The sequence below is a fragment of the Paenibacillus silvestris genome (assembly GCF_009882985.1).
GTDB classification, from domain to species: Bacteria; Bacillota; Bacilli; order Paenibacillales; family NBRC-103111; genus Paenibacillus_E; species Paenibacillus_E silvestris.
Map to the genome: position 1 here is coordinate 1,158,792 of NZ_WTUZ01000022.1, position 230,686 is coordinate 1,389,477.

Below are 230,686 nucleotides of genomic sequence, written 5' to 3' on the forward strand. Positions count from 1 at the left end.
CAACAAAGCAAACCACGACGTCAATTCGAATGACGGTGACCATTATTGTTGTAGCGCCTATTTTGCTGGTTTATCCGATTTTCCAAAGGTTTTTTGTAAAGGGGATTATGATTGGTGCAGTGAAAGGATAACTTGCACTGGTTTAATAAATTGAAAGAATAGGGGGCTTAAGTATGAGTAAATCGAGTAAAGCAGTAAAAAAGCCGATGTTGTTATTGTTTGCTAGCCTCTTCATGGTTTCGGTAGCATTAACCGGCTGTGGAGACGAATCTAACAATAAGGCTGCATCAACGGAACCAAGTAAGTCACCAGGCTCCGGTACTGAAGCAACATCCAAGGCACTAGATCACAGTAAACCGCTGACCATTACCGTTTTTGACAATGCAGCCAATTATCAAGGCGAGCAGAAAGGGTGGTATGGGAAGCTTATTAAGGATAAGTTTAATATCACTCTGAACATTCTTGCTCCTCAGATTGCCGGAGATCAGCTGTACAAGACAAGATCAGCAGCAGGAAATTTGGGCGATCTCCTGATCGTCAATAATAATCAGTTGGAAGAATTGATTCCAGCCGGTCTTATTATGGACCTCACGGGGAAGCTCAAAAATACCCAGAACCTGTCCAAATATGTGGACAATCATTTCAAACCTTTCAATGCAGCATTCCAAAAAGTAAATCCGGATGGCAAGATTTATGCTTTGCCGACCTTTGAGGCAGATACTTCACCAACGACATATTCAGAGCAGATCCCTTATTCAAGCCCTATAATGCCTTGGGATTATTACAAGGGAGTTGGGGCTCCCAAGCTGAACAATCTGGATGATCTTTTGAATGTACTGCAACTTATGCATGAGAAATATCCGAAGACGCCGGACGGTAAACCGATCGCTCCGATCACCTTGTGGAAGGATTGGGACAGCAGAGGGACTATGGAAAATGCACGCTGGTTGAGCAATTGGTACGGTTATGAGCAGCCAGAAGGAACCACGACCATGCAATTAAATGCAAAAGGCGACGTCGTTCCCCTCATTGATGACAACAGTATGTACAAGAAAATTCTGCAATTTTACTTTAAAGCAAATCAGATGGGTTTGGTTGACCCTGACTCGCCGACTCAGGATTGGAACAAAGTATCGGAGAAGCTGACCAATAAGCAGGTACTTCTTTTGTGGTACTCATGGGAAACAGGGTTCTACAATTCAATTGAAAGAGGTAAAAAGGGCGACGGGAATGTTGCGATCCCGATCGCTGACACGCACATCATTCAGGCAAGTGATGCCTATTACGGCAATGGAAGAGCATTTGCTATCGGTTCCAAAGCCAATGATCCCGATCGGATCATGGAATTCATGGATTGGCTGGCTTCTCCTGAAGGCTTGCGCTACTATGTGAATGGATTTGAAGGCTTCAACTACGAAAAGACGGCAGATGGTAAATTTAAGCTGACCGAAGTAGGTCAAACCGCATTCCAGAAAAATACACCTGTTCCAGATCAGTACGGAGGCGGCGGATATCAAGACGGACAAAGCAAGCTCAATACAATGATCATAAGCGATTTTGCCAAAGATCCATTGACAGGAGAGTTCTATAACAGCAATTACTGGGCTGCAACAATTGAAGCGAATAAGACAGCGCTAACGACGGATTGGCAGAATACCTATCAGGCAGAAAACGCAACTGATTATTACCTGAAACATAAGATGATCGATATCGTCCCCAATATCAATACAAGTTTAGGAAGCGATTCATCAGATATTAAAAACAAACGCAGCCAGATTTCTGACTATGTGAAGAACACATCCTGGAAAATGGTATTTGCAAAGAATCAAGCTGAGTTCGACAAGCTTTGGGAAATGATGAAGAAAGATGTGACAGGCCTTGGTTGGAATGATGTCTTTGCTTCGGATACGGAAAAAGCGCAAAGAATTGTTAAAATGCGTGCCGATGCGCTAGCTAAAAAGTAAATTTTAATGAATGAGGGGGATGTATATTCATATATATCCCTTCTTCATTTTCTTATTCTAAGGAGGAAGTTCTATGAAGCTGGAATTCGGCAACTATATCCTGATCTCCAAAGAGGGTGGCATTGAGGTTCACAAAAATGGCAAACGGCTTTATTTCAACAAGCGGCCGATGTTCGTGACGGTAAAGACCGCCTACGCCGTCAACGAGTTTTACGACCAAGCATACGCCGAAATCACGGCATATGGTGATAAAATCGTAGCTGAAGGTACGTTATCCGTGCCGACAGGCTCGGAATTTTTCTTCTCTGACGTATATGAAGCTTCGAGCACAGGGTTCAAGGTTAGCAGGAACGTCAAAGTGTTGAAAGCGGGAGACGACCTTGGTTTCTCAACCAAGGTTTCTTTGACGATTGCGGAATCGGACGATGTCCATGACTATCACTGTTTTGCACCAGGAGTTTGGTATAAGCAGAACGAATTCGCGCCCGATTATGCGATGGGTAAAGACCTGGACAACGAATATTTCTGGCGAATGGAAACCAATTACGCTTTGCCGTTGTTCGCGATGCAACACATCGCTTCTGGAGAAGCTGCAGCTCTCTCTCGCTGGGCTGCGGACGCAACCATGCAGTCTTCGGACATCGTTAGGTCCGAGAATAACACGGACCCAAAGTGTACCATCGGAGCCATTGGAATGAGCAAGCCGGAGAACAAGACGTTGAACTATTTGTATTACGGCTTTGACGTACGCAAGGAGTTAGAGATAGAGATCGACGGCCTGTCGATCGATTATGTGTATCCGGGCTGCGATGGTCAGATACCTGCAAAGAGTCAATATAAGGGTTTGGACTATCATCAGAAATCGAAAAGGTTCCAGCGCATTAACCATCCCGTAGAGGTCGGCTTTGAGCAAAATTACGCCGTCGGCATTCAATTCGGACATTATGGCAGCTTCCAGTCGATGATGAAAGAAATCTGGCGGGACACCTATTCCCGGTTGCGAGACAAGTTATTCGAGGTAGATAATAAGACTTATTTTCATAACTGTATGAATATACTGACTAAATTCACACGGCAATACGGGGATTCGTATGGTTTGCCTTTTTCCTGCCAATTGCCCAACATGGATATTTCTAGTGTTTCGTTCCAGTTCGGCTTCGTAGGGCAGCAGCCTGGGATCGGATATCAGTTGCTTCGTTACGGTGATAAAGAAAACGCGCCCGAGGCGTTTGAGAAAGGCGTGAATGTGATCGACTTCTGGGTGAGGACAGCTATGACTGATTCTGGCCTGCCGCAAATGTGCTATAACCCGAACATCAAGGGATTCGAGCCGTATCCTCACTACATCCGGATGCTGGCCGACGGGATCGAGCCGATCCTGGACGCCTATCTCTACATGCGTGGAAGAGGAGACCAGCAACCAGCTTGGCTGGAATTCTGCAAAAGAACTGCCGATTGGCTCGTGGATGTTCAGAACGAAGATGGCAGCTATTACCGAGCGTATAATACTGACAGTTCCATACGCATGGACTCGAAATCAAACACGCCAAGCGTGATTCGTTTCCTGGTCCAATTCTATCTCGTGTCCGGAGATGAAAGATATAAAGCTGCTGCGATTCATGCCGGAGAATGGTCCTTTGATCATAATTATCGCAATATGGAGTATCGGGGAGGTACTTGCGACAACTCCGACATTCAGGATAAAGAGGCTGGCATTTATGCGTTATTCGGATTCCTTGCCCTATATGATCTGACCGGAGAGGACAAGTGGCTTGAAGGCGCGATCGGCGCTGCCGATTATACCGAGACGTGGACGTATGCCTGGTCATTCCCGGTACGTACGCCCTGGCCGAAACATCCGTTCAACCAATATTCGATCAGCGGACAGAGCATTATCACAATCGGAGGGGGTGCCGACGTGTATATGGCTGCCTGCTCGTACACTTACTACAGGTTGTATATCATTACAGGCGATGATCACTATCTCGACTTCGCTGAGTTTATCCATAAGAACACCAGGCAGTCGAGCGATGTGGATGGCAGCGTGGGATACGCTATGCCCGGCCTGGGCCATGAAAGCGGAAACTTTACGACCCAAACTCTGCAAAGCCATTACCACTGGCTGCCTTGGTGCACCTACGTGGAAGTCGATCCCTCATCGAGGCTGTATGACACCTTCGGAGGCTATGAGATCGCGGATGCACAAAAGCTCAGTACGGAGGAGAGGTTGAAGAAAAATTGCATCTATGACACCTTTGCAAGAGGCGTTCAATGATACTTTGCTGCGTTGACTGTTTTCAATCCTTCATATATGCTAATAAATAATTGATGCAATGTTATTTTTTGGATACTGGAGGATCATGATGACCAACATTTTTTATGTTGAGTATGATGCTGCACATGCAAGCAATTTTGTGTTCGATATCCCAGAAGGCCATAACTGTTGGCTGCTCGTCGTAACCCATACACCCGCTCTTTTCTGGGTTAATGGAGAATTGAAGGAGTACCCTGCACACAATGGAGTTTTGTACCGTCCCCATCAAAAAATTTATTACAGGGCATGCGAAGAACAATATAAGAATGACTGGATTCGTTTTGAATCCAATGAGTCTTATGTCATGGAAACTTCGCTTCCATTCGGAGTGCCATTTTCATTGAATGATCCTGAATACTGCCATAAAATATTCCAACTCCTCGTCAGCGAACATTCTTTTCAAAAAGATTATAAAGAATCATCCATCGACTGCTTGCTGAGAACCCTGTTTAACAAGCTGCTGGAATCTTACTTTCAAGAAGTCATTACGCCACAATACTATAATTTGTTGACGCTTCGAACCGCCATTTACAGCAATCCTAGCCAGGATTGGGCGGTTCCGAGAATGGCGGACTCTATCCGCATCAGTCCTGGATATTTGCAGTCCATTTACAAGAAGACTTTCGGGATTTCTTGTATGGATGACGTGATTACAAGTCGCATCCGCCAAGCCAAGGAATATTTGCTGCACGGCTCACTATCCATCGCAGAAGTCTCTTTGCGCTGCGGGTACAACAACGTGGAGCACTTCTGCCGTCAATTCAAGCAGATTACAGGCTTTACTCCAAGAAAGTTTCACAAACAGATAGAAGGCGCGTCTGTTGAGAGAGCTGCTAAAACTTAACTTGCACAACAAAACAGAAGATTCTTCGCCAAACATTCTGCGTGTCATCCAAGCCTGTTCTTGACAATCGTCAAGAACAGGCTCTTTATTATCCTTTTCCATGATGAATGAAGATAAGCGAATCCCTGGTTTCAGCCATGCTGATGCAATCAGATCAAAAATTGACAACGCTTTCTCGAAAATTTTGGCTTACCCCTGAGTCTGCAGGGATGTAGTATGGAAGTAAGGGAGGAACGAACATGGAACTAGATACGCAGATAGCAAGACCTGCCGCCAAATTAGGTGAGAAAGCGCTTTTATGGAAGCGGTTTAAACAGCAAAAGATGCTTCATTTATTCGTTGGGCTAGGGATGATTTTCTTACTGATTTTTTCCTACACACCTATGTTCGGAATCATCATGGCGTTTAAGGATTACAGCATCTCATCCGGTATTAAGGGCATATTCACCAGCGAATGGGTCGGTTTAAAATATTTCGATGAATTCGTCCATGATTATCAATTTGGTACCATCGTTCGTAATACGCTCATGTTGAGCTTGCTGAAGGTAATCTTCACCTTCCCCGCACCCATCATTTTTGCGATCATGCTTAACGAAGTGAAAAACATGGCTTTCAAACGATTCGTACAAACCGTTAGTTACCTGCCTCACTTCATTTCTTGGGTTGTTGTCGTCAGTCTCGCCTTCTTCTTCCTTTCAACAGACGTCGGACTTGTGAATAAGGCGCTTCTGGGACTTGGTCTCATCGACAAACAGCTTGATATTTTGACCAACGCGAATTACTTCTGGGGACTCGCGGTCGGAAGTGTTATGTGGAAAGAGATGGGCTGGTGGACAATTATCTTCTTGGCGGCTATTACGGGCATCAATCCAGCTCTATACGAAGCGGCCCAAATCGATGGTGCCGGGAGGCTGGCACGTATCCGCCACATTACGATTCCAGGCATGAAGGGAACGATTATTGTCGTTCTTATTCTTACAATTGGCAGTATTCTAGGCGGTGGTCTGGGCGGATCCAACTTCGAGCAGGCGTATCTTCTTGGGAATACCATTAACAATCCAACTTCGGAAATTGTACAGACCTATGCGTTTAAGGTCGGCCTACGGGATGGTCGTTTCTCTTACGCAGCAGCCATTGACCTGATCCAGTCCGTTATCTCGGTTGTGTTGATCTTTTCCAGCAATTACATCGCCAAGCGAAAATCGGATTCAAGTCTATTCTAGGGAAAGGAGGAGCGGTCGTGCTCCAAAACCAAAAACAGAAGGACATTCTCCTCGACAGTATGATATACGTGGTTCTATTCATCATCATGCTCGCCATGCTATATCCGTTCTACTACGTTGTAATCGTATCGTTCAACAAGGGATCAGATTCGCTTCTTGGAGGTGTATACTTATGGCCCCGAAGTGTTACTGTAGAAAATTACAAAACATTCTTGTCAGATCCTAACTGGTTTCGTGCTTTTCTGGTTACGATATCTCGAACTGTGCTGGGCACGATGCTTGGCGTTCTCTTCACAAGTCTGGTCGCTTATGGACTTTCACATCGGAACCTGCTATTCAGTAAATTTTACTTCACTGTTATTATTTTCGCGATGTATTTCTCCGGCGGCCTCATTCCGTACTACGTAGTGCTGCGCTCAATAGGTTTACTGAATACATTTGGTGTATATATCTTCCCATCCATGCTTAGTACATTCTTCCTGCTAATTGCTATCTCATTCTTCCGTGAAATACCCAGCGAGCTGAAAGAATCCGCTCATATGGATGGCGCGAGCGAATTTGTTGTTTTTTTTCGGATTGTCCTTCCGGTTTCGATGCCGCTCATCGCCACGATGGCCTTGTTTATGGGTGTCGGTCAATGGAACTCATGGCTGGATTCGGCTTACTTCGTACAATCGGAGAGCTTGCGTACACTTACATATCGTATGATGGAAATTATCAATAAATTTAATTCGCCAATGGACGCGCTTGCCGTAGCGAATGGATCCTCATCGGGAGTAACCAGCTTCTCACTTCAGGTGACGGCGATGGTCGTCTCTATAGCGCCAATCGTATTCATATATCCTTTCCTGCAGAAATATTTCGTCCAAGGCATCATGCTTGGTTCTGTTAAAGGTTGAAATCGCTTTCGCTTGCACGATATTAAAGCATTTGCTTTAATATACAAACAACAACATTGGAGGGGTCGTCTTGAAAAGAACAAAAGGTCACAAAGTACTTGTCACGACACTTGCGTTTGTACTCGTGCTGATGCTATTGTCCGCCTGCAGTATGGACAGTAACAGTGGTTCGAATACAAATCAGGGAACTGAAAAAAACGGTAAGTCTTCCGTGGGGAATGGGGCGGAGGAGCTCACACTGTTTATCGATGCACCATGGTACCCTGTCAAGGAATGGAAAGGTCCCATCGCTGAGAAAATCACCGAGAAAACGGGAGTAAAGTTGAAGGTGACAGTAGCGACAGACGACAAGCAATTGCCACTGATGATTGCATCGGGAGATTTACCAGATTTAGTGTTTACATATGGAAATGTTAGTCGGTTATCTGACTCGAAACTGTCCTATCCTTGGAATGAGCTGATCCAAAAATATGCGCCTGACTTTAAAATTGATAAGACACGTATTGCCATTCATACGATGGATGACGGCAACTTCTACACGGTCCGAAATTCCTTCGCAACTCAGGAAGAGTGGGCGGCTAATAAATACGCACTGGGCAACAACGGCAATCCGGGCATTGCCGTACGTGAGGATATCTTGAAGCAACTTGGGAACCCACCTATTAAGACGCTGGATGATTTCGTCAACGTCCTAGGCATGGTTAAGGCTAAGTATCCTGACATGGTACCATTAATTATGGACAAGGAATGGATTGAGCAATACTTTTTGATGCAGTTTGGCGTGGATGCGACCTTCGGCAGCCCCTGGTTCGAACAAGGGGGGAAAGTAGACTTTTTCATTCGCCATCAGAAAATCAAGGAATACTTCAAGTTTATGAACAAGCTTTACCGAGACGGCTATATCATGGCGGAAAACTTTGCACACGCCAACGATAAGATTGACGATCAGTACGCGACAAGCGGCAAAGCCTTTGCCCATATGTATACGGTGAGTGTCGCTGACAGCGACAATGCCGCAGTCAAGCGTGAAGGAGGCGCATTCACATTTAAGATGCTGCCGAGCTCTCTTTCGAGCGAAACGAAAGTTGTCAGTGGTGGCGTTGGCTTCGCAGGTACATTCATTACGAAGAAAAATAAAAATCCGGAGAAGTCGATCAAATTGCTGCAATACTTGGCATCCGACGAAGGCAAGAAGCTCACGATGTTCGGAATCGAGAACGAGCATTGGACTTGGAACCAAGAGGGTTATCCGAATCTGAAGTATGATCCCAATGACGCCCAATTCGTCGAAAGCAACGGAATTAAATGGTGGTATCTGTATAACGACGCCATTACAGAAGGACAGTGGAGTTACGTGCCGGGTACGATGACGACCCAGACGCTTACGGAAATAAAGAGTATTACCAAGTATAAGCCTGAACTCGGTCTGATTCAGGCAGGGCCGGACTCAAAAGAGAGAACAATGAGGACCAAGATTGATGAAATGATTAAAAACGAGAAGGTCAAGGTGTATCTAGCCAAGTCCGAAGAGGAAGCGATGGCCAACTACGAGAATATGGTCAAGAATGCCGAACAGCTAGGATTACAAAAACTCGTTGATTGGGCTAATGAGACCTACCAAAAAAGAAAAGATTTGTTTAAGTAAGCAAACGGTAATCGGTAGAGGCAAATATGCCTCTACCGAATTTTGGTTGCTCATGATATGGTTATAAGGAAATCCCGAAGGCAGAGGTATCTGTAATCATGAGTATAGTCCGCAAAATTATTGTTGGTTACATTGTACTGATTTTTATTCCCGTCATCGTTTTTGGATACTACTATTACAGTCAAATTTATGGAAATCTGACGAAGCAATTCGTTGAAAGTCGGCAAAAGATACTTGAACAAGCCTATGCTAATATGAAAGCGGATCTAATACGAATACAATCCATCCATCGTCTCCTACAGTACAATCCATATGTGACTGATTATCTGGATGGCCGTTATGAATCGGACGCCGAGAGTATTTTTGCTTATACGCGTTATATTAATCCGATATTCACACAATCTTTTTTTTCCAACCCGGAAGTAGAGTCACTGAGAATTTATAAGATAAAGCAACAGGTACTATCTATCACCGATCGGTTTATCGACACATCCTTGCAAGGGGGAGAAACGAACGAGCTTTCCCTTTCGTTGAAGCCGGGTTATGGCAAGTGGACATTACTCGAGCCGCAAGATCAGAAACCACAGCTAATCTACTATCAGAATATTTATAATAACAATATTACCGAGAAACTTGGACTTCTAGAGATACGTGTCAACAGCGATTTAATCGATAAGTTCTATCATGCTGCAGGAGTTGAAAAGAACTGGAGTTCCTTTTTACTCTCGGAGAGCGGTAAGCCCTTGGTCAGTGGAGAATCTGCATCGAGGCTTGATGATAAAACACTAAAACTGCTAGAAGCGAATGAAAGCAAGTCTTACGTTATCACCAGGCAAATGATCGTGAATCAACTGGATATCAAGGAGCTTGGGGTTCGAATCGTCATTATGGGGAAAGTAGAAGACGTGTTTCGCGCTGTAAAAGAAAAGGAAGTCGTGCTGATCTTAACCATATTCGGCTTTCTGGCTGCCTTGTCCTTTGCTTACTACCTGCTTGCATCAACGATCACAAAGCGAATCCTTCGGCTTGCAAGACATATGCGCAACGTTGGAGACGATAATATGAAGTTGATCGTCAACCGTCCTGGCAATCAAGACGAAATTGGATTTCTCATCGATACCTACAATAACATGATCCATCGCATGGATGAGCTTATCAATAACGTCCATCGCGCTGAGTTAAGAAATAAAGAAGCTGCCTATCAAGTGCTTCAGGCGCAGATCAAGCCGCATTTCTTGTATAACACGCTGGAAACGATCCGGATGCTTGCCGAAATCGCCAATAACAAAGAGGTAGCGAACATCTCATTCTGGTTCGGGAAACTGATGCGCTACAGCTTGTCTTCTCAAAAGGAAGAGACGATGCTGGCGAAGGAAATTGAGACGGTAAGCTTCTACCTCAACATTCATAAAATGCGGCTTCTTGACAGGCTGACCTACGAAATTCATGTTAATGTGAATGCAGATAAAATTGCATGTCCGAGATTCATCCTTCAGCCACTTGTTGAAAATAGTATTGTTCACGGTGCGGCAACTGTGATTCGGCCAGTTCATATTCAGGTTCAAGCAGAAGAAACCGCAGATGCAATAAGGATCTACATTTTGGACAACGGGGCAGGCATTCCACAAGAGAGATTACACACCATTCAAAGTAAATTGTATCGAGACATGGAGACGAAACCATTGAGTGAGGGGGAGGGAGGAGGGCTAGGGCTCTATAATGTCAGTGAGCGTATCAAATCTTTCTATCGCGGTGCTTCACGGCTGGAACTTACAAGCGAACAAGGAAAGGGCACATGCCTAACCATCATTATAGATAAAAGGGATGGCGAGTAAACGATGAAAATACTGATTGTCGATGACGAGCCATTGATTCTGAGGGGTCTTATGAAGATTGTTGAAGAAGCGGCACCTCCTGGCACGGAAGTTCGTGCGGCAAATAACGTCTCTGAGGCACTTGTTGTTATGCAGGCATATATGCCGGATGTTACGGTTACGGATCTCAATATGCCGGAGAGAAATGGATTTGAGTTGATTGAGGAAGCTCGAGAAGGCGGGTTGTGTGATCAATTTATTATTTTGACTGGATATGAAGATTTTGATTATGTTCGTAGAGCACTTCGCGTGGGTGTTGTGGACTATTTATTGAAACCGATTGATAAGAGTGAAATTGCGAATCTACTGGCGAAGATTGCAGAGGACCTTCCTCCCGATTCAGATTCGGAGTACACGGTTCACGCGAAGCGAATCCTTCTATATATGGAGGGGCATTACATGCAGGACCTGTCGCTAGAGCATCTTGCAGATTTAATGAATCTTCATCCGCACTATATCAGCAGATTGTTCAAGAAAGAAACCGGTGATAACTTTGTTAATCATCTCAACACTTTGCGAATCCGGGAAGCGCAGAAATTGCTGAAAGCTTGCTGGCATCTTCCTGTAAACGTGGTTGGACAGCGGGTAGGGTTCGAGAACAAGCATTACTTCACGAAGGTTTTCAAAAAATACACGGGCATCACTCCAGGAGCATATCGTGAGGATGGAGTGACTGAATCTACCGATGGAGGGGATAGCTGTTGACAGATCTTAAGCTGTTATTCAAGAGTCCAGCAACGAAATGGGATGAGGCACTGCCAATCGGCAACGGCAGGCTGGGAGCGATGGTGTATGGACACACGAAACAGGAACGACTGCAATTAAACGAAGACTCCGTTTGGTACGGCGGACCCCGGGATCGTAATAATCCGGATGCAAAGTCAAATCTTCCAGAAATCCGACGTTTACTATTTGAAGGAAAGCTGAAGGAAGCAGAGAAACTCGCTGTCATGGCGTTATCCGGTTTACCGGAATCACAGCGGCATTATTTACCTCTCGGTCATCTTTTACTTGACTTCTCTCTGCCAGTTGGAGAACCGGATCATTACGAACGTACACTAGATTTGGAAAGCGGCACTGTTACCGTCACCTTCAGTCAGGGCGGCGTGTTATTTAAGCGCGAGCTCTTTGCGAGTTACGTTGATCAGGCAATCATCATGAGGCTTACAGCAAACCGATCTGGTGAAATCGGTTTCACAACACGTCTGGAGCGCGGCCGTTGGCGCTACGCTGACCATGCTGGACGAGATGGAAACGACGCAATCTGGATGAGCGGCAATTGTGGCGGTGAGGGAGGCAGCCAGTATGGTGCCGTACTGAGAGCAACAGCGGAAGGCGGCACAGTGAAAGCGGTAGGCGAGCACCTGATTGTGGAAAACGCAAATAGTGTGACACTTGTTCTGTCCGCAGCAACGACATTCCGTTTCCTTGATCCGATGGCAGAAGCAAGGGAGAAAGCGGAGAGTGCCGCCCGCCTGGGTTATCAAGCGCTATATCGGAGACACTTAGACGACTATTGTGAATTATTCGGACGAGTATCATTGTCGCTGGTTACGGAAGACGCAGAAATCGGAAGCATGAGCCTATCACATCGCATGGACAGGCTTAAGGCTGGAGAATCCGATCCGGACCTATTTGCGCTATATTTTCAGTTCGGCCGTTACTTGCTCATCTCCTCAAGCCGACCCGGCTCGCTGCCCGCCAATTTGCAGGGCATCTGGAACGAGCACTTCCTTCCGGCGTGGGACAGCAAATATACGATCAACATCAATGCGCAGATGAATTACTGGCCAGCGGAATCGTGCGGGCTTTCCGAATGCCACGAACCTCTCTTTGAGCTGCTGGAACGGATGCGCGAGCCTGGCCGGCATACAGCGTCCGTTATGTACGGTTGCAGGGGGTTCACGGCTCATCATAATACTGATATCTGGGCGGATACGGCTCCACAGGACACATGGCTGCCCTCCACCTATTGGCCGATGGGAGCTGCATGGCTCTCACTGCATCTATGGGAGCATTACCAATTTACGATGGATGTGGAATTTCTCAGCAAAGCTTATGAGACCTTGCGGGAAGCTGCGTTGTTCTTGATTGATTACGTCGTGGAAACTCCGGGTGGTGAGCTCGTGACCTGTCCATCTGTGTCGCCGGAGAATACATATATACTTCCAAATGGAGAATCTGGTGTACTATGTGCCGGACCGTCGATGGACACACAGATTATTCGTGAGCTGTTCACAGCCATACTAGAGACTGAACAGACACTTGGCATCCAGAAAGATGAGGCACTAAGTCCAGAGTTACAACGAGTACTGCTGAAGCTTCCCCTATCGAAAATTGGACGGAAGGGACAACTTCAGGAATGGTATGAAGATTACGAAGAGGCAGAGCCAGGTCATCGCCATATCTCCCATTTATTTGCCTTGCATCCCGGCAGCCAGATCACACCTGATGGTACACCCGAACTGGCGGCAGCTGCACTGCGCACGCTGGAGCTGCGTTTGGTGAATGGCGGAGGCCATACCGGATGGAGTCGAGCCTGGATCATTAATTTTTGGGCTAGGCTTAGGAAAGGTGAGGAAGCGATGAACAATCTGAATGCGCTTCTCACGCATTCGACGCTGCCAAACTTTTTTGATAATCATCCGCCATTTCAGATCGATGGGAATTTTGGCGGGGCGGCTGCGATCGCTGAAATGCTTCTTCAGAGCCATGCAGGGGAAATCCATCTTTTACCTGCGCTCCCACAAGCGTGGCATTCAGGGAAAGTGACGGGTCTTCGCGCCAGAGGCGGCTTTTCGGTCGACATGGAGTGGGCGGATGGAACGCTGCAAGCCGCTCGTATTGTTTCTGATAAAAGTGCTGCCCTATGCAAGGTGCGTAGCAGCATCCAAGTAACGGTAACGGCTAACGGAGAAACGATTGATGTTGTGCAGGAGAATGGAGTCGTCGTATTCGAAACCGTTGCTGGAGGCGTATATAACCTCGAGGCGTCCATATCGTAATATGTAAATATTAAAATGGGGAGGTAGTCCGGCAAGTTGCCGGCTACCTCATATATTTGTAAGCGTTTCCAATATAAAATGTAAAGTTGGCCGCCCTGATGCCCGCGGCGTCTATATATGTAAGCCCTAACAGAAATACTATGAAATTAAATGAGTCTAAGCAAGGGGGGAGAATATGGAGAAAAGCTTGAACCGTTTCATCCGTAAAATGAATATTCAGAACAGACTGGTTATCTCTTTCGCGATACTATCCTTGATACCGCTATTAGTTACAGGTTATTTTGCTTACTACACTTCAAGCAAAGCGATAAAAACGAAAATAAGTACCTCTTCCATCCAGTTAATGAATCAGGTTAGTGAAAATATCCAAAATGAACTCATAAAGCTCGAAAATGACAGTGTGGATATCGCATTTTCTGATCTCATCCAGAATACGTTGACGGACTTTACTACGATGAATGAGTGGATGAGGAATGACGCGGAGCTAAAAATGCAAAGTATGCTAGCAAAAAGGTTTTCATTCAATCATAGCGTTTCGGATGTTCTTGTATATACAACGCTGAAAGAAAAAATCATTGCTTACGGCGACGTCAGCTTTAAATTTAATCTTACCTCTGATTTTTTGAATGGAATCTTTCTACAAACGGCTTTGAATAACGGTGTTCCTCTATGGACTATCGAAAGCGGTGAAGATGAAGTAAGAGAATCAAGTTATCGGATTACCAACTACGGGAAGATAGGAATATTGTTGACTCGAAGTTTTAAATCGATTGACGGAATTCCGATCGGATATATGATTATGAGAATCGACGAAAAACATATCTTCAAGAAATTTAAAGACATAAATCTCGGACAAGGGTCCGATATTTTCATAATAAATGGCAAGGGAACCGTAATTTCGAGCCAAAACCCGGAAATGAAAGCAGGCAAGCTTTATCTCGATCAATCGTTGATGGAGGAGCTTACAAATAACAAAGAAGTTGATTCGTATTCATTCACCGGCACCGTTTCAGGAAAGCGAAGTCTAATTGCTTATAACTATATACCTAGTGCCGACTGGTACGTAATCAGTATCATTCCCTTTACCTATTTGAACGATGAATCGGTAAAGACGAGCATCTATATTATATTCTTGGGAATTTTCTGTTTTTTGCTTGCTCTCATTCTGTCTTACTACGTTTCCAAAAGCATTTCCAAGCCTTTAAAGCACCTGCTAAATTCGATGAATAACGTAAAAATTGGCAATTTAGTTACTCGTATCGAAGACAACAGCAGCGATGAGCTAGGGAAGGTAGCAACAAATTTTAATCATATGGTGGCTGAGATTAAATATCTTATCGACGAGGTGACAAAAAAAGAAAAATTGAAAAGGGTTGCCGAACTGAAAACACTGCAGGCTCAGATTAATCCGCATTTTCTCTCCAATTCACTGAACACTGTCAGGTGGCTTGCTAATATTCAGAAGGCAGAGAGCATTTCGAGCATCATCACTTCTCTGATCCAGCTGCTTCACGGATGTATGGGAAAAGGAAGCGTACTGATCAGCCTACAGGAAGAAATGGAATATGTAAGAGACTATCTAAATATAATGGCGTTCCGGGATTATGATAAGTTTAGGGTACATTACGAAATGGAAGAAAGCATAGTGGACTTTTATGTCCCGAAGTTTATTCTTCAACCGATCGTGGAAAATTGTTTGCTCCACGGGCTTGAGCCTAAGGAAGGACAAGGCCTGATTATCATTAAAGCCTACAGGGTCGAAGAGAATTTGAAAATTATCGTAACCGATACTGGGGTTGGCATTAATGATCATACGTTAAACAATCTTATGCGAGAATCATCATCAAACAACAAAAATGGACTGAGTGGGATCGGCATTCGAAACGTGGATGAAAGAATCAAGCTGTACTTCGGAGAAACATATGGAATTACCATTCAAAGCATTCCCAATCTATACACAACTGTAGAAATTACTTTGCCTGCTGTGGGAGAGGAGGATCTAGGAAAATATGCTGAAGGTACTTATAGTCGATGATCATGCGGTTTCGCGGACAGATTTGAAAACGATGCTCGATTGGGAGAACTGCGGCTTTTATATTTCCGGTGAAGCGTATAACGGAATTCATGCTATACAGCTCATGGAAGAGGATGTTCCAGATATTGTGATTACCGACATCAACATGCCTGGCATGAATGGGCTCGGATTGATAAAGCAGCTAGAAAGTGAGTATCCACAGGTTAGAATTGTAGTGTTAAGTGCTTATGACGATTTTGACTATGTCCGTCAGAGCATGAAAAGGGGGGCAATGGATTATGTACTGAAGCATAAGCTGAATGCCTCCGTATTGCTGGATATTTTGAAAGCAGCAGAAAGTTCAATTCTTGCATATCGAAATGAGCGCGACAAACAAAATGAGATGTACCATGAGCTTATGATCAGCAAGGATCGTTCGCGCCAAGAATTGATTAGCAAGCTCCTAGAGGGCAGTCTGTCGGGGCGGGAAGAAATATTAAACGAAATCAACGCGTTAGACATAACGATGGACTCGGAAAACTTGATAGTGACAGCTGTGGAGATCGACGATTTTTGGTTGATTGAAGAAAGATTCAGCATAAAAGAAGTCGATGTGTTCATTCAAACCTTTCTTGATATTTCCAAGGAAATACTTATCGATTGGGAAAAATCGGTTGTTATCCATACAAGCCGAGGGAAATTTGCGATGATTTTTTCACTGGGACATAACCATAGCAGGATGTATATACACAATCAGCTATATACCTTCCTCAATCGAATCAGATCGGAAATCAAAAAATATTTGAATATTACAGCCAGCTTTGGTGTAAGCAAGGTATGCAATGAAATAAAACTGCTTCATCAGGCTTACTCCGAAGCCGTATCAATTCTGAAGGACAAGTTTCATAAGGGGAAGAATGGGATATTTATCGATAGCACAACCAGTAAGCATGAAGAAGGATTTTTCTGTCTCGACATTAAAGATGAGAAAGCGATTTACGCTGCTTTGAAAAATCAGGATTTTGAAACCGTGAAAATCTTGATCGATGCCGTCTTCAATAAAATTTCGAGCATGAGGCTTAGTAGCAAATCAACTCAGATTATCTGTGCAGAATTAATTAATATTGTGAATAAAACGTCAAAGGATGCCGGCATTGAGATGTCGATGCTGTATACGGCCGGGGATATTCCTTACAATCTCATGCAGAAATATGAAGTTCTTCTGGATATTAAAGCTTGGATTTTGAATTTATATCTTAAACTTATTGAAATCTTGAATCGGATGAAATACCGAGACTCTCTTAGCAGCATTACCCATAAGGCTATGGAATACATACAGAATAATTACAAATACGACGTTTCGCTTCAGGATGTGGCCGAATTCGCTGGTGTAAGCAGCTCATATATCAGTAGGGTTTTTAAGGAAGAGTGTCAGATGGGAATAACCGAATATCTAAATCATGTTCGCGTCGAACATGCTAAGCAATATATGGAGTATGGTGAATTGAAGCTGAAAGAGATTGTCAATCATGTTGGATTTAACAATTATAACTACTTCTTTAAGGTATTTAAGGAGATGACAGGCATGACTCCCCTGGAATATGAGCAGACTTGCAGGAAATAAACAAGAGGTTGTCTTTTTGTACATAGCAAAATGTTGTAGTGGAGTGCAAGATATTGGAGTTCGACCCTAATAAGCAATTTGTATAATAAGAAACAGGTGAATGGCGCTGCCCAGTTAGCTGCTGTTACCTATGAAATGATTATGAAGGGGGCATGAGTGTATGAAAAAAGCATTTCTTACAGCAGTTGCTTCAGTGTTCCTACTGACTTCCATGTTGTCGGGCTGCAGCACGGATGAAGCAGAGCCATCAAAAGGAGAAACACCAAATGCAAAAAGCGCGGTTAAGTTATCGCTGTGGACATTCCAAGACCTGCATAAGAAGTATTACGAAAAAACCGCTGAGCTCTGGAATAAAAACAACCCCGATCAGCCCATTGAATTGTCTATTGACACTTATCCCAACGCAGAAATGCACAATAAATTATTAATCGCGTTACAATCCGGTGTGGGTGCGCCTGATATTGCCGACATTAACATCAACTTTTTCCAAAACTTCCTTAAAGGCGACATTCAGCTTGTGGAGTTAAACAAAGTGATCGAGCCCGAGAAGGACAAATTCATCCAGTCGAGATTCGATATTTATAGTAAAGGTGGAAAATATTACGGCATTGATTTCCATGTAGGCGCAACGGTTGTTTACTACAATAAGGAGCTTATGGATAAAGCCGGTGTCAACGTTGACAACATTAAAACTTGGACTGATTATACCGAAGCAGGAAAAAAAGTTGTCGCTGCGACAGGAAAGGCAATGACCGCATTTGAGGTTACCGGACAAAGACCTTTCTGGCCAATGATCGTTCAAAGAGGGTCCGATTATTTAGATAAAGACGGCAACGTTACGCTGGATAACGATATAAATAATAAGACTCTTCAGGCCATGAAGGATATGATTTACAAGGATAAAATTGCGGTTCCCATGCCTGGGGGGAACACCGGAGCTGAGGAATTCTTCACTTACATGAACAAAGGAGAAGCGGCTTCACTCATTATGCCAATGTGGTACATGAGTAGATTCTTGGAGTATATGCCTGATCTGAAAGGGAAAATATTAGTACGACCAATGCCTATATGGGAGAAGGGTGACGTAAGATCCGCAGGAATGGGTGGAACAGGTACAGCTGTTACCAAGCAAAGTAAGAACCAAGATATTGCTTTGAAGTTCCTTGCCTATGCGAAGTTAAGTAAAGAATCGAATATAAGAATCTGGCAGGAACTGAAATTTGATCCAATTAGATGGGATGTCTGGAGTGATCCGGAGCTGCAGAAGCCCGATCCTTATTTCAACAATGAGAAAATATTCAATGTACTCCTAGACATGAAGGACGAAATCAGATCGCCGAATATGAGTGAGCTCAGCTCAGCTTCACAAGATTTGGTCAATTCCAATGTAATGTTTAAGTCGTTAAAGGATCAGTCGCAAACTCCAGAACAAGCATTAAAGGCTGCTGCTGACGAGCTTCGCAAGCAGAAAAAATAGCAAATTGGCAGAATGTGGGAATGGTGGCTGCAGAAACGAAGAAATGAAAACGGTTTCTGTAGCCGTCAAGCAGGGAGGTAAACGATTTGAATAACGGAGCGGTTCAAAAGGTTTATGGACAAAAGCCTAAGGTAAGAAACAAATTGAGCATGAAAAGGTTATTTTATTCAGAAAAATGGGCTCCTTACTTTTTTGTATCTCCATTCGTTTTAGCATTTCTCATCTTTTTTTTGTACCCTACGGCATCCACAATTAACATGAGCTTTCATGAAGTACTTGGGCTTAACAGCAGTAAGTTTATAGGCCTGGATAACTACCGAAGAATGTTTAATGAACATTTTATCAATGCGCTGCAAACGAATACGATCTACACAATATTGTCTCTATTGATATTAATACCTATCCCAGTGATATTCGCTGTTTTATTGAATTCAAAATTGGTTAAGGGAAAAACATTATTCAAGTCGGTTATTTTCATCCCGGCCTTAACTTCTGTTATTGTAGCGGGCGTTTCCTTTAGGCTAATGTTCGGAGAAGCGGATACAGCCTTGATCAATTCCTTTATCGCTAAGCTCGGCATTTCACCGCAAAATTGGATTCTGAATTATGGTACAGGCATGATGCTGATGGTAATTCTCAATACATGGAGAGTCGCAGGCATCAATATGATTTATTACCTTGCCGGTCTACAAAGTATTCCCGAGGAATTATATGAATCTGCTGAAATGGACGGGGCAAATGTCTTTCGCAAGTTTTATTGGATTACTTTGCCGCTCTTAAAGCCAATTATTATTTATACGTTAACGATAGGCATATTTGAAGGATACAGAATGTTTGGAGAAAGCTATGTGTTCTGGAATGAAGGAATGCCGGGAGATATTGGGCTTACCATCGTGAGGTTAATTTACCAGCAAGCCTTTCAGCGAAATGATATGGGTATGGGATCGGCCATCGGCATTACCCTCCTGCTGATCGTACTCACCGTGAATCTGGTGCAACTGAAATTGTTCGGTCTCTTCAATAAGGAGTGAACGGATCATGACTATTAAGCTAAAAAGACAGCTGTTGACGGCACTCATCGTAGTTTTCTTTCTCATCGTATGTTTTATCGTTCTATTTCCTCTATATTACATGTTTATGGCTTCTTTTAAGAGTTCCAAAGAGCTATTTCGAAATGGCATGGATTTTAGAATAATACCCAGTCTAATGAATCTTGACAACTACAAGCTATTGTTTTCAGGTAAAGGCAGTATCTATTTGTACTGGTATAGAAACAGCCTTGGCATCACAGCTCTTCATACTGTAGTTTCACTGTTTCTTTCCTCTTTAGTTGGCTATGGCCTAGGGGCATATAACTTTAAAGGGAAAAATATTGTTTTTATCCTGGTATTGTTTGTCATGATGGTACCACTTGAAATACTTATGCTTCCTCTCTATAAACTTATTGTGAACATGGGCATCATCAACACGTATTACGGAGTTATTTTACCCTTTGTCGTATCACCGATGGCGATTTTCTTCTTTCGGCAGTACATAACGGGACTTTCCAAAGATTTTATGGACGCTGGAAGGATCGACGGATGTTCGGAGTTTGGCATCTATATCAGAATTATGGTGCCCTTGATGAAGCCTGCTTTCGGCGCGATGGGGATACTACTGGCGATGCAGAACTGGAACAGCTTTATATGGCCGTTAATTGTGCTGCGCACGAATAAGATGTTCACGATTCCTATAGGCCTTGCTTCGCTGATGTCACCTTATGGCAACAATTACGATATGCTGATCGCTGGAGCCGTACTTGCAATTATTCCTGTTATTCTTTTGTTCCTGCTAAATCAGAAGGCTTTTATTTCAGGCTTGTCCACTGGCGGCGTTAAAGGCTAGAACATTATAAATAATTCTATTCAGGAGGCAGATAAGTATGAAAAGCAGTATCCAAATGAATCCAAAAGCGGCGGTTCACAAAATTGACAGAAACATTTACGGGCATTTTGCCGAGCATCTGGGCCGATGTATCTATGAGGGAATTTGGGTCGGCGAGGATTCCGACATACCCAACACACGTGGTATCCGTAATGATGTCGTTCAGGCGTTAAAGGATATGCAAATTCCAATCCTGCGCTGGCCTGGAGGGTGCTTTGCGGATGAATATCACTGGAAAGATGGCATTGGGCCTAAGGAATCCAGAGCCCGTATGATCAACACACATTGGGGTGGTGTGGTTGAGAATAACCATTTCGGTACCCACGAATTTTTCGATTTGTGCGAAATGCTGGAGACCGAGCCTTATATTTGCGGGAATGTTGGAAGTGGAACGGTCTATGAGATGCAACAGTGGGTCGAATATATGACCTTCGACGGCGAATCACCGATGGCCGATCTGCGGAAAGCAAACGGAAGAGAATTGCCATGGAACCTGACTTATTTCGGTGTAGGCAACGAAAACTGGGGCTGTGGTGGCCGGATGAGAGCGGAATTTTATGCGGATCTTTACAGACAATACAGCACATATGTTAGAGATTATGGGGACAATGCCATTTATAAAATTGCTGCCGGCCCCAGAGGAGATAATTACCACTGGACGGAAGTGATGATGCGGGAAACAGGTCATTTCATGGACGGACTAGCGCTCCATTACTACACGAGGCTAAGAGATCACAACTTCGTAATAGAAAATCCCGATGGTAACAGAATTTATATCAAAGATCCGAAAGCGGTGAGAGGCCAGGCCGTTGACTTCGAGGAGAATGAATGGTTTGGCATCATGAAGGCGGCGTATTTCACAGAAGAACTTGTGACGAAGCACTCGGCTATTATGGATAAATACGACCCCGAGAAGAAAGTCGCGCTTATCATTGACGAGTGGGGGACGTGGTTTGATGTTGAGCCAGGTACCAATCCAGGCTTCCTATTTCAGCAAAATACAATGAGAGATGCGGTTTCTGCTGCGATCAGCCTGAATATCTTCAATAATCACGCTGACCGCGTAAGAATGGCGAATATTGCACAGACAATTAATGTCCTCCAAGCTGTTATTTTAACGGAAGGGGATAAAATGATCCTGACCCCTACCTATCATGTCTTCGAAATGTTTAAAGTACATCAGGATGCCATCCTGCAACCAATTGAGATTCAGAGCGGCGTATACAAGCTCAATGGGGAAGAAGTGCCGCAGCTTAGCGCCTCCGCCTCCGTCGATGCTGAGGGTAAGCTGAACATGACCATTTGCAATACAGATCCGAGAAATGCTGCACAGTTAGATTGTCATATGGGAGGAATTATCGGTAAGCAGGTAACGGGAAGAGTTTTGGTTTCGTCTACAATGAACAGCCATAATTCTTTTGAGAATCCTGTTCATGTCAAACCCGAGCCATTTACCAGTGTACAATTGAATCAAGAAGGATTCCATGCGGATATCCCACCGATGTCTGTTGTCGTGCTGACGATCAATTAAATCGGAGGGAGATATCCGATGGCTAACAAACACGGTCCATGCAAGGACTGCTCAGAGACGATAGATGTTACACCAGAAAAAATAGAGGCAATGCTGCAAATACTGATTAATTCAAGGCACATAGAGCTTGTAGATGAGCAAACAAGCCATAGTCGCTTAGCTCAATGTAAGGGCTGCAGCGGTTATATACATGGAGGAACATGTAAATATTGCGGTTGTCTTGTTCAAATACGGACTAAAATAAAGGATAGGGCATGTCCCTATCCTTTATCTCCTAAATGGTAGGAGCGGGAGAAAATGATGACTACAATCGACATTTGGCTGAATGAAGAGATAGGGCGCATTAATCCCAATATTTATGGACACTTTATTGAGCACTTGGGCGGAGTCGTCTACGATGGGATATGGGTAGGTGAGGACTCTGAAATTCCTAATATAAAGGGATTCAGACAGGAGCTTATTGAGAAATTAAAAGAAATTAACCCATCTGTTATCCGCTGGCCGGGTGGCTGTTTTGCGGAGACGTACAACTGGAGAGATGGCATCGGTCCAAGTGAGAAGCGTCCCACAACCGTTAATTGGTGGTATATGAACGACGGAAAGCTTGAATCTAACCAGGTTGGTACTCATGAGTTTATTGATTTTTGCAATCTAGTCAATGCAGAGCCATACTTTGCTGTGAATGCGACGACAACAACCGTTTTGGAAGCTAGAAATTGGATTGAATACTGTAACATGATGCAAGGTACAACTACACTTGCGCAGGAACGGGAGAAGAACGGAAGTCCGGAGCCTTTTAACGTCAAATATTGGGGGCTTGGCAACGAAAATTGGGGTGGCGGCGGCTGCATGACACCTGAGGATTACTGTCATATTTACAGAAAGTACGGCATAATCAGCAAAAGTGTAGGGCAGGATCTTCAGTTCATCGCATGCGGACCGTATGAAGATATTCCCGAGTGGACAGCTAAATTTTTTGACAAGTATAAAGAGATGTACACGGTGGGGCGAGTTGCTCCCATGTTTGGATACTCACTTCACTACTATGTGACTAATACGGGAAGAATGGGCACGGAGCTGACATATAGTGATGCGCAGTGGTATGAAATGATGCGGGTCGGACTGGACATGGAGCCGTTTATTCAATCCCAGTATGAGATGATTCGCGCTGCAATGCCCGAAACATCGATTGGACTCGTCGTCGATGAGTGGGGGGTGTGGCATCAGCAGAATGGGAGGCATCCGCTGCCGGGCAACTATTTATTTGAGCAGATGAGCACAATGAGAGAGGCAGTGCTGGCGGCGCTTTCGTTAAATATTTTCAACAACCACTGTGATAAAGTTGTCATGGCTAATGTGGCTCAGCTTGTCAACTGTATCCATTCCCTGTTTCTTGCCAAGGGTAATGCCTGTGTGGCAACTACAAGCTATTACGTGTTCGATATGTATAAAATTCACCAGAATGCAACAAGTCTTAAAACGGAAGTCAATTGTAAAAGCATAACCTACATATTTGAAGGAAAGACCTATGATATTCCAAGCATCTCCTGCTCAGCATCGTTCAGGGATGGTATACTTGCCGTTACACTTGCGAACTTAACCGTGGATGAGGATCAAGAGATCATGTTCAATCTGCACGGCGGCCAATATACGAGCACAGGGACAATGGTCGTATTATCTTCTTACAATCATAAGAATGGCAATTCTTTTGAGGAACCATATAAAGTTACACCCGTGGAACAGAACATTTCACCAGTAGGAGTCGAACTTACCGTTACAATTCCTAAAGCTTCTGTAGTTTTATTAACATTGGATGTATCTAGCTCTGCCGTAGATGAATAAGGACACTGAGGCAGCCGACCCTAATCGGCTGCTTTTTCTCATTAGAAGGGTAGTATAGCGCTATCCAATTCAGAAGCTAGCTTGTGCTACAATAAATAAAATGCAGGAAGAACCAGCTTATGCATGTCCTTAAGTTTATGAGATTCTTTCATTAGATGTAAAATTACCTTTAATTTATAGGGGGAAGACCTTTAGTTTATGAATTGTAAGCGTATTCCTAGTGGATATAATTAGATATATCAAGATGTAAGCGTTTAAAGGGAGATATGAAAGGGAGGAAAAAGAAAATGGCATTACCAATGAAGCGTACTACACTTCGAATGATCGTTCCTGTTTTGACTCTCAGTGTTATCTTGTCAGGATGCAGTGACGCAGGCAGCGGTTCAACTGATTCTAGCACGGCTCCAGCTACCACAGGAAGTCCTGTGGCTGCGCAAGGTACGGATGCTATTAAACCGTTGACGATTTCTATGTTCATTGCTAACTCTTACCAGCAGCCTACGGCAGACAATCGCATTTATAAGATGATTAAGGATAAAACAGGCGTCAGCTTAAAAATGGAATTTCTGGTCGGTGATCTCACGCAGAAACTAGGTGTTATGATTGCCGGTGGCGATTACCCAGACGTAATTACTGGCGATGACAAACTGATCGCTGCAGGCGCATTCGTGCCACTGGAAGACATGATCGAGAAGTACGCACCGAACCTGAAGAAGCATTACGCGGATGTTTGGAACCAAATTAAGGATCCGGCAAGCGGACATATCTACGCACTTCCGGGTTACAATGCATTCACGGGAACATTTACTGAAACGACTTACGAGGGACCTGGCTTCTGGTTGCAAAAGGACATTCTGAAGGAGCAGGGATGGCCGACTCCGAAGACACTGGAAGATTACTTCGCCATTATAGAAAAGGCCAAGCAGCAGCACCCCGACAGAATCGGTTTCGAGACGCTGAACTTCGATTGGAGAACCTTTCCGTTGCAGAATCCGCCAGAACATTTGGCAGGATATCCGAACGATGGCGGCGTGACGGTAGATAACGGCAAGGCATCCATTTTTGCTGACAAGGATATAGCTAAGAACTATTACAAGAAACTGAACGAAGTAAACAGTAAAGGACTGTTGGACAAGGAAGCGCTTGTGCAGAATTATGATCAGTACTTGGCTAAGATCGCTAGCGGTCGAGTTATCGGTATGTTTGACCAGCATTGGAACTTTGGTGATGGCGAGAAGTCGTTGATTTCTCAGGGTAATTTTGGCGGCACTTACGTAGGTTTCCCCTTGCTCTATCCAGGTGCGAAGGAATATTACCGGGATCGTCCTGCTTTAACCATCAATCGCGGTTATGGCATTTCAGTAAAGGCGAAAGATCCGATCGCAATACTGAAATTCCTTGATAGTTTGATGACAGAAGATTGGCAGAAAACGCTGCAATGGGGAGTTCAAGGTCAGGACTATCAAGTGAAGGATGGCAAATATTATCGTACTCCTGAACAGCGTGATCAGCAAAATGATAATACCTGGAAGCTAGCCAATAAAGCAGAAGCCTTCTTCTTTAATTTACCTAAAATGCAGGGTACTTACACCGATGGGAACGCGACTGATCCGAACACGCAGCCGCAGGAGTTCTATGATAGCTTGAAGCCAGTGGATCAGGAAGTCTTGAAGGCTTACAATCATAAGACTTGGGCAGAGTTCTTCAAAACACCTGTTGATAATCCCGTGTATTATCCAGCGTGGTCCATCGACTTGATCGACGGATCCCCGGCAAAAGTGGCCCAAACTAAGATAAATGATCTGGCAGTGAAGTATTTGCCGAAAGCGGTCTTGGCGAGCCCAACGGATTTCGAAAAAGTCTGGAAAGAATATACCGATCAGCTTTCCAAAGCGAATGTCAAAGCCTATGAAGATCGTATTAACGATCAGATTCAATGGCGGATCAAGAACTGGAGCAGCAAATAATTCATAGGTACTTATCAAGGAGCGGAGGAGACCAGGTCTTCTCCGCTTACAGATAACACATTTCGGTTCGGGAGGGAGTAATCATGGCCGAAACTATACTGAAACAAGATGCGAAAGCAGTTGTTAAGAAAAAGAAATGGATCGATCGAGAAATTGGCGTAGAATTCAGCTGGAAAACGATAAAAAGTCAAAAGCAGTTGATCTTTATGTCGTTACCGATTCTGATCTATTTGATTATTTTCAATTATGTCCCCATTTGGGGCTGGTTAATGGCCTTTCAAAATTATCGCCCGGCCTTGCCATTTCTCAAACAGAAATGGGTTGGCTTTGATCAATTTAAATTTCTGATGGGTGATGATGTCTTCCTTCAGGTACTCCGTAATACACTGGGCATGAGCTTGATCAATTTGGTACTGGGATTTGTAACAGCGATCGTGCTGGCGCTTCTTCTTAATGAAATCAGAACAAAAATATTCAAAAGCACGGTACAGACGATTTCGTATTTACCCCACTTCTTGTCATGGGTGATAGCGGCTGGTATTGTGGCCTCCACGCTGTCCGTAGAGGATGGGATCGTCAATGTCGTATTAATGAAGCTTCATTTCATCAAAGAGCCGATTATGTGGCTTAGCATTGGACATTATTTCTGGGGTATTGTCGGTGCTGCCAACGTGTGGAAGGAAGTAGGTTGGAACACGATTATCTACTTGGCTGCGATTACGTCCATAGATCCTTCGCTTTATGAAGCCGCCTCCATGGATGGGGCGAACCGGTATCAGAAAATGCGTTATGTTACCCTACCGGGCATTAAAGCGACGTTCATTATTCTGTTAATTATGAATGTTGGCCATATCTTGGATGCGGGTTTTGAAGTGCAATATTTGCTTGGGAATGGTCTGGTTGTGGACTGGTCGCAAACGATTGATATTTTCGTATTGAAATATGGAATAGCACTTGGCAACTACTCGTTGGCGACTGCGGCGGGAATATTTAAAACGATCGTCAGCATTGTAATGGTTTTGGGTGCGAATCATATTGCGAAGCGCCTCGGCGAAGAGCGGTTGTTATAAGGGGGTTGGATATGAAAACAGCTGCTTTCCAGAATAGTCGCTTGGAAGCGATTCTATTCAACACACTGAACGGATTTTTTATGCTCTTCTTGGTCATCGTTACTCTGTATCCTTTTCTTCATACGTTGACGGTATCTTTTAACGAAGGAAATGATACGCTGCGGGGCGGCCTATACTTATGGCCGAGGATGTGGAGCTTGCAAAATTATCGAGCGATTTTCATCTCAGGAACGATCTATCATGCTGCATGGATCTCGGTCGCTAGGACTGTTGCGCTTACTGTGTTAGGTGTGTTTCTGACTTCCATGCTAGCTTATACGTTGGCTCAGCCACACTATTTATTTCGTAAAATCATTGGCGTGTTTTTCGTACTGACTATGTATTTCAATGCGGGCTTAATCCCAAATTATTTCCTGATCAAACAACTGGGATTGCTGAACAGCTTTTGGGTGTACATTCTTCCAGGGATGGTTAGTGCGTTTAACCTGATAGTCATCCGTACCTATATCAAGTCTCTCCCAGGTAGTTTAATTGAATCAGCGAAGATAGACGGTGCAGGAGATTTTACGATTTTTCTGCGGATTATCTTTCCTCTCTGCACCCCCGTCTTGGCAACCATTGCGTTATTCATTGCGGTTGGCTCATGGAACTCTTGGTTTGACACGTTCTTGTACGCTTCTTCCAATATTAAATTAAGTACGCTCCAGTACGAGATGATGAAGCTCTTGGGCTCTACAATGAGTAGTAACAGTGATCCGGCACTCTTAAATGGTGTCAACACGGGCCAATCCAAAGGCATGGTTACCCCTGCTTCGGTTCGGGCTGCCATCACAATTGTAACTGCTGTGCCAATTTTGTTAGTATATCCTTTCTTGCAGCGCTTCTTTGTAGTAGGTTTAAATCTGGGCAGCGTAAAAGAATAAGACTTCGGGCATTTATTGTAAAAAGCCGTTTTAGTCCGAGGACTAAAACGGCTTTTCCATTGCTGGATGTATGGGCGGGACCGTATAATAGTTTCATATCAAGAGGGAAATCAGGTGAAATGGGAATGTTGAAGGTTCTGATTGCCGATGATGAGCCGATTATGCTGGAAGGGTTACGTTTTCTAGTTGATTGGCACAAGCTTGGATTTGAAATATATGCAGAGGCACTTGACGGAGAGGACGCTCTACAGCTAATAGAGGAAAGCTGCCCTCATCTGATCATAACTGATATTCGGATGCCCGTCATTGATGGCTTGGAATTAATTGAAAAGGTTTATTTGCGCTTTCCTGATACGAAATTTATCGTGTTGAGCGGCTACGCTGATTTTCAATATGCGCAGCAGGCGATGAAATTTGGTGTTTCCAATTATTTGACGAAGCCTTTGGACGAGGTGGAATTAGAGAGTGCAGTTCTTGCGGTTGCAGAGGACATTCGAGCGGAGGCAGAACAACGAGCTCTGCAGCGCTCTATCATTGATCGTAGTCGTGCTGAAACGGTTTCACGGCTTTTGATGGGAGACGTCAGAAAGGAATGGGTGGACAAGGCGCGGAGCCTGCTGAAACTGGACGAGCAATCCAGAGTTCGCTGTATCTACCTTGTTTGCAGCAAGTTGGAAGATAGAGAACAAGAGCAGATCAGCCTGTTTCAGCGTCTTCGGGTAGCATTGGATTCGGATGTCTTGACGGAAGTAAGCGTGTATCCGTTCGTAGTGGGGCCTAACAGGTATGGTTTTATTCTTGCTGTGGATGCAAAGGATTCTGTATTAACTGTTCCGTTCATAGATGGTTTCGTATCGCATATCCGAAAAGAATGCAGTGAGACCTTCTCTTTTGCAATCAGCAGTGAGGTTAGGGGTGTTAATTCATTAAGTAGAGCCTATCAGGAAGCGCTTACAGCAGAGGTTTGCAAATTCCCCTCCAATCTTCCCATGGTCCACTATTATCAGGACAAAATGTCAGAGGAATCTCCATCGATCCCTGAGGTAACCAAGACATCACTCATCCATGCCGTCAACTATGGCGATCTAGATGCCGTTCGCACGCTTACGCTTGATTTATTTATGACTTTATCTTCTTCGGAAGCGTGGGTGGCGGCAAACTTATCTACGCTGAAGCTGGAGGTTCTTCAAGTACTGGCCCAGCAAGGAGCAGATATGGAAAACTGGACTCGAAGATGGTTTGCATCGCCTTTTCCGAAGAATGTGGGAGAACTGAACAGCAGAATGTTGAAAGAGTTTCTGGAAGCAGCAGAGTGGATCGCAAGGGAGAAAGGTACTGGTATCGACGATATTGTTTCTGCCGCTGAAGCTTATGTTAAACAGCATTATCACGGAAAGCTGCAGCTTCAACATGTGGCTGAACATCTCCATGTGAATGCGGCTCACTTGGGCCAACGCTTCAAGAAACAGCGTGGTCTCGCATTTAATGAGTACTTACATACCGTTCGCATTACGGAGGCCAAGAAGCTACTGCTCCGTACGGAGATGAAAATAACCGAAATCGCCCACATGGTGGGGTACTCGGATCCTGAGCAATTTGGTGCCAAGTTCAAAGCGATGACCGGCGTAATCCCATCATCGTACAAAAAAGGCTGAAAATACCCTATAGGAGATCGACAATGAACCGAAAATGGAAGCTTTTCAGTCATATCGTGAATGACATACCGCTCAAATACAAGTTTCTATTTATCTATCTTTTGTGCGTCTTACTCCCAATTATGAGCATTAATATTCTGTTCTACGTGCAGAATAGCCGGGATACGCAAAGTCGGGAGAGGGAAAATCTGCAGATTTCTTTGGATCGGGCAGCTTATGAGCTCACCCAGATAGTGAACGAAAGCGTGGCGATAGGTAACACGGTAGCGGCAGATCGCACTTTCAACGAAAAGCTGGAAGCCTCCTATTCCGACTTGTCAATTTACTATGAGACTTATGACAGCTACTTGCGTGACAAGCTGCGTCCATATACGGATCAGTATCCGTACATTTCCTGGCTAGGTGTGTTTACAACGAACCCAACAATTGGAAGCGGCGGGAGCTATTTTGTACTGAAGGATAGCGATAAACAGAGCGAATGGTACCGGAAACTGACCGATACGAAAGAGAAGGTGATCGTTTCTTCGTACTTGGATATTAACCCGATGAATCCACAGCAAAAGAGGGTCTATGTGAGCATTATTCGCAAGCTGGAGAACTTTCCGGATTTGGTGACTTACACAAAGTATTTACGAGTGGATTTGCAGTTGGATAAGCTGCAGGAGCTTTTAAAAAAGGAGCAGAACTATCTGCAATTCAAACTTGTAGATGCTAACAATCGGGTTGTTCTTGACTCGAACCTCTCTTACATTGCGAAGGAAAACCTTCTGCCCGCTATAGCCAAAGAATACTTAGATTCGTCGAATAACAAGGCTAATGGCAATTTTATCAGCAACTTGGGAACTGCCAGCTATCTGAGTGGGTGGAAATTAATTGGAATTCCAGAACAAGCACGATTTCAACAAAAGCAGAATGCGGTAATAAAATTTGGCATTATACTCACTTTGTGCAGCACCGTAATTCCGACGGTACTTGTTTTTACTATTCTTCAATCTTACAATCTGAGAGTCAGACGGCTCTCCAAGCATATGCAATGGGTTAAAAATGAGCGTTTCGAGCCTATTAACATGTATGAAGGCAAGGATGAAATTGGCGGATTATTGCGCAGCTTTAATCTGATGACGGTGAAAATTCGCAATCTGATTAACGATGTCTACAAGCTGGAGATCCAGAAGAAGGACTTGGAATTGGAAAGAGTACGGGCGGAGTTGAATTATCTGCAGAGCCAGGTAGATCCGCATTTCCTGTTTAATACACTCAACGCCATTCTGGTGGTATGCAAGAAGCATCGATATGAGCATGTTACGGATATTATTCGTAGCCTTTCTCAAATTTTGCGAAGGCTGCTCAGCTGGAAGGATGATCTGGTGACAATTGAAGAGGAAATTAGCTTTATTAACATGTATCTACAGATTGAGAAATTCAGATTTCAGGACCGGTTTTCCTATGAAGTGGATATCGATCCGAGAATACTTTCCTGCCGGATTCCCAAGATGAGCATCCAAACGCTAGTAGAGAATGCCTGCAAGCACGGACTTCAATCTGTGAAGGGGGACCGGAGGATTCACATTTCAGCAGGGTTGGATGACCGTTATTTGATAATCAAGGTCAAAGATAACGGGATTGGTATGGACACCGCCAAGCTGAACAGTATTCTCCAGAACTTGCATGTGGAAGAAGACGAAGGGAAAAATATCGGCCTTAGAAACGTATATAAACGGCTGAATCTTTTTTACAAGGATCGTTCCTTATTTTTGATAGACAGCAAGGCGTATGAACAGACGTCTGTTACAATCCTAATCCCTATTCGTCTAATCTTGTCACAGGAGGAGGCAGCAGCACATGACTAAAGTTTTGTTCGTCGATGATGAGCCGATTGCCCTTGAAGGTATCCGAATGTTAGCTGACTGGGAAGGGCTAGGGTTTGAGGTATGCGGCATGTGCACCGATGGGGAAGAAGCTTTGAGTTTGATGAAGCATTGCCGACCTTCACTTGTCATTACAGATATTCGGATGTCTGTGATAGATGGTCTGGAACTAATCCGTCAGGCTCAGTTGTTGTCAGAGACTTATCGGCCAATTTTTATCATCATGAGTGGCTACGGCGACTTCAAATATGCACAGTCAGCACTGCGATATGGGGTACGTCACTATCTGCTCAAACCTGTTATGGATGAAGAATGGGAAACCACTCTGGGGGAGGTTATGGAGGAACTTTCGTCCCGACAACAGATGCTTGAGCAACAGGAAATGACGATCAGTCAACTGCTTCCAATCATGATTGCTCCCCTTCTCAGGGGGGAGTTGGAAGAGCTGGACGAAAGCGTATCTAAGCAGATCGGTGAGTTGGATCAGGAAGCCAAAGGATGGAGGTGTATCCTGATAGAGGGGTTGAGTGAAGAGGAATTGGCATCTTGCAGTTCCTATGTTATTCCTCCCAAAGTTATGGTTGTTGACCTTATGCCTGGCCAGGTTTGTCTAGTGGTGGACTGTGCTGAGGACGTTCGGGAACGGGCTGGGAAAGTTTATGACGGGTTTCGACAGCAGGGCGTGGCGATATGTGTATCGATTGGCCCTCCCGTTCGGTTTCTCCGAGAATTGCATATCTCCTATTCTGGGGCTGTGGAGGCATCCGTCCAGCACTTTTTTTATGATAATGAGGGACTTGTTGATTACGAAACTGCCGACAGGTTGGAGTTTAGTTATAATTTTGGGATGATGGCGACGTTGGAGGAACTGCTTGGTGCTGCGGAACGACTACAGGAACAAGAAGCAGCCAGTATCTTAAAACAAGTATTCGCTTTGTTCCAAAATAAAAAGATCGCGCCAGAAATGGTGCGCATGCTCTGTGTACATGTGGTCCTGAAGAGTATGGATGTGCTGCGAGAGTTGGAAGTGGCATCCGTGGATATGTGGCCGTTGTTCCGCAATCTGCTGCATAATCGGCCTAAATCGCTGACGGTTCTGGAGCAATCTGTCTGGATCTATCTGAACGAATATATGCGTAGGTTGAGGGAACGGAGGGAATCTAGTTCAGGCCATCCCCTATATGGAATTGAACGCTATATCCAGGAAAATTATAAGTCCCCACTAACGATCAAAGAAATCGGAAAACGCTTTTATATGAATCCCGTATATCTGGGCCATGCGTTCGTAAAGAAGTATGGTGTAGGTATCATTGAATATATTCATGACCTGCGGATCGAAGAGGCCAAGAAACAGCTTACAGAATCTGCTGCCACGATTCGCTCCATTGCAGAGGGAGTCGGTTACGTGCATTATCATCATTTTCTGAGAGAGTTTGAGAAGCGGGTATTAGAGAAGCCAGTTGAGTATAGGGAATTTGCACGCAATGATTACGCTTACAATACAACAAGATCTGGTAAGTAAAGTAAAGAGTTGTACATTGTTTGGATGTTAGGCCCACCCTATAATGAAAACATAACCACGTCACTGCAGTGATAGCTTTAAATACTCAATATAGGGGGATGTACATGAAGCTAAAACAACACAAAATGAAAGCGTTGTCTGTTTCCTTGCTTGCCATGACAACGCTCATATCGGCTTGCACCAGCCAGAACAATCCAACGAGTACGGAACAGAAAGAAGCAGTGAGCACTGCTGGAAGTACCGATGTGAAAAGTGCAAATATAGAACCGCTTGGCAAGTATGATCCTCCAATTGAGGTGTCGTTTGTCCGGAACCTCAGCGATGTTGTGGAAAATAACGTACTCGGTGTGCTAAAGGGCGAATCGTTTGAAGATAACCGATGGACGCGTCTCTATAAGGAGCAGCTCGGGATCACCATTAAAAACAATTGGGTCGTAAAGGGGAGCGATACTTCTGATCAGTATTTACAGAAACTGAATGTAACGCTAGCCTCTGGCGATCTGCCAGATGTTATCCCTGTGAACGCGACTCAGTTAAAGCAATTAGCAGATTCCGGCCAAATCGAAGATATGACAGCTTTGTATGAGAAATATGCGGCTCCCCTAACCAAAGAGATCTTATCGCAAGAGGGGAAAAGCCCATTCGATGCTGCTACGATTGATGGCAAACTGATGGCGATCCCGCAGGTCGATTCCTCACTTGAACGTGCTATGTTTATCTGGATTCGTACGGATTGGCTTAATAAATTAGGATTGCAGCCGCCAAAGACGATGGCTGATGTACAAACTATTTCTAAAGCATTTTCCGAGAAGGACCCGGATGGCAATGGAAAAAAAGATACATTTGGCCTAGGCTTAAACAAAGCCTTGTGGGGAGGAGCCACAGGCTTAGAGGGGTTCGTGGCAGGGTATAAGGCTTATCCGAATATGTGGATTACCGATGCATCCGGAAAGCTGGTTTTTGGCGGCGTACAGCCGGAAGTTAAGAAAGCGCTTCAAGCCCTTCAAGGCATGTTTAAAAATGGAGAAATTGATCAGGAATTTGGCATTAAAGATGGTGGTAAGGTATCTGAGCAAATAGCCGCTGGCAAGATCGGAATGGAGTATGGCGAGCAGTGGAATTCCATCTGGCCGCTTCAATTGAACCGTAACAATGACCCGAGTGCACAATGGCGGGCATTCCCAATCGTTTCGGAGTCCGGCGATACACCTAAAGTTCCTCTGAGGTTCAGTACAAGCAAGTTTTTTGCGGTTAAAAAGGGTTTCAAGCACCCTGAGGCTGTTATTAAGCTGTTTAATATGCATCTGGAGAAAAACTTTGGCAAAACGGCGGAGTTTGACAAATACTATGCACCGCCGGAAGCAGAGAGCGTATGGCAACTGTCACCGGTAACACCGAGTCCGGTAAAGAAAAATGTAGAGGCATTCAGAGCAATCGATGCGGCACGTAAAGCGAACAACTTCTCGACCCTGAAGGGCGAAGCGAAAACCATTCAAGAGAAGATAGTGGCTTTCAATTCGGGCTCAAAAGAAGGGTTTGCACTCTGGGGATGGGAACGCATTTATGGCCCGGAAGGCTCTGAAGGGGTTGTTGACCAGTACGATAAAAATAGTCAATTCCTAATGGATAAATTCGTAGGCGCACCTACGCCAACGATGGTTGAGCGGAAATCAACTTTAGAAAAATTAATGAATGAAACATACACCAAAATCATTATGGGCGGCTCTGTTGATGAATTCGATAAGTTTGTGAAAGACTGGACGAAGCTAGGCGGAGAGCAAATTACGAAAGAAGTCAATGAATGGTACGCAGCAACGAAGAAGTAGATACGGGCAGAGGACGGGTTAACCATCCTTCCTCTGCTTTTTATGCATGAGACAATGGAGGTTATTTTATGGGTATCGGGAAAATGTGGAGAGAGCTTCCGCTGCATCTAATGATGTTACCGGGATTAGTACTAATTGTGCTATTCTCATATGTCCCAATGGCGGGAATTGTCATTGCATTTCAGAAATTCATTCCTGCAAAGGGATTGTTCGGTGACCAGCGATGGGTGGGGTTGGATAATTTCAGATATGTCATGAACCTTCCCAGCTTTAATCAGGTTCTGTGGAATACCCTCTTTATTTCCAGTCTTAAACTTATTCTAGGTTTAATTGTGCCAATTATTTTCGCCATTCTTCTTAACGAATTGAAGAATGAGGTCATTAAAAGAAGTGTGCAAACAACCATTTATTTACCATATTTCCTCTCATGGGTTGTTCTTGGCGGGATACTTATTGATATTTTATCCCCGTCTAGCGGTATTGTTAACCAACTGTTGGGTGCTTTCGGTTTGAATAAGATATTTTTCCTTGGTGACAATTCTTGGTTTCCGTTTACGCTCGTCTCATCGGATATATGGAAAAATTTTGGGTATGGAACGATCGTTTATTTGGCGGCTATCACGGGCATTGACCCTGGCTTATATGAATCTGCCACGATTGACGGCGCAAATCGCTGGCATAAGGTATGGCATATTACGCTTCCCGGTATGCGAATGGTCATCGTATTGTTGTCAGTTCTCAGTTTAGGACAGCTTTTGAACGCAGGCTTTGATCAGGTGTTCAATTTATATAGCCCTCAGGTGTATGAAAGCGGCGATATTCTAGATACTTTTGTCTATCGAATTGGATTATTGGATGCTCAATACGGTGTTGCAACAGCCGTTGGACTATTCAAATCACTTGTTTCGCTTATATTGATTTCAAGTTCGTATTTTGTGGCTTATCGGTTTGCAAAATATAGAATCTTCTAGGAGGAGGGAAAACCGTGGTACAACCATCACCCAGTTCTGTGTCTGATACCTACATCCGGGTACCCAAGAGTCGATTCCGATTCGAGTGGTTTTCCGCTTTGAATGTGTCCTTTCTCATCATCATATCGTTAATTTGTGTCCTCCCATTGATTCATATCGTTGCTGTTTCGTTTAGTTCAAGTACGGCTGCGGCAGCAGGTCATGTGAAACTGTGGCCGGTTGACTTCACATTAGCCTCTTACAAGTTTACGGCTAGTAGGGAAGCATTTTGGCAATCCATGCTTGTTTCGTTGGAGCGCATTGCGATCGGGACGCCATTAAATTTGCTTTTAACCATCCTCGTCGCATTTCCTTTATCCAAGGAAACAAAGGCGTTTCGCATGCGAATGGTTTACGCTTGGATTTTCTTCATCACCATGCTCTTTCATGGTGGTTTGATCCCTTGGTACTCTACACTTAAGCAGTACAATATGCTTGATACGATCTGGGCGCTCGTGCTGCCCGGTGCGGTTCCCGTATTCAGCATCGTTCTGCTGCTTAATTTCTTTCGAGAGGTGCCTAAGGAGCTGGAGGAGGCAGCCGTCATGGACGGTGCAAGCTATTGGACGACACTCTGGAAAATCTATGTGCCGATATCCAAGCCTGCGCTTGCAACGCTTGCCTTATTTTCCATGGTAGAACATTGGAACAGTTGGTTTGACGGCCTCCTGCTTATGGGAGATCCTAGTCATTACCCCCTGCAAAGCTACATTCAAACCATCGTCATTCAACAAAATTTAACCAATATATCACGTGACGAGGCCATTAATATGGCTCTCATTTCTGATCGGACGCTGAAAGCCTCACAGATCTTCTTGGGCTCCCTTCCCATTATCTTGGCGTATCCTTTCTTGCAGAAATATTTTGTTAAAGGAATTGTCCTTGGTAGCGTTAAGGGGTAAAGGATGCATGGTTTCCTAAGGAAAATGCTTGGGAAACCTACAAACTTCAGGCTATAATGGAAGAAAAAAGTTGGGGGCTTGCACCTTGATCAACCGTCAGCCATTCACTTTGCGGAACACGATTTTTCTTCGACTGCTCAGCACTTTTTTGCTTATCATGCTGCCCATTTTATTATTTGGTGTCTACCTGTATAACTGGATCGTCCAGACGGCTAGCGAAGATATCTCCAAAACGGCAGTATCCCAGCTAACCTTCTATGTAACCGATCTTGAGAAAGAGATAGAACGGATGAAGCTGCTGCAGTTTGGCGTTATTGAGGATGAAGATCTCAACGAGCTGACGCTGACTTGGGACACGATGGATGTGTTTAAACGCACGGAAAAAATTAACTCGCTGCGGAAACGGCTTTATGCCATTCAAAACAGTTCTCCTTATATTAAAAATGTTAGTGCTCATATTTATCCGATATCCAAAACGATTTCTTCCGCCAATGGCCCAAGCGAGTTTGATACCGAACGGTACAATGGCTTGCGCTCGGCTTTAAGTAGTAGGAATAACCAGATTATGGAGTGGAATGGCGGATTATTTGTGAGTGCCGCGAAGCAGGGAGTGACCAATGGAAATCAACCATTGTTCATCATTGAAATCGAAATGGATCAAGAGAGACTTCAGGAGGCGTTAGACCAGTTCAACACCTATCCCGGAAGTGGAACATTGATGAGTAAGGAGAATAGCAGTGTTATTCTCACTAGTGGATCTATAGAGAGCATATGGCAAGATATACCGGCCACCATTGCGCAAATCAAACAAGATCCAGTTCATCGTACAGGGACCTTTACCATCTCGGGAAGCCGTTACTATACTGCAATTGCAAGTTCTAACTATTTAAATATGTCTATTTACCGGTTTATTCCTGAGCAAATTATTAAGAAGCCACTGGACAAGTTTTATCTGTGGGCATGGTTATTTATTTTCGTTGCTGTTGTCATCATTGCCATTTATGCATTCTCCACTTACAAATTTATTCATAAGCCGTTGTTAACGCTAGTTAAAAGCTTTCGACGCATGGAAAATGGGGATTTGGATGTGAACATTCATCATGAGTCTAAGGATGAGCTTGGTTACTTGTATGGCCGATTTAACCAAATGGTCACCAATCTTGGCTCTTTGATCGATCAAGTGTATAAGCAGAAGATTATGACACAACGAGCGGAGCTGAAACAGCTTCAATCACAGATTAACCCTCATTTTCTATACAACAGCTTCTTTATCCTGAGGACGATGGCGAAAATTGGAGACGTTGAACGAATCGGACAGTTCGTCACACAGCTTGGTGAATATTTCCAATTTGTTACCAGGAATGCTTCTGACGAGGTGCTGCTGAAACAAGAAATTCACCATGCCAGAATGTACACGGAGATTCAGGAACTACGCTTCTCACGGCGCATCCGGGTGCAATTCGACGCTACTCCACGGGCAATTGAACAGGTGTCAGTACCACGTTTAATTGTGCAGCCGATTATCGAGAATGCCTTTGAACACAGTTTGGAACAAATGAAAAGCAGTGGACGTATGATAATTCACTTTGAGCTCGAAGAGGCCGAGATACGTATTATTGTGGAAGATAATGGTGATAGCTTAACGGATGAGACACTGAAGCGTATCTCGGATACGCTGGATAACGGTGATGAACATGCGGAGACGACAGGCTTGGTGAATATTCATCGCCGTGTCAAAATGACGTTCGGTGAAGCATACGGTCTACGAATAAGCCGAAGCGAGCTGGGGGGATTGAAAGCGATCATTTCTATTCCTTTTCAAGGTGGTGATGCTCATGATTAGAATGCTGATCGTTGATGATGAGGAAATCATTACAGACGGGCTGTTTGACGTATTTAGCCAACTAAATTTGAATCTTGATTTGTATAAAGCTTATTCCGGTGAAGAAGCGCTGGATTGGATGAATACGACAAGAGTGGACATTGTGTTGTCCGATATTCGTATGCCCGGGATGGATGGTCTCGAGCTCATGAGAAACATACGGAGTAGTTGGCCGCATTGCAAAGTCATTTTTTTGACGGGATATAATGATTTTGATTATGTCTACCAAGCGATTCAATCACCCGGAGTTAGCTATCTCCTCAAGAGTGAAGAATACGATAAGATCATCAAGGCCGTAACAGATGCGATTCAAGAACTGGAAAGCAGCTTAAAGTTCCATGATCTAGTCAAGCAATCACGAGAGAAGCTCACTACTCTCGAAACCCTTGCTCAAGGGAATTATTTCCGATATTTGCTTCAAGGGACACGAACAACGGAGGAATTAGAAGTTGATTTTCGTAATCTCGGCATTGCTCTTGATCCAGCTTTGCCCATCCTTGTTGCGGTAGCTGACATGCAGCGTACGAACATGTACCATTCCTTTGCGGAAAGCCAGAATGCGGCACTTGCTGTCAAATTTTTGGCAGAGACATTCTTGGCTGAACGCACAGATCGTCTTGGAATCATTGATCATTATGGCGGTCTCGTCTGGCTTGTTCAACCAAAGCATGGCCAAGTAACGGAACTGGACGAAGCCTATGCCCGCACGGTCAAATTTCTAGAGGGTCAATTTGAGCTTATGCAGCAAGCCTGTCATGATGCTCTGGGAGTTACTTTTGCCATTACAATTTGCGCAGATACCTGCGAATGGAAGCAACTGTCAGAGATATACGATCGAATGAGAAGTGAGCAGTACTGGCGAGCGGGTGACGGTGCCCAGATGGTACAAACAGTCACTCTGGGAACCATTGGAACAGCGGCCAACTCAAGAACGCTAAGAGAAAAAGCGGAGTCTTTGGCGATTCATCTAGAAGGTGGGAATAGAGAGGGTTTTCTCCATCTGTTCAACGAACTAATGAAAACGGCTTTCGATGAGCGAGGAAATGGAGGACCTTTTGCACTGGAACTGTATTACACGATTGCACTCTGCTTATTATCGTATATTAACCGTTGGGAGCTGCACGATAAGGTTGGAACAACCGGGCTTATGCAAAGAGACAGGCATTCATCTTGGCAAGATAGCTACGAGTTTTTGAAACAGACCGCAGAGTCCTTGTTCAATCTTCGATTGAGTGTAGAACGCAATAGAGCAGCAGCGGTGATAGAGAAGATCCGGTTATATATTGAGGAGCACCTGGGTGATGATTTGTCTCTCGTTCGTTTAGCTAGTGTGATACACTTCAACCCATCCTACTTATCTCGACTTTTTAAACAGGAAAGTGGCATTAATCTATCTGAATATATTGATGAAGTTAGAATGGAGAAAGCCAAAAATTTGCTGAAGAAAGATGAACTTAAAATTGCTGAAGTGGGCGTTCAGGTAGGGTATGAAACCCCACACTCTTTTACTCGATTTTTCAAAAAATCAACCAGCATGACGCCAGCGGAGTATCGTGAGATTGTAAGGAAATAAGCGTATTGGGATCAGCTTTTTTAAGTATAAGGAGAGTTAGCGATGGGGAATGTGACGATAACGAACCCAATCATCTGGGCGGATGTTCCGGACCTTTGTGTCATTAGAGTAGGCACAGCCTACTATATGGTTAGCACAAGCATGCATGTAATGCCTGGATGCCCGATTATGCGGTCAGAGAATTTAATGGATTGGAAGATCGTGAACTACGTTTACGATACCTTAGAGGATAACGACGCCAACAATTTGCTGGATGGGAGAGGCATTTACGGTAAAGGATCATGGGCTGCAAGCCTAAGGCATCATAATGGCATGTTCTATGTGTGCTTTTCAAGTAATGATATGAACCGCTTCTACATATACCGGACAACAGATATCGATAACGGAAAGTGGGAGCGCTCTGTCATTGCAGGAATCCATCATGATCCAAGTCTGCTGTTTGACGACGACCGTGTGTATGTCATTCACGGCAACGGGCGTATTCGCATTACTGAGTTGACATCGGATGTGATGGCTTTAAAACCGGGAGGTATCCATCAGGATCTCTTCGAGACGGAACGTGACGGTATCATGTTGCGATGCGAGGGATGCCATGCCTATAAGTTGAACGGTTATTATTATTTATTTTTCATTGAATGGCCCAGTACAGGAAATAGACGTCGTAGACAACTGTGCTATCGTTCCAGAGAGTTGCTCGGTGTTTATGAACATAAAGTGATTCTTGACGACGACATGGGTTACCGCAATCATGGTATCGCTCAAGGAGGCATTGTTGATACACCGCAGGATGAGTGGTATGCCTTATTATTTCAAGATCATGATGCTGTGGGAAGAATTCCTATTGTGCTTCAAGTTACTTGGGTGGAGGACTGGCCGGTCATTGGGTTGGAAGGTAAAGCCCAAGTTTCCTTCCAGGCGCAACTCCCGAGTACGGCACCTACGCAATTGGTCATTAGCGATGAGTTTGACTATAACGCAAATAAATTGCTTCTTAATTGGCAATGGAATCATAATCCGGATAACCGTCTGTGGTCTGTGATCACGCGTCCTGGTTGGTTGCGATTAGAGACGGGAAATGTTACCAGTAGTGTCCTACTTGCACGCAATACATTGACGCAGCGGACGGAAGGTCCTGTATGTATCGGCATTACGGCAGTGGATGTTTCCCATATGAAGCCGGGTGATCATGCTGGAATGGTTGCACTTCAAAGTCATTTCGGAACAGTCGGTATTCAAGCTGTAGCGAACGGCGAGCGATATGTTGCGATGTGTATCAATGGAGGCGACGGTAGGGAAGAAACGGTCGAGCGTTTTCCGTACGGGGAAAGCTTAATTTACTTGAAAATTCATTTTGATTTTGAAAATAGCATGGATCTCGCAAGCTTTTACTACTCAACCGACTGTGAAGAATGGAAGCAAATCGGGGCTTCCCTGAAGATGAAGTATACCTTGGATCATTTTATGGGCTACCGGATTGGGTTGTTTCATTATGCAACCAAGCAGGTTGGCGGGCATGTTGATTTTGATTTTTTTCGATTCAACAAGGTTGAGAGTAACTTTTAGAGGAGAGGCAAACCTATGACTTTCGCTCAAAACAGGCCAACAAACGTTCCGTCTTCACCCTTAGATCCTGAAACATATGAACAAGTTGAACAATGGGATATCTTTGAGCTTGTGTTCTATGCTTCATATGACGGAAATCCTTTCACTGCAGTATCACTATCCGCCGAGTTCTGCTCAGGTGACCATTCCGTCAGTGTGAAGGGATTTTATGATGGCGGAGGCGTATTTCGTATGCGATTCATGCCGACAACCCAAGGATATTGGAGCTATCGCACTTCCAGTAATGCCATGTTGCTGGATGGACAGGCAGGTTCATTTGTCTGTGTAGCATCATCTCCAGATAATCATGGTCCCGTTCGAGTAAGTGATACATACCATTTTGCATACGCAGACGGCGTCAGATATCTACCGGTAGGTACAACCTGCTATGCCTGGACACATCAGACGGCTAGTCTTGAAGAACAAACACTGTCGACGTTGAAGGCTTCCCCTTTTAATAAGCTGAGAATGTGCGTATTCCCGAAATCCTATCAGTTTAATACTAACGAGCCCATGTACTATCCTTTCGAAGGATCACTGGAAGAAGGATGGGACTATAGCCGATTTAATCCGGTATTTTTCCAGCATCTTGAGAAGAGGATCACTGATCTTGGAAAGCTCGGTATAGAGGCAGATCTCATTTTATTCCATCCCTATGATCGATGGGGTTTCTCACAGATGCCTTTGGAAGTCGATGAGAGATATCTTCGATATATCACAGCACGTCTTGCAGCATACCGGAATGTATGGTGGTCACTAGCAAATGAATTTGATATAATGGCTTCCAAAAAAGAGGATGACTGGGAGTACTTTGCTGGAATCGTGACATCAAACGATCCGATTGGTCATCTCATTTCTAATCATAATTGTCTTCGATTCTACGATTATAACAAACCTTGGGTAACTCATTGTAGTATACAACGAATCGACATGTATAAAACGGCAGAAGAAACGAATGAATGGCGTAACAAGTGGAATATGCCGATTATCGTAGACGAATGTGCTTATGAAGGGGATATCGATCACGGTTGGGGCAACATCACGGGGGAAGAATTAACCCGAAGATGTTGGGAAGGTGCCGTTCGTGGAGGTTATGTGGGCCATGGAGAGACCTATTACAATGAGAAGGAAGTACTATGGTGGTCAAAGGGAGGCGAACTTACAGGTACAAGTCCTGAGAGAATCACTTTCCTACGCCGAATTATTGAACAAAGTCCAGGAGGCATACTGAATCCGCTGCCTTCTTCCTGGGATTTGCCTTGTGCAGGCGTGAAGGATGAATACTACTTGTATTACTTTGGTTTCAATCAGCCGCGTTACCGGCATTTCAAACACGAGTCCGATGTCTCCTATCGTGTAGAAGTCATTGATACATGGAATATGACGATAACGCAGGTACCTGGTACTTTCAGGGGCTCGTTCCGTGTTGAACTTCCTGGGCGTCAATATATGGCGGTTAGATTAGCGCTTATAGAGGATGACGCTAACTAGCTTAATAGATAGGATGAAGAAGGGCTGCCCTGTGGCAGCCCTTTAACGTGTCGATTATTAAAAATTTAAATTATCTTACGATACTGACAATCCGATTACGACCTTCTTCTTTGGCCCTATATAAGGCTTTATCCACTGATTCAAGTAATTCGTTTAAATAGGTACTGGGATTTCTTAGACTTTCGAAGGCGAAATTATTAATGGTTAGTAATCCCATACTGATAGTAATCGATAAAGAATGAGGTATATTTTTAACTGTCATCTGATTGGATTCAACGGTGGATTTGACACGTTCAGCTAAGAGACTTGCCTGTGATTGACTCGTTTGCGGTAAATAAATGATAAATTCCTCCCCGCCATAACGAGCCAAAATGTCAGTTTGTCGTAGGGATTGTTTGATTGCTTCCACAGTGCTATGTATCATCTGATCACCGACTAAATGGCCATAATTGTCGTTGATTAATTTAAAATAGTCGATATCTAATAAAATTACCGCAAACGGCATGTGATACTTGAGATTATTCATCACTTCGTGCTCTAACTTTTGTGTCAGGTAGAGGCGATTATAAACACCTGTGAGTCCATCCGTTATTGCCATCTGTTCGAGTTTCTGATTTGTTTGAGACAGTTCATCTTGTATTAAAATGAGCGATTGGTTACGTTCTTGCAGGATTTCGTTCTGAAAGTTCGTTTCATCAATGAGGCGATGAAGTTCACTCACATCTTGAAAGGTGACTACTCGTCCAACCAATTCACGATCCACATGGATAGGCGCGGTTTGAATATGGATATGGCGTCCATTAGGGAACTTCATTTCGATTTGAGTTCGCTTCAGAGGGTTCCATTGGTACGTGTGAAGGAATACATCAATATGGCCATTAGACTGCCCTTTGGAGAGAAGGTTTGCCATATCGAAACGGGAACCTATATGCAAGTCAATTTGAGGACGTAGAGACCGATTTATTTCTATAACGGTTTCATGATCATCAAGTACCAGAATGCCATGATCTATGGTATCAATAATATCTTGATGGGCTATTTTCACAAGATCAAATGCTTTATCGCGATGAATGGCAATGACAAAGAAAATAACAGATAGTAGAATGCCAACTGATGTCAATCCTGGGATGGCGGGCAAAGATGAACGTAGGACAACATTTAAGAATATATCTAAAAATATGAATACCGTCATTACGATAATTCCTCTAAGCACTTGCTTAACCTGTGTTTTGATACGAGGTCCCTTGTTGGATATTAGCGCTTTTCTCATCATATATAACGAAACTATAATATAGCCAATCAAGATAGTAAGGCTATACCAAAAAAGTGGGCCATAAGATCTTTGGATGTAACTACCCTGCAAAGGTAGGACGAACCTACCATTTGGATTGACTATCACGCAGGCAGCTACAAGTATAGCCGGAACAAAAAGCAATACGGACATTTTCTTTCTCAGAAATAGCGAATGACCTGTGAGAAAAATTGTGAAAAGAAGCCAACCAACGGCAATCAGGCACATGTCAATAAAAGATGCTTTTAGATAAAATAATTGAACCTTGGGAGTGTCCATCGTTTTAATGGCAAACTGGCAGATCGGCCATAACATCATAGAAAAATGGAATGTTAAATAAACTTTGTGCAGGTTAGTGATTGTAACTGAAGCAAATATATATACAAAAAAAGCAAACAAGAGGAAAAATAACGTTATGTCAACAAACGATAAAAAATCCATTTTGCACCCTCTAAAGTAATAATCATATTCATATAATTACTAGCTTTAGGTCAAAAGTCCTGCTTCGTTTTATTAATATATTTCAACATTGAACGGAAGCGACTTGGTTTGATAGCCCGAAAAGCTGAGTCGTTTGGAAACTGCCCCCGACCATTTGATCATTATAATGAGTCAAGTAAAACGAGAGCGACATATGATTGGGAAGAACAAGCTGGACCCATTGATCTTTGCAAGCCTCTGCCTGTTGAGAATTGTGAATGGCAGCCCCGTTGCAGATTAAGGAGTTATAAGATTGGTGGGTTAAAAATCCTGTTGCAGAGTTGAAATCGGCAGAGGTCACGTAGACCTGCAAATTAGTCCCATCTACTAATTGGATGCTCACCCATTTATTCATGCATTGTAAAATGTTTGAAATCCCTCGTCGATTATTGGGATATGGTAAGAAGCTATTCCACATATGATAATCTCCTTTTTCATTAAAGTTGGGTCTATACGCTCCGAGTGAACGGATCATACATTGCTTCCACCATATGCAATGGAGTGGGCATTTGTGCACAAATTGAAGAGCACGTACTCTGAGATATGAAAAGTATGATGTTTGGCAGGTTGAGGTTACTTGGCAGGTTATGATAAGATTATAAGCTATAAAGAGAGAAATTGAGGTGAATAGCTTGGATCGACTTTATGATATGTTGCAATTTAACTCGGAGTTCGTAGAGAAGAAGGAATTTGAAAAATATAGAACGTCTAGATTCAAAGACAGAAAAATGGTTGTTATCACTTGTATGGACTCAAGACTTACGGAGCTCCTTCCTCGAGCATTAAATATTAAGGATGGAAATTCCAAAATCATTAAAGATGCTGGAGCGATTGTTTTGCATCCATTTGGCAGCGTTATGCGTAGCGTAATTGTCGCTGTCTATGAATTAAATGCCGATGAAGTGTTTGTAGTCGGACATCATGATTGCGGGATGAGCTGTATTGACCCTGGGAAAACGATCAATAAAATGAAGGAGAACGGCATATCTTCCGATACGCTCGACACCCTCCAAAGTTCAGGAATTAATTTGGAACAGTGGCTGCATGGTTTCGATAGTGTTGAAGATTCCGTCAAAGGAAGCGTGCAAAAGGTTAAGAACCATCCACTTCTGCCAAAACACATTCCGGTTCACGGTCTTGTAATCGACCCGGAAACTGGAAAGTTAGACTTAATCGTTGACGGTTATAAATCATAAGGAGCTGCACCTCATTTGTTAGACACAACTAACAATGGGGGTGCAGTTTTTTTGCCTAATTTTAATCCGGGATAGACAAATTATGTTATATTAGGGGCAGTTAATATATGAGGTGAAGGTATGAAACTTTCGATAAAGAAAATGATGATTGTATTATCTATGGCGACTGTCCTTACGGCATGTGGTTCACAAAAAGTTATCTCAGACGACGATCATTCAGGTCATCAAGAACATGCTAGTGGTGATGTGCAAGAGAAAACGGCATCAGCTAAAGTATTACCGACCTTCTTGAATGGACAAGCCGAACAAATTCGATTAGTCTACGAAGCATCAGGGCAGGCTACTGAAATATTAAAGTGGATACCCTGTTATTGTGGTTGTGGAGAAAGTGCTGGTCATACCAGCAATATGAACTGTTTTGTAAAGGAAGTTAATAAAGATGGATCAGTTGTATGGGATGACCATGGTACTCGTTGCGGAGTTTGCTTACAAATTGCTGTCCAGTCCATCAAAATGAAACAGGATGGAAAATCATTAAAAGAAATTCGTGAAACCATTGATCTTACTTATAAAAAGGGATATGCCAATCCAACAAAAACCCCTATGCCGATTTAAACACTAAAACCCCATTCTAACAAAGATGGGGTTTTAAATTGACACATATATTTTAACAGCTTACGAATACCGAAAATAATAAAGCTCTGGAGAGCATATCAGATGTATAAGCATGTTTAGTAGCTTTTTCCAAATAAAATGATGAAATCAAGAGGGAAAACAAGTTTTACAAATTGAGCCAGCAGGCGTAATATACTATTCAGCGTTCAAGCGCTAAAAATCGGTATCAACATATAATCGCTTAATTTCCGTCAAGGAAAACGGGGGAACCAATGATGATGTTGCTTGGTTAGTACAGGTATACATCATATGGGGTGAATCCTGATGGTAGACTATTGTTTATTGTTTACTATCGGGTAGGGCAACTCTCACTGTCCGAATCCGACAGCTAACCACGTAAGCGTTGATTGAGGGAGGTTTGTAAACTTGTGATGGAAACACAGGGGTCTAACCTGTGTTTTTCTTTTGCCTAAAATGAACTTTATATGATTTTCGATGTAGCTTACAAATTCAAAATTGGTGGTGAATCTTTTAGTGTTATCTTCTATAAAAAGATTTTTAATTGGACGACCATTAAAATCAACGGAATTAGGGGAGCAAAAACTTAATAAAACGAAAGCATTAGCTATACTTTCATCCGATGCGTTATCCTCAGTTGCCTATGGTCCAGAACAGATATTGATCGTCTTAATTGCCGTTGGCACTACGGCAATCTGGTATTCTTTGCCGATTGCAATCGGCGTATTAGTCTTATTATTGGCGCTTATCCTGTCATATAGGCAAATCATTTTTTCATATCCTCACGGCGGTGGGGCCTATGTAGTTTCCAAGGAGAATCTGGGTATTTATCCTGGATTAATCGCTGGAGGGTCTTTATTAGTAGACTACATACTTACCGTGGCAGTAAGTGTGTCTGCCGGTACGGATGCCATTACATCAGCTTTCCCAAGCTTACATTCGCATAATGTCATCATTGCTATCATTTTTGTAGTGTTTATTACAACTTTGAACCTAAGAGGTGTAACAGAGTCTGCATCCATTCTAGCTTATCCGGTTTATTTATTCGTTATAGCTTTATTCATTCTAATTGGTGTAGGCATTTACAACATTGTCACCGGACACATTTCACCAGAGCTGCATACGCCAATTGGTACACCAGTTGCTGGCATTAGTCTATTCCTACTTCTAAGAGCGTTTGCCTCCGGTAGTTCTGCTTTAACGGGAGTTGAAGCTATTTCGAATGCGATTCCGAACTTCAAAGATCCTGCTCCTAATAATGCATCAAGAACATTGATAGCAATGGGAACATTATTGGCTGGTTTATTTGCTGGCATTGTCTATCTAGCCTTTTATTATGGCATTGTTCCCGCTGCTGAGGTCACGGTTGTTTCCCAAATTGCGGAACAGACCTTTGGCAGGAATTTTATGTATTTCTTCATTCAAGGAACAACAGCATTAATATTGATCCTTGCGGCTAACACTGGTTATTCTGCCTTCCCTTTACTCGCTGTTAACCTTGCAAAAGATAAGTTTATTCCTAGAATGTTTACCATACGAGGTGACCGATTAGGATACTCCAATGGGATTATTATTTTGGGCGTTTTATCCATCGTTTTAATCCTTGCTTTTGAAGGTAAGACGGAGCATCTGATCCCGCTTTATGCGGTTGGCGTATTTATCCCCTTTACGCTTTCTCAGACAGGCATGGTGGTAAAATGGATTCGTGAAAAACCGAAAGGATGGATTTCAAAACTTATTATTAACACAACAGGTGCTGTGATTAGCTTCATCGTTACGATGATGTTCTTTTTAACCAAGTTCTCACAGGTGTGGTCAGTCTTGGTTTTCTTACCTATCATCATCTATCTCTTTCATCGCATACGGAAGCATTATGAGGCTGTTGGCGACCAATTAAGACTTGCAAACCGTGTACCAGCAGTCCCTGTTGAAGGGAATGTAATCATTCTTCCAGTTGCTGGAATCACACATGTCGTAGAGAATTCATTAAACTATGCCAAATCTCTTTCACCTCACCAAATTATTGCTGTTTATGTTCCTTTTGAGCGGGAAGATGAAGCCATGTTTGAAGAGAAATGGAAGAAATGGCAACCTGATGTGCGACTAGTGACACTGCACTCACCTTATAGGAGTATCATTAATCCACTTACTAAGTTTATTGATACGGTTCAGCGAAAAGCAAGTGAATCCAACTATCAGGTCACGGTAATTATCCCTCAATTTATTCCTAAAAAAGGATGGCACAATATCCTGCATAATCAATCAAGTCTGCTAATTCGCGCACATCTTCTATATCGGAGAAACGTTATTGTGACGACCGTACCTTATCATCTTACGGAATAGAAGTTATGAAAATAGTAGCCTTACCTCACGGTAAGGCTGCTATTTTTCATTAAGGTTTCAATCTGATGATCTTCTTGCACACGCTTCATGAACGATTGAAGCTCTCCCTCATTCTCACACACGGCGGAGTGTTCCAACCATACAAAGAATCTTTTCTTACATACAGCTGAAGCATGAAGAGGGAACGTGTCTCTGGATTTTAGGATATACATCCCTGAGGGAACTTCACTCCAGGGCGATTTAAAAATAGTTAGAATGGGTAATCGAGTCCTATGCTCCCAATCTTGCTTTTTTTTCTTGTTTCTTATGGACGTATACATATTCGTAATGATATGATGATCGGATTTCTCAATCCATTTTGAAAATCCGGATCGAGTCACACTTTGAGTAATTTCGGACTTTTCTTTAGAAAACCAATAACCAACAATAGTCGGGTAACGGTTATCTTCTTCTCGCCATAGGACACCGAACCACTCATAATCTAAATGAATCGGATTAAACAAATGGGGAACCAGACCTAAATAATAGCGGGGAGAGACAGACATCATATTTCTCCTTTTGACTAATTGTAACGTTAAAACGTATAAAAAGGGGGTAAAGAATCAACAGCCAATATATAAAAAAAACATAAAAGTACTCTTTTTCTTACCTGGGATTGGCTGCTATGAGGATCTCAGGCAATGGATTTCCTTCAATCCATGACGATACCGTCTTAGAGAATAAAGCAGGTTTCTCAAGAGGCCAGTTATGTTTGGCTCTTCTCACAAAATAGGTCCTGGAACCCGGGTAAGAAGCGCATAAATCAATTAACGATTGTTGAATTGAGACGCCTTCTCTTTCGCCAGCAATGGCAAGCAGAGGTGGAAACTTACGTCGCGAAGTGATGTCGGGAAGTTGAAACTCTAGGTTTTCTCTCGAAATTCTGATCGATGAGCGCCAGTCTTGCATGATAATATCCTTACGAACTTCCTCGAAATGCTTCATTGGGATTCCCCATTGATCCATTTTGGCTCGAATGATCCAGTCATGATGTTTAATCGGAAGTATCCACTTATGCAGGTAGGACATCCATTTTAGCGTAATAGAAGGTTTCGTACAGACACCACTGACCAGAATACTCTCTACCAGATCAGGTGCTGTAGCGCTCAATTGAAGTGCCACTTGTCCGCCGAGATCTAGTCCAATCACATGTGCTCGGTTTCCGTGAGCCTTTTTCCGAATGATTTCAGCCATATGCTCAGCAGCATTAGGAATGGAGAAGATACCTCTATGTATACTTCCTCTGTGCTCGGGGAGGTCCGGGATAATGCAGTGGAATTTAGTTAGATGATCAACATGAGGACGCCACATCCAGCCTCCCAAACTGCCTCCGTGTAAAAAAATAAGCGTCGTAGGGTTTTTTGTGCCTGTTTCGAAATGGTGTAAAAACATAGTCCTTATTACCTCCTGAATCCTGTCATCTCTTAGTGACGCATTGAGAGGTATTCTAGCTGGGCAAACCATCTTTGTAAAATCATGTATTGCTGATTTTTATGAGGAAAATGATGAAAATGAGCCGAAAATCGCTAAAATATCAGTAAAAATTAACTGATTTATAAAATATGATAAAATTAATAGGATAGACAATAAATCATATTATTTAAGGAGTCTTTTTAAAATGATTCGCTCTTTAGCCGTAACAAACGATTTAGAACTAATAAGAGATATTCAAATAACTCAGCTTTCGAGTTCCGATATGATGTGGTATTGGGTTGACTTTAGCGAGCCAAGTGAAGAAGAAGCAAAGCTTCTGGAAGAACATTTCAATTTTCACCCGCTTGCCATTGAGGACTGCTTTCATTTTTTGCAGAGACCAAAATTGGATCACTATGAAGATGTGCATTTTTTCGTTATGCATGCCATTAATCAACAAACACTTGCTGCTGAGGAAGTGGACTTATTTTTAGGCGGGAATTTTGTTGTCACCTTTCATTTGAACTATTCGAAAGAGATTGAAGATGCTTGGTGTAAAATCATTGAGCAGAAAAAGGGCTTTGAAAAAGGTCATTTATATGCTTCCTATGTGGTGATGGATAAGTTAGTCGATCAATATTTTCCTAGTGTTTATCAAATTGAAGATCAATTAAACGAAATTGAAAATAACGTTGATTCGGAATCCACCCAAGCACTTATGGAAGACATATTTGAAATTCGCTCAAAGCTATTAAAACTGCGGAGAACGATTGTGCCGATGAGAGATCTTCTATATCGAATTATTAATTCAGAACGCATAGAAGGGATAAATCGACTTTCACATTACTATAGAGACGTTTATGACCATTTGTTGAAGCTCTCTGAAATGATCGATTCCAACCGTGACATGACAGCAGATATGCGGGATAGCTATATCTCGCTTAATTCCAACAGAATGAACACGATCATGAAAACATTAACGGTTATCACGACGATCTTCATGCCCTTAACATTTATTGCAGGCATATATGGAATGAACTTTGATCATATGCCCGAATTGAAATGGCAGTGGGGTTACTTTATCGTGTTAGTGGTTATGTTCGGAATTGGTTTTGGAATGTTTACGTGGTTTAGTAAAAAAGGATGGTTTAAATAAAAAAGCTGAAGTTCCTAATAGGGGGAACTTCAGCTTTTTTTATAAGCCGCGAAGAAACCTACGGCAAGTTGGTGGGATCACGAAGAAGTCTTGTCTTCTGTCACGAACTGCTCGATCCGGCTTTTAATGGAATCACGAACTTCACGAAATTTAGCCGTAATTTCTTCTTCCGTCCCAGTTGCTTTGGCAGGATCATCAAAGCCCCAGTGCCATCTTTGGGCCTTATCATTCCGGACAACAGGACAGTGTTCATCAGCATGACCACACAATGTAATAATGTAATCAGCGCGGCCTAGAATCTCGATATCAATCACATCGGACGTATGGTTTGAGATGTCGATACCATCTTCTTTCATTGTTGCAACTGCACGTGGATTTAATCCGTGGGCTTCTAAACCAGCACTTTTCACTTCATATTGGTCCCCGCCTAAAGCTTTCAAATATCCATCCGCGATTTGGCTGCGGCAAGAGTTTCCTGTGCAAAGAAAATATACGAACGGTTTTTTGTTCTCCATAATATTATTTCTCCTTTTTATATAGGATCATCTAGGCTTAAACGCCTTTGTGCCCTGTCTTTATTTGTTTTGCATTAAACATGTTTTTTATGATTAGCGCGGCGACCACCACAATGACTGCAATCGCAGCAATTAACAACCAAATATTAACACTTGTTGTATGAATGACGTGAAGCCATAAATAAAGCCCAGTGAGGGTAATCAAGAGCGTCGGGACAGTAAGAATGATACCTGTCTTAAAATAATTGCCCCATGTGATTTTTACACCTTTTGTAGAAAGAACATGAAGCCATAATAGGGTTGCGAGTGACCCGATCGGTGTTATTTTAGGTCCAAGATCGCTTCCAACAACATTGGCGTAAATCAGTGCTTCACGTATAATACCGTCTGTATTCGTACCTTTAATGGCAAGAGCATCAATCATAACCGTCGGCATGTTATTCATCATGGAGGACAAAATAGCCGACAAGAAGCCCATTCCTACTGTTGCAACAAACAATCCTTGTCCTGCTAAGTTCTCAACCACCGTTCCTAGGGCATCGGTGAGACCGACGTTTTTAAGGCCATAAATGACGACATACATGCCGATAGAGAATATGACGACAGCCCACGGAGCATCTTTGATTACCCGTTTTGTTTCGATTACTTTACTGGATCTAGCCATTAAAATGAAGATCAGTGCTACGACGCCTGCGATGATGGAAACAGGAATATTAATGAATCCGCTGCTTACATACGCGACAAGAAGGATTCCAAGGATAACCCATGACATTTTGAAAAGCTTAAGATCTTTGATCGCATGCGAAGGTTGCTTTAATTGTTTCATATCGTAACTCGTTGGGATGTCCTTTTTGAAGAAAACGTACAAGACTACCAAACTTGCTGCTAGTGAAAACAGGCTCGTGACAATCATGCGGCTTGCATAAGTGACAAAGTCAATACCGAAGAAGTCCGCAGAGACGATGTTCACTAAGTTGCTGACAATCAAAGGCAAAGACGTTGTATCTGCAATGAAACCACTTGCCATGATGAAAGGCAAAATCATTTTGTCGGGCAGCTTTAACGCTCGGACCATCGCTAATACAATTGGCGTTAGAATTAATGCTGCACCATCATTTGCGAAAAAGGCAGCAACTGCGGCGCCTAATAAAATGACGTACACAAACATGAGCCGTCCGTTCCCTTTTGCAATCCTCGCCATATGCAAGGCAGCCCATTCAAAAAAACCTATATTGTCTAAGATTAGGGAAATGAGAATAATTGCGACAAAAGCGAGCGTGGCATTCCAAACGATGGATGTAACTGTCAGTACATCGTGAAGAGACACGACTTGGAAGATAAGTGCTAGGATAGCACCGGCAGACGCAGACCAACCAATATTAAGGCCCTTAGGCTGCCAAATAACAAAAGTTATCGTAATAAGAAAAATAAGTACCGCAATGTAAGTCATGGTTCCTCCTAATCACAACAATTGAGATCTTTGCAAGATATGGCATCCACTTTTTCTTTTTGGGATGGCAGGTACTGAAAAAACTCGTTCAGAAAGGGTTTATCCTCCATATTTAAAGAATAAAAAACCCATTGGCTCTTTTTGGTCTCTTTTACTAAACCACCAGCCTTCAGCTTTCGCATATGCTGACTCACATTGGGCTGACTGGTTTGTAAGAGTTCAACAAGCTCATATACACATAGCTCACGTTCTTTGAGCAGAGAGAGAATCGTTAATCTCATTTTGTCTCCAAGCAGCTTACACACTTCAGATAATTGTTCAATATCGGACAAAATTACACGCTCCTTTAGATTGGCACAACCCCAACTTCCCTCATGACTATTTGAGTTAATTTAATTCGTAAATAATCATATAATTATTCAGTTATATAATAAAGTTAAGGTTTTGTAAACTCTGAATGTTCTTTAAATCAAAATAAATTGATTTAATCCTTGAAATTTCCAAATACGATATGTTAAGATCAATTCATCAAATAAATTTGATTTAATGTGGCAGGGGGGGGAGCTACTGTGATTAAAGAGATTCCTTTTGTTTTGAATGTGGAGAGTCAAGTTGATTTTTCGAAATTCGAACTCCAGTTTAAAGCGTTAGCAGATCAGAAACGGTTGCAAATCATGTATGAGCTCACTCAAAAAGGAAGTGTCTGCGTTTGTGATTTGGTTGACATTGTAAACATGCCGCAGTCAAAATTATCGTACCATTTGAAGATATTACTCGATGCTAATCTGATCACGAAAGAGACCAAAGGAACTTGGAGTTATTATGAATTAAACCACGAAGAGGTTAACCGGTTACTCTCGCCAGAATTATGCTGTATCTTCCGAAAAAGCGAAAATCAATCAAGCGGATGTTGCCCGTAACCCACCTATGTGGGTTTTTAATCCAAGTATTAATCAATATTTTTTGATATAACAAAGGAGAGATGATCCATGAGTCAGGTGCAAAATGATGAGGTGCGTCAACATGTTCGGAATCGCTACAAACAGATTGCAAACGAGAGCATTCCAAGTGCAAGCTGTTGCTCCTCCAATGAATCAGCAACAAGCTGCTGCAGCACGCCAGATGAGGTCTCCTCAAAATTAGGATACTCAAATGAAGAGCTTCATGCTGTTCCAAGTGGATCAAATCTCGGGTTAGGGTGCGGAAATCCTCAAGCGATCGCCTCACTACAATTTGGGGAAGTTGTACTTGATTTAGGTAGCGGTGCCGGTTTCGATGTGTTTTTGGCATCTAGACAAGTTGGAGAAACAGGTAAAGTGTATGGCGTTGATATGACGCCAGAGATGATTAGTCGTGCGCGGCAAAATGCTCTGCAACATGGATATGAAAATGTAGAGTTTCGTCTTGGTGAAATTGAGCATTTGCCGATACAAAATGACTCCATTGATGTTATTATTTCAAATTGTGTTATTAATTTGTCTCCGGATAAACAACAAGTATTCAATGAAGCTTTTCGTGTATTAAAACCAGGTGGACGTTTGGCGATCTCTGATGTAGTGATGACCTCTGAACTTCCAGAAGAACTAAAAAGTGATCTTCATTCACACGCAGGGTGTGTTTCAGGTGCATCTACCATAGATGAAGTAACGATATTTCTGCAGAGCAGTGGATTTCAGAATATTGTCGTAGAACCTAAAGATGATTCTCGAGAATTTATTAAGGATTGGGTGCCAGGGGCTAATGTAGATACTTATATTCAGTCGGCAATAATCCTAGCAATTAAATAGATAAAAATTAAAGCCGTGATCATTTGATTGCGGCTTTATTTTATCAAATTATTTTCTTACTGGGGGGACAAAACTGGCTGCCGCGCAGTAGTTTATTTCCAATATGTGCTATTATAAAACGGGATGGTCCCGTGAGGAGGTATCACATGCATAAGCTCTACGAAAGTCTGCATCAATTCGGTGAAAAAGAACTGAGGATGTTCTTGTATCATTTACTGAACACTGTAGATCATTATGATAAAGAAGGTAGCCTTGAAGAAAAGAGACTTTCCGAAGAATTAATGAAAATCATTCAAAGGCAAATAGATGTAGTTCAAAGTCATCAATTACAGTCTAGTGCTCTCCAAAATTACGTCCATCTTGTTTTTAGTCTCTCTGATGCAGGTTCGTTAAAAGTAGCTCTTAGTAGAATAGGGAAACGGACGGTATCGCAAGTTATGGCTTTCAATGAGTTGTTTTCAGTAGGGCCAATTTCTGACTTGGATACAATAACTGGCCAGCAAAATAGACTATTTTGGATGATGGAACGCAACAGAGATTACAGATATGGTCAGGATATCAACAGAGAGCATCAGCTTGTGAATATAATAAGTGCAGTAAAAAGTATTCCTGAAAATAAGACTATCGTCATTTGGTGCGCAGATAATGCTCATGATCAGACAGGCTTACGCTTTGTCTTGTATTTGTTGAGAGAAAGAGAACAGCAGATTAATGTTGTTAACATGTCGGAGGTCTATGAGGCCTCAGGGTTGCAAGTCAAAGATAAGGCTATTCCCTATGCAATGGGTCAAATCGACCAAGAGATTTATGAGGAACTCGTAAGAAAATATTATGATGGTTTCACTCTTGAGCCTTGCCAGAGAAGACTGTACGAATCAGAATGGCTTCAACTTACTAATCAAAATTCTGAGCTTCGCATTTGGAAAGACGGTGTCGTTAAAGGCAGTGATATGTGTATGTTGGATGAGGTGATTGTAAAGGCAGTCACTGAACTAGAGCAGGAGCAGGAACAGAATGAGAATGGGTTTATAAGAGCCGGAAGTATCGTCGCTAGGGTGTTTGATATTTTCCAGCAACTCGTAGGAGATTGGTTTATTACCTATAGAATCTGGATTTTAGTAAACCGAGGTATTCTGACGTTTAGAGGGCTGCCGTGGGCTTTGCATCAGTTTTCAGTGAAATTGGTAAAGGGTTAATTATTTAGCATCTGCCAGTGCTTTACTTCTACAATTTTGAAGGATCATGAAGGATGTCTGGGACAAACTTCCGAATCAGGATACCGACGAACTATTGTATATTAGCCCCGATTCCTTTCCTTCATGGCGTCCATGAAGAATAAGAGGCTATCCAAGTTTGAATGTATTTCAGATGTACCCGTTCTTGACATAGTATTTACTTGTGTTATTGATAAAATAGTAAGGTTATTCGAGTTGATAACGAGGGGCAGTAAGAAACCTTATGGTTTCAGACTGCCTCTTTCTTATTACCTTTGCCCCGAGGAACGCTCTGCCGACTTCACCGGAGTTAGCGCTCTAGTGGTTGATTCTGATTGCTCTGGTCGAGCATCAGGTGCTGGCCCTGTAGTCTGCCTTTTTACATCTCGAGAAGGAGTCATCGCAATTCCGAATGCCGCGGTTGATTCAGAATCTTAGGATTTCACGAGATAGGGGCAGTAACACTCATATCGATTTTTCATAAAGCATATCGCCTTTTTACATTTACATTCCAGTTTATCGAACCTATGATTAATTTGTTTGAAATATTGATTATAACTCAAATTTGAAAGGAGTTACTTTATGAAAAAAACGGATTTTATCGACAATAAGTCACAAGCGTATGAGACTCGACAAAATTGCCATGGTGGGACAGGTCCTTTTCAATTAAAGGATATTATTCAAACGGTGTCATCAAGCGATAAGCAGTATATCAAATTCATTCATGATGATATAATCCCGCCAGGTTCTACGTTTGGTTATCACCAACATAACAGCGATGATCCCATGGAAGAGTGGTATTACTGCATTTCTGGTCACGGAATCATGGAGCTTGATGGCAACCAATACGAGATGTCGGCCGGCGACATAAGCGTCTGCCGTGCAACCGGCAGCCACGGTCTTATTAATAACGGTCCCGAGGATTTAAGAATTATTGTGATATATGCTTCTTCAATAAAATAAAGGGGTGATAAGCATGAGCAATAGAAAACTTAGAGTAGGTGTTGTCGGATTAACTGTGGGAGCAAGTCATGTTAAAGACTACGCTAGCAGCGACACCGTTAAAGAAATTGTATTGTGCGACGTTAATGAATTAAGACTGAAGGAGATCGGAGATAAATATAACATTTCAAAAAAATATACGGATTTCGATAAGATGTTGAAAGAGGAAAATTTAGATGCGATCAGCCTTGCAGTTCCTAATTTTTTACATATGAGACTTTCCATTCAGGCAATGGAAGCGGGCGTGCATGTGCTGTGTGAAAAACCTATGGCAAGAAATGCGGCAGAGGGAAGAAAAATGCTTGATGCTTCTCAAAAGCACAACAAGAAGTTGATGATCAACTTCAATCAGCGTTTTCTACACGAATGCCAAATGTTAAAATCCGTGATCGATGAAGGTAAACTCGGCGATATCTATTATGTACGGACGTTGTGGCAGCGAAGGAGAGGAGTGCCATGGTGGTATCCGCTTTCATCTGGAAAAGAAGTGTGCGGCGGTGGAGCTCTAATTGATCTTGGTGTCCATGTGCTTGACCGAGCTATGTGGTTTTGCGGATATCCAGAACCGGAATGGGTACTAGGAAACACGTTTTGCAAGGTCTCCAAGGACGAGGCTGCGCGAAAAGGCATTCATAACTTCGAACTCGAAGACATGGGGGTAGCTATGTTCCGTATGACGAACGGGGCTATGCTTGAGTTGGAAGCATCCTGGGCCAGCAACCGAGAGAATGAGGCGATTACAACACGGATTTATGGCTCAAAAGGAGGTGCGGTCCTGCATTCAGTAGTTGGAGACAGGAATGCTTCAAGCAACCAAGTATTTTTGGAAATCAGCGGAGTAGTCCAAGACATTCCTTTAGATGATAAGGTTATTTCAAAAATGCCGAATGTTCGACAAGCGTTTCTGGATGCCATTATCAATGATGAAGAGGTGCCTTGCACGCCCCAACAAGGACTTAAAATCACACAAATGTTAGATATGGTTTACTTGAGTGCTGAAAATGGCACACCAGTCAAATTTGAATGATGGACTGATAAAGCATTCTAAATCCGAAATCGGCTTGGAGACATCCCTGTTTTAGATTGAAAAAACCGAGAAAAATTATAGATATCAGAAAAGCCGCAACTGCTCGCTATGTCCGTGATACTGAGAGTTGACATGCGCAACAGAGTTTTGGCAGTTTCCAGTCTGCAGCGCTGTAGATAGGCATAGGGCGTAACGCCGCGTTCCTGTTTGAAAATACGAATAAAATGATCTGTCGTAAGAGAAAAGTTCTGGGCAAGTTCGCTCATATCATATTGCAGCTGTGGATGTTGTTGAAACACACGGCATAACTCATCAATTTTTATTGTATAAGCTCCAGCAGTTGTTGCCGTTATATGTTGATATTCCGTAAGAAGTGCTTCCAGCCATATTCTCATTTGCTGCAAGCTAGTTCTCTCTTCGGCTGAACGAAAGCGATTGAAAAGCTCTAGTACAAAGTGATATTGATCAAAACGACGATGCTCAGGCAAGTCAAACAGGATGTCTGGATTCCGTAAAGTAAAATCTATATAACGTACATCAAGACTGGTATGTTCAGTTTGATAGGCGTCGACATCTTTTTTGTAATTTATAAGAAATACATCACCAATGCTTAATTTGTAGCAGTTCTTGCCCAACGTGATTTGACCTTCTCCACCCCAAATGCTCCACAAGGTAAACCCTGGATGACAACCGGCGGGAACCTGCCATTTCCATTCCGGAACGCAGTGCTTCCCGTAATGCATTGATGTGATCTCCATATACATCTCTCCGGTTCTCATTATCGATTATTCATAAATGATTTAATCATTTGTAACTCGAATAGTCAAGCCGAGGAAATCGTCTTTTTGATATATACTATGGCGCGTTACGATTCTGTATTTTCACCACCGTTTACATGTATCACTTGCCCGGTGACATAGGAGGCATCATCCGAAGCTAAAAATACGTAAGCTGGGGCTAATTCAAAAGGTTGACCCGCTCGTTTCATAGGAGTTTCTAGACCGAAAGACTTGACTCTTTCGCTTGAAAAGCCAGACACGATAAGCGGTGTCCATATAGGCCCTGGTGCTACTGCATTTACTCGTATTCCTTTACTGACTAACTGTAAAGCTAGCGAACGTGTAAAAGAAACAATGGCACCCTTAGTGGAGGAATACTCAACCATAGTTGGTTCACCTTGATAGGCTGTAACAGACGCAGTGCTTACGATCGCACTTCCAGGTCTCAAATAAGGAAGTGCAGCTTTTGACATATAAAAATGAGGAAATATATTGGTACGGAAAATATCATCCAATTTTTCATCTGAAATATCTGTAATTGTGTTGGATTCAAACATCGCTCCCTGATTAAGAATCAGAATATCAAGCTTTCCAAAGTGTTCGATCGTTTGATGCACTACATGACTAGAAAAAGCCGGATCCCGAAGGTCCCCTTGTATACACAAACATTGTCGTCCATACCGCTCAACCATCATTGATGTTGTATGGGCATCCTGTTCTTCATTTAGATAGACGATTGCGACATCTGCCCCTTCTTTTGCAAAAGCAATAGCAACAGCACGTCCTATTCCACTATCGCCACCTGTAATTAAAGCGATCTTACCTGCTAATTTACCACTAGCTTTATATCCCGGATTATCAGAAATAGGAATCGGATACATGATTGCCTCAATGCCTGGCTGAATATCTTGATGTTGAGGCGGAAATACCACAGGAACAGTGTCACATTTCATTTCGTGGCCATAATAAGGGTAAATTGGAATCAACAAAAAAACCTCCCGAGAAAAATAGGCTAACACATACTATTCGATAAATCATTCCTATGTGAATAAAATATTACGTCAGTTCAGCGTGTCGATGAATATAGGAATGGACTTACAAAAATAAACCCCTTCGCCAATGGTGAGGGGTCTTCAGCTCGTTACGAGTTCACGGAAATACTGTTAAGAATTTACTAAGGCTGTCTCTCGAACATCTCCATACTCTTACCGGAGAAATACGGGACCATTAAAGCGCAGACGAGCGCTAGCAAAATTAATTGAATAAAGGTTCCCCCGTTAATTTCCTTTACTGATAAGGCGAGTATAAGCAATAGTATTTTTGAAGCATTCAAAAAGCATTCTCGCCATAGAAAAATATGAGCTTGTTGAATGGCTGTTTGCTTTGTAATAATTCGGAATTGTCTAGTGTTCCAGATCGTCCCAAAATAGAACATGCCGATGGTTGTTAAAATATTTGAAATAATAAGCAGGGGTGCCTTGGGTAACAAGGGCAGAAGAATACCAATCGAAACAAAGATCGTACCGATGAAGAGCCAAGTCCCTTCACGGACTTTCAAACGCTTATACATGAACATAGCCCCCATGGCGAAGCAGGCATTCAGTACATTGAGTATCGCGATGACCAATTTGTCTTCCGATACGGTAAACGTAAACACTAGCGCAAACAATACTTGAAACTGCAAAAAGATGCCTGTTGCCATAAAGGACGGAACCATCCAACGCAGCGCACTGCTGGAGAATACTAGCCGAAATCGAAACCTGCGGAATAGTCGTTCCGATTCGCCGGCGAGGGTAATGGAAGGAATATGGAAGGAAACGATCAGCAATAAAGCAACAAATAACATCAATAATAGAAAGGAGCCAGAGTAACCAATCCATTTGATAATAAGAGCAAAGGCTATCGGATTAATGATGGAGACGATCTGGTTGATAATATTAGCTATGGAGAAATATTGCTCGAAATCCTTCCCTTTCCCATATACGCTGAGTGTAATGTTCTGCGTTACGGCATATAATCCCCACATGATACCGATTGGAATGGCAATAATAGTAATCCATAGAAGCCGGTTATCCAGCTCCAATACGGATAATAGCAGGAAGACGATTGCACCGCAGAACGCATTGATTCGAATCAATACACGGGTCGTATAACTGGTGAGCAATCTGTAACCACCTGCAAACCCAAATGTCCAAGTGATGAACATGATTAGATTGAACCAGACCACCTCGGAGATGCTGTTATTCTTTTCCCATATAAATAAATTGACGAAAATACCAATGTAGTTAAAAATAACGATCGATACTGCATTCATGAGCAGTAATCGTTTCATTTGACCGCTTATAAGCATTTCTTTCAGCCGCCTTCTAGAAGTTAATGTACCCAAACCTTAGCAGCTGGGTTTTTACCCCTTCACAGCCCCGTTGAAAATGCCGCCCACCATATTTCGCTGAAACAAGATGAAAAACAAAATGGATGGAATCAAGATAACAGCAATCCCGGCAAAAACAAGCGTATCGTTCGATCCCTCATGGGCGGTCAGCAGTGTGATGCCTACTTGTACGGTACGCATTTCCGCTTTGGTAGTGACCAACAAGGGCCATAAGTAAGTGTTCCATACGCCGACGAACGATGACAAGCCAAGCGAAGTTATAATCGGTATGGAAACGGGGATACAGATTCTGGAATAGAACCGGAAGTCGCCGCAGCCATCCAAAAACGCGGCTTCCCGTAAAGTGCCTGACACCGTTTTGAAGTATTGGCGAAACATGAATACCTGAGTGGCAGATACGAAGAACACAATCATAATCCCAAGGTAGCTGTTTAACAGGTGCAGCTTGCTGACAGTAATGAAGTTAGAGATCAGCAAGGCTTCCGACGGGGTCATCATGGTGCCAAGAATAAAGAAAAATAAGAAATTGCTTCCCGGAAATTTGAAAAAGGCAAAAGCGTAGGCAGCCAAGCTGGAAAGGATAAGTCGTACGACAGTAACCACAATGGCTACGAAGAATGAATTCCACATGAAGCGCAAAATTGGAGTTTCGAATAAAACGGTTCGGAAGTTGTCCAAATAGGCAAAGCTATGCGGCAGGATCGTTGGCGGAAACGTGCCGAACTCGCTTTGGGTTTTGAATCCAGCCATGAGGGCATAAAAGATTGGAAATGCTACGACTAAACCGAGCAGCAGTTTGAGGACAGCTGCCAAGTACGGTTTCAAATTTCGACTGTATGTCATTCGTACACCACCCCTTTTTTCTCATAAAGAAAGTTGAATAACAGGAAGATAAATGTGAGGATAAAGGCGCAAATGCTTGCTGTGCTTGCAAGTGAGTAATTAATGCTTCGGAATCCTGATGTGTAAATGTAATAAATCAGAGTCGACGTAGCGCCAAGCGGACCGCCTTTCGTTAAGATCATAACAGGGGCGACCATGGTTAACCCGACAATAATTTGCGTGCATATAACAAAGAATAAAGTAGGTGATATCAGAGGTAACGTAATGCGGAACGTTTTCTTCCAATAGCTGGCGCCATCCATTTCGGCTGATTCCAACAAATCCTGCGGAACATTGCGAACCGCTGCCAACATGAGCAGGAAGTCGAAGCCTATATGGGTCCAGACCATCGGAATCACAAGGGAAGGCAGCGCCCACGTCTGGTTCTGCAGCCAACTGATATTTGTTGTATTCTGCAACAAGCCAAGCAGGTTAAGCAAATAATTCAGGAGCCCAGTGCGGCCAAAAAATTGTTCGAATATTAAACAAGTCACCGCCATGGAAACACCCATTGGAATGCAATACAGCAGCTGACTGGTTCTGGCAAAGGGGTTCTTAGGAGCAGCAATTAATGCAAGCAGCAATGGACAGATAATGGCAAGCGGAACGTACATCGCTGTAAACTTCAAGGTAACGAGCAGCGCGTTCACGAATTCCTGCCTGCCGAACAGGTTCATATAATTATCCAACCCGACGAACCTGATTATTTTGCCTTGTGCATTGACACTGGATAAGCTGTAGATGAAGGTGCGTAAGAATGGAAAGTAGTCGAATACGAGAATAAACGGGATGATAGGCAGGACGAACAGATAGGCCTTCCATATATCTTTTCTGCGCTTGCGCTTGCTAGTTGCCGTGCGTGGCAACGATGGTATACTGCTAATTGGTGAAGACATAAGTTTGGCCATGAGATGAGAACCCTCCGAACATTTTTAATAGGCGGTCGAAGATCGACTGAATTTGGAGCGTTCCAAAATAACTTTCCAACCTTGCAACACAAGATCATATTACATGACACTAAAAAAAGTTGTCAATTGGACGGGAGAGATTTAACATAGAGTTGATCTTCAGCTAACAATTCGCATTGAAAATAGTTAATAATAGCTAAATATTGCTTGGGAGGCTTATATGGGTGTCACGATTATGGATATAGCCGAGGAGGCTGGCGTATCCAAAAGCACAGTTTCATTGGTCATTAACGGAAGCAATCTAGTCAAGCTGGAAACTAGATACAAGGTACTGCAAGCCATCCACAAACTGGGCTATGTACCTAATATGGTTGCGCGCGCACTGACTACAAGCAAAAAAGGGACATTCGGGTTGATCTTTGTAACCTCGGGAGAGGAGAATTTGTCTTATGGATTCGAGTCAATTCCCGAAACACTGCTTTTTGATGTCAGCTATGGCATCAATGAGGGTTTGAAAAATACGGATTACACATTACTTACAGAACGTTTCTCCATGCGTGACAAGCTGCCGAACATTGTTAAGAATAAGCGTGTAGATGGGGTATTCATCATTGGGGGCTTGTTCGACAGTCAATTTATTGAGAGTCTCCGAAAGGAAAATATATACGTCGTCATTATCGGCCGTACCTATGAGGGAGTCGATTCCGTATCCGTCAACGCGTACCAGGTTGGTTATCTCGCCGCGAAGCATTTGCTGGAGAAGGGACACAACACAATCGTTTTTGTGAATGGACCTCAAGATAATGTGAATTCCATAGAAAAACTGGCGGGCTTTACGGCAGCCTTTAACGAGGATGGCCATCCGGAAGAGAAAAAAATGCATGTTATCCATGGCGCTTATACCGGCAGGGGCGGTTACGAAGCGATGAGTGAGTTGTGGGAACAGGGAATCCGGCCTGATGCAGTTTTTGGCGGGAGCGATGGGATCACCATGGGGATTATTCGATATTTGTATAAGCAAGGCGTACGAATTCCGGATGATATTTCCGTTATGGGTTACGAAGAATCGATCATTACTGCTCATTCACCATTAGCGTTAACCATCATCGATGGACATAAAAGGCAGCTGGGTGAAGCGGCATGTCTTGCGATGCTGAATCGTATGCATAACAAGAATGCGCAAGAAGTATCGCTAAAGCTGGATCCCACATTGATCGAGCGAAATTCGGTAAAGGAATTAACGATTCACCGCCAGATGTAAATTTTTGGCGGTGGCATTCACAATTTATTTACTTCCAGTTAACCAAAATCGGTTTATTCCATGCCTGTAATAATGATAAGTTGGAATAGAGCGAACGGAAATAATCATTCTATCGGAAAAATTTCAACCGTTCCAAAAATGAAAAAAGACTTAGGAGGTCTAAATAATGCGCTTGGCAACAATGACAAGCTTGTTCAGAGAACGAAGCGAAGGAGACGGACACATTGGATATGAGGAGTCCATCCAAAGATGCAAAAATGCTGGTTTCTCCGTACTGGACCTCAACATGTGTGCGATGATTCACAATAAAACCGAACTGAACGGTCCGGATTGGGAAGTCGCACTTTACCGAATTAAAGAAGCAGCAGAGAAGGCCGACGTGGAATTCTGCCAGTCGCACCCGCCCTACTTGCCTGGGACCAAACTTTACCCTGCAGGTTCGGAAGAGGAAACATTCTTTAACGAGATCACCCGCCGTTCTTTGATCGCAAGCAGTGTTCTGGGTGTGAAGACCGCAGTCTTTCATCCCTTGACGGAAATGAGCTTGGACGAACATAGCATGGAAGCCAATCTCCGGCTGAACCATCAAGTTTATGATCCCATTATGGAGCAAGCTGCGAAGTTAAATGTTAATTTGGCATTTGAAAACATGTTTGACGCCAATAGTAGGCGGCGTTTTGGCGTGACAGCTGAAGAGCTGATCGAATTGGCGGATTCCTATAAGGATCCTCGAGTCGGCGTATGCTGGGATATCGGACACGCTAATAGAGTATATGGAAGTCAGCTTCGCCCAATTCGATTGTTAGGCAAGCGGATTATCGCCTTGCATGTTGATGACAATCAGGGGCTGGCAGATGATCATTTACTTCCTTTTCTCGGGAATATCGACTGGAAGTCCATTATGCCGCTATGGAATGAAATTGGGTACAAGGGCGATTTCGTCTATGAGATTAAGATGAATAACGGTATGCCGGAGAAATTGAAGGATTTGACAGCCGGTTACTCTTACGAGGTTGGACAATATTTGCTGTCGATGGCGAATGGCAGTTCCGAAGCTTAATAAGGAATGAACAAGTGAAGAAATTTTTCAGTCTGCGCAGAGTTGTGAGCTAAACAGAAAATAAATAGGAGTGGATAACGAATCATGTATAACAAGTTGAAAGTTTTATTCATGCTAACCCTATGTTTCTCCGTTATTACAGCATGCTCTACCAAACAAGAACAAACATCTACGTCGGCACCTAGTTCTCTGGCCCAAGAAAGCTTGTTGCCAAGCGCTCCTGTTAACGTTGTTTTTTGGCACTCTATGACAGGTGCAGCCGCGACGAATATTGAAAGTACGGCCAAAGCCTATAATGAAACGGTCGGCAAGGAGAAGGGCATCACGATTACTCCGGTTTTTCAGGGTACCTATGATGAAGCATCAACCAAGCTGGCGGCGGTTCTTCGTTCGGGTTCGCAGGAAGAATTACCGGATATTATGCAGCTCAGCTCCAAAGGGATATTTGATGTGAAGGATTCCAAATTTATCGTTCCTGTTCAGCAGTTTATCGATCGAGATAAGTCTGGATTGAACGCAAGCGATTTGAACCCGAATGCGTTGCAATACGCCATGTACAATGACAAAATGCTCGGATTGCCGTTCTCGAATTCATCCATCATGTTGTACTATAACAAGGATCATTTCCGCAGCGCAGGACTGGATCCAGAGAATCCGCCGAAAACACTGGCAGAGCTGGCCAAAACGGTGCAGGCGCTTACCGTGAAAAACGGTGACAAGATTACGCGTTACGGTATTAGTGCACAACTGCGCTTCTTCTTGCTTGGGACGTGGATTCCGATGCAAGGCGAGAATAAATACATATTTGATAAGGAAGAAGGGCGGACTGGTACGCCTACAACAATGACGATGACGAGTGACGGCACATTGAAAACATTGTTGACCGAATGGCAGAAGGTGCTCGCAACCGGAGGGGCAGAATTTACAGATCCGGCGCCTACGAAAGGATTTCAATCCGGGTTGTATTCCATGATTCCAGCGTCTACGGCATCAATGGGTGGATTTAAGAAGGATATTATCGACGCAGGTTTGTTTGATGTAGGGGTTGCAGAATTGCCGCGTGTTAACGAAGCGAGCACGAGTGGTACGGGAATCGGCGGCTCTGCTGTCTATCTTTTTGACCGAGCGAATAAAAACAGCTTGCTGGGAGCATGGGATTACTTGAAATACCTGGCAACGCCGGAGGTGTCGGCGAAATGGTTCATGAACACTGGCTATTATCCGATGAATACCAAGGCTATGGAGTTGCCTGAAACGAAGGAATTTTTGGTGAAAAGCCCGCAGTTCAATATCATCAAGAAGATTAGCGAAAATTCTAAGAATTACAAGAAATATTTGGAGCCATGGATTCCTTCTTTCACGGACGTAGATCGCATCGTGCAGGATGAAATTATCCGGTTCAGTTCAGGCAGTCAAGATTTAGACAAGACGATTGGAAATATTGATTCCAAATCCAAACAGATGCTTAAGGACTGGTGGCAAGCGAATCCGCAGTAGATGTATGAGAATGGGAGTCGAGCGTAATGCACAATGGTCAATTAACGTTTTTTGGCGGGGTTGGTGAATCGGGAGGCGTACAGGTTCTTTATGGAAAAGGTGAACAGGCTGTTTTGTTCGATTTCGGTGTCGAGCACAGCAGCTTGCTGTTCCCCAAACAGCTGACACTGTACGAGCCTGTAGGAGCAACACCTGGCCGTGAACTGCGGCAGTTCTTGCTTGGCGGAATGACCGCCCCGCTTCCTGAACTTTACGACCCGCAGCTTATCCAAACATTGGATATGGCGAAGGTACGCCATTCTTGGGGAGACAGAGATTTTCCTCATTATGAGGAAATCCGCTTGTTTATCGGCCATATGCACACGGATCATATGGCCGTTCTTCCTTATGCCAACCCGGATGTTGCCGTATATATGAATCATGATACTCATTCCCTTTACCGGGGAATGGTTGAGGGAGGCCATACGCCGGATACTGCGGCACGTATTACGGTGTGCGACGATTTAAGCGTTGTCAATTTTGGCGAATTTACGATGCAGATCGTCGAGATGGACCATAATGCTACGGGGTCAGCGGGTATTATTATTGACAGCGGCGACCACAAAATCGCGTATACGGGAGATTGGCGGAGACAAGGCAAGCATCCGGAGCGGATCGACCGGTTCATCGAGCTTTGCCGTGATAAGCAGATCGACCTGTTAATTACGGAAGGAACGCGTCTTGCAGCGGACCCGGCTGCTGATTTGCCCAGCCAAATGACGGAAGTCGAGTTGTTGTCCCAGTATGCGGATATTGTGGATGAAGCGGGAGGGCTCATTTACCTGCAAATGTCGCCACGGGATCTGGAGCGAATGGCCGATATGATTGCTATTGCCGTGGAGAAAGGGCGGAAAGTGGTCATGGAGGCTTCCCATGCCGTCATCTGGCATCGGGCAAATCGAGAGTGCCTGCGTATTCTGGAAGCGCACCCCGCGCTTGGCGCAGATATTCAAATCGTCGATGCGACAGTAACGGACAGGATGCAGGTGCCTTACAAGACGATTTCCTTGGAGGAAATAGCCGAGCGGAAAAATAAATATGTCTACTTTTATAAATTCCCCGATCTCGCCCATATGATTGAACTGGAAACGCTCGGCGATTTGCAGGGAAGCTCGCATTTCATTCAATCCGATTATAGCGTTAAACTCGATCATGCTGATGTGGCGAAATATTTGAAAACCTTCGGAATTACCGGTCATTCGTTATGCAACGGTGGGCATGCGCATCCCGATGCTATCGCCGATATGATCGAGCGTATAGCTCCTCAAGCGGTTATTACACTGCACAGCCGCCATCCAAGGTCGCAAAATACAAAAGGGATTCACGCGTATTTTCCGCAAAAGGGAGAGACAGTGGAGGTGACTTCGATCCTTGCTTCCGCTTTACCGAAGGACATGTAAGGAAATACAGATATCAGAAGGAGAGGAAACACGATGACCACGATTACCTTCGTCAGACACGGCATTACCGATCACAATGTGGAGAAGAGAGCACAGGGCCATACGCAAAATCCGCTGAATGAAACGGGAAGAGCACAAGCTGCATTAGTTGCCAAACGGCTCTCCGAAGAGCAATGGGACGTCTTCATCTCAAGTGATTTAAGAAGAGCCCGAGAAACAGCGGAAATTATTTCTGCTGCAATCGGCAAGCCAGTTGACGTATTCGATGAGCGGCTGCGCGAGATGGATCGAGGCAAAATCGCCGACACTACGCAGGAGGAACGGGTTGCACGATGGGGAGAGAACTGGGCCGAGCTCGATATGGGCCAGGAAACTCACGAATCCATGCGTGCGCGCGGAGTCGACTTTGTTCGGGATATCGCTTCACGGTATGCGGACCGCAAGGTGCTTGTTGTCACTCACGGTTATTTCCTTGGACAAACCTTTAAGGAATTAATGAAGGACGAGTCAACGGGTGACGAATTGCGCAATACGTCCGTAACTACGATTATTCATAACGGCGAGAAGTCGGAGTATTTGCTGTACGATTGTGTCAAACACTTATCTGATAATTTCTAATTTCTAGTTAATCTAGTATAGAGGAGAGTATTTTGATGAAAACAAAATTGACAATGAAAATTGCAGTGGTTGTACTATTTTGTATGGGTTTGCTGATGTCAAACGTAACATCATTTGCAGCTGCTCCTGCGGAAGCTGGCGTTTATTTTATCAACCTTGGTCAAAAAGGAAATGCTACTCTGATAAAAACAATCAGTGGTACTACGGCAAGCTATGGGTTGGTTGACACAGGATTGAGTGCAGATTTCACAACGTATGTACAGCCATACTTAACCTCAGTACTTGGATCGACAAAATTGTCTTTCATCGCTTTCTCACATATGCATGGGGATCATGCAGGGGGTGCCGAAGCAGCAATTGCTAATTTTGCGGATGCAAACACTACACTTTATATCAAGGACGTAGCAGATCCTGCTTCAAGTTATTCCGGTGAATCTAGTATTGGCACTAGAGCTGATGCTATCATTGCGGCTGCGAAAGCTAAAAACATGCCTATCGGTAAAATAAAGCCTTATGAAACCTTCGACAGTGATATTGGATCCTTATCGGAGCTTAGAGGCTTACCTGCTAACAAATTCAAGGCCAAAATTGAGAAGTTTACTAAAAATGCACAAGGCAGCTATGTATCCGTAGGGCTATATGATGCTATTACATTTGGTAAATTTACTATGACATGGTTTAATGGGAACGACTGGAATCACGAGTCTATCATAGAACAACTGTCATCCAATAAATGGGATGAAAATTTGAATGCAGCTACTTTGTTGTTAAAGTGCACAACAAGTACGGGAACGAATTTCAGAACATACTTGGGCGCTGACGTAGGTGAGAATAGCAATCAAAACTATTCTTATGAAGTTGGCAAAAAAATAGAAGAAATCGTAGGGAATATAAGCGTTTATCAGGTTGCTCATCATGGATTCTATTTTAGTCTCATGCCGGACTCCATCGCTAGCACGATCAATCCTAAGTATGCGATTGTTACGAACAGCTATAATGACATCGTGAATACTTATTATGAGAACCATGATATAACGAATCCGACTTCTGCCGATCTGACAGACGCTACCAGCACGCTGAAGGAAACTTTGAATAGTACAGTTCTGCAGAAAATGTATTTTTTAAGTGGAAAAGGCGGCGGAACGGATAATAGGATCATTGAAGCTCTGAAAGCAAATAATTATGCATTGCTTAACTGGACCGGATCAACAATCAAATCAGGCAATGTAAATGTTGAATTTGGCGGTACGGATCTCACGATAACACAACCGTAAAAACTTTCGAATATTTGTTGGACAAGAACATTATCTCATTAAGGGCCGCGTAAATCGCGGCTTTTTTGTTTTGTTAAGGTTCTTCATTTATTTGCTCCTTTAAAAAAGTCAGAAGAACGATAACAAAAAAGTCAGCATACTGTTAGTGGCGATTTCAACCCTATTGTATGATATGAGCATAGAAACGCAGAAAGAGGGGAGTTACTTGGCAGAGGCAGCAAGGATTCAAAAGAGAGTTTTTAAAAAGTATATCCCGCTAACATTAATGACGGTTCCTGGGTTGCTTTACCTAGCACTCAATAACTACCTACCGATGTTCGGAATCATTATTGCTTTTAAAAATATTAACTATTCCAAAGGGATATGGGGTAGTGATTGGATTGGTCTCAAAAATTTCGAGTATTTATTTAGGACATCAGATGCATATGAAATTACGAGAAATACGATTGCCTACAATGTAGTATTTATTATATTAGGAACCTTACTCTCTATCGGAGTTGCGATCCTCCTAAATGAAATTAAAAATCGGTTCATGTCAAGGTTATACCAGAGTATTATTTTGTTGCCGTTTCTCATTTCTATGGTCATCGTCAGTTACTTAGCTTATGCAGGTCTAAGCTTGGAAGCTGGTTTCCTCAACAAGACGGTACTTCCTTTATTTGGTTTGCAGGAGATTGACTGGTATCAGGAGTCGAAATATTGGCCAGTCATTTTAACGTTGATCCATGTATGGAAAGGTCTGGGTTACAGTAGTATCGTTTATTTTGCTGCCATCATCGGAATTGATGAAGAATATTATGAAGCAGCGAAATTGGATGGAGCTAGCAAATGGCAGCAGATCCGTCATATTACGTTCCCGCTGTTGGCTCCTACGATAACGATGTTGGTTTTGCTAAGCATTGGAAGAATATTTCATTCCGACTTTGGCCTGTTCTATCAGGTCACGATGAACTCTGGCGCAATTTACTCGACAACCAATGTGATCGATACATACGTATACCGAGGATTGAAGGAACTGGGAGACATTGGCATGTCGGCGGCAGCTGGTCTGTATCAATCGGTAGTCGGATTTATTCTCGTCCTTTTAACCAACTATTTGGTTGGTAAATTCAACAAAGATAACGCATTGTTCTAGCGAGGTGACATCTATGAAAAATGAAGGTAAATCGCTTCAGTGGTTTGGACACATACTTATGATTTTGCTCTCCCTGGCTTGCGTGGTTCCTTTTATTCTCTTGTTTCTTTCATCCATTACGGATGAAAATGAGATTATTCGAAACGGGTACTCATTCCTGCCGACCCAATTCAGCATGCTGGCATACCGATATATTTTAGAAGAAGGCGCAGATATTTTTCGCGCATACGGCATCACAGTGCTAATTACAGTGATAGGGACGACAGCGAGCCTTGTGTTCACTTCATTATTGGCATATCCTATTTCGCGAAGAGATTACCCTCTTCGCAATGTATTAGCATTCGTCGTATTCTTCACTCTATTATTTAATGGGGGACTGGTACCGTCTTATCTGATATACTCGCAGATGCTGGATATCAAAAACACTATTTGGGCACTGATTATACCAGGACTTTTAATGAACGGATTTAACGTCATGCTGATGCGGACTTATTTCCAAACCTCAATTCCAATGGCCGTGATCGAGTCAGCAAATATAGATGGGGCGGGAGAGGTCAGGACGTTTGGATCGATTATTCTTCCACTATCAATGCCCATTCTTGCGACGGTGGGGCTTTTCCAAACCATTACCTACTGGAATGATTGGATGAATGGAATGATCTATATAACAGATCCACGTTATTACAGTATCCAAAACCTGCTAAATCGCATTTTGCAGGATGCGCAGTATTTGGCAAGCAGCGAATTCAATTCTGGTTCCAATACAGCAGCCCAATCACTTCCCAGCTCTACCGTGAAAATGGCTATTGCGGTAATCGGCATTATCCCGATTCTAATCACCTACCCGTTCTTCCAGAAATATTTTGTCAAAGGGATTACGATCGGGGCCGTGAAAGGGTAACTAATTTTCAAAAAAACATATCAGGTCCATTGAATAAGCTCGTACGGGCTTATTCAATGGGCTTCCTTTTCTTATTAATATTTAATAATAATGATATATTTGAGATATTAAAATGTAGAAAGCCAAAAGGTGTTGTGAGGTAGGTGTTATATGAAGGCATCAAAGCTAAAATGGAAGCATTCCTTCAATTCAATAAAGATGAAATTGATGCTGGGGGTATTGATTTTAACATTACCATTGATCACTATACTAATCTATTACAGTGTTTATTCAACCAAAGTCGTTCGAAATCAGGTAGCGGATTCTTATAAGAACATGATGATACTATACATGGATCAGGTTGATAAAACTTTGGAGGACAGCGAAAAGTATATTAATAACACGGTGGCGGCTGATTCCGATTTTATCTCCTATCAATTGTCGAAATCGGATTATGATTATAATTTCAATAAGATCATGATGTTCAATAAATTATCGAATGATATTGGCATGTATAAATCTGTAAACTCTTTTTTTCTATACGCTCCCAAAAGAAATGATATGTTACGAGTCACCAGAGATAGGGGCACCATCGAAGAAGATGAGGCCATGAATAACGTCATTAAGATGACCGTGGATTCCAAGCGAATCAATTCAAAAGATTGGAATGTTGAGCAGATCAATCAAACCTATTATTTAATGTATATCTTCCAATCCGGGGATGTTTATTTTGGAGCCTGGATCAAAGCGGACAATCTGATGGTTCCCTTCAAAACAATTGATTTTGGTACGAACGGCGGTGCTTTATTCGCAACTCAAGACGGAGTGCCTTTGACGAACGTTGACCTTGTCAATCGAAATCAAGTTCAGCTGAAAGCGGTCATGGAGAATTATTATTTATCGGGTAATTCTCATAATTTCTTGGTGGTCGGAGAACCATCATCCAAAGGGGACTTTAATCTGATCGCACTCGTGCCTGACGAGAAGATCCTTGAAAAGCTGCCCTATTTACAAAAAATGGTTGGTCTTATCACCTTTGCAAGCCTTTTTTCACTGCCATTAGGGCTGAGTTTGTTACGAAGAACGATCATGCTTCCGCTTTACCGTTTGATGGCTGCTATGAAAAGAATTCGAAGTGGTCATCTGGAGGCTCGAATTGAAACATTTCCAACATCCGATGAATTTATCCTAGTAAATGAGACGTTTAACAATATGATGGCACAAATCGAGGGACTACGGATTAATGTTTATGAGGAGCAGCTAAGTAAGCAAAATGAAGAGCTGCAGCGATTACAACTGCAGATCAATCCTCATTTCTTCATGAATTCGTTAAATGTATTATACAACTTAGCAAAAGTGAAAAACTTTGAATTGATTAAGGAAATGTCCTTATCTTTAATGAAATATTTCAGATATATGCTTAGAAGTAATCTCAGTTTAGTGAAGTTAAAAGATGAGCTTGAACATACACAGAATTATTTTCGTATCCAGGAACTTCGTTTTCCAGGAAGCCTGACCTGTGAAATTAACGCACCGGAATTTTTAATCGATACCTATGTGCCGCCTCTTGTTATTCAAACTTTTGTTGAAAACACGGTGAAGCACGCGGTTACGCTGGATGAACTCATTCATATTTCAATCGATATTGATGTAATTGAGCTAGATAGTGTTCCTTATATTACCATTGCAATTCAAGATACGGGCAGGGGCTTTTCCGAAGAAGTGCTGCTTGTTCTGCAAAAAGAGGAAAGTCTGGTCACCGAACAAGGGGAACATGTCGGAATATGGAACATTCAACGGCGACTCCGCCTGTTGTATGCCCAATCTGCCCAAATCTCTTTTTCGAACAGTTTGCCTCATGGAGCAGCCATTTCGATTACACTGCCTATCCATTTGAAAATGAAAGCAGGAGTTGCGAACGATGTACCATTTACTGATAGTAGATGATGAAATGCATGTGATTGAGGGCGTAAAATCCGACTTGGACTTAGCAAAAAATGAAATCTCTGAACTCTACACGGCATACAACATAAGGCAAGCTAAAGCTATTTTTGCTGAGCACCGTATTGATATTATGTTTTGTGACATCGAAATGCCGCAAGGGAGCGGCTTGGAGTTGCTTGCTTGGGTAAGAGAAAATCACCTGGAAACAGAGGTGATCTTCTTGACTGCGCATGCGGACTTCAAGTACGCCAAGCAAGCGATTCAACTTGGGAGCCTAGCGTATTTGATTAAGCCCGCACTTGTCGATGAACTGGAAGAGGTTCTAATGAATGCTAAGCAAAAAATTTCCAGACATAGCGAGCTTCATCGTGTGAATCTGTTATGGACGCAAAATCAACACTTAATAGAGGAAAGGTTTTGGAAGGATTTACTTGATCAAACCATACCCTCCAACGAAAAGGAATTAAAGGAAATTGCCTTGCATCGGAATTTTCTTTACTCCGAAACGATGACTTTTCTGCCTGTTCTAATCAGCGTTCAACGCTGGCATCAAGAATTTAGCATGCGCGATGAGAAAAACTTGGAATATGCGCTCAAAAATTCGGCGAAAGAAATGATTGTTCAGCAAGTCATGTGCGGGCAAATACTCCCCATTGATAGAGGGCAGATACTCGTCATTCTATATTTCGACATGTACACTGATGAGCTCTTGGAAAAGTTAATAAGCAGTTGTGAAGCTTATATCGAGTCTTGTAATCGTTATTTTCACTGCGACTTATGCTGCTATCTGGGTACTGATGGTTATCTGCACGAGGTTTTGCCTATTGTACAGGAATTGAGAGCGTTGGATACAAATAATGTGGCATTTAATAACAAAGTATTCCCGTTAATCGGGAAAGCTGTCTCCTCTGTGCAGATCCAATTACCAGATATGACCGTCTGGTCAGCGATGCTAAAGAAGGGAACGAAGGAGAAGGTGATCGCGGAAGCAACGGAATTTCTAGAGAAATTGGTGCAAACAGAAGAGTTGAATGCGAATTTGCTGCGTCAATTTTATGAAAATTTTCTTCAGATGACGTACTTCGTACTGAATCTGAAAGGCATTCAGGCTCATCAATTATTTTGTGATGAGATATCTTTGTCTCTGTCCAGCAAGGCTACTCGTTCAGTAACTGACCTGTTAGCTTGGATTCGGCATACCGTTGTGAAAGCAATGGATCAAGCGGAGGCAGTCGAACAAGCAACTTCGGTAATTGCGTCTGTCAAGCAGTATATTGCCGTCCATTTGGACCAAGCGGAGTTATCCCGTGAAGATTTGGCTGAGCATGTCTACTTGCATCCGGATTACTTGTCTCGTTTTTTTAAGAAAGAGACGGGTATGTCCATATCTGATTATTTACTGCAAGAAAGAGTGAATCTGGCCAAGGTGTTACTGTGCAAGAGTGATATGTCGATCGGCAGTATTGCATTCTCCGTGGGTTATTCGAATTTCTCCCATTTTTCCAAAATGTTTAAAAAAGTGACGAACCTGAATCCAAATGATTATCGTCAAAGGAATGGTATATGAGCTCAAAAAGTCATTAAGGAGGTAAGGAAAATGTCATTAAACTGTTAGCAGGCTTGATATCCCTAGGTTATTATTACAACTAGAAACAGTCATAAACTTCAAAAAAAGGGGTTAGAGCATGAATAAACGGAAAAAAATGATGACGATGTCTTTGGCAATGCTCATGGTAACTACGTTTTTCCTAACGGCATGTGGTAAGGATGCAAGCAATCAGCAAGTTGTTTCCACCAATACGACAACTGCTCCAAACACAAATTCGTCAGGTAAAGGTGATACGAAAGCGCCTGCTGAGCTTACGATGGCATTTCCTATTTACGGAGCTATGCCAAAAGATATGAATCTTATTGAGGAAGAAGTAAACAAGATCACTAAAGCGAAAATAAATGCTACTGTCAAACTTTTACCTATTAACTCTGGGAATTGGGTTCAGCAAACGAATCTAATGATGAGCAGTAACGATAAACTTGATCTTATGACAATAAATGGCGGGGGCGGCGGTTATCCTTCTGTTGTGGCTAAAGGACAATTAAAGCCATTGGATGATTTAATTGCGCAATATGGAAAGGGGATTTCCGCTGTTTTGGATCCCGCCTATCTGAATGCTTCAAAAATTGATGGCAAGATCTATGGCGTTGCCAGTATTCGGGACTTGGCGAAAAACTATGGGCTAGTCATGAGAAAAGACATTATTGACAAATATAATATTGACATAAGCAAGATCAAAACTTTAGACGATGTTGAGACTGTTCTAAAGATTGTAAAAGAAAAAGAGCCGGATTTAACTCCAATTGCTTCAGGCGGGACCGGCAGTACGTTTTTAAAAGTATACAGACCAGAAGATCCATTAGTTGATGGCTTTGGCGTTCTGCCGAGATATGACAATAATATGAAAGTTGTTAATTATCAAGAAACACCGGAATATGCTGAACTAATCAAGAGGTTCAGAAGCTGGTACAAAGCCGGTTATGTTTTGAAGGATGCGGCTACGAGCCAAACATCAACGAGTGACTTGGTTAAATCCGGAAAATTATTTGGATATTTGGCAGGGATGAAACCTGGCTATGATGCTCAGGAATCCAGAGCATCGACTTATCCGATGGTGACTGTGCAGCTGCTTGAACCGGTTGCAACAACAGGAACGATTACGAACCTTATGTGGGGAATTCCGCAGATTTCAAAGTATCCAGAGCGCGCTATGATGCTGTTAAATTTATTGTATACGGATAAAGACTTAATTAATTTACTTGACTGGGGTATTGAAGGCAAACATTATGTGAAAGTTTCTGAGAATATGATCGACTTCCCGCCAGGCGTTGACGCAAAAAACAGTGGTTATTACTTGGGGCTAAGTTGGATTTTTGGCAACCAATTTCTCTCTTACGTGTTTAAAGGCGATGATCCAGATATCTGGAAAAAGATGGATGAATTCAATAAAAACGCTAAGAAATCGAAGGCGCTTGGCTTTAACTTTAACGCCGAATCTGTGAAAACGGAAATAACAGCAGTAACGAACGTAGTCAATCAATATCAAAAAGGCCTTGAAACTGGAACACTCGACCCGGATAAAGCGCTTCCTGATTATACCGCTAAACTCAAAGCAGCAGGCATCGATAAAATTATACAGGAAAAGCAAAAGCAATTGGATGAGTGGGTGAAGACGAAAAAATAGGTTTGAATGATTCCCCAATCAACTTTGCGAATGTTGATTGGGGTTTATTATTGATCCTAGATCATTAAGGAATATAAGAACTTGTTTGTCATTTATACGAGACGGTAGGTGTGCAATTATGAAAGATCGGATTCTTGTAAAAGTTATAGACCCGATTCATCAACAGACATATAAGGCTTTGCTGAATAAGACAGCTGGTGGGTATCACCTAGATCGTTCTGCGGCAGATTATTCAACACAGGAACCTGAGATGTATTTGAGTCCTGGATGGATCGATTTGCATACGCACGTATACGATGGTGTCGCTAACCTAAGCGTATCCGCAGATGCGGCCGGTATTCAAAGTGGCGTTCATCTGGTTGTTGATGCTGGCAGTGCCGGCGAAGCGACATTGCCCGGGCTGCGCAAGTATGTGGCTCCTGCTTCCCAGACGGAAGTTATGGCCTGGCTGAACATTAGCTCAATTGGATTGGTTCATCTTCGTGAAGTTGCTACCCTAGATTATATTGATATTGATAAGACGGTGAATGCGGTCATAGCTAATCGTGATTTTGTCTGTGGTATCAAAGTTCGTTCAAGCGGTGCGATTGTCGGAGCGATGGGACTCCAACCGCTTCAACTTGCCAAGCTGGCGGCACGAGAGGCTGGTGTACCGATCATGGTACATATCGGTGAAGCACCTCCGATTATTGATAGTGTTTTGGATCTGTTGGACGAGGGAGATGTTATTACCCATTGCTTTCATGGGAAAACAGGCAACCCGTGGCTTATGAATGGCAAGCCGGGCTTGGCACTGCAGAGAGCCATTGATCGAGGTGTGAAGTTAGATGTGGGTCATGGAGGGGCAAGCTTTAATGTGGAAGTATGTCGTCATGCAATAGCTGCCGGATTCGCACCACATACGATTAGCACGGATGTGCATATTCGCAATATCCGGGGGCCGGTTTATGATCTCCCTACAACGATGACCAAACTGCTTGCATGTGGGATGCCAATCGAGCAGGTAATTGCCGCTGTGACGAGTGCTCCTTCTCAGATTTTACAACGGAATGATTGGTGCAGCCTCGATGGAAACTTGGATCGGGCGACTTTATTTCGGCTTGATGAGCAGGGTCCGGAAGGGCGTGATTATCGGGATTCGCAAGGTAACCTACTTGAACCTGAACAATTTATTAAGCCATCCGCAATTATCAATGCAGGTCTATTAACATTTCTGTAGGCAGGCTTTAAGGAGGACAAGATTAGATGACTTGGTCATACGCTACCCATTATTCCTGCGATAATTGCATGGAGCACTATGAGTTGATACAACCTTTAAATACGTGCCCGATCTGCGGGGGGCTGCTAGAAATTCAGTATGATTTGGACCGTATGAAGCTTGAACTACATCCGAAGCTGTTTGATTCTCGCGAACCCTCGATGTGGCGCTGGCATGAATTTTACCCGCTGCAGAACGGTACTAACATGGTATCGATGGGTGAGGGCGGCACACCGCTGCTTCCATCTGTCTATGCTGGACGTATGCTTGGATTGTCGAATCTCTATTTTAAAAATGATGCAATGATGCCAACAGGCAGTTTTAAAGATCGTGGATTCAGTTTGGCAGTCAGCTTTGCCAAGGAAATGGGAATAACGCGGGGATTGACCTACAGTTCTGGTAATGCCGGAGCTTCCTTTGCAGCGTATGCAAGGCGAGCAGGATTAGATGCGACTGTTCTGGTTGAGTATTTGGCTAATCCGATTAAGAAAGGGATAATCGGTTTATATGGAGCTCGAACGGCTACCTTACATTTTGAAAGCATGACGGATATTACAGCGATGCTGGAGCAAGCAGTCAAGGAGCTGGGTTTATATCAGTTTGTAAACTTTATTAACCCGGCTAGACATGAAGCTATGAAGAGTTATGCCTATGAAATTAGTCAGGCTTTGGGCTGGAAAGCGCCGGATGTGATGATTCACCCTGTAGGTACAGGTGGAGGCATTTGGGGAGCTTGGAAGGGCTTTTGTGAGTTGAACCAGTTGGGGTGGATTGAGTCTCTCCCCAGGATGGTTGCCGTGCAGCCGAAAGCTACGGGGCCGATTGTCCAAGCGTTCAATCAAGGAGCAAGACATGCGGAGAAACATGGCGATTCAACACAAACGATTGCACAAAGTATCGCAGCCGATGCTCCAATTCAAGGAGGACGCAGAGTGTTGAATGCCGTTTACGATTCAGGCGGGTTTGCGGAGGCTGTAACGAATGAGGAGATCATTGAAGCGGTGCAGTGGCTGGGTAACGAAGGGATCTGTGCCGAACCTGCCTCTGCCGCCTCGCTTGCGGCGTTAAAGCGGGCTGTCTCAGCGGGTACTGTTCAGCCGGATGATTGTGTGGTATGCGTCATTACCGGAAGCGGTTTAAAGCAGCCGTCCATCATTCAGCAAGCAGTAGCGGAATCGCAGCTAGAATTGACAGCGAGCTTTGATAATTTAAACAAACTGTTGACAGCGCTGTGGAAGTAGTTTCAGGTGTAATCCCGTAGTTGTAAGGAACAGCTTCCTGCAAACTAAGCGTGGACTTAGAATGGGCACCTCGTGTATGAATGAGTGCATGGCCCGACAATTTTTAGGCAGGTGATAAGATGAGTAAGATCGTTCAGTTTTTACAGAAAGCACGTGATAAGGGAACTTTCTCGGGTGCGGCTTATGCCATTGGGAATTCAGACGGCATTACCGAACAGGGGACTGTAGGAACGCTCTTTTGGGATGGACCATCGGTGAAACTGGATAGTATGTGGGATTTGGCTTCCGTGACCAAACCAATTGCCGTGCTTCCTTTAATGGTTATGCTGGAGCAAGGTGAATGTTATTTGGATGATGTGATCGCCCATTTTTTGCCCGTCTACAAAGAAACAGATAAAGCGAATATTACACTCCATCAACTACTTACGCATTCAAGTGGAATACCTGGACAACAGCCCTTATATCGTGCTTCGGGTACGAGAGAGGAAATGTTGGCTGCTGTGAGAAATCTTCCGATGCGCCATGCGCCTGGCACGGAAGTTGAATATTCATCACAGGGCTATATGATACTAGGCGATATCATAGAAGCGATTGCTGGTAATCGGCTAGATGCCGTACTGAAGCAGATGGTATTGGAGCCGATTGGGTTGAGCGAAACTTTGTTTATTCCAGGAAGGAACCTACACCATCGTATTGCTGCAACCGAATATTGTAAGTGGCGTCATAAGATGGTGATTGGTGAAGTTCATGACGAAAATGCTGTCGTATTGGGAGGAATTGCAGGTCATGCGGGGTTGTTCAGCACAGTCCAGGATATGAGTCTGCTTTGCCAAACGATGCTCCGGTTAGGAGAAACTTCTCAAGGCCAGTTTTTACAGCCAGAGACGGTTCGACTGATGACAAACAATCAGACGTCGTCTTTAAAATTGGCCAGAGGGCTTGGCTGGCAGGCGAAGGACAGTCATGATTCTCCTGCAGGTGATTTGTTCTCCATGTCCTCTTATGGGCATACCGGGTTTACGGGGACCAGCATATGGATGGATCCAGAAGCGGATGTGTATGCTGTACTTTTGACGAATTGCGTACATCCTACACGTTCCAACACGGCTATCAAAAGGACTCGCTCCATTTTCCATAATTTAGCTCTGTTGTCATTGAGGAATTAAGCTAGTTAACTGGTAAATAATAAAATATACGGAGGATAAACATGAGTATAATTACGGGTAGATTAAAAGAATTAGGAGTTGAGCTGCCAATTCCAGCTGCTCCAGTAGCTATGTATGTTCCAGCTGTAACGGTTAACAATCTAGTCTATACTTCAGGTAATGATTGCCGTATTAATGGAAAGCTTATTTTTGAAGGAAAGCTAGGTAAGGATCTGACGATCGAACAGGGACAACAAGCGGCACGACAAACAATGATTAACCTTTTAGGTGTATTACAAGCCCATTTGGGTGATTTGGATAGAGTAGATAAAATTGTGAAATTATTGGCATTTGTTAACAGTGCCGATGGGTTTATGGATCAGCCATATGTCATTAATGGGGCTTCTGAACTGTTAGAGTCGGTCTTTGGAGAAAATGGCAAACATGCAAGATCTGCCATAGGCACTTCGGATTTACCCTTTAACACCCCTGTAGAAATTGAAATGATTGTTCAAATCAAAGCATAATTTGGAAGCATAGATTGGATAACAATTTTAATCTAATAGGGATTAGATACCTGGGTAATTATCTGGAAACAATAGTTGAGGGGCCGCATAGCGGCTCCTCTCTTTGTTCGTTCACCGCCTAAGCGCGAACCCGAACGACCTTTTCCACGATTAATCTGTGTCCGGAAATGGAGAGACGGAGGTAATACAAATTGCGTATATCAATTAGGATTGTAAATTGTAAAAATTAAGCTATGATTAGAAGAAGAACTCATATAAAAGAGGTAGGCATGAATAAGACTAAATTACTGGGGCCAAAATTATACTTGTTGATTTTTCCTGCGATCGCGCTAGTGATTGTTTCACAATGCATCACCTTTCCGGCAAAGTTCAACTGGCTATTGGTCATATTTCTCCTATCGATAGCCATCATTGAACGGATTTATATGCACCTTTTCAATAAGATTTGGCTGCCTTATTTTATCATCGTGATTGGCCTCATTATTTTTGCAAAACATTCGATCTTATATAGCTTCTTCTACCTCGTGCCGGATGCGGTGATCATTTGGTTGAAAAGAAGGGTTAGCATTTGGTATGATCTACTACCGTCCCTCTCCATAAGCCTGATTACCATTGTCTTGGGCAACTCTTTTTACAATTGGACATCCCACTCCTACATTAGCCGTCTTACAACCTTATTACTGCTTTTTGTGGTCAATTGGGTGCTCGCTTACTTCTTTTCATTTTTTGAGTCCGGCAAACTGACCACATCGCCAGTAGTTTCAACTTTCATCCCGACCTGGTTTGAAATCGGTGTCATTTTTCCTTATTTGGCAGTATTCAATTATTTTAATTACCCGGTCGTCATGTCTGCTTTTTTGGCTTATTTAATTGTTGTTAAAGTCTGTCATTCGAGAAGGATGCAAGTGAATGATTCACATGTCAGGCAGCTAATATCTCTCATAGGAACCAGACTTCAGTTACAAGTTTTATTTATGGATTTGGGCTCGATAAAGGGAGTCTATTACCCCAACAAACGATTAATTGTCATTGATCATAAACTGGATTATCCGGAGCAACTAGATACGCTAGTACATGAATGGATTCATTGTGAGCTAAGAAAATACAAAAAGACTCCCCTCTTTCTTGAGGAAATTTGGGTCACGATATTAGAAGCAGTAATTAGTTGGTACTATGTATTTAATTTAAAAAGAATCCTTACGGCAGGAGGATACAAATGAGTCAGCGACTTGGTCAAGAATTAAGACGATTACGCAAAAAGAAAGGATTAACCTTAGAAGAAGCAGCTTCTGCGGCGGGAATAACGCTGCAATATATGAGTCTGCTTGAAAAAGGGCAAAGAAAATCAGCCTCATTCGAAATCATGACAAGCATTTCAAAGTTTTACGGCATTCCATTGGACTACTTTGCGCAATTTATTAATGATGACCAGAATGAGGTTCCTAACTTAAGTGAAACTGAACTTGAAATCTGGAGTGCAATAAACAATAAAGTGAAGGATGAAATCTATTACAAAAAGGGAGACCTGTTAGCCGATTGGCTTCGTTCTTTTTTTCGAAAATAGCGAAGTCTCTCTTTCTTCTTTTAAGTGTGTCACCATATTCAACTTTAGAAGAAAAATAGAAAATAAATTCATCAATAGTTGAAATTTATTCAGGAGAACTTTATAATTTAGACTAACCCGTTCTTCTGAGGAGGCACTTTGTTGAAGCTTAACAAAAAAATAGAGCTCGCAGTTTGGTCGATCAAGATCATCAAAAGTGATACGATCTTTCCAAAAAGAGTCAACGCGCATGATTTCACTTCCCCTACTCTTCAGTGCACGGATGTCACCGATGTTGAGGCAGAATTTGTAGCGGATCCTTTCGTAGTTTCCAATGGTTTGAACTATTATTTATTTTTTGAAGTGTTGAATAAACAATCTGAACGTGGTGAAATTGCCGTTGCTGTTAGTGCGGACGGGGAAAAGTGGCAGTATGACCGTGTTGTCCTTAAAGAGAATTTTCACCTATCCTATCCTTACGTATTTGCGCATGAGAATGACTATTATATGCTGCCGGAATCGTCGGAGGCAGGTGGCGTATTTCTGTATAAATCCAATCAATTCCCTTATAACTGGGAGCGAGGGAAGCAGCTTCTAGCTGGCTCATTTGTGGACCCGACTCTTTTCCATCATAACCAGAAGTGGTGGATGTTCGTTGGCAGCAAAGATGGAAGGAACCTATATTTGTTCTATTCTGACCGAATCGACGGGGAATGGGTTGAGCATCCGTATAATCCTATTGTTAGAAATAATTCACATATATCTCGACCAGCGGGTAAAGTCGTTTCTCATGAAGGTGACATTTATCGCTTTACGCAAGATGGAGTCCCTTCGTACGGAAAGCTGGTTAAAGCTGCTCGCATTACTAAGCTGAGTGAGACAGAGTATGAAGAAGAAGTTATTGAGCAAGACCAGCTAACGGGATCCGACCAGGAGGGGAGCTGGCGTAAGGATGGCATGCATCATATCGATCATCTCCAGACGGAGGATAACAAGTGGCTTATCGCAGTTGATGGACATTTCATGAAAGAGCAAAACTATCTCTTTTGGAAGGCTAAGCGCTTTATGAATCGACCTTTCTATAGCTCTTATAAGTTGTCTCGTCATATTATTCGGAGATTACAGCTTATTGTTCAGTTATGGTTATAGCAGTTATGTTTGGCGTTCACGCAGCAATCATCATCATGCGTGAACGCCTTTTTTTGTCTCAATAGTGCTTTTTTTCTTTGTCTGCATATTGCTCGCGGAACTGAGCTGGAGAAAGGCCATAGGCTTTCTTAAAAAGTGTGAAAAAATAGGTTGTGTTAATAATACCGACCTTTTCGCTCACATAAGCAATCGGATCTTCTGTTGAGATAAGCAATTTCTTTGCTTCTTCTAGTCGAATATTTTTCAAATAATCATTAAAGGATAGCTGCGTATGGTTCCTGAATAGCTTGCCTAAATAACCCGAAGAAAGTTGAACGCTATCTGCAATGGCCTCAATTCCCAAATTGGAATTGTGATAATGTTCTTGTAAATATGAGCAAACATAACCTATAATTGTATCATTTTTGGTTGCTTGTTTCTTCTCTATTAGCTCGAGTATGATCTTGCAGAAGTCTTGAACTAGTGTGTGTGCTTCTTTCAGGGTTTCACTGGTTTGCAGCTTGTTTACGATGTCAAAATACTCTTTTGAGTAGTCCTCAATGATTGGGACGCTGTTGCCGAACTCTCTTAATAACGTGCTCAATAGTTGATTTGTGCAAGAAAGCGCTTGATAGTAACTGAGTTCACTCATATGTTTCATGAACACGGAGATAGCTTGCTCAACTTTGACCTCATGGTTTACTCGTAGCGCTTCGCACAGTTTCTTTTCTGTTTCCATTGGATAGAAATTGGCTTGCTGGGATAAATGCTGGACCATATCTGCATGGATAATGGAACGGTGACCATAGAAGAAACGATATTTGGCATATTCTTGCGCCTTTTCAAAGGAAGAATGAATGTTATTTTGTTCATTAACCACAGGTCCAATGCTAAATGTCACCGTGAAATGAAATAGTTTATCAATGGTTTCCTGAATTTCAGCAAGGGTGAGCAGAATATGGGTAGAAATCGATGGTGACTTTTGAAATAACAAAATACCAATTGTTTGTTCATCTACAACGATATGTTCATTATAAACATGCTTCTCTAATAACTCATTGCTGATATTGCTGACTGAAAAGCGAAGCAAACCTTGCATCATTTGATTATGGTTTTGTTCAAACTCCGCGTACTTATCAATTTGAGCCAAAATAACCGTATAGTAGGCATTTGCGAAGTGTTCATTTATGTTTGATTGTATGATATGAGCAGCAGAAAGATCATGCTGAGTGCCTCTTAATAGATGCTGAAGATATGTTTTTTTCAGAACTGGCATCGACCATTGTTTTTCAATTTCTCCAACCTGCGCTTGATTGACTACATTGGAGAAAGCTTCGGAAAGCAGCGCGAATTCGTTACGGTTTTTTACAGTCCCTGATGTTTGATTTCCAGTCAACTCCTGAACTTTATGAATCAGGTTGCCTAAAGGATTGTATAGCTTGTTCGTTGCATAATAAGCCACAATTACGCCAAGTAAGATGATGACGAGCACGATCAACCAAGTGAAGTTCCGTAGGACAGATATATCTGATATAAGCATGACATAGGGTTTGATGCTCACAAAGTACCATCCAAGCTGCTCTGATTTGACGTATGTAACTAACTGTTGTTGACCATTCAATCTTATTTTAAAATAGTGAGATTTATCGGGTGAAGCCACAATTTGTTGCATGTAAGTGGTGTCACTAATATTTTTCATGAATTGCGTAGGGTCTGTATGAGACAATACTAGCCCATTAGCATCGACCACAAATGAATTATCGCTGTCACTTGAGATGGATTGCATGGTTTGCATAATATACTGCTCATTCATGTTAATAAGAATGGCCCCTCTGTTCTGAGAAGTAAGTGCATAGTTAGGCCGTAAAATAAAAGTAAGTACATTGATCGGTGTTAAAGACGATGAAGGAAATGAGGGTTCAACTTTCTGGGCAAATAAATCAATATATTGCGAATGTGGCGTTGTAATCATTTGTTTCTTTTCTTCCTCATTCAACTCATAAGGTGTACCTCTGGTCGTTAAAAAACTTTTCGTATAATCATTATAGATGCCGATGTCTTTAATGAAAGGATATGTCGATTGAATTTCGGTCAAAATATCCATGGCTTCACGGTCTTGAAGTTTATCCGGGTTATGACTCATCAGTGTAGTTATGATTCGGTTATTATTTTGAAGATGAGTTCCGACAGTAATAATCTGTTGATGAACAATATTAGATGTATAGGAAGTCTGTTGTAGCATGGAGATAAGATTTTTACCGATTGTTTTCTCGGTTTGATTGGCGTAGAACAAATAGAGTGTGCTGCTAACAGCCATCACGGTTATGGCGACAAGCAGAACAAAGTAGATCCACATTTTCCGGTATGCCGCATAAACGAACCATTGCCTCCATTTCATCCCTGTTCCCCCATTTTGTCTATATTCTTTCATTGATGTGAAGTCAATGTATCCATCTAAAACTATAAAATACAGACATCTATTACGCAATGTCAAATGCCCCCATTGGTAATAATCAAAGTTGTATCTCGATTTTAAAGTTAAGAAAACCCCCATTTTAAAGGAGGTTTAAGTAATTTGACTATACATCTAACCTTAACTCCATGCATAGTAAAGCTATCCAATACGAACACGAATTTGCTATGAAGGAGGAAGGGTCAATGGCTTTAATGAAGTTGAGGACTGATCGAAAATACTCGTTTTTTACGGATATCAGAAAAAATCCCTTTTCGTATATGCTGATATTCCCTGCTATGTTGTACACATTTTTTTATGGTTATATGACGCTGCCCTACATGTTAATTGCTTTTCAGAAATTTAATTACACCAAAGGCATTTTCAGAAGTGAATGGGTCGGGCTCAAAAATTTTGAATTCTTTTTCCATTCAACATCGGCTGCTATGGTTACTTGGAATACGCTTAAGCTTAATTTTTTATCTATCGTATTTGGTACATTGGTTGCGTTACTCATGTCGATCTTATTAAATGAGCTTCGCGCTCGAACATTTAAAAGAGTCAGCCAATCGACACTGCTTTTTCCACACTTTTTATCTTGGATTATTGTGAGTTACATCGTTTACAGCTTATTTTCAACAGAATACGGTTTCATCAATCAAATTTTCAAATGGATGGGGTTCAACCCGCATAATTGGTATTCAGAATCAAAGCCATGGACATGGATTTTAGTATCACTAAGTGTTTGGAAGGAAACCGGAATGTCAGCGGTCATTTATTTAGCCGCCATAGCTACGATTGATGAGTCCCTATATGAAGCGGCGAAGATCGATGGGGCCAATCGCTGGCAGCAAATTAAAAACATTACGCTTCCATTGTTGATGCCAACGGTGTCCATATTGACGCTTCTTGCGATCGGAAAAATATTTTATTCGGATTTTGGGATGATCTATGCCATCGTCGGTGATAATGGGTTGTTATATCCAACAACGGATGTCATTGACACCTATACATTCCGAACGCTTCGCACATCCGGAAACCCTGCGATCGCAATGGCAATTGGCTTGTATCAATCGATTGTGGGATTCGTACTTGTGCTGGTTGCTAACTGGCTAGTCAAGAAGTCCAATAAAGACAGTGTAATTTTCTGATGGGAGGGACAAAATCATTGAAGAAAGTGGATGTATTCCAAAGTATCAATACGGTGTTCGTCTTCGGGTTTGCTTTAATTTGTACACTGCCCTCCTTGCTGGTGCTCATTGTGTCCCTCTCGGATGAACAGTCCATTCGTGACAAAGGATATAGCTTCTGGCCAGACAGTTTCTCCTTAAGTGCTTATAAATCCCTATTCACTGGGAATGATCAACTCTTACAAAGCTATATGGTATCTTTCGGAGTTACCCTTATCGGTACAGCTGCAGCCGTACTCATTACTGGAATGGCGGGTTATACACTAGCCAACAAACAGGTTAGGTATCGTAACAAACTTGCTTTCTTCTTCTTCTTTACCATGTTATTCAACTCGGGTTTAGTGCCTTGGTACATGATCAACGATTTCCTTGGCTTCAAAAATAATATACTTGCGCTTATCGTTCCGACACTGCTATTTAGTCCATTCAATTTGTTCCTTGTTCGTAATTTTATGCAGGAATTACCGGAAGAACTATTTGAATCGGCTAGAATCGATGGTGCAAGCGACGGGTACATCGCTTTCCGTATCGTATTTCCGTTGTCTCTGCCCGTTTTGGCAACAGTAGCGCTATTTTATGGACTTGGTTACTGGAATAACTGGTTTAATGCCATTATGCTGGTTGACAATGAGAAGTTATATCCACTGCAGTATTTACTCTATAAGCTTCAATCCGAGATCAGCATGGTGAATCAAATGCAAGGGGCGGCTGCATCCAATATCACTTTGCCAACGGAATCGTTTAAAATGGCTGTTGCAATTATAACGATTGGGCCTATTGTTCTGCTGTATCCATTTCTGCAGCGATTCATTATGAAAGGACTTATTGTTGGTGCAGTCAAAGGTTAGATATACCGCGTAAGGCTGTATATACATATTACAAGTTAAGAGAGGGGTTTGAAAAATGAACACAAAGAAATTTCGTATGATTCCGGCATTTGTGGTATTTGTAATGCTCGGTGCAATGCTTGCAGCTTGCAGCAATTCAGAACCAGGGAAAGCTAATGCGGATGGAAAACAAGCACAATCCGATTCAAGTGCTATTATGCCTGTGAGATATGTGATTCCAGGCACAGCGGCACCTTTTACAGATGAAGTTGTAAAGAAAGTAAACGAGAAATTGCTGGCCGATGGCGTCAAAGTGAAACTGGAGCTGAAATTTATACCATGGGATGCGTGGGATCAGAAAACAAACTTAATGCTTAGCACAGGTGAAGAGTTTGAAATGATCCATGTTATGGAGAATGGATCCGTACCGACGGCAGCTTATGTTGGTCGTGGTGCCATTCAGCCGTTAGATGCACTACTTGATAAATATGGGCCTAATATTAAGAAACTCATTCCTGACTATGCATGGAAAGGCGCTAAGGTAGATGGGAAAATTTACGCTATCCCAGCTGTGTGGCGTCATGAAACTCTGAGCAGTGGAGAATTAGGCACGCTAGGCTACCGTCAGGATTTATTGGAGAAAGCGGGACTCTCTTTCCCGAAAACAGCTGAAGAGTTCGTGACTTCGGCCGAGAAAATGCAAGCAGTGGCTGGAAAGAAGTTATATATTCAAACGGAAACAGATGGATCGCCCGTATTTTTGCATAGAACGTATGATACTTGGCCCTTCTATGTAGATTACCGTGAGCAAATTATTAAAGTGGATCAAACTGGAAAAGTAAGCTCATGGTTGGAAAGCGATGAGTTTAAGAAAGATGCTAAGGTCTTTCGCCAGTTATATGAAAAGCAGCTAATTAACCCTGATATTTTGACATTAAAGAAAGAAGAACGCGATAAAGCAATGACATATGGTGATTTCCTATATAGCTCGTTTGGATCTTGGTCATACACAACTTCAGCTGCAAAGAATAACCCTACTGCCGTACTCAGTGAAGGATATCTGGCTAGTGAAAAGTCATTGCTGCAGTTCTTGGCATTCGGTAATGCCAATGCCATTCCTACAACCTCCAAGCATCCGGAAGCAACCATCCAATTCTTAAATTGGCTGTATGCGAATAAGGATAACCATAACTTGTTCATTAATGGCGAGCCGGACACGCACTACAAACCAGTCGGAGAACGCAAAGCGGAATCTATCAAAAAAGAAAATGATGTTGCCTATAGCTTCCCTTCATGGATGATCGGCAATATCAATTATATGCTCTTTAACGTGAATGCACCCGATTCAATTGTTGATTTGCAAATTAATGAGACGAAGCACAAAGTTGAGTTTTCTCCTGTCTTAGGTTTTCATCTCAACACCGAACCGATCGCAGTAGAGTATGCAAATGTGTTGTCTGAAATCAAAGCCAAGATATTCCCGATTAAGATGGGATATCAAGACTACGATAAGTACTTCCCGGCAGCTCTAGCGAGCGTGAAGGCTGCAGGACTTGATAAAGTGGTGGCCGAGTACCAGAAGCAATTTACAGCTTGGAAGGCTGCCCAGAAATAGAAAGTGAATTTGAAATCCGCAGAATTTCTGCGGATTTCAGATTTCTCCGTCCAATAACATACAGGTTGTTATCAGAGAAGATGAGGTGAGAGACATATGGCTTTTGATATTCTTACAAATCCTGCTTCTGCTTACGTTGGTACTGATCAGGGCTGGATAGCTTTGGATTTACAGGATACGGCAAGTGGGAAATGGAGTCATGACGGGATCGAGGTGCACACCACTGTAAAGTCAGATGGACTGGGTGTGACATTGGCATCACAGGTTAAGCCTATTAAGTTCGTCAAGTTATTTTGGAATTTCCGTTTGTCAGAGAAGTATCAGGTGCTAGGTGATCAATGGGAGCGCGCTTATGGAGATTTGGAGTGGCGAGGCATTGTCCCGGAACGTATCCTGCCATGGTACTTTCTTACAAACAATGGTGTCGTAACAGACGGTTATGGAGTGCGAACAGCTCCAAACGCCTTTTGCAGTTGGCAGCTTGATCGTGATGGGCTGACTTTTACGGCGGACGTTCGAAATGGAGCTGATGGAGTTAAGCTGGGAGAACGGATGCTTGAAGTGGCTACCATTGTCACGCGATCCGGCAAGGAGGAAGAATCGGCCTTCACGGCGCTGCATCAATTTTGCAAGGTGATGTGCACGAATCCTGTTTTGCCATCTCAGCCTGTATATGGGGGGAACAACTGGTATTATGCTTATGGCAAAAGTTCACGCGAGCAAATACTAGAAGATTCGAAATTTATTTCCTCTCTGGCTTCATCGACATCGAACCGTCCTTATATGGTTATTGATGATGGTTGGCAATTGGCAAGCGTGAAGGGGGCTTGCAAAGGTGGGCCATGGACAGGCAACGCGTTGTTTCCCGATATGCCGGGATTGGCAGATGAAATGAAAGCTGTTGGCGTAAGACCAGGCATCTGGTGCCGTCCGCTTATGTGGTCGGGTGAAGTTCCGAGTGAGTGGGTTCGTTATGTAATTGATCAAAATGATCGAATTCTTGATCCTAGCCATCCTGAAGTATTGGCTCATATTTCGAAGAGCATTCAGGAGATTTCAAATTGGGGTTTTGAATTGATTAAACATGATTTCAGCACTTATGATTTGATGGGAAAATGGGGCTTTCAAATGAAATCGGATCCTAACGGGTTGTCCCATAGCTTCTATGATACTTCAAAAACAACAGCTGAAATTACACTGGATCTATACCGAACGATTGCAGAGGCATCAGGAAGCAGTATAGTCATCGGTTGCAACACAGTGAGTCATCTTGCAGCTGGCTTATTCGAGATTCAGCGAACGGGAGACGACACGAGTGGAAAGGCGTGGGAGCGAACGCGTTATATGGGAATCAATACACTTGCCTTCCGTATGGGTCAGCATGAAACCTTTTACAGCCATGATGCGGATTGCGTTGGGATTACCAATCATATTCCCTGGGAAATAAATAAGCTTTGGCTGGATTTGTTGGCAGAAAGCGGAACGCCTTTATTCGTATCGATTGATCCCGCTATTGTAACTAAAGAACAAGAATCCGTGCTGAGGGCGGCATTCGACTTAGCTTCTCAGAAGCTTCCCGCAGGGGAGCCGTTGGATTGGTTGGAAACCACATGTCCGAGTCGATGGTTACTAAATGGTGAGGCACGAGAGTTCAGATGGAACCTGAAGACATTAGATGGATTTCACAATACCGATAATCATTGGTGGCTGTAGCCAGCCAGCGGATAAAGGAGGATTAGCATTGAAATTTGTATTGATTGGCGGAGGCAGCTTTGTATTTGCGCCTACGGTATTGGAAGATATCATTGTGAAGCATAAGTTGGCGAATGATGAATTGGTGCTGGTTGATTTAAATGCTGAAGCTGTGGAAGCTATGTCTGGTGCGGCTCAGCGTATTGCCAAGGAAATGGGGGTGTCTGTCGACATTTCTGCTGTTACCGATCGCAGGTCTGCGCTGTCTGGGGCTGACTACGTGATTGTATCTGCATCTCCACAAGGAGCACGCCGCTGGAAAATGGATTTCGACATTTTACATGAATTCGGCATGGCGGATCAAGCGCGAGAATGCGGGGGGCTTGGAGGTTTGTTAAATGCCTTTCGTTCTATCACGATGTTGATGGAAATTTGCAGAGATATAGAAGAATTATGTCCTGGGGCAATTCTATTAGATGTGACGAATCCTATGCCTAGAGTCGTAACAGCTATCGATAGATATACATCCATTCGCTCTGCTGGATTCTGTAATATTGCCTACCAGGGGCCAAATGGTTATGCCTTTCTTCCTCGTTTAATAGGGAAAGCCCCAGATGAAGTGGAGATCCTTACAGGGGGGCTTAACCATTTCGCTTGGGTATTGGCGATGAAAGATAAACGTACAGGAGAGGATCTGCTTCCCATCCTTACGGATTATATCAGGCAAGGGGACTGGTCTGCACAAAGTGAAGGCAAGCATCGCGAGCTTCGTGTCATGCGCCGGTGGTTGGATACTTACGGAGCCATCGTTGCAGGGGCCGTAGATCATCATGCTGAATATCTGCCCGTGCAAGATGATATTCATTACACAACGACACCTCCCTATCACGGAACAGAAGAAGAACGCAAGCGCAGGCTGGAGGAGCTTCAAGCTGTTGCAACTAGCCAAAGGGATTGGGCGGATCTGTTCCATCATGGCAGTTGGGAGCATCCTGTCGATATCGCACTCGCTTTGTATCGCGGAGAAGTCAAAAGCGTGGATATTTTGAACGTTCGCAACCAAGGAGCAATCCGCCAGCTTCCAACAGAACGAATCGTTGAAGTGCCTATCCTTATTTCTAATGGTTTGTGGACACCAGTTTCATTACCGGATTTCCCTCAGGGTTTGGCAGATCTATGTAGGGTAATTTCTGATGTTTTCGAGCTTACAGCTGAGTCAGCAGTTAATGGAGATAGGTTGATAGCTCACAAGATTGTGGATCTCGACCCTGCAATCACGGATAAGAAGAATGCGCATATGGCGCTAGATCGAATGCTAGAGATTCATGCTGATATGCTCCCTCAATTTTGCTGAAATAGTAGAATTGGACTTTATTAGCAAACAACAATAACGGAGCACCGCGAATTTGCGGGCTCCGTTTTCTAATAGATTCTCGAATATCACATCATAGTTAAATGATAGCATACGCAGGCTCATAACGGGGATTCGTATAGTAGGGCGGTCTAATTGTAATGACAGGCATTGGCCACGAGTAGTTCAAATATTCCATCGTAAGTTTTTCATTTGAATGATGGATGAGCAAGACATTGATTTGGGGACTGAAAATAAACCTCATTGCGGTACTCCTCCTTGTTCTAGAGATGTGTGATACATTCTATTTAATTTTGGCCAAAATGATTCATCTAAGTTCAAGTCATGGCGAGAGGCATTGTTTTTACCAAGGCAGCATAGATTATTGTGAAATTGAAGGCTGAGGAGGGCTGTCAGCTATGAGTCATGATAATGTTGAGAATGAAATGCGAGAGCTGCAAAAATGGTTTGAGCAGAATAAAAAAAATGATCCCTACCCTCTATATCCGAGCTACGCGAAAATAACGAGATATGAAGAGATTCCGGTCTCATTTCCAGAACAACAACAGCTTCGCCAACCAGGATTAGAAAGGCTCATGGTACCTTCCCCAATCCTTGAAAATCCTCATTACAAGGGTAGTGAGAAATTAAAAGGGAAAGTGGCATTGATTACTGGCGGTGATAGCGGGATGGGAGCTGCTATAGCCATTATTTTTGCTAAAGAAGGTGCTGACGTAGCGATCTCCTATTTGGATGAGCATGAGGATGCGCATCGTACCAAAGCTCGCGTAGAACAATTAGGACAGCGTTGTCTTCTTCTTCCAGGTGACTTGCGTAGTAAGCAGCACTGCATAGACATCGTGGAAAAAACAATAGCCTTTTACGGGAAGTTAGACACTCTTGTGAATCATGTAGGCGTCCAGTTTCAGCAAAATTCGCTGACTGATATAACAGATGAACAATTTCACGAAATCTTTACGGTAAATGTCTATTCTCATTTCTATACAACAAGAGCAGCACTGCCTCACTTGAAAGCAGGGAGTACGATTATTAATACAACATCAATAGTTGCTTATATCGGTCAAAAGCTATTGCTGGACTATACGGCAAGTAAATCTGCTATAGTAGGTTTCACGAGAGCACTTGCAAGTAGTGTAAGCTCCCAAGGTATCCGGGTTAATGCTGTCGCACCGGGAAGAATTTGGACACCTATGATCCCGGCAAGTATGACCAGTGATGAAATAGCCCTGTGGGGGACAAACAACCTAATGAAGAGAGCGGGACAGCCGTTTGAGTTAGCGCCAACTTGGGTTTACTTAGCATCGGATGATTCCAGTTTTGTTACCGGTCAGGTGTTGCATGTAGACGGTGGGGAATGTACGAGTTCCTGATCATGTCTATCCTACATACGTTGAGAAAAAGCCCCTTCATTCCGGTCTAATCCCGAAGCGAAGGGGCTTTTTTTGTTAATTAATTCGTTTTGCTGCTAGAAGCAATTCATAAAGCACTTTAGCTGCAGCTTCACGTGTAGTTGAGAGTGTTGGACGGAAGAACAAGCTTCCGGCTTCTTCTATGCCATCCATTAAACCGGTGTCTGTTACGGTTTGAATACTTTCTTGGGCGTAATTGCTGAATTGAGCTAAGTCGGTGTATGGCTTAACACTGCCAACCGATGGTTTGGTGATACTCAAAAGTTTGATCGCTCTGGAGAGCATAACCGTCAAATCTTGTCTGCTAATTTCCGCATTAGGATTGAAGATGCCGTCATAACCGGAAATCAGTCCTGCTTGATAAGCGACTGCAACGTCCTGTGCGAACCAATCCTTGCTTGTGACGTCACTGAATGGCGCAGGTGCTGCGCTCATCTGCAAGCCAAGTGCTCTTACCAGCATTGAGGCGAACTGAGCACGTGTCACGTTAGTCTTCGGCGAAAATGTCGCTAGCGATGTCCCATTGAGAATAAATTTATGGGCAAGTGCTTCGATCTGATTTTTCGCCCATGACGATTGGATATCAGTGAATGCAACTGAGTGACTCGCAACCGCATAGGTAGATAACCCTGGACGGCCGATCGTTACAATCGTTTTGCCATCAGCTGTTTTCTTGAATTGAGCTGGGACTGGATAAACAGCTGTTCCTTCGGTGTAGAGAGCGCCTGTACGACTAGCATCTACAGCTTGCTCCACGATAAACGATCTGTAGACCACTTGATCGGGTTTCAACGTAACCGGTGTTTTCACACCATCAACGACAGACGATACTTCAAAGGTGTACGGCGTGCCAATGATCGCTGCACCAGCGTAGCTTTCCGTGAAGTGCGATGCTTTCTCAGCAGCCGGCGTAATGTCGATCACCAAACCAACTGTCGCCTCGAAGCCGTCTAAAGCGGATAGCGGGAGCGATACGGAAGCATCCTTCCAAGTAAAGACAATAACACTTTGCTTGGAGGCTGCCTTCAGCATGTTCACTTGCGAAGCTGTGAGGCTTAAGCTTGCTGATAGGTCAGCTCCATTGGAAGAAGACATGGATACACTGAAGGCTGTCGAAGACTGCTTAGCCGAATCCAGTGCTTTCTGCAGTTCAGAATCTGTTACCGTCACAACGCTATGATCTCCTTGCTTGGCAACACTTCCTGCCAAAGGAGCAATCGTTTGATTGCTTTGTACGACGGAAGATGCGACCTCCTGATTACCGGCAGCTGGTGGTGCTATGTAGCCACCGCCACCGCCTCCACCTGAAGGTGGTGGTGTTGGCGTTGTTGGAGGCTGCTCTGTACTTGCTGAGCTTTTTTGCACATAAACGGTCTGGGAGATAGAGGTCACTTTCTCAGGCTTCAGACTTTTATCGTAGCGTACGGCAACCACGACAAACTTGTATGGCCCCTCGGGAAGCTGTTTTACCACGAGTCTGCCATATTCATCTACTTCCTGCCCTACATAACTGCCGTCTACATTTTCAAATGTAAACTTGCCTGCAGGAAGCGGCTTTAAGCTCGCGTCAAGGAGATTGATATCGAACCATGAAGACAGCATACCTGAAGTTTCATCATCCACGCCGGTATAGTAGAGCTCCATGTAGTTCATTTCGTCGCTTAACAAGTTAGCAGAAACTTCGATTGGGGCATCATACGATACCTTCACATTGGATACTTTCATGTCCTGCAATTCAAAGTCATTATCAGAAACATCTTTGCCTACATGAATGACAAACGGGAGATGCAGGTTCGGCAGTCCAGTGCTTTGCAATAAGACTTCGCCTTCGTAAACACCGTGAACAGCTCCATTAATGGCCTTGGCAGAAAGGGTAAAGGAATGACTCGTATTTCCTGCCACGGTAATGGTGCTGGACTGTGGATTCACAAGTCCTCCGAGCTTCACCTCAACGTTATCGCTGCTCGGTGTTTCGATAGGATCGCTTGGATCCGAAGTTACATGCTTATGCATGACGACAGAAGCGGAATAGGTCAACTCGTTTTCCGATGTGTTTTTCAATCGGAGCGGTTTGACGAGAGCATCTGCACCAGGCTCAATTGCCCCGAAGCTGAGACTGCTGGCTTCGCTTTGCAGAACTTTTGGATTCATTTTCTCATCATAAATGGTAATTGGATCCATGGCTTCCACAAGTGCTGGCGTTGCAAGTGCATGAAACACATCAGCGCGCCCTGCACCTTGGGAGTAGGCATCATACTGCGTACCTTTCTCATCCACAAGAGTGTCTGCCGTGTTGGCTAGCGCAGCACGCACATCGCGAGGCGTCCAGTCTGGATGTTTCTGTAGTACCAACAAGGCAAGTCCCGCAATATGTGGCGATGCCATGCTCGTACCACTAATTCGGTTGTAGGCTCTTTCGTAATTGGCATCCGGATTTATTTTCCCGAAAGCAGGCCATGTGGAGCGAATATTCACGCCTGGCCCACTGATGTCGGGTTTAATACTGTAATTGCCGTCGGAATTCGGTCCACGTGAGCTGAAATCAGCAATGCGATCCCCAGGTACAATCTCCGATTTGAACGAATCACCGAATGTAAAATTCAGCACTTTATTGCTGTACTCAGCTGAAATGATCTTTCTTGCGAGTGCTCGACCCTCATAACCGCCCATATCGAAGGTAGGGAGGAAATCATAATTTTCGCCAAGGAAACCGGCAACGCCGATCTTGCCATCTCGTCCGCCGATATGTTCGGAGAGATCCACTTCCGTGCCTTTCCCATTCTTGGCATTACCATTAAACATAATGAGTGCTTTTGCATGGTGGTTTTTGGCGTTTTTGACCTTTACATCAAAAGAGAGCACACCACGTGAAGCGATGACCACTTTTCCATCGTAATTGACTTCGCTCGAATAATCCGAATCCGCTCCTAGGCCTACATAAGCGGCTTCCAGCGGATCGGTGCCCAGGACTTGAGCCAGATCTTCTTGACCGACACCCCAAGCCATAACATCCAGAGCGTATACCGCTTCATTGACCGTAACAGCCCCATAAACGGCGTTGTTTACTGATACGCGTGCTTGGGGGGCTGGCGCATCAGAAAAGGCAGGCGCAACGGTGCCGCTGATGTGCTTACTCTTACTCGTCGCAGCTGCAACCGTGATGCCCAGCTGTGAGCTGGCAGGCGATCCCATACTGTAATAATAGTAACCATTGCTTCCAGAGTTTCCACTGGCAACGACCGCTGTGACGCCAGAAAGAACAGCGTTATTAATGGCAATGGAATCCGGTGAGTCAGGACTTTTCTCCATATCCGAGCCCAAAGAAAGGTTGATAACGTCCATCCCATCCTTAATCGCATGCTCAATCCCGTCAATGACTTGAGCGGAACTTCCTGTGACTTGTACGACGGGCCAACCATTATCATCTGGAACAATATTTTTCCCTAATACTTTATAGGAGTAAAGATCCGCTTCATAAGCAACCCCTTTTTGAACCCATTCTGAAGTTTGATTGACGGCCCGTCCAACAATGGTTCCCGAAACGTGGGTGCCGTGATCGCTGCCTTCAAACCCATAATTATCATCGGGTAAGTCCTCGTAGGGGTCATCATCCTTATAGAAGGAGTCATATCCACCCTTGTAGGCACTTGCCAAATCCGGATGCAGGTAATCGACGCCGGTATCGATAACGCCAACCTTCAGTCCTTTGCCGGTATAGCCCAAGTTCCAAGCCTCTGTAGCCCCGATTTGTTGAAGTGGATTAATATCGTAGTTAATCGGATCATTGGTTTCAGAGCTCAAAATCGGTGTTGCCGGAAGCGGAGCTGCATAATAAGTGATGTTCGGGCTGATGGCCTTCACACCTGGAACTTTGGCCAGTTGAGGAATTTGATTCGCATCCAGGGTGACTTCGAGCCCGTTAAGGACGGTATTGTACGCAAAATTAACTTTCATCCCAATGCCTTTTGTAATGGCTGCGCTCAAGAACGATGTCTGTTCAGCTTTAAGCGTTTGCTCAGCGGACTGAGCAGAGAATGACTTCTTGGCAAGTCCTGCCGCATATTTGGCGACAGTGACTGGCTGTCCGCTCAGCTGAACGATGACATTCACTTTTTTAGATGAAGTAGTGTCGATGTCAGGATCTATAATTGCAGCACCCGTATGAGCAGATTTCTGCAAGCTGTTGTTTTTCAGCGAATCCATCAACGAGGCGTGCAATTTAGACTGGAGTTGTTGTAGATCGTTAGAATGCGATGATGTCCCAGCTGCCTCGACTTGGTAGCTGAAGGGAGCAGCAAGCATAAGAGAAGCCATTAAGAGAGCAACCGATTGTTTGATCAGCAATTTAGCCAAGTTCTATTTCCCCATTTCATCAAATATGATTCTTGCTTCTTACTGAATGATGGAAATTGCATCAAACGAGATGATTGTACCGCTGGATGCCGCATTCTTTTGTCCGGTATTGACGATCTTGATCGTATGAACGCCAGGTGATAAAAGAGCTGACTCGAAAACAACTGAACGGTATTTCGTTGTTGCACTGTACATATCGACGGGGACAGGTGTCACAAGATTATCGTCGATGTAGATATTGGCTTTACCGCGATTCGGACCGGTATAAGCGATGAGTTGAACCTTTTTGCCCTCAAATTGATATTGAGCGGTGCTGTCTGCAAGCTCTGAGTATCTGGCCATTCCACCCAAATGCTTCGAGCTGATATTCGTGAACCACGGGACGTTGAAGCTGCCTGAATAATCGTCATCCTCTACGTAGTTAGCAACCGTAAAGGCATCCACGTTGAGGAAGGCAGTTCCTGATTTTTTGGCTTCAGGGTCGAGTTTGCCTGTCCATTCTATGGAGATGGTATGCTTCCCATAAGGGAACAGTTTCTCGAAGATCACTTGCTTGTTTAGTGCAGTAGGGCTGTACAAGGATGGGGAGGCTACTTTCACACCATCAAAGATTACATTGGCAATCCCTTGATTTTCATTCTTCAAGCCTATCCAAGAGAAATAATTACCTTGGAATGAAAATTCAACCTTGCCTTTTTCATTGATTTGTTTCGCACTGCTGCCTGAAAATGCCTGATTGTTGAGTGTTGACCACGGGCCAATAAATACCAATGCAGGGCTTGATTCTTCATAGCCACCGATCTGGTTGTCAGTTTTGACCGTAAGCGTATAGCTGCCGCTGCCCTTATAAGCATATACATTCACATAATAAGTACCGCTCGTTGTTACCTTGTAAGTGATAGTTTCTGTGGATGTGTCAAGATTTTCTGAATAGGCAAGCCAGTTGCCGCTTGTATAGATGGTCTTGGCATCAGGCGGATATAAGAGAAGATCAAAATCAGTGCCGTTGTCGCCTGTCAATGAAATGTTGACATTGTCCCCCGCATTCAATTCCAACGCGTAAACGTCATTCGCGTCACTCTTGTCATTCAGTTGGTTAGTAACACTTTCGCCGAAGAACGGCGTGCCAGGGATATCGTCGTCTGTTAGTGCCTTATAGGCGTTAATCATTCTGCCACTAGCCACGAATCCTGTTAAGGAGCTAAGACGCGTACCGCTATTGATAATTCGCTGCTTAATCGCCGCAGCACTTAGGGAAGGATCTTGACTAAGCACGAGTGCTGCAACGCCTGAAGCGTGAGCTGCCGCAATTGAAGTGCCGCTCAGAATCTCGTAATTACTTTCATAAAAGTCAGAATTCGTGTGGTTCAAATTAATTTTCGTAATCGAAGGATCTGTGGACAAAATGACATTGTAACTGCTCCTATCCTCTTCGAGCGGATATTTCATATTTGCATAAATCGTATCTGGCAATCCTTCGGCATAACTGTAGTCGTGTTGTTCCACCCATTGAAAGTGAAGAACGTTTTTCACGAAATCACTCTCGACGATACTAGATTCTCCGTTAGTGCCGCCTCTCTCGTCAAAACCATTGAGCACATTGTTACCCGAAAACAGGATATGACCGCTATCCTTCGTGAGAAATTCTGTTAATTGCTTCTGGTCTTCTGCCGTCAAGTTCGAAACGGACAATCGGTCAGCCATACCCGTAAACCAGATGACTGCATCGTAATTTTTCATCACTTCAGCGCTCGGACCGTCTCCACCGTTAACAGCTGCCTGAACATGCGTGATCGTACCTGCATAATCCTTGAGCAGCTCCTCGTAGATCGGCAGCCTATTCACGCTTGCTATCGGAGACATATTGGAGAGATCATCCTGAACCAGAAGGATTTTTGAGTCAGCATTGAACTTGGAAACACCTAGATACTCCATCGCTCTGTCGAATACATCTTGACGGTAGTTGAAGGAATCTTTGGATGCAGCGAAGCCCTCGTCCTCATCATCATCTTCCTGACCATTCGGGAAATACTCAAAGCCAATCCCGTTAAATACGATTTTGTCATTCAAAGCAGGATCATGGATCTCAGCGCCAAACCCGGGATTATACGTCGGAATTGTCGTTACGATCGCGTCACCAGGAGCGGCAACGTCAACAGACTTGAATCCATAATTCCCGATCGCGGAAAGCTGCCCTTCGTTAGTGACGGATGTCACGGAAACAATATTGGGGCTGTCATAGGAAGAAGGATAAGCGGGATAACCATCATTATTATAACCACCGTTGCCCGCAGCGGTAACAAACAACATAGAAGAGGCATCAATCGCATCCTTCAGCGCCTGGCTATATTCTTCCATTTCGACACTTAAATTGGCGATCTTCACACCTTTGTTTTCCGCATAGGCAATCGCCTTAATGATATCGGATACTGCCCCCGTTTCGGGACCAATGAATTTGAGCGGCATCAGCTTGACATTCGGTGCGATGCCGGAAATGCCTGTCTCGTTATTGTTCGATGCAGCGATAATTCCGCCTATCACCGTACCGTGTAAATCACCGTCAAGTTCACTGTAAATCTGATTGTTATTTCCATAGAAATTCCATCCGTTGACATCATCGATATACCCGTTACCATCATCATCTTTCTGATTGCCTGGAATTTCCTTGGAATTGGTCCATAGACTGTCTTTCAATTCCAGATGGTTGTTTGCAATCCCTGTATCGATTACTGCGATGACAACATCGCTGCTGCCCTTCGTAATTTCCCAAGCTTCAGGTGCCTTGATGTCAAGCCCCACCAGACCCTCGCGCCCTTCTTGATAGGGGTTGTTGAAGTTATAAGGCACGATCTGGCCGGTGTTGTGAAGTCCCCATTGCTGAGGGAAGTACGGATCATTTGGCAGGCTGGCCGGGTGAACCTTGCGGTCAGGCTCTGCATACTGAACATTCGAATCTTTGTTTAATTCTGCGAGAAGCTGCTCAATATCTGTAGATGGGGCAAGCTGCATGAGCTCTGCGTCAATGCTGCCGAGTGTCACTCGATTTTGAATACGGTTAGCAGCAATTGCCGCTGAGGATAGAGAGCTAAAGCCTTTTTTATATTTCACAATAATACGATCGTTGATATAATCGTTTTTTGCATTGGTGACTGAAGGTTTTTGTGTTTTTTCGGATGACTGATTTTGTGTAGGGATTTGAAGAACCTCTTCTTTTGGAGCGGTTTCCTCAGTCCAAGCGCTTTTCCGGGGGAGTACGTCGTTATTAGCATAAGTAATCGCAGGACTCAAGGTGCCGATTAGGGACGATGAGAACGCCATAACAATGATCGACTTCATTAACAATTTTCTCTTCAAGTGGATAGCCTCCTACGAACATATGATAGATTCGTTGCTCTTGAACCGCTGCACTTGTTGTTAGTTATGTAGTTGATCACCCACTTAATAAGGACGAAAGTGTCCGATATTGAGAATGTTTAAGTTAAAAAACTTGACAGAATGGATGGTTTTTCAGGTTTTAGAAACATTATTTGTCATTATTTAATAGAATCACCACGCTGTCTCTTGTTGTTCATGTCATGAAATCTGACTTGACATAATGATAGTATCATATTCTTTGGAAAAATAAAGATATTTTTATGAAAGAGTGTACAGGAAGAACGCTGTGCAGAATGAATAAAAAAACGCAACATGGCGCAATAAAATCGCCGTGTTGCGTTGGACTTCTATTACTGAACCTCGACAGCATTAACGTAGGGGATGTTGTGAAATAAGGATAGAAGTTGTTCAAAATCTAAATCCGGAGGCAGCTTGATAGTAAGATTCAAAAGAATTTCTGAGGTTCCTCTAAATTTCTCGCTTTGAAAATGTATGATTCTGATCCCTTTTTCTTTCAATGTTTTATGCATGTTTTCTAAAGAATCTGTTTCGTCAATGATTCGTATAATGACATGTTCTGATTTAGGGGTAGTTAACCAAGAAAAACGTCTGTGTAACAAAATCTGTGCAATAAGAATTAGAATTGTAACACCTATCCCCAAAACATATAAGCCCGATCCGATGGCCATTCCAATGCCTGCCGTTGTCCAGATTCCTGCTGCTGTAGTAAGACCTTTTACGGTATGACGTTGCATAAAGATCATACCAGCTCCTAAGAAACCTACACCACTTACGACTTGGGCTGCTATTCTTGATGGATCAAGAGCGATGCCCGTTTTTCCAAGTTCATCATAAAATCCATATTTGGAAACCAACATCATCAATGAAGCACCAATAGCAACAACAAAATGAGTTCTAATTCCTGCTTCTTTCATTCTGTTTTTACGTTCATATCCAATGAATAGTCCGCAAATGCCGGCAATAATCACTTGAAATAAATAGTCAAATCCCATCATGTGAATCCCATCCTTTTCACATTAGTGTAAGCGCTTTATCGCAAATTTTACCCTAATGAATGAAAAAGATCAATTTCTCTTACATAGGAATTTTGAGCTCCGAGGCTAAACTTGAGATGTATCGCTGAGCTTGCCGATAGGCTTCGTTGTTTGAAAGATGCTCGATGATGAGCGTCGTATCGGGATGAAGCTTGTTAAGTTCTGTTAGGAATGTCCGATAATCCAGATGACCTTGGCCAGGTATAACCTCATCCAGATGAACGGTTAACTTGCCGCTCAGAAGAATATCCTTGGCATGGCAATTTCGAATATAGGGTCCAAGCTTCCTGAAGAAATCTCGTATCATGTCGCCATTGCGATAATAAATACGTGGACTGCTGATGATGTTCACAGGATCGAAATGAACACCGAAGCCTTTCCGGTCAATCGCTTGAACTAAGGAAAGGTAAGAATCTGCGGAATCCGGGAAAACCCAAGGCATCATCTCTAAAGCGAAAACGGTACGCTCAGGCTGAACGGCGTCTATAATTTCGCGGGTTGTTTCCACAATTAACTCGAAGGTATCATCACTGAAATTGTCGGGGTGCGGCCCATCCCATTGCTCCCCTCGGGATCCAGCTATATTGACGCAGCATTGTGCTCCGATCTGTTCTGCGAGCTCCAGCCTTTGGATGCAGTAGGCGATAGCTTTCCGTCTTGTTTCCTCATTCCGACTGATCGGATTGCTCCAGGCGCCGACTTCGGAGATGAGGATGTCATGTCGCTTGGCCAGGGTCAGATAATCTTCCAGCTCACGGATATCCTCCTCTCCATTAATTGGGCAAGTTGTTGCGCGAAAGCCAGCTTCCTTGAGGGCAAGGGCCCAATTCTCCGGATTTTTCTCATTAAGAAATACTTGACCACCAAGACGCATCGGAATCCCATCCTTTATAAACAGATAATTGCTTTACTGCGATGTTGAAGCGAATCATGTGCTAAAAAAACATTGACAACGATTTCTAGGCATGTGTATGATGTGCGTAAACACGCGTTCACGAAAGAGGATGAGCAACATGAAAAAAGCAGATATCAATAGCACAGAGATTGCTCGGCTTGCTGGGGTTTCCAGGAGCACGGTAAGCCGGGTCATCAACAATTATTCGAATGTACCTGCTGAAACGCGGGAGAAAGTACTGAAAGTGATTCAACAATATAATTATTTCCCCAATGTTTCTGCTCAGGTCCTTGCAGGGAAGCGAGCGCGTACGATTGGTCTGTTTCTTATTGAGCAAGGGAATGTATCCGGCGATATGTTGACGAATATGCTTATTGTTAGTGTGATCGAACATGCATCCGAGCACGGCTACTATGTGCTTACACACATTATTCGTGATGCCAAAGATACCGAGATGATCAAAAATGTAAAAGAAATCTTCTTTCAGCGTAGAATTGATGGTGGCATCTTTATCGGAGCAGCCAGTCATGAACCGTTCATTGAAGAATTAATCGATGAAGGTTTCGTGATTGGCATTGTGGACCAAACGCTTTCGGATCATCCTGAGCCTAATCGGATCGTATCCAAATATAATAATGATTCGGGCATGAAACAGGCAGTAGCTTATTTGGCAGGACTGGGCCATGCTAGAATAGGTGTCATCAATGGGGATATGAATCGTCTCTCTGGCCAGACCAAATATGAGGGCTACCAAACAGCGATGCGCATGTGCGGCTTACAGGTGAATCCCAATTGGGTTCTGGATGGCGATTTTCATGAGAACAGTGGTTATATGGCCATACAGAAACTAATTAGTCAGGAAGCTGATCTCCCAACAGCGATCATAGCAGCGAATGACAGTGTAGCATTTGGTGCGATTCGGGCGCTTAAAGAGCATAACCTGCGCGTTCCCGAGGACTTATCCATCATTGGATTTGATGATCATGCCATGAGTGAAAAACATCATCCCGCCTTGACAACTATTCGTGTCGATTTCAGCGACATGTTGAAACGTATGACTACTTATTTAATCACAAAAATTGAACAGAAGACGTTGGATACAAAAGAGATCACGGTTGATTGTAGTTTGGTCGTAAGAGAATCATGCCGAAGAATTTAAAATAATGTTTCACTTCCCGGTCAACTAAGCTCCGAAATTCGTATATTACGCCACCTGCAGGCTGCGTTTGGTGCCCAACGTGCAGCTCCCATCCCAGGATCGTTATCATGGATTTCAAAGGCGATATGTCCTTTCGAGCCAAGTAATTCCCGGACCTTTGTTGCATCGTATAAAGGGTGCTTTAGAACTGCTGTATCCATTTCAGATATTTTCATGCCGTTAATATGGACGGTGATTCGCGGAGAAGGTCCTTCAACACGAATATGGAATTCATTCCAATCATTCCATTTCCATATGGATAAGAACTGCTCGCCACCTGCCGCATATTTAAGTAGGGCGGGTTTGTCGGGGGTAAGAGGTTCAATGGTTGTTGACGGATCTTCGAGTCGCAGCCCTACGGGATACCCATGTTCATCGTATGTTGCATCAAGGGTGAAAGAAATACCATGGAAGCCACCGATCCCATTGCCATAAATACCACCTATGTTTCCCGAGCGGCGGTGATCCAGAAGGATTTGGAAGCCTTGAGAACCAAGGGCTGAGGCACGTACCAAGATGCCGGTATCGGCTGGCCAGTCAGGACGCGCCTCGAAGATTAATTCGAAATCCCCGTAAACCCCATCGCTAAGCAGATAACCGCCATAACCGGATCCAGGCGGATCCTGCCTTCCAGTAATAGCACCATCTTCAACCGTCCATTTTCCGCATGTCTGCGCGGCTTGTTGGTATTTCTCTGTCGTAGTATCAGGGCCACGCTCACCAGGAGCGCGGGGAACAGGCAAGCGAGGAACGGAATGCCATCCCTCGAGCGTTTGGCCATCAAAGATGGGGGGAAAGCTAGGGTTGTTTTTCTCCATAATACCTCCTTGTAGGCGACAATGAGTGAAATGTACGCTGTTTGGTAATTATAACATAAACGCGCGTTTAGACAATGTAGATTATGAAAGTTGCTTATTTTTATTTGGAAATGTATAGAAATTAAAGGTTGACAGCGCTTTTATCGGTTGTGTATGATGAGTCCATAGACACGTGTTTATTGATGGATAGCGAAATTGAACGTGAAAATGGTGAGTGAGAGGTCTGTAATTTTTTTAATCAAAAATAAACGCGCGTTTATTCGTTGCATCCGGAATGAACGGTTGATTTCGCGAGCGAATAAACACGCGTTTACACGGTCGGGACGAAGGTGTTGTCTACATGTTCATCAGATTTGGTTTTTGGTTTTATCGCGGCTTATTAGGCTGTATCACCATTACAATCCAAATACAGGAGGAATTACACGTGAAAGAGCTGAAAATCAAAAGAGTTCTACCGCACGCCTTGGTGGCCCTACTTACGGTTTTTACTATTTCAGCTTGTGAAACCGCTACCACAGGGTCTGATGCAGAGAGCACAATCAATCCCTCAGATAACATAGGTACTGATGGGAAATATCAGAAACCAATCACGATGACTTGGGCTGTTCAAACAGCAGCAGCATCCAAGCTCCTGGACAAAGAAACCTGGGAAGATAACCGCTGGAGCCGTTTGTTCAAGGATAAGCTCAACATTGATCTTCAGGTTGCTTTCACGGCCGACAGCAGCACGGACGCATACAAAAATAAACTGAATGCTATTATTGCTTCGGGCGACCTGCCGGACGTCTTCAAAACCCAGGATCCAAACGTATTTCTGCAGTTGGCACAGAATGGGCAGCTTGCTGATCTCACCGAGGTTTATAACAAATATGCAACGGATTCCATCAAGGAATATCAGAAGAGATTTGCTGATTCTTTTCAGGGAGCTACGATTGACGGCAAACTATACGCAATACCGCGTATGAACGATAACTTCCACGAAGCGCCTTTCCTCTGGATTCGTGAAGACTGGCTCAAGCGAACGAATTCTCAGCCACCTAAGACGATTGAAGAGCTTGTTGCGCTTGCCAAAAAATTCGCTACCGAAGATCCAGATGGGAATGGGAAGAATGGCGACACGATCGGACTTGCCCTCAATAAGGATCTCATCAGACAAAATCATGCCAGCATACTTGGTTTGGTTTCCGCGTTTGGCGTTCCAGGACGCGATGAGAGCATGTTCTATCGTGGCCAGGATGGCAAAATGACGTTTGCTTGGATTCAGCCGAACATGAAACCGGCACTTTCTGTACTCTCAGATATGTATAAACAAGGCCTTATTAATAAGGATTTTACCTCCAAAAGCGAATCAGCACTCGTAGAAGATATTACTAGCGGTAAGATCGGTATGGCTTTCGGCAGCAACTGGGGCACCTGGTATCCGTACAATAATGTTTATAAAAAAGATGGTGTTATCGTACGTCCATACCCGATACCCACACAATCCGGTTACGATTACAAAATTGGTATCGAGAGTAATGCTGTTGGCCAGATGACGATGGTGAGGAAAGATTACAAAAACCCCGAGGCCGTCATTAAGATGCTAAATCTGTACGATGAGACCGTTAATTATTCAACAAAGGATGTCTACGAAAAATACTGGGCTAATGAGCAATACCGACTATCGCCAATTTATATCGACCAACCAGGTGAGGTATACGCAGCTGACTTGCTGAAAGCCATAGATAAAGGGTCATCTGAAGGTCTAGCTCCAGCCGCAAAGCCTCTATATGACTATATTGCAGGCTTTGAGAACGGAACTCTTGCCAAGGATGACAATGCCTTCGGGACCTGGGGGCAGATGTCCAAGTCAGGCTCTTTGCCGATCGTTTTGAACAAGTACATCCCCGACAAGGCCATCGTCCAGAGTATTCTTGGCATTCAAAGGCCAGACGTATGGTTAACGAACGTTTCATCCTTGGATACCCTAACCATAACGACCTTTACGGATATCATAACAGGAACTAAGCCAGTCGATTATTTCGATAGCTATGTGCAGCAGTGGTTGAAGGCAGGCGGCCAAAAGTCACTTGACGAACTTGATAAAATGTACCCGGCCAAATAAATTCGTAAATGGCTGAGGCAAAAGTTATCTTGCTCCTAATCATTGACGGGTGGTGAAACGGTGTTTGCGAGTCTGAAACGAAAAGACAAGATGTTAAGAGAACTGCCTTTATATCTCATGCTGCTTCCGGCAGTCATTCTGGTAGCCATTTTCAGTTACGGTTCCATGGCGGGCGTCATCATCGCTTTTCAAAAGTTTATTCCGGCGAAAGGGATGTTCGGACACCAACAATGGGTAGGCTTTCAAAATTTCGTTACGTTGTTTTCCATGCCGAATATCGGGTTGGTCATTCGGAATACGGTTATTATCGCATTGTGCAAAATGATTGCAGGCGTCATTGTCCCGGTGGGGTTTGCTCTGCTGCTGAATGAAGTGAGGAATCATTTGACCAAGCGCATTTTCCAGACACTGGTTTATTTACCCCATTTTTTATCATGGGTCATCCTATCCGGCATTTTATTAAATCTTTTGTCACCAAACGAGGGATTTGTCAATGTTGTTCTATCCAAGCTTGGCATTGAACCCATCTTTTTCCTAGGAAACGCGGATGTGTTTCCAGCCACAATGGTCATAAGCGATATCTGGAAGACGTTCGGATTTGGATCGGTCATTTATCTGGCTGCTCTTACAGGCATAGACCCTGCGTTATACGAGGCTGCAGTCATTGACGGCGCTAACCGCTGGCAGCAGACAAGGCACATCACCCTGCCCGGCATCTCAACGATGGTCGTATTGATGACCGTGTTAGGTCTTGCCAATATTCTCAACGGCGGTTTCGACCAAATCTATAATATGTACAGTCCCGTGGTCTACTCTACTGGTGATATTCTGGATACATTCGTGTTCCGTCTGGGCATTGAACAGGCACAATACGCGCTCTCCACTGCCGCAGGCCTGTTTAAGTCATGCGTGTCGCTGATTTTTATCGTTGTGTCTTATTACTTGGCGGACAAATTAACCGGATATAGAGTCTTTTAGTGGAAAGGAGAGCCGACCATGGGAATAAAGGATTCTTTATCACGAAAAATATTCCTAGTGAGCAATTCCGTATTCCTGCTGCTTGTTGCACTTTTATGCATAGCGCCGTTTATCAACCTTTTGGCCGTATCATTCTCAGACAAAGTAGCCGTAGCAGCAGGAGAAGTTACTTTTTTCCCAGTGGGATTTACAACCATCTCTTATCAATTTATTACGAATACCTCGAAGTTCTTCATGTCGCTATTCGTATCTATCCAACGAACAGCCATAGGCGTTCCGCTCAATTTGCTATTGATCATTTTGACAGCTTATCCTCTCTCGAAATCAAAAGAAGATTTTAGTGCACGGAGTATGTTCTCATGGTTCTTTGTTGTGACAATCCTCTTTAATGCCGGATTAATTCCTACCTATATGGTGGTGAAGAGCACCGGAATCATGAATTCCATATGGGCGCTTGTGCTGCCAGGGGCACTCCCCGTGTTCAGCATGCTAGTTGTGATGAATTATATGCGCAGTCTGCCGAAGGAATTGCTGGAGGCGGCATATATGGACGGCGCGAGTCATGTGCAGACGTTAATCCGCGTGGTTTTGCCAGTTTCAATACCTACGCTTGCGACAGTTACGCTTTTTTCATTCGTAGACCACTGGAACAGCTGGTTTGATGGCATGATTTATATGAACAAAATTGAAAACTATCCACTACAAACCTATCTGCAAACGGTTGTCGTGAATCCGGAAGAATTTATTCGCAACAATACCGATCTAAGCGGCAACTTATCCAAATATTTGTCCATGGTTAGTGCCCGAACAACGGGGGCTGCGCAAATGTTTTTGGCGATGATACCGATTCTATGTATCTATCCCTTCTTGCAAAAGTATTTTACAAACGGGCTAGTGATGGGCAGTGTGAAGGAATGAGGCAGAAGCAGTACAAAAAATGAAAATTGGAAGGTGTAGAAATGAAAAATAACATCAGTTTTGACGGCTTTATTCAGATCGCTATTGTTGTGAAAGACATCGAGAAGGCTGCGGAGGCGTGGGCAAATTTATTGAATTTTCCTGTGCCGGAAATTCGTTATCTTCCGCCCGTACATAATCCTGATTTGACGTATCGTGGGAAACCGGCCTTCTATGGCCTCAAGCTGGCGAATATCCGAGTTGGCAATTTCGTTATTGAACTGCATGAACCTGACGAGAAAGACAGCACGTTCCGGGAATTTCTTGATCAGCATGGCAATGGTGTGCATCATCTGGGTTTTCAGGTTGGCGAGAAGCGTGATGCCATCATTGGCGAGCTTGAGGAGATGGGGTATGCCATGCGAACTATAGGGTATTATCCTGGCAGCAGCTGGACAATTGTGGATGCTGAGGATGATTTGGGGGTTAATTTGAACATCAAGCCGCGGGCTTAACTTGGACAAGAGGGAGGAGCAGCTATGAATATTATCATTACCGGTGCAAATCGTGGACTTGGGTTTGAACTGACACTCGCTGCTATGCAGCGGGGGCACGTGGTCATGGCAGGAAGTCGTTCGCCGCAGGAAGAGGGGAAATTGTTGGAGCTGGTCAGCCGTTACCCCGGCCAAATTAAGCCTGTTCAGCTTGATGTATGCGAGGAAGAGTCGATAGCCCAGTTAGCACAAGCGTTGCGTGCAGAAAACCAGAAAGTTGATGCAATCATTAACAACGCGGGGATTTTGCTCGGAAGAGGTACTGCATTGGAAGAATTGCCGATTGAGGACGTCGTTCGTTCCTTCGAAGTTAACTTGTTTGGTCCAATGATGGTTATCAAACATTTGCTTCCGCTAATGGGAGAGGGGGACTCGCAATCCATCTTAAACATATCATCCGAAGCAGGCAGTATCACGAATGCCTACGGGGGAGATTTTCCTTATGCGATATCCAAAACGGCGATCAATATGTTCTCTAAACAGCTGAAAAGGTATGTGAAAGATAGAGGAATCCGTGTATACGCCATTCACCCAGGTTGGATCAAGACAGATATGGGCGGCGAAAGAGCTCCTGGGGATCCTGCAGAAAGTGCTAATGGTATTATGGATATTCTCGAAAAGAAAAAGGAAATAGATCAGGCGTCCTTTTTTATCAATTATAAAGGGGAACCGATGCCTATTTAATCAGTAGGCGAATTCGAATTGAAAATGAAGGAGATTTGCAGGTGAATACGTTAAAGGAACCACGAAAAGCGGAAAGAAGAAACGTGATCAGTATTTTGGAGACTGTGGATGTAAGTAGTGGCGAGCGGAACATTTTAGCCGAATTTGATTTTCTAATTGAAGCACCCAATTGGACGTGTGACGGTAACCATCTTGTCTATAATAGCTTAGGTCGTCTTTATAAATTTCATCTCACGACAAGAGAAAGTACAGCCATTGAATCCGGGTACGCTATCCAATGCAATAACGATCATGTGCTTTCACCGGATAACTCTCATGTTGCGGTGAGCCATCATACTCACGAGGATGGACTTTCTCGCATCTATACGTTCCCCTTGCAGGGGGGCGATCCGACGCTCATAACGCCGATGGCTCCAAGCTACTTGCATGGTTGGTCACCGGACGGAAGCACGTTAGCTTATTGTGCAGAGCGTAACGGTGAATACGACATTTACACCATTCCTGTAAACGGGGGCATAGAATCACAATTAACACATACCCCCGGTTTGAATGATGGCCCTGAGTATTCGCCTGACAATCGACATATCTGGTTCAACTCGGTACGAACAGGTCTTATGCAAGTTTGGCGAATGAAGGCCGATGGCAGTGAGCAGACCCAAATGACGTTTGATGAGAGCAATAATTGGTTTCCCCATGTGTCCCCAGATGGAGAATGGGTAGCCTATATCACTTATCGCAAGGGCGATGTGGATCCTGGCGATCATCCTGCAAATAAAAATGTGGAGATTCGTGTAATGTCTAGCTCTGGTGGCGGTTATCGAACGATTGTCGAGCTGTTCGGGGGACAGGGAACTCTTAACGTCAATTCCTGGTCGCCAGACAGCAGGCAGTTGGCTTTTGTTAGCTATCGAATCAAACCTTCTTAAAGTAAAGGAGAAGAACGATGGAACATACCATTCTAGGTACAACTCTGGTCTGTCAGATTGCCATGATCGTTCGTGATGTGGAGAAGGCAACTCTCCGTTTTGCCGAGCTATTAGGAGTCCCTGCTCCCGCGATCATCATGGCGAATGAAGATGGCAGCGACACAGTTAGCTACTTGGGGCAACCCACAAAAGGAAGAGTAAGGCTTTCTTTTTTTCACATGGAGAACCTGGTCTTAGAGTTCATTGAACCTACAGATGACCCTTCAACCTGGAAGGAATTCCTTGAAACCAAAGGTCCTGGTGTTCATCACATTGCATTTAAGGCGAAGAATAGAATGCTTGAAACAGCTGCTAAACTGGAGCAATTCGGGTTCCCTCTTATTCAAAATGGCAATAAATATGCTTATGTAGAAAGCACGGAAGATTTGGGCGTCATCCTTGAACTGCTTGATATTGATTGAATATACACGGGATATTAGAGTTAAGCGTTAACACCGTTCTATTAGAACAGTGTTGGCGTTTTTTTTTAGTTAAATTTATATTAAAATAGCATTGTTAAAGTTTAGAGTGTACAATTACGTGACATGTGGAGTGCTGTTCACTGTAAGTTTCACTTCTTAGGAGTTGACCGATAGTTCATGATGAAAAAAGAGATCGCACATATTCGCAAGCAATTTAAGTTAGACCACGAGATGCTTAAACTTTTCGAGATTTTTAACGTGTATATCATGAAGGAAAGCAATGAGATTTACCATTATGAGCGCCAGCCGTTCGCCCTGCTAGACAGAGAGAAGCAGGAATTATATATGGCCAATTTCAAAAAACTGCTAACCGGCGAATTAGATCAGAAGATGTTCGAGTTGAAATTTCAAGAGGACGCGGAAGATCCTACGCAGGTGCTTCTCCATCAAGGTTTGATAACCGGCAATGCGCAAGAATGGCAGGATTTAATGCTCTTGCTGGTGGACAAAATGTTGGTAGATACCGTATACGAACAGGATACGGTGATTACTTTCGTTCGCGGACAATATTCCCGCCCGACCAAGGCGAGAAACGATGAAGCCGAAACGAGCGAAAAGGATGAAATGTTCGCGAATTTGTTCATTCTGTGCAGCGTGAATTCCACAGAGCAACAGCGGAAAACGCTCATGTTTGATTACGTCGAGAGGGAATTTAAGTATAATGTCTTCGTTGATCCGATCGTTAAATTAAACACACCAGAGCAAGGTTTTTTCTACCCTAGTGTGACGGACAACTATTCTGACGTGAATCGCATTCTATATTGCTCAGGGAGAGCGAATGAACCGAATGTGGCCTTCATCGATAAAGTCCTGAATGCCGAGAAGACCATAACGGCGTTAGAAGAGAGGGCCATTTTTGAGGATATCGTGAAGGAAGTGGCTGGCGAACACCTGGATGCGGCAACGATCGCTCAAGTGTACGAGGAAATTCATCGGGTCATCGAATCCAACGAGGAAGAAGAGCCTCCGAAGCTGGATTATAAAGATGTGGAACGCATGCTGGCGGTGAGCGGCGTAGAAGACGTGACGAGGGAAAAAGTAGAACGGGCATTCCAGAATGTCGTCGATGACAAAAATTACGAAATCAAAGCAAGCAGCGTCATTCCGAAGTTCACTTCGAAATCAATTAAGATTGATACGAAGGTAGCCACGATTACGATCAGTCCGCAAGATTTAAAGTACGTGAAACAGGTGAATTATCAAGGAAAACGATGCATCTTAATCGAGGTTGACGAAGACGCCGTGATCGAAGGATTTACGCTCACTACAGAGACGTTGTAAGGTATCATCTAAAATTCAAAGTACACAAAAGACCGCCACAGGGGTCCGTTGACAAACTTCACGTTGTCAACTGGCCTTCGTGGCGGTCTTTTGTTTATATGTGATGCTTCCGGTAATCTCCCGGTGTAATGCCTGTATGTTTTTTGAAGGTTCGATTGAAATGGCTGATGTGATTATAGCCCACCCGTGTAGCTATTTCCGTCACATTCAAATCCGTCTGCTTAAGAAACGCCATCGCTGCCTGAATGCGAATGTCCGTTAAGAGCTCGATATAGGTTTTGCCTCTTACCAGCTTCAGCATATGGCTGAAATAGGACGGCGCCATCAGAGCTTTGGCAGCCACACTTTCCAACTGGAGCTCCTCGTGGTAATGCGACTCCATGTAAGCAATGGCTTCATAGAACGCTTTTCGATGTAAAGCTACTCGGTGGTTGTCCTGATGACTTTGCGCGTGAGCCTTATACTGCCTGGTGGTAATAACAAGAAGCTTCAGCAGCTCGGCTTTAATCGCCAGCCGGTACCCCTCCTCTTGCGTCTCCCATTCCGTGAGGATGACCTGAAGCAGGTTCTCGACCACAGTTTGTGTAGAGGGAGGAAGTGCCATTTTGGGCAGCAGGTCCGCTTCGCCAATCAAAGGTCTGATATAAGCGAAATCGACAAAGGTCTGCAGGTGCGCCAAGTCCCGAAGGCTGTCATCGAGGGCATGAGGCATGAAATCGACCTGAATCATGCAGAAATCCATCGCTTCTCGGGCCTCTAAACGATGCTCCTGGTAAGGAGGAATGGAGATCAAGTCTCCCTTCGTGAGCACGTATTGCTGGCCAGCGACCCAATGCAGACAGCTGCCGGACAGGATATAGCATAGCTGGAGATGCTCGTGGGCATGCAGGATACGGTTCATCGAGTGCGGCCTGCGAACTTCTATTTTGAAAGGAAACGCTTCGTCGAGCATTTCTTTGTAAGCATAGACCGGATAATCGGACATATAGACCTCCGTGAGTTTCATTTGGCCTGAATCTCTTTCATTTAGGATACACGGATTCGTGGATTTGTTCAAAAAAATCGTGGAAAAGGGAAAGCGGTTCCCAGTGCATGCCTGCCATAATAGTCACTATAGCAAGTATTAAGCAAAGAGACAGGAGGCATGACATATGACGAGATTGGGTTTCAGCACGCTGCCCTGCGACGGCTGGTCGCTCGATGAAATGATCCAGATCGCCAAGCGGTGCGGCTTCAGCGCTTTGGAACTGCGAGAAGGGACGAATTGGGCGATATCCGCCGAGATGAATGCCGAGATGAGAAGAACTGCGGTTCACAAATTCGATGAGGCGGGGTTACGCATAAGCAATATTGGTTCAAGCGTATGTTTCACCGGCCATGAAGGCGATCTAGAGCAGCACGAACAATTGCAGAAGGTCATTGTGCTTGCCAGTGATCTTAAGGCTGGCGGTGTGCGGATCTTCCTGGGTTATTTTCGTAACCGCAGGGATCAGCCCGTTCCGACGGTAGATTACGATCAAATTGTAAGAAGTGTCCGAGAGGCTTGTGAGTATGCCACTTCTTACGGCGTTGAGATTTGGATCGAAACCCATAATGAATTTGCCACGGGCCGTTCGCTAAAGAAGCTGCTGGATGACGTGGATCGAGCCAATTGCGCTGTAATTTACGACATCATCCATCCACTGGAAGAAGACGAATCGCCGCAGGATACGATCGCATTGCTTGGTTCCCGGTTAGCTCATGTGCATATGAAGGATGGAGTTCCCTTCGCTGATAAGGTGGAGCTGAGCTGGAAATATACGAAGGTAGGGGAAGGCGATGTGCCTATCTCAGCGATAATCCAACTGTTGAATCAAGCGGACTACAAGGGCTGCTACTCCCTGGAGTGGGAGACCAAATGGCGCAAGGAGCTGCAACTACCGGGTATGGAGCCGGAAACCATTTTTCCTGCCTATATCGAATTTATGCGTACGGCTTGTCAAACTAGAGAGAAATGAGGGACTTGCTTGTGAAAACATTAGTGACGATTGCGGATGCGGAACTGCGCCAACTATTCTGGCCGGATTCTACTAGGAAAAAGTTGGCCGAAATTTCGGAGGTGGATTTCGTCCCTTTGCATGAGCGATTCACCAGCGAGCGTCTGGCTGAATGCATACACGAATATGACGCTGTAATCACATCGTGGGGATCGCCTATCTTCACCTCTGACGTGCTGGCGCGAGCCGAGAGGTTGAAGTTTATCGGACATGGAGCGGGCAGTGTGATGGCCATCGTGAATGAGGATATTTTCGATACATCGATTGCCATTACCTCGGCGAACAAAGTGCTCGCGCTATCTACGGCTGAGTGTGCGGTATCTTTGTTCCTGGCAGGTGCGTGGGACCACGCCGGTTACAATGCCAGGCTCAAGATGGGCCAGTGGAGCCACAATAACCGTGAAACCATACTTGGCGTGACACGAAGGGTGATCGGATTAGTTGGTTATGGAGAAATCTCCAAGCAGGTGATTCGAATGCTGAAGCCTTTTCACACGACAATTCTGCTGCATTCCAGCTATTGCTCAGAAGAGGAAGCGGCACAGTGGGGGGTAGAGCTCTGTGGGCTTAATGAACTGTTCGAGCGCAGCGACATTGTCTCCCTCCACAATACATGGACGCCACGCACGGAAGGAATGATCGGAGCGGAGCAGCTGAAGCGGCTGCGAGATGGTGCGCTATTGGTGAATACAGCGCGAGGCCCTATCATACAAGAGCAAGCGCTCTTGGAGGAGCTTCGTACAGGCCGATTGTTTGCTGCGCTAGATGTTTACGACCGTGAGCCGCTGCCTGCGAATCATGAATTGTTAGCGCTGCCGAACTTGCTATGCCTGCCGCATATCGGCGGATTTCACGGATTGCTGAAGCGTGAACTTTGCGATTTCATCGTGGATGAGCTGTCACGTTTTGTGCAGGGAGAAGAGCTGCTAGGTAGAGTGACACTGGAGCATTATCGCCGGCTAACGCCAAGGTAGTAAGGGGCAGATAAATGAAGGCATTACGAAGAAGCTGCCGACCGAAATAGCGGCCAAATTCTAGTAGAGACGGGGGTTCGCAATGAATAAGCAGGAGTTGAGACGGAAATTCGAGAATCCGCCTGGGGAGCACCGCTCATTACCGTTCTGGTCTTGGAATGGCGCGTTAGAGCAAGAGGAGCTGGACCGGCAGATCGATGGCTTCAAGGATCAGGGAATGGGCGGATTTATGATTCATGTGCGGGAAGGGCTCGAGACGCCGTACATGGGCGAGGCGTTCATGGAGCGGGTGAAGGATTCCGTAGCCAAAGCGAAAGCGGAAGGCCTGTACGCTTGGTTATATGATGAAGACCGTTACTCTTCCGGAATGGGAGGAGGCCGTGTACCTCAAATCGGCGGCGATGCCGTGCGGGCTAAGGCGTTATCGCTTACAGTCTGTCGCAATCTGGCAACCAGCGGTGAGAACGCACTCGCCGTATACCGGGCGAGAATACGCGGGAGCGAACTGCTCAGCTGTACTTGGCTGAAGGAGGATCAGCAGGACGCGATTGCCCTCCACGAAGACGAGGTATACTTGGTTTTTCACCGGATTGTCGCTACTCCGAATGAATGGTGCCACGGTGATACGTATCCGGATTATCTAAACCCGGAATCCACGCGAATTTTCATCGAGACGACGTACGAGACCTATAAGTCTGCGGTAGGGGAGGAATTCGGTCGTACGGTGCCAGGCATTTTCACGGACGAACCGAGTCTGCTCGGATTTAAGGAAAGGCTGGATGCACCGGAAATGACCTGGATGACATGGTCGGATGTCTTACCTCAAGCTTTTGCGGAGAAAAACGGCTACGCGATATGGGAAACGCTCCCCTACTTTTTCTATCACGGTCCGCCGGCCTCCAAGATTCGGCATGATTACTGGCGAACGGTTACCGAGCTGTTCTGCGAAGCATACACGAAGCAAATCGGAGACTGGTGCCATTCAAATGGTCTTGCCTTCACCGGGCATTTGTGCGAAGACATGGATCTGGTCATCGCGGCCCGGCATGGCGGCGCTACGATGCCGCATTATCGCTATATGGACGTTCCCGGTATCGATAACTTATGCGAGCAAACGGAAGAAAACTTGACGATCAAGCAAGTATCGAGCATTGCGAATCAATACGGCAAAAAAAAGGTTACAACGGAAATCTACGGTGTAACGGGTTGGGAATTAACGTTCGAAGGGCGCAAATGGATCGGCGACTGGCAGTTCGTGCTCGGCGTCAATCTGATGATCCATCATGTATCGCTGTATACCTTGCGCGGCTGCAGGAAACGCGATTATCCGCCTTCGTTCAATTATAATGTGAATTGGTGGCCGCATAATCATGTGATGGAGCATTATTTTGCCCGGCTGGGGGCGGTGCTGAGTGAGGGACGTGTCCGAAGAGACATCCTAGTCATTCATCCAGCAGCTACTGCTTGGGCCCAGCTGGGTCGCGATGTGCATGCCAAAGAATGGCGCGCAAGTGGCGGAAATGCGGAAGAGCTTGGAGCGTATAGCCGGGAATTTAACGCGTTTGTCCAGTTGTTGCTCGGTCAGCATTATGACTTTGATTTAGGTGACGAGCTATGTATAGAGGAAAGCGGCTATGTGCGTGAAGGTCGTTTCGGTATCGGTCAAGCGAGCTATCAAGTCGTGATCCTGCCGTCGCTTGTGAATATGCTAAGCTCCACTTATGAGAAGCTGATGGCTTATTTGGATGCAGGGGGCACCATATTGTCTTATGGAACCGTCTCCACGCTGTTGGATGGTGAACCTTCCGTTGCCTTGGCACTTCTCACAGGCCATCCGAGCTATCAGCATTTGGGCAGCTGGAACGAATTGCTAAATGAGCTTGAGCGAATCACACCCCGTGCTGTCAGTCTTGTAGAATCTAGCGGACAAGAAGCTCAGAAGCTCTTATACATGCGTCGTGATCTACAGGATTGCACCGTTGTATTCGTCGTCAACAATGACCGTGATACGGCGCAAGAAGTGGAAGTACGGATAGAAGGAAGCGGACAGCTCGAAGAATGGGTGCTACGAACGGGGGAAGTCTGCGAGAAGTCTGCGCATATTCAGGATGGTTATGTTCAGTTCCGGGAGCACTTCGGTCCAGCTGATTCCAAGCTTTATGTTCTTTCCCGCAACCACGAAAGCGTGCTACCGAAGAGAAGAGCAGCAGTTCTGCAAGATTTGCAGGAACTTCAGCCCTTGATTCGATTAGGCTCGGCCGCATCTTTTACTCGAACGCACCCGAATGCGCTCGTCTTGGACAGGTGCCAATATCGGCTGCGAGATGCAGCATGGTCGGAGCCGCTGGAGGTCTGGCAGGCGCAGCAGCAGGTTCGCAAACAGCTGAACATGAGACCTGTCTACGCCAATGGTAATCTTCAAAGATATAAGTGGATTCATGAGCCCCATGACGAGGATGGCACGCCTGTCGCTTTTCGTTTTTGCTTCGAGGTGAAGGAGCTGCCACTGTCGGACACGTATCTGGTTTTCGAGCAGCTGGAGCGGTTTCGTGTGTATCTGAATGGACAGCTGCTTACGGAGAAGCCGGATGGTTGGTTCCTCGACCGTTCCATGTCTAAGGTTAAGCTCCCTCTACTGCAAGAAGGGGAGAATGAGCTGGAGATTCAGTGTGCATATACGCACGATATGGAACTCGAGAATGCGTTCTTAATCGGCGACTTCGCTGTTGATCGTGACCGCCGTCTCCTTCATGAAGCGGATCATCTGGAGCTCGGTGATTGGGGCGGGCAAGGTTATCCGTACTATTGCGGAAGCATAATCTATCACTTCGAGCTGGATGGAGACCTGACGAGCGGCAAACGGACCGTGATGAAAGTGAGTAACTTTGAAGCCGTCACCTTGCATGTAAAGGTTAACGGACAGCATGAACAAGCCATTCCATGGAAGGCAGCCGGTGTTGTTGAGCTCACCGATTGGCTCGTACAAGGAAGAAATCGAATCGACCTCGAGGTTGTTGGCAGTCCGCGCAACTTGCTCGGTCCTCTTCATGAAGCGCCGACAGATCGGCAATGGTTGGATTGGTGGTCGTTCCATCCTGACGAAGAGGCTTACACGCCAGAATATATGCTGCTACCTTACGGATTAATGGCGCCTATTGAAATTTATCAATGGGACTGAACCGACAAGCTTTTTAATTTACACCCATCTGCCTGTTTGCTAAGATAGATTTAAGTGAGAGCAATGAGAGCTTACTATATCCTACATATAAAGTGGGGGTTGCATGAAAACTTTACAACCGATGATTTTCATCCGAAACAAGTCCAATTCGCTTTTTATGCGGCTGATTTCAGGATTTCTATGCATCATACTGTTACTTGCCTCTCTGATTCTATATGCCATCTCAGTGTCCAAGCAGAATGTTAGACAGGAGATCGTCAAGTACAACACGCTGATGCTAGAAAATACGAAGGACAGTTATGAGAAGCATTTGGATTTGATCAAAAAGCAGATGTATCTGTTTTTTTACAGTGATGAGGTACAGAGGTTGCGCAGTGCCCCCAGCTACGCCCACTTTCCTAATGTGATCAGGGAAATATCCAATTTTACGACGAATCCGTACCTGTTTATTGATAATATCGTTTTTTATTCCAAGCAAGGCGAGCTTATTGTGGAAAAAGGAACAAGCACGAACGCCGAAGCGATGTTCCAAGTCTTTTATACCAGTGAGGAGTATCCTTTGGCGTTTTGGCGTCAGCAGTTTACAGAATCGTTCACAAGCCGGATGCTGCCTTCAGCTGCCATGACGAATCATATTTTCCGCGATCGCCCGCAGCCGCTTGGCGAAATGATTCCGCTGCTGATCAAGAACAGCGATGATTACTATATGATCGTGTTTCTTGATGCGGCCAAAATGTATAAGGCGTTCCACCAAAGCCTCTATAACGATTTGATTATTTATAATAATGACGGACAGACGCTATACAAAAGTACGGAGCAGGAACCTGCGATTTCTTTGGGCGAGCTTCAACAATCCGGCAGCGCCGATTTGATACGGGATCAGAAATACCATTTTCTGATGAAGGGCGAAGGGACGGGATTTACTTATCTGTACCGGGTTCCCGTCGAACGAATCGCGAACCAGTCACGTCTTAGCATCACCGTCGTCGTGATGATAGCGGCTGCGATTATGCTGAGTGTCATCTTCTCGTTCCTGTTCGCGGCGAAGATTAACAATCCGCTCAAGAAAGTCATTGAATCCTTGCGCCAAATGAATGGGCAGGCGCCGTTTCACTCCAATATTAAGGAGTTTAATATTATTAGCCATGAAATCCATGGCAGTCAGATGGTTCGTAAGCAGCTTTCCTTCATGAACCACCTGAAAGCGATTCGTGGCCATGAGCCGGATGCGCTCAAGCTTGACTTCTCAGGTAAACCGTTCATTTTCATTCTGTTTCAGGTTCAACCTACGAACAGGCAAGTAATTACTAAGGCGTCAATTCAGCAATGGATTTATTATATGAAGACTTATATCGACAACACCCTGCAGGCGGGCTACCTGGATTCCATGACGTTTCAAATTGAAGGGGATCAGATATTAAGTCTCGTATTCTCAGATAACAAAGCCCAACTGACCGAGCTGCTCAGTGAATTGAAACAGGTATTTGATCATGACAAAGAGTTCGGTATCGTGACGATCGCCGTCACATCCGTCTACACGGAATCGACGCAGCTAACTACAGCCTACAAGGAGGCTGAGGCGCTGATCGAGGAGCGGCTGCTCGTGAACGAAACTCAGCTCATCTTGGAGCGCAGAGCGCTGCCCGTCTCCATCGGATTGTCACCGGATCAGGAGAAGGAGCTGGAAACTCAACTTCGGGAAGGCAATACGCAGCAGTTGGTTGCCCTAATGGAGCGGTTGTTCGCTAGATGGCGGAGCAAGGAATTGACGGCTGCCATACTGTACCGGTTTGCGGAATCTCTCGCAGACAAGATCCGAAATGCGATTGCTTCGCACCCTGTAGATACCGATCGTTTGGCATTTCTTTACGGCAAAGCTGGTGAATGTATTCAGAGCAGCAGCACGGTTGCGGAGCTGGAACAGCTCCTGCTCGAATGGGTGACGCTTGCCTCGGAGGCTGTCAGAGAAAAGAAGGAAGAGAAATACCCGATTACCTCCTTCGTCATGGATTATATTCAAGAGCATCTGTCCGAAGAAATTTACTTGGATGTGCTCGCTGATAAGCTGAAGATGAGCAGCGGCTACTTGTCCTCCTATTTCAAAGCCAAGACGGGCAAGAATATCGTGGACTATATCAATGAAACACGAATCGCCAAAGCGTCAGACCTCCTGGCAGACAGCCGGATCAAAATTCATGACGCGGCCAAAGCTGTAGGGTATCAGAACATTACATCCTTCAACCGGATGTTCAAGAAGTATACGGGAGTGACGCCGAGCGAATACCGGAAAAGAACGGATTCCTCCGCCTAAAATAAAAACGGATAAGCCGCATGAAGGATGTGCGGCTTATCCGTTTTTGCTATGCCCTAGAGAGTAGAAAGTCGAGTTAGGCTCTTTTGCGAATACTGGCATTTTTTTATGAAGACAGCAAAAAAGTTGAACAATCTCAGGAATCCGTTGATATACGGGTTGTATTATGGCAGGTACGATGAATCATAACGAAAGGGGGGACCTGTTTGCAATCGAATTCACTCATCAGGCATCGGCACATGAGAGTCTAATCGGGATGAAGGGGATGATGTTGGTGTTGGTAAGGGGATCGATGAGGAAAAAGCTTGCTTTAACGATGATCATCGTCATGATTTGCAGCTTGTTTGATTGGAGTCCATTGTTCAAAACCAGCACGGCTAACGCAGCAGTGAGCTGGCCCGCAGCCGTCTTGACAGGGCTGAATACGCCGTTCGCTCCAGAGGATCGGCTTGTCACTACGCAGAACCCTCCTGATTTCCGGTGGCCGTCTGTCCCTGGAGCAGATAGCTATGATTTGCAGATTAGCCAAAGCAGCACGGTATCAAGCGTTGTTTACGAGAACAATGCCATTACGGTGAATTATCATAATTTCTCGCATGTTTTTGAGGCTGGCACTTGGTATTGGCGTGTCAGATATCATACACCGTCCGGAGGATTGTCTGAATGGAGTGAAATCCGCAAATTCCGGATCGAGGAGGATTCTGTCAAGTTTGTTGTCCCTCCGGTAGAGACGCTGCTGAGCGAAGTCGGCAGCCAGCACCCCCGGATATGGACCAAGCCGGAAACGCTAGATGCCTTCAGGGGCTTGGCCCAGACGGCGGGCAAGGAGTTCTATGAAGCCAAACGAGCTTGGGCGTTGGCCAATCTGTCTGTAGACCTGCCCAAGGAGCCGACTTCTGTTGATCGAGCGTATTCCGACGGTGTCGTGAACCAGATGATGGATATGGCTTTCGTCTATCTGATATCGAACAATGCAATTGTTGGGGAGAAGGCCAAAGCACGTTTGCTCGATATCGCCAAGTGGAAGACGGATGGCGTAACGGGCTATGTCGCACAAGATCAAATTCACCGCTATATTACGTACAAATCAGCAATGGCGTACGATTGGCTTTATGGCATTATGACGCAAGATGAACGCGATAAGGTCAAGGGTATGATTAAAATCAGGACGCAAACGATGGTGAACGATCTGATCGATAAGCATCCGATTCCCAAAAATCCATTCGATTCTCACGGCTGGACGGCTTACGGCTATATCGGCATCATTGCAACGGCTATGCTTCACGATCTAGACGATGCCGAAACGTGGTTCCGTTATGTAGTCCCTTCCTATATCAATTTAATGCCGCCTTGGGGAGGAGAAAGCGGAGGCTGGGCGCAAGGAACCGGATACTGGCAGTGGTCCACGCTCTTCGGCAAAGAATTCATGGATGTTCTCCTGTATGCGACCGGCTTCAATCTGTATGACAAAGCGTACGCGAGAAATGAAGGCTTGTATCCGCTTTATGCTTTTCCAAAAGGCAGCCCGAAGGGGATTTTCGGCGATGGCAGCGAAGATTCACCAGGCGGTCCGAGCGTGAGTGTGTACAATCGGCTCGCCCAAATGTATAAGGATGCAAGGTTAAAATGGGCTGCACAAGCGGTTGGAGCGGGCATGTATCCAGATTTGAGCAATTATTTCTATGGAGCTCCTGACGTATCTGCGCAACCTCCGCTGGACATGCCGGATTCAAGGTGGTTTCAAGATATCGGGCTTGTCGCGATGCATGAGAAATTGTATGACCCCGACAGTGTATCCCTCTATTTCAAGTCCAGTCCGTACGGTAGTTATAATCACAGTCATGCTGATCAGAACAGCTTCATCATCAATGCTTTCGGAGAACCTCTTGCTATTGAAAGTGGATTCTACGATGACTATGATACCGATCATGATAAATATTATGCCAAGATGACCTTAGCTTCCAACGCGATTACGTATGACGGGAAATACGGTCAGCCTGTTAACAACATCGATGCCGATGGTCAGATCGTAGGCTTCGTTACTCATCCTGACTTCGATGCCGTAAGCGGAGATGCGTCGGCTGCTTATAGCAATGCGCTGTCCAAAGCGGACCGATCAATCATTTATGTCAGACCGAATATGTTCGTCGTGATCGATGATCTGCAGTCCAAGAAAGCGGGGGGCAATGAGTTTGAATGGCGTCTGCATGCCGAAGATGATCTGGCGCTTGATGCGGATCAGGCGGGAGCGACGATTCTGAAAGGTGCAGCGGGGCTCAAGGTCCGAATGCACGCTCCGCAGCAACTACGCACGGAGTACGAGGATCGATTTCTTGGCATCGGTGGAACGGAGATTCCGCCTACGAAAGCGTATGCCGGAGAACAACAGAAGCATGCGGCATTCATCACGCCGAAAGCGGAGAACGCGACATTCGTATCGACGCTTGAAGCTTATAAGCGGGATTCGGCTCCTCAGCAGGTACAATCCGAAAACCATGGCGACTACCTAAAGCTGACATTCACAGACGGTACCGTCGTGTATGTCCGTTTGACGGCGGCAGCCGGAGAAATTAATGCCGGCAGCATTCGCTTTAACGGCAGCGCAGCAGCCATCAAAGGCGATTCGGTCTTACTCGTAAACGGAACGAAGGTGGTCAAAGACGGTGTCACCTTAATCGAGAGCGATCAGATCGCTACGGTAGTCTATGGTCGCGATCGGTTGTCTATTTCAAGCTTATCGGATACACAAGTTAAGATCCATTCGCCAGGGACTAACAAGCTGGTTCATGGCGGCAGTGGGAAGGAGATTCCTCGAGGCGGTTCCGTACCAGAAGCTATGGGCCTTCGGGGTGTTCATTGGGATTCCGAGGGGAACACCCTACTTGTTCACGCCGAGAGCGGGCAGCGGGACTTCAAACTGAACCAGGCGCCTGTGCCTGCGCCGCTTCCGGACGTAGCTCTGCAAACGGTTATTGACGGCGTAGCCAGTACAGTAACGCTTCAAGCGTACAGCGATACGTTAGGAGCGCCCGTCGCTTGGGGGAATTTGACCAACGTAGCTGGACTCTATGTCGTGGAGGAGGCTCCGGACGGACTGCTGTTCGAACAACACGGCCGCCGTCAAAGCGTGTATCTCGAAGCGAATGCAGCGGTAATTCTGCAAGGTGATGCCGGACAATTGAAGCTGAGAAGGATCCGAACCGACGCCCCTGCGGCTACGCAGCTTTGGACAGATCCTGAAGCTGCGAAATCGACCTTGTATATGCAGTGGCAGGAAGCGGAGTCTATTGCTGCCTTCGGTGGCAAGAGCTTTACGAAATATTCAAACCGACCGTTCATGTCAGGCGGAGTGGGCTTAGGCGGATGGGATCAGCCAGGACAGTGGGCGAAATGGACGATTCAAGTGCCGAAGCCTGGCAAATATGATCTTGTGATGAAATATGTGGCTTGGAGTCCTCCTGCAGGCACGCTGACCGGGCGATTGGCGATGGTTGGCAATCAGGCATATTATTTGGAAGCTCCGACGACTTATGGTGCTAATGGCGTGCCCGACTGGGGACAAACACCTGAAGTTTGGAGAGGGCTTCGGGTTAAGACAGGACAGCAGTTGGAAGCGGGTCCAGTTGATATTACACTATGGCTAACAGGCGGTCCGATGAATCTGGATTGGATTGGACTGATCGAAGAGCAGCCAGACGAGGAACGGCCAACGCCGCCAACCCAGCTTCAGCTTATTTCCAAGACGGATTCCACGGCAACAATCGGCTGGACACCTTCCACCGACAATGTCGGAGTGAAGGAATATATCCTCTATGTGAATGGCGTGCAGAAAAAGGTGCTTCCTAGTGGCACGACGTCAGAAACCATCACGGGATTGACAGCCGCTAATTCGTATACAATTCAACTTGAAGCAGTGGATACGAGTGATAATCGTTCCCTGCTTAGCGCTCCTTTGGTATTCTTGACACCGGATACAGATGCTCCTGCATGGGGCACATCAGCTTCGTTGCTAATAGAGCATGTATTCCCGAATGCAGTGAGGCTGAGGTGGAGTCCGGCAACGGATAATTCAGGTTCAGTGGCGGCCTATAAGATCTATCGGGAAGATGGAACCGAAGCCGGAATGACAGCTGGGCATTTGAACGCATTCGATGTGGTCGGCCTGCAGCCGGGAGGCGTGTATACCTTCCATGTTGAAGCGGCAGACTTTGCAGGCAATGTTACGACAGACGGACCGAGCTTGATGGTAACGATACCGGCTTCAGCTAGTGGCGGCGAATATTATGAGTCATTCGACCAGATGCCCTTAGGTCCGTTGGCTGCGACTAACTGGAGGGTAGATGTAAGAGAGGCTTCGACATCAACGGTAACGATTGAGCCTTCTCCGCAATCCAGCGGTCATGTCCTATTGGTGAAGGACGCCACATTCCCGTCTGATAACGAATACGTTGAAGATCCGATCGTGACGAGAAGCAGTACAGAGCTTAAGGGCAAGGTGACCTTCGAAACCCGGTTCCTGTTCGATCCCCTGTGCACCAACTCGGCGGATAGATTGTGTACGAAAAACGGCAATTTTGAGCTTAAGCTGGGCAGCTTCGGGAAAGACATTGCTCGCTTTACTGGCTTCTCAGACGGTACTTTCGGGTATTGGAGCGATCCCGGTACATCGCTTAAGATTCCAAAGCAAAGCGGCTTTACACTGCCGAGTGGACAATGGATGACTCTTCGTTTGGATCTGGACACGGCGCTTAAGAAGTATGACCTTACGGTGCAATCGGATGCACTGAAAGGGTATAAGGGATTAGTGCAAGAGTACGGTTCGTTGAATCGGACGACCGGCGTCTACACGGTTCAAGGGATTCCGTTTTACTCGGAGCCTACCAAAGAGGGCATCACTACGTTCCGCTTCAGCACGAACCGATATACGAGCAAATTCACCTTTGATTATGTGACGATGTATCCTTAATGCACGGTTGGTGCCTTTAGATCTATAAGCTTTTTTGAAGAAGATGGTATTATTATTAGAAAAGCGGAAAGTAGTTGCAACTTGTTTGGTTCTGCTGATTTACCCTAATGGAAGTAATCCCTTATGATGCAGATATCAGCAAGGATTAAACGGCAGCAAGCAGGTTAAATTTTCTAATTTGGGCTTGCTGCCGTACATCCATTATCTGAAAGACCAAGTAAAAGGGATGGTGCATGCAACTTGATACGAAAGAGAAAAATGAAAAGCGGAGCACTTATCGTCACCGTCATTACTTCACTATTAGCAGGCTGTACGGGTCAGAATAACCCTCCGGCTGCTTCAAGTACCACCCCAAGCCAAAGTGCGACGGCTAGTGCTGCTGCTGAGTCCAATCAGCAGCAGCCAGCCACTCTCCGGCTGCTAACGGAGCTTTCCCCAGCCTGGCCGGTCAAGAAGGATTGGGCAGTCTGGAAATGGGTGAAGGAGAAAACCAATATTACGATCAATCAGGAAACGCAGACAGGCCCGGAGTCTTTGGCGCTTGCCATCGCTTCCGGCGATATGCCGGATCTCATGTCGGTCTTTCCTCCCGATGCCCAGAAGTATGGGCCGCAAGGCGCATTTCTCGATCTCTCCAAGCATTTGGACAAAATGCCTAATTTAAAAGCCTTCCTCGCTTCCAGGCCAGAAGTGACCCAGCGAATCACATCGCCAGGAGGAGAGATATATCATGTGCTCAACGACGGAATGGGGGCGGGGAATCAGCTCGTTTATTTTTACCGGGACGATATTTTTAAGAAGAATAACCTGCAGGAACCAAAAACCTGGGATGAACTATACGAGACGGCGAAGAAGCTCAAAGCGCAGTATCCAGACAGTTATCCATTTGTCTTCCGGCATGGTGTGAATACATTGAAATATTTCGGCCCATCGTTCGGCGTCTATCCGGGATTCTTTGAAGATAAGTCAACCGGGAAGATCAAGTACGGGGCGACTGATCCAGGCTTCAAGAAAATGGTGGAGTATTTAAACAAGTTCTATAAAGAAGGTTTGACGCCTCCGGATTGGCTCTCTATGGACTATAAAGCGTGGACGCAGTTCATTGCAACGGGAAAATCGTTCATAACCCTTCAATTTATTGGACAAATCGAGATTATGAATGAACAGCTGCAGAACGGCGCACATCTGACATTCATGGCACCTCCGGTTGGTTACGGCAGCAAAGGCTACATTCCGAAAGCGGATCTTGAAGAATTCGGTTTTGCCGTCTCTTCGAAGACCAAAAATTTGGATGCCGTGCTGCGCTATCTGGATTTTATTTATTCGAAGGAAGGCAAGGACCTGCTCAGCTGGGGGAAAGAGGGAGAATCCTACACGATTGAGAACGGGAAACGCAAGTTTTTGCCGCAATTCAAGACGCCGAACGACCTGCGGAAAGAGCTCGGTCTCATGACCACCGGCGCGTATGGAGTCGCCGATTTTGAGTCGTCGAAGTCGCTCAGCAATGAGAATGAACGGTTTTCCTATGATGAGGCGGTCAAATATCATTTCCCTGTCATCAATGCGCTGCCTCCGCTTACCAGTGAGGAGAAGAACTCGATTTCGGTCATCGAGGATCAGTTGAATAAATACTACGAATCGTCCGTTGCCAAATTTATTATGGGTGAAACGCCGATGTCAGAGTGGGATAAATTCATAGCCGAGCTGAATAAGATTGGGGCCCAAAAGCTCATTGATACCTATCAAGTTGGCCTTGACCGCTTGAAAAAGAATACGAAGTAACGTATGACCGTAGATCAGCAGGATACGTGAGGGCTGAATGTCAGCTGGTCTGACTTCGGCCTTCGCGCTTCAGGAAGGAGATCTGGCATTGAAACCATCCATCTTCAGGCAATTAAGTCGTGACCGGACCTTTTTATTACTGCTGGCTCCTGTGCTTGTTTATTACATCCTGTTCAAGTATGTGCCTATGTTTGGCATTGTGATTTCTTTCATGGACTACAATTTGTTCAAGGGGATCGCAGGGAGCGAATGGGTCGGGCTTAAGTATTATAAGCTGTTTTTTGAAAACCGGGATGCCGTGACTATTATTAAAAACACTGTGCTCTTAGGGGGCTACAAGCTTCTGTTCGGATTTCCTGCCCCAATCCTTCTGGCCATCATGTTGAATGAGCTGCGTGGCAGGCATTACAAACGGTTCGTCCAGTCCGTGAGTTATCTTCCTTACTTTCTATCCACAGTCGTCGTATCCAGTATCATCGTCATGTTACTCTCGCCGAGCAGGGGGTGGGTCAATACGATGCTGCACAAGCTTGGTGTTCCTCCGATTAATTTTCTACAGGAGTCCGAATGGTTTCGAACTATCTATGTGGGCTCAGAAATATGGCAGCAGGTTGGCTGGGGATCCATCATTTTCTTAGCGGCCATTACGACGATTGATCCACAGCTGTATGAAGCAGCGAGAATGGATGGAGCAGGCAGGTTTAAGCAAATTTGGCATGTGACGCTGCCAGGTATGGCGACAACCGTCGTCATTATGTTCATTTTACAAATCGGTCATGTACTCGAAATCGGCTTTGAGAAAGTATTTCTTTTATCCAACGCAGCTACGTATGACACATCGGATATTATTTCCACCTACGTGTATCGGATCGGCATCTTGCAAGGAGGCTTCAGTTATGGCACGGCCATTGACTTATTTATGGGTATCATTGGATTCATACTCGTCTATGCCAGCAACAAGCTCAGCCGCAGATTCGGAGAAACTAGCCTATGGTGAGGGAGTGACGCGGTTTGATCAAGCGTATGAGTCTGTTTGATGTAGCAAACGTTCTGTTGCTGGGAATCTTTGCGTGTATCATGCTGTTTCCCTTCCTTCACATGGCAGCAGTTTCTATAAGCTCCGCCGATTACGTGACAACGAATCAGATAAGTCTGTGGCCCAAAGGCATTAATTTTGATGCCTATACAGCTGTTCTGCGAGATGAACGCATCCTCATCGGCTACAAGAATACACTGATTTATGTTGTGCTGGGAACGACGCTTTCGCTTATTTTTACGACGATTGGGGCTTATTCCTTATCCAGAAGGAACCTCGTCTTCGGTAAATACTTCATGCTGATGATTGTCTTCACCATGCTATTCACAGGCGGTTTAATTCCTACTTATTTGGTCGTGCGCAGTTATGGGCTGCTGGATACCATCTGGGCGATGGTGCTGCCGGGTCTTGTGTCCTCATGGTACTTAATTATTATGCGAACGTTTTTCCAAGGGATTCCGATGGAGCTTGAGGAGTCAGGCAAAATCGATGGTTTATCCGATATGGGCATTCTCATCAACATCATTCTGCCGCTATCCAAGCCGGTTATTCTGACGATCTCGTTATTTTATGCGGTGCAAATATGGGGTAATTTCTTCTACGCCCTGATCTTCATCCGGGATGCCGATCTGTTTCCGCTGCAGGTGACGATCCGCAATATTGTATTAGTTGGTCAAATGACGGATACGACCGTAAGCTCGGCTATTGGCGATAAAGAAGTCGTCCTGGAGTCGCTCAAATATGCCGTCATTCTGGTGGGTACTCTGCCTATTCTGCTCATCTATCCGTTCATCCAGAAGCATTTTGTAAAAGGGGCCATGATGGGTTCGGTCAAAGGGTAAGGAGGGCGAAGAGGATGTCTATACCTTTTTGGAAAAGTCGATTGTCGGAAATTGAAGCAAGCATGCGTAGTGTGAAACGGGGGACTGTCAGAGAGCTTGCAGCATCGGCAGGCGGGAGAAGCATCTATGCCGTCGAATACGGCGAGAAGGAGAACTTCAGGCGTAAAGCCAACTATAATTCGGCATGCGGAGCGGGAAATCCTAAGCATTATGCGGATAAAACCCAAGCGAGCAAACCCGTACTGCTCATCATCGGAGGGGTTCATGGCGGGGAGCTGGAGGGGATCGTTGCCGTGATGAACCTCATTTCGCTGCTCGAAACAGGAAGCGATTACCGAGGCAAACCGTATCACGAAATTCTGGAGAATGCCCATCGTTTCCGGCTGATTCTCATTCCCTGCATGAACCCTGACGGACGAGCACGCTTGCCGATCGACTGCCTTCTTGATGTGCCTTATGAGCAGTTCGTTTATTATATGCAAGGAACTTGGCAAGACGGTTCACTCTGCGCGTGGCCGGACTGTAAGGCTGTGCACCCGATTAAGGAGGCTTCGGATTTCCTCGGCTCGTATTTCAATGATGACGGCGTAAATCTGATGCACGATAATTTCTTTGCTCCGATGGCGCAGGAAACCCGTGCCCTGCTGGAGCTTGCTGATCTGGAAGCGCCGGATCTGGCTGTACAGCTGCATGGAGGGGCTAACAACGCCAATCATTTCGTTGAGATTCAGTTTTTGCCTTATCTCGTGATGCAGAAGCAGCAGGCCTTAAGTCAGCGTCTTGCCGCCGCATTATCCCAGCAGGGACTTCCCTATGTAGAACGAAATCAAATTGTGACTAACAGTAGTGCTATCCCTTACCCCTCCTTTAATCTTACCTCTGCCATCCATCACGTATGTGGAGGCATGAGCATGACGTTCGAATCGAATATGGGGCTTGCGGCTCCAGGCGTTAAGCTATCAGCGGAGGAGATTCTGGACAGCCACTTTGTTTTGTTCGAGGAGATGTTCCGTATGGAAAGATAGGGCTATTTACTTTACCGGATTGCTTGGGACCATTTTCGCAAAAGAGTACAATTACATGCTGGGTTATTTATTAGGCAGCTGTATGTATTCTTGACTTCATCTTTCTTGGGTGAAGGATGCGAAAAGGGTCTCTTTCTCTGTATTCAAATGGCCGGCGATTTTCCTTCGCTCAGCTGATTGTTAGACTGGAAATACTACCGTTATTTCAATAATATCCCAGCTTAATGAGCCGCTTAACAGGAAAAATGCCCGTTAATTTGGGGGGAAACTCCTACTTTCTAACATATTCATCCCCATTAACGGGAGAAACTCCATGTATTCCCACAAAGGATATATTATTTCAGTAAATAAAGGGGATATTTCCCTTTATTTTGTCGTGCGCTCTATTGTGAAGCTCAAGGGTACCGTGCCTATTGGGCTGAAGTAAACGTGCTACCTAACACCTCTGTTTTTTGAACAAATAGGTATGATTTTTAACCTACCCCTAAACCGACACGTGGTGTAAGGTTGGATTACTGGATATCGCAGCGATCCTGGTGGTCAACGATGAAAGGAAATAAGAGGGGGTGGATCGAATGGTTGCAAATCTGTAGAGTGTGAATGGCTTTCCAATGAGGCAGATACATGCTGCGAGCCCCACCTACACCGAGTGATGACGCTGAATTTTCAATAACTACTTTCCATCATGATCTACGTAATGTACCCGTATGTTGGAATAGTTTCACAGGATATAAAACAGTTTTGGTAAGCGCTTCCAATTAAACTTTTTTTGGCACTCTACAACGGGTCAACCCGTTGACACATCAACATTTGTTGAAGGAGGAACACAAAAAAATGCAAAAGACAATGCAAAAACTCGTATCTCTGTCCCTAGCACTGGCCATGGGCCTGTCCCTGCTGACCTTCAGCGTCCCGGCTGCGGCCGATGGCGCGGGGCGCAATCTGCGTCCGGTGGAGTATCTGACACGCGGCTTGGTCGCTGCCCAGGTCACAGGCGGCATATTCCTGAGCTGGCGCTTCCTGGGAGACGAGCCCGATGGCCTCTCTTGGAACGTCTACCGTAAAGACGGTGAGGCAGATTTTGTGAAGATCACCACAATTACACCCCGGAATGTACAACCCGAGAGCAACTACGAGACAAACCCCGGCATTGTGAAAGAAAACGTCACCCCATCTAACTACACCGACCCGAATGGTCTCCTATCTTCCATCTATGAGGTAGCACCTGTCATTAGCGGCATTGAAGGTTTAAGACAAGGGATGTCCGCCCCCATGTTGTCGGCCTTGGCGGGAAGCGCGGGGCAGACTGGCAGAGGCGCCGTGCAATATATCCAGATGAAGCCAGCTCCGGCACCAGTGCCGCTCGCGCACTTCATGTACCGAGACAACAGGTTCGGTCCAGGCACTAATCTGAACGCGGCTAACATGGTTATCCCAGGAACGGGCGGCCAGAACTGGTACGTCGTCGACATGGATTTGCTCAAGGCTTTCCGCGAGCCCCATGACAACAAAACACCGGTCAGCGTGACCGATCTGAGCGGATGGGTTACTAAGCTAGGCACGTACAATCATGAAACCTGGCAGCCGACCAACTCCCTTGGTAACGACGGCATCATCAGCGACGCCTTGTACAAGGAGCTGGAGGCCAAGTTCATCAAGTATGTCGAGGAACTGGACAACGGTACCAAGCTGGCCTACGCGAAAACCAGCACTGGCGCGATCTATACATCCCAAAGCTCCGCCTACGCCACCCATGACATGACGGTGGGTGATTTTGACGGCGATGGCGAATACGAGATCGTCGTTAAGTGGCGCAGTACCCAGCAAGACCCGATGTATTCCGAACCGATCTTCAGTGGCAGCAACAACTTAACCGCTCCTGAGTACATAGACGTGTACAAATTGGATGGAACCCTACTGTTTCGTGTCGACATGGGTTATAACGTAAGGGCGGGGAACGACCACGAGACTACGCTGTTCAGCGAAGACTTTGATGGTGATGGCAAGTCAGAGCTAATGCTCAAGACGGCCTTAGGCACCCGTATCGGTAACTGGGACGAAGCGTCGCAGTCCGTTATATATCCGGACACCGTGAACACTGTCGTTGGTGGCGAGAACGGCCTGAGCGCAACCACGGACAAATTCAAGGAATACTTCGCCACGGGCAATGAACAGGCCCTTAACAACAATTGGTCTCTCCTTAACAGTTTCACCATCTCCTACCGCAGTCCGATAGCCGTAGGCGGCAACGACGGAGTGAATGATCCGACAGTCAAAAGGTGGATTAAAACCTATCACGTCGGCCCGATCGGCCCGGCCAAAGACGATCAGGAGTTTTTCTCGGCCTATAAGTGGGACGATGAAGCGGGTAAAGGCGTGCTCCTAGACAGCGCCAAGTATCCGTTCCCCTACGAGGGCAGTGTTGATGGCGATAACTGGGCGATGACGCCTGAATCCCAGCGCGGCAATTTCTCTTATCTGGCCTTTCCTGGCCCGGGCGCTGGTAGTTCAGCTAGTGATTATAAAGCGCAGATAATGGCTGAGAAAGAAGCCTATTGGCTTGAGCATCCTTGGAAGGCCGCCGTATGGGGCGACGCGCAGGGCAACCGCGCCAACCGCTACCTCGGCATTGTAGCCGCTCTTGACGGTGTTAACAAATACGCCGTTTCGCAGCGTGGCTATTACGCAAGGACGACATTTGCCGCGTTCAATATCGTGAACGGCAAGGTCAATCTGCAGGCCAGCTTCGATTCGGCCGATCCGCGATACTGGGCTCTGGGCGGCTCCGCCTACGATTACCAGAACCGTGGCAACCATCAAACCCAAACCGCCGATCTTGACGGCGACGGTTGGGATGAGATCGTGATGAAAGCCATGGTCCTCGGCCTGAGTTCCGACAAGACCATGATCCTGCCCAAGGTACTTAACGGCGATATCATGCCTACAATTGAGGGGCAGAACAGCATCCCACCGGTTGCTGACAGCTTTGAGTTCGCAACCGATGCGGTGCGGAATAATCCGCTGAACAGGTGGGCACCGCTGCGCCATGGTGACCGCAGCGCACTGCTCCCGGTCGACAAGGACAACAGTATCAAAATGTGGTCAGGCAGCGAGGAGCACATTTTTGACGACATCCGCAACGGTAAGCAATACGGCTGGCTGCCTGGCCCGGAGGCCCACGATCCGATGAAGGGCAAACGGCTTAACGAACAAGGCGAGGTTATCTATGAAAACTCGATGATCTTCGGTGTATACGCCGGCAGCGACGCCGAGGGCGCAGTGGCGGGCAACTTCTCTAATCGCTGGCCAGGCGCGCAAGGATATTCGGAGAACGGCGCCAGAAGCATGATTACTGGCGAGCTTCTGAACGGCAGTAGAAACCTGGGCAGTGGCCAGAACGCGATCTGGTTCGGTGGCGGCTTGACGGCAATGGCCGTCAGCAGCGCAACGATCAGCACGGTCAACGATCTGACCTTCGCGACCTCCTCCTATCTCGCGACTGGCCTCACGTCGACTGGCAATAAGAGCACACCAACGCTCAAAGCCGACATGTTCGGAGATTGGCGCGAGGAGCTCATTCTTCGAGGCAGCAATAATCGTTTGGCCATCGTCACAACCCTATCACCGACGGAGTACGGCATTCGCACGCTGATGCACGACCCGATGTACCGTAGCGGTGTGGCGAACAAGAACACGGGCTACGATCAGATGGGCTTCGCTAGTTTCTATCTGGGTGACGAGGCTAGGCTGCCATCCAAGAGGACTGACATCTCCGTCCCAACGGTGGCACCTAATACCCAGAGTAAAATCAAGCTAACAGGCCCGGCGACGGTACGGCCCGGCGAAACGTTCGAGCTTATTTACAGCGGGAAGGACCTGGAATCCGGAGTCATAGCACAGGATCTGACCTTCGAGTTCGATCCGACAGTCGTGGAGCAAGTCTACAATCCAGTCACGATGGCCGAGGGGCAATTCGTCATCGTTGATCAGAAACTGGTGGACGGCAAACTGCGCGTACTGGGCGTTCATCTTGGCGACAAGCAGACAGATCCGAACGGAGATTTGTTGAAGCTAAGCTTGAGGGCGAAGCCGGAATCGGCAGGGAATACGTCGATCCTGCTCAGCAAAGTGGTTACGGCGGATGTAAACGGCGTTGAGACGACGCTCCCTAGCGTGAGCCACAGCCTGAGAATCGAGCAGCAGGCAGTGGTAGATAAAACAGCTCTGAATGCGTTGATTGCGGATGCACAGGCTAAGCATGACCAAGCGTCCGAAGGCAGTGGAGTTGGTAATTACCCTGCTGGCTCGAAGGCAACGCTGCAGGCGGCGATTGATCAAGCCCTGACGGTTGCGAATAACCCAGCAGCCGATCAGGCAGCGGTTGATCAGGCGACTGAGCAGCTGCAGACAGCGCTGCAAACGTTCGTGAATTCGGTAATCAAACCGATGGGCGGCGACTATAACAATGACAACAGGGTCAGTATCGGCGACCTTGCGATGGCGGCTAAAGCCTACGGCAAGTCGTCCACGGATTCTGATTGGAGCTCATGGCAGAAATTTGATCTGAGCGGCGACAATAAGGTGGACATCCAGGATCTGGCGATGCTTGCTAGCCAAATTCTGAATTAGCAAACAACAAAAACGGAGTACCGCGGGTTCGCGGGCTCCGTTTTTTATTTATCGTGTTTTTCGATAAAAAATCATGGTTAACGTCAAAGAAGCTCCAAGCAAAAACATTTATATTGAAATTGAGATCAATATGAAGGAGTGTTTCGATACGATGAATAACAAAAAAGTCATTTTTCTAAATCCGTGGCAGGTTGAAATGGTGGAAGAGAACTTCTCTGGGCAGATTGGCGGCGAGGAGGTTCTGGTCAAAAAGCTCTATACATTAATCAGTCCAGGAACTGAACTTGCTATGCTGTCTGGTAATGAAGCCTGGTTCCAGATGCCGGGCATTCCAGGCTATGCGGCTGTAAGTGAGATTTTGGAAGTGGGGGCGGAAGTGACAAGGTTTGAACCTGGCGATGTTGTATTTCATTATGGGAGCCACTCCAAGTATGAGGTTGTTTCGATAAGGGGGACCTTTCTCAAAGTCCCGGAGAACCTGGATTTGAAATGGGTGCCGTTTACTCGCATGGCCACGGTCGCAACGACGGCGATTCGTGTTTCAAATATTGAATTTGGGGATTATGTAAGCGTAACTGGGCTTGGACTAATAGGGAATATGGCCGCTCAACTGGCTCAGGCTCAGGGCGCAACTGTGATTGGTATAGATTTATCGGAGGAAAGACTTCGAATTGCCGAGCAGTGTGGTGTGCTCTATGGCGTGAATGGTGGACAAGACAGTGTGAAGGAACGGATTGCCGAAATCACTAATGGGAAGGGAGTTTCTACGCATATAGAGGCTACGGGTGTCTCCAGTGTAGCGCTCCAGAGTCTCTCCTATATCGCGAAATTAGGCGAAATCATTTTCTTAGGTAGTCCTCGCGGTGAATATAACACGGATGTGACAGAAGTTTTGAATTACTGCCATTTATATGGCAGAGGCTGTATTACGTTCAAGGGAGCGCATGAGTGGCGTTATCCGACTGAACCTAATGAGTTTGTGAAACATTCTTTGGTGAGAAACTCGAGCATCATATTCGAGATGATGAAGCAGAAACGGTTGCAGGTTGAACCTTTAATCAGCCATGTGCTGAAGCCAGAGGAAGCTAAAAATGCGTACGAAGGTCTCCGATTGCTTAAGGATCAGTACAGCGGTGTTTTATTTGACTGGAGTGAGACATGAGTTCTAAAAGAAAGTTTCGCAGCAGTTGCGACTCTGGTCAATAAGAATCCCCATCCGTTATACTTGGAAAATGATAGACACTCACTGCAGGAGGGAAGTACATGGAGACATGGATGAACAGCCTGACGCCTTTCGTCAGAGTGGTGAAAATTCATAAATCCTTTTCTCTGGCGGGCGAATGGATGGATTATGACCATGTGTTTACGTATATCGAGCAAGGAGAAGCTGAGTTTTTTCTGGACGGGGTCAAATATCAGGTGAAGGAAGGGGACATTATCCTAATGCCTCCCTTCATGGCACATATTATTCGCTCTACGTCAGAGGTGCCATTGATTCAATATATCGTTCATTTTGATTTGTATTACGACGAAGAACGAAGCTCTTGGGAGGACCAAGCGATTACGGAAGAGCGTAGATTCGTGGTGGAAAAGGAGATGCAGCTAGCATCTACAATCCCCATTTCCCGTCTGACGCTCCCCGACCGGTTGGAGTTGAAGAAGAGATTCCTGATCATGCGGAAGGAGTTTCTAGATAGGAGAATGGGTTATTCTTTGATCCTAAAAGGGGTCTGTTTGGAATTATTAGTTCTTTTTATGAAGGGACAAGTGGGTAGGAACGATAAAGAGGGTAAGATGACGAAGGGCTGGGTGTTCATTGAAAACTCCATCAAATTTATTAATGAAAGATTTTGGGACCCGGAACTGGATAATCATACGATAAGTGAGCATGTCGGAATCTCGACCAATCATTTATCGTTTTTATTTAAAGATCAACTTGGCATTACGATTCATAAATATTTGACACATATTCGGATCGAGCAATCGAAAATACATATGGTTGAAGGAACTCAAACTTTAACCGCTATTGCTGAACAGGTGGGCTTCTCGAGCATTTATATATTCAGCCGATCGTTCAAGGCTACAGTCGGAGTTATGCCCAGCCAGTTCATGGCAATGAATTCCGATATTGAGTTATAAAGATTGTTAATTAACGTTATATTTCTGAAAATAATCGTGTAGAGATCTCTCTGCTTTCCTTCCTATAATGGTTATGAAAGGGTTTGCACACCTTGAAAAGGAGAGATTTTATGCGAAAAAGGATTGCAAAATGGCTTGCTGTGCTTATGCTTTTATTGGTTGCCGTTCCTGCCAACGCCGGAATCGGCGTCCAAACGGCTTATGCGGACAACCAAACCTATGAAGCGGAAGCACCGGGAAATACGTTAAGCGGCAATACAGCGGTCACCGAATGTGGTGAATGCTCGGGCGGCAAGAAGGTTGGTGGTCTATACCAAGGCAGTACGCTGCAATTTAACGAAATTACAGTGAGCGAGGAGGGAACTTATAAAGTAACGGTATCGTATATTTCAGGTGATCCGCGCTCGGTAAACATTAGTGTGAATAGTGGTAGTGTAGAGAACTACGACTTTCCCAAAACGGCTGACTGGCACACGGTCGGCAGCTTCGATATCACGCTGCACCTGAATGCCGGTAAGAATACGATCTTGTTCGCTGACGGCAACTGGTATTCACCGGATATCGACAAGATCGTCGTCGCCCCGTCGACGGATCCCAATCCCGGAGATGGTGGTGGAGATGGCTCGGAGCCGATATTTGCTCAAATTTATGAGGCCGAGTCAAATGTGAACACGCTTGCCGGCAAAGCGTCTGTGTCGAGCTGCGGTTCTTGTTCAGGGGGCCAGAAAGTTGGCGATTTATACCAGGGCAGCTCGCTGCAATTCAATCAGATTCAAGCGAAAGCCCCAGGCATTTATACAGTCAAGCTCTACTATATTTCTGGCGATCCGAGGTCTATTCAGGTCGGTGTAAATGGTGGATCGGCCGAGCTGTACGATCTTCCGAAAACAACGGATTGGAATACGGTCGGAACCTTTGACGTCGATGTCACTTTAAATGCCGGCAGTAACATCATCCTGTTGTCTGATGGTAATTCTTATTCTCCAGATATGGATAAGATTGCGGTGTCGACGAAAATCGTATCCTACGAAGCGGAATCTTCAGCCAACCTGCTAATGGGCAAGGCAAGCATTGCAGATTGCAGCCCGTGTTCCGGAGGCAAGAAGGTCGGCAATTTATACCAAGGGAGCTCTCTGACATTTAATGGCGTCGAAGTCGGAGCAGCTGGCAAATATCAAGTAACGGTATCCTATATATCCGGAGATCCTCGTTCCTCTCAAGTCAGTGTAAATGGGGGCGAAGCCGAAACGTTCGATTTTCCGAAAACAGCTGACTGGGATACGGTCGGTAAGCATGTGATGAATTTATCTTTAGCGGCGGGCAGCAACACCCTTTTGTTCGCTGACGGAAATGGGTATTCCCCGGATATTGATAAAATTGAGGTCGGTCCTAAGACGGTTCTGACTCCCGGAGATGACGATAACGTCGACGCCAGCCTCGGCGAGCCGGGCGAGTCGAAACAGTACGGCGCTATTACCGTCACGCATTATACATACGGCGCTACGTTTTCGAATGGTGAGACTTCGATTGCGTACCATACGGACACGGGTCTGGCGGACTATGCCTGGAAAAATGTCAAAATGGTAAAAGGGGCTTACGGCAGCCTGCAACTGGAGCAACCCGAACTTCTTACTAGTAAGAGTTATACCTATCATACATTATCGGATGCTGCGATCGTCCCCGTTCATGACGGTTTCGGCACTGGCATCAGGTTCACTGTCATCAATGAAGCCTCCGGTAAACCTGCGCTGCATCAAGTTTATACTTTATATGAAGGTAAGAGCTTTTTCTTGACGCAGTTACAAGCGGTGAATACTACTCCCATGACGACGAACAACATGGCTCCTGTCGTGGTGAACAATAGCAACGGTGTGGATATCGGGAGCGGCGCAGACAATCGGGTGTTGTTCGTTCCTTTCGATAACGATAATTGGATCCGCTATAAGGCGCAACAAATCAACACAGCGAATACGGGTTATGAAGTAACGGCTATTTACGATAATACGAGTCGCAATGGCCTTGTAATCGGTTCAGTGACTCATGATACCTGGAAAACGGGCATTGCCTGGACCGGCTATAATAACAAATTGAATAACCTGACGGTGTACGGTGGAGCGTCTTCCAACATTACGCATGACGTTGAACCTCATGGCCGCATTTCCGGTGCACAAATCACTTCACCCACCGTGTTTGTTGGTTATTTTGCCGATTACCGTGCAGGACTTGAAGAGTACGGCAAGGCGAATGCCGTCCTTACACCGCCTCTAAGTTTCCACAGTCCAGTAGCCAATAAAGTACCAGTTGGATGGAATAGTTGGGGCGCCTTCGGCAGCAAGCTAAGCTACCAAGATGTCATTGATACGTCGAATTATTTTAAAACAAATCTTCAAAACAATCATTTTAATAACGACGGTGCGCTATATATTAATTTGGATTCCTATTGGGATAATTTAACGGATACTCAGCTGCAAAATGCTGTGAAGACGATTCGGGAAAATGGCCAGCAGGCCGGTATTTATTGGGCGCCATTCGTCTACTGGGGCAACGATATGAATCAGGTCGTCGAAGGAACGAATGGTACCTATACGTACGGCGACATTGTGTTAAAAGACCGTACCGGAAAAGTGCTGCCTACTTTGGATGGAGCCTACGCGCTTGACACGACACACCCGGGCACAAAGGCGCGAATTGACTATTTCCTAGGCAAGTTTAAGTCCTTAGGCTTTACATTTATCAAGCTGGATTTCTTAACTCACGGTTCATTGGAAGGAGAACATGCTGATCCATCCGTGACGACTGGTATCCAGGCGTACAATCAAGGGATGGCTTACGTGAACAGCGTCATTGACGGCAGCATGTTCATCAGCGAATCGATCGCCCCGATATTCCCGAGCCAATATGCACATAGCCGTCGAATCTCATGCGATGTGTACGGCCAAATCAGCGAAACGGAATATGAGCTGAACTCGCTGACGTATGGCTCGTGGCAGAATGGCACGATTTATCCCTACACGGATCCTGACCACATGGTATTATCCAAGGCTAGTTCCTTGAACGAAGCGCGCAGCAGAGTGAATTCCGCCGTTATTTCCGGCACAGTTTTTTTGAATTCTGACGATGTTCACAATACGACCGCTCAAGCCTATATGAACGAGCTGCTCACGAACCCAGATGTCAATCAAGTCGCTTTGCTGGGCAAAGCCTTCCAAGCAGTTGAAGGGAATACCGGTGCAGGTGCGGCAGATACCTTCGTGTTGAATGATAATGGCACGTATTACTTGGCCGTCTTTAATTACAATGCTGCTTCCTCAGCAGCAAAGACCATCCATTTGGACCGTGCAGGAATACCTGGAGGCGGTTCTTACCTTCGAACGGATGTATGGACAGGAGCAGAAGATAGAGTGAGCGATACCCTTGAACTATCTTTGCAGCCAGCTGAATCCAAGCTTTTCAAGCTTCAGCTGGATCTTACACCTCCTGTGACGAACGTCGTTTTCGATGGGATCAGCGGTTCAGGATCTTTTACGAACAAGAACGTTACGATGACATTTAGCGCAGAGGATCAACAGGGAAGCACCGTCCTTAAGACGGAATATAGGCTTGATGAAGGTGACTGGGTGACGGTTAAAGGACCTGTGACGTTGTCTGCTGAGCGTCTATACAGCGTCGACTATCGTTCGACGGACAGATCCGGCAATGTGGAGCAAACCAATCATGTAACGGTAGGCATTGACCGGACAGCGCCATTGATTCAGATAACAGAGCCTCTAACGATTTGGCAAACGGATGCGCTCAACCTATCTGTTCGAATCACAGATTCGTTAAGTGGTATTGGCGGTAGCACCGTTAAATTGGATCATCAAACGGCTGGCAATCCGATCAAGGCTGCTCCTGCAACACTAACCGTTGGTAACCACCCGATCGATATAGTCGCAACGGATTTGGCCGGAAATGTGACATCGAATACGTATACGCTGCAGGTGAAGATTGATACCCATCATTTCATGGATCTGATTAACATCGGCGTTGCGAACGGTTCGATCACGATTTCGGACCGAGGCAAGGAACTGCTGGCCAAAGTAGAAGCGATTGTGCGAAGCAGTAATAAAGAAGCGACGGTTCGTCAATTAAAGCTGCTGCGTATCTTTGTCGAAGCTTTATCGGGCAAAAAGATCAGCAAACCATTTGCCACGATCCTCATCGCCGACATTGATTACTTCATCCAACAAGCAAACAAATAAATGAGAATCGAAAAGGCTGCCCCGAAAGTCATTGAATGACTGGGTGACAGCCTTTTTTGAACTTTTGGGAGCGCCTCTTAGATGAACTGGAAAAACTACCGCTAAATGGCCCGATAACACAGCTACAGGGGTGAATAGATGGAATTTCTCCTGTTAATACGGACGATTGAGCCTGGAACAGGGCTAAACAAGCAAATTAAAGGGATTTTTTCCAGTTAATAACTCCCCTTAGCGGAGACTCGCTTGAAATAAAGGGGGTTTTTCCCGCTATTTGGCTATTTGGAGCATCTCGCATGGTTCATTAAGTCTATGGACTAGTACCATGCAACGGAATGCGAATCTGTGCCTTCGTGCCGACACCGAACTTACTGTATAGCGTTACTCCGTATTCGTCGCCAAATGCCAGTTTAATCCGCTGATCTACATTGGTTATCCCATATCCAGAATCACTGTCCGTTTTGTTCCAAGCACGTTTCAGCGTTTCAGGTCGCATACCCATCCCGTCGTCGATCACTTCCAAGTAAATATCCCGATCATCTTTATACGCTTTAATAATGATATTAATGCCTAATTCATCGTCCCAGATCGCATGATTAATGGCGTTCTCGACAAAGGGCTGCAGCGCCAGCTTGACCGTCTGGTACACAAGCACCGACTCGTCAATCACATAATGAAGCCGAAGAAGTCCTTCGAACCGATTCTGCTGAATGGCAATGTAATATTTGGTCAGCTTGATTTCTTCACTAATCGGCAAAATCATTTTACCTTTGTTCAAGGAAATACGGTAAAACTTGGCGAGGTGCGAGACCATATCATTTATGGTTTTGTCTTGGTGTTTGATAGCCAGTGCCGATATCGAAGCTAGTGTATTGTACATAAAGTGCGGATTGATCTGGGCTTGCAGCATGTTCATTTCTGCTTCTTTTTTGGAAATTTCTTTCTTATAGACCTCGTTGATCAATTCTTTCAGGCGGCTGCTCATTTTTTGAAAAGCGAAGGACAACTGACCGATCTCATCATGCCCCATAAATCTCATGCTGACATTAAAATCTTCCCGTTCGATTCGCCTGATGACTTGAAGCAGCGACTCGATTCGCTTGGTGAAAAACCGCGCCGTAATGTAAATCAACAGGATGGAAATGGCCATGCTGCCGAGTGCGATGAACAGAATTCGCTTAGAGGCGTTTTGCGCGTTCGTAATGAAACTCTTGTATGGAATGACGGAAATTGTCTTCCAGCCATTTTGAATCGTATTGTAGACGACGAAGGATTTTTCGCCGTTGTACACGCTGTCGAAGCTGCCTGACTTGCTCTCCCCGAACGTTCCGGGAATTAGCTGGGTGATATTTTGATTCAAAAGCGACTTATTCTGATTGGACAAGATCGTCCCGTTCTCATCAACGATATAAATATTTTTTTGCTTGTCTTCCTTTGCCATGAGCTTATAAATTTCGGCTTCGGCAATATTGAACGTAAGAATACCGTAAGGATAGTTAAGGCTGTTGTTATTGAGCAGACGTGCCATCGTGAAGATTGGCTCAGGGATTGTCGTATTTGAAGATACACTGTATGTCACATTCCCATACGTATGGCTGATCGCCTCGTACCACCTTGTTGCTTTGGCCTCATCGTCTATCCGTTTAATAAACACGCTGTCAGCTGGAAATGTTGTGTTGTTCGTGTAGATAGAGGCTGTCCGAATGTCGGGATTCGCCGCCAGTACATTGTTAATGACATTATTAAAATAAAGATACGAGTCCAGGTAGTCCGTACTATCGGTATAATCTTTGGTTAGCAGCAGCCGAAGTGTGCTGTCCAAATAGATGGAGGCAGATATTTTGGAATAGGAATCAAGCTTCGTTTCCAAATTGGCGTTAATTTGATCTGTCGTTGCGATCATATTCGTGTAAACTTGCGCTGTTAGCTCCCGCTTGGTCGTGACGTACGAGTAGTTGACGAAAAATAACAACGGAAGAATCGAGACGATGCAAAAGACGGTAAACAGCTTGCTATGCAGGCTGAAATTAAGATAAGTTTTGGCTATAAACCGGAATGGCATTGGCAATCGTCCTTGTATTATAAAAGTTTTTTGCGGTATTCGTTAGGGGTCGTCCCTTTGAATTTCTGAAACACCGAGCAAAAGTAAGAGACGTTCTCGTACCCTACAGCTGCAGAAATCTCATGAATTTTTTTGGATTTGTCTTTGAGCAGTTCAGCCGCATGTTGAATCCGCATACGTGTCAAATATTCAAGAATCGTTTCCCCCATTTTATCCTTAAAAAGGGTTCGTACATAATTGGGGGAGAGATATACGTTCTTGGCGATGTCCTCAATGGTCAGCGGCATGCTGAAGCTTCGGTCGATCAGATTCGTAATTTGATGAACGATGTGCAGGTTCTTGTCTTTGTCTTTGTCCTTCATCAGGGCAAGTATAGAAAGGCATACATCTGTTATATGCGCTTCGATTTCGTAGATCGTTGCATATCTCGCAATCCGCTTCCAATCATCGACATACATGGAATGGACGGAGCCCCCTCCGATGATATTGGCAAAGTGCTGCTCAATGGCCGTAACGAGACGCAGTGAGGTGGAGCCTACCAGATCCTGATCGATCCTGCTATTACGCATGGTTGCAAAAAAGCTTTGAATCTCAGCGATAGCTGTTGGTTCTTGCAGGTGAGCAATGGCGTAGCAAATTGAAGTAATGGCCGGTTCAGGATTCACCTCTTCGTACACCGGAACGATGGTTTCATCGGCCATTATGCATGTACCCAAGCCGAAATAGAATTTGCTCGCATTCGCTTGTTTGGCGGCAGCGCACAAATCGTAGAGACTTTCTATGCCCATACCGACGTTGGAAATGCCAATGGAGAGGGGGCTGCTGCTGTCGCTTGCATGCCGAAGCAACTGCTCCGCCATTTCGGTGAGTTCTAGGGATGATGCATCCAGCTTGCGGTTGTAGAGAATGGCGAACGTGCCTTCTTTGATTTGACAGAGGAAGGCACAGGGCATCTCCGTCTGCACGAATTGACGAATAGGCATCACAGCTTCTATGCCAGGCCCGCTGAAAGAATCAGCCGTTATATATAATATTTGAAAGAAACCACTCGCTGGTATGGGAGACGGCAGGAGCTGTAATTTCTCAATCCACTGCGATCTAATCTTAGGATTGTTCTCCAAGAAAAGCTCTCGCAGATACGTCTCCTTGAGTACGCCTGAAGTTTGCGATGAAATGCTGATTTCTTCGCATTTCTGTTTGACTCTAACCATCAGATTATGGAGCTCCTCCATATCAAGTGGTTTAAGCAAATAGCCGATCGCTTCCACAGATAATGCCGCTTTAATGTATTGAAATTCATCGTGCCCGCTTAAAAAAGCGATTTGGACGTTGCGGTCGATCTGCTTGGCCCGTCTGCTGAATTCCAGTCCGTCCATTATCGGCATACGTACGTCTGTCAAAATAATATCAGGGCGAAGCTCTTCCATGCGCTGAAGGGCTTCTCGCCCGTTTTTTGCCGTTCCAGCAACACGAATCCCCATATCTTCCCAACGAATATAATGGGCTAGCATTTCGAGTTCCATTTTCTCATCGTCTACCAGCAGGATACGATACATTGAAAGCGTTACCACCTTTCTAGACGCATGTTTTCTCATTTATTGTAGAACGTATAACGCAAATAAACAATGACTTCCCGTCAGGTGTGTTATTTTGGAATATGATTCTGAAAATGCTTGTATAGAATTGTTCCTGGCTCATTCCTATAATGAAATCATACCAAAGATTATGGAGCTGATGAGCGGCTTGGCCGCCGCAGCCTGGAAAAGGCGGGTTATTCATATGGAAGCGTCACTCAAACGGATGAAAGGACAGAAATATTTATACTTGATGATGCTGCCAGCTTTCATCGTCACCTTGTTGTTTTCGTATGGACCGATGTTCGGGTTGTACATGGCATTTATCAATTACTCGCCTGGCGGGGGTTCCTTTTTCCAACAGTTCTTTACTAGCAAGTTCGTTGGGTTCGAATGGTTTCGGTACTTTTTTACAAGCGGAGATTTTTATATCATTATGCGTAATACGATTGCGCAAAGTTTCTTATCACTGTTAGTCGGTTTCCCTGCACCCATCCTGTTAGCTTTGATGATCAACGAAGTGAAGACGGGTTTGTTTAAAAAAGTGGTGCAAACGGTTTCCTACTTACCTCATTTCATTTCTTGGGTTATTGCGGCGAACATCATCATCACACTGCTTTCATCGCAGGGACTTATCAACAAGCTCTTGGTGGTGCTGCATATCACGGATGAGCCGGTGCAATTTTTTCAAAATGGCCATTATTTCTGGGGGATCATTGCCGTATCCAACATGTGGAAAGATATGGGCTTTAATGCGATCATGTATTTGGCTGCCATATCCGCGATTAATCCCGAACTATATGAAGCTGCGAGGGTTGACGGAGCAAGCCGGATGCGCCAAATGTTCCACGTCACACTGCCATCGCTGCGCCCGACAATCGTGATTTTGGCTATTCTGGCGATTGGGGGCATTTTGAACGCCGGGTTCGACCAGCAGTACTTGCTGCAAAATAATACGATTTTGAAATATTCCGACGTCATCGATACGTATACGTACCGTTACGGGCTGCAAAATGGCATGTTCTCTTACGGGGCTGCTGTCGGGCTGTTCAAATCGCTCGTCGCCTTCATCTTGGTTGTAAGCGTTAATTCGCTCTCCAAGCGGATGAATCAGCAATCATTATTTTAGAGAAAGTAGACTGGAGAGGGTGGGTCTGGATGAAAACAAAATCCAGTGGCGATATCGTTTTCGCCGGGTTCGTATATGTATTTCTCATATTGGTGTTTATTGTGACGTTCTATCCATTCTGGAACATCCTAGTACTGTCTTTGAACAGTGCGGAGGATACGATCCGGGGCGGCATTTATTTCTGGCCGAGGGTATTTTCCTTATCAAGCTACCAGCAGATTCTAACCGATCAGGAAATTTTAAATGGGGTCAAAGTGACCGTTGCACGTACGCTGATCGGTACGCCACTCGCTGTGCTCGTGATAAGCCTGCTCTCTTATCCACTCAGCAAGCGCGATTTAGTCGGAGGAAAGTTCTTTACGCTTTTCTTCATATTTACGATGTACTTCGGCGGGGGCTTAATTCCTTACTACATGATCTTAAAAAGTTTGCACCTCATCGATACGTTCTGGGTATACATTGCTCCAGGTCTAATGAATGTGTTTTTCATGATCCTGGTGCGTACATTTATTCAGCAACTGCCTGGGGAATTGGATGAATCTGCGAAAATGGACGGAGCGAACGATTTGCAAATTTTCCTCAAAATCGTGCTCCCATTAACGCTTCCGGTGCTGGCTACGATAGGGATGTTTACGGCCATCGGCCATTGGAATTCATGGTTTGATTCCTATGTGTTCACCTATAAACCGGAGCTGAAGACGCTGCAGGCTGTGCTTGTCAAAATTTTGAACCAATATCAGACGTCAACGATGGTGTCGGATGCGCAGCAGATGGCCGATTCAGCGAAACGTCTTGCTGTATCATCGGATTCGATCCGAATGGCAGCAACGATTGTTGCGACCCTGCCCATTGTCATCGTATATCCGTTCCTGCAAAAGTACTTTGTCAAAGGCATGACCGTAGGTGCGGTGAAAGCGTAATTAAGCTTCTTATTCATGAAAGGCGGTGGTTTGGAGCGGATCTTCCGGATCTTGCATGTAGCCAAGTATTTGCATTAATCAATCATGAGAAGTCAAGGGGGAAATAGGTCTATGTTCAAAAGAAGGAAAACGTTCAACGTGCTGCTTTCAACGGTACTAATGGGTTCGGTCATCGCAGGCTGCTCCACGAAGGATAATACGGCTTCGTCCAGCGAGAATCCAACTGTTACAGCGGATAGCAAAGCAAACGATACAACACCGATTAAATTGACGTTTTTTGATAAAAATACAGGCGATGCCTTCACGAATGAGGTTGCCAAGGAAATTACGAAACGCACGGGAGTTACGATCGAAATTCAGCAGCCGACAGGCAATCCTGCGGAGAAACTGAATCTGATGCTGGCCAGCAGCGATCTGCCGGATGTCGTGCTGATGGACCGTTCAGGCGATATTGTCAGCAAATATATTGCTGCAGGAGCGATCATTCCACTGGATGATCTCATTGCGAAATTCGGTCCCAATGTGAAAAAAATGTACGGTGATACCTTGAATAAGACACGGTTCACTGACGGCAAGAATTATTATCTTTCCAACTGGTACGGTCCAGAGAACGAACCGGTATTCGGCATGAGCATGCGGAAGGATTGGCTTACGCAGATTGCTCCTGACAAGGCTGAAGGCGGGAAGCCGTTCACGGCGGACGAATTCGAAACATTGTTAAAAGATTTCAAATCAAAGCTCGGTAAAGTCGACGGCAAAGACGTATTCCCGATGTCATTTAACGGTGAAAATATGAGTGCTGTGCTAGGAACGTTCAAAGGCATGTGGGGAATGAAGGCCTTCTATGAAAACAACGGGACGCTGAAATACGATGTGAAAGATCCGAAATATAAGGATATGCTGCTGTATTTGAACAAACTGTACCGTGAAGGCTTAATCGATCCGGAATGGCCAGTGAATAAGAAGCAGACTTGGGAGCAAAAAATTTCTAACGGGCTCGTCTTTGCAGCACCAAGCGCTTATTGGGATTTCGGTACGCCTAATGGCGTGCTGAAGAAATCGGGCGGACCCGAAAAGCAGATGTATCCTTACAAACTTGTAGGACCTGGTGTCGATCCGTCTAAGACAACGTTGGGGCCTAAGAGCACGCTCGGCTGGGATGCAATTGCCATTACGAAGACGAACAAGAATCCAGAAAGAACGATGAAGCTCATCGACTTCCTGGCAAGCGAAGAAGGCCAGTATCTGCTCATGTGGGGCATCGAGGGTGTACACTGGGATATGAAGGATGGCAAGCATACGCCGCGTCCGGAGGTGCTGCAAGGCTTTAAAGACGATTGGGATAGCTTTGCGAAGAAAACCGGTATCCGTAAATGGACTTGGTTCGTTAAGAACGGCAAAGGTTCTGACGGTACGCCGTATGATTTGCCAGGCCGTTACCAACGTGGTGAGATTGACCAGATGGCGCTCAAGAACTTGTCCGATACGGTGTGGGATACATCGGTATACGACAACTTAGGCCCTGCCGGCGGCACGCCAGATGCGCTAGTCAGCCAGAAGGTTACGGATATTATGAACCAAACGATTACCAAAATCATTATTTCTAAGAGCGAAGCCGATGCATCCGCTCTGTTCGATAAAATGCTTGCTGACATGAAGGCAGCTGGCGATGAGAAAGTGGAGAAAATCTTTAGCGACAACTACAAGAAACGCACAGATCTTTGGAAATAAGGATGCGGTTCTGGGAGGCCGGGGCATGATTCGGCTTCCTTTTTTCTTTTGACAGCTGTACATATTGAAGGGAGCGTGTTTATCGATGGCATCCGATATCAGGATTCAAACGCTGAATGGACAAGTGATTGGGGAAAATGGGGCCTGCCGAATTACGATCGATATGACGAGTGGTTTGGCTGATTATGTATGGTCTTCCGGCGCTGGAGTGACCGGCGCTTATAGCACAGCGAAGCTCGGAGAAGAGCTTGTTCGATCGACCGAATACACAGAGCACAGATTGGATGATGGAGGCGCTCGAACCATCCACGACCAATTCGGTTCTGGCTGCCAATTTTCCGTCATCCATACCGCTGAGGCTCTTCCGATCATGCGACAAACATTTTGGATGTATGAAACATCGCCTTACGTTTTCGTTCAGGTTGAAGTAGAAGGCGAAGCGGAAGCTCTGCAGACGAACTATATGTCGCCGTTGTCAGTCGATGCAGCGCTGGGGTCATCAGCGATCTCACTCGGGACAGACACACATGAGCTAAGGGCGCTGCTTGTTCCTTTCGATAACGACAAGTGGGTGCGCTACGAATCCGTTGCCATGCCTGGGCAGTTGGAAAGCTACGAAGTTACAGCTGTTCTTGAACCCGCCTCCAGAAAAGGCTTAATCATCGGTTCCATCACACATGATACATGGAAAACCGGGCTGAAAATCGTCGGAGAAGAAGGATCAGCGATTCATCGACTGGAGGTATACGGCGGAGCGGCCGGTGAGTATACGCGCGATACGATTCCTCACGGCTCGTTAATCGGCCAAACCATTGCTTCACCTCGAATCTTTGTAGGCATGTATGACGATTATAGAGTGGGAATGGAACAGTACGGGATGGCGAATGCCCAAGCAGCGCCTCCACTTCAATGGGAGCATGGTGTTCCTTTCGGATGGAATAGCTGGTCGGCCGCAGGGGCGGATCTTGACTACGATCTTTATGTTCATACGTCGGATTTCTTGAAAAGCTTATATGACGGAGGTTTTCATCACGAAGGGACCGTCTATCTCAACTTTGACTCGTTCTGGACCAACTTAAGCGAGGTGCAGCTTGAGGACGCCGTGCGTCACGTTCGCGACAACGGGCAAAAAGCAGGCACTTATTGGACGCCTTTTGCCTTCTGGGGGAAAGATTTCGACCGGAAAGTGGAAGGAACGGACGGCAAATATACGTACCGGGATCTCCTGCTTCAAGATGGTCAAGGCCACATATTGCCTGAATTGGACGGCGGGCTAGCGATCGATCCTACGCACCCGGGCAGTCTGCTGCGGACGGAGTGGTATCTGGAGCGTTTTGTCCAAGCAGGATTCGAATATATAAAGCTTGATTTTCTCGGTCATGGTGCTCTGGAAGGCAGACACTTCGATCCAGAAATACGTACAGGCATTCAGGCGTACAACTTTGGCATGTCGTTGATCAGGAGAAGGCTCGATCCGGAAGTGATCGGACGCCCGTTCTTTATTAATTTGTCCATTGCACCGATGTTTCCGCATCAATATGCCCATAGCCGGCGCATCTCCTGTGATGCTTTCGGTACCTTGAAAGATACGGAATATATGCTGAATTCACTTACTTATGGGTGGTGGATGAATGGAACCTTATTTCCTTACAATGATCCTGACCACACCGTGCTGTACAAAAGCTTTAACCAAGAAACAACAACATTGCAGGAAGGTCGTAGCCGGTTGAACGCTTCCATTATAGCCGGGACGGTGCTCTTGATGGGGGACGATTTCCGCCAGGAGGAAGCGAGGAACAGAGCGAGCGCGTGGTTGACCCGCCCGGAGCTTCTAGCAATTGGGCGGGCAGGGAAGAGCTTTAAGCCGCTTGAGGGAAATACCAATGACTCTGCGGCTGATGTTTTTTTCAAAATGGAAGGCAATAATGAAGTTTATATCGCGGTGTTTAACTATAACAAAGATGAAGCGAATGAGAGAAGCATATCCGTCGAGCGTTTGGGCTTGCCCAAAGAAGATTCGTATATGCTCTATGATCTGTGGGAGCAAACCGCCTACCCGTCGTCAGGCGATATCCATGTTCGCTTGGAACCGGCTATGTCGAAGGTTTTTAAATTGTTATTCTAACGTCCATTTAAACTTATTTTTCGTAAACGTTCCTAGTACTTTGAAGTTGTGATCGACAACAACAATTTTATCCAAGTAAGTAACTCTTCCTTCTATAGAGCTAGGATTGTTAGTTAACGTTTTCAATAGCTCCTTTAGCACGATATCTACCGACGTTGTAGTGGCAACTCCTTTTGTCATTGCGATCGTGCCGCCAATTGTATATTTTTTATGTGCATCTTTGTCATCTTTTAGTACCTTCTCGGCAATGTGCTTGACACCAGGGTGCAAATCTGCCGACGAATGAACTAGATTCTCAACATGTGTAACCTCATGTTTGGCGACGTTTTCCTGCAGAGACATAGTTAGACCAGGATATTTTTTATCACGTGTCACTTTATAGTCGAAGCTTTTGGAGGCCGATTGCTTGTCGTTATCCAAATGATAAACAAGATCCACTTGATAGTTCGATAAGATTTCCCTTTGGACATCTAGAAGCTCGTAAAGCATGTCTTTCACCATACTTTCGTCACCAGCACGTTGCATCATATCTGAGTACCAGGTTTTAAAACCTTTAATCATTGGGGATACGCTGGCCCATTCCAGCAATTTGATAATTTCATCTGATTTATCTGGGAAGAGTTTGCTGACAATGGGTATGATTTGTTGAAATGCAGAATCTGCTTGATTGGTGACAGCGGTTGAATAACTTTGAGGCTGCTGCTGTGAAGCATAGTTGTACCCATATTGCGCATATTGCCCGTAATATGCGGGTTGCTCGTAACCGGTTTGAGGCTGCTGCTGTGAAGCATAGTTGTACCCATATTGCGCATATTGCCCGTAATATGCGGGTTGCCCGTAACCGGTTTGAGGCTGCTGATAAAAGCCTACGCTAGGGTAATTACTTTCCGGATACGAGCCACTTTGACTGGCAAATTGCTGTCCAGAATGTGAACTGCCCAATTGGTTGGAGGCATCTATTGTTGGCGTGTTTCCTTGTGTTTGCGGAGGAGAGTTTGGGACCTGAAGAGAGGCATTTGTCGTCTGCTTAGAGCTTGAATCTTCTATATCCATACCGATCTCTTCGACAGGCGTCCCTTTGAGCTCATCGAAGGCTTCGCCAAAAGCATTATCGATATCTTGTATGGCTGCGGCAACGGAGTTATGCCGCTTCTGCAATATGCTGAGCGTGCGATCCACAATAGCCTTAGAAAAACCAGCTGCCAAAGCGTAATTATTTACTGTGTATTCCAATTCGTCCACCTGGTCAGCGCTTAGCTGTCTTTGAATCGTACCATGACTCGCATTTGTGAGATGCTGAGTGACCATCCTTTGTACCATGCGGTTTCCAACCGAACGATGTGCGGCATGCAGGGCATTCACAGATGGGGGATACCCGCGACGGACATCGGATTGTATCCCTGAATTATCCTTACTTTTCGCTTGATGAGTTAATAACATAAGTCCCCCTAATGAACGGCTATTTCGCAGGCAAGACTCCTTATGTCAACCGTTACTTCCCATTATTTTCCTTAATTATAACAAGGATGCTCTAAAGCGTCATTACATTTACCAATGGTGCTGCTATCGTTCTTCAGCCACTAAGAGGTTTGCAAAGATTTCAAAAATCACCTATAATACTGAATGAATGTTCAGTGATATAGGTGATTATCATTTTTGCAGATCCCGCGGTCAGAAAGTGGTGAAGCATGTGTGAATAAAAAGAAACAGCAAACCGAGCAAACGAAGAAAAAGATCGCCGATGCGGCAAGAGGTTTATTTGCTCAAAAGGGCTACAAAGCAACCGCTATTGAAGACATTGTCAAAGCAGTAGGCTGCAGCGCAGGTAACATTTATTATCATTTTAAGAACAAGGAAGGGCTTTTCCTGCACTTACTTGAGGAGTGGAACACAGAATGGGATCGGAATTGGTTGGTCAAGGAAAAGTTGTACCTGACTATTACCGATAAATTATACGGCATGGTCGAATATTTAGCGCATGATCAACTGAATCATCCACTCACGAGGGCTGCTGATGAGTTTTTTAATAACGCGGAGAAAGCACCAGATGTGGAGGAGCGAATAAACGTTATGGTCAAAGGGTATATTGACTTTAATCGACAGTTGCTTCAGAAGGGTATCGATAGCCATGAATTTGAAATTACGAATGTCTCGGGTCATGCGATTATTCTGGACAGTCTGTTGCTTGGGCTAAGCCAGCATTGCCGGAGAATGGAACGTGACGAAGCGCTAGCGGCATATCGGTTGGCTATGGATGTGTTTCTGCAGGGCATTGCCAAGCCGAAGCACTAGTGCTTTTTTTTGCAATAATACTGAATAACTATTCAGTATTATTCGGTAATAGGAGGAGTAATAAATGACATTATTAACAAGACATCAGGGAGCTTTATTAGTACTCATGTTTAATCTTTTTCTAGTCTTTTCGGGAATTGGACTTGTTATCCCAATTATGCCTAAATTTATGGACAGTCTGGGCATCACGGGAGGAACGATCGGCCTGTTGATTGCTTCTTTTTCACTGACGCAGCTGCTTTGCTCGCCATTAGCCGGACGTATGGCAGATTCCATAGGCAGGAAAAAAATGATTGTCTTCGGGATGATTGTGTTCGCGATCTCTGAGGCCATGTTTGGATTTGCCAGTTGGACTGGCCTGCTCTTTGCTTCGAGGATGCTCGGCGGCATCAGTGCAGCGATGATAATGCCGGCTGTTATGGCTTACGCGGCAGATATTACGACAAAGGAAGAACGCGCGGCAGGGATGGGGTATATTACAGCAGCAATTACAACGGGCTTCATTATTGGACCGGGTATTGGCGGTTACATTGCTGAATTTGGTATCCGCGTTCCTTTTTATTCTGCAGCGGCTGCGGGGTTTTTCGCAGCATGTATCACCATGTTTGTCCTGAGAGAGTCGCTCCCTGCAAAAGAGAGTATACCGGATGCTCCATCTAGCACGGTTGAACGAAGAGGGCTTGTTTCACAATTAAGGTACGCCTACAGAGAGCCCTATTTTTTAAGTTTAGTCATCGTCTTTGTGATGTCCTTCGGACTCGCTAACTATGAAACGATCTATGGACTATTTGTAGATCGGAAATTCGGTTTCCAGCCAAAGGAGATCGCTTTTATCATAACGTTCGGTTCTATAGCTGGCGCCGTAGTTCAAGTTACAGCCTTCAGCTGGATACTCAATCGTTTTGGGGAGCAACGCGTCATTTCCTTTTGTCTTTTCTTTGCAGGTTTGTTTATTCTGCTGACGCTTTTCGTTCACCAATTTTGGATGATTTTTGCTGTTACCTTTGTTGTATTTTTGGCAATCGATATCTTACGGCCAGCAATCAGTACTCAATTGTCCATGGTAGCTAAGGATCAGCAAGGTTATGTAGCCGGATTGAACTCTGCCTTTACTAGTCTTGGCAATATAGCTGGACCTATTGCAGCTGGCTTTTTATTAGACTTGGATGTCAATTATCCGTATACGCTGGCATGTTTGGTTTTGTTTGTTAGTTGTGTTTTATCGATTAGAGCTAGAAGGCGCAGCTTGCAGGGTACACCTGCTTCTTCCTAGCCAGTCATTGGCTTGACCGCGACTAAGTGAAGTCGTTAAAGTTGCGAAATCAAGATGGAGCAGTTTGCCTTAGGCAGCTGTTCCTTTTTGTTATCTTCATTCGCAAGTAGTTTAAATACAATAATTCCAATTGATTAACTGAGGTTTGTATTTTATGATACATATAACAAATTGAAAACGAGGAACATAATTCCAGAAAATGTCCATTATCGGACATAATAGTGCAAAGTGTCAAGTAAACAAAGGTTAAGGGGAGATAAGCATGCATGTTTTACGATCAGATCGACGCGTTCATAAAACAAAACATCATATTACAAGTGCCTTCTTGTCGCTTTGTGAAAAGAAGCCATTCGAAACCATTGTCGTCAGGGATATTACAGATGCTGCGGATATTAGCCGATCCACATTTTATACCCATTTCCAAGACAAATACGACCTGCTTGAACAAATCATGAAAGATAAGCTTACCGAGTTAATGAACTTATATGAAAACAATAAGTCGCAAATATTGGGATATGTACCACATCATGAAGTCCCTGATCCTTACTTCCTGTTACTGTTCGTACATTTATCCGAGCAAGCTTCCATTTATCGTGTTCTGTTGTTTCATTTGCCAGATTCGCGATTTGGCGATCGCATGATCGAAGCTGTGCAGATCACAATAGGCCAACGAGTCGACAACAACCGAATGGATCAGAAGCAGCCGATTCCACTCGATATTTTGCTGGTAAGCATGTCGTCATGGATTGGTGGAATTGTCGTTAGCTGGTTGAAACAAGGGATGATTTACTCACCCAACTATATGGCCATTCAATTAAGCCGAATAGCTTCAATTGGCTTTTATCAGGCCATGAGCCTTTAGGTGCACAATTGAACGAATTGTGTTTATTTTGCTGAAAAATAATGGTCAAAATAAGCTGAGATGTCCGAAAAGCTTCATTTCATACCTTTTTGTTTGTTGACCATGTTTCGTCGGATGGCTATGATTAACTCAATACCTGAGTTAATTCATCGGAATTATCGTGTTTCGGAAGGTGGGAGTGAAAGCTTGAGAGGCGAAAGGTTTATAAAGAGTTTGAACGATGGGCGAACGGTATGGCTGGATGGCAATAAAGTCACCCATCTCGACACACATCCAGCTTTTCGTGGAACATTAGGAACCATACGAAACCTATTTGATTCCCTTGACGATCCTCATCTTCGAGATCAGGTAGGCTATCGAATCAAGGGCAGGGAAGCTTATGCTCACAGTTCCTTCCTTGTTCCCCATACCCCGGAGCAGCTTGCAAAGAGAAGTCAATCCTTCGCCTTCTGGTCTAAGCAATGCAACGGCATGATGAGCCGGCTCTCCGATTATGCCCGTTCTTTCATTACCGGATGGTATGCTGCGCGCCACGAGCTTGATCGATTGGAACCAGGTTTTGCACATAAAATAACGACTTACTATGAAACGGCTAGAGATAACGATCTATTTCTGACGACAGCCATTATTGATCCCCAAATTGACAGGTCGAGCGGCTTGGACGATAACAGAATCGCATCCCGTTTTCTGCATGTGGTTAAGGAGACAAGTGAAGGGATCGTCGTTAGAGGAGCCAAGATGATCGCAACGGGTGCGCCATATACGCATGACTTTGTTATCTTCTCCTTTCTCAAACTGGAACAAGCTCATCGCGAGCATGCGCATGTGCTCATCGTGCCAGCGAATTCTGCAGGCCTTCATATCGTTTGCCGACAGTCGTATGCGAGCGATAAAGCGCACGATTCTCCTCTCAGCGCTAGATATGACGAAATGGATGCCGTGTTGTTTTTCGATGATGTATTGATTCCATGGGAACGCGTACTGATGTATGGCGATGCCCAGAAGGTTATGGCACTTAGGGCGAATACAACGGCAAATGCACTAGCTTTTCATCAAAATGTCGTACGTTATGTGGCCAAGCTAGAATTTATTACTGGTGTCACGTTTGCTGTTGCAGAAGCGATTGGCGTAGGTGGTTTTCTCCACATTCAAGAAAAGCTTGGCGAGCTGCTAACGCAAATTGATACGATCAAAGCGCTTGTCATTGCTTCCGAGACGCAAGCCAAATATGACGAGCACGGCGTTCTGGTACCAGAGCTGTCCTATATAAACACAGCAAGAAACATAGGGACCAAGTTTTATCCGCGTGCCGTTGAAATTTTGCAACAGATTGGCGGTGGCGGGTTTGTTCAAGTTCCCTCCAGCATTGAAGATTTCTATGGCACCATATCCGAGCTAATGAGCGAGTATTTCGAGGGAGCTACGGTTAGCGCAGAGAAAAAGGTGCAATTGTTCAAGCTCGCATGGGATTTAGTGGGGAGCCCGCTTGGTGCCAGGCATGAGCTGTATGAGAGATTTTACGCCGGGGACCCTGTACGCGGTTATGCCAATCAATATTTAAGTCACGATAAAGAAAGCTTGACCGCTCCGATTTGGAAACTCATCAAAGAGTCAGCAAAGCGGGGAGCTGTGAATGGAAGTTAATTGTTCTTGATACCTGTCAACCGGACAACCGGAGACCTTCTGCCTTGTAGGGCGGCATAGGTCTCCTTTTTATTTATAAGAAAGGATGGAAGGATATGGAAATTTTCTGGTTTATACCGACACATGGAGATGGACGCTATCTAGGCACGGGAGAAGGAGCAAGGGAGGTAGATCTAGACTATGCTACCCAGATTGCCAAAGCGGCTGACACACTTGGATTCAGTGGCGTATTGCTGCCAACGGGAAGATCGTGCGAGGACGCCTGGGTAACAGCCTCTGCCTTAATTCCGGCTACCAAAAAGTTGAAATTTCTTATAGCACTGCGGCCAGGTCTCATGTCACCGACGTTATCGGCGAGGATGGCAGCTACGTTCGACAGGTTATCCCAAGGAAGACTGCTCATTAATATCGTTACTGGAGGAGATACCTCCGAGGCAAGAGGCGACGGACTTATGCTCGACCACGATACGCGTTATGAGCTGACGGATGAATATTTGACAGTCTGGAGACAGCTGATGCAGGGGAAGCAGATCGATTTCGATGGCGCTCATATCACGGTAGATAAGGCGAAAATTATGTATCCGCCGGTTCAAGCGCCTTATCCACCGCTTTACTTCGGGGGGTCCTCACCCATCGCCCAACAAATCGCTGCGGATCATATTGATGTTTATTTAACATGGGGCGAAACACCTGCACAAGTCAAAGAAAAAATTGACACGGTTCGGGAACTCGCTGCCAAACGCGGAAGAAAGGTTCGATTCGGAATAAGGCTGCACGTCATCGTTCGTGAAACGGAAGATGAGGCTTGGGCTGCTGCAAACCGATTAATTTCGAACTTGGATGACGCAACGATTGCCAAAGCGCAGGCTTCCTTTGCCAAGATGGATTCCGTTGGGCAGCGCCGGATGTCAGAGCTGCATGGAGGAGATCGCAGCAAATTGGAGATCAGCCCTAATCTCTGGGCAGGCGTCGGCCTCGTCAGAGGCGGGGCGGGGACAGCGCTCGTCGGCGATCCGGACACGGTTGCAGAGCGGATGCTGGAGTACCATGAGATGGGCATTGAAACCTTCATTATGTCTGGCTATCCGCACTTGGAAGAAGCCTTCCGAGTCGAAGAACTGCTTTTCCCCAAGCTTCCGCTTAAGCATAGGGAGGCACCCAAAGAGAAATATGCCTTCGTAAGTCCATTCGGTGAGATGGTAGCAAATGATATTTTGCCTAATACGGAAAATAGGTCGGTAGCCTCCTCTTGAGAGCTTGAGGGTACTCTATCAAACGGAAATAAGGAGGAGGACAATGGGAATACACGAAGGTGTTTGGGGCATCGGCCCATCGGACAACTACACGAAACTGGCCGAGCGTTTCCGGCCGACCTTCCTACGAATTCGCGAAGGAGCCGTTCATCGGGAACTGAATCGTAAACTGCTTCACGAGGAGATCCACTGGCTAAGGGCATGCGGCTTCGGGACTATCCGTCTTTCGCAAGAGGATGGTGGACTCGGTGCTACGCTCCCCGAATTGTTTGGACTGCTGATTGAATTGTCGGAAGCAGATTCCAATGTGACGCAAGCGCTGCGGATTCACTTCGGTTTCGTCGAGAGAATATTAAATTTGCCGGATGGAGAACGCAGAGAACGATGGTTAAGGCGCATTGCAGAAGGGGAGATCGTCGGGAATGCCTTGACGGAGATTGGAGAGAACAAGGTGGGCAGTATCGCGACTACTTTGTCACAAGCGGAGGATCAGCTCCGTTTAAATGGCATTAAATTCTACTCCACAGGCACCATTTATGCGGATTGGATCGTAGTTAGCGCAACGGCTGGAGAAGACGACATCGTCTCAGCCATCGTTCCAGCTGCGGCGGAAGGCGTCGACATCGTGGATGATTGGGCGGGCTTCGGGCAAACGCTGACTGGCAGCGGCACGACGAAGTTCGTCAATACACCGGTCGAGAGACAGGACGTATTCGCCAGAGAAACGTACACGAAGTACGGCACCGCGTTCGCCCAAATGGTTCATCTTGCAACGCTGGCAGGAATATCCAGAGCGGCAGCGAGAGACGTTGCGGCAGCAGTCGCCGAACGGCGGAGAACGTACTCGCATGCATCAGCCGACCGGGCAGGCGAAGATCCTCAAGTGCTTCAAGTGGTTGGACGCGTGCACAGTCAGGCATACGCTGCAGGGGCGATTGTACTGAAAGCAGCTGAGGCTGTGCAGCGCGCGTACGAAGCCAAGACGTCAGAGGACGCCGAATACGTGGAATGGGCGAATGTGGAAGCGGAGGTGGAAGTGGCTCAAGCACAGACAATTGTTGCGAGGCTGACACTTGAGGCTACTGCTGCAATCTTTGATGCGCTTGGTGCTTCAGCGACTGCCAGGTCGAAGGGGCTTGACCGCTATTGGCGGAATGCTCGCACGATCACTTCACATAACCCCTTGATCTATAAAGAGCGAATTGTCGGCGATTACGCTGTTAACGGTACGCGCCCGCCATTCGCTTGGCAAACCGGAATAGACGCACGATCACATGCTGACCAGACGACTGGGGACAACGATGTTCGGCTGAAGCCGCCGTCTTAGTCTCTTTTTTAACATACAAATCTCAGATTAAAGGAGTGGTAAAAAAGATGAAAAAACCAACCATACTCACCGCAATGCTCATTATCGCTGCCCTCACGTTCCTTCTTGCTGCTTGCTCGAAGACAGAAACGGCAAGCACGAATGCGGCTGCTCAGCCTGATACCAAAGCTGCTGCGACCGCTAATCCGGAAGATAAGGTGATTCATCATGTGATGAGTGACGCCGGGTTCAACGGAGAGATTGTGAAAATTCTGAAAGCTGAATTAGCGAAGGACGGTTATACGCTGGACTATGTTATCGTAAACGACATTATCCAACCCAACAAAATTGTTAACGATGGCCAAGCGGATACGAATTCATTTCAGCATGAGGCGTATTTTGATCAATTTGTTAAGGATCAGGGTCTGAAGAATATCTCGCGAGCCTTCTACACAACCTTCACCCCATCAGGTTTGTACTCCAAGAAATATAAATCTTTCAAAGAGGTTCCCGATGGTGCCCTCTTTGGTATTCCAGTCGATCCTGCCAACAACGGGCGCGCGCTATTCATGCTTCGCGATCTGGGGCTCCTGAAATTGAAGGACGGCGTGGATGTAATTCATGCAACGCTCAAAGATATTACGGATAATCCCCATAAGTACAAATTTAAAGAAGTAGACCAATTGATGCTGCAGAGGACTCTTGATGATGTTGATGTCGGCTTCTTGTTTGCTGGAACTGCTGTTCAGATTGGTTATAAACCAAAACAGGATGCTTTGGCATTAGAGACAGGAAAAGACTTGCCTTATAAAGGAATAGTGGCTGTTAATAACAAGCTGCTAGGGACGCCTAAAGTCAAAGCGCTGCAGAAAGCTTATGAGAGCCAGGCTATCAAAGATTTTTATAAGGAGAAATACGGAGACGCCATTGAAACATTGGAAAGTTTGAATAAATAACGATGGGGAGGGCTTTCCATGATCACTCTGCAAAATATTAGCAGAACGTTCACAACTGCCGGAGGACCGCTGCACGCGGTATCCTCCGCTTCGCTGCAAATAGAGCAAGGCGATATTTATGGCCTGATTGGGTTTAGTGGAGCGGGGAAATCAACTCTGCTGCGTACGATTAATCTGTTAGAACGGCCAGACGAAGGTCAAGTGATCGTCGACGGCGAGGAATTGACGAAGCTCACTTTGCGCGAGCTAAGAAAGAAACGACTTTCCATTGGCATGATTTTTCAGCATTTTAATTTGCTTAATAATTTAACTGTATATGACAATGTGAGCTTTCCGCTAGAAATTGCCAAAGTACCCAAGGCTCAGCGGCATAAGCGCATCGAGAGCTGCCTCGAAATGGTCGGCTTAACTGACAAGGCCAAAGCCTACCCAGCCAAGCTGAGCGGTGGACAGAAGCAGCGGGTCGCGATTGCCCGTGCGCTTGCCAACAACCCTAAAATTCTGCTGTGCGACGAGCCGACTTCTTCCGTCGATCCGCAGACGACAGGCAGTATTTTGGCTGCCCTGAAGGAAATTAACCGCAATCTAGGCATCACGATCGTTATCGTCACACATGAGATGAACGTCGTGAAAGCAATTTGCAATAAAGTCGCCGTCATGGAGCATGGGAAAATTGTTGAGAAATTTGATTTGAGTGAGAAAAATATTGTGCCGCAATCCAATATTGCCCAGTATTTGTTCAACAATGAGATCTCTTTGGAGAGAGAACTGGAGGCTAACTATGTTTGATAACATAGCCACTGCGTGGCCTGAACTGATACAGGCGCTGCTGGAAACGCTATACATGCTTATTTTGACGCTTCCAATTGCTGTTGCCATTGGTACTCCGCTTGGAACGATTTTGTTCCTGACAAGGCCCGATTCTTTTCTGAAATGGCCCAAGTTTTATCTCATTTTGAATGGATTCGTCAACCTGATTCGTTCGTTTCCTTTTCTCATTCTCATGATCGCTATCATTCCTTTTACCCGGCTTGTGGTTGGGACGGCGCTTGGCACAACAGCAGCCACCGTGCCGATGATCATTAATGCGGTACCCTATTTTGCGAGATTTATTGAGCAAATTCTTCTCGACGTCAATCGCGGTGTAGTCGAAGCAGCTGAGTCCATGGGGGCGAACAAATTCCAGATCGTTTGGAAGGTGTTATACACCGAAGCTCGTTCCGGTATTGCCAATGCAGTCACCATTGTTACGGTGAGCTTCCTCTCCTATTCTACGGTAGCGGGGCTAGTCGGAGGCGGGGGTATCGGCGATTTTGCCATCAGATATGGCTATTACCGTTATCAAACGGATGTAATGTTCGTTACGATTGTTATTATGGTGCTCTTCGTACAAGTTTTTCAATTCACAGGCAACTATATCGTGCGGAAGCTGGATAAGCGGTTGTAAATAAGGGGGGAAATCAGCATGCCCAAAAAAATTCACCTCAATGCCTTCGAAATGAACTGCGTTGGCCATATAGCGCACGGCTTATGGCGGCATCCGGGCAGCACTCGGCATCGCTACACAGATATCCGATATTGGACGGAGCTGGCACAATTGCTGGAACGCGGGAAGTTTGACGCTTTATTTTTAGCTGACGTTGTCGGGGTATACGATGTCTACAAGCAAGGACCAGAGACAGCCATTCGCGAAGCCGTGCAGATTCCCTGCAATGATCCATTCCTCGTCGTGCCGCCAATGGCGCTTGTCACGAAACATCTGGCCTTCGCTGTTACATTTTCCACGACATACGAGAAGCCGTTCAGCCATGCAAGGCGGATGTCGACATTAGATCACCTAACGAAGGGCAGAATCGCTTGGAACGTCGTGACCTCGTATTTGCCAAGTGCTGCCCGTAATTTCGGTTTGGATCAAATGGTTAAACATGACGACCGCTACGAAATTGCTGAAGAATACCTAGATGTTTCCTATAAGCTCTGGGAAAGCAGCTGGGAAGACGATGCGGTCATTCGTGACGTCGATAATGGCGTATATACGGACCCGAATAAAGTGCATCACATTCATCATGAGGGTAAATTTTTCAAAGTGCCAGGACCGCATTTAAGCGAACCTTCCATCCAACGGACGCCAGTCATTTATCAGGCGGGCAGTTCAGCGCGCGGACGTGCATTTGCAGCGAAGCATGCGGAAGCCGTCTTTCTTGGTGGAGGGAACGTTCAGACACTGAAAAGGTATGCAGCGGATATTCGTGCGCAGGCAGCCGCCTTCGGCCGTGATCCGAATCATATCAAACTGATGACCGGCCTGATTGCCATTGTTGGACGAACGCAAGAGGAAGCATGGCGTAAGTTTGAGAGCTTCCAAAAGCTTTATAGTTTGGAAGGGGTACTGGCTCATTACGGTGGAGGAAGCGGCTATGATTTGTCCGCCTACGACCCGGAAGATGTTCTAGCCTACACAGAAACAGACCATGGGCAGACGGCAGCGGCCCAATTCACGAAGGACAGCCCGCGTCCGAAGACAGTCCGGGAAGTCATGGAAACATTAGGGACGCTGGGTGGACGGGGACTGTTCGTTGTCGGGACGCCGGAAGAGGTAGCCGACAACATGCAATTTTGGATAGAGGAAACGGGGATTGACGGGTTTAACGTAACGCAGATTGTCTCACCGGACACGCTGCGCGATTTCGTTGAGCTCGTCATTCCTGAACTGCAGCGCAGAGGATTGTTTCGGGAAGAGTACGAGGAGTCAACACTTAGAGAACGTTTGTTCGGTGTCGGCGTAAATAGACTGCCCGAAGATCATCCCGGCGCTGCATACCGTAAGCAGCCTACTTTGACCTGATAGGAGGATAAGTATGTCCATACAAATAGATGCACTACCGCAGCCAGCGACTGACATTCCGAACGCAATCGATCTCGCTTATGAGCTGGGAGAGCTGCCATTCGATTTGCGGCGCAGAGGCATCCCGGTCTTACGGGGTGCTGGCTCTGGCAGGCTTCGTCTTATGGCAGAAGCAGCCGATGAATATGATCTCCGAATTGAACCGGCCTCGGTCGTTCTTAGACGGTTAGCCTTGAAAGAGGAGGTCCGCATTATCGGGCTTCAGCATCAGGATCGGCGAGGTGTCATTCTCGTGCATTCGGATTCAGTGTTACGAAGAGCCGCTGATCTAAGTGGTGCGAGGCTTGGGATTGCAGGGAAGATCAGCCCAGATGATAACTTGCGGAAGCTCGATGCGGCGAAGATTGTGGCCGCAGCGCTCCATAAAGTTGGCGCTACGGGAGGACAGCCGAAATGGGTGGAACTTCAAGTCGAGCAGGCTGCGGACGGATTTCAGGCTGGAAGGAGGGAACTCCGTGCTTTACTGAACAAGGAAGTTGATGCCGTGTATGCCGACTGGGCACTCTCCGCAGAGTCTGGACGACTTTTGGGGATTCGTGAACTGGAGGGCTTCAGCTTCCAAACTTCCGGGCTGTCTGTACTGACTGTCTCAGCGGAAACGCTTAGCGAGCATTCAGCTGAAATCGAGCGATTGCTCGCCCATTTAACGCTAGCCGCCGATTGGGCCACTCAGAACCGCACAGAAGCACACCGGCTCGCTGCAAAACAGCTTGGAGTCCCCGAGAATGCGATCCCTGTCATTTTCTCTGAGCATCTGCACCAGCAATTTGGAGTTAGCCTTACAGATGATAAATGGAGCAGATTCGTCAATTTCAAGAAAGAGATGCAAGCTCACGGATGCCTGCAAGGCGATTTTTCTTTAGAAGAATCGCTATCGCTCTCTACCATACAAAGCGCACAATTGCTTGTTGAAAGCGGAGAACTGGAGCGTCCTCAGCGGGAATCACTCTCACAGTTCGCTGAGCGCGATCTGCCGCTCTCCTTCTTCCATGAGCGGCCACGAGCTCGCGTACTCCTAGGGGACGAGGACGCGCTGGCAGCCGCGCGATTGTTTGCGGAGGAAATTCGATCCGGAGCTTCTGACCGGGACCGCGGACGCAAGCTGCCTCTGAACGAAATACGACGATTGGCCGAATTAGGTTTGCTTGGACTCGTCGTACCCAAGGCGTACGGAGGTCCTGATGTTTCCACCCGAACGCTTGTGGACATCTTCAAAATCATCTCGCACGCGGACGGATCCATCGGTCAAATTCCACAAAATCATCATTTTTTTGTAAAAACGATCGAGTTAATTGGCAGCGCAGAGCAGAAAAGTTTTTTCTTCCAAGAAGTATTAAAGGGTGCTCAGTTTGGCAATGGTTTAGCAGAACGCAGCAGCAGCAAAGGCGCAAGAAAGCTGACGACAACTGTCCGTAAGCTGGAGGGCGAGGAAAACTATGAAGTAAATGGAAATAAGTTCTATTCGACGGGAGCACTCTATTCACACTGGATCCCTGTAACGGCGCTGAACGAAGAGGAACAAAGAATGACGGCATTCGTTCCGAGACATGCGCCTGGGGTAACGGTACTCGACGATTGGTCGGGTATCGGCCAGAGGACGACGGCGAGTGGCAGCGTGGTGCTCAAGAACGTGAAAGTGCCTGAGAATTATTTGCTGCCCCACTTCCAAATATTTGAGGGGCCCCAATATTTCTCAGCTTTCGGGCAAATTATGCATGCTGCCATTGATATTGGTATTGCGAGGGCGGCATTGGAGGACGCTGCCTCCTATGTTCGCGACCACTCGCGTCCCGCTTACGGCAGCGGTGCAGCGAGAGCGAGCGAGGAGCCCGACCTGATTCGGCGATTCGGCGAGCTCGGTATTCGTCTGCAAGCGGCGGAAGCCTTGCTGGACCGTGCTGCTGATGCGATCGATCAGGCGCGCGAAGACTTGAATGCGGAAACTGCCGGCAAGGCAGCATTGACGGTTGATTCGGCCAAATGGCTCGTGACAGAGACGGCAATTGAAATCACGAATGCTCTCTTCGAAGTTGCCGGAACTTCATCCATGGATCGCAAGCATAATTACGACCGTCATTGGCGCAATGTTCGCATTCATACGCTGCATGATCCGGCTCGGTTAAAGCTGCATCACGTCGGCAAGTGGTTCTTGAATGGAATTTATCATGAATATAAAGTGTAAAGGTTATAATGGAAGGGGTGAACCAACTGGCTATGGGAAAGCGAATCATCATGAACGCATTCGATATGAATAGTGCCATGCACAATTCACACGGTTTATGGAAGCATCCGAATAGTGAAAGACATCGCTATAAGGACCTAGATTACTGGGCGGAGATGGCCAGATTGCTTGAACGCGGGAAATTTGATGCGCTGTTTCTAGCGGACGTCGTTGGCATTTATGATGTTTATAAAATGAGCGGTGATCCGGCAATTCGAGATGCCGTTCAAGTGCCATTAAACGATCCTGCACTCATTGTTCCTGCGATGGCAAGTGTCACGGAGAATTTGAGTTTTGCCGTTACGGTGACAACCACTTACGAGCATCCCTATGCGCATGCCAGACGATTCACTACACTCGATCATCTGACGAACGGGCGAATTGCTTGGAATATTGTTACGTCCTATTTGCCCAATGCGGCTTTGAATCACGGTCTGGATACAATGATCAAGCACGATGACCGGTACGACGTTGCGGATGAATTCCTGGAAGTTGCCTATAAGCTATGGGAAGGCAGTTGGGAGGACGATGCGGTGGTGCGTGACACCGTTCGAGGTGTATACGCAGAGCCGGCGAAGGTTCACCGGATCGATCACGAAGGCCGGTTCTTCCGTGTACCCGGGCCACATCTAAGCGAGCCCTCCTTGCAGCGTACACCAGTTCTGTACCAGGCAGGAAGCTCTGAGAAAGGACGTGCGTTCGCCGCTAAGCACGCGGAATGTGTCTTCGTAGGAGGCAACTCGAAGGAATCGCTGAAAGCAAACATTGAAGACATACGGAACAAAGCGGAGCAATTAGGCAGGGATCCGCAGAGTATCAAGATGTTTACGGGGTTGAACGTGATCGTTGGAGCATCCCAGGAGGAAGCGGAAGCGAAGCTGCGGGAATACGCCGGCTTATGGAGCTCAGAGGCGGCGCTTGCGCAATTCGGCGGCTCTAGCGGCTATGATCTATCCGCCTACGATCCTGATTCCTATCTGGCGTATCGGGCAACCGATCATGGCCAGAGCCGGGCGGCTCAGTATACCAAACATGTCCAGAACCGCCTTACCGTTAAGGAAATCATGGAACGTATCGGGACTCTGGACAAGGGACAGGGCCGCTTGCTCGTAGGTACACCAGACCAAATCGCCGACTACATGCAAGAGCAGGTAGAGGAGACTGGGCTGGATGGGTTTAATCTTGCGCATCTGATTACACCAGGGAGCTTGCGTGAATTTGTTGATGGAGTCGTACCCGTACTGCAGCGCCGTGGCGTATATCAACTAGACTATGAGCCTGGGACGCTCAGAGAGAAACTGTTCGGATCGGGGAAACCCCATCTCCCGGCTAGTCATCCTGCGGCGCAGTATCGGAGAAACTTTGAACATAGTAATTAGATTTAAGGAGGGCAAGAAAACCGTATGAAGTACAAAACAGTTGGAAAAACAGGCATTCAAGTTTCAGAACTCTGCTTCGGAACGATGTCCTTTGGCGGTAACGCGGACAAGGAAACATCCAAGCAATTATTCTACCGCTGTTTGGACAAAGGCATTAATTTCTTCGATACCGCCGACGTATATAGCAGCGGAGCATCGGAAGAAATACTTGGGGGGCTAATTGAGGGGAAACGTGATGAGTTGGTCCTGACCTCTAAGGCTGGTTTTCCTTTTGGCTCTGATCCCAATGCACGCGGAGCTTCGCGCAGACACTTATTCCTCTCGGTAGAACAAAGCCTGAAACGGCTGCGTACTGACCGTATTGAATTTTATTTTATTCATCGCTTTGACTCACTGGTCGCCATCGAGGAAACCGTGCGCGCTTTGGACGATTTACGGCGGCAAGGGAAAATCTTGTATCCCGCTGTCAGCAACTGGGCTGCTTGGCAAATCGCGAAGGCGCTTGGCATCTCCGCCAAAGAAGGTTTGGCAAGCTTTGAATTGATCCAGCCTATGTATAATCTCGTCAAACGACAAGCAGAAGTCGAGATCCTGCCACTGGCTGAATCCGAGAAACTAGGAGTCATCAGTTATAGCCCACTTGGCGGGGGCCTATTAACAGGGAAGTATGGAATAGGCAAGAAACCCGCAACCGGCAGGCTGGTAGATCAGAGCAACTATACGAAGCGTTATGGTGACGAAGGATATTACGATATTGCAGATAGATTCGCAGCGTATGCCCGAGAGAAAGAGGTTCATCCAGCTACATTAGCTGTTGCTTGGGTGCTCAGCAACCCGGCAATTACGTCGCCGATTATCGGTGCGCGCAGCTTGGAACAGTTAGAGCCCTCCCTAGCAGCGGTGGATCTGGATTTCACGGCTGAATGGCGGAAAGAAGTTACGGCATTGTCGATTGATCCTCCCATCGCAACAGACCGCAGCGAGGAGACATTTACTAGCTAGCAAAGATGAGGCTGTCCATCGGTCACTGGATGACTTTTGGGACAGCTTCTTCTCTTATTGAAATTAATCCGACTAAACCTATTGACTTTATTGTATAATCGGTTAGGATATAGATAACAGGTTGTGGAACAGCGGAACGAACATTCTAACGGAATGGGGGGTCAACCATGAAAACAGTTGCGATTATTGGCGGCAGTCAAACGAGCACTTTCAAAAAGCTGGGTGAAAGGCGAGGCTTAATTGTGGAGCATCACAGCGGTAAAACGGGTGGAGGCTCCATTGAAAATCATTTTAAGCGAATTATTAGTCAAGCAGATGTCATTATTATCTTAAAAGGTGCTATAAAACATACGTCCATGTGGGCTGTTAGGGAGCTCGCAGAAAAAATGGGGAAGAAGATTGATTACCATGATGGGTTTGGTGCTACGGGTGCAATCGAGAAGGCTTTACATTTAAGTTGAATGATGATAATTAATCTAATTCTGACCGGAAAACCGGAAGCATGGATATTGAATCCATGCTTTTTTCTATTCAGCAATGACGCGAGAGGAGGGATAACAATGGGAATATTACTGGATACCGTTAAGTTTCTCAAAAAGCAAAAATCCAGCGCACAGACAACACCAGATCATATCTACCATGTAGAGGAATTATTCATCGAGGATCAGGGTCCCCCGATAGAAGCTCATATTAATTCTGAATTCTGGCATGTTAGCCAACCCAAACTATCTAGTAGGAAGGAATGAATCACTATGAATCAAATTAACATCTCTTATAATGAAGTTCCTGTACCTGTTAACTTCATCGGTACAACTCACAAGTTGATTCCATCCCTATTATCTGCATTAAAGCTTAATAAGATTACGTTGGCATCCATTCAGAAGCCCCTATGCATTGACTTATATAACTCGGAGGCTATTTTGCATGCAAGTGAAGGAAATAAATACCGAATCCCTATTTTCTAAAAGAAGAAGGACGTGGCCATCCATGTTCATAAGAATGACAAAGAAAAAGGTGCATTTCCTCCTGTTTCATGGAGAGAATGTACCTTTTTTTCTTGCGTCCAAGCCTTTCGCCCGATTCAGCTATAAACGATTTAAATACCCTCTTCTGGCATTCTTCATGCTATATTAGCGGAAAAGAGAACGAATACAAGAGAATGATGTTAAGTTTTGTTTTCAACTATTTGGACTTGTAGCTATAATAGAGTATAAAGAGATAAAAGGGGTGTAGCACAGTGGATTACAAAATAGATATAACCTTTGAACCATTACATGAGCTTATCAACAGTCTACATACCTATATTTGCCGTAAATCCTATAAGAAGATTGATTTAACTTCAGCATGGGCCAAAGAAAGCCGCAAGCGCTTAACTCCCGAATTTGCCTCGCTGCTTGATGAAACAGAGGTAGATTTTAATTGGAAATTGACCTATCTACTCGTCCACTTATGCCCAGGGAAAAAGCATGCTGATCAATTTCTTTCCTGGTTGGAGAAACTCAGTCCAGGTGATTTATATGAATTGATGTCGGACTACATTAGCCAGTTTCCAGATCAAATGGGTGCTTTCAGATCGAAGACATTATCACTTTTCTCCCAATGGAACGAGTTATATTTTCAGCATATTGACCCCTTGATCATACAAAGGCTTCAGGATGAAGCCGACAATCGCAAAGCCATACAGCCAACCATGAAGCCAGATCATTTTGTCGATGAGACGACGAATGGCTTATGCTTTAAGCCAATGAAAGGATTGGAGCAATTAATACTCATTCCCCAATACCATTTTCAGCCAATTAATGTTATTTCTTCGTTTCGTCAATTAACGATTTGCAATTATGCGGCAAGAATTTATTTCAATGATGAAGAGGAATTACCGCCACATGAATACCGTATCATTCGCAGTTTAGCAGAGATGAGTCGGTTGAAAATATTAAGATATTTGCATCAAGGGCCGCGAAGTTTTATTGAAATCGTCCGTCATCTTCAATTATCAAAAGGCATTACGCACGATCATATCTCCAAGCTTCGGAGTGCAGGTCTCATTTACGCGCATTTTGAAGGAGAGACATTAACGGAGTACAGTTTAAGAGAGGGTGCACTGCAGCACTTACAGAACAAACTTACCTCTTATATCAAACACGAGTAACATAAATAAACAGATAAAGAATCATTTTCGCTCCGGCTTTCGGAGTGGAAATGATTTTTTTATTCCAAATAACTCCAGTGAGTTTCTTTTGTGTGAGAAATATTTTTCGGTTCTCTCTTTACAGAACCGTAATTCGTTTTTATAATATGATTATTAACTTATTCATATCGCTTTACTCGGAATTAACTCATGGGAGGGTTTATTATGAAAAAGAGCTTTATCGTTGTATCTGCCTTATTAACTGTAGGATCGCTGCTTTTATCCGCTTGCTCAGATGATCAAGGGACTGCGTCGACGCAAGGCGGGAGCACACCAGCAGCGACCAATGCGAACCAAACAGCTGCACCGGTTAATGCACTGGCTGAGGTTAAAGCAGCGGATTTGTCCAAATTGCCGAACAGCGCCAAACAGCGTACGGATACGATCATCGTCGGCCTCACAGATCCAAGCGGCGCGTTCACTCCTTATTTCCATCAAAGCGGATATGACGGGAATGTTTCATCGTTGCTATACACGCCACTAGTTACGGTAGACAACAAAGGTGTTCCTACGCCTGGACTAGCAGAGAAATGGGATGTATCCCCAGACAACTTAACGTACACTTACCATCTTCGCAAAGACTTGAAATTTAGCGACGGCACTCCGCTTACCGCTGAAGATGTTGCCTTTACCTGGACGATTCTGCATGACAAAGCGTACGACGGTGATATGCAAGTCGATGTCTTGCACGTGAAGGGCGGCCAAGCTTACAAAGAGGGGAAAGCTACTAGCATAGAGGGCATTAAAGTCATCGATCCCCAGACGATCTCCGTTACTTTAGAACAACCGAATGCAACAGCGCTTTTGACGCTCGGCTCCGATGTGCTCTCCAAGGCCTATTACGGTAAGGATTATAAATTCGGCCAGCTGGATTACATCAAGAAGCTTCACGAAAAGCCAGTAGGTACGGGTCCGTACAAGCTTGAGAAATTCATGCCAGGGCAAGAAGTGCGCTTCGTGGCGAACGAGAACTATTTTGCCGGCAAAGCGAAAACAGAGCATTTTATTTATAAAACATCACAAGGCGACGCTTGGCAGTTTCTTGAAACTGGCGAAGTGGACTATGCTTCGTTCAGCGCAACAAAAGAAAACGTGGATAAGCTGAAGAAAATGGGCTTTGTCAACATTATTCCTTATACACCGAGCACATATGGCTACATACAAGTGAATTTGGAGCATGACCAGCTCAAAGACAAGAAGGTTAGACAGGCGTTTGCTTATGGCATTGATCGCCAGAGTATTTATGTCGACGCTAATCAGGGCGCAGGAGAAATTGCTAATATCCCATCATCACCGATTTCATGGTCCTATACACAGGAGGGCATTAACCCTTACAAGTTCGATGTTGAAAAAGCCAAGCAGCTGCTCGACGAAGCGGGCTGGAAGCCTGGTGCAGACGGTATTCGCGAGAAAGATGGCAAACCATTGTCGATTCATTTCCTCGGTTCCAAGAGTGCACAGACGGACAACTTTATTGCGATAACGACGGAATCATTCAAAGCGATAGGCGTCAAGTTCCAACCGGAGGTATTTGCCGATTTCAACGCACTTGTTTCCAAAGTGGAGAGCGGGGATTACGATATGGTCAGCTTCTCTACTTCCTTGATTACCGATCCATCGGACGGTTTACAGCCATTCGTAGACGGTGAGATTAAAGGCTATAGCAACCCGAAATTCAAAGAATTATATGATAAAGGCTTGGCAACTATCGATATTGAAGAGCGCAAAAAAGTGTACAAAGAAATTTATCAGCTGATGAATGACGAGTTGCCGGTCATCTTTACGAACTACAAGAAGACGGTCTATGGCTATAACGGTAGAATTGAGAATCTATCCGTAAGTCCATTTAATGGACTTTCCACGAGCTTGCCGAATTGGTCGTTGAGCAAACAACCATGAGTACTTATTTAACGAAAAGATTTGTCTACATGATTGTCATTTTGATTGCTGCATCCTTTCTGATTTTTAGCTTGTATGCCTTGACACCGGGAGATTTCATTAGCGGTAATATCAAACTATCACCAGAACGGAAAGCGGAGCTACGGGAGATCTACGGATTGAACAAACCGCTATTGGAACGTTATGGCCTATGGATGAAACATGCGTTCCAAGGCGACTTTGGATTCTCGCTGGCCCAGCAGAAGCCAGTGCTCAAGCTTTTTAATGAGTATATATGGAATTCGTTCTTGCTAGCTATCGTCTCTACATTCCTGACATGGTTTATTGCTGTCATTGTTGGTGTTGTTGCAGCCTATAAGCAGTATTCCTGGTTTGATACGCTGGTCATGATCGGCATTTTCGCTGCCATGTCGATTCCGTCGTTTTTTATCGGGCTTTATTTGATAAAAATATTGGCGGTGGACCTGAAATGGGTGCCGCCGGGAGGCATGCTGACGACGGGCAGCAATGCAACGGGCTTTGCCTACTACTCAGAGGTTCTCCATCATATGCTGCTGCCTGTTATTGTCTTGACGTTACTTGGTCTAGGTTCACTAACTCGTTATTTCCGCAGCAATATGATCGAAGTTATTAAGCAAGACTACATCCGTACAGCTCGAGCAAAAGGGTTGAAAGAAGGCAAAGTGCTATTTACTCATGCGCTTCGCAATGCGCTGCTTCCGGCTATCACGCTGGTTGGCTTTGAACTGCCTGCTTTGTTCGGGGGTTCGTTAATCACGGAAAAAATATTCAATTGGCCAGGTATTGGACAGCTCTATATTCAATCCTTCTCGTTGAGAGACTATCCACTTCTGGTAGGTTTCACGATGTTCATCGCTATACTCACCGTCATCGGTACGCTGATATCGGATATTTTGTATCATATCGCCGATCCGCGAGTCCGATTATAGAGGAGGAACATCGTTATGGCATCATCATTATGGAGACAATCGTTCAGGCGTTTACTCAGAAATAAATTAGCTGTATTTGGCTTAATTGTCGTCGTGATTATGTTTCTAGCCTGCTTCTTGGGGCCATTATTCTCTCCCTATACGAATGGCAAAATTAATATGGCGATGATGAATAAGGCCCCAAGCTTGAAGCATTGGCTCGGAACCGATGGGTTAGGCCGTGATGTATTGACGCGAGTGCTGCAAGCCGGGCGCATTTCGTTAACGGTTGGACTAGCGTCAATGGTACTATCTGTGGCGATTGGTACGCTTCTTGGAGCTATAGCGGGTTACTACAGAGGAATAGCAGATCAAATCATTATGCGGATCTCTGACTTGCTGTTAACCATACCGCACTTGCCTTTATTGTTCATTTTTGGAGCCTTGCTTTCTGAATGGAAAGTACCCACAGGCAGCCGCATGTATATCGTTATGCTGATGCTCAGTATCGTGGGTTGGCCGAGTCTTGCCCGCATGATTCGTGGCCAGATGCTCAGTCTTCGGGAAAGAGAATTCATGCAGGCGACCGTTGTTCTTGGTTTGCGTGATCGCCGCAAATTGTTTAATCACTTGTTGCCTAATTTAATTCCGCTGCTCATCGTGATCGCTACGCTGAACATTGGGGGAGCCATCCTAAGCGAGTCGGTGCTTAGCTTCTTCGGACTCGGGGTTATGCCGCCAACCCCTACATGGGGCAATATGATCGATGCAGCGAATAATTTGATCGATTTTCAGGAGCGGCCATGGCTATGGATTCCGCCAGGCTTCTCGATTTTTATTACAGTTATAGCCATTAACATATTCGGTGATGGTCTGCGTGACGTGCTGGATCCGAAACAGAAAAGGTAGGTGACCTGCATCCGATGAGTGATCTGCTTGAGATAGAACACCTACGAACTTATTTTCAAACGGAGGGTGGCGTCGTCAAAGCGGTTGACGATGTAAGCCTGCATGTAAGGCAAGGAGAAACCGTTTGTATTGTCGGCGAATCCGGAAGTGGCAAAAGCATTACCGCTTTGTCTGTCATGGGGTTAATTGAAGGACCGGCGGGCAAGGTCGCTGGCGGCAAGATTTCTTTCCAAGGCGAGAATTTGCTGAACTTTAACAAAAGTCAGCTTCGAGCAATCCGTGGCAAGGAAATCGCCATGATTTTCCAAGAGCCGATGTCCTCGCTGAATCCAGTGTTGACCATAGGTCAACAACTGATGGAGCCGCTTATTGAGCATCAGAAGTTAAGCAGGAAGCAAGCCAAAGAGCGAACAATCGCGTTGATCGACAAGGTCGGGATCTCACGGGCTGAGCAAATATTCGGGAGTTATCCGCACGAGTTAAGCGGCGGCATGCTGCAGCGAATCATGATTGCGATCGCGATTTCCTGTGGTCCGAAGCTGCTTATCGCCGATGAGCCAACGACTGCACTTGATGTAACCATCCAAGCGCAGATTCTGGATCTGCTCAGGCTTTTCAAAGATGAGGCTCAAATGTCTATTCTCTTAATTACGCATGATCTGGGTGTGGTTGCGGAGATGGCGGACTATGTGGTTGTTATGTACGTCGGTAAAGTCGTCGAAGAAGGAGAGGTTGTCGAGCTCTTTCAGAATCCGCAGCATCCTTACACACGAGGGCTTTTAAAATCGAAGCCGGTGATCAATCAGCGGCTGGAGGAGTTATACTCCATTCCTGGACAGGTGCCCAATCCGCTCGAACTGAGAGAGTCGTGTTATTTCCATGATCGTTGTGAGCACTGCATGGACATCTGCCGGATCAAGTCTCCTCCTTTAAAGGAAGTTGCAAAAGGGCAAAAAGCCGCCTGCTGGCTGTATGAGGAGGCGATGAATCGTGTCTGAGCCACTATTAAGTGTGCATGATTTGAAAAAATACTTTCCAATTAAATCCGGATTACTGAACAGAACTGTTGGCCATGTGAAAGCTGTTGATGGCATCAGTTTAGAGCTTGGGCCAGGAGAAACATTTGGTCTAGTCGGCGAGTCAGGCAGTGGAAAAAGCACGGTTGGACGTACGATTCTTCGTCTGACAGAGAAGACGGCTGGGGAAGTGAAGTTCAAGGGGATTGATCTGCACAAGCTGCCAAGCGATGAACTGCGAAAGCTGCGTCCCAAGATGCAGCTCATTTTCCAAGACCCGTACAGCTCACTGAACCCTCGAGTCAGAGTCGGTGAGGCCATTGGTGAAGCGCTGCTTGATCATGGTCTCGTGCCTAAGGAAGAAATCAGGGATCGCGTGCTCGAAGTGCTGGAATCCTGCGGTCTATCGAGCTATCATATTGATCGTTTCCCGCATGAGTTCTCCGGAGGGCAGCGTCAGCGGATCGGCATCGCTCGTGCACTTGTGTTGAAACCGGAGTTGATCATCGCCGACGAGCCAGTCTCCGCCTTGGACGTATCCATTCAAGCGCAGATCATCAACTTGTTTCGCAAGCTGCAGGAGACGCGGGATTTATCCTACCTGTTCATTTCTCATGATCTCAGTGTGGTCGAGCATCTCTGCAACCGAATCGGGGTCATGTATCTTGGATCTATGGTGGAGACAGCTTCGAGGGACGAACTGTTCCGTAATCCGCTCCATCCTTATACCAAAGCACTGCTGTCCGCAATTCCCGTCCCCATCCCTAAATTAAAGCGCGAGAGAATCCTGTTAAAAGGTGATATTCCAAACCCGGCGAACCCGCCTTCAGGCTGCAAGTTCCATACAAGGTGCCCTTATGCAACCGCCGTATGTAAGGAACAAGTGCCTGCATTCCGAGATGTGGGGGGAAACCATTTCGTTGCTTGTCATTTGGTGTAAAGGATCTAACTTATGCATGAGAAATGAGGGGAGTACATGCCGATCGTTAAGTTACCGCAACCTTATGCGCTGCGACTGGAAATGTTACGCGCCAAAGGGTATTCGAAACCTGAAATAGCTGAGATCGTAGAACGAAACAATGAGGCGGAGCTAGAAGGATTAGTCGATACCGTGGTGAATTGGGAAGGTTTTATGACTTACAGCACTGAGCATAAGGAAACCTTATTATCGGCAATAAACGATGGCTACCAATTCAGCTTTATCACGTTCGGCGGCATTCAGAATTTACTTAGAATCAAGTTTAATAAACTTGAGGGGGAAGACTACGACATTGTAGAGTCTACCTTTCAAAATGTGATGCTTAGCGCGGAACAATTTCAATTGTTTAGATTTCTTGTCCCTAATCATTGGAAAATGAGCGTTTTCCCATACAACAGTGAGAATGGGGAAGAAAGAGCCAGGGTTCATGTGAATATAAGACTACAATGAAGTCAGAAACTAAAAACGGAGCGCCGCGGAATGCGGGCTCCGTTTTGTCATTTTATTTACCCAAGATAATACCCAATCTCAACCTCATCCTGGAATCCAAGTTTCCGATAAATGCCCAGCCCTATTTCGCTGGATTGAAGCACGGCGAGAGCAGCGCCAGCGGCTTTTGCTTCGCGAATGGCATAAGCGGTCAAAGCGCTGCCGATACCCAGGCCTCTGTACGCTTCCAAAGTGGCGACGTTATAGATTCCGATGGTCTCACCGTTATAGAAAGCAGAAGCTGCGCCAACGGGACGACCATCTAGAAAAGCGAAGTAATGACGACAGATAGGTTGCTCGCCGAATCCGGATGATTCGTTAAAATGTGTAATCACTTCCCCAATTTCTCCATGAAGACCAAATGGGGGAAGTACAATCTCCCTAAATGAGGTGAAGTCCGATTTCGCTTGCACCCATTTGATAGCGAAGTCAGGAATTGTGGGATCCGAATACGTCCAATCTGCCAGGTTGAGCGCCATGCCCGTGAAGCTGGCTGCCCTTTTCAATCCTTTTTCTTCTAAGGCACGCTCCAAATCCTGATTACCGGCGTCATGCGACCATGTCAGCCAAGATAATAGACGATTTCGTTCTTTGTACTGCGCAATGATCTGGCCGATTTCATTTAAGCTGCTTTCGGGTGATGCTCCTATATAGGAAACAACTTGGTTGCCTAGCGGATGAGCGAGATCCGATTCATACCGTATGACCCTTGGCGAACGCTCGAATGTGATACGGGAGCAGGAAAGGCTTAATTGCTCTCTATTATAGATCAAGTGCTGCTTGATTGCTTCAGGAATGCTGTTCATGAATTAGCCTCTGTTATCCTATATAAAAATCGATGATGACCTCTTCTTTGAATCCGAGTGCTCGATACACGCTAACTCCCATGTCGCTTGACTGCAATACGGCTTGCTTACTGCCGGCGGCTTGTCCTTCCCGAATAGCATGGGCTGTCAAAGCACTTCCGATGCCTCTGCGGCGGAATTCTTCCGATGTAGCAACATTGTAAATACCTAGCGTTTCTCCGTCTTGAAAGGCGGTAACAACGCCGGCAGGACGGCCATCCAGGAACCCGACATAATGGCGTAATGGGGCATGTTCACCGATTCCTAGTACGGCGTTAACTTGTGTAAATGCATCGCCAAGTTCTCCTTGCAAGCCGAAAGCAGGGAGCGCAATCTCTTTGAACCATGACAGTTCCGAATTTGCTAGGATAGGCTTGATGACAAAGCTAGGGATGGCTGGAGCTTGATAGGTCCAATCTTCAAGGGAGAGTGCCATACCAGGGGAGTGACCGGACTTTTTAAGTCCTTGTTCCTCTAGTACGCTGGCCAGCTCGGCAGCGTCACTGTCATGCGACCAGTTGAGCCAAGAGAAAGGAAGCTTCGATGACTTATAATGGCTGGCGATCGATGCGATGTCGCTCAAAGCATCTTCGGCTTGCAATCCTTTATAAGCGATAATGCGATTGAACAGCGAATGAGCGAGATCGCTTTCGTAACGAACCACTTGCGGTGCCTTCACGTATGTCATGCGAGGACTGGAGTCACTCATTAGCTTCATAATATGAATCATGTTTTGTTTAATCAATTCTGGAGTGCTTATCATGGTTTGACCTCACTTGGTAAGAGATTAACCGCCATCGATCTGTGGAGGTTTGCATGCTGAAATTGCACTTCATCATTGTAAATCTTAGAATTTCATCAAACAAATAACGAAATCGCATGAATGGTATAAGTATTTTTATTCATAGCTTATTGATCTTCCTGCACGGATGTCGGGCCTCATAACCTTTCTTTATGTCTCCCCCAACATACCTGTAGTACAATCCACAGCGCCTGAGTGTTAAAGTAGCTTTACCGCCGAAACAACAGGCGAATCGAATGTAGCTGCTGTCCTGTAATTAAAAATATAGCCACATTCGTTTTTTAGATGTGTAATAAGCGTCTTAGAGGCAATAATATCATTCGTAAGTCAGTTCCAGATGGATGTTGCTAAGACGCAGAACGGAACCAATACTTTAGTTTGAGGGGGAAATGATAATGACAAAACGTGTTCTAGTCGTAGTTACGACTGCCGATAAAATAAATGAGATTGAGCGCACAGGCCTATGGCTATCAGAATTTGTAGAACCTTATAACGCTTTTACCAAGGAAGGATATGAGGTGACTATAGCAAGCCCACTGGGTGGAAAGGTACCTCTGGATCATAGAAGTTTGGAAGGCGCGTCGCAAGAATTGTTAGATATGGGCAAATATTTGCAAGATACGATCAAGCTGGAAAACGTGGATGATATTCATGCTTATGATGCCATCTTCATTCCTGGTGGTCACGGCACTATGTTTGATATGCCGGACAACGAGATTCTTCAGTCGATGATCCGCACCTTATATGAAGCCGGCAAAATCGTTGCTGCCGTGTGCCACGGTCCTGCAGCCCTTGTAGGGGTGAAGCTATCGGATGGTACGCCACTTGTAGCAGGCAAAACGATTGCGGCTTTTACCGATGATGAAGAGAAAGAAACGACTCTAGATAAATACATGCCATTTTTACTAGAAACACGCCTTCGCGAATTGGGAGCTAATGTGGTCTGGTCACCGAACTGGACAGATAATGTTCAAGTAGATGGGAATCTCATTACAAGTCAAAATCCACAATCGGCAGAAAGTGCCGCGCAAGCCGTAATTCGTCAACTAAATTAATTAGGGGGATACAACGAAAATGGAAAACTTTCAGTTTCATAATCCGACTAAGCTTATATTTGGAAAAGGTCAAATAAGCAGTTTGCAAAAAGAAATCCCTGCTTATGGCAAACGGATTTTGCTATTGTACGGCGGTGGCAGCATTAAAAAAAGTGGCCTTTATGATAAAGTTATCCGTGAATTGAAAGAGATGGACGCTAGTGTTGTTGAACTAGGCGGTGTTGAACCGAATCCGCGATTAACGACGGTGAGAAAAGGAATAAGCCTTATTAGAGAAAATCAGCTTGATTTCATTCTTGCAGTCGGCGGCGGCAGTGTGATTGATTGTGCAAAAGCAATTGCCGCTGGCGTGCCATATAACGGTGATGTATGGGATATCGTGCACAAGAAGGAAAAAGTGCTGCCAAGTTCGGTTCCGATTGGCACTGTGCTAACTTTAGCGGCAACAGGCTCAGAAATGAACGGAAATTCCGTCATAACGAATTGGGAAGAGAATGCGAAGGAATCGTTCAACTCCATTCACGTCTATCCAAGATTCAGTATTCTAGATCCAGAGCTTACCTTCTCTGTACCACGGGATCAAACGGTATACGGCATTGTTGATATTATGTCCCATGTCTTCGAACAGTATTTCCATGCTTCGAGCAATGCGCCGCTACAAGAAAGAATCGGTGAAGCGATTCTGCACACCGTTATCGAAATGGCACCTAAACTCGTGAATGATCTAAGCAATTACGAATATCGCGAAGTTATGTTGTTAAATGGAACGCTTGCCTTGAACGGACTAACGGCAATGGGCGTTAATACGGATTGGGCGACGCATTATATTGAACATGCGGTGTCAGCTGTCCACGATATCCCACATGGCGGAGGACTCGCGATTCTCTTCCCGCGCTGGATGGAACATGTCGCGGCTACTCGTCCGGAGAAAGTCGCCCAGTTAGGCGTTCGTGTATTCGATTTGGACCCGGCAGGCAAAACGGATGCTCAATTGGCAGCGGAAGCGATCCAGTCTCTCCGCGCATTCTGGACATCCATCGGAGCGCCTACGAATCTCTCAGACTATGGGATAGATGATAAGGAAATTGAGTTGATGACGCAAAGGGCTATGATTAACGAAAAAATCGGTAAATATGTACCTCTTACGAACGAAGACGTCAGAAAAATTTTGAAAAATTCCTTGTAATACACTCATAATATTCATGTGGTAGGTAAAAATGGGGCTGTCTCAATGGATTAATTAGGCCAAAGAGACAGTCTTATTTTTCTATGTTTTGCAAATAAGTCTTATAAGTATTTTTATAAGTAATCCATAGATATATGATTTGTTCTATGAATTCAATTTAGCATAAAATACTGTTTAGTTATAAAAATTGTAAAAGGCAAAAGGAGATTCCAATGAAAAACACCATGAGTAATACGGTAACTGCTCTTATTGAGATCGTTGAACGCGAAGCTTGGTTGGATCTGGCTGTTGCTGCTCCGGCAGATTATGTGAAGAGTTCAAAGGTTTCCTATACGCGCTTAGGTGCGATTGTAGGCATTGCAGATTTAGGGGTGCCAATCACGGAATTCAACCGCATTTTTGGATTGGGGATTGAAAAGGCTGTCAATGAAGAAGAGTTGGATCAGGCCATTTCGTGGATGAATGAGCATGCAACGCCAACTTATGCTTTGCAAGTTTCTCCTAATGCTCTTCCTGAAACGAAGCTTACCGAATGGATTATCGCAAGAGGCTTTAAGAACGTTGGCAATGGTTTGGCAAAGTTTTATAGATGTTCTAGGCTTGTGGAGGATCATGCAATTCCTACTACGCTAGACGTACGTCTCGTTGAGCCGCACAATGCGGAAGAATTTGGTAGAGTTGCGCAGGCTGGATTTGGTCTGCCCCCAACAGTGATCCCCTACTTATCTGCCATAGTTGGACGACCAAATTGGAAAGCATATATCGCGTATGATGGAGATATCCCTGTTGCTGCGGGGGCTATGTATATGGATAACAACTGGGCGTGGCTCGGCATTGATGCAACGTTGCCTGACTACCGCGGCCGAGGAGCACAAAGCGCTCTAATCAAGCAGCGGTTGTTATCCGGGATAAAGGCAGGGGTAATTGGCTTTACAGCTGAAACTGGCCAGCCTCCTGAAGGCCAGGAAAGCACGAATAAGTCTTATAATAACTATCACCGTGCAGGGTTTACTAAAGCCTATGTTCGTCAGAATTACAAACTTGAAGGATAAATAAAAAGGACGAGCTTACATGGATGTCACGTGTAAGTTTGTTTTTTATTCCACACTTGTCATAACGATAAGTTATGCCTACCCTAACTTAATAGAAGTACAATTCTCGAATTCGCGGTGTTACTGTAAGTATCAGAGATAATATTAATTAACCCGTGTATAAATAAATTTATTTATGTTTCTTTATTTCTTGATTTGTTGTGTGTGTGAGAAAATCTTACAATTACTAGTGTGGATTTTTCACTAGATATTCGGAAAGAGAAACCCATTTCATATAACCGTATTATTGCGTTATTCGGTTCATTATAAAAGAAGGAAGGAGTGGCTATGGTCGATTTTGAATGGTACAGAAGCTTTATTGCCATTTTTAAGCACAACTCAGTTTCAGAGGCTGCTAAGACACGGATCATGACCCAGCCGGCGATGAGTCAACACCTTGCTTGCCTTGAATCTGAAGTAGGTGAACCGCTGTTCACTCGAACTTCACGAAAAATGGTACCAACTGAACGAGGAAAGCAGCTTTATTCCCATCTAGCACCTCTGATTGAGTCCTTGGAAGAAAAGACAATGGGCTTAAAATTACATTTATCACCAACAATGAATACGATCAAAATCGGTGCAGCACCGGAATTGTTCACAGAGACAATATTGCCTCTTCTATCGGGAACGGAATTAAATACGACAACGTACTTTGGATATGCGGACCAAACATTTGAGCTTCTCAAAGAGGAACGTGTGGATATTATTTTAACCAATCAGCAATTATTGATGCCGGGTATTGAATATGTACGGCTTATGGAAGAGAGCTTCGTCATCGTTGCACCAATGGACACGGTCGTTCCGGAATTTCCTCTTCTGAAGGATAGGGAGCGGTGGCTTTCGGAGCAAAGGTGGATAAGCTTTGGTCTTGATCTTCCTATTATACGAAGGTACTGGAAAGAGTTTTTCAAATCGGGACCTCTCATTAATCCAGCCCATGTTATCCCATGTTGGGATTTAATTCTAAAGGCAATCGAAGAAGGGGCCGGGATGAGCATGCTCCCAACCCATATTCTTAAGCAACAGATCGTTACACAGCCTAAATACAAAATGGTTTTCGAAGATATGATGGTTCATAACGAAATATTAATTGGATTTAAGTCCAAGCATAAGCACACACTCGTCATCAATGAATTTATTAAGAATGTGTGTGAGCAAAATGAAGGCGAGCCGAGATCTAGTCTATTTATGGGCTTGAATTCGGATTAAGTAGAGTTAACAACTGTCTACTTGTAGATTTCTCACGAGTAATAGCTGAAATCTGACGGGTTAATCCAAAATCAGTAATGGGAATGGCTTTAATCGTAGATTTGGCTTGAATGATGAAGATTTCAGGCAAAATCGTGATGCCGAGGTTGGCATGAACAAAACCAAGGATGCTTTGCCCTAGTTCAATTTCTAACGCAATATGTAAGGTTTCATCTCTCGTTGAAAACTCCTTCTCAATCAACATCCTAATATCACATCCCTCAGGCAACATGACAAAGGAGTCGTTCCTTATCTCATCAAATGTTACATTTTCTTTATTTCCGTATACGGGATGATTGATATTGGCAAATAAGTAGAAACTTTCTTTGAATAGAGGTGCCGTGTGAAAGTTATGCTGTACGCCTCTGTCATCGAATAAGGCGGCATCTATGGTGCCGTTTTCTATATTTTTTAGCAAGTCAAAAAAACTGTAAAAAACCCTGATTTTGAACGCCATGTTGGCCTCTTGATTAGCCGCCATACGGCCAGGCAAGAAAATAGTCGCAATGCTTGGCCAAGATCCAATAATAAGCTCATCTTTGCCCTCATCTTGACTTAACGTAATCTCTTTTCTCATCTCATTCAGATCATTCATAATTTTCTTGCTTCGTTCGAGTAAAATCAGGCCAGGCTGCGTCAGCGTCACGCCGGTGGATGAACGCATCAATAATTGTGTGCCGAGTTCATCCTCCAAGTTGCGAATTTGTTTACTTAAGGCGGGCTGGCTAATATGCAGGATTTCGCTAGCTTTCGTCAAACTTTTCGTTTCAGCCGTCTGACAGAAGGCTTCTAACCATTCGATCTTCACGTCCATCCCCCATAACTTTATGTTATTCCTCACCTAACTTAACGGTAGTTCGATTCTCAGCTTTGAGATGTTACAGTATGGATACGGCAAACGCAAGGTATTGCTAAGATGATCTTTTGCATTTCATGATCAAATTATTTATGCAAGGGGAGGTAATTTTATGGTTGCCGTTACCATCCCGTGATGAAATAAACGATCTATCTGACATGCTATCTACATGGGATATTGCCATGTCTGATGGTTATGCTAGTAGTAACGATGAGGAGGAATAACAAATGAATCATTTATTTACACCATATAAGATAAAAGGTCTGGAACTCAAAAATCGTGTCGTCATGCCACCGATGTGTCAATATGCTGTCAGGAATAATGACGGTATCGTAAACGATTGGCATTATAATCACTATCTTAGCCGCGCAATTGGCGGTGCAGGACTTATTATCATTGAGATGACAGATATTGAGCCGGACGGCCGGATTACCGATTTTGACCTTGGGTTATGGTCGGACGAGCAAATCGCTCCTTTGAAACGAATTGTGGATGCTGTCCACCAATATGGAGCAAAAATAGGCATTCAGATTGCTCATGCTGGACGTAAAGCGGAACACGCCGAGACTCCGGTAGCGCCATCCGCCATTCCTTTCGATGAGACAGAGACGTACAAAACCCCGCGCGCGCTGACAACAGACGAAATTAAGCAATTGGTAGAAAAGTATCGTTTGGCAGCGGAGCGTGCTATCAAGGCTGGCGTAGATACAATCGAAATACACGGAGCTCATGGCTACTTGATCCATCAGTTCCAGTCTGCGTATACGAACAAACGCACGGATGAATATGGCAAAGATTTGCCATTGTTCGGCCAGCAAGTTATTCGCGCCGTCAAAAGTGTGATGCCGGAAGACATGCCGCTTTTCATGCGTGTATCAGCCAGAGAATATGTGGATGGCGGTTATGGCCTTGAGGAAAGTATTGCCTTTTCCAAAGTATATAAGGAAGCGGGTGTAGACCTGTTTCATATCAGTTCCGGTGGAGAAGGACCTATTCTTGCTCATGGTAGACCCGGCACCCACGTTGCGTATCAGGTTCCAATGGCAAGAGAAATTAGGAATGCGCTCAACGTACCTGTTATAGCTGTAGGACGATTAGATGATCCAGCCTTAGCCAATGCCGTGATCGGTAACGAAGAAGCAGATCTCGTGGCTGTGGGCCGCGGGATGTTAAGAAATCCTTATTGGACACTCGAAGCAGCCAAGAAGCTTGGAAAAGAAATTGAATTTCCTGGCGTGTATGGCATGGGATTTGGACTTAAATAAATACATCAAATGGATGAGGCAGCTGGTGAATGAACCAGCTGTCTTTTGCACGCTAACGGAAGGTTCTATGGCGGCAGGTTTAAATCATGTCAACATCATTCATGACGAAAAGGGATTTTGATTTGATTGATCGTGAAAGCGTTTTTGCATTACGATAGGATCATGAAACAGACAAAGGGAGGTTATTCTAATGAGTGAGATTGCTGCACAAAAGCAAGCATCGTCCGGTGGATTCCGGGTGAAAGTGCAAAGTTTCGGTCGTTTCTTGAGCGGCATGGTGATGCCTAATATTGGGGCGTTTATCGCTTGGGGATTGATTACGGCTTTATTTATACCGACAGGCTGGATTCCAAATGAATATTTGGCTAAGCTTGTAGGTCCAATGATAACCTATCTACTTCCGCTCCTGATTGGGTATACGGGAGGTACGATGATTCATGGCACACGTGGTGGTGTCATCGGGGCAGTAACCACGATGGGGGTCGTCATTGGAACCGATATTCCGATGTTTATGGGGGCAATGATTGTAGGTCCCTTCGCCGCGTGGGTGCTTAAGCAGTTCGATAAAACGATTGAGGGTAAAATCAAATCCGGTTTCGAAATGCTGGTTAACAATTTCTCTTCCGGGATCATAGGAGCCATCTTGGCCGTTCTGGCTTACACAGTTGTCGGCCCTGCTGTTCAGGTCGTGAGCAAAGCGCTTGCTTCCGGAGTTCAAGCGCTAGTCAATGCAGGCTTGCTTCCACTGGCGAACGTTCTTATTGAACCAGGTAAGGTGTTGTTCTTGAACAACGCGATTAACCATGGTGTTCTGAGCCCAATCGCTCTTGATCAAGCATCCAAAACAGGAAAGTCCATCCTGTTCATGCTAGAGTCTAATCCTGGACCAGGACTTGGTATTCTGCTAGCCTATTGGCTCGTTGGACGCGGTGCCGCTAAGCTCTCCGCTCCAGGTTCAGCGATTATCCACTTTTTCGGCGGTATCCATGAAATTTATTTCCCATACATCCTGATGAATCCGCGCCTTATTCTAGCTGTGATCGCAGGTGGCGTGACGGGTACGTTCACGTTCTCCCTATTCAATGCAGGTCTGGTTGCACCTCCTTCACCGGGAAGCATTTTTGCTTACATCGCCATGGCTCCAAAAGGCGGGATGCTGCCGATTTTCAGCGGCGTCATCACCTCGGCAATCGTCTCTTTCGGGGTAGGTGCTCTGTTGTTGAAAACAACGAAGCAAACGGAAAGTGAAGATTTGGAACAGGCTACAGCAAGAATGAAAGAAATGAAGCAAGCCCCTGCAGCAGCAGCGGCAGCGGCAGAACGTTTGGATGTTCCTGTCACGAAGGCTGTAAACCATGTACAGAAAATCGTTTTCTCCTGCGATGCAGGCATGGGATCAAGCGCAATGGGAGCTTCTATTTTAAGAAAAAAAATGAAAGAAGCTGCCATTAACATTACCGTGGTCAATACCGCAATTAATGATATCCCAGTCGATGCTGATATCGTGATTACGCATAAATCCTTAACAGATCGCGCACGCAACAAAGCACCGCAGGCTGAACATATTTCCATTGAGAATTTCATGAAAAGCCCGGAATATGATGAGCTTGTGAAACGACTGGGTTAAATATAGGCATCTAACGCTGGCATCTTGCCGGCGTTATCTCCATTTTGTTCGTGAGGAGAATAATCATGAGCCTCTCAAACAGGCATCGGCAAATCCTTGAGCTGTTAATGAATCAAAGGGATGACATTACGGCGGGAGAGATTGCTGCTGAAATTAACGTAAGCACTCGAACTGTTCATAGAGAATTGTCTGAGTTAGAGACGATTATGGAAACTTACGGCATAAGGCTTCGCAAGAAATCGGGTAAAGGCATTCAACTACTAGCAGAACCCGATCATCTAGAGATTTTGAGGAACCTGTTAGATGGCGGGGTGGATGTGGAGTATTCAGCGGAGGAACGCAGGATGCTGCTCCTATGCTTGCTGCTTCAGGAGGAGGAACCCGTTAAGCTTTTCACGTTGTCGCATGATTTAGCTGTCACGATTCCTACCATCACGAATGACCTGGATGAATTAGATCCCTGGGTCAGAAGGTCTAATCTCACCCTCGTTCGCAAAAGAGGTTATGGGGTTGAACTGAGCGGGACAGAATCTAACAAGCGTAGGATGATCTTGCGACTTGCGAAGAACGGGCTTGATGAGTCTGATCTCTTTGGAAAAAGTGAGAACCAGCAGGCGCCATTGGCACAAAAGCTGTTGAAGCTTATTGGAAAAGAGAATTTCACTAAGGTGGAAGAAGCGCTTTGGCTGGCTGAAGATGAAGGCTTAAGCGAAATATCGGAGGAGGCGTATACCAATTTACTCATCTCCCTCTCCATCACGATTGCCAGAATTGAGTTGGGCCGACAGATCGAAGTGAATAGTGATCATCACTCGACACTTCCTAGCAAACTGCTTACTCATACAATTGATCACCTGTCCAAAGTGATTCCAATCCAGTTAGCAGCAGCCGAAATATCGTATATTGCTGAACTGCTGGAGCCAACTGTTGCACCACATTCCAACTTGCTGCTTCCAATCGATGAGCTGAGCTACATGGAAATGGTGTGGAAGCTAGTCCGCAGGATGGAAAGAAGTCTAGGAGTCCCGTTCAGCGACGATCGCTCCTTGAAAGAAGGACTGCTGAGTCATCTGGAGTCCGCCATTAAGCGGCTATTGGCAGGGGCCACGATTCGCAATCCGCTTTTGACACAAATTAAGAAAGATTATGAGGTTCTGTTCGAAGCCATTCGGGAAGCCGTCGATATGACCATCAGTGAAATTGCTATACCAGACGAAGAAATCGGGTTCCTGGTCATGCATTTCGGTGCTTCCATCGAACGGCAGAAACAGTTTAAGCGAAATGTGAGGGCAATTCTGGTCTGCACAAGCGGGATAGGCACTTCCAAAATGCTGGCTGTACGCCTAACAAAGGAGCTGCCGCAAATCCATATTGTTGGCAATGCTTCCTGGTTTGAAGCCGCGCGTATTCCTGAGAAGGACTACGATTTGATTATATCGACAGTCGATCTTCCACTTCCTTCAGACCAGTACATGAAGCTCAGTCCGCTATTGACGAAAGATGAGGCAGAGCGGTTAAGGCTTTTTATTCAAAATGTGACATTGCAAAAAGAGTCTGCTGAACCAATCCAAAAGCAGCCTGAGGCAGGCACCAGAGATCGATTGCATCGTATCCAGTACTATATTAATGAAATTGTTAGCATTATTGATCAATTTAATGTTTATCACATCGAGCAAAGCTATGAAGACTTGGAAGACGCCTTGCATGATATATGCAGCTATGTAAGTAGATCCGGTGTCATGGATGATGTGAAACCGATCGTTGACCTCCTGCTTGCGAGGGAAAAGTTAAGCAGTCAGGTGATTCCTGACACGGGTCTTGCGCTTTTTCATATTCGAAGTGAGCTGGTTAGAAAGCCTTCCTTCACCTTGTTTCGATTAACGAATGATCTGCCGTTAGATGACGAGAAAAATTCGGGTGTTAGACAAATGCTGCTCATGCTCGGTCCGCAGGAGCTTTCGAAGGAGAGTTTGGAAGTGCTAAGTGAAATTAGCTCTTTCCTGCTCATCCCAGAAATGATTGAATTGTTGAAATTGGGCAGCCAGTCAGCGATTAAACAGTTTTTATCCCAAGAGCTAGCAGCTTTCCTAGAGACTAAAAAATAAATCGGATATGGGGAGAGATCTACGATGAGTATTTTATCAACCAATAAAGTAAAGCTGAATGCTAAACCCAAAGATAAATTCGAGGCCATTCGAATGGCAGGCCAATTGCTAGTAGATGCAGGTCATGCTTCTGCAGGTTATATCGATAAGATGATCGAGAGAGAGCAAACATTATCTACTTTCATGGGCAATGGGTTAGCCATTCCACATGGCACGCAGGACTCCAAATCATTGATACTTTCGACGGGGCTGTCCATTGTTCAAATTCCAGATGGTGTGGACTTCGGCGACGGAGAGACAGCTAACTTGGTCATTGGCATTGCGGCCGCGGGGAATGATCATCTGGACATTCTGACCAATGTAGCGATGATCTGCTCGGAAGATGAGAACATCGAGCTAATTATGCAAGCTTCTACACCTGAAGCGATGGTGAAGATTTTCGAAAGCGGGATGGAAGGATGAAGGCTTTACATTTTGGAGCTGGAAACATTGGAAGAGGCTTCATAGGTTTGCTTTTGTCACAAGCCGGTTATGAAGTTATCTTCTCAGATGTTAATGATGTCTTGGTGGAGCAACTGCAGGAAAGAAAATCGTACACGGTGCGATTGGCTAATGAAGCGCAAGAGACCTACACGGTTGCAGGTGTAACAGCTATTAACGGCAAGAATCTAGAAGCAGTGGCTGAAGCAGTGGCAGAGGCCGATCTGGTGACAACCGCGGTTGGGGTCAATATCCTGAAGCATATCGCGGGCGGCATTGCCAAAGGGATCGAGCTAAGGATCGCTAGGGGAGCGAAGCCGCTGCACATCATCGCGTGTGAGAATGCGATTGGCGGAAGCACGCAGCTCAAAGAGCACGTTTATGCTTTGTTAAGTGAAGAGCTTCGCACGAAAGCGGATGCTGCCGTTGCCTTCCCCGATGCTGCTGTGGATCGAATCGTGCCTATTCAGCATAATGAGGACCCGCTTGAAGTTACAGTGGAGCCATTCTATGAATGGGTTGTTGATGAGTCGCAAATGCTGGAAGGCTTCACACGCATAGCTGGCGTTCATTATGTCAAGACGTTAGAGCCTTACATTGAACGTAAACTGTTCACCGTAAATACGGGACATTGCAGCGCTGCTTATTTAGGATACCTGCAAGGCTACGCGACGATTCAAGAGGCGATGGCTCTTCCGCAAATTGCTTCATTAGTCAAGCATGTTATGCATGAGACGGGTTCTATACTGATTAAGAAGCATGACTTCGAGCTTGCCCAGCATGAGATCTATATAGATAAAATATTGCAAAGATTTACGAACCCTTACTTGATTGATGATGTAGCCCGTGTAGGAAGATCGCCGATTCGTAAGTTATCTGTTAATGACAGGCTGGTCAGACCCGCTTTACAAGGGTATGATCTAGGGATGACCCCAACATATCTCGCGATGGTCATGGCTGCTGCCTTCTTATTTCAAGACGCTGCAGATCCTGAGGCTGTCCAAATTCAAGCGGATTTGCAGGAGCTTGGGCTTGCCCAAACGATTACCAAGTATACGACTATCGGTGAAGAGCATCCCATTCATCAGCTGATTCTAACGCATTACGAACAATTCAAACAAACGGTTAGTTCTTAAAGAAAGGGGAGTTTTCTCATGGCGAATAGGATAACTGGACGTCTAACCGGCATAGCTGCTTCCCCGGGCATTGCGCTGGCCAAAGCTTTTCGATTGAATAAGGAGCATTACGAGCCCGTGGCTGAGGAAGTGGCCGACAAGGATCAGGAGATCCTTCGTTTTAGCAAAGCTGTGGAAGACACCAAACTAGAATTAGAAGAGATTAAAGCGTTGACGGAACAACGAATGGGCGCGGCAAAAGCGGAAATCTTCGAAGCGCATTTGATGCTGCTTGAAGATCCTGATTATATAGATGCCATCATAGAAAGCATACAAGATGAAAGCATGAATGCTGAATATAAATTGCATGAAGTTGCAAGCAGTTTTATTGAAGTGCTCAGTGCCATGGATAATGAGCTGCTTCGGGAGCGCGCGGCAGATGTTCGTGACGTCACAGGACGTATTATGAGTAAGCTTCGCGGTATATCCTATGCAGCGATATCGGCTATTAATGAGCCCTGCATTCTGATCGCAGATGATTTGACGCCTTCGGATACAGCGCAATTAAATCTTGATTATGTGCTTGGCTTTGTTACCGAGGTGGGCAGTCGTACTTCTCATTCTGCAATCATGGCTCGTTCCCTGGAGGTGCCGGCGGTTGTTGGTGCTGGTGAAGGAGCTCAAGACATCGTAACAGGTACGATGCTTATCCTGGATGCGGTTGAGGGTGTTGTACTGGTCGCGCCAAGTGAGCAGGAAGTTGAGACGTATCAGAAGAGTAAAGCATCGTATGACGAGAGAAGAGCCCAGCTGCGCAAGCTCATCCATGAGCCGACAATTTCTTCGGATGGCCATCGTGTAGAGCTGGCTGCCAACATTGGCAGTGTGGAAGATTTGCAAAAAGTTCTTGCCAATGGAGCGGAAGGGATCGGATTATTCCGAACCGAATTCCTCTATATGGGGCGCAGCGCGCTGCCTAGTGAGGAAGAGCAGTTCCAGATTTATAAACATGTGTTGGAGCGAATGAACAACAAGCCTGTCGTCATACGCACCCTTGATATTGGCGGAGACAAAGAACTGCCTTATATGAAGCTTCCAATAGAAAGCAATCCATTTCTAGGTTTACGTGCGGTGCGTTTATGCTTGAGCCAAGAGGACCTGTTCCGTACGCAGCTAAGAGCTCTTCTGAGAGCAAGCAGCTATGGGCAGTTGAAAATCATGTTCCCTATGATTGCTGTCATGGATGAACTGCTGGCTGCCAAACAATTGCTGCAAGAAGAGAAAGAGAAGCTTATGCAAGAGGGAATTCCCGTGTCAGCGGACATTGAAGTTGGGATTATGATTGAGGTGCCTGCAGCAGCCATAGCAGCTGATTATTTGGCGAAAGAGGCAGATTTCTTCAGCATCGGAACCAATGACCTGATTCAATATACAATGGCTGCGGACCGGATGAATGAAAATGTGTCTTACCTCTATCAACCTTGTCATCCCTCCATTCTTCGCTTAATCCAGATGGTTATCCAAGCTGCGAGCAAGGAAGGCAAATGGGTGGGGATGTGTGGAGAAATGGCTGGAGATGAGCATGCGATTCCGATTCTACTCGGGATGGGACTTCATGAATTCAGCATGAGTGCCAGCTCGATTCTGCCTGCCAGAGCTTTAATTAAAAAGACCTCTCAAAACGAATGGGCCGGCTATACCCAGCAGATTCTGGCGATGGGCAGCCAAACTCAAATCAAACAGTTTGTAGAACAGAAGACAAGGAGTGATTTAGCATGATATCCCAAACGTTTACGGTCTTGAATCCATCCGGCTTTCATGCCCGCCCGACCAAAGTATTCGTTCAAAAGGTAGGTACGTTTCCCTGCAAAGTAAGTGTCATCAAAGGGGAGAAGAAAGTTAACGGCAAAAGCTCGCTTAGCATGCTGACGCTAGGCATTCAGCAGAATGACGAAGTGACATTGGAAGTGGATGGCGAGCAAGAGGAGCAAGCGATGCAAGAGCTTGGCGCCTTGCTGACGCGTATATTTGAGGAATAGGTAGAACGCGTCTGGGCCGAAACCTCCGTTGGTTTAAAATAGAGGAACCTGAGGGCGCTATTTGTGCCCTCAGGTTCCTTTTCTAATTCTCCCTCCGAGTTACGAACTCGGATTCTTCTCTCAGCCGGAACCCCAGCTATTAGGAGCATTAGCTGCCTACTCGTCGCAGGCTAACGGACTCAGATAACTCTATTTGCTGTTTTTAGGCTGGTTTTAGTATCTAACGGACTCATGAGCCGCTATCGGCCATGAAGTTAGCTAGAACAGCGGTAAAATCCATAAATAGCGCCTCCTCAGTCCGATAGCCCCTCCAATTCAGCCGAATTTAGCGGAATAATGTCCGCAGAGTCCGTAAGAAAAAGTAGCTACTTGGAAGGGCTTGTTGGGTGAGCGGCTATTGGTGGGATTCGAGGTACTTTAACTAGTTAGCGACTAGTGGCGGTGTTCTTACACTGGCTGCCAGCTTCGTTGTTGTGACTTGGAGCACGTGGCTTCAATAGAATCGATAAAGACCGTCAGGAGTAAGTATATCCTGACGGTTTTTCCTGTTCCATGAAAGCTTAGGCGGTGATCTACGCATGCTTCAGCAGTAATATAAATTGAATGTAAATTCAACTTTTCGAATATCATCTTATGCTAAAATGGGGTCTCAATGGGAAGATATTGGGTCATAAAGGAAGCAGGAATGGAAGAGTGCTAAATAAATTTATCGTGAGCATTGCTGGTATGGATCTCAAAAGAAAGCTGATTATTCTGTTCATGATCATCTCCGTAATCCCTCTTACTGCGCTTGGATTACTGTCCTACAACCACGCATCCCATACCGTACAGCAGAAGGTCTATCAGACAATCCTCGAAAGTCTTTCGCAAATCACATTCAGCATTAATTATGTGATCAGCGATGTGGAGCAGCTATCCATGTATATATACAGCAATAGCGATGTTCAGCAAGTACTATCCGTTAACGGGGAAGAGCGGAGTGTAGCCGATAAGTACAGGGACGAGCAGCGGATCAAAACGATATTGGAATCCTTAATTGGTTTCAAGAATTGGGATATCGAGATTTATATCCTAGGGGCGAACGGTGAGCGCTTCTTTACAGGCGATGTGCTGCCTAAACAATATGGGCAGTATGACCCGGACTGGGGCTTGTTTCGCAAAGCACAGCTTGCAGGTGGGAATACCGTTTGGGATACCCATTACACGTTGAAAAAGCTATATGATTTCGGGACAGCGCTTAGCTCGGGACGTTTATTGAAAAATATAGAAACGAATGAAACCTTAGGTTATTTGGTCATTGATATTATGGAATCTGCTTTCGTAGATAAGTATGCCAAAGCACATTTATTCCCAGGTGGAGAAATATTCATGCTGGACAAGTTCGGCAACGTGATCTCCAGCAGACCAAAGCACCAGATCGGGACGAAGCTGCAGGTTGATTATTTGCCACAGGTGCTGGAAGGGACCAAAGGTTATTTTCAATCAACAGATACGAATGGTGCGCGTAAAATAATCATTTATGACACTTCTGAAGTAACTGGCTTCAAGTTGGTGAGTGTGATACCGGTTAAAGAAGTTATTAAAGAGAGTGAGAGTATACGAATATTGACCTTCGGTGTTCTGTTAATCGGCATCCTTGCTGCTTATTGGTTTGCTAATGTAGTTTCCAATCAAATTACGGATCCTTTGCGCAAATTGCGGCTGCTGATGAGGAAAGTTGAAAAAGGGGATATGAATGTCTCTTTTCCTTCTAAATATACAGATGAGGTAGGTCAATTGGGACAAAGCTTTAATCGGATGGTCGAAGAAATTAAATATTTAATCAAGGAAAACTATGAGAAGCAATTGCAGCTTCGTGAAGCAGAATTAAAAGCCATTCAGGCGCAAATAAACCCCCATTTCCTATATAACACGCTTGATTCCATCAACTGGATGGCGAGGATTCACCAAATTGATGAGATCAGCGAAACGGTCATCTCCCTCGGTGAGCTATTTCGCTACAGTATTCGCAAGGGGAATCAGGTGATTACCATCCAGGAAGATATCAAACAAATTCAACATTATTTATCGATTCAAAAACTGAGGTTTAGGGATAAGCTGCATATTATCATGGAGATCGATGAGGCTATTTTACCGTTGTATACCCTTAAGTTGTTGATTCAGCCAATCGTGGAAAATGCCATTATTCATGGTCTGGAAAATAAAAAGGGACCAGGTACGCTGCGCATCTTAGGCAGCTTAATGGATAAACAGGTTCAATTTCTCATCGAGGATGATGGAATTGGATTTTTGCTGCATCCCCTTTTACAGGCAAATCGGACAAAGAACAATGATAACACAGGAATTGGGCTGGAAAATATCCATAAGCGATTAAGTCTCCAATTTGGCGAAGAGGCTTCGTTAACGATAACAAGTGAGCAGGGGCAAGGGACGACGGTTATCATTAGAATACCTCAAATCCTACACGAAGGTGATGTAAATGTATAAAGTGATGATCATTGATGACGAGTGGATTGTGCGCGAAGGTTTAAAGAGGACAATACCGTGGCAAGAGATGGGATGTGTGATTGTAGCTGATGCAGCTGACAGTGAAGAAGCGCTTAAGCGAATTGAAGAGCTTCGGCCTGATATTGTACTGTCGGATATTCGGATGCCAGGTATGGATGGGCTTGAGCTTGTAGGCATCATTAATAGCAAATATCCGGATATTCAGGCGATTTTTCTAACAGGCTTTGACGACTTTACCTTCGCCCAGCAGGCTCTTAAGCTTGGAGCAAGTGACATTCTTTTAAAGCCATCCAATCCAGTGGAAATCCGCAGAGCCTTTAGTGAAACCACCAGTAAACTTGCAGCCAAAAGGCAACAAGCAGCTTATCTCCAGAATCTGGAGAGCATGAAAAGAACCAGCCAGCCTTTGATACTGGAAAAAGTGATCCATAATCTGTTTAACGATAAAGCTGGTACAGATGATTTGAACTTGCTATACGAGCATCTGCAAGGAAACTTGGAGTCCTTCCATGCCTTTCGAGTGGCGATCATCGATTATGGGCAGAGCCGTTCATCTGCTAGCCATGGTACGGGCAGTCTTCTTGAGCTATCCGCTATCGGTGCTGTTCTCACGGGTTATTCCTTCCTTATGCCTGTGCAGGTGGGAGCGGGCAGCTATGCGCTGCTGCTATTAGAATCTGCCGAAAAGCAATGGGAAACGGAGCTCCGGCAGGTGATTGAGTCTAAGCACGAACAGGATGTAACCGTGAGCGTAAGTCAAGTTCACCATGGTCTGCTCACCCTGGCACAGGCTTATGAGGAAGCTCGCTTGGCTCAGCTTTATCAGGCCCTGCATAGGCAATCCGTGCTCATTCACTATGCATCCATAGCAAGTGAAGCTCATTCTTTCGTGAGTTGGGATGAGGCTGAACTCGTAGAAGCCGTTAAATGGGGTTCTGCAGCGAACTTGAAGGAAAGACTGCAAGCTTTGTACAAGGTTTTGTTATGGCAATCTGAGTCCAAGCATCTTGGACAGCAGCAGATTGGCATTCAATTGGCGTTCGGGGTGTATAACTTGTTAACACGTTATTTCCCAAATACGACTGGATTGCCTGATATGAAGCAATTTCTTGAAAATATGAGTCAGAGGCCCTCGATGGAGCATCTGATGGATGGGTTGGAACAAATGGCTAGTGAGGTGCAGCGGAATTATATGGCCAGCAAACATCAGAATAAGAGTGAGCTTGATGAAATCCTGGACTATATTCACGAGCACTTTACAGAAGATCTTGTTATGTACGAATTTGCGCTTCAACTGCATATGAGTGAGAGCAAGTTTAGCAAGGTTTTTAAGAAAAAGGTTGGGAAAAGCTTCATGGATTATATCATTGAATTACGCATTAACAAGGCTAAGGAGCTGCTCATGGAACCCGAAGTGAGAATCGGTGAGATTGCGGCTATGATCGGTTATCAGGATTCACGTTATTTCAGCCAATTGTTCAAAAGAGCGACGGGAGAACCACAGAAAAGCTTTCGCGAGAAGTTACAAAAGCTTAATAATCCGACTGAAATTTAGCGTACAAATCAGAATCGTTACCACATTGTTACCCACCTCCAATCGCTTTATAGTTAGCATGTACCTACAACATACAGGAGGCAAGGCTAGGATGAGAAGTTTTAAAATAATGGGTGTGTCGATGGTAGTAACAATGAGTTTGATGGTGACAGCATGCGGAGCGGATACAAGTAAAAGCGGAACGCCAACGGATAATGCGAAGGCAGCAGCTAGTCCATCAGCTGAACCGAAAGCAGCAGGAGCAGCTTCCAGCGAGCCGGTCAAATTAAGCGGCAAAGTGGTGGTCTATTCACCAAACACAGCAGACATTAATAATCCGATTGTTAAAGAATTCCAGGATTTCACAGGTGTGCAGGTAGAGCTCATTTCCGGAGGCACAGGAGAGCTCTTGAAAAGAGTTGAAGCTGAGAAAGCGAATCCCTTAGGCGATGTATTTTTTGGAGGCGATACAGCATCGCTGAAATCTTATGCGGGTTACTTCCAAGCCTACGAAACCAAGGAAAAGTCGAACCTTTCATCGGCGTACCTGAGCGCGGATAATCTGTACACCCCGTTTACCGTACTTCCGATGGTCATCATGTATAACAAGGATCTTGTCACAGAAGCCGATAAGCCGAAGAGCTGGAATGATTTGCTGGATGCCAAATGGAAAGGCAAAATGGCCTTCGCAGATCCGGCGAAATCGAGTTCTTCCTTCACGCAGCTAGCCACAATGCTCACGGCTTTTGGCAAGGACAACAATCAGGGATGGGATTATGTTAAGAAATTCGTGAAGAATCTAGATGGGAAATTATTATCAAGTTCTGGACTTGTTTATAAAGGTGTAGGCGATAAAGAATTTGCTATCGGCGTTACGCTGGAAGAGGCAGCACTTCGTTATGTGGAAGGCGGGGCTCCTGTAGGCATTGTTTATCCATCCGAAGGTACGGTTGCTACACCTGACGGCATGGCGATTATAAAAGGAAGCAAAAACCAAGCAAATGCGCAAGCCTTTATCGATTTTGCGGCAGGCAAGAGTGTTCAAAACTTGTTGCAGAAAGAATTTTTACGCAGATCGGTAAGGAAAGATGCAAGCAACATTCAAGGGCTTCCTACGCTCGATGCTATTAAAAAAGTAGACTACGATTACGATTGGGTTTCACAAAATAAAAAAACGATCAGTGACCGGTTCATGAAGATTGTGACAGGTCAAGAGTAGAATGAACATCGGATTTGAGCAAGTGACTAAGCTTTTTGGCCATTCTGTCGCCGTGAATCAGATCAATTTTACGATTCAGGATGGAGAATTCTTTACCCTTCTTGGTCCAAGCGGGTGTGGTAAAACGACGCTGCTCCGCATCATTGCTGGCTTTTATCGTCAGGATCAAGGCAATTTGTATTTTGGCTCGCGGTTAATGAATGAGGTACCTACGCATCAACGCAATATCGGTATGGTATTTCAGAATTATGCGATTTTCCCGCATATGTCAGTCTTTGATAACGTGGCCTACGGTCTCAAAGCGCGTAAAGTAAGCAAGCCTTTGATCGAAAAAAAAGTTATGGAAGCTTTGGAAATGGTAGAACTCCAGCACTTGAGAGACCGTTCACCGTCAGAAATGAGCGGTGGCCAACAGCAGCGTATTGCGTTAGCGCGAGCGGTTGTCATCGAGCCGGGATTACTGCTGATGGATGAACCTCTCTCTAATTTAGATGCCAAACTAAGAATCAAGATGAGAGCGGATATCCGTGCTTTGCAAAAAAAACTGAAGATTACAACCATTTATGTAACACATGATCAAGAGGAAGCGTTAGCGGTTTCAGATCGAATAGCCGTTATGAGTGCGGGGACTGTGCAGCAAATCGGAAGTCCGCAAGATATATATTTATATCCGGAGAATCGAACGGTTGCCCATTTTATAGGTACTTCTAACTTCGTCGAAGCTGTCGTTAACAAATATGACGCCATGACAGGTTTAGCTACAATTCTACTTGGAACAATCACACTGAAGCTTAAACTGAAGCGTAATTACGTAGGTAAAATATGGTTCTCCATTCGACCTGAGAGATTAATGATTGTTAAAGAACGCCAGCATCCTCAGCAGTTACCTGGGGTGGTGGAGCAAGTCACATTCCTTGGTGGGAAAATCCAATATGGTATCCGCAGTGAAGGCAATCAGCTGTTTGAAGTGGATCATCAGCTTTCAGAAGCGGGAGATTTACTTGAGCAAGAGCAGCATGTGTATGTAGACCTCCAACTGGATCGGGCCATTGTTTTTGATGGTCTAGGACAGGAGGTTCTATATCGTGCCTGACCGACATAGGCAGCCGAATGTCTTCCAACGCTTGCTGTCGAAGAAGCTGGATGTATGGACAATTGTAACGATTGTTATGTTTTTGTTTCTACTCGGCTTCGTTGTGTACCCCTTGGCAACTCTGCTGATGAACAGCTTTTTTAATGAAGAGGGCCAGGTCACGCTGCACAATTATATGAACTTTATGAAGCTGAAATATTACTATATCGCTTTGTTCAACAGCTTCAAGGTATCCTTTTTTGCAACATTATTCGCTGTTCTAATCGGTGTGCCCTTAGCTTATCTGACGACGAGGTTCAACATTCGCTTCAAAGGAACTTTGAATATCTTGATTATCCTTTCGCTGATGTCGCCACCCTTCATTGGGGCGTATGCCTGGATCTTGCTGCTGGGGAACAATGGTTTCATTACAAGGTTTCTAAACATGATCGGAGTGCCGTTTGAATCCATTTATGGGTGGCAAGGAATCGTATTCGTCTTCACGATGCAGTTCTATCCGCATATTTATCTCTATGTTTCGGGCGCGCTCAAAACGATTGACTCGTCTTTGGAGGAGGCGGCGGAAAGCCTCGGCATGTCAGCCTGGCAACGCATCCTTACGGTAACCCTGCCGTTAGTGCTTCCATCGCTATCTGCGGGGACTCTGCTTGTGTTTATGGAATCTTTTGCCGATTTTGGTACACCTATGCTGTTGGGACAAGGGTTTAAGCTGATGCCAGTACTGGCATACGAGCAGTTCGTTAATGAAATGGGAGGCAACCTATCCATGGCTAGTACGGTTAGTGCGGTCATGTTGATATGTTCAACGCTGGTGCTGTTCATTCAGAGATTTATTTCTTCCCGTCATAATTACGCAACCTCGGGCATGCGGGTGGCCAAAGTTATGCAATTGCCGCTTTCCATGGGCTGGCTGCTGACAATCCTTGCTTTTATTCCCGTAAGCATATCGATTTTACCGCAATTGACCGTGATTATCTCCTCATTCTTGAAGAGGAAGGGCCCTGTGTTCCACAGTGGGTTCAGCTTCGATAGCTATGCGCAGATTGTCTACAAAGTACCGAAGGCAATTATGAATACCTTCAGTTTCTCGCTGGCTGCCATGGCGATTATGATCGTGATGGGGATCTTGGTCGCTTATGTTTTGGTACGTAGGCCATCGAAGGTTACGGGTTTGTTGGACTCAATCATCATGCTTCCTTATATTATTCCAGGCACGGTGCTTGGGATAAGTCTTATTATTGTATTCAACAAACCGCCAGTGCTGTTGACTGGGACCTGGATAATTCTAGTGATTGCCTACGTGGTTCGTAAGATTTCCTACACGATTCGTTCCAGCGTGGGCATTCTGCAGCAATTGGAGCGGAGTGTCGAGGAGGCATCCATCAGCCTGGGCGTTCCTCCTATGAAAACCTTTTTCAAAACGACAGCTAGAATGATGATTCCTGGCGTTATGTCAGGTGCAATTATTAGCTGGGTGGCTGTGATCAATGAGCTCAGTACGACCATAGTTCTGTACCATGGAGCGACTGCAACCATATCAATCAGCATTTATACGGAAGTATTCAGCTCTAATTACGGTGCGGGCGCTGCGCTTGCGACCCTTCTATCGGCATGTACGTTGCTATCGCTTATTGTTGCTAAACAGTTTTCTAAGGGCTCCAAATTTATTTCGTAAAACAGCTGCTCAGCAGCATGAAAGGACGGTGAAGACATTGAACATTCGGTGGCAGAAACATAAAAGGAAGCTTGGAGCCGCATTAACCCTATCGGTATGTCTGCTTATACTGCTATGGATCATGCGGCTGAATCAAAATCAGCCTCTCCAGTATGCTCTGCAAACGGATGTTTCTTTGACAGCATGGATTTATAGTAAACCAGTCAGTGAGCTGCTGACCGATTTTCAAAATGAGCATCCTGGTATTCATATCCAAATTCGTACATTCCGCTCGGAAGAGCAGCTTCATGAAGAGCTGATGGCAGCCATTTCTGCACACGCACCACCCCATTTTGCTGAAATTGGCAGTGCCTATGGGATTGCAGAGTTGGCGGATACGGGGGCCTTGCTTCCCATGGACGAACGCATGTTACAAGATATCGGGGAGTTGATCGACCCGAGATATGCAAGTGCTTTTCAGTACAATAACCAAATGTGGGCTATGCCCTATGGCACGGCTGTTCCCGTTATTTATTACAATGAAAATTTGCTTGGCTACTCAGGGCTTTCCTTCAACACCGAGGCTATATCTTGGGACCAGCTAGTGTCCATTGGCATGAAGTTGACGCAGGATCACGATGGCGATGAGAAGACGGATATTTGGGGGCTTGTCATGGACCCAGAAACACCTTGGTATTTGCGCAGCAGCATCTTTCTTCAAGATCCGGCATCCGAGACTAGGGTGGAACGAATTTTCAAATTATGGCACGAGATGATCTATCGCTATCAAATAACGCCTCCCCTTAAGCATCATTTGGCCGTGAGTGATTTCATTAACGGCAATGCTGGCTTACTTTTATCGTCATCGGAAAAGGAACTCATGCTAGAGCAATATATTGGAGGAACCTTTAAATTTGGTGTTTTGCCATTTCCAGCATTTAGCGAAGAGGAAGCATTGGAGGCACGGGTGAGCGGCTTTGTTATGTTGAAGTCAGATGCAGGGATGGAAAGCGCTGTACGACAGATTATGGCCTTCCTGCTTTCCCCAGCTATTCAACAGCGTTTATTGCCTGAAGCTTCTAAGCTCTCTATTTTAAAAGGCAGTGAACCTAATCACGATGAGAAGCCGTTCTTATCAGCACGAGAAAGCACGATACAGAGACTAGCTGCAAGAAAGCTGTATGTGCCCGCCACGGAGAAGAAGAGTAAGAAGCATTGGGATCAAATGCTTAAGACCCAAGAACAACTAGAAGCTTCGGAGAATGTTTGTATCTCATGCTTGAGTGAAGCTACCGTGAATACGAATAAACCTTGATGGATGAAACGACCTAGTACTTATAAGGAGGACTAATCATGCACCAAAATAAACGATCATTTCTACGCGGTACATACTCCTGTATGCTTTCTTTTATCCTGCTCTGGTCAACGATGATCTCTGTGCTGCCAGCAGTTGCAGCCGCTGCTGAACCAGAAAATATGAAACAGAATGCTGTATCTAGCGCCAGATTGCTTGAGTTAAATGTCAGTATAGGCAGTCTTAATCCGACATTTAGCCCAGATACAACAGATTATACCGCTGCTGTTCCTGTTGCCTATGATCAGGTTACCGTCACGCCTGTTGTAGAGGAGAATGGAGCGACCGTTGCCGTTTCTATGAATGGTGAGAGCCCAACAACCGTGACAAGCGGAACGAACAGTTCGCCATTGAAACTGGAAATTGGGAATAATATCATTTCCGTAAAAGTGACGTCCAGCGACAGTACCGTAAGTCGTACTTATCGGATTACGGTGCCTAAGACGGCTGTCGTTCTTCAGCAGGGCATCAATGGCTATAGTGGTACAAAAGATGCGCATGTCAGTGAAGGCACACACGGGGCAAAAAACACCGGTATGAATAATGCGTTTGAAGTAGGATATTATGATGCATTAATGACGGACCGGAAGCTTGGGCTCTTGCGTTTTGACTTGGCTTCAATTCCTTCTCAAGCGATCATTTCTGAAGCCAATCTGAATTTATTTCTGATGGGCACGCGTGTCCGCAATGGCAATCCTTTCAATAATAAAAATATTTATGTTCACGAGCTGACAAGTGACTGGGTCGAAGGTACAGGAACCGGCTTTGATGGAACCGTGAATGCACCAGGTGTAGTTTGGAATACCAGACCCTCTTACAATGATACAGTTACCTCGGTGACCTACAATAATAAAGTTAATGTAGGAACAGCGCTAAACGTATGGTACTCTTGGCCGGTAACAGATTTAGTAAGAAGCTGGATGAACGGAAGCTTGCCTAATTATGGAGTCGTGATGAAAGAAGCCGATTCAACCAGCAATGCGGGCACACTCACTTCAACGAAGGATTTTGCTTCCGCACAATACCCAATAGCCGCAGCGCCGAGTGAAGCAATGACACCGAAGCTAAGTCTGACCTATAAGCTGCCACTGCAGGGCGTAAAGCTGGACAGCACGCAAGTGACACTAATTGTGGGAGATGCTCCGATACGTGTTAACGCATTTGCCAGACCCTTAAATGCTGCGGATACAGATATCGTGTGGTCATCTTCGAACACTGCAGTAGCAACGGTTGATGCAACAGGTAATATTACGGCCGTTGGGGCAGGGACTGCGATAGTAAAAGCAGCAGTTGGAGGATTTGAAGCTTCATTGAATGTGACAGTAACGGCTGCTTTCAACAAAGGCACATTAGCTGCTTTGAGCCTGAATGGAGCTAAACTTGATCCAACTTTCAGCTCGAATCAGTTTAGTTACACAGCGAAGGTTCCGCTAAACGCGAGGCAAATTAGTATAGTACCAACAGCATCCGAGTTGAATGCGAAGATAACGGTTCGCAGCGGAGATGGACAGCCGCAAACGGTTAACTCAGGCAGCAAGAGCTTGCCTTTTGCACTCGACTCTGGCAGAGCCACACTTATTGTAAAGGTTGAGTCTGTTGAGCCGCTGGAGCCAGGTGAAGTAGGCGTACATGAATATACAATTCAAGTGGCACCAAGGCTGCTTGGTGGGGAAGCCGATAAGATTATCTCTAAATTCTTGGATCCGAACGGCGATGTTATGGTGATTGCTCATCGTGGAAATTGGCTCAACGGAAAGCCGGAGAATGGGCTGGATTCCATCCGTGAATCAATCTCTGAAGGCTTGGATATGGTAGAGCTGGATATTCGGAATACCCGAGACGGTGTACCGGTTCTTATGCATGATGATACGATTAACCGTACCACGAACGGTAGCGGAAGCGTTTCTTCCTTCACGCTTTCTGAGATCAAGAACTTTTGTCTCAAAACGCTTAACGGAGCCGTGAGTAATCCTTGTGAAAAAATACCGACTTTAGAAGAAGCCATGCAAGTTGCCCGTGGCCATATTATGATTAATTTGGATAATAAAAACGCATTTAATCTAGCAAATCTGAATAGTATGTGGGAAATTCTTGAAAGAACAGATACGACGGATCATGCACTTTATAAAGCAAATGGGAGCTATAAATCCGTCATTACTTCCTTTATGACGCAATTTAAGGATTCGGCAACTGAACCGTTGTATATGTTGCTTGCTACGGATCAAGGCAGTGTCTATGATTATTTAAATCCACAGACAGCACTATTTCCTACACTTGCTGTAGAGCTAAGCTTCAGCAACGATGATGATCCGGTTATGGACCCGGCATTTCTCAAAAATATGCATAACCTCGGAGCAAGAGCTTGGGTTAACACCATTTACTCGGTACCTGGCTTGGTAGGCAGACATGGGGATTATGCCTTCCTTACGGATCCGACGGCAGGTTATCCATGGCTGTTGGGACGCGGAGTGGATATGTTCCAAACGGATACGACCTCGCTGTTGTTGAAGTATCTGAAGGATAGACGCGATGCCGAAGGCGGCAATCCTGGTGTAACGCAAACCGTTGTCCTTCAAGATGGATTAAACGGCTATACAGGGACGGCGGATACCCATGTTGTGGAATTAACAGCAAACGATAACCATCTGCATAACTTTGGAGGCAATTCCCAGATAAAAATGGGGCCGATCAACCCGCTTATTAATTGGATGCCAGGCCAGGTAACGCAAAAAGTAAGCGCAATTACGGCAATAGGCTCAAACCCAGCCAATGAAACCAAAGAGAAGCTGTTGGATGCTGCGATAACAACCAAATGGTTAGCTTTCCAGGATACTTCTATCATTACAATGACAATGGAGCAGCCGACGAAGGTACAGGGGTATGCGATATCTTCTGCAGAGGATGCGCCAGGGAGAGATCCACGGAATTGGAAATTTGAAGGCTCGATGGATGGTTCAGATTGGGTAACCTTGGATACAAGGGCAAACGAAGTGTTTATTAATCGAAATCAAACCAAGTTCTATAAAGATTTTAACAATCAAACGGCCTATGCGCACTATCGCTTGAATATTACGGCGAACAGCGGAGACCCTTACGTTCAAATTGCAGAGCTTCAGCTCTCTGATGGCGGACAGCAAGTGAAGGATAGTCAAACGGGTGACCGTGGATATGGTTTGATCCAATTTGACCTTGCACCTATTCCCAAAGGAGCCAAGGTGGAGAGCGCCAAACTGGAGATGTATCTAGTTGGAACAGGCAACTTGACCGATCCATCGATAGCAAGAGATTTGAAGTTGCATAAAATAACTGCAGCATGGGCGGAAGGTAGTGGAACGGGGACAACTGGCAGCACGGTACCTGATGGTCAGAATTGGGTAAGTTGGGCAACGAAGCCACCAGCATCGGACAGCGTTGCTTCAAGACAAGCAGTAGGCACTGAGTTATATAGCTGGCAATCTGTTGACATGGCGATGCTTGTGAGCGATTGGCTGGCTGATAGCAGCACGAATTATGGAGTCATGCTAGATCCAGGCGAAATCTCCTATGCTTTTTCCTCCTCTGAGAATGGGGTGCAGAATTGGCGTCCAAAGTTAACGGTGACGTATTCGGTTCCAGTAACGGCGATTGATGTGGCACCGAAATCAAAAACGATTAAAATTGGCGAGCAAACAAAGTTAACGGCGTCTTTACAGCCGGCTAATGCAACGAACCACAATGTGCTGTGGAATTCTGCGGATAAGACAATCGCAACAGTCAGTGCAGATGGTATCGTGACAGGAGTTCGAACAGGGATTACAACCATTACAGCAAAGTCGTTGGATGGAGGCTTCGAGGCGACAGCGGAGATAAGCGTTGAATCTTCAGGTATTAATGCGAATCTATCTGGCTTGTCACTGAGCAGCGGAACATTTACCGAAGCTTTTGTCAGCAGCTTGGAGCATTATACAGCGATTGTACCGGAAGCGAATAATCAGGTTCAAGTCACAGCGCTAACAGAGGATAACCTATCGACGATAACGGTATCACTCAATCATGGAGAAGCGAAGCCGGTCACCAGTGGACAGCCAAGCGATGCGCTCCAGCTCGAGATAGGGAATAATCTGATTACTGTACAGGTTACTTCGCCGGGAGCAAAGGTGCAGCGTACGTATACGATTGAAGCAGCCAAAACAGCCATTGTACTCCAAGAAGGAGTAGGAGGTTATGTCGGGACAACCGATACCCAGATTTCCAAGGGAACTGGAGGCCAAGGAAATAAATATTATCAGTACAACTTTGGAGCGCAGCATGGGATAGAAGTCGGTTACTATAATCAAAGTGTTATGGACGAAAAATACGGTCTTATCCGATTCGATCATTTACCTATTCCTGAAGGCGCAACGATCACGAGTGCAACTCTGAATTTGTATCATTTTGGTTCTCGCGGAAGCAACGGGACGATAGCGAATACGGACAAGGAAATCTTTGTGCATCAAGCGAATACGCCTTGGGTTGAAGGAAGAGGCGGGAACAGCAGCAGCAATGACGGCGCCCCCGGCGAGCCAGGTGAGGTAACGTGGGAAAACTACATTACTAACGGTACTAATTCCTATGATCCTGCTGTGATTGACAGCAAGATCGTGACGCAAAGTCCGAAATGGAACACATTTGATATAACGGGTGTCGTACAAAAGTGGACGGCGAATCCTGATTTAAATAACGGTGTCCTACTGAAACGTGAAACATTCGCGGATGCCAGCAATTCAAACATCATTGGTACGAAACAATTCCGTACATCTGAGTACAGCACAGTTGAACAAAGACCTTATTTGCGTATTGTGTATGAGATGGCTTTGAAAGGTATTGAACTAGATCGTTCTGAACTAAGCCTTAGTCTTGGAGGCGGAGCCAAACAGCTGAAAGTGAATCTGATTCCTTTTAATGCGGTGGATCAGAGAGTCGTCTGGGGTTCATTGGATCAAACAATAGCTTCCGTAGACAGTCAGGGTAATGTGACCCCAGTTAGAGAAGGCAGCACGGTTATTACGGCAACGAACGGAATTGGTGTTCAAGCCCAAGCTACTGTAACCGTTCGGAAGCCAGGTACACAAGCAGGATTGACTGGACTCGCGTTATCCGCAGGCAAGCTAGATCCGGTGTTCGCTACGGATACGCTGGTTTATACAGCCGCAGTTCCTTTAAGCGCAGCAAGTTTCACATTAACCCCAACAGCTGAGGATGCGAACTCGCTCATTACTGTGCGTGCTGGAAGCGATGAGCCACAGACGGTTGTAAGCGGCACGCCAACGATGTCAATCGCGATTAATGATCAGAAGGAGATCATGATTCAAGTGACGTCGGAAGATGGTCAGCTTACCCGTGAATATAAAATCATGATTGCTCAGCAATTTGGGTTAAGCAGTCTCGATGTATCAGCAGGCAGCTTATCTCCAGCCTTCGCAAACAATGTGCTGCAATACGCTGTAGAAGTTCCTGCGAGTACTACGGGCATATCGCTGAAACCAGTGGTCTTGGATCCGTCGTCGACGGTTCATGTAATCACAGCTGATGGTGAATCTCACTTGATAGAAAGCGGTACAGACAGCCAACTAATTGCTCTGAATCCAGGTATGAATGTCGTTAGGGTTCAAGTAGAATCATTAATCCGATCTGTGAGCAAAACATTTTATGTTACGATTTACCGAAAATCTGCCGATATCCCGGGTTCAGGTGGTGGTGGAGGCGGAGGCGGAAGCAGCCAGGTATTGCCTGATCCAGTGAAGCTTGATGAAGAGCTTTCCGTGCAGTTGCCTGTGGAAGAGGCGGGCTTAAAGCTGACCCTCAAAAAGAGTAATGAATCCGTAAGTGTTGGCAACTACCCTGCACTAAGCCCGGTATTTGAGATCATGAAGGATAAAGCAGGCGCAACGACTAAGCCATTAATTCTTACTTTTGCTTTCAAATCTTCCAACGTGGGAGCGGGCAGACCTTCTGTGTTCCGATATAACGTGGCTCAAGGGAAGTGGTTGGAGCTAGGTGGCGATGTTAAAGGTGAAACCATATCTGTAGCTGTATCCGAAGTAGGCAAATTCGCCGTGCTTTTAATTCAGCCAGAGTCAGGGTCAGTGCCAGAGCAAGAGCAAGAGACGGGATCACATGCTAGCTGGCCTGATGTGAAGTCTCATTGGGCAAAGCAAACGTTCATTACTGCATTTGAAAAAGGAATCATCAATGGTTATGCGGATGGAAATATGAGACCGGATGAGCCAATTACACGCGTGCAGTTCGCGACGATGGTTGTACGTGCACTTGGGCTCAAAAGTTCATCTACCGGCATTACTTTCACTGACAAGCTGGATATACCAGACTGGGCTGCTGGCCAAATGGCATCGGCAGTGGAAGCGGGCATACTGACTGGATACGAGGATGGCTCCTTGCGTCCAAACGTGCTAATCAACCGCGCTGAAATGACAACCATGCTGATGCGTGCTTTTCATGTGAACGCAGGAAACCAGAAGGATAGCTCCTTTAAGGATGCAGACTCCATTCCGGATTGGGCTCAGTCTTTTATCGCAAAAGCTGCGGAACTTGGCATCATTGCAGGATATGAGGATGGAAGCTTCAAACCAATGAATGGTGCAACAAGAGCAGAAGCTCTCACTGCGTTGTTGCATATGGCACAAATCAAATAATAGATTAGGCTGTCCCAAAAGGTCACAAAAAAGGTTGTCCCTCGGTCATTAAATGACTTCGGGACAGCTTTTTTTTATGTTAGGTGAGGCTGTGGAAAAATTAGCCTCGTTGGATAATTTTCAACGAAAATAGCTGGAGGGCGTGTCTACGATGCTCTAACGGACACCGTTGCCGTTATTGGCCGAAATTGACCCTTATTTCATGAATAACGGACTCCAGAGCCGTTAATTAGGCCATAGACACGCTAGTCACGCACGGATAACGCGAATAGCTGCGCTGGAGTCCGTTAGCTTTTGTTTTGGCCGGATTTGTGCCAAATAAGCGCGACTGTGTCCGTTAGCGAAGTAGCAACAAGGCGTGACACCAACAAAGCGGCTGTTTCCAAGTCAGTCATTTATCATGACTTGGGGGCAGCCGCTTTCAATTAAAGGGAAATTCTCCCGCTACTTTGCGGAGTTACGCAGCTATAACAAGAATAAATGGAATTTCTCCCTTTAATTGAGGTGTTTGAGCTGGGAAACACGGATGTTGGATCAAATTAACAGGATTATTTCCAGTTAATTGAATTTTTGGGTGTGATCAAGCTGAAATAACGGGAGGATTTCCTGTTAATGTACCTGTTAAATCCGGCGCTATAAGACCACGATTAGCTTTTCAGTGGATTTCGTCCAATGGACTAACCCGATAGCGCCGCCCACAAGAGCCTCTTTTATTCTCCTGTTAATCCAACAAAAACATGTATATTGAGCCTACTCGCTGATCTGTTTATGCTAGGAGCACAACGGATGGGAGTGAAGACATGAATACAACAGAGCAATGGATACAAGAGGCATGGAACGCGGGGATCAACAAGGTGATGAGCACCAGCGAGCGAATCAGAGCCGCATTCCCACACGGCTCGCGGGTTGGTTATTTGAATCAAATGTCCTTTATCCGGGCTTTTAAGAAAATGGTTGGGACTACGTCTGGGGATTATAGGAAGGTTCATCAGTGAGTAGTGGTAAAAAGTTTAGAAAAGTTGGAACATTTTTCTATTTTATTCCGTCTAAGCCCTTGGGGGTGAATGACGATGGGAATTGGAAAAAATTCGGCGATTGTCTTGTTAAGTGTGCTGCTTTTGGTTTGTCCTACTAGCGTCAATGATGAAAGTAAACCTCATGAAACATTCGAACCCGTCCGGGTTGAATTAGCTGTAAATCCAGATCCGGAAGTAGAAAATGAATTGCAAAAAAAGCAAGATGAACAATCCAAATCAGTTGCAGGGCTCTTTAAAACATCACTAGAGGTTTTAAATGAAGATGGGAAATTAAATGTTAATTTTAATCTTCAGAATGTTTCGGGTAAAGAACAACGTATTTCATATGGGTCGGGACAACAGTATGATATTTTTATTTACAATGAGAAGAAGGAAGAGATTTACAGATGGTCGATCAATAGGGCATTTACCCAGGCACTCATTATAAGGAATTTGAAAAAAGATGATAAGCTTATTTTTAATGAGGAATGGAACTTAAAAAATAAAAAACGTCATGCAGTACCGCCTGGGAAATACACAATAGAAGTTGAAGTTATGATAGATTTAAATTCAGAAGGAATTGTACGGATTCATCCTGATGATCTCACTGCCAAGACAATATTTGAAGTTAAATAATAAGAACTAGTTGCAATTCGAGGAGGAACTCTATGATTAATATCCAAATTGACGATGTTATGTTCAACCTGCAAGAGGAACACGACTTCGGGTGGCTCACAAAGTTAGGTCGTGTATTTGAGGTCTTCGATCAGCAGGATTCTGGCAATATAAGCTTTGGTGTCCAGAGAAATGGCGAAAAATGGTTCGTCAAATATGCCGGTGCTAAATGCCTAACATATTCCGGTGACCCGCAAGAGGCAATAAATAATTTGAGAAATGCTATACCTCTATATAAAGATTTGAGTCACCCCTCCCTCATTACACTCGTTGATCACTTTGAAGTTGGCTCAGGATACGCGGCTGTGTTCGAATGGTTTGCGGGGGAATCTCTTCACCCGCATTGGTCTTTTCCGCCCCCGGCGAAATATCACGATCCCAACTCCCCATTCTATAGATATAAACACTTATCAGTCGAGCAAAGGTTGGCATCATTGGAACGAATTTATAGCTTTCATGCATTTATCGAAAGAAAAAACTATGTTGCCATTGATTTCTATGACGGGAGTTTACTGTACAATTTCTCTGACAATGAGACGAAAATATGCGATATCGATCTTTATCAGAGAAGACCCTATGTCAATACGATGGGAAGATTATGGGGATCCTCTCGATATATGTCCCCGGAAGAGTTTACTCTCGGTGCTGAGATTGATGGCTGTACCAATGTATTTACGATGGGGGCAACAGCATTTGCACTGCTTGGAGGAGAGCGCGATCGTTCGTATGAGCATTGGGAGGCAGGAAAAGAGCTCTATGAAGTAGCTCTCAAGGCAGTGGAACCAAATAGAGAAGATAGGTATGGAAGTGTGTCGGAATTCAAATATGCGTGGGATTCAGCTGTTAAATCGTATGAAAGAAGTGGCCGAGCTTGCTGAGTATCTCATCACTTTTGTGAACATCATGCGTAGATAAACTTTGAAGAGCAATGAGAAACTCATTTTGCTCTTTTTTTGTTTGGGAAGAACTTAGTGAGGAGCCGTCCAAGAGGGAGATCCCGCCGCTTTTTCCTTTGCTGCACTGAACCGGTACTCCTGCTGCACTTAAGGTTTCAATATTTCTATAGATTGTGCGTGTAGAAACGTTGAAATGCTCCGCCAGTTCTTTGGCTGTTGTTCTCTTTTTGCTACATAGTAAATAAACAATCTCGAAATGCCTGCTATTTGCCATTGGTTTGACGTACAACTCCTTAGGAATATAGTTGCACGCAAGCCGCGGATTGTGGCCCACATGCTTCGTTATTGTAAATCGCAGAATTTCATCAAACAAATCACAAAATTTTGAATCTGACATAATAATTTTTATTACATATAAATCTTCTGAAATTATAAATTTTTTTATCTATACGTAACTAATTCATAATTTGTTGTAATTGTGACATTCCCTTACAATAGCACGGACATGTCAAATAAACAGAGATGGAGAGTAGAGATGAAACACATGTATACTGAGAAAAGAAAAAAACGCTTTCGTTGGGCTCATGCTTTAACAGCACTTCTGGTGATGATTGCCAGTTTGCCGTTCTTGTCTGCGCCAAACGTACAGGCGGATGAATCGGATAGTTATTTGTTGTCCATGAACAGATCCGTTTACGCTTCGTCCTCATTAGGAGGAAATACACCGGATATGGCTGTAGACGATAATGTGTATAGCCGATGGGAAAGCGTCTGGAAGAAGGATTCGCAGTGGATTTATGTGGATTTGGGAGCAAGTAGCAACCTCACGAAAGTTGTTGTTAATTGGGAAAATGCGTATTCCAGCGCTTATACCCTTCAGGTATCCGATGACGAGCTTCATTGGCACGATATGACTCCGGTTATTGAAGGGAAACCAGGCGAAGTAGTTACGGATGTTTCCGCTTCAGGACGTTATGTCCGTCTATTCAGCACGCAACGTGCCCAGCAGCCATACGGAATTTCCATTATAGAATTCAATGTGTATGGAACGGGCGGTTTGGGTGGTCCTCCGAAACCTGCTGCCCCGGACCTGGCGCTCAATCACCCGGTAACGGTGTCTTCCCTTGAGAATACGGAGCCGAGCAAATCGGCTGAAGATAGAGCGAAGATGCTTGGAAAAAATTATCTAGCCAAAAATGCAACTGACGGAGATAAGGATACACGTTGGTCTTCCATCTACAAGGAGAATGAATGGATCTATGTGGATTTGGGACAAGAAAGCGAAGTCGGCAGTATCGGATTGAACTGGGAGGCCGCTTTTGGACGGGCTTATGACATCCAGGTTTCGAATGACGCGACACACTGGACAACCATTTTCCGGCAGTTGAACGGTAGCGGCGGCCAAGAAACAATTCCCGTCTACGCGAAAGCACGTTATGTCAAAATGGCCGGCATCGCACGCGGCAGCTCCAACGGTTACTCGCTGTACGAGTTCAAAGTACATGCTTACCGTGAAGGAGACCCGAAGCCAACTTACGACATTCGGGATATTCCGACGGCCACTGCCGTACAAGTAGGAGCAGGCAGCTACGAAAAAAATGATATTACACAATTAGAGCCTAAGAACCCTACGTATCGCACTTCCAATATTCAAACACCGATTCCTTCAAACGATTGGTGGCAATCTATTCTGGTCTCCAAACTGGGTGATGGCAACAGCCTCATTACACTGCCGCTGAAGAATTGGTATACAAAGCAAGGGCTTGCTGTGTTGAACCCTGGAGCTGGTTTCGCTCATGGCAATTCCATCGATGCTGATGGTGATCCAGATTTCTACTTAAACAGTAATAATTTGAATCCAGCTCAAATAGAAACCAAAATTTCCGGCTACGGTGATTATTCGGCTACCGTGATCCTCAGTGATGACAATACGGCCAAAATGAGCACTACCTTTGTAAAAGGATCGCCTTTCCTATATAACACGTATGAAAATCCAGATGCTGTTATCCTGCAAGCGCCGGCCATGACCCGTTTGTTTGATGATAATAACAATCCGGTGTTGCTGAATGATGGAGATGTCTATACCGCCGACCATATTGGTCTGGAAGTAACGAACAAGGACAAGGCGCCTACACCGCAGACCTTCGTTCGTAGTTACGGCATCTTTGTTCCTGAGGGAACAACGTTCATGAAGCTTGGCAACACAATCAAAATCAAGTTGGGCTCCAGTGAAAATTATCTGTCACTTGCAGCGCTTCCTTCTGCAACTGAACTTGGTTTGTTTTATCAGCATGCGTATGCTTTTGTTACCGACACCAAAGTGGATTACCATTTCGATGAAAAATCATCTTTAGTGAATACGAATTTTACGACTACTACACAAGTGAAACGTCCAGGTTTTTCTGCGGATACGATCATGACACTGCTTCCGCATCAATGGAAAATTGCGACTACACCGCTTACGGATCTCAGCTATCCTTCGATCCGCGGGACCCTAAAAGTAAATGTAGGCAATAAATTTACAACTTCGGATCGCTTTAACGGCCTGATTCCGCAGTTTGTCGAGCCGAACGATCCGACTTATTCCCGCGCTCAGCTTATAGCTTATCTGGATCAATTGGATGCCGATGTGGCGAACGGGTTTATGATCGATGATCCATACTGGCAAGGTAAGAAGCTTCATCCGCTTGCGCTTGCGGTATTGATCAGCGACCAGCTTGGCGATACACAGCGCAGAGATCACTATTTGGCTAAACTTAGAACCATTTTGACCGATTGGTATACGTATTCGCGAGATGAGAAATTACACGGCACTTATTTCCACTATTCGGAATACTGGGGTTCCTTGATGGCCTACAATACGGGTTTTGGTCTAAATACCGGCTTGACTGACCATCATTTCACGTATGGGTATTACATCTTTGCTTCTGCCGTGTTGGCGACTTACGATAAGGGGTTCCAGCGCGACTATGGCGATATGGTTGAAACCCTGATCCGCGATTACGCGAATCCGTCCAAAACCGACAGCAAGTTCCCATGGTTCCGGAACTTTGACCCATACGAAGGTCATTCATGGGCAGGTGGTTATGCTGATAATCACGCAGGCAACAACCAGGAAGCTGCCGGCGAATCGCTCTTCAGCTGGGTCGGCGAATACATGTGGGGCCTCGTAACTGGCAATGATGCGTACCGCGATGCGGGAATTTGGGGCTTTACGACCGAAGAGAAAGCCACTGAGCAGTACTGGTTTAACTATGATGGCGATAACTGGGTGAAAGGGTACAATCATGCCACCGCAGGTCAAGTCTATGGTAGTGCGACGGCCTTTACTACTTTCTTCAATGGAGATCCGGAGTATGTATACGGCATTCATTGGCTGCCGCCAGCAGAGTGGATGACTTACTACGGCCGTCAGCCGGAGAAAGCGGCTGCTTTGTATCAAGGATTGATCAGTGAAATTGAAGGCGGGCAGGAGCGTGCCTGGTATCACATTATCTGGCCATTTGAATCGATCAGTGATCCTAAATCGGTATTAAACAAGTGGGATACCACACATATGCAGCAAAATGAAGTCTTTAATGCGTATTGGTTTACACACAGTATGGAGTCGCTTGGCCATCGGAACTCGGATATTTGGGCTGATGATCCAGCGGTAACTGTGTATAAGAAAGATGGCGTGTATACAGCGCAAATCTGGAATCCTTCGGAAAGCGCCAAAACGATTCGTTTCTTTAATAAAGACGGTGCTTTAGGCTCCGCAACGGTGTATGCCAACGCGCTGGTAGCGGTTGATCCGCTAAAAAATAGCGTCCTAAGCGGCCCAGATCCGTCCAATGGTATTAAGTACCAAGATCGTTCTGCGTGGAAGATTACAGCTTCTAAAAGCGGAGAAGCTGTGGAGCACCTAACGGATGGCGATCTGTCGACACGGTGGTCCTCCGGCAAAACACAAGTGGCAGGCGATTGGCTGCGCATAGACCTAGGTTCCGAACAGACCTTTGATACTCTGTTTATGAACTCTGGCATGAACTGGAACGATTACGCACATGGTTATGAGATATATACCTCCAAGGACGGAGAAAATTGGGGAGACCCGGTCGTTTCCGGCAACGGAACATCTCCGAGCATTGCGGTATCTCTGCCGAAACAAACAGCCCAGTTTGTGAAAATCGTCCTTACCAAAGCCAATGATAGCTGGTGGTCCATCTCTGAGATCAAAACGGCTCAATTCGGGAAAGTAACCGAAACGCCAATACCACCTGATGAGATTGGCCCGCTCGATCGCTCAACATGGATGGTAACGGCTTCCTCCACGCAGGGTAGCGACATTACGGCTAACATGCTGGACGGAATTAGCAATACTCTTTGGACTAACGGGAAGACCCAAACGAATGGCCAATGGCTGCAAGTTGATTTGGGCGCGAAGAAAAGCTTCGATAGCGTTACTTTAACTCCCGGAAACTCTGCGAATGACTATACACGCGGTTATCAGCTGTATGTTTCCGATGACGGTGAGAATTGGGGAACTGAGGTAGCTGCAGGGAATGGTGAAGCTGGAACGATGTCCATTACTTTCCCAGTTCAGCGTGCACGTTATTTGAAGATTGTCCAAACCGGCGAGGCTGATAAGTGGTGGTCTGTTGCCGAGCTCAACGTAATGAATTACGGCATCGGCAAGCAAAAGCCCCTTGTAGTTAACGGCTGGACAGCAACAGCGTCTTCCACAGCAGGTGGCGAAAACGCTCAGGCTATGCTCGACGGGAACATGGATATACGCTGGTCAACGGGCAGCGAGCAGAAGAACGGTGATTTTGTCGTTCTTGACTTGGGCGCGGAGCAATCCTTTGATCAGGTCGTCATGGATAGTGGACGCAGTCACGATGACTTCGCCAAAGGTTACGAGGTTTATGTGTCAAGCGATGGAGAAAACTGGAGCCATTCAGTTGCTTCCGGCGAAGGAAAAGTGCCGCAGGTAACGGCGGTATTCCCGACACAAACGGCACGTTTTGTGAAGATCGTGCAAACAGGAGTGGACTCGCATTGGTGGTCCATTTCTGAACTGCGTCTCTTTACGGCGGATAATGCCACAATACGATAAATAAAAAACAGTTGGTCGGGATCCCGATCAACTGTTTTTTTGTTTCTTATTTAAAATCGCCAAGTAAGTAATTGTAGAAGGGCTCGTCCACCCAGAATTTATAGGAGTCGACGTTCAAATTGGCATTGATCTTCTTTAGACCAGCAGAAACTTCTTCCGACTTATCGCTGAGGGAGAAAGACTGCGCATAATAATGGCCCTTAGTGACTTTATTGTTAGCAATCACCTTGTAGTCTTTCAATTCGGTTAAGGAATAGTAGAGTGGCTGCCACCAGGAAGAATAAATAAGTCCTGTTTGGTCTTCACTGTTCTTTTTAGCATATTGGAGAACGATCTGTTGGAATTTGTTCTTTTGCTCAGCGTTATCGAATTCGAACTCAATGTCATATTCCTTGGCATAGGCGATGAAGTTTCCGTTCTCAATCTGGACGACTTGATAATCCTCAGTTTGTGTCGGCTCGCCCCACTCTTTTAGGTAAATGAAAGCAGATGTTTTGGGCTCGAGCTGTACTTTCGCCTGGATGTTCTCGCTGCGCAGCAACCCGATTAGCTGAATCGCATGCGTAATGTCAGAGTGTCCGTAAGTGAGAGACTGCTTGGGATCAAAGTTTGCATCGAAACGAGAATCCTTCAAGTTGTACCCAGTAACGAGATTCTTCTTCAAAGCTTCATCGAAGACAGCGCGCAAATCGGTGGACGAAATAATGTCCTCGGTATGCCAGGCATCGTTAATTTTGCGGAAGATATCGCTATCTGAAGTCGATCCAAGATAATGCTTATATTGGCCAGTAAAAGTAAGAATTTTGCCAAGCAGGTCGTTAGCAAAGGTTGGGTTAGCAGTTGTATCCGCTTGGAAATCGGATGAGACAAGCCCCGTATCAATAGCAGCGGCCAGCTCTTGAGCGGCTTGAAGTGTTAGTTGATTGTTTTGATCATAGTCAATATGTACTTTCGCCAGAGCGGCTTTAATTTTATCTTTGGGATACGTATAGGCGAGCTCTTTCAAGCCGGAGGCTTTCAAAGCAATGAAAGTGGCCTGTAATTGGGTAAGCGGTTGATCCCCTTGCAGTTTGCCTTCGGATAGAATCCCTTTTTCGTGTAAAGCAAGCGCTGCTTTGAAATAAGGACTGTCCTTTTGTAAATCGGTAAAGACATTGGTCTGATCTTTTGCTTCAGCTTTCAAAATGTTGTTCACAGCGATAACGAAATCACCTTTGGATAAGGAGTCTGACAAGGTGATGGCATATTTATCGTTCAAAAACTGTTTGTATGAGAGAGCTGAATCACTTGCTGCAGAAGCTGAGCTTAGTGGGCTTACTGAGGCTAGGAGGACAGCTGTTAAGAGTGCTATTTGCAAGGGCTTGTGAGACTTCAATGGTTTCATTGGCATGGAAAAGACCTCCGTTTTTTTAATTCATATAGGAATAGTATGTTTTATAGAAATATATCAGTTAAGATAATAGGTGTCAACAAATATTGGAAGGTTCTTCGTCAATAAAGAAAAGAAAGTAGTTCTCAGAATCTAAGGTTATGGTACTATGAGGTAACTATTTCGAGGTTCTTTAACGATAAATTCTAAGATTGGGGAAGTATGATGGGTTATGTAGAAGATCTAAGAAAAATTGTAGGCACTATTCCACTAATCCTCGTTGGTGCGGTGGTGATTATTACTGATGATGACAATAAAATTTTATTGCAAAAAAGAAGGCATCATCCTGTAGGGCGTTATGGGTTACCTGGCGGGTTAATGGAATTGGGAGAGTCTACTATAGAGACTGCTCAAAGAGAAGTGTATGAAGAAACAGGACTTAAGGTTAGCAATCTTACCTTAATTGATGTTTTCTCGGGTAAAGATCATTTTATTAAAGCTCCCAATGGTGATGAATTTTATGTTGTTGTTACTGCTTATTGGACGAAGGAGTTTAGTGGTACTTTAGAAATAAATGATGAAGAATCAATGAGTTTAGACTTTTTTAATATGGATGATCTGCCTGAGAATATACCAACAAGTCACAAAGAAATGATACATAAGTATAGAACTTTGTTTGCCCAATCTCATATGAAATAGAAAAACCATCGTCTTATTGGAACGATGGTTTCGGGATGATAAGAAAAGTATGTCTGAACTCATCCCTTTTCAAGGGAAGGACTTTTGGCATGTGCACCAAGATGACGCCGCGACAACAGCAAAGCATAAGCCAGATAAACAATTATAATAAGACCAAATAACAGGACATAGCCGCCGAGATGGTAGATTAGGCTGCCAAGAATTGGGCTGAAGGCCATCCCCATATAACGGAAAAAGTTATACGCTCCGACGGCGGTCGCACGGTTTTTCGAGAAAGCACCTGTCAGCAGCGTCGTCTGCACGGGCAGCGAGAACCCGAGGAATAGCCCGAAGAAGATAATTGCTGCCAGCAGCCAAGGTAAAGAAATCGAGTAGCAGATAAGGAAAAACAACACCGAAATTGCATTTAGATAAGTCGTCAGGACAAGCAGCTTTTCGCCTTCCAATCGTGATTGGATTTTCCCGCCTAAGTAACTGCCGACCACGATGCCAAGCGACATTGGCAGAAAGACCAGTCCTTTTTGCTCAGCGGACAAGCCATAACGATCGGTTAGAATGTTCGGCAAGAAGACAAGGAAATAGTAAAATACATAATACTGAATAAACCCAAGATAAATAATGGATGATCCGATCCGATTCTGTAGAATCATTGCAAAATCCCGCATATGAAAGCGACCTGCTTCGACGCTGTCCGGTTTCGTTTCCTTCAAATAAAGGTAATTGAAAACCAGCACAAGCATCCCGGTAGCCGCAAGCGCGAGAAACACAGAGTGAAAATTGAACAATCCACTTAGGAAGCCGCCGATGACCGGCCCAAGCACAGGTCCTAATGAAACTAACATTTGGAAGGTTCCCATTGCTTGGCCGCGTTGTTTTCCTTCAAACAAATCACTGATGACTGTAACGGCCACGACTGATCCTGCAGCGATACCGATAGCCTGCAGCGCTCGGAAGACCAGTAGAAGCGTTATTGTTTCGGAAAAAAAACATCCAACCGATGCGATCACATACAGTGTTATTCCGAAAAGCATTACTTTACGGCGCCCCTTTACATCCGTGAGAGGACCATAGATCACCTGCATGATGGCAAGGAATAAGGTGAAAACCGAAATCGTCAAGTTTACAATGAATGAGGTGGAGTGGAGCTGGCTCGCAACCTCAGGCAATATAGGTGTGTAAATCGTTTGCGTGAACGGCCCAAGAAACGCCGCAAAAGCGACAATATAAAGAATGAATTTACGATTCATGATGATGTTCATTCCCTTCTTAGAAAAGTTAATGTCATCGTACTTGAATTCTATTATTTATTCCAACGCATTTCATGCTATAATCTCATTTACCAGAAGGAATGAATGGGGTGTACGAAATTGGAACTTCTTCAACTGCACTACTTTCTCGCGGTAGCTCGTTCGGAACATGTGACCGAAGCCGCCCGGAGTCTGCACGTTACGCAATCTTCCTTAAGTAAAACAATTCAACGCCTGGAGGAAGATCTGGGTGTCTCGCTTTTTGACCGCATAGGCAGGAAGCTTCAATTGAATGAATTCGGAAGAAGGTTTCTTCGGCGCACAGAAAGGGCTTTGTTCGAATTGGAGCAGGGGAAGCAGGAGCTCAGCGACTTAGCAAGCCCCGATAATGGCACACTTGAATTAGGGGTGACTAGTGCAAGCGTATTACCCGACATTCTTCGGCAATATCGGAAAAAACGGCCTAATATTCAATTTCATGTGCAGATGCTGACCACTGTGGAAATGATTATGCTTTTAGAGAGAGGTGAGGTTGATTATTGCTTGTCCTCGCCCCCTGTCGAGCGTGATGACATCGAATGTCAAATCGTTTTCTTCGACCCTATACTTGTCGCCGTTCCCATAGGGCATCGGCTGGCGAATCGAAGCAGCGTATCCTTGGACGAGCTGAGGGATGAATGGTTCGTCGGGCTAAAGATTGGCTACGGTACGCGTGATTTAATGGACCCGTTATGTAGATCCGTTGGATTTGTCCCTCATTATGTATACGAGGGGGATGAACCGGCAAGGTTGATCAATCTGGTCGAAGCTGAAATTGGAATCGCCTTTTTGCCAAGCACGGCTAGGAATGAACGAGCGCAAATCAAGTATCTCCAGATAGAGAATCACGAAGTGGTGCGGAAAATCGCATTATTGTGGCACAAGAGTCGATATATATCGGCGGCTGCTCTGGAATTCCGTGAAATCGTTGTAGCCTATTTCGAGGATCTTTCCAAACAGACAATTTAATTTCGAATGTTCCTTCATTTCGCGATTACCTCGGGCTTTCGTACATCGTATTTCCCTTTAATTGAAAAGGCTGCCCCTAGGTCATTTTTTGACTTTAGGGGCAGCCTCTTTTTATTTTTATGGGACCCCCACCTTATAATCTGCCAGCGCTTTTATATAATTAGAAGGAGATCAATGATAAATCTGTGGAGGGAAGTTATGGAAGATTACAGACGGTACATTCCACTGCTTGCAACCAAAGATGGCTGGCAAACAGCCTATCCTATTTTGGATAAAGCCGGGAAATTAGCAATCGATGCTATCCTGGAAGGGCTTGAAAGTCAAGATTGGAGAATAAGGAAATGGTGCACGGCTTTATTAGATCACAATGCTGATCAACGCTGCATAGAACCGCTGGTTTGCCGATTAACGGATTCCTATGCGGATGTTAGAAGGCATGCGGTACATAGCATCGGTTGTCAATCTTGCAAAGATGAATCGCTATGCCTGGACATCATTGCTTTATTAATCGAACGTGCGATGAAGGATACGAGCATACTTGTGAAACGCAGTGCCGTTCATATGCTGGGCAATCAACCATACGATGTTAGAGCAACAGAAGCACTTGCGTATATGATCGGGCATGAAAAAGATAAGAAGCTGTTATTCAACGCAACGTGGTCATTGAAACAACAAAATCACTTATTACATGCACAAAAGTGAATAGCAGCTGCTTAAAGCCAGCGCTTCTTAAGCCAGACGCGATAAACAACGTAGACGGACGCCAAAAAGAGAGCATACACGCCGACGGACATAACGAGCTTGCTGGTGCCAGCAAACAGATTGCTGCCGATGAATGCGAACAGGAGCATAGCAGGAATTTTGCCCAATGCGGACGCTACAGCGAATGTAACGACCGAAATGGAAGTAATGGCAGGAATGACATTAACGACAGCCTGAGGAATAATCGGGATTAGTCGAGCTAATAAAATAGTCAGGAACGGATTTTTTTCAATCGCGGCCTGGAGCTTTTCCAGTTTTTCGTACTTGGATAAGTAAGCACGACCTTGCTTTTGAAACAAGTAGCGTGCCAGCCAAAAAACAATGACAGATGCGACGGAAGCAGCAGTCCAACTGATCAAAGCGCCCACCAATGGACCGTACATAAACCCGAGCATGCCGATAACTATTTTGTAGGGGATGACCGGGATGATAATAAAACCAAGCGCAGCTGCAAAAATAAGCAGAACGGGCGCATCCCCATATTGCATCCAATGCAAAATTTCATCTTTGAATGTATAAACAATGACGATAAGCACGAGATACATGCAGATGGTGTACCATTTCTTCATGAGGTAGGGTGTCTCCCTTGGTATGAGTCTTCTTCTGGTGTTGATCTTACTAAGTGTAACACACAAACTTTATTCATTGGAGCCCATTGACATAGTTATAAAATGAATAGTAATATTATAACTATGAAGAATAAAACGAATAAACCCCAACGATCACCACTTGCTTTGGCCATTCTCGCCCATCTTGCCGAAGAACCTATGCACCCCTACAGAATGCAGCAGCTAATCAAAGAAAGAGGAAAGGATCAGGTCATTAACGTCCGTCAGCGTACAAGTATTTATCAGACCATTGAGCGACTGCTAAGGGAGGGACTCATTTCGGTCCAAGGCACCTTAAGTGAAGGAGGGCGCCCAGATCGGACCGTGTACGAATTGACCGAGGAAGGAAGAGAAGTGTCCAAGGAATGGCTTAGGGAAATGCTTTCGGTCCGGTCTCAGGAATATCCGGATTTTCCCGCTGCTATCTCTTTTCTTACCCTTCTGACACCGGAAGATGTTCAGCGGCAATTCGAGAAACGGGAAGGAGCTCTCCATGAAGCAATCGAGGGCTTGGACTCACAGCTATTACAGTACAAAGAGAATGTTCCCCGATTGTTCATGCTCGAGGTTGAACATAGCCGTGCCGTATTGAGAGCCGAACTTGAATGGCTTCGCGCTGTCATCGAAGATTTCCGCAGAGGTGAACTGTCATGGAGTGAGGAATGGATACGCGAAATAGCGGATCGGCTAAGTAGTCCACAATGAGGAGGAGCTTGAAATGATGAATTCAACTGCTATTCAATCGGGTGTAACTTTGGTGGAGTCCCGCCATGCAGTCGGCTCTGTCATATCTAGAGACGGCACCACAATTGGTTATCGGCAATTTGGTCAAGGACCTGGTGTCGTGGTGGTACATGGCGCCAATTTATCTTCCCAGAACCTGATGCAGCTCGCAGAGCAGCTAGCCGATGCCTTCACAGTTTACGTACCTGATCGCCGAGGTCGTGGTCTAAGCGGACCTTTCGGTGAAGGTTACAGTATAAAGAAGGAAGTTGAAGATTTAGAGGCTCTCTTTCATCATACAGGCGCCCGCCAAGTCTTCGGGATCAGCTCAGGGGGACTTATTGCGCTTGAAGCAGCACTTGCCTTGCCCGCTATTGTCAAGCTCGCGCTCTACGAGCCCGCATTGCTGATGAATGCTGAGAGGACGGAGTGGCTGGCGCGCTATGACCAAGAGATCGCCCAAGGCAAGACGGCCGCAGCTCTCGTCACATCCCTCAAAGGCTTGCAGCTGGGCGGAGCGGTGCTTAATGCCTTCCCTCGGTGGCTGCTTGAAACCATGACGAACAAAATGATGGAGAACGAGTGCAAGAAGGCGAAAAAAGGCGACGTAACGATGAAAATGCTAGCTCCGACATTGCATTATGATGGGCAGTTGCTAGTGGAGATGACCGGCAAACTGGACCGGTTTAAGACCTTGAGCGCCGATACGTTGTTACTCGGAGGCAGCAAAGGCTTGCCCTATCTGAAGCCTGCACTCGATGCTCTACAGAAGGTGCTTCCTCAGGCCAAACGAGTGGAAGTGCCCGGACTTGATCACGGCGGAGCGTGTGATGTCAGCAATACCAATCGTGGCGGTAAGCCGGAATTGGTGGCGCTGGAGCTAAGGCGATTTTTTGCCTAAAAGCATATGTTTAATAGGATGCGTAAAAGGGAGCAGTTCGCCACAAGTGGCTGCTGTTCCCTTTTTCGAACATAATAAAATAAGTTGAAAACCGGGACTCCAATGGAGTTCCGGTTTTTTATTCCTTCCCGTGTAAAATAAAATTATTACCAAATTCTTTTAATTAATTACATTTTATTAAAAACTCACAAACGTATAATGATTACATGAGATAGGCGAAACAAGATGTGTAAGGAAAGAGGGAGGATAAAAGTGAAAGCGGTTTTAGGAGACTATATAGAGAGTAGAAGTATGAAAAAGAAAAACAGTTTCTTCCGCAGCATAAAAAGAGATTCTCTCTTATATTTACTTTTACTGCTGCCAATGGCGTATATCATCATTTTTAAGTATGCTCCCATATACGGTGTACTGATGGCATTCCAGGATTATAATATTTTCCAGGGGATTAGCGGAAGTGAGTGGGTTGGGCTAGACGTCTTCAAATTCATTTTTGAACAGAAAAGTTTCTACCGTGCGCTTACTAATACTCTGGTTCTCAACTTTTTGGATTTGATAGCGGGATTCCCGGCACCCATTATATTGGCTATTTTATTGAATGAACTCCGACACGTCAGATTTAAAAAGATAACCCAAACGATTCTATATTTACCTCATTTCTTATCTTGGGTCATTATTGGAGGTATGGTTTATCTAATGTTTTCTACAGGCGGCATGGCGAATAGTGTCCTGTCTAGCCTTGGACTCGGTCAAATCGAGTTTCTTTCCCAAAAAATGAACTGGTTAATCATGTATGTTGCTGTTGGGGTATGGCACAGTGTAGGATGGGGGACAATCATCTATTTAGCCTCCATTATCGGAATCAACAAAGAATTATACGAAGCTTCCGATATTGATGGGTGCAGCAGGCTTCGTAAAATTTGGCATATAACATTGCCAGGCATTAAGCCGACCATTATTATCCTGCTAATTTTGCAAATTGGAAAAATGATATCGATTGGATTCGATCGTCCGTTTGTTATGGGGAACTCCCTGGTTAGCGAATACTCCGATGTTATCAGTACTTATGTGTATCGAATAGGAATTGGGTCCGGGGATTTCTCGCAGGCAACAGCAGTAGGGCTATTCCAGTCTGTTGTAGGCTTGATATTCTTAGTGGCTGCGAACTTTATTGCCAAAAAAATCGGTGAGCAGGGAATATGGTAAGGAGTGTGAGTTGATTGATTAGAAAACAAAGATTTAATGTCGTAGATAGTTGTATTATGGTATTCATAATAGGTGTGGCGATTACATGTCTTGTTCCCTTTCTATATATGATTGCGCTTTCTCTGAGCTCAAACAATGCCATTATTTCTCAGAAGGTTTCTCTGTGGCCTGTAGAATTTACACTTGAAACCTATAAAACAATCTTAAGTGATGTAAGCATGATTTATACCCTTGGTTATACGATAGTGTTGACCATTTTTTATACAATCTTCTGTATGTTTTTAACCATCTGTGCAGCGTATCCGCTTACAAAGAAAAGATTAAAGGGAAGAAGCTTTGTTTTAACCGTTTTAGTCATTACGATGTATTTCAGTGGAGGCCTCATACCTAGCTATATCTTGGTGAAAAACCTGGATTTGATGAATACGATGTGGAGCTTAATCCTGCCAGGCGCAATGAGTGTTTTCAATATGATCATTCTCAAAACATTCTTTGCATCCCTCCCAGAAAGCTTGGAAGAGTCGGCATCTATAGATGGCTGTAATGAACTGGGCATCCTTCTACGGATTGTCCTTCCGCTATCCATGCCTTCTATAGCTACTTTAAGCCTTTTTTACGCGGTTGACAGATGGAATGGTTTTCAAGATGCACTCTTTTATATAACAGACAAGAACTTGTACCCGATGCAATTAAAGCTGTACCAAATCATTACGGCAAATCAGCAGTTAGATACCCAGCAAGGTGAAGGCAGTGTTGGCGCCTTTATTGTTCCTGAGTCGTTGAAAGCTGCGAGTGTCATGTTTGCAACGGTTCCGATCTTAGTTGTTTATCCTAAACTGCAAAAGTATTTTGTTGAAGGTGTAATGACAGGGGCCATCAAGGGTTGAGGGTAAGAATGAGGTTAGGAATGAGGAATACAACTAAATGAAAAAAGGTGAGGTTATAATGAAAATTAAAAAAATGTTGGCTTTAGTCCCGGTATTAACGCTAGTTACCAGTGCATTGGCAGGATGTGGAAATGATCAGGCGAAAGAGGCTCAAGCAACATCAACAGCTGCTGCCAAAGCTTCAGGAACGCCGGTTACACTGACGGTTGAGGTATTTGACAGAGGCATTCAGGGTCAACCAGATTTGAACAATAATACGTGGTCACGGTATATCAATGATAATTTCGGGAAAGCGAACAATGCAGTGGTGAAGTTCGTTCCGGTTCCCAGGTCACAAGAAATTGATAAGCTGAATGTATTGATGGCGTCTGGTGAGGCACCTGATATCTCATTTACCTATGATGGTGCTACCGTTTCCAGATATGCGAAAATTAATGGTATTCAACCCTTGGATGAGTTATTGGCTAAGCACGGTAAGGAGTTAACGAATTATTTGGGCAAGACGGTTCTGCAATATGGACAATATAATGGGAAACAGATGGCGATCCCAGCGAAAAGGACTTCGCTGGCCTGGGGCGGCATGTTCATTAGAAAAGATTGGCTGGATAAGTTAGGCATGCCGCTTCCTACAACCAGAGATGAATTATATAATACGTTAATTGCCTTCAGAGACAAAAATCCCGGAGGCGTGAACGGTGTCATTCCGTGGGGATTGGCAGCAACCGGTATGAACTATGGCTTCGGTAATTTAAGCGAATCCTTCTGGGGGAAACAGTCGGAGGAAGAATTCGTCACGATGCCAGGCTGGCTAAAACCAGGAAATAAGGATACATTAAAGTTTCTCAACAAGCTTTATAATGAAAAATTAATCAGCCCTGATTTTGCTCTAGACAAAACAGCCAAACAAGCGGATGCTGATGTTACGAACGGGAAAGTCGGATTCTTCAGTGCCAACTGGGACTATCCGCTAAGACAAAATATTAGTGAGCCGCTAAAAACAAATGTGCCTACTGCGAACTTTGTTCCTATTGATACCTTCAAAAACTATGAAGGGAAATATAAGAAAATCGCTTACAATGAAAATGGTGTGAATGTCTTTATTCCGAAGAGCAGCAAAAATGCGGAACTGGCAATCAAGTATTTGAATTGGATGTCCGATCCGAAAGTATTGTTCTTCCTACAATACGGTCAGGAAGGCGTTAACCACAAGATGGTTAATGATATGCCGCAAGTGATTACGCAAACTGGTGATAATATGCAAACTAGCTATCTAAATCTTGATTATACGCTGGTAGTCAATGGTGTGGAGCTAGGTGATCAACAGAAGAATATTAAGGCTTTAGCTGCTTCTGCTCCGGGATACGAAGCAGTTGCTGAGAAATCATACCAGATCAATACAACAGATACGTATACAGGTTACTATTATGATACACCGAATGAGTCCAATATTAAGTTCGGCAAAACACTTGGGGATCTGAATAAAACGATGACAGACAAACTTATCGTTTGCAAGCCTGCAGAATTCGATAGATTGTATGACAAATTGGTTGCAGAGTATATGGCAGCCGGCGGGCAGGCAGTTATGGACGAAAATATTAAATTATACAAAAATATGCAAGCAAATAAGAAGTAGTTATTCTTTCATATTGACATATGAGAAGTAACAGCCTATGGACATGACAGAGCTATGTCCATAGGCGTTTCTAATGGGACTAGGGGGGCACTTATGTACAGTGTTTTTATCATAGATGATGAACCGTGGGCAATAAAAGGGATAAGGAATGTATTTAACTGGGATAAATATGGTTTCGAAATAACAGGCCAATTCACAAGCGTTCATAAGGCCATCGAGTATATGAACGAGGAGTGCCCAGATCTTATTTTTACAGATATAAGAATGCCCGAAATTTCCGGACTTGAGCTCATGAAGATGACCAAAGAGAAGGGATTGGATGTTGAGTTTGTAGTTGTAAGCGGTTTCGCGGAGTTTGCATATGCGCAGGAAGCCTTGAGATATGGGGCACTGGATTATTTCCTAAAGCCTATAGATATTGACATGGCGGATCCATTGATCGAGAAGCTGGCGCTGCATTTTGCAAAGAAGAGCAGCATTCGAAATAACCTGATTCTAGAGGCTTTGACATCCTCGGATAAAAGTGAATTGAATCGTTTAACACCCTTTTTTGATCGTTCGTCGGACGATTTCTTTCGTGTGCTTGTTATTTATTCAAACAGTGAGAACAAGGACTATAAGAGTTTAACATTTTTCGATCGTAAACAGACATTGGA

Annotated in this window: 174 protein-coding genes, 1 pseudogene and 1 riboswitch (2 of these 176 only partly in view); of the genes and pseudogenes, 145 read left to right on the forward strand and 30 right to left on the reverse strand. The window is 45.1% G+C overall.

The window, feature by feature from the left end:
- The 31 genes from GQF01_RS25505 to GQF01_RS25650 all read left to right on the forward strand — a co-directional run.
- A protein-coding gene (locus GQF01_RS25505) for a carbohydrate ABC transporter permease (protein ID WP_235960256.1) crosses the window boundary here: on the forward strand, positions 1-131 show its 3' end. It extends 838 nt beyond the left edge of the window; the window shows 131 of its 969 coding nt (coding positions 839-969); its start codon lies beyond the left edge, outside the window; it ends in the stop codon at positions 129-131.
- A 42-nt stretch (positions 132-173) separates the two neighbouring features.
- Positions 174-1,964 carry a type 2 periplasmic-binding domain-containing protein gene (locus GQF01_RS25510; RefSeq protein WP_161409700.1) on the forward strand — a complete coding sequence of 597 codons (1,791 nt, stop codon included), beginning with the start codon at positions 174-176 and terminating at the stop codon, positions 1,962-1,964.
- 73 nt (positions 1,965-2,037) lie between these two features.
- Positions 2,038-4,239, forward strand: a complete 2,202-nt coding sequence (locus GQF01_RS25515) for a glycoside hydrolase family protein (protein WP_161409701.1) — start codon at positions 2,038-2,040, stop codon at positions 4,237-4,239.
- An 88-nt stretch (positions 4,240-4,327) separates the two neighbouring features.
- The gene (locus tag GQF01_RS25520) at positions 4,328-5,122 is read left to right on the forward strand and encodes a helix-turn-helix transcriptional regulator (RefSeq protein ID WP_161409702.1); all 795 of its coding nucleotides are present in this window, start codon (positions 4,328-4,330) and stop codon (positions 5,120-5,122) included.
- Between the two features lie 239 nt (positions 5,123-5,361).
- Positions 5,362-6,345: an ABC transporter permease gene (locus tag GQF01_RS25525; RefSeq protein ID WP_161409703.1), complete on the forward strand. Its 984-nt coding sequence runs from the start codon at positions 5,362-5,364 to the stop codon at positions 6,343-6,345.
- A gap of 17 nt (positions 6,346-6,362) precedes the next feature.
- Positions 6,363-7,244 (forward strand): carbohydrate ABC transporter permease, encoded by an 882-nt coding sequence (locus GQF01_RS25530; protein ID WP_161409704.1) that lies wholly within the window; start codon positions 6,363-6,365, stop codon positions 7,242-7,244.
- A 70-nt stretch (positions 7,245-7,314) separates the two neighbouring features.
- Entirely contained in the window at positions 7,315-8,889 is a 1,575-nt protein-coding gene (locus GQF01_RS25535; protein WP_161409705.1) for an extracellular solute-binding protein, read from the forward strand.
- 98 nt (positions 8,890-8,987) lie between these two features.
- Positions 8,988-10,724 carry a sensor histidine kinase gene (locus tag GQF01_RS25540; RefSeq protein WP_235960258.1) on the forward strand — a complete coding sequence of 579 codons (1,737 nt, stop codon included), beginning with the start codon at positions 8,988-8,990 and terminating at the stop codon, positions 10,722-10,724.
- A 3-nt stretch (positions 10,725-10,727) separates the two neighbouring features.
- Positions 10,728-11,468, forward strand: a complete 741-nt coding sequence (locus tag GQF01_RS25545; RefSeq protein ID WP_161409706.1) for a response regulator transcription factor — start codon at positions 10,728-10,730, stop codon at positions 11,466-11,468.
- Positions 11,465-13,768 (forward strand): glycoside hydrolase family 95 protein, encoded by a 2,304-nt coding sequence (locus GQF01_RS25550; protein WP_202556671.1) that lies wholly within the window; start codon positions 11,465-11,467, stop codon positions 13,766-13,768. Before GQF01_RS25545 ends, GQF01_RS25550 begins: the two co-directional genes overlap by 4 nt.
- A gap of 175 nt (positions 13,769-13,943) precedes the next feature.
- A complete protein-coding gene (locus GQF01_RS25555; protein ID WP_161409707.1) occupies positions 13,944-15,803 on the forward strand; it encodes a cache domain-containing sensor histidine kinase in 1,860 nt (619 codons plus the stop codon).
- Positions 15,778-17,406, forward strand: a complete 1,629-nt coding sequence (locus GQF01_RS25560; protein ID WP_161409708.1) for a response regulator — start codon at positions 15,778-15,780, stop codon at positions 17,404-17,406. The genes GQF01_RS25555 and GQF01_RS25560 overlap by 26 nt, the downstream gene beginning before the upstream one ends.
- A 160-nt stretch (positions 17,407-17,566) precedes the next feature.
- Positions 17,567-18,883, forward strand: a complete 1,317-nt coding sequence (locus GQF01_RS25565; RefSeq protein WP_161409709.1) for an ABC transporter substrate-binding protein — start codon at positions 17,567-17,569, stop codon at positions 18,881-18,883.
- Between the two features lie 149 nt (positions 18,884-19,032).
- A complete protein-coding gene (locus GQF01_RS25570) occupies positions 19,033-19,914 on the forward strand; it encodes a carbohydrate ABC transporter permease (RefSeq protein WP_161409949.1) in 882 nt (293 codons plus the stop codon).
- Between the two features lie 7 nt (positions 19,915-19,921).
- Entirely contained in the window at positions 19,922-20,767 is an 846-nt protein-coding gene (locus tag GQF01_RS25575; protein ID WP_161409710.1) for a carbohydrate ABC transporter permease, read from the forward strand.
- A gap of 37 nt (positions 20,768-20,804) precedes the next feature.
- Entirely contained in the window at positions 20,805-22,337 is a 1,533-nt protein-coding gene (locus GQF01_RS25580; RefSeq protein WP_161409711.1) for an alpha-N-arabinofuranosidase, read from the forward strand.
- Between the two features lie 90 nt (positions 22,338-22,427).
- A complete protein-coding gene (locus tag GQF01_RS37125; protein WP_407945425.1) occupies positions 22,428-22,622 on the forward strand; it encodes a DUF6171 family protein in 195 nt (64 codons plus the stop codon).
- Between the two features lie 12 nt (positions 22,623-22,634).
- Positions 22,635-24,179, forward strand: coding sequence for an alpha-N-arabinofuranosidase (locus GQF01_RS25585; protein ID WP_161409712.1), 1,545 nt, complete (start codon positions 22,635-22,637; stop codon positions 24,177-24,179).
- Between the two features lie 299 nt (positions 24,180-24,478).
- The gene (locus tag GQF01_RS25590; RefSeq protein ID WP_161409950.1) at positions 24,479-26,146 is read left to right on the forward strand and encodes a type 2 periplasmic-binding domain-containing protein; all 1,668 of its coding nucleotides are present in this window, start codon (positions 24,479-24,481) and stop codon (positions 26,144-26,146) included.
- Between the two features lie 83 nt (positions 26,147-26,229).
- Entirely contained in the window at positions 26,230-27,216 is a 987-nt protein-coding gene (locus GQF01_RS25595; RefSeq protein ID WP_161409713.1) for an ABC transporter permease, read from the forward strand.
- 11 nt (positions 27,217-27,227) lie between these two features.
- Positions 27,228-28,139, forward strand: coding sequence for a carbohydrate ABC transporter permease (locus GQF01_RS25600; RefSeq protein WP_161409714.1), 912 nt, complete (start codon positions 27,228-27,230; stop codon positions 28,137-28,139).
- A 125-nt stretch (positions 28,140-28,264) separates the two neighbouring features.
- Positions 28,265-29,794: a response regulator gene (locus GQF01_RS25605; RefSeq protein WP_161409715.1), complete on the forward strand. Its 1,530-nt coding sequence runs from the start codon at positions 28,265-28,267 to the stop codon at positions 29,792-29,794.
- A 23-nt stretch (positions 29,795-29,817) separates the two neighbouring features.
- Positions 29,818-31,644 carry a sensor histidine kinase gene (locus GQF01_RS25610; protein WP_161409716.1) on the forward strand — a complete coding sequence of 609 codons (1,827 nt, stop codon included), beginning with the start codon at positions 29,818-29,820 and terminating at the stop codon, positions 31,642-31,644.
- Positions 31,637-33,184 carry a response regulator transcription factor gene (locus GQF01_RS25615; protein ID WP_161409717.1) on the forward strand — a complete coding sequence of 516 codons (1,548 nt, stop codon included), beginning with the start codon at positions 31,637-31,639 and terminating at the stop codon, positions 33,182-33,184. Before GQF01_RS25610 ends, GQF01_RS25615 begins: the two co-directional genes overlap by 8 nt.
- Positions 33,185-33,288: 104 nt before the next feature.
- Positions 33,289-35,010, forward strand: coding sequence for an extracellular solute-binding protein (locus GQF01_RS25620; protein ID WP_161409718.1), 1,722 nt, complete (start codon positions 33,289-33,291; stop codon positions 35,008-35,010).
- A gap of 68 nt (positions 35,011-35,078) precedes the next feature.
- Positions 35,079-35,981 carry an ABC transporter permease gene (locus GQF01_RS25625; protein WP_161409719.1) on the forward strand — a complete coding sequence of 301 codons (903 nt, stop codon included), beginning with the start codon at positions 35,079-35,081 and terminating at the stop codon, positions 35,979-35,981.
- A gap of 53 nt (positions 35,982-36,034) precedes the next feature.
- Positions 36,035-36,922: a carbohydrate ABC transporter permease gene (locus GQF01_RS25630; RefSeq protein WP_161409951.1), complete on the forward strand. Its 888-nt coding sequence runs from the start codon at positions 36,035-36,037 to the stop codon at positions 36,920-36,922.
- A gap of 85 nt (positions 36,923-37,007) precedes the next feature.
- Positions 37,008-38,765: a sensor histidine kinase gene (locus tag GQF01_RS25635; RefSeq protein WP_235960262.1), complete on the forward strand. Its 1,758-nt coding sequence runs from the start codon at positions 37,008-37,010 to the stop codon at positions 38,763-38,765.
- Entirely contained in the window at positions 38,758-40,377 is a 1,620-nt protein-coding gene (locus tag GQF01_RS25640; RefSeq protein ID WP_161409720.1) for a response regulator transcription factor, read from the forward strand. Before GQF01_RS25635 ends, GQF01_RS25640 begins: the two co-directional genes overlap by 8 nt.
- 42 nt (positions 40,378-40,419) lie before the next feature.
- Positions 40,420-41,940: a glycoside hydrolase family 43 protein gene (locus GQF01_RS25645; protein WP_161409721.1), complete on the forward strand. Its 1,521-nt coding sequence runs from the start codon at positions 40,420-40,422 to the stop codon at positions 41,938-41,940.
- Positions 41,941-41,955: 15 nt separating this feature from the next.
- Positions 41,956-43,470, forward strand: coding sequence for a DUF5605 domain-containing protein (locus GQF01_RS25650; RefSeq protein WP_161409722.1), 1,515 nt, complete (start codon positions 41,956-41,958; stop codon positions 43,468-43,470).
- A gap of 70 nt (positions 43,471-43,540) precedes the next feature.
- Here the strand turns inward: GQF01_RS25650 and GQF01_RS25655 are convergent, their stop codons facing one another.
- Together GQF01_RS25655 and GQF01_RS25660 are read right to left on the reverse strand one after the other, a co-directional pair.
- Complete coding sequence (locus GQF01_RS25655) at positions 43,541-45,202, reverse strand: histidine kinase N-terminal 7TM domain-containing diguanylate cyclase (protein WP_161409723.1); 1,662 nt, start codon at positions 45,200-45,202, stop codon at positions 43,541-43,543.
- A gap of 82 nt (positions 45,203-45,284) precedes the next feature.
- On the reverse strand, positions 45,285-45,584 hold the full coding sequence (locus tag GQF01_RS25660; RefSeq protein WP_161409724.1) for a hypothetical protein: 300 nt from the start codon (positions 45,582-45,584) through the stop codon (positions 45,285-45,287).
- A 289-nt stretch (positions 45,585-45,873) separates the two neighbouring features.
- Between GQF01_RS25660 and GQF01_RS25665 the strand changes: the two genes are divergently transcribed.
- The 3 genes from GQF01_RS25665 to GQF01_RS25675 all read left to right on the forward strand — a co-directional run bounded on the left by GQF01_RS25665 (position 45,874) and on the right by GQF01_RS25675 (position 49,413).
- Complete coding sequence (locus tag GQF01_RS25665) at positions 45,874-46,437, forward strand: beta-class carbonic anhydrase (RefSeq protein WP_161409725.1); 564 nt, start codon at positions 45,874-45,876, stop codon at positions 46,435-46,437.
- Positions 46,438-46,596: 159 nt separating this feature from the next.
- Positions 46,597-47,052 (forward strand): PCYCGC motif-containing (lipo)protein, encoded by a 456-nt coding sequence (locus GQF01_RS25670; protein ID WP_407945426.1) that lies wholly within the window; start codon positions 46,597-46,599, stop codon positions 47,050-47,052.
- A 228-nt stretch (positions 47,053-47,280) separates the two neighbouring features.
- A riboswitch (cyclic di-AMP (ydaO/yuaA leader) is annotated at positions 47,281-47,470 on the forward strand.
- Between the two features lie 116 nt (positions 47,471-47,586).
- Positions 47,587-49,413: an APC family permease gene (locus tag GQF01_RS25675; protein ID WP_161409727.1), complete on the forward strand. Its 1,827-nt coding sequence runs from the start codon at positions 47,587-47,589 to the stop codon at positions 49,411-49,413.
- A 20-nt stretch (positions 49,414-49,433) separates the two neighbouring features.
- On the opposite strand, the gene GQF01_RS25680 is transcribed toward GQF01_RS25675, so the two are convergent.
- Positions 49,434-49,958 carry a hypothetical protein gene (locus GQF01_RS25680; RefSeq protein ID WP_161409728.1) on the reverse strand — a complete coding sequence of 175 codons (525 nt, stop codon included), beginning with the start codon at positions 49,956-49,958 and terminating at the stop codon, positions 49,434-49,436.
- A 100-nt stretch (positions 49,959-50,058) separates the two neighbouring features.
- A complete protein-coding gene (locus GQF01_RS25685) occupies positions 50,059-50,844 on the reverse strand; it encodes an alpha/beta fold hydrolase (RefSeq protein ID WP_161409729.1) in 786 nt (261 codons plus the stop codon).
- 226 nt (positions 50,845-51,070) lie between these two features.
- On the opposite strand from GQF01_RS25685, the gene corA reads away from it, so the two are divergent.
- Positions 51,071-52,021 carry a magnesium/cobalt transporter CorA gene (gene corA, locus GQF01_RS25690; RefSeq protein ID WP_161409730.1) on the forward strand — a complete coding sequence of 317 codons (951 nt, stop codon included), beginning with the start codon at positions 51,071-51,073 and terminating at the stop codon, positions 52,019-52,021.
- A 77-nt stretch (positions 52,022-52,098) separates the two neighbouring features.
- On the opposite strand, the gene arsC is transcribed toward corA, so the two are convergent.
- The 3 genes from arsC to GQF01_RS25705 are packed head-to-tail and all read right to left on the reverse strand — an operon-like array spanning position 52,099 to position 54,318.
- On the reverse strand, positions 52,099-52,536 hold the full coding sequence (gene arsC / locus GQF01_RS25695; protein WP_161409731.1) for an arsenate reductase (thioredoxin): 438 nt from the start codon (positions 52,534-52,536) through the stop codon (positions 52,099-52,101).
- Positions 52,537-52,573: 37 nt separating this feature from the next.
- The gene (locus tag GQF01_RS25700; RefSeq protein WP_161409732.1) at positions 52,574-53,986 is read right to left on the reverse strand and encodes an arsenic transporter; all 1,413 of its coding nucleotides are present in this window, start codon (positions 53,984-53,986) and stop codon (positions 52,574-52,576) included.
- 8 nt (positions 53,987-53,994) lie between these two features.
- A complete protein-coding gene (locus GQF01_RS25705) occupies positions 53,995-54,318 on the reverse strand; it encodes an ArsR/SmtB family transcription factor (protein WP_161409733.1) in 324 nt (107 codons plus the stop codon).
- Positions 54,319-54,579: 261 nt separating this feature from the next.
- On the opposite strand from GQF01_RS25705, the gene GQF01_RS25710 reads away from it, so the two are divergent.
- From GQF01_RS25710 to GQF01_RS25730, 5 genes are all read left to right on the forward strand, one after another.
- Entirely contained in the window at positions 54,580-54,906 is a 327-nt protein-coding gene (locus tag GQF01_RS25710; RefSeq protein WP_235960492.1) for an ArsR/SmtB family transcription factor, read from the forward strand.
- Positions 54,907-54,975: 69 nt separating this feature from the next.
- Positions 54,976-55,773 (forward strand): arsenite methyltransferase, encoded by a 798-nt coding sequence (locus tag GQF01_RS25715; protein WP_161409734.1) that lies wholly within the window; start codon positions 54,976-54,978, stop codon positions 55,771-55,773.
- A gap of 146 nt (positions 55,774-55,919) precedes the next feature.
- A complete protein-coding gene (locus GQF01_RS25720; protein ID WP_161409735.1) occupies positions 55,920-56,969 on the forward strand; it encodes a DUF1835 domain-containing protein in 1,050 nt (349 codons plus the stop codon).
- A 600-nt stretch (positions 56,970-57,569) separates the two neighbouring features.
- Positions 57,570-57,950, forward strand: a complete 381-nt coding sequence (locus GQF01_RS25725; RefSeq protein ID WP_161409736.1) for a cupin domain-containing protein — start codon at positions 57,570-57,572, stop codon at positions 57,948-57,950.
- Between the two features lie 13 nt (positions 57,951-57,963).
- Positions 57,964-59,016, forward strand: a complete 1,053-nt coding sequence (locus GQF01_RS25730; RefSeq protein WP_161409737.1) for a Gfo/Idh/MocA family protein — start codon at positions 57,964-57,966, stop codon at positions 59,014-59,016.
- Positions 59,017-59,033: 17 nt separating this feature from the next.
- On the opposite strand, the gene GQF01_RS25735 is transcribed toward GQF01_RS25730, so the two are convergent.
- The 5 genes from GQF01_RS25735 to GQF01_RS25755 all read right to left on the reverse strand — a co-directional run bounded on the left by GQF01_RS25735 (position 59,034) and on the right by GQF01_RS25755 (position 63,977).
- On the reverse strand, positions 59,034-59,774 hold the full coding sequence (locus tag GQF01_RS25735; RefSeq protein WP_161409738.1) for a helix-turn-helix transcriptional regulator: 741 nt from the start codon (positions 59,772-59,774) through the stop codon (positions 59,034-59,036).
- Positions 59,775-59,881: 107 nt separating this feature from the next.
- Complete coding sequence (locus tag GQF01_RS25740) at positions 59,882-60,781, reverse strand: SDR family oxidoreductase (RefSeq protein ID WP_161409739.1); 900 nt, start codon at positions 60,779-60,781, stop codon at positions 59,882-59,884.
- 188 nt (positions 60,782-60,969) lie between these two features.
- Complete coding sequence (locus GQF01_RS25745; RefSeq protein ID WP_235960264.1) at positions 60,970-62,145, reverse strand: MFS transporter; 1,176 nt, start codon at positions 62,143-62,145, stop codon at positions 60,970-60,972.
- A 54-nt stretch (positions 62,146-62,199) separates the two neighbouring features.
- A complete protein-coding gene (locus GQF01_RS25750) occupies positions 62,200-63,030 on the reverse strand; it encodes a carbohydrate ABC transporter permease (RefSeq protein WP_161409741.1) in 831 nt (276 codons plus the stop codon).
- Positions 63,027-63,977 carry a carbohydrate ABC transporter permease gene (locus GQF01_RS25755; RefSeq protein WP_161409742.1) on the reverse strand — a complete coding sequence of 317 codons (951 nt, stop codon included), beginning with the start codon at positions 63,975-63,977 and terminating at the stop codon, positions 63,027-63,029. Before GQF01_RS25755 ends, GQF01_RS25750 begins: the two co-directional genes overlap by 4 nt.
- A gap of 220 nt (positions 63,978-64,197) precedes the next feature.
- Between GQF01_RS25755 and GQF01_RS25760 the strand changes: the two genes are divergently transcribed.
- From GQF01_RS25760 to GQF01_RS25845, 18 genes are all read left to right on the forward strand, one after another.
- Entirely contained in the window at positions 64,198-65,238 is a 1,041-nt protein-coding gene (locus GQF01_RS25760) for a LacI family DNA-binding transcriptional regulator (protein ID WP_161409743.1), read from the forward strand.
- Positions 65,239-65,404: 166 nt separating this feature from the next.
- Complete coding sequence (locus tag GQF01_RS25765; protein ID WP_161409744.1) at positions 65,405-66,298, forward strand: sugar phosphate isomerase/epimerase family protein; 894 nt, start codon at positions 65,405-65,407, stop codon at positions 66,296-66,298.
- Between the two features lie 84 nt (positions 66,299-66,382).
- Complete coding sequence (locus tag GQF01_RS25770) at positions 66,383-67,795, forward strand: ABC transporter substrate-binding protein (RefSeq protein WP_161409745.1); 1,413 nt, start codon at positions 66,383-66,385, stop codon at positions 67,793-67,795.
- 26 nt (positions 67,796-67,821) lie between these two features.
- Positions 67,822-69,234 (forward strand): MBL fold metallo-hydrolase, encoded by a 1,413-nt coding sequence (locus GQF01_RS25775; protein WP_161409746.1) that lies wholly within the window; start codon positions 67,822-67,824, stop codon positions 69,232-69,234.
- Positions 69,235-69,267: 33 nt separating this feature from the next.
- Positions 69,268-69,852, forward strand: coding sequence for a histidine phosphatase family protein (locus GQF01_RS25780; protein ID WP_161409747.1), 585 nt, complete (start codon positions 69,268-69,270; stop codon positions 69,850-69,852).
- Between the two features lie 35 nt (positions 69,853-69,887).
- Positions 69,888-71,126: a ComEC/Rec2 family competence protein gene (locus tag GQF01_RS25785; RefSeq protein ID WP_161409748.1), complete on the forward strand. Its 1,239-nt coding sequence runs from the start codon at positions 69,888-69,890 to the stop codon at positions 71,124-71,126.
- A 265-nt stretch (positions 71,127-71,391) separates the two neighbouring features.
- Complete coding sequence (locus GQF01_RS25790; protein WP_161409954.1) at positions 71,392-72,261, forward strand: ABC transporter permease; 870 nt, start codon at positions 71,392-71,394, stop codon at positions 72,259-72,261.
- Positions 72,262-72,274: 13 nt separating this feature from the next.
- Complete coding sequence (locus GQF01_RS25795; protein ID WP_161409749.1) at positions 72,275-73,162, forward strand: carbohydrate ABC transporter permease; 888 nt, start codon at positions 72,275-72,277, stop codon at positions 73,160-73,162.
- A gap of 237 nt (positions 73,163-73,399) precedes the next feature.
- The gene (locus GQF01_RS25800; RefSeq protein WP_161409750.1) at positions 73,400-75,088 is read left to right on the forward strand and encodes a sensor histidine kinase; all 1,689 of its coding nucleotides are present in this window, start codon (positions 73,400-73,402) and stop codon (positions 75,086-75,088) included.
- Positions 75,063-76,652 (forward strand): response regulator transcription factor, encoded by a 1,590-nt coding sequence (locus tag GQF01_RS25805; protein ID WP_161409751.1) that lies wholly within the window; start codon positions 75,063-75,065, stop codon positions 76,650-76,652. The genes GQF01_RS25800 and GQF01_RS25805 overlap by 26 nt, the downstream gene beginning before the upstream one ends.
- Positions 76,653-76,770: 118 nt before the next feature.
- Complete coding sequence (locus tag GQF01_RS25810) at positions 76,771-78,321, forward strand: ABC transporter substrate-binding protein (protein ID WP_161409752.1); 1,551 nt, start codon at positions 76,771-76,773, stop codon at positions 78,319-78,321.
- A 118-nt stretch (positions 78,322-78,439) separates the two neighbouring features.
- Positions 78,440-79,540 (forward strand): amidohydrolase/deacetylase family metallohydrolase, encoded by a 1,101-nt coding sequence (locus GQF01_RS25815; protein WP_161409753.1) that lies wholly within the window; start codon positions 78,440-78,442, stop codon positions 79,538-79,540.
- 26 nt (positions 79,541-79,566) lie between these two features.
- Positions 79,567-80,820: a threonine synthase gene (locus GQF01_RS25820; protein WP_161409754.1), complete on the forward strand. Its 1,254-nt coding sequence runs from the start codon at positions 79,567-79,569 to the stop codon at positions 80,818-80,820.
- Positions 80,821-80,939: 119 nt separating this feature from the next.
- On the forward strand, positions 80,940-81,986 hold the full coding sequence (locus tag GQF01_RS25825; RefSeq protein ID WP_161409755.1) for a serine hydrolase domain-containing protein: 1,047 nt from the start codon (positions 80,940-80,942) through the stop codon (positions 81,984-81,986).
- Between the two features lie 41 nt (positions 81,987-82,027).
- Positions 82,028-82,492 carry a RidA family protein gene (locus GQF01_RS25830; RefSeq protein ID WP_161409756.1) on the forward strand — a complete coding sequence of 155 codons (465 nt, stop codon included), beginning with the start codon at positions 82,028-82,030 and terminating at the stop codon, positions 82,490-82,492.
- 269 nt (positions 82,493-82,761) lie between these two features.
- Positions 82,762-83,712, forward strand: coding sequence for a hypothetical protein (locus GQF01_RS25835; RefSeq protein WP_161409757.1), 951 nt, complete (start codon positions 82,762-82,764; stop codon positions 83,710-83,712).
- Positions 83,709-84,056 carry a helix-turn-helix domain-containing protein gene (locus GQF01_RS25840; protein ID WP_161409758.1) on the forward strand — a complete coding sequence of 116 codons (348 nt, stop codon included), beginning with the start codon at positions 83,709-83,711 and terminating at the stop codon, positions 84,054-84,056. Before GQF01_RS25835 ends, GQF01_RS25840 begins: the two co-directional genes overlap by 4 nt.
- A gap of 141 nt (positions 84,057-84,197) precedes the next feature.
- Complete coding sequence (locus GQF01_RS25845; protein WP_161409759.1) at positions 84,198-85,184, forward strand: glucosamine inositolphosphorylceramide transferase family protein; 987 nt, start codon at positions 84,198-84,200, stop codon at positions 85,182-85,184.
- Positions 85,185-85,242: 58 nt separating this feature from the next.
- Here GQF01_RS25845 and GQF01_RS25850 read toward each other — a convergent pair whose 3' ends face one another.
- Positions 85,243-87,561 (reverse strand): helix-turn-helix domain-containing protein, encoded by a 2,319-nt coding sequence (locus GQF01_RS25850; RefSeq protein ID WP_161409760.1) that lies wholly within the window; start codon positions 87,559-87,561, stop codon positions 85,243-85,245.
- Positions 87,562-87,821: 260 nt separating this feature from the next.
- Here GQF01_RS25850 and GQF01_RS25855 point away from each other — a divergent pair, with 260 nt between their 5' ends.
- From GQF01_RS25855 to GQF01_RS25875, 5 genes are all read left to right on the forward strand, one after another.
- On the forward strand, positions 87,822-88,766 hold the full coding sequence (locus GQF01_RS25855; protein ID WP_235960281.1) for an ABC transporter permease: 945 nt from the start codon (positions 87,822-87,824) through the stop codon (positions 88,764-88,766).
- A gap of 26 nt (positions 88,767-88,792) precedes the next feature.
- Complete coding sequence (locus GQF01_RS25860) at positions 88,793-89,653, forward strand: carbohydrate ABC transporter permease (RefSeq protein ID WP_328803544.1); 861 nt, start codon at positions 88,793-88,795, stop codon at positions 89,651-89,653.
- Between the two features lie 55 nt (positions 89,654-89,708).
- A complete protein-coding gene (locus GQF01_RS25865; RefSeq protein WP_161409762.1) occupies positions 89,709-91,247 on the forward strand; it encodes an extracellular solute-binding protein in 1,539 nt (512 codons plus the stop codon).
- Positions 91,248-91,343: 96 nt separating this feature from the next.
- The gene (locus tag GQF01_RS25870) at positions 91,344-92,960 is read left to right on the forward strand and encodes an alpha-amylase family protein (protein WP_161409763.1); all 1,617 of its coding nucleotides are present in this window, start codon (positions 91,344-91,346) and stop codon (positions 92,958-92,960) included.
- 28 nt (positions 92,961-92,988) lie between these two features.
- Entirely contained in the window at positions 92,989-94,293 is a 1,305-nt protein-coding gene (locus tag GQF01_RS25875; RefSeq protein WP_161409764.1) for a family 4 glycosyl hydrolase, read from the forward strand.
- Between the two features lie 97 nt (positions 94,294-94,390).
- On the opposite strand, the gene GQF01_RS36020 is transcribed toward GQF01_RS25875, so the two are convergent.
- Positions 94,391-94,555 (reverse strand): hypothetical protein, encoded by a 165-nt coding sequence (locus GQF01_RS36020; RefSeq protein WP_202556677.1) that lies wholly within the window; start codon positions 94,553-94,555, stop codon positions 94,391-94,393.
- Between the two features lie 154 nt (positions 94,556-94,709).
- Between GQF01_RS36020 and GQF01_RS25880 the strand changes: the two genes are divergently transcribed.
- Positions 94,710-95,681: an SDR family oxidoreductase gene (locus GQF01_RS25880; RefSeq protein WP_161409765.1), complete on the forward strand. Its 972-nt coding sequence runs from the start codon at positions 94,710-94,712 to the stop codon at positions 95,679-95,681.
- 75 nt (positions 95,682-95,756) lie between these two features.
- Here GQF01_RS25880 and GQF01_RS36920 read toward each other — a convergent pair whose 3' ends face one another.
- The 4 genes from GQF01_RS36920 to GQF01_RS25900 all read right to left on the reverse strand — a co-directional run bounded on the left by GQF01_RS36920 (position 95,757) and on the right by GQF01_RS25900 (position 105,377).
- Positions 95,757-100,073 (reverse strand): S8 family serine peptidase, encoded by a 4,317-nt coding sequence (locus tag GQF01_RS36920; RefSeq protein ID WP_161409766.1) that lies wholly within the window; start codon positions 100,071-100,073, stop codon positions 95,757-95,759.
- Between the two features lie 39 nt (positions 100,074-100,112).
- Entirely contained in the window at positions 100,113-103,427 is a 3,315-nt protein-coding gene (locus GQF01_RS25890) for a S8 family serine peptidase (RefSeq protein WP_161409767.1), read from the reverse strand.
- A 371-nt stretch (positions 103,428-103,798) separates the two neighbouring features.
- Positions 103,799-104,464, reverse strand: a complete 666-nt coding sequence (locus GQF01_RS25895; RefSeq protein WP_161409768.1) for an MgtC/SapB family protein — start codon at positions 104,462-104,464, stop codon at positions 103,799-103,801.
- Between the two features lie 79 nt (positions 104,465-104,543).
- Positions 104,544-105,377: a sugar phosphate isomerase/epimerase family protein gene (locus tag GQF01_RS25900; RefSeq protein ID WP_161409769.1), complete on the reverse strand. Its 834-nt coding sequence runs from the start codon at positions 105,375-105,377 to the stop codon at positions 104,544-104,546.
- Between the two features lie 139 nt (positions 105,378-105,516).
- On the opposite strand from GQF01_RS25900, the gene GQF01_RS25905 reads away from it, so the two are divergent.
- Complete coding sequence (locus GQF01_RS25905; RefSeq protein ID WP_161409770.1) at positions 105,517-106,557, forward strand: LacI family DNA-binding transcriptional regulator; 1,041 nt, start codon at positions 105,517-105,519, stop codon at positions 106,555-106,557.
- 20 nt (positions 106,558-106,577) lie between these two features.
- Here GQF01_RS25905 and GQF01_RS25910 read toward each other — a convergent pair whose 3' ends face one another.
- A complete protein-coding gene (locus GQF01_RS25910; protein WP_161409771.1) occupies positions 106,578-107,414 on the reverse strand; it encodes a 3-keto-disaccharide hydrolase in 837 nt (278 codons plus the stop codon).
- Positions 107,415-107,838: 424 nt separating this feature from the next.
- Between GQF01_RS25910 and GQF01_RS25915 the strand changes: the two genes are divergently transcribed.
- The 8 genes from GQF01_RS25915 to GQF01_RS25950 all read left to right on the forward strand — a co-directional run bounded on the left by GQF01_RS25915 (position 107,839) and on the right by GQF01_RS25950 (position 115,359).
- Positions 107,839-109,518: an extracellular solute-binding protein gene (locus GQF01_RS25915; RefSeq protein ID WP_161409772.1), complete on the forward strand. Its 1,680-nt coding sequence runs from the start codon at positions 107,839-107,841 to the stop codon at positions 109,516-109,518.
- 90 nt (positions 109,519-109,608) lie between these two features.
- Positions 109,609-110,496 (forward strand): ABC transporter permease, encoded by an 888-nt coding sequence (locus tag GQF01_RS25920; protein WP_161409956.1) that lies wholly within the window; start codon positions 109,609-109,611, stop codon positions 110,494-110,496.
- 18 nt (positions 110,497-110,514) lie between these two features.
- A complete protein-coding gene (locus GQF01_RS25925; RefSeq protein WP_161409773.1) occupies positions 110,515-111,414 on the forward strand; it encodes a carbohydrate ABC transporter permease in 900 nt (299 codons plus the stop codon).
- 41 nt (positions 111,415-111,455) lie between these two features.
- Positions 111,456-111,908, forward strand: a complete 453-nt coding sequence (locus GQF01_RS25930) for a VOC family protein (protein ID WP_161409774.1) — start codon at positions 111,456-111,458, stop codon at positions 111,906-111,908.
- 24 nt (positions 111,909-111,932) lie between these two features.
- Positions 111,933-112,631 (forward strand): SDR family oxidoreductase, encoded by a 699-nt coding sequence (locus GQF01_RS25935; protein WP_161409775.1) that lies wholly within the window; start codon positions 111,933-111,935, stop codon positions 112,629-112,631.
- 41 nt (positions 112,632-112,672) lie between these two features.
- Complete coding sequence (locus GQF01_RS25940; RefSeq protein WP_328803529.1) at positions 112,673-113,557, forward strand: TolB family protein; 885 nt, start codon at positions 112,673-112,675, stop codon at positions 113,555-113,557.
- Between the two features lie 17 nt (positions 113,558-113,574).
- Positions 113,575-114,018 (forward strand): VOC family protein, encoded by a 444-nt coding sequence (locus GQF01_RS25945; RefSeq protein ID WP_161409777.1) that lies wholly within the window; start codon positions 113,575-113,577, stop codon positions 114,016-114,018.
- A gap of 177 nt (positions 114,019-114,195) precedes the next feature.
- The gene (locus GQF01_RS25950) at positions 114,196-115,359 is read left to right on the forward strand and encodes a DUF4317 domain-containing protein (protein ID WP_161409778.1); all 1,164 of its coding nucleotides are present in this window, start codon (positions 114,196-114,198) and stop codon (positions 115,357-115,359) included.
- A gap of 94 nt (positions 115,360-115,453) precedes the next feature.
- Here GQF01_RS25950 and GQF01_RS25955 read toward each other — a convergent pair whose 3' ends face one another.
- The gene (locus tag GQF01_RS25955; RefSeq protein WP_161409779.1) at positions 115,454-116,365 is read right to left on the reverse strand and encodes an AraC family transcriptional regulator; all 912 of its coding nucleotides are present in this window, start codon (positions 116,363-116,365) and stop codon (positions 115,454-115,456) included.
- Positions 116,366-116,510: 145 nt separating this feature from the next.
- On the opposite strand from GQF01_RS25955, the gene GQF01_RS25960 reads away from it, so the two are divergent.
- The 13 genes and pseudogenes from GQF01_RS25960 (at position 116,511) to GQF01_RS26020 (ending at position 144,518) form a co-directional block, all read left to right on the forward strand.
- Positions 116,511-117,356, forward strand: coding sequence for a sugar phosphate isomerase/epimerase family protein (locus GQF01_RS25960; protein ID WP_161409780.1), 846 nt, complete (start codon positions 116,511-116,513; stop codon positions 117,354-117,356).
- 11 nt (positions 117,357-117,367) lie between these two features.
- A complete protein-coding gene (locus GQF01_RS36445; protein WP_161409781.1) occupies positions 117,368-118,369 on the forward strand; it encodes a hydroxyacid dehydrogenase in 1,002 nt (333 codons plus the stop codon).
- An 82-nt stretch (positions 118,370-118,451) separates the two neighbouring features.
- Positions 118,452-121,547, forward strand: a complete 3,096-nt coding sequence (locus GQF01_RS25970; protein ID WP_161409782.1) for a glycosyl hydrolase — start codon at positions 118,452-118,454, stop codon at positions 121,545-121,547.
- A 103-nt stretch (positions 121,548-121,650) separates the two neighbouring features.
- Complete coding sequence (locus tag GQF01_RS25975; protein ID WP_161409783.1) at positions 121,651-123,858, forward strand: helix-turn-helix domain-containing protein; 2,208 nt, start codon at positions 121,651-121,653, stop codon at positions 123,856-123,858.
- 292 nt (positions 123,859-124,150) lie between these two features.
- Positions 124,151-128,824: a DUF4962 domain-containing protein gene (locus GQF01_RS25980; RefSeq protein WP_161409784.1), complete on the forward strand. Its 4,674-nt coding sequence runs from the start codon at positions 124,151-124,153 to the stop codon at positions 128,822-128,824.
- A gap of 258 nt (positions 128,825-129,082) precedes the next feature.
- Positions 129,083-130,150 (forward strand): annotated as a pseudogene (locus tag GQF01_RS25985) (extracellular solute-binding protein); the annotation flags it as partial.
- Positions 130,151-130,643: 493 nt separating this feature from the next.
- Positions 130,644-131,603 (forward strand): ABC transporter permease, encoded by a 960-nt coding sequence (locus tag GQF01_RS25990; protein ID WP_161409786.1) that lies wholly within the window; start codon positions 130,644-130,646, stop codon positions 131,601-131,603.
- Between the two features lie 14 nt (positions 131,604-131,617).
- Positions 131,618-132,484: a carbohydrate ABC transporter permease gene (locus GQF01_RS25995; protein ID WP_202556679.1), complete on the forward strand. Its 867-nt coding sequence runs from the start codon at positions 131,618-131,620 to the stop codon at positions 132,482-132,484.
- Between the two features lie 14 nt (positions 132,485-132,498).
- Positions 132,499-133,509 carry a M14 family zinc carboxypeptidase gene (locus tag GQF01_RS26000; RefSeq protein WP_161409787.1) on the forward strand — a complete coding sequence of 337 codons (1,011 nt, stop codon included), beginning with the start codon at positions 132,499-132,501 and terminating at the stop codon, positions 133,507-133,509.
- Positions 133,510-134,343: 834 nt separating this feature from the next.
- Positions 134,344-138,138, forward strand: a complete 3,795-nt coding sequence (locus GQF01_RS26005) for a rhamnogalacturonan lyase family protein (RefSeq protein WP_161409788.1) — start codon at positions 134,344-134,346, stop codon at positions 138,136-138,138.
- A 151-nt stretch (positions 138,139-138,289) separates the two neighbouring features.
- Complete coding sequence (locus tag GQF01_RS26010) at positions 138,290-139,300, forward strand: zinc-dependent alcohol dehydrogenase (protein WP_161409789.1); 1,011 nt, start codon at positions 138,290-138,292, stop codon at positions 139,298-139,300.
- A gap of 101 nt (positions 139,301-139,401) precedes the next feature.
- Complete coding sequence (locus GQF01_RS26015) at positions 139,402-140,277, forward strand: AraC family transcriptional regulator (RefSeq protein ID WP_161409790.1); 876 nt, start codon at positions 139,402-139,404, stop codon at positions 140,275-140,277.
- 110 nt (positions 140,278-140,387) lie between these two features.
- Complete coding sequence (locus GQF01_RS26020) at positions 140,388-144,518, forward strand: OmpL47-type beta-barrel domain-containing protein (protein ID WP_161409791.1); 4,131 nt, start codon at positions 140,388-140,390, stop codon at positions 144,516-144,518.
- A gap of 307 nt (positions 144,519-144,825) precedes the next feature.
- Here GQF01_RS26020 and GQF01_RS26025 read toward each other — a convergent pair whose 3' ends face one another.
- Together GQF01_RS26025 and GQF01_RS26030 are read right to left on the reverse strand one after the other, a co-directional pair.
- On the reverse strand, positions 144,826-146,577 hold the full coding sequence (locus tag GQF01_RS26025) for a cache domain-containing sensor histidine kinase (protein WP_161409792.1): 1,752 nt from the start codon (positions 146,575-146,577) through the stop codon (positions 144,826-144,828).
- 17 nt (positions 146,578-146,594) lie between these two features.
- Positions 146,595-148,133: a response regulator gene (locus GQF01_RS26030; RefSeq protein ID WP_161409793.1), complete on the reverse strand. Its 1,539-nt coding sequence runs from the start codon at positions 148,131-148,133 to the stop codon at positions 146,595-146,597.
- Between the two features lie 223 nt (positions 148,134-148,356).
- Here GQF01_RS26030 and GQF01_RS26035 point away from each other — a divergent pair, with 223 nt between their 5' ends.
- The 4 genes from GQF01_RS26035 (at position 148,357) to GQF01_RS26050 (ending at position 154,056) form a co-directional block, all read left to right on the forward strand.
- The gene (locus tag GQF01_RS26035; RefSeq protein WP_235960509.1) at positions 148,357-149,280 is read left to right on the forward strand and encodes an ABC transporter permease; all 924 of its coding nucleotides are present in this window, start codon (positions 148,357-148,359) and stop codon (positions 149,278-149,280) included.
- A gap of 29 nt (positions 149,281-149,309) precedes the next feature.
- Positions 149,310-150,200, forward strand: a complete 891-nt coding sequence (locus tag GQF01_RS26040) for a carbohydrate ABC transporter permease (RefSeq protein WP_161409794.1) — start codon at positions 149,310-149,312, stop codon at positions 150,198-150,200.
- A 111-nt stretch (positions 150,201-150,311) separates the two neighbouring features.
- A complete protein-coding gene (locus GQF01_RS26045) occupies positions 150,312-151,931 on the forward strand; it encodes an extracellular solute-binding protein (protein WP_161409795.1) in 1,620 nt (539 codons plus the stop codon).
- Positions 151,932-152,016: 85 nt separating this feature from the next.
- On the forward strand, positions 152,017-154,056 hold the full coding sequence (locus GQF01_RS26050) for an alpha-galactosidase (protein WP_161409796.1): 2,040 nt from the start codon (positions 152,017-152,019) through the stop codon (positions 154,054-154,056).
- Here GQF01_RS26050 and GQF01_RS26055 read toward each other — a convergent pair.
- Complete coding sequence (locus GQF01_RS26055; protein ID WP_161409797.1) at positions 154,048-155,496, reverse strand: hypothetical protein; 1,449 nt, start codon at positions 155,494-155,496, stop codon at positions 154,048-154,050. The genes GQF01_RS26050 and GQF01_RS26055 overlap by 9 nt on opposite strands.
- Positions 155,497-155,748: 252 nt before the next feature.
- Between GQF01_RS26055 and GQF01_RS26060 the strand changes: the two genes are divergently transcribed.
- From GQF01_RS26060 to GQF01_RS26170, 23 genes are all read left to right on the forward strand, one after another.
- Positions 155,749-156,348 (forward strand): TetR/AcrR family transcriptional regulator, encoded by a 600-nt coding sequence (locus GQF01_RS26060; protein WP_161409798.1) that lies wholly within the window; start codon positions 155,749-155,751, stop codon positions 156,346-156,348.
- A gap of 64 nt (positions 156,349-156,412) precedes the next feature.
- Positions 156,413-157,621 (forward strand): MFS transporter, encoded by a 1,209-nt coding sequence (locus tag GQF01_RS26065; protein WP_161409799.1) that lies wholly within the window; start codon positions 156,413-156,415, stop codon positions 157,619-157,621.
- A 262-nt stretch (positions 157,622-157,883) separates the two neighbouring features.
- The gene (locus GQF01_RS26070) at positions 157,884-158,483 is read left to right on the forward strand and encodes a TetR/AcrR family transcriptional regulator C-terminal domain-containing protein (protein ID WP_161409800.1); all 600 of its coding nucleotides are present in this window, start codon (positions 157,884-157,886) and stop codon (positions 158,481-158,483) included.
- A 186-nt stretch (positions 158,484-158,669) separates the two neighbouring features.
- Entirely contained in the window at positions 158,670-160,127 is a 1,458-nt protein-coding gene (locus GQF01_RS26075; protein WP_161409801.1) for a 4-hydroxyphenylacetate 3-hydroxylase family protein, read from the forward strand.
- A gap of 95 nt (positions 160,128-160,222) precedes the next feature.
- Positions 160,223-161,380, forward strand: coding sequence for an FMNH2-dependent alkanesulfonate monooxygenase (gene ssuD / locus GQF01_RS26080; RefSeq protein WP_161409802.1), 1,158 nt, complete (start codon positions 160,223-160,225; stop codon positions 161,378-161,380).
- Between the two features lie 43 nt (positions 161,381-161,423).
- Positions 161,424-162,707 (forward strand): acyl-CoA dehydrogenase family protein, encoded by a 1,284-nt coding sequence (locus GQF01_RS26085; protein ID WP_161409803.1) that lies wholly within the window; start codon positions 161,424-161,426, stop codon positions 162,705-162,707.
- 47 nt (positions 162,708-162,754) lie between these two features.
- Positions 162,755-163,642: a MetQ/NlpA family ABC transporter substrate-binding protein gene (locus GQF01_RS26090; protein ID WP_161409804.1), complete on the forward strand. Its 888-nt coding sequence runs from the start codon at positions 162,755-162,757 to the stop codon at positions 163,640-163,642.
- An 18-nt stretch (positions 163,643-163,660) separates the two neighbouring features.
- Positions 163,661-164,431: a methionine ABC transporter ATP-binding protein gene (locus tag GQF01_RS26095; protein WP_161409805.1), complete on the forward strand. Its 771-nt coding sequence runs from the start codon at positions 163,661-163,663 to the stop codon at positions 164,429-164,431.
- Entirely contained in the window at positions 164,424-165,089 is a 666-nt protein-coding gene (locus tag GQF01_RS26100) for a methionine ABC transporter permease (protein WP_161409806.1), read from the forward strand. Before GQF01_RS26095 ends, GQF01_RS26100 begins: the two co-directional genes overlap by 8 nt.
- Before the next feature lie 18 nt (positions 165,090-165,107).
- On the forward strand, positions 165,108-166,487 hold the full coding sequence (locus tag GQF01_RS26105; protein WP_161409807.1) for an LLM class flavin-dependent oxidoreductase: 1,380 nt from the start codon (positions 165,108-165,110) through the stop codon (positions 166,485-166,487).
- Positions 166,488-166,500: 13 nt separating this feature from the next.
- Positions 166,501-168,729 (forward strand): SfnB family sulfur acquisition oxidoreductase, encoded by a 2,229-nt coding sequence (locus GQF01_RS36025; RefSeq protein WP_202556683.1) that lies wholly within the window; start codon positions 166,501-166,503, stop codon positions 168,727-168,729.
- A 32-nt stretch (positions 168,730-168,761) separates the two neighbouring features.
- On the forward strand, positions 168,762-170,147 hold the full coding sequence (locus tag GQF01_RS26115; RefSeq protein WP_161409808.1) for an LLM class flavin-dependent oxidoreductase: 1,386 nt from the start codon (positions 168,762-168,764) through the stop codon (positions 170,145-170,147).
- Positions 170,148-170,171: 24 nt separating this feature from the next.
- On the forward strand, positions 170,172-171,149 hold the full coding sequence (locus tag GQF01_RS26120; protein WP_161409809.1) for an aldo/keto reductase: 978 nt from the start codon (positions 170,172-170,174) through the stop codon (positions 171,147-171,149).
- 167 nt (positions 171,150-171,316) lie between these two features.
- A complete protein-coding gene (locus GQF01_RS26125; protein WP_161409810.1) occupies positions 171,317-171,610 on the forward strand; it encodes a DUF2325 domain-containing protein in 294 nt (97 codons plus the stop codon).
- Between the two features lie 99 nt (positions 171,611-171,709).
- Complete coding sequence (locus tag GQF01_RS26130; RefSeq protein ID WP_161409811.1) at positions 171,710-171,895, forward strand: hypothetical protein; 186 nt, start codon at positions 171,710-171,712, stop codon at positions 171,893-171,895.
- A gap of 6 nt (positions 171,896-171,901) precedes the next feature.
- On the forward strand, positions 171,902-172,114 hold the full coding sequence (locus GQF01_RS26135; protein WP_161409812.1) for a hypothetical protein: 213 nt from the start codon (positions 171,902-171,904) through the stop codon (positions 172,112-172,114).
- A 272-nt stretch (positions 172,115-172,386) separates the two neighbouring features.
- A complete protein-coding gene (locus tag GQF01_RS36925; protein ID WP_161409813.1) occupies positions 172,387-173,298 on the forward strand; it encodes an ArsR/SmtB family transcription factor in 912 nt (303 codons plus the stop codon).
- 204 nt (positions 173,299-173,502) lie between these two features.
- Positions 173,503-175,236: an ABC transporter substrate-binding protein gene (locus GQF01_RS26145; protein WP_161409814.1), complete on the forward strand. Its 1,734-nt coding sequence runs from the start codon at positions 173,503-173,505 to the stop codon at positions 175,234-175,236.
- Positions 175,233-176,186, forward strand: a complete 954-nt coding sequence (locus tag GQF01_RS26150; protein WP_161409815.1) for an ABC transporter permease — start codon at positions 175,233-175,235, stop codon at positions 176,184-176,186. Before GQF01_RS26145 ends, GQF01_RS26150 begins: the two co-directional genes overlap by 4 nt.
- Positions 176,187-176,201: 15 nt before the next feature.
- Positions 176,202-177,074 (forward strand): oligopeptide ABC transporter permease, encoded by an 873-nt coding sequence (gene opp4C / locus GQF01_RS26155; RefSeq protein WP_161409816.1) that lies wholly within the window; start codon positions 176,202-176,204, stop codon positions 177,072-177,074.
- 14 nt (positions 177,075-177,088) lie between these two features.
- On the forward strand, positions 177,089-178,072 hold the full coding sequence (locus GQF01_RS26160; protein WP_161409817.1) for an ABC transporter ATP-binding protein: 984 nt from the start codon (positions 177,089-177,091) through the stop codon (positions 178,070-178,072).
- Complete coding sequence (locus GQF01_RS26165; protein WP_161409818.1) at positions 178,065-179,030, forward strand: ABC transporter ATP-binding protein; 966 nt, start codon at positions 178,065-178,067, stop codon at positions 179,028-179,030. The genes GQF01_RS26160 and GQF01_RS26165 overlap by 8 nt, the downstream gene beginning before the upstream one ends.
- Positions 179,031-179,066: 36 nt before the next feature.
- Complete coding sequence (locus GQF01_RS26170; protein WP_161409819.1) at positions 179,067-179,519, forward strand: hypothetical protein; 453 nt, start codon at positions 179,067-179,069, stop codon at positions 179,517-179,519.
- A 56-nt stretch (positions 179,520-179,575) separates the two neighbouring features.
- Here GQF01_RS26170 and GQF01_RS26175 read toward each other — a convergent pair whose 3' ends face one another.
- Complete coding sequence (locus tag GQF01_RS26175; RefSeq protein ID WP_161409820.1) at positions 179,576-180,364, reverse strand: GNAT family N-acetyltransferase; 789 nt, start codon at positions 180,362-180,364, stop codon at positions 179,576-179,578.
- Between the two features lie 13 nt (positions 180,365-180,377).
- Complete coding sequence (locus GQF01_RS26180) at positions 180,378-181,148, reverse strand: GNAT family N-acetyltransferase (RefSeq protein ID WP_161409821.1); 771 nt, start codon at positions 181,146-181,148, stop codon at positions 180,378-180,380.
- Positions 181,149-181,600: 452 nt separating this feature from the next.
- On the opposite strand from GQF01_RS26180, the gene GQF01_RS26185 reads away from it, so the two are divergent.
- From GQF01_RS26185 to GQF01_RS26200, 4 genes are all read left to right on the forward strand, one after another.
- Positions 181,601-182,260: a type 1 glutamine amidotransferase domain-containing protein gene (locus GQF01_RS26185; protein ID WP_161409822.1), complete on the forward strand. Its 660-nt coding sequence runs from the start codon at positions 181,601-181,603 to the stop codon at positions 182,258-182,260.
- Between the two features lie 19 nt (positions 182,261-182,279).
- Positions 182,280-183,446, forward strand: a complete 1,167-nt coding sequence (locus tag GQF01_RS26190; RefSeq protein ID WP_161409823.1) for an iron-containing alcohol dehydrogenase — start codon at positions 182,280-182,282, stop codon at positions 183,444-183,446.
- 212 nt (positions 183,447-183,658) lie between these two features.
- The gene (locus GQF01_RS26195) at positions 183,659-184,498 is read left to right on the forward strand and encodes a GNAT family N-acetyltransferase (protein ID WP_161409824.1); all 840 of its coding nucleotides are present in this window, start codon (positions 183,659-183,661) and stop codon (positions 184,496-184,498) included.
- Positions 184,499-184,825: 327 nt separating this feature from the next.
- On the forward strand, positions 184,826-185,746 hold the full coding sequence (locus GQF01_RS26200) for a LysR family transcriptional regulator (protein WP_161409825.1): 921 nt from the start codon (positions 184,826-184,828) through the stop codon (positions 185,744-185,746).
- On the opposite strand, the gene GQF01_RS26205 is transcribed toward GQF01_RS26200, so the two are convergent.
- Positions 185,724-186,626 (reverse strand): LysR family transcriptional regulator, encoded by a 903-nt coding sequence (locus GQF01_RS26205; RefSeq protein WP_161409826.1) that lies wholly within the window; start codon positions 186,624-186,626, stop codon positions 185,724-185,726. The genes GQF01_RS26200 and GQF01_RS26205 overlap by 23 nt on opposite strands.
- 242 nt (positions 186,627-186,868) lie before the next feature.
- On the opposite strand from GQF01_RS26205, the gene GQF01_RS26210 reads away from it, so the two are divergent.
- The 18 genes from GQF01_RS26210 to GQF01_RS26290 all read left to right on the forward strand — a co-directional run bounded on the left by GQF01_RS26210 (position 186,869) and on the right by GQF01_RS26290 (position 213,874).
- Positions 186,869-187,906: an NADH:flavin oxidoreductase/NADH oxidase gene (locus tag GQF01_RS26210; RefSeq protein WP_161409827.1), complete on the forward strand. Its 1,038-nt coding sequence runs from the start codon at positions 186,869-186,871 to the stop codon at positions 187,904-187,906.
- Positions 187,893-188,027 carry a hypothetical protein gene (locus tag GQF01_RS36715; RefSeq protein ID WP_268894381.1) on the forward strand — a complete coding sequence of 45 codons (135 nt, stop codon included), beginning with the start codon at positions 187,893-187,895 and terminating at the stop codon, positions 188,025-188,027. The genes GQF01_RS26210 and GQF01_RS36715 overlap by 14 nt, the downstream gene beginning before the upstream one ends.
- 69 nt (positions 188,028-188,096) lie before the next feature.
- Positions 188,097-189,533 carry a PTS mannitol transporter subunit IICB gene (locus tag GQF01_RS26215; RefSeq protein WP_161409828.1) on the forward strand — a complete coding sequence of 479 codons (1,437 nt, stop codon included), beginning with the start codon at positions 188,097-188,099 and terminating at the stop codon, positions 189,531-189,533.
- A 65-nt stretch (positions 189,534-189,598) separates the two neighbouring features.
- Positions 189,599-191,638: a BglG family transcription antiterminator gene (locus GQF01_RS26220; RefSeq protein WP_161409829.1), complete on the forward strand. Its 2,040-nt coding sequence runs from the start codon at positions 189,599-189,601 to the stop codon at positions 191,636-191,638.
- 24 nt (positions 191,639-191,662) lie between these two features.
- Entirely contained in the window at positions 191,663-192,100 is a 438-nt protein-coding gene (locus tag GQF01_RS26225) for a PTS sugar transporter subunit IIA (protein WP_161409830.1), read from the forward strand.
- Positions 192,097-193,254 (forward strand): mannitol-1-phosphate 5-dehydrogenase, encoded by a 1,158-nt coding sequence (locus GQF01_RS26230; RefSeq protein ID WP_161409831.1) that lies wholly within the window; start codon positions 192,097-192,099, stop codon positions 193,252-193,254. Before GQF01_RS26225 ends, GQF01_RS26230 begins: the two co-directional genes overlap by 4 nt.
- 30 nt (positions 193,255-193,284) lie before the next feature.
- Positions 193,285-195,012, forward strand: a complete 1,728-nt coding sequence (gene ptsP / locus GQF01_RS26235) for a phosphoenolpyruvate--protein phosphotransferase (RefSeq protein ID WP_161409960.1) — start codon at positions 193,285-193,287, stop codon at positions 195,010-195,012.
- A complete protein-coding gene (locus GQF01_RS26240; protein WP_127449032.1) occupies positions 195,009-195,272 on the forward strand; it encodes an HPr family phosphocarrier protein in 264 nt (87 codons plus the stop codon). The genes ptsP and GQF01_RS26240 overlap by 4 nt, the downstream gene beginning before the upstream one ends.
- Before the next feature lie 711 nt (positions 195,273-195,983).
- Positions 195,984-197,759, forward strand: a complete 1,776-nt coding sequence (locus tag GQF01_RS26245) for a cache domain-containing sensor histidine kinase (protein WP_328803530.1) — start codon at positions 195,984-195,986, stop codon at positions 197,757-197,759.
- On the forward strand, positions 197,752-199,335 hold the full coding sequence (locus GQF01_RS26250) for a response regulator transcription factor (RefSeq protein ID WP_161409833.1): 1,584 nt from the start codon (positions 197,752-197,754) through the stop codon (positions 199,333-199,335). The genes GQF01_RS26245 and GQF01_RS26250 overlap by 8 nt, the downstream gene beginning before the upstream one ends.
- Positions 199,336-199,426: 91 nt before the next feature.
- Complete coding sequence (locus GQF01_RS26255; protein WP_161409834.1) at positions 199,427-200,533, forward strand: ABC transporter substrate-binding protein; 1,107 nt, start codon at positions 199,427-199,429, stop codon at positions 200,531-200,533.
- Between the two features lies 1 nt (position 200,534).
- Positions 200,535-201,626, forward strand: coding sequence for an ABC transporter ATP-binding protein (locus GQF01_RS26260; RefSeq protein ID WP_161409835.1), 1,092 nt, complete (start codon positions 200,535-200,537; stop codon positions 201,624-201,626).
- A complete protein-coding gene (locus tag GQF01_RS26265) occupies positions 201,619-203,301 on the forward strand; it encodes an ABC transporter permease (protein WP_328803531.1) in 1,683 nt (560 codons plus the stop codon). The genes GQF01_RS26260 and GQF01_RS26265 overlap by 8 nt, the downstream gene beginning before the upstream one ends.
- Positions 203,302-203,338: 37 nt before the next feature.
- On the forward strand, positions 203,339-204,595 hold the full coding sequence (locus GQF01_RS26270; protein ID WP_161409836.1) for an extracellular solute-binding protein: 1,257 nt from the start codon (positions 203,339-203,341) through the stop codon (positions 204,593-204,595).
- Positions 204,596-204,633: 38 nt separating this feature from the next.
- Entirely contained in the window at positions 204,634-211,305 is a 6,672-nt protein-coding gene (locus GQF01_RS26275) for a DNRLRE domain-containing protein (RefSeq protein WP_161409837.1), read from the forward strand.
- A gap of 800 nt (positions 211,306-212,105) precedes the next feature.
- A complete protein-coding gene (locus GQF01_RS26280; RefSeq protein ID WP_161409838.1) occupies positions 212,106-212,300 on the forward strand; it encodes a helix-turn-helix transcriptional regulator in 195 nt (64 codons plus the stop codon).
- Between the two features lie 75 nt (positions 212,301-212,375).
- Positions 212,376-212,957, forward strand: coding sequence for a BsuPI-related putative proteinase inhibitor (locus GQF01_RS26285; protein WP_161409839.1), 582 nt, complete (start codon positions 212,376-212,378; stop codon positions 212,955-212,957).
- A gap of 32 nt (positions 212,958-212,989) precedes the next feature.
- Positions 212,990-213,874, forward strand: coding sequence for a protein kinase domain-containing protein (locus GQF01_RS26290; protein WP_161409840.1), 885 nt, complete (start codon positions 212,990-212,992; stop codon positions 213,872-213,874).
- On the opposite strand, the gene GQF01_RS26295 is transcribed toward GQF01_RS26290, so the two are convergent.
- On the reverse strand, positions 213,840-214,289 hold the full coding sequence (locus GQF01_RS26295; RefSeq protein ID WP_161409841.1) for a helix-turn-helix transcriptional regulator: 450 nt from the start codon (positions 214,287-214,289) through the stop codon (positions 213,840-213,842). The genes GQF01_RS26290 and GQF01_RS26295 overlap by 35 nt on opposite strands.
- A gap of 138 nt (positions 214,290-214,427) precedes the next feature.
- On the opposite strand from GQF01_RS26295, the gene GQF01_RS26300 reads away from it, so the two are divergent.
- Positions 214,428-218,990 (forward strand): discoidin domain-containing protein, encoded by a 4,563-nt coding sequence (locus GQF01_RS26300; protein ID WP_161409842.1) that lies wholly within the window; start codon positions 214,428-214,430, stop codon positions 218,988-218,990.
- Between the two features lie 46 nt (positions 218,991-219,036).
- On the opposite strand, the gene GQF01_RS26305 is transcribed toward GQF01_RS26300, so the two are convergent.
- Complete coding sequence (locus GQF01_RS26305; protein ID WP_328803532.1) at positions 219,037-220,380, reverse strand: hypothetical protein; 1,344 nt, start codon at positions 220,378-220,380, stop codon at positions 219,037-219,039.
- A gap of 204 nt (positions 220,381-220,584) precedes the next feature.
- Between GQF01_RS26305 and GQF01_RS26310 the strand changes: the two genes are divergently transcribed.
- A complete protein-coding gene (locus GQF01_RS26310; protein WP_161409843.1) occupies positions 220,585-221,058 on the forward strand; it encodes an NUDIX hydrolase in 474 nt (157 codons plus the stop codon).
- 59 nt (positions 221,059-221,117) lie between these two features.
- On the opposite strand, the gene GQF01_RS26315 is transcribed toward GQF01_RS26310, so the two are convergent.
- The gene (locus GQF01_RS26315) at positions 221,118-222,305 is read right to left on the reverse strand and encodes an MFS transporter (protein ID WP_235960291.1); all 1,188 of its coding nucleotides are present in this window, start codon (positions 222,303-222,305) and stop codon (positions 221,118-221,120) included.
- 120 nt (positions 222,306-222,425) lie between these two features.
- Here GQF01_RS26315 and GQF01_RS26320 point away from each other — a divergent pair, with 120 nt between their 5' ends.
- Both GQF01_RS26320 and GQF01_RS26325 read left to right on the forward strand, forming a co-directional pair.
- Positions 222,426-223,313: a LysR family transcriptional regulator gene (locus tag GQF01_RS26320; protein WP_161409963.1), complete on the forward strand. Its 888-nt coding sequence runs from the start codon at positions 222,426-222,428 to the stop codon at positions 223,311-223,313.
- A 198-nt stretch (positions 223,314-223,511) separates the two neighbouring features.
- Entirely contained in the window at positions 223,512-224,015 is a 504-nt protein-coding gene (locus tag GQF01_RS26325; protein ID WP_161409845.1) for a HEAT repeat domain-containing protein, read from the forward strand.
- A gap of 11 nt (positions 224,016-224,026) precedes the next feature.
- Here GQF01_RS26325 and GQF01_RS26330 read toward each other — a convergent pair whose 3' ends face one another.
- Positions 224,027-224,644 (reverse strand): TVP38/TMEM64 family protein, encoded by a 618-nt coding sequence (locus GQF01_RS26330; protein ID WP_161409846.1) that lies wholly within the window; start codon positions 224,642-224,644, stop codon positions 224,027-224,029.
- 123 nt (positions 224,645-224,767) lie between these two features.
- Here GQF01_RS26330 and GQF01_RS26335 point away from each other — a divergent pair, with 123 nt between their 5' ends.
- The 6 genes from GQF01_RS26335 to GQF01_RS26360 all read left to right on the forward strand — a co-directional run.
- Entirely contained in the window at positions 224,768-225,388 is a 621-nt protein-coding gene (locus GQF01_RS26335; RefSeq protein WP_161409847.1) for a PadR family transcriptional regulator, read from the forward strand.
- A 13-nt stretch (positions 225,389-225,401) separates the two neighbouring features.
- Complete coding sequence (locus GQF01_RS26340) at positions 225,402-226,307, forward strand: alpha/beta fold hydrolase (protein ID WP_161409848.1); 906 nt, start codon at positions 225,402-225,404, stop codon at positions 226,305-226,307.
- Between the two features lie 291 nt (positions 226,308-226,598).
- Entirely contained in the window at positions 226,599-227,510 is a 912-nt protein-coding gene (locus tag GQF01_RS26345; RefSeq protein ID WP_161409849.1) for an ABC transporter permease, read from the forward strand.
- A gap of 56 nt (positions 227,511-227,566) precedes the next feature.
- Entirely contained in the window at positions 227,567-228,397 is an 831-nt protein-coding gene (locus GQF01_RS26350) for a carbohydrate ABC transporter permease (RefSeq protein WP_161409964.1), read from the forward strand.
- Between the two features lie 58 nt (positions 228,398-228,455).
- Positions 228,456-230,030: an extracellular solute-binding protein gene (locus GQF01_RS26355; protein ID WP_161409850.1), complete on the forward strand. Its 1,575-nt coding sequence runs from the start codon at positions 228,456-228,458 to the stop codon at positions 230,028-230,030.
- A gap of 93 nt (positions 230,031-230,123) precedes the next feature.
- Positions 230,124-230,686 carry the beginning of a response regulator transcription factor gene (locus GQF01_RS26360; protein WP_161409851.1) on the forward strand. The gene runs 874 nt beyond the window's last position, so 563 of the gene's 1,437 nt are visible here — the first part of the coding sequence; it begins with the start codon at positions 230,124-230,126; its stop codon lies beyond the right edge, outside the window.

Bases quoted from the DNA above. Each gene is read 5' to 3' on its own strand.
- GQF01_RS26200 (WP_161409825.1), top strand. From the start codon at position 184,826: ATGGTCGATTTTGAATGGTACAGAAGCTTTATTGCCATTTTTAAGCAC.
- GQF01_RS25930 (WP_161409774.1), top strand. From the start codon at position 111,456: ATGAAAAATAACATCAGTTTTGACGGCTTTATTCAGATCGCTATTGTT.
- GQF01_RS25590 (WP_161409950.1), top strand. From the start codon at position 24,479: ATGAAGCGTACTACACTTCGAATGATCGTTCCTGTTTTGACTCTCAGT.
- GQF01_RS26035 (WP_235960509.1), top strand. From the start codon at position 148,357: ATGGAAGCGTCACTCAAACGGATGAAAGGACAGAAATATTTATACTTG.
- GQF01_RS25560 (WP_161409708.1), top strand. From the start codon at position 15,778: ATGCTGAAGGTACTTATAGTCGATGATCATGCGGTTTCGCGGACAGAT.
- GQF01_RS25555 (WP_161409707.1), top strand. From the start codon at position 13,944: ATGGAGAAAAGCTTGAACCGTTTCATCCGTAAAATGAATATTCAGAAC.
- ssuD (WP_161409802.1), top strand. From the start codon at position 160,223: ATGGAAATTTTCTGGTTTATACCGACACATGGAGATGGACGCTATCTA.
- GQF01_RS26020 (WP_161409791.1), top strand. From the start codon at position 140,388: ATGCGAAAAAGGATTGCAAAATGGCTTGCTGTGCTTATGCTTTTATTG.
- GQF01_RS25685 (WP_161409729.1), bottom strand. From the start codon at position 50,844: ATGTTTTTACACCATTTCGAAACAGGCACAAAAAACCCTACGACGCTT.
- GQF01_RS25610 (WP_161409716.1), top strand. From the start codon at position 29,818: ATGAACCGAAAATGGAAGCTTTTCAGTCATATCGTGAATGACATACCG.
- GQF01_RS26330 (WP_161409846.1), bottom strand. From the start codon at position 224,644: ATGAAGAAATGGTACACCATCTGCATGTATCTCGTGCTTATCGTCATT.
- GQF01_RS25645 (WP_161409721.1), top strand. From the start codon at position 40,420: ATGGGGAATGTGACGATAACGAACCCAATCATCTGGGCGGATGTTCCG.
- GQF01_RS26325 (WP_161409845.1), top strand. From the start codon at position 223,512: ATGGAAGATTACAGACGGTACATTCCACTGCTTGCAACCAAAGATGGC.
- GQF01_RS25605 (WP_161409715.1), top strand. From the start codon at position 28,265: ATGTTGAAGGTTCTGATTGCCGATGATGAGCCGATTATGCTGGAAGGG.
- GQF01_RS25945 (WP_161409777.1), top strand. From the start codon at position 113,575: ATGGAACATACCATTCTAGGTACAACTCTGGTCTGTCAGATTGCCATG.
- GQF01_RS25515 (WP_161409701.1), top strand. From the start codon at position 2,038: ATGAAGCTGGAATTCGGCAACTATATCCTGATCTCCAAAGAGGGTGGC.
- GQF01_RS25585 (WP_161409712.1), top strand. From the start codon at position 22,635: ATGATGACTACAATCGACATTTGGCTGAATGAAGAGATAGGGCGCATT.
- GQF01_RS26250 (WP_161409833.1), top strand. From the start codon at position 197,752: ATGTATAAAGTGATGATCATTGATGACGAGTGGATTGTGCGCGAAGGT.
- GQF01_RS25785 (WP_161409748.1), top strand. From the start codon at position 69,888: ATGAAAACAAAATTGACAATGAAAATTGCAGTGGTTGTACTATTTTGT.
- GQF01_RS25975 (WP_161409783.1), top strand. From the start codon at position 121,651: ATGAAAACTTTACAACCGATGATTTTCATCCGAAACAAGTCCAATTCG.
- GQF01_RS25805 (WP_161409751.1), top strand. From the start codon at position 75,063: ATGTACCATTTACTGATAGTAGATGATGAAATGCATGTGATTGAGGGC.
- GQF01_RS25820 (WP_161409754.1), top strand. From the start codon at position 79,567: ATGACTTGGTCATACGCTACCCATTATTCCTGCGATAATTGCATGGAG.
- GQF01_RS26280 (WP_161409838.1), top strand. From the start codon at position 212,106: ATGAATACAACAGAGCAATGGATACAAGAGGCATGGAACGCGGGGATC.
- GQF01_RS26350 (WP_161409964.1), top strand. From the start codon at position 227,567: ATGGTATTCATAATAGGTGTGGCGATTACATGTCTTGTTCCCTTTCTA.
- GQF01_RS25980 (WP_161409784.1), top strand. From the start codon at position 124,151: ATGAGGAAAAAGCTTGCTTTAACGATGATCATCGTCATGATTTGCAGC.
- GQF01_RS26040 (WP_161409794.1), top strand. From the start codon at position 149,310: ATGAAAACAAAATCCAGTGGCGATATCGTTTTCGCCGGGTTCGTATAT.
- GQF01_RS25960 (WP_161409780.1), top strand. From the start codon at position 116,511: ATGACGAGATTGGGTTTCAGCACGCTGCCCTGCGACGGCTGGTCGCTC.
- GQF01_RS26135 (WP_161409812.1), top strand. From the start codon at position 171,902: ATGAATCAAATTAACATCTCTTATAATGAAGTTCCTGTACCTGTTAAC.
- GQF01_RS25760 (WP_161409743.1), top strand. From the start codon at position 64,198: ATGGGTGTCACGATTATGGATATAGCCGAGGAGGCTGGCGTATCCAAA.
- GQF01_RS26050 (WP_161409796.1), top strand. From the start codon at position 152,017: ATGGCATCCGATATCAGGATTCAAACGCTGAATGGACAAGTGATTGGG.
- GQF01_RS25750 (WP_161409741.1), bottom strand. From the start codon at position 63,030: ATGACATACAGTCGAAATTTGAAACCGTACTTGGCAGCTGTCCTCAAA.
- GQF01_RS26195 (WP_161409824.1), top strand. From the start codon at position 183,659: ATGAAAAACACCATGAGTAATACGGTAACTGCTCTTATTGAGATCGTT.
- GQF01_RS25795 (WP_161409749.1), top strand. From the start codon at position 72,275: ATGAAAAATGAAGGTAAATCGCTTCAGTGGTTTGGACACATACTTATG.
- GQF01_RS25720 (WP_161409735.1), top strand. From the start codon at position 55,920: ATGCATAAGCTCTACGAAAGTCTGCATCAATTCGGTGAAAAAGAACTG.
- GQF01_RS25730 (WP_161409737.1), top strand. From the start codon at position 57,964: ATGAGCAATAGAAAACTTAGAGTAGGTGTTGTCGGATTAACTGTGGGA.
- GQF01_RS26255 (WP_161409834.1), top strand. From the start codon at position 199,427: ATGAGAAGTTTTAAAATAATGGGTGTGTCGATGGTAGTAACAATGAGT.
- GQF01_RS26285 (WP_161409839.1), top strand. From the start codon at position 212,376: ATGGGAATTGGAAAAAATTCGGCGATTGTCTTGTTAAGTGTGCTGCTT.
- GQF01_RS26190 (WP_161409823.1), top strand. From the start codon at position 182,280: ATGGAAAACTTTCAGTTTCATAATCCGACTAAGCTTATATTTGGAAAA.
- GQF01_RS25850 (WP_161409760.1), bottom strand. From the start codon at position 87,561: ATGAAATGGAGGCAATGGTTCGTTTATGCGGCATACCGGAAAATGTGG.
- GQF01_RS26065 (WP_161409799.1), top strand. From the start codon at position 156,413: ATGACATTATTAACAAGACATCAGGGAGCTTTATTAGTACTCATGTTT.
- GQF01_RS25655 (WP_161409723.1), bottom strand. From the start codon at position 45,202: ATGGATTTTTTATCGTTTGTTGACATAACGTTATTTTTCCTCTTGTTT.
- GQF01_RS25770 (WP_161409745.1), top strand. From the start codon at position 66,383: ATGTATAACAAGTTGAAAGTTTTATTCATGCTAACCCTATGTTTCTCC.
- GQF01_RS25620 (WP_161409718.1), top strand. From the start codon at position 33,289: ATGAAGCTAAAACAACACAAAATGAAAGCGTTGTCTGTTTCCTTGCTT.
- GQF01_RS25900 (WP_161409769.1), bottom strand. From the start codon at position 105,377: ATGCGTCTTGGTGGTCAAGTATTTCTTAATGAGAAAAATCCGGAGAAT.
- GQF01_RS26300 (WP_161409842.1), top strand. From the start codon at position 214,428: ATGAAACACATGTATACTGAGAAAAGAAAAAAACGCTTTCGTTGGGCT.
- opp4C (WP_161409816.1), top strand. From the start codon at position 176,202: ATGGCATCATCATTATGGAGACAATCGTTCAGGCGTTTACTCAGAAAT.
- GQF01_RS26315 (WP_235960291.1), bottom strand. From the start codon at position 222,305: ATGAATCGTAAATTCATTCTTTATATTGTCGCTTTTGCGGCGTTTCTT.
- GQF01_RS25725 (WP_161409736.1), top strand. From the start codon at position 57,570: ATGAAAAAAACGGATTTTATCGACAATAAGTCACAAGCGTATGAGACT.
- GQF01_RS26260 (WP_161409835.1), top strand. From the start codon at position 200,535: ATGAACATCGGATTTGAGCAAGTGACTAAGCTTTTTGGCCATTCTGTC.
- GQF01_RS25790 (WP_161409954.1), top strand. From the start codon at position 71,392: ATGACGGTTCCTGGGTTGCTTTACCTAGCACTCAATAACTACCTACCG.
- GQF01_RS25670 (WP_407945426.1), top strand. From the start codon at position 46,597: ATGGCGACTGTCCTTACGGCATGTGGTTCACAAAAAGTTATCTCAGAC.
- GQF01_RS25575 (WP_161409710.1), top strand. From the start codon at position 19,922: ATGACTATTAAGCTAAAAAGACAGCTGTTGACGGCACTCATCGTAGTT.
- GQF01_RS26160 (WP_161409817.1), top strand. From the start codon at position 177,089: ATGAGTGATCTGCTTGAGATAGAACACCTACGAACTTATTTTCAAACG.
- GQF01_RS25920 (WP_161409956.1), top strand. From the start codon at position 109,609: ATGTTAAGAGAACTGCCTTTATATCTCATGCTGCTTCCGGCAGTCATT.
- arsC (WP_161409731.1), bottom strand. From the start codon at position 52,536: ATGGAGAACAAAAAACCGTTCGTATATTTTCTTTGCACAGGAAACTCT.
- GQF01_RS36020 (WP_202556677.1), bottom strand. From the start codon at position 94,555: ATGAGGTTTATTTTCAGTCCCCAAATCAATGTCTTGCTCATCCATCAT.
- GQF01_RS26340 (WP_161409848.1), top strand. From the start codon at position 225,402: ATGATGAATTCAACTGCTATTCAATCGGGTGTAACTTTGGTGGAGTCC.
- GQF01_RS26295 (WP_161409841.1), bottom strand. From the start codon at position 214,289: ATGTCAGATTCAAAATTTTGTGATTTGTTTGATGAAATTCTGCGATTT.
- GQF01_RS26085 (WP_161409803.1), top strand. From the start codon at position 161,424: ATGGGAATACACGAAGGTGTTTGGGGCATCGGCCCATCGGACAACTAC.
- GQF01_RS25570 (WP_161409949.1), top strand. From the start codon at position 19,033: ATGAAAAGGTTATTTTATTCAGAAAAATGGGCTCCTTACTTTTTTGTA.
- GQF01_RS26015 (WP_161409790.1), top strand. From the start codon at position 139,402: ATGGAGACATGGATGAACAGCCTGACGCCTTTCGTCAGAGTGGTGAAA.
- GQF01_RS26215 (WP_161409828.1), top strand. From the start codon at position 188,097: ATGAGTGAGATTGCTGCACAAAAGCAAGCATCGTCCGGTGGATTCCGG.
- GQF01_RS25755 (WP_161409742.1), bottom strand. From the start codon at position 63,977: ATGGCCAAACTTATGTCTTCACCAATTAGCAGTATACCATCGTTGCCA.
- GQF01_RS26055 (WP_161409797.1), bottom strand. From the start codon at position 155,496: ATGTTATTAACTCATCAAGCGAAAAGTAAGGATAATTCAGGGATACAA.
- GQF01_RS25600 (WP_161409714.1), top strand. From the start codon at position 27,228: ATGAAAACAGCTGCTTTCCAGAATAGTCGCTTGGAAGCGATTCTATTC.
- GQF01_RS25700 (WP_161409732.1), bottom strand. From the start codon at position 53,986: ATGACTTACATTGCGGTACTTATTTTTCTTATTACGATAACTTTTGTT.
- GQF01_RS25715 (WP_161409734.1), top strand. From the start codon at position 54,976: ATGAGTCAGGTGCAAAATGATGAGGTGCGTCAACATGTTCGGAATCGC.
- GQF01_RS26275 (WP_161409837.1), top strand. From the start codon at position 204,634: ATGCACCAAAATAAACGATCATTTCTACGCGGTACATACTCCTGTATG.
- GQF01_RS25955 (WP_161409779.1), bottom strand. From the start codon at position 116,365: ATGAAACTCACGGAGGTCTATATGTCCGATTATCCGGTCTATGCTTAC.
- GQF01_RS26220 (WP_161409829.1), top strand. From the start codon at position 189,599: ATGAGCCTCTCAAACAGGCATCGGCAAATCCTTGAGCTGTTAATGAAT.
- GQF01_RS25825 (WP_161409755.1), top strand. From the start codon at position 80,940: ATGAGTAAGATCGTTCAGTTTTTACAGAAAGCACGTGATAAGGGAACT.
- GQF01_RS25910 (WP_161409771.1), bottom strand. From the start codon at position 107,414: ATGGAGAAAAACAACCCTAGCTTTCCCCCCATCTTTGATGGCCAAACG.
- GQF01_RS26125 (WP_161409810.1), top strand. From the start codon at position 171,317: ATGAAAACAGTTGCGATTATTGGCGGCAGTCAAACGAGCACTTTCAAA.
- GQF01_RS25810 (WP_161409752.1), top strand. From the start codon at position 76,771: ATGAATAAACGGAAAAAAATGATGACGATGTCTTTGGCAATGCTCATG.
- GQF01_RS26225 (WP_161409830.1), top strand. From the start codon at position 191,663: ATGAGTATTTTATCAACCAATAAAGTAAAGCTGAATGCTAAACCCAAA.
- GQF01_RS25840 (WP_161409758.1), top strand. From the start codon at position 83,709: ATGAGTCAGCGACTTGGTCAAGAATTAAGACGATTACGCAAAAAGAAA.
- GQF01_RS37125 (WP_407945425.1), top strand. From the start codon at position 22,428: ATGCTGCAAATACTGATTAATTCAAGGCACATAGAGCTTGTAGATGAG.
- GQF01_RS26095 (WP_161409805.1), top strand. From the start codon at position 163,661: ATGATCACTCTGCAAAATATTAGCAGAACGTTCACAACTGCCGGAGGA.
- GQF01_RS26045 (WP_161409795.1), top strand. From the start codon at position 150,312: ATGTTCAAAAGAAGGAAAACGTTCAACGTGCTGCTTTCAACGGTACTA.
- GQF01_RS26150 (WP_161409815.1), top strand. From the start codon at position 175,233: ATGAGTACTTATTTAACGAAAAGATTTGTCTACATGATTGTCATTTTG.
- GQF01_RS25640 (WP_161409720.1), top strand. From the start codon at position 38,758: ATGATTAGAATGCTGATCGTTGATGATGAGGAAATCATTACAGACGGG.
- GQF01_RS25540 (WP_235960258.1), top strand. From the start codon at position 8,988: ATGAGTATAGTCCGCAAAATTATTGTTGGTTACATTGTACTGATTTTT.
- GQF01_RS25865 (WP_161409762.1), top strand. From the start codon at position 89,709: ATGAACACAAAGAAATTTCGTATGATTCCGGCATTTGTGGTATTTGTA.
- GQF01_RS26175 (WP_161409820.1), bottom strand. From the start codon at position 180,364: ATGAACAGCATTCCTGAAGCAATCAAGCAGCACTTGATCTATAATAGA.
- GQF01_RS26090 (WP_161409804.1), top strand. From the start codon at position 162,755: ATGAAAAAACCAACCATACTCACCGCAATGCTCATTATCGCTGCCCTC.
- GQF01_RS25775 (WP_161409746.1), top strand. From the start codon at position 67,822: ATGCACAATGGTCAATTAACGTTTTTTGGCGGGGTTGGTGAATCGGGA.
- GQF01_RS26230 (WP_161409831.1), top strand. From the start codon at position 192,097: ATGAAGGCTTTACATTTTGGAGCTGGAAACATTGGAAGAGGCTTCATA.
- corA (WP_161409730.1), top strand. From the start codon at position 51,071: ATGATTCGCTCTTTAGCCGTAACAAACGATTTAGAACTAATAAGAGAT.
- GQF01_RS25935 (WP_161409775.1), top strand. From the start codon at position 111,933: ATGAATATTATCATTACCGGTGCAAATCGTGGACTTGGGTTTGAACTG.
- GQF01_RS25735 (WP_161409738.1), bottom strand. From the start codon at position 59,774: ATGGAGATCACATCAATGCATTACGGGAAGCACTGCGTTCCGGAATGG.
- GQF01_RS26070 (WP_161409800.1), top strand. From the start codon at position 157,884: ATGCATGTTTTACGATCAGATCGACGCGTTCATAAAACAAAACATCAT.
- GQF01_RS25650 (WP_161409722.1), top strand. From the start codon at position 41,956: ATGACTTTCGCTCAAAACAGGCCAACAAACGTTCCGTCTTCACCCTTA.
- GQF01_RS26345 (WP_161409849.1), top strand. From the start codon at position 226,599: ATGAAAAAGAAAAACAGTTTCTTCCGCAGCATAAAAAGAGATTCTCTC.
- GQF01_RS25830 (WP_161409756.1), top strand. From the start codon at position 82,028: ATGAGTATAATTACGGGTAGATTAAAAGAATTAGGAGTTGAGCTGCCA.
- GQF01_RS25765 (WP_161409744.1), top strand. From the start codon at position 65,405: ATGCGCTTGGCAACAATGACAAGCTTGTTCAGAGAACGAAGCGAAGGA.
- GQF01_RS25855 (WP_235960281.1), top strand. From the start codon at position 87,822: ATGGCTTTAATGAAGTTGAGGACTGATCGAAAATACTCGTTTTTTACG.
- GQF01_RS26210 (WP_161409827.1), top strand. From the start codon at position 186,869: ATGAATCATTTATTTACACCATATAAGATAAAAGGTCTGGAACTCAAA.
- GQF01_RS25970 (WP_161409782.1), top strand. From the start codon at position 118,452: ATGAATAAGCAGGAGTTGAGACGGAAATTCGAGAATCCGCCTGGGGAG.
- GQF01_RS36025 (WP_202556683.1), top strand. From the start codon at position 166,501: ATGTCCATACAAATAGATGCACTACCGCAGCCAGCGACTGACATTCCG.
- GQF01_RS25595 (WP_161409713.1), top strand. From the start codon at position 26,230: ATGGCCGAAACTATACTGAAACAAGATGCGAAAGCAGTTGTTAAGAAA.
- GQF01_RS25990 (WP_161409786.1), top strand. From the start codon at position 130,644: ATGTCAGCTGGTCTGACTTCGGCCTTCGCGCTTCAGGAAGGAGATCTG.
- GQF01_RS25520 (WP_161409702.1), top strand. From the start codon at position 4,328: ATGACCAACATTTTTTATGTTGAGTATGATGCTGCACATGCAAGCAAT.
- GQF01_RS26115 (WP_161409808.1), top strand. From the start codon at position 168,762: ATGGGAAAGCGAATCATCATGAACGCATTCGATATGAATAGTGCCATG.
- GQF01_RS26130 (WP_161409811.1), top strand. From the start codon at position 171,710: ATGGGAATATTACTGGATACCGTTAAGTTTCTCAAAAAGCAAAAATCC.
- GQF01_RS25950 (WP_161409778.1), top strand. From the start codon at position 114,196: ATGATGAAAAAAGAGATCGCACATATTCGCAAGCAATTTAAGTTAGAC.
- GQF01_RS25680 (WP_161409728.1), bottom strand. From the start codon at position 49,958: ATGTCTGTCTCTCCCCGCTATTATTTAGGTCTGGTTCCCCATTTGTTT.
- GQF01_RS26240 (WP_127449032.1), top strand. From the start codon at position 195,009: ATGATATCCCAAACGTTTACGGTCTTGAATCCATCCGGCTTTCATGCC.
- GQF01_RS26145 (WP_161409814.1), top strand. From the start codon at position 173,503: ATGAAAAAGAGCTTTATCGTTGTATCTGCCTTATTAACTGTAGGATCG.
- GQF01_RS25510 (WP_161409700.1), top strand. From the start codon at position 174: ATGAGTAAATCGAGTAAAGCAGTAAAAAAGCCGATGTTGTTATTGTTT.
- GQF01_RS25815 (WP_161409753.1), top strand. From the start codon at position 78,440: ATGAAAGATCGGATTCTTGTAAAAGTTATAGACCCGATTCATCAACAG.
- GQF01_RS25545 (WP_161409706.1), top strand. From the start codon at position 10,728: ATGAAAATACTGATTGTCGATGACGAGCCATTGATTCTGAGGGGTCTT.
- GQF01_RS26170 (WP_161409819.1), top strand. From the start codon at position 179,067: ATGCCGATCGTTAAGTTACCGCAACCTTATGCGCTGCGACTGGAAATG.
- GQF01_RS25580 (WP_161409711.1), top strand. From the start codon at position 20,805: ATGAAAAGCAGTATCCAAATGAATCCAAAAGCGGCGGTTCACAAAATT.
- GQF01_RS26290 (WP_161409840.1), top strand. From the start codon at position 212,990: ATGATTAATATCCAAATTGACGATGTTATGTTCAACCTGCAAGAGGAA.
- GQF01_RS26305 (WP_328803532.1), bottom strand. From the start codon at position 220,380: ATGCCAATGAAACCATTGAAGTCTCACAAGCCCTTGCAAATAGCACTC.
- GQF01_RS26120 (WP_161409809.1), top strand. From the start codon at position 170,172: ATGAAGTACAAAACAGTTGGAAAAACAGGCATTCAAGTTTCAGAACTC.
- GQF01_RS25870 (WP_161409763.1), top strand. From the start codon at position 91,344: ATGGCTTTTGATATTCTTACAAATCCTGCTTCTGCTTACGTTGGTACT.
- GQF01_RS25745 (WP_235960264.1), bottom strand. From the start codon at position 62,145: ATGCTTATAAGCGGTCAAATGAAACGATTACTGCTCATGAATGCAGTA.
- GQF01_RS25880 (WP_161409765.1), top strand. From the start codon at position 94,710: ATGAGTCATGATAATGTTGAGAATGAAATGCGAGAGCTGCAAAAATGG.
- GQF01_RS25835 (WP_161409757.1), top strand. From the start codon at position 82,762: ATGAATAAGACTAAATTACTGGGGCCAAAATTATACTTGTTGATTTTT.
- GQF01_RS25525 (WP_161409703.1), top strand. From the start codon at position 5,362: ATGGAACTAGATACGCAGATAGCAAGACCTGCCGCCAAATTAGGTGAG.
- GQF01_RS26000 (WP_161409787.1), top strand. From the start codon at position 132,499: ATGTCTATACCTTTTTGGAAAAGTCGATTGTCGGAAATTGAAGCAAGC.
- GQF01_RS26185 (WP_161409822.1), top strand. From the start codon at position 181,601: ATGACAAAACGTGTTCTAGTCGTAGTTACGACTGCCGATAAAATAAAT.
- GQF01_RS26100 (WP_161409806.1), top strand. From the start codon at position 164,424: ATGTTTGATAACATAGCCACTGCGTGGCCTGAACTGATACAGGCGCTG.
- GQF01_RS25565 (WP_161409709.1), top strand. From the start codon at position 17,567: ATGAAAAAAGCATTTCTTACAGCAGTTGCTTCAGTGTTCCTACTGACT.
- GQF01_RS25780 (WP_161409747.1), top strand. From the start codon at position 69,268: ATGACCACGATTACCTTCGTCAGACACGGCATTACCGATCACAATGTG.
- GQF01_RS26030 (WP_161409793.1), bottom strand. From the start codon at position 148,133: ATGTATCGTATCCTGCTGGTAGACGATGAGAAAATGGAACTCGAAATG.
- GQF01_RS25925 (WP_161409773.1), top strand. From the start codon at position 110,515: ATGGGAATAAAGGATTCTTTATCACGAAAAATATTCCTAGTGAGCAAT.
- GQF01_RS26355 (WP_161409850.1), top strand. From the start codon at position 228,456: ATGAAAATTAAAAAAATGTTGGCTTTAGTCCCGGTATTAACGCTAGTT.
- GQF01_RS25905 (WP_161409770.1), top strand. From the start codon at position 105,517: ATGAAAAAAGCAGATATCAATAGCACAGAGATTGCTCGGCTTGCTGGG.
- GQF01_RS26005 (WP_161409788.1), top strand. From the start codon at position 134,344: ATGCAAAAGACAATGCAAAAACTCGTATCTCTGTCCCTAGCACTGGCC.
- GQF01_RS26010 (WP_161409789.1), top strand. From the start codon at position 138,290: ATGAATAACAAAAAAGTCATTTTTCTAAATCCGTGGCAGGTTGAAATG.
- GQF01_RS25625 (WP_161409719.1), top strand. From the start codon at position 35,079: ATGGGTATCGGGAAAATGTGGAGAGAGCTTCCGCTGCATCTAATGATG.
- GQF01_RS26025 (WP_161409792.1), bottom strand. From the start codon at position 146,577: ATGCCATTCCGGTTTATAGCCAAAACTTATCTTAATTTCAGCCTGCAT.
- GQF01_RS26105 (WP_161409807.1), top strand. From the start codon at position 165,108: ATGCCCAAAAAAATTCACCTCAATGCCTTCGAAATGAACTGCGTTGGC.
- GQF01_RS26335 (WP_161409847.1), top strand. From the start codon at position 224,768: ATGAAGAATAAAACGAATAAACCCCAACGATCACCACTTGCTTTGGCC.
- GQF01_RS25895 (WP_161409768.1), bottom strand. From the start codon at position 104,464: ATGATGGGATTTGACTATTTATTTCAAGTGATTATTGCCGGCATTTGC.
- GQF01_RS25615 (WP_161409717.1), top strand. From the start codon at position 31,637: ATGACTAAAGTTTTGTTCGTCGATGATGAGCCGATTGCCCTTGAAGGT.
- GQF01_RS26310 (WP_161409843.1), top strand. From the start codon at position 220,585: ATGGGTTATGTAGAAGATCTAAGAAAAATTGTAGGCACTATTCCACTA.